General features: G+C 72.3%; 170 protein-coding genes and 2 pseudogenes (2 of these 172 only partly in view). 88 read left to right on the top strand and 84 right to left on the bottom strand.

Annotation, left to right across the window (positions count from 1 at the left end; all coding sequences use genetic code 11):
• Together RIN75_RS04590 and RIN75_RS04595 are read right to left on the bottom strand one after the other, a co-directional pair.
• Positions 1–10, bottom strand: partial view of a response regulator transcription factor gene (locus RIN75_RS04590; protein ID WP_309110492.1) — the beginning only. The gene continues 653 nt to the left of window position 1, outside the view; only the first 10 of its 663 coding nucleotides appear in the window; its start codon is at positions 8–10; its stop codon lies off the left edge, out of view.
• Positions 7–1,263 carry a histidine kinase gene (locus tag RIN75_RS04595; protein WP_309110493.1) on the bottom strand — a complete coding sequence of 419 codons (1,257 nt, stop codon included), beginning with the start codon at positions 1,261–1,263 and terminating at the stop codon, positions 7–9. The genes RIN75_RS04590 and RIN75_RS04595 overlap by 4 nt, the downstream gene beginning before the upstream one ends.
• Positions 1,264–1,458: 195 nt before the next feature.
• On the opposite strand from RIN75_RS04595, the gene RIN75_RS04600 reads away from it, so the two are divergent.
• Both RIN75_RS04600 and RIN75_RS04605 read left to right on the top strand, forming a co-directional pair.
• Positions 1,459–2,145, top strand: coding sequence for an ABC transporter ATP-binding protein (locus tag RIN75_RS04600; protein WP_309110494.1), 687 nt, complete (start codon positions 1,459–1,461; stop codon positions 2,143–2,145).
• A complete protein-coding gene (locus RIN75_RS04605) occupies positions 2,142–4,400 on the top strand; it encodes an FtsX-like permease family protein (protein ID WP_309110495.1) in 2,259 nt (752 codons plus the stop codon). The genes RIN75_RS04600 and RIN75_RS04605 overlap by 4 nt, the downstream gene beginning before the upstream one ends.
• 166 nt (positions 4,401–4,566) lie before the next feature.
• On the opposite strand, the gene RIN75_RS04610 is transcribed toward RIN75_RS04605, so the two are convergent.
• Together RIN75_RS04610 and RIN75_RS04615 are read right to left on the bottom strand one after the other, a co-directional pair.
• On the bottom strand, positions 4,567–5,538 hold the full coding sequence (locus RIN75_RS04610; RefSeq protein ID WP_309110496.1) for a LysR family transcriptional regulator: 972 nt from the start codon (positions 5,536–5,538) through the stop codon (positions 4,567–4,569).
• 80 nt (positions 5,539–5,618) lie between these two features.
• A complete protein-coding gene (locus tag RIN75_RS04615; protein ID WP_309110497.1) occupies positions 5,619–6,032 on the bottom strand; it encodes a hypothetical protein in 414 nt (137 codons plus the stop codon).
• A 369-nt stretch (positions 6,033–6,401) separates the two neighbouring features.
• Here RIN75_RS04615 and RIN75_RS04620 point away from each other — a divergent pair, with 369 nt between their 5' ends.
• Positions 6,402–7,412 carry an LLM class flavin-dependent oxidoreductase gene (locus RIN75_RS04620; protein ID WP_309110498.1) on the top strand — a complete coding sequence of 337 codons (1,011 nt, stop codon included), beginning with the start codon at positions 6,402–6,404 and terminating at the stop codon, positions 7,410–7,412.
• Positions 7,413–7,441: 29 nt separating this feature from the next.
• On the top strand, positions 7,442–7,753 hold the full coding sequence (locus RIN75_RS04625; RefSeq protein ID WP_309110499.1) for a hypothetical protein: 312 nt from the start codon (positions 7,442–7,444) through the stop codon (positions 7,751–7,753).
• Between the two features lie 190 nt (positions 7,754–7,943).
• Here RIN75_RS04625 and RIN75_RS04630 read toward each other — a convergent pair whose 3' ends face one another.
• The 3 genes from RIN75_RS04630 to RIN75_RS04640 all read right to left on the bottom strand — a co-directional run bounded on the left by RIN75_RS04630 (position 7,944) and on the right by RIN75_RS04640 (position 10,951).
• Positions 7,944–8,201, bottom strand: a complete 258-nt coding sequence (locus tag RIN75_RS04630) for a hypothetical protein (protein WP_309110500.1) — start codon at positions 8,199–8,201, stop codon at positions 7,944–7,946.
• A gap of 73 nt (positions 8,202–8,274) precedes the next feature.
• Positions 8,275–10,413 carry a LuxR family transcriptional regulator gene (locus RIN75_RS04635; protein WP_309110501.1) on the bottom strand — a complete coding sequence of 713 codons (2,139 nt, stop codon included), beginning with the start codon at positions 10,411–10,413 and terminating at the stop codon, positions 8,275–8,277.
• Positions 10,414–10,471: 58 nt separating this feature from the next.
• Entirely contained in the window at positions 10,472–10,951 is a 480-nt protein-coding gene (locus RIN75_RS04640) for a GNAT family N-acetyltransferase (RefSeq protein WP_309110502.1), read from the bottom strand.
• A gap of 111 nt (positions 10,952–11,062) precedes the next feature.
• Between RIN75_RS04640 and RIN75_RS04645 the strand changes: the two genes are divergently transcribed.
• On the top strand, positions 11,063–12,280 hold the full coding sequence (locus RIN75_RS04645) for an MFS transporter (RefSeq protein WP_309110820.1): 1,218 nt from the start codon (positions 11,063–11,065) through the stop codon (positions 12,278–12,280).
• A gap of 85 nt (positions 12,281–12,365) precedes the next feature.
• Positions 12,366–13,736: a pyridoxal-dependent decarboxylase gene (locus RIN75_RS04650; protein WP_309110503.1), complete on the top strand. Its 1,371-nt coding sequence runs from the start codon at positions 12,366–12,368 to the stop codon at positions 13,734–13,736.
• Here the strand turns inward: RIN75_RS04650 and RIN75_RS04655 are convergent.
• Entirely contained in the window at positions 13,733–14,593 is an 861-nt protein-coding gene (locus RIN75_RS04655; RefSeq protein WP_309110504.1) for an LLM class flavin-dependent oxidoreductase, read from the bottom strand. The two genes, RIN75_RS04650 and RIN75_RS04655, sit on opposite strands and share 4 nt — an antisense overlap.
• A 121-nt stretch (positions 14,594–14,714) precedes the next feature.
• On the opposite strand from RIN75_RS04655, the gene RIN75_RS04660 reads away from it, so the two are divergent.
• The 3 genes from RIN75_RS04660 to RIN75_RS04670 are packed head-to-tail and all read left to right on the top strand — an operon-like array spanning position 14,715 to position 15,333.
• The gene (locus RIN75_RS04660; RefSeq protein WP_309110505.1) at positions 14,715–14,849 is read left to right on the top strand and encodes a hypothetical protein; all 135 of its coding nucleotides are present in this window, start codon (positions 14,715–14,717) and stop codon (positions 14,847–14,849) included.
• Complete coding sequence (locus RIN75_RS04665; protein WP_309110506.1) at positions 14,846–15,088, top strand: hypothetical protein; 243 nt, start codon at positions 14,846–14,848, stop codon at positions 15,086–15,088. The genes RIN75_RS04660 and RIN75_RS04665 overlap by 4 nt, the downstream gene beginning before the upstream one ends.
• Positions 15,089–15,126: 38 nt before the next feature.
• Positions 15,127–15,333: a hypothetical protein gene (locus RIN75_RS04670; protein WP_309110507.1), complete on the top strand. Its 207-nt coding sequence runs from the start codon at positions 15,127–15,129 to the stop codon at positions 15,331–15,333.
• Here RIN75_RS04670 and RIN75_RS04675 read toward each other — a convergent pair.
• Both RIN75_RS04675 and RIN75_RS04680 read right to left on the bottom strand, forming a co-directional pair.
• Positions 15,305–15,793 (bottom strand): Hsp20/alpha crystallin family protein, encoded by a 489-nt coding sequence (locus RIN75_RS04675; protein WP_309110508.1) that lies wholly within the window; start codon positions 15,791–15,793, stop codon positions 15,305–15,307. The genes RIN75_RS04670 and RIN75_RS04675 overlap by 29 nt on opposite strands.
• Positions 15,794–15,818: 25 nt before the next feature.
• Positions 15,819–15,959, bottom strand: a complete 141-nt coding sequence (locus tag RIN75_RS04680) for a hypothetical protein (RefSeq protein ID WP_309110509.1) — start codon at positions 15,957–15,959, stop codon at positions 15,819–15,821.
• 104 nt (positions 15,960–16,063) lie between these two features.
• On the opposite strand from RIN75_RS04680, the gene RIN75_RS04685 reads away from it, so the two are divergent.
• The 15 genes from RIN75_RS04685 (at position 16,064) to RIN75_RS04755 (ending at position 45,003) form a co-directional block, all read left to right on the top strand.
• Positions 16,064–17,323 (top strand): MFS transporter, encoded by a 1,260-nt coding sequence (locus RIN75_RS04685; RefSeq protein WP_309110510.1) that lies wholly within the window; start codon positions 16,064–16,066, stop codon positions 17,321–17,323.
• Entirely contained in the window at positions 17,320–18,714 is a 1,395-nt protein-coding gene (locus tag RIN75_RS04690) for an aspartate aminotransferase family protein (protein ID WP_309110511.1), read from the top strand. The genes RIN75_RS04685 and RIN75_RS04690 overlap by 4 nt, the downstream gene beginning before the upstream one ends.
• A 165-nt stretch (positions 18,715–18,879) precedes the next feature.
• Positions 18,880–20,490 (top strand): DUF885 domain-containing protein, encoded by a 1,611-nt coding sequence (locus RIN75_RS04695; protein ID WP_309110512.1) that lies wholly within the window; start codon positions 18,880–18,882, stop codon positions 20,488–20,490.
• 86 nt (positions 20,491–20,576) lie between these two features.
• Positions 20,577–21,140 (top strand): hypothetical protein, encoded by a 564-nt coding sequence (locus RIN75_RS04700; protein ID WP_309110513.1) that lies wholly within the window; start codon positions 20,577–20,579, stop codon positions 21,138–21,140.
• 124 nt (positions 21,141–21,264) lie between these two features.
• On the top strand, positions 21,265–21,930 hold the full coding sequence (locus tag RIN75_RS04705; protein ID WP_309110514.1) for a TetR family transcriptional regulator: 666 nt from the start codon (positions 21,265–21,267) through the stop codon (positions 21,928–21,930).
• 46 nt (positions 21,931–21,976) lie between these two features.
• On the top strand, positions 21,977–23,164 hold the full coding sequence (locus RIN75_RS04710) for a metallophosphoesterase (RefSeq protein WP_309110515.1): 1,188 nt from the start codon (positions 21,977–21,979) through the stop codon (positions 23,162–23,164).
• Between the two features lie 243 nt (positions 23,165–23,407).
• On the top strand, positions 23,408–23,620 hold the full coding sequence (locus tag RIN75_RS04715) for an MbtH family protein (RefSeq protein ID WP_309110516.1): 213 nt from the start codon (positions 23,408–23,410) through the stop codon (positions 23,618–23,620).
• 118 nt (positions 23,621–23,738) lie between these two features.
• Positions 23,739–29,945 (top strand): non-ribosomal peptide synthetase, encoded by a 6,207-nt coding sequence (locus RIN75_RS04720; RefSeq protein WP_309110517.1) that lies wholly within the window; start codon positions 23,739–23,741, stop codon positions 29,943–29,945.
• On the top strand, positions 29,942–32,998 hold the full coding sequence (locus RIN75_RS04725; RefSeq protein ID WP_309110518.1) for an amino acid adenylation domain-containing protein: 3,057 nt from the start codon (positions 29,942–29,944) through the stop codon (positions 32,996–32,998). Before RIN75_RS04720 ends, RIN75_RS04725 begins: the two co-directional genes overlap by 4 nt.
• A complete protein-coding gene (locus RIN75_RS04730; RefSeq protein WP_309110519.1) occupies positions 32,995–34,452 on the top strand; it encodes an NAD(P)/FAD-dependent oxidoreductase in 1,458 nt (485 codons plus the stop codon). Before RIN75_RS04725 ends, RIN75_RS04730 begins: the two co-directional genes overlap by 4 nt.
• Positions 34,452–35,132 (top strand): DUF6875 domain-containing protein, encoded by a 681-nt coding sequence (locus tag RIN75_RS04735; protein WP_309110520.1) that lies wholly within the window; start codon positions 34,452–34,454, stop codon positions 35,130–35,132. Before RIN75_RS04730 ends, RIN75_RS04735 begins: the two co-directional genes overlap by 1 nt.
• 2 nt (positions 35,133–35,134) lie before the next feature.
• Entirely contained in the window at positions 35,135–38,341 is a 3,207-nt protein-coding gene (locus RIN75_RS04740) for an amino acid adenylation domain-containing protein (protein ID WP_309110521.1), read from the top strand.
• Positions 38,338–39,642, top strand: a complete 1,305-nt coding sequence (locus RIN75_RS04745; RefSeq protein ID WP_309110522.1) for an MFS transporter — start codon at positions 38,338–38,340, stop codon at positions 39,640–39,642. Before RIN75_RS04740 ends, RIN75_RS04745 begins: the two co-directional genes overlap by 4 nt.
• The gene (locus RIN75_RS04750) at positions 39,639–44,000 is read left to right on the top strand and encodes an amino acid adenylation domain-containing protein (RefSeq protein ID WP_309110523.1); all 4,362 of its coding nucleotides are present in this window, start codon (positions 39,639–39,641) and stop codon (positions 43,998–44,000) included. Before RIN75_RS04745 ends, RIN75_RS04750 begins: the two co-directional genes overlap by 4 nt.
• Before the next feature lies 1 nt (position 44,001).
• Positions 44,002–45,003 (top strand): class I SAM-dependent methyltransferase, encoded by a 1,002-nt coding sequence (locus RIN75_RS04755; protein WP_309110524.1) that lies wholly within the window; start codon positions 44,002–44,004, stop codon positions 45,001–45,003.
• Here RIN75_RS04755 and RIN75_RS04760 read toward each other — a convergent pair.
• From RIN75_RS04760 to RIN75_RS04795, 8 genes are all read right to left on the bottom strand, one after another.
• Positions 45,000–46,319 (bottom strand): FAD-binding oxidoreductase, encoded by a 1,320-nt coding sequence (locus tag RIN75_RS04760; protein ID WP_309110525.1) that lies wholly within the window; start codon positions 46,317–46,319, stop codon positions 45,000–45,002. The two genes, RIN75_RS04755 and RIN75_RS04760, sit on opposite strands and share 4 nt — an antisense overlap.
• The gene (locus RIN75_RS04765; protein WP_309110526.1) at positions 46,312–48,171 is read right to left on the bottom strand and encodes an ABC transporter ATP-binding protein; all 1,860 of its coding nucleotides are present in this window, start codon (positions 48,169–48,171) and stop codon (positions 46,312–46,314) included. The genes RIN75_RS04760 and RIN75_RS04765 overlap by 8 nt, the downstream gene beginning before the upstream one ends.
• The gene (locus tag RIN75_RS04770) at positions 48,168–51,005 is read right to left on the bottom strand and encodes a type 2 lanthipeptide synthetase LanM family protein (protein ID WP_309110527.1); all 2,838 of its coding nucleotides are present in this window, start codon (positions 51,003–51,005) and stop codon (positions 48,168–48,170) included. Before RIN75_RS04770 ends, RIN75_RS04765 begins: the two co-directional genes overlap by 4 nt.
• 6 nt (positions 51,006–51,011) lie before the next feature.
• Positions 51,012–51,203, bottom strand: a complete 192-nt coding sequence (locus tag RIN75_RS04775; protein WP_309110528.1) for a DUF6229 family protein — start codon at positions 51,201–51,203, stop codon at positions 51,012–51,014.
• 115 nt (positions 51,204–51,318) lie between these two features.
• Entirely contained in the window at positions 51,319–52,068 is a 750-nt protein-coding gene (locus RIN75_RS04780) for an AfsR/SARP family transcriptional regulator (RefSeq protein WP_309110529.1), read from the bottom strand.
• Positions 52,069–52,278: 210 nt separating this feature from the next.
• Positions 52,279–52,803, bottom strand: a complete 525-nt coding sequence (locus RIN75_RS04785) for a GNAT family N-acetyltransferase (protein WP_375295908.1) — start codon at positions 52,801–52,803, stop codon at positions 52,279–52,281.
• A 16-nt stretch (positions 52,804–52,819) separates the two neighbouring features.
• Positions 52,820–53,092, bottom strand: coding sequence for a hypothetical protein (locus RIN75_RS04790; RefSeq protein ID WP_309110531.1), 273 nt, complete (start codon positions 53,090–53,092; stop codon positions 52,820–52,822).
• Positions 53,093–53,240: 148 nt separating this feature from the next.
• Complete coding sequence (locus RIN75_RS04795; RefSeq protein ID WP_309110532.1) at positions 53,241–53,792, bottom strand: hypothetical protein; 552 nt, start codon at positions 53,790–53,792, stop codon at positions 53,241–53,243.
• Between the two features lie 67 nt (positions 53,793–53,859).
• Here RIN75_RS04795 and RIN75_RS04800 point away from each other — a divergent pair, with 67 nt between their 5' ends.
• Together RIN75_RS04800 and atpB are read left to right on the top strand one after the other, a co-directional pair.
• Entirely contained in the window at positions 53,860–54,435 is a 576-nt protein-coding gene (locus RIN75_RS04800) for a TetR family transcriptional regulator (RefSeq protein WP_309110533.1), read from the top strand.
• A gap of 74 nt (positions 54,436–54,509) precedes the next feature.
• Positions 54,510–55,278: pseudogene (gene atpB, locus RIN75_RS04805) on the top strand (F0F1 ATP synthase subunit A).
• Here the strand turns inward: atpB and ribA are convergent.
• Positions 55,250–55,921, bottom strand: a complete 672-nt coding sequence (gene ribA, locus RIN75_RS04810; RefSeq protein ID WP_309110534.1) for a GTP cyclohydrolase II — start codon at positions 55,919–55,921, stop codon at positions 55,250–55,252. The pseudogene atpB and the gene ribA overlap by 29 nt on opposite strands.
• An 89-nt stretch (positions 55,922–56,010) precedes the next feature.
• Between ribA and RIN75_RS04815 the strand changes: the two genes are divergently transcribed.
• From RIN75_RS04815 to RIN75_RS04825, 3 genes are read left to right on the top strand one after another with little or no spacing between them, the layout of a single operon-like run.
• On the top strand, positions 56,011–56,409 hold the full coding sequence (locus tag RIN75_RS04815; protein WP_309110821.1) for a 6-carboxytetrahydropterin synthase: 399 nt from the start codon (positions 56,011–56,013) through the stop codon (positions 56,407–56,409).
• Positions 56,406–57,419 (top strand): glycosyltransferase family 4 protein, encoded by a 1,014-nt coding sequence (locus RIN75_RS04820; RefSeq protein WP_309110535.1) that lies wholly within the window; start codon positions 56,406–56,408, stop codon positions 57,417–57,419. Before RIN75_RS04815 ends, RIN75_RS04820 begins: the two co-directional genes overlap by 4 nt.
• Complete coding sequence (locus RIN75_RS04825; RefSeq protein WP_309110536.1) at positions 57,416–59,122, top strand: lysylphosphatidylglycerol synthase domain-containing protein; 1,707 nt, start codon at positions 57,416–57,418, stop codon at positions 59,120–59,122. Before RIN75_RS04820 ends, RIN75_RS04825 begins: the two co-directional genes overlap by 4 nt.
• Here the strand turns inward: RIN75_RS04825 and RIN75_RS04830 are convergent.
• Positions 59,051–59,725: a creatininase family protein gene (locus tag RIN75_RS04830; RefSeq protein WP_309110537.1), complete on the bottom strand. Its 675-nt coding sequence runs from the start codon at positions 59,723–59,725 to the stop codon at positions 59,051–59,053. The two genes, RIN75_RS04825 and RIN75_RS04830, sit on opposite strands and share 72 nt — an antisense overlap.
• Positions 59,722–60,681: a zinc-binding alcohol dehydrogenase gene (locus RIN75_RS04835; RefSeq protein ID WP_309110538.1), complete on the bottom strand. Its 960-nt coding sequence runs from the start codon at positions 60,679–60,681 to the stop codon at positions 59,722–59,724. Before RIN75_RS04835 ends, RIN75_RS04830 begins: the two co-directional genes overlap by 4 nt.
• Before the next feature lie 33 nt (positions 60,682–60,714).
• On the opposite strand from RIN75_RS04835, the gene RIN75_RS04840 reads away from it, so the two are divergent.
• Positions 60,715–61,485 carry a CDP-alcohol phosphatidyltransferase family protein gene (locus tag RIN75_RS04840; RefSeq protein WP_309110539.1) on the top strand — a complete coding sequence of 257 codons (771 nt, stop codon included), beginning with the start codon at positions 60,715–60,717 and terminating at the stop codon, positions 61,483–61,485.
• Positions 61,478–61,876: a DoxX family protein gene (locus RIN75_RS04845; protein WP_309110540.1), complete on the top strand. Its 399-nt coding sequence runs from the start codon at positions 61,478–61,480 to the stop codon at positions 61,874–61,876. Before RIN75_RS04840 ends, RIN75_RS04845 begins: the two co-directional genes overlap by 8 nt.
• Here RIN75_RS04845 and RIN75_RS04850 read toward each other — a convergent pair.
• The gene (locus RIN75_RS04850) at positions 61,858–62,529 is read right to left on the bottom strand and encodes a dihydrofolate reductase family protein (protein ID WP_309110541.1); all 672 of its coding nucleotides are present in this window, start codon (positions 62,527–62,529) and stop codon (positions 61,858–61,860) included. The two genes, RIN75_RS04845 and RIN75_RS04850, sit on opposite strands and share 19 nt — an antisense overlap.
• Positions 62,530–62,592: 63 nt before the next feature.
• Between RIN75_RS04850 and RIN75_RS04855 the strand changes: the two genes are divergently transcribed.
• Positions 62,593–64,206: a sulfatase gene (locus RIN75_RS04855; protein ID WP_309110542.1), complete on the top strand. Its 1,614-nt coding sequence runs from the start codon at positions 62,593–62,595 to the stop codon at positions 64,204–64,206.
• Here the strand turns inward: RIN75_RS04855 and RIN75_RS04860 are convergent.
• The gene (locus tag RIN75_RS04860) at positions 64,203–65,168 is read right to left on the bottom strand and encodes a pirin family protein (protein ID WP_309110543.1); all 966 of its coding nucleotides are present in this window, start codon (positions 65,166–65,168) and stop codon (positions 64,203–64,205) included. The genes RIN75_RS04855 and RIN75_RS04860 overlap by 4 nt on opposite strands.
• Positions 65,169–65,328: 160 nt before the next feature.
• On the opposite strand from RIN75_RS04860, the gene RIN75_RS04865 reads away from it, so the two are divergent.
• Positions 65,329–67,890 (top strand): CHAT domain-containing tetratricopeptide repeat protein, encoded by a 2,562-nt coding sequence (locus tag RIN75_RS04865; protein WP_309110544.1) that lies wholly within the window; start codon positions 65,329–65,331, stop codon positions 67,888–67,890.
• Positions 67,891–67,893: 3 nt separating this feature from the next.
• Here the strand turns inward: RIN75_RS04865 and RIN75_RS04870 are convergent, their stop codons facing one another.
• From RIN75_RS04870 to RIN75_RS04880, 3 genes are all read right to left on the bottom strand, one after another.
• Positions 67,894–68,301, bottom strand: a complete 408-nt coding sequence (locus RIN75_RS04870; protein WP_309110545.1) for a VOC family protein — start codon at positions 68,299–68,301, stop codon at positions 67,894–67,896.
• A gap of 10 nt (positions 68,302–68,311) precedes the next feature.
• Entirely contained in the window at positions 68,312–68,686 is a 375-nt protein-coding gene (locus tag RIN75_RS04875; RefSeq protein WP_375295918.1) for a helix-turn-helix transcriptional regulator, read from the bottom strand.
• Positions 68,687–68,775: 89 nt separating this feature from the next.
• Positions 68,776–70,599, bottom strand: a complete 1,824-nt coding sequence (locus RIN75_RS04880; protein ID WP_309110546.1) for a PIG-L family deacetylase — start codon at positions 70,597–70,599, stop codon at positions 68,776–68,778.
• 177 nt (positions 70,600–70,776) lie between these two features.
• On the opposite strand from RIN75_RS04880, the gene RIN75_RS04885 reads away from it, so the two are divergent.
• From RIN75_RS04885 to RIN75_RS04895, 3 genes are read left to right on the top strand one after another with little or no spacing between them, the layout of a single operon-like run.
• On the top strand, positions 70,777–71,802 hold the full coding sequence (locus RIN75_RS04885) for a glycosyltransferase family 2 protein (RefSeq protein ID WP_309110547.1): 1,026 nt from the start codon (positions 70,777–70,779) through the stop codon (positions 71,800–71,802).
• A complete protein-coding gene (locus tag RIN75_RS04890) occupies positions 71,799–72,215 on the top strand; it encodes a GtrA family protein (RefSeq protein ID WP_309110548.1) in 417 nt (138 codons plus the stop codon). The genes RIN75_RS04885 and RIN75_RS04890 overlap by 4 nt, the downstream gene beginning before the upstream one ends.
• A complete protein-coding gene (locus tag RIN75_RS04895) occupies positions 72,212–74,380 on the top strand; it encodes a hypothetical protein (RefSeq protein ID WP_309110549.1) in 2,169 nt (722 codons plus the stop codon). The genes RIN75_RS04890 and RIN75_RS04895 overlap by 4 nt, the downstream gene beginning before the upstream one ends.
• A 173-nt stretch (positions 74,381–74,553) precedes the next feature.
• Here RIN75_RS04895 and RIN75_RS04900 read toward each other — a convergent pair whose 3' ends face one another.
• Together RIN75_RS04900 and RIN75_RS04905 are read right to left on the bottom strand one after the other, a co-directional pair.
• Entirely contained in the window at positions 74,554–75,453 is a 900-nt protein-coding gene (locus RIN75_RS04900) for a VOC family protein (protein WP_309110550.1), read from the bottom strand.
• Positions 75,454–75,475: 22 nt separating this feature from the next.
• Positions 75,476–76,690 carry a putative glycoside hydrolase gene (locus tag RIN75_RS04905; protein ID WP_309110551.1) on the bottom strand — a complete coding sequence of 405 codons (1,215 nt, stop codon included), beginning with the start codon at positions 76,688–76,690 and terminating at the stop codon, positions 75,476–75,478.
• Between the two features lie 272 nt (positions 76,691–76,962).
• Here RIN75_RS04905 and RIN75_RS04910 point away from each other — a divergent pair, with 272 nt between their 5' ends.
• Positions 76,963–81,072 (top strand): hypothetical protein, encoded by a 4,110-nt coding sequence (locus RIN75_RS04910; protein ID WP_309110552.1) that lies wholly within the window; start codon positions 76,963–76,965, stop codon positions 81,070–81,072.
• Positions 81,073–81,088: 16 nt separating this feature from the next.
• On the opposite strand, the gene RIN75_RS04915 is transcribed toward RIN75_RS04910, so the two are convergent.
• From RIN75_RS04915 to RIN75_RS04935, 5 genes are all read right to left on the bottom strand, one after another.
• Positions 81,089–82,906 carry a hypothetical protein gene (locus RIN75_RS04915; RefSeq protein ID WP_309110553.1) on the bottom strand — a complete coding sequence of 606 codons (1,818 nt, stop codon included), beginning with the start codon at positions 82,904–82,906 and terminating at the stop codon, positions 81,089–81,091.
• A complete protein-coding gene (locus RIN75_RS04920) occupies positions 82,903–86,295 on the bottom strand; it encodes a DUF5682 family protein (RefSeq protein WP_309110554.1) in 3,393 nt (1,130 codons plus the stop codon). Before RIN75_RS04920 ends, RIN75_RS04915 begins: the two co-directional genes overlap by 4 nt.
• A 100-nt stretch (positions 86,296–86,395) precedes the next feature.
• A complete protein-coding gene (locus RIN75_RS04925) occupies positions 86,396–87,538 on the bottom strand; it encodes an AAA family ATPase (protein WP_309110555.1) in 1,143 nt (380 codons plus the stop codon).
• Entirely contained in the window at positions 87,535–92,349 is a 4,815-nt protein-coding gene (locus RIN75_RS04930) for a hypothetical protein (RefSeq protein WP_309110556.1), read from the bottom strand. The genes RIN75_RS04925 and RIN75_RS04930 overlap by 4 nt, the downstream gene beginning before the upstream one ends.
• A complete protein-coding gene (locus tag RIN75_RS04935) occupies positions 92,346–93,194 on the bottom strand; it encodes a DUF4132 domain-containing protein (RefSeq protein ID WP_309110557.1) in 849 nt (282 codons plus the stop codon). The genes RIN75_RS04930 and RIN75_RS04935 overlap by 4 nt, the downstream gene beginning before the upstream one ends.
• A gap of 142 nt (positions 93,195–93,336) precedes the next feature.
• On the opposite strand from RIN75_RS04935, the gene RIN75_RS04940 reads away from it, so the two are divergent.
• Entirely contained in the window at positions 93,337–93,732 is a 396-nt protein-coding gene (locus tag RIN75_RS04940) for an MmcQ/YjbR family DNA-binding protein (protein ID WP_309110558.1), read from the top strand.
• A 5-nt stretch (positions 93,733–93,737) separates the two neighbouring features.
• Here RIN75_RS04940 and RIN75_RS04945 read toward each other — a convergent pair whose 3' ends face one another.
• Entirely contained in the window at positions 93,738–94,607 is an 870-nt protein-coding gene (locus RIN75_RS04945; protein ID WP_309110559.1) for an alpha/beta hydrolase, read from the bottom strand.
• A gap of 53 nt (positions 94,608–94,660) precedes the next feature.
• Here RIN75_RS04945 and RIN75_RS04950 point away from each other — a divergent pair, with 53 nt between their 5' ends.
• The 4 genes from RIN75_RS04950 to RIN75_RS04965 all read left to right on the top strand — a co-directional run bounded on the left by RIN75_RS04950 (position 94,661) and on the right by RIN75_RS04965 (position 97,637).
• A complete protein-coding gene (locus RIN75_RS04950; RefSeq protein WP_309110560.1) occupies positions 94,661–95,221 on the top strand; it encodes a TetR family transcriptional regulator C-terminal domain-containing protein in 561 nt (186 codons plus the stop codon).
• The gene (locus tag RIN75_RS04955; protein WP_309110561.1) at positions 95,218–96,453 is read left to right on the top strand and encodes a cytochrome P450; all 1,236 of its coding nucleotides are present in this window, start codon (positions 95,218–95,220) and stop codon (positions 96,451–96,453) included. Before RIN75_RS04950 ends, RIN75_RS04955 begins: the two co-directional genes overlap by 4 nt.
• Before the next feature lie 238 nt (positions 96,454–96,691).
• Positions 96,692–97,051, top strand: a complete 360-nt coding sequence (locus RIN75_RS04960) for a DUF2203 domain-containing protein (protein WP_309110562.1) — start codon at positions 96,692–96,694, stop codon at positions 97,049–97,051.
• 43 nt (positions 97,052–97,094) lie between these two features.
• Complete coding sequence (locus RIN75_RS04965) at positions 97,095–97,637, top strand: HAD domain-containing protein (protein WP_309110563.1); 543 nt, start codon at positions 97,095–97,097, stop codon at positions 97,635–97,637.
• Between the two features lie 112 nt (positions 97,638–97,749).
• Here the strand turns inward: RIN75_RS04965 and RIN75_RS04970 are convergent, their stop codons facing one another.
• Both RIN75_RS04970 and RIN75_RS04975 read right to left on the bottom strand, forming a co-directional pair.
• On the bottom strand, positions 97,750–98,766 hold the full coding sequence (locus RIN75_RS04970; RefSeq protein ID WP_309110564.1) for a hypothetical protein: 1,017 nt from the start codon (positions 98,764–98,766) through the stop codon (positions 97,750–97,752).
• Positions 98,767–98,884: 118 nt separating this feature from the next.
• Entirely contained in the window at positions 98,885–99,193 is a 309-nt protein-coding gene (locus RIN75_RS04975) for a hypothetical protein (RefSeq protein WP_309110565.1), read from the bottom strand.
• Between the two features lie 179 nt (positions 99,194–99,372).
• Here RIN75_RS04975 and RIN75_RS04980 point away from each other — a divergent pair, with 179 nt between their 5' ends.
• The 7 genes from RIN75_RS04980 to RIN75_RS05010 all read left to right on the top strand — a co-directional run bounded on the left by RIN75_RS04980 (position 99,373) and on the right by RIN75_RS05010 (position 109,000).
• Positions 99,373–99,582 carry a hypothetical protein gene (locus RIN75_RS04980; protein ID WP_309110566.1) on the top strand — a complete coding sequence of 70 codons (210 nt, stop codon included), beginning with the start codon at positions 99,373–99,375 and terminating at the stop codon, positions 99,580–99,582.
• 25 nt (positions 99,583–99,607) lie between these two features.
• Entirely contained in the window at positions 99,608–100,840 is a 1,233-nt protein-coding gene (locus RIN75_RS04985; RefSeq protein WP_309110567.1) for a hypothetical protein, read from the top strand.
• Positions 100,837–103,596, top strand: a complete 2,760-nt coding sequence (locus tag RIN75_RS04990; protein WP_309110568.1) for an AAA domain-containing protein — start codon at positions 100,837–100,839, stop codon at positions 103,594–103,596. Before RIN75_RS04985 ends, RIN75_RS04990 begins: the two co-directional genes overlap by 4 nt.
• 76 nt (positions 103,597–103,672) lie before the next feature.
• Complete coding sequence (locus tag RIN75_RS04995; protein ID WP_309110569.1) at positions 103,673–107,104, top strand: DEAD/DEAH box helicase; 3,432 nt, start codon at positions 103,673–103,675, stop codon at positions 107,102–107,104.
• Between the two features lie 75 nt (positions 107,105–107,179).
• A complete protein-coding gene (locus RIN75_RS05000) occupies positions 107,180–107,605 on the top strand; it encodes a hypothetical protein (protein ID WP_309110570.1) in 426 nt (141 codons plus the stop codon).
• Complete coding sequence (locus RIN75_RS05005) at positions 107,595–108,128, top strand: SigE family RNA polymerase sigma factor (RefSeq protein WP_309110571.1); 534 nt, start codon at positions 107,595–107,597, stop codon at positions 108,126–108,128. The genes RIN75_RS05000 and RIN75_RS05005 overlap by 11 nt, the downstream gene beginning before the upstream one ends.
• A complete protein-coding gene (locus RIN75_RS05010; RefSeq protein ID WP_309110572.1) occupies positions 108,125–109,000 on the top strand; it encodes a hypothetical protein in 876 nt (291 codons plus the stop codon). Before RIN75_RS05005 ends, RIN75_RS05010 begins: the two co-directional genes overlap by 4 nt.
• Before the next feature lie 34 nt (positions 109,001–109,034).
• Here the strand turns inward: RIN75_RS05010 and RIN75_RS05015 are convergent, their stop codons facing one another.
• Positions 109,035–111,947 (bottom strand): proprotein convertase P-domain-containing protein, encoded by a 2,913-nt coding sequence (locus RIN75_RS05015; protein WP_309110573.1) that lies wholly within the window; start codon positions 111,945–111,947, stop codon positions 109,035–109,037.
• A 150-nt stretch (positions 111,948–112,097) separates the two neighbouring features.
• On the opposite strand from RIN75_RS05015, the gene RIN75_RS05020 reads away from it, so the two are divergent.
• Genes RIN75_RS05020 through RIN75_RS05035 form a run of 4 tightly spaced genes read left to right on the top strand, consistent with a single transcriptional unit; the run spans position 112,098 to position 116,058 of the window.
• Positions 112,098–112,898, top strand: a complete 801-nt coding sequence (locus tag RIN75_RS05020; RefSeq protein ID WP_309110574.1) for a carbohydrate ABC transporter permease — start codon at positions 112,098–112,100, stop codon at positions 112,896–112,898.
• Positions 112,895–114,205, top strand: a complete 1,311-nt coding sequence (locus RIN75_RS05025) for a sugar ABC transporter substrate-binding protein (RefSeq protein WP_309110575.1) — start codon at positions 112,895–112,897, stop codon at positions 114,203–114,205. Before RIN75_RS05020 ends, RIN75_RS05025 begins: the two co-directional genes overlap by 4 nt.
• Positions 114,202–115,179 carry an ABC transporter ATP-binding protein gene (locus RIN75_RS05030; protein WP_309110576.1) on the top strand — a complete coding sequence of 326 codons (978 nt, stop codon included), beginning with the start codon at positions 114,202–114,204 and terminating at the stop codon, positions 115,177–115,179. The genes RIN75_RS05025 and RIN75_RS05030 overlap by 4 nt, the downstream gene beginning before the upstream one ends.
• Entirely contained in the window at positions 115,180–116,058 is an 879-nt protein-coding gene (locus RIN75_RS05035) for a sugar ABC transporter permease (RefSeq protein ID WP_309110577.1), read from the top strand.
• Here the strand turns inward: RIN75_RS05035 and RIN75_RS05040 are convergent.
• A complete protein-coding gene (locus RIN75_RS05040) occupies positions 116,018–116,227 on the bottom strand; it encodes a hypothetical protein (RefSeq protein WP_309110578.1) in 210 nt (69 codons plus the stop codon). The genes RIN75_RS05035 and RIN75_RS05040 overlap by 41 nt on opposite strands.
• Before the next feature lie 476 nt (positions 116,228–116,703).
• Between RIN75_RS05040 and RIN75_RS05045 the strand changes: the two genes are divergently transcribed.
• Positions 116,704–118,530: an ABC transporter ATP-binding protein gene (locus RIN75_RS05045; RefSeq protein ID WP_309110579.1), complete on the top strand. Its 1,827-nt coding sequence runs from the start codon at positions 116,704–116,706 to the stop codon at positions 118,528–118,530.
• A gap of 58 nt (positions 118,531–118,588) precedes the next feature.
• Here RIN75_RS05045 and RIN75_RS05050 read toward each other — a convergent pair whose 3' ends face one another.
• Positions 118,589–119,206, bottom strand: coding sequence for a proteophosphoglycan 5 (locus RIN75_RS05050; RefSeq protein WP_309110580.1), 618 nt, complete (start codon positions 119,204–119,206; stop codon positions 118,589–118,591).
• Between the two features lie 79 nt (positions 119,207–119,285).
• On the opposite strand from RIN75_RS05050, the gene RIN75_RS05055 reads away from it, so the two are divergent.
• Positions 119,286–119,945 (top strand): GNAT family N-acetyltransferase, encoded by a 660-nt coding sequence (locus RIN75_RS05055; protein ID WP_309110581.1) that lies wholly within the window; start codon positions 119,286–119,288, stop codon positions 119,943–119,945.
• Positions 119,946–119,992: 47 nt separating this feature from the next.
• Here RIN75_RS05055 and RIN75_RS05060 read toward each other — a convergent pair whose 3' ends face one another.
• The 3 genes from RIN75_RS05060 to RIN75_RS05070 all read right to left on the bottom strand — a co-directional run bounded on the left by RIN75_RS05060 (position 119,993) and on the right by RIN75_RS05070 (position 125,322).
• Positions 119,993–123,082 carry a M14 family zinc carboxypeptidase gene (locus RIN75_RS05060; RefSeq protein WP_309110582.1) on the bottom strand — a complete coding sequence of 1,030 codons (3,090 nt, stop codon included), beginning with the start codon at positions 123,080–123,082 and terminating at the stop codon, positions 119,993–119,995.
• A 91-nt stretch (positions 123,083–123,173) separates the two neighbouring features.
• The gene (locus RIN75_RS05065) at positions 123,174–123,386 is read right to left on the bottom strand and encodes a hypothetical protein (RefSeq protein WP_309110583.1); all 213 of its coding nucleotides are present in this window, start codon (positions 123,384–123,386) and stop codon (positions 123,174–123,176) included.
• 166 nt (positions 123,387–123,552) lie between these two features.
• Entirely contained in the window at positions 123,553–125,322 is a 1,770-nt protein-coding gene (locus RIN75_RS05070) for a serine/threonine-protein kinase (RefSeq protein WP_309110584.1), read from the bottom strand.
• Positions 125,323–125,578: 256 nt separating this feature from the next.
• On the opposite strand from RIN75_RS05070, the gene RIN75_RS05075 reads away from it, so the two are divergent.
• Entirely contained in the window at positions 125,579–125,878 is a 300-nt protein-coding gene (locus RIN75_RS05075; protein ID WP_309110585.1) for a DUF1540 domain-containing protein, read from the top strand.
• Between the two features lie 24 nt (positions 125,879–125,902).
• On the opposite strand, the gene RIN75_RS05080 is transcribed toward RIN75_RS05075, so the two are convergent.
• From RIN75_RS05080 to RIN75_RS05095, 4 genes are all read right to left on the bottom strand, one after another.
• The gene (locus RIN75_RS05080; protein WP_309110586.1) at positions 125,903–126,628 is read right to left on the bottom strand and encodes a GNAT family N-acetyltransferase; all 726 of its coding nucleotides are present in this window, start codon (positions 126,626–126,628) and stop codon (positions 125,903–125,905) included.
• Between the two features lie 2 nt (positions 126,629–126,630).
• Positions 126,631–127,209: an FMN reductase gene (locus RIN75_RS05085; protein WP_309110587.1), complete on the bottom strand. Its 579-nt coding sequence runs from the start codon at positions 127,207–127,209 to the stop codon at positions 126,631–126,633.
• Entirely contained in the window at positions 127,206–128,279 is a 1,074-nt protein-coding gene (locus RIN75_RS05090) for an LLM class flavin-dependent oxidoreductase (RefSeq protein WP_309110588.1), read from the bottom strand. The genes RIN75_RS05085 and RIN75_RS05090 overlap by 4 nt, the downstream gene beginning before the upstream one ends.
• A gap of 251 nt (positions 128,280–128,530) precedes the next feature.
• The gene (locus RIN75_RS05095) at positions 128,531–128,926 is read right to left on the bottom strand and encodes a RidA family protein (protein WP_309110589.1); all 396 of its coding nucleotides are present in this window, start codon (positions 128,924–128,926) and stop codon (positions 128,531–128,533) included.
• Between the two features lie 113 nt (positions 128,927–129,039).
• Here RIN75_RS05095 and RIN75_RS05100 point away from each other — a divergent pair, with 113 nt between their 5' ends.
• Genes RIN75_RS05100 through RIN75_RS05110 form a run of 3 tightly spaced genes read left to right on the top strand, consistent with a single transcriptional unit; the run spans position 129,040 to position 131,526 of the window.
• On the top strand, positions 129,040–130,005 hold the full coding sequence (locus RIN75_RS05100) for a WYL domain-containing protein (protein ID WP_309110590.1): 966 nt from the start codon (positions 129,040–129,042) through the stop codon (positions 130,003–130,005).
• A 21-nt stretch (positions 130,006–130,026) separates the two neighbouring features.
• Positions 130,027–130,284 (top strand): hypothetical protein, encoded by a 258-nt coding sequence (locus RIN75_RS05105; RefSeq protein ID WP_309110591.1) that lies wholly within the window; start codon positions 130,027–130,029, stop codon positions 130,282–130,284.
• A gap of 9 nt (positions 130,285–130,293) precedes the next feature.
• Positions 130,294–131,526, top strand: a complete 1,233-nt coding sequence (locus RIN75_RS05110; protein ID WP_309110592.1) for an MFS transporter — start codon at positions 130,294–130,296, stop codon at positions 131,524–131,526.
• Positions 131,527–131,763: 237 nt separating this feature from the next.
• Here RIN75_RS05110 and RIN75_RS05115 read toward each other — a convergent pair whose 3' ends face one another.
• The 9 genes from RIN75_RS05115 to RIN75_RS05155 all read right to left on the bottom strand — a co-directional run bounded on the left by RIN75_RS05115 (position 131,764) and on the right by RIN75_RS05155 (position 143,487).
• A complete protein-coding gene (locus tag RIN75_RS05115; RefSeq protein WP_309110593.1) occupies positions 131,764–132,660 on the bottom strand; it encodes an XRE family transcriptional regulator in 897 nt (298 codons plus the stop codon).
• Between the two features lie 58 nt (positions 132,661–132,718).
• Complete coding sequence (locus tag RIN75_RS05120; RefSeq protein WP_309110594.1) at positions 132,719–133,387, bottom strand: SagB family peptide dehydrogenase; 669 nt, start codon at positions 133,385–133,387, stop codon at positions 132,719–132,721.
• A gap of 92 nt (positions 133,388–133,479) precedes the next feature.
• Positions 133,480–134,259, bottom strand: coding sequence for an ABC transporter ATP-binding protein (locus tag RIN75_RS05125; protein WP_309110595.1), 780 nt, complete (start codon positions 134,257–134,259; stop codon positions 133,480–133,482).
• On the bottom strand, positions 134,256–135,182 hold the full coding sequence (locus RIN75_RS05130) for an iron chelate uptake ABC transporter family permease subunit (RefSeq protein ID WP_309110596.1): 927 nt from the start codon (positions 135,180–135,182) through the stop codon (positions 134,256–134,258). The genes RIN75_RS05125 and RIN75_RS05130 overlap by 4 nt, the downstream gene beginning before the upstream one ends.
• Positions 135,179–136,087: an iron chelate uptake ABC transporter family permease subunit gene (locus RIN75_RS05135; protein ID WP_309110597.1), complete on the bottom strand. Its 909-nt coding sequence runs from the start codon at positions 136,085–136,087 to the stop codon at positions 135,179–135,181. Before RIN75_RS05135 ends, RIN75_RS05130 begins: the two co-directional genes overlap by 4 nt.
• 50 nt (positions 136,088–136,137) lie before the next feature.
• The gene (locus RIN75_RS05140) at positions 136,138–137,088 is read right to left on the bottom strand and encodes an ABC transporter substrate-binding protein (RefSeq protein WP_309110598.1); all 951 of its coding nucleotides are present in this window, start codon (positions 137,086–137,088) and stop codon (positions 136,138–136,140) included.
• A gap of 143 nt (positions 137,089–137,231) precedes the next feature.
• Positions 137,232–137,954 carry a class I SAM-dependent methyltransferase gene (locus tag RIN75_RS05145; protein WP_309110599.1) on the bottom strand — a complete coding sequence of 241 codons (723 nt, stop codon included), beginning with the start codon at positions 137,952–137,954 and terminating at the stop codon, positions 137,232–137,234.
• Positions 137,955–138,011: 57 nt separating this feature from the next.
• A complete protein-coding gene (locus tag RIN75_RS05150; protein WP_309110600.1) occupies positions 138,012–141,425 on the bottom strand; it encodes a DNA topoisomerase (ATP-hydrolyzing) in 3,414 nt (1,137 codons plus the stop codon).
• Between the two features lie 19 nt (positions 141,426–141,444).
• Positions 141,445–143,487 (bottom strand): DNA topoisomerase IV subunit B, encoded by a 2,043-nt coding sequence (locus RIN75_RS05155; RefSeq protein WP_309110601.1) that lies wholly within the window; start codon positions 143,485–143,487, stop codon positions 141,445–141,447.
• A 95-nt stretch (positions 143,488–143,582) separates the two neighbouring features.
• Between RIN75_RS05155 and RIN75_RS05160 the strand changes: the two genes are divergently transcribed.
• Entirely contained in the window at positions 143,583–144,083 is a 501-nt protein-coding gene (locus RIN75_RS05160; protein WP_309110602.1) for a hypothetical protein, read from the top strand.
• Between the two features lie 45 nt (positions 144,084–144,128).
• The gene (locus tag RIN75_RS05165; RefSeq protein ID WP_309110603.1) at positions 144,129–146,351 is read left to right on the top strand and encodes a hypothetical protein; all 2,223 of its coding nucleotides are present in this window, start codon (positions 144,129–144,131) and stop codon (positions 146,349–146,351) included.
• Here RIN75_RS05165 and RIN75_RS05170 read toward each other — a convergent pair.
• Positions 146,348–147,175, bottom strand: coding sequence for a BTAD domain-containing putative transcriptional regulator (locus tag RIN75_RS05170; RefSeq protein WP_309110604.1), 828 nt, complete (start codon positions 147,173–147,175; stop codon positions 146,348–146,350). The genes RIN75_RS05165 and RIN75_RS05170 overlap by 4 nt on opposite strands.
• Positions 147,176–147,614: 439 nt before the next feature.
• Between RIN75_RS05170 and RIN75_RS05175 the strand changes: the two genes are divergently transcribed.
• Positions 147,615–148,658 carry a LacI family DNA-binding transcriptional regulator gene (locus tag RIN75_RS05175; protein WP_309110605.1) on the top strand — a complete coding sequence of 348 codons (1,044 nt, stop codon included), beginning with the start codon at positions 147,615–147,617 and terminating at the stop codon, positions 148,656–148,658.
• A 271-nt stretch (positions 148,659–148,929) separates the two neighbouring features.
• On the opposite strand, the gene icmF is transcribed toward RIN75_RS05175, so the two are convergent.
• The 7 genes from icmF to mdlC form a co-directional block, all read right to left on the bottom strand.
• Complete coding sequence (gene icmF / locus RIN75_RS05180; RefSeq protein WP_309110606.1) at positions 148,930–152,166, bottom strand: fused isobutyryl-CoA mutase/GTPase IcmF; 3,237 nt, start codon at positions 152,164–152,166, stop codon at positions 148,930–148,932.
• Between the two features lie 283 nt (positions 152,167–152,449).
• Complete coding sequence (locus RIN75_RS05185; protein WP_309110607.1) at positions 152,450–153,070, bottom strand: DUF1579 family protein; 621 nt, start codon at positions 153,068–153,070, stop codon at positions 152,450–152,452.
• A 112-nt stretch (positions 153,071–153,182) separates the two neighbouring features.
• On the bottom strand, positions 153,183–153,743 hold the full coding sequence (locus RIN75_RS05190; protein ID WP_309110608.1) for a TetR/AcrR family transcriptional regulator: 561 nt from the start codon (positions 153,741–153,743) through the stop codon (positions 153,183–153,185).
• A 242-nt stretch (positions 153,744–153,985) separates the two neighbouring features.
• Positions 153,986–155,212, bottom strand: a complete 1,227-nt coding sequence (locus tag RIN75_RS05195) for a transposase (RefSeq protein WP_309110609.1) — start codon at positions 155,210–155,212, stop codon at positions 153,986–153,988.
• 757 nt (positions 155,213–155,969) lie between these two features.
• Positions 155,970–156,773 carry a helix-turn-helix transcriptional regulator gene (locus tag RIN75_RS05200; protein WP_375295909.1) on the bottom strand — a complete coding sequence of 268 codons (804 nt, stop codon included), beginning with the start codon at positions 156,771–156,773 and terminating at the stop codon, positions 155,970–155,972.
• Positions 156,774–156,959: 186 nt separating this feature from the next.
• The gene (locus tag RIN75_RS05205) at positions 156,960–157,349 is read right to left on the bottom strand and encodes a cupin domain-containing protein (RefSeq protein WP_309110611.1); all 390 of its coding nucleotides are present in this window, start codon (positions 157,347–157,349) and stop codon (positions 156,960–156,962) included.
• A 42-nt stretch (positions 157,350–157,391) separates the two neighbouring features.
• Entirely contained in the window at positions 157,392–159,044 is a 1,653-nt protein-coding gene (gene mdlC / locus RIN75_RS05210) for a benzoylformate decarboxylase (protein ID WP_309110823.1), read from the bottom strand.
• A gap of 259 nt (positions 159,045–159,303) precedes the next feature.
• On the opposite strand from mdlC, the gene RIN75_RS05215 reads away from it, so the two are divergent.
• The 5 genes from RIN75_RS05215 to RIN75_RS05235 all read left to right on the top strand — a co-directional run bounded on the left by RIN75_RS05215 (position 159,304) and on the right by RIN75_RS05235 (position 163,784).
• Positions 159,304–160,746 carry an ankyrin repeat domain-containing protein gene (locus tag RIN75_RS05215; protein WP_309110612.1) on the top strand — a complete coding sequence of 481 codons (1,443 nt, stop codon included), beginning with the start codon at positions 159,304–159,306 and terminating at the stop codon, positions 160,744–160,746.
• Positions 160,747–160,759: 13 nt separating this feature from the next.
• Positions 160,760–161,068 (top strand): muconolactone Delta-isomerase family protein, encoded by a 309-nt coding sequence (locus RIN75_RS05220; RefSeq protein WP_121219005.1) that lies wholly within the window; start codon positions 160,760–160,762, stop codon positions 161,066–161,068.
• A gap of 9 nt (positions 161,069–161,077) precedes the next feature.
• Positions 161,078–161,773: an EthD family reductase gene (locus tag RIN75_RS05225; RefSeq protein WP_309110613.1), complete on the top strand. Its 696-nt coding sequence runs from the start codon at positions 161,078–161,080 to the stop codon at positions 161,771–161,773.
• A 221-nt stretch (positions 161,774–161,994) separates the two neighbouring features.
• Positions 161,995–162,417, top strand: coding sequence for a nuclear transport factor 2 family protein (locus tag RIN75_RS05230; RefSeq protein WP_309110614.1), 423 nt, complete (start codon positions 161,995–161,997; stop codon positions 162,415–162,417).
• Positions 162,418–162,431: 14 nt separating this feature from the next.
• Positions 162,432–163,784 (top strand): FAD-binding oxidoreductase, encoded by a 1,353-nt coding sequence (locus tag RIN75_RS05235; RefSeq protein WP_309110615.1) that lies wholly within the window; start codon positions 162,432–162,434, stop codon positions 163,782–163,784.
• Positions 163,785–163,802: 18 nt separating this feature from the next.
• On the opposite strand, the gene RIN75_RS05240 is transcribed toward RIN75_RS05235, so the two are convergent.
• Positions 163,803–164,363 carry a TetR family transcriptional regulator gene (locus RIN75_RS05240; RefSeq protein ID WP_309110616.1) on the bottom strand — a complete coding sequence of 187 codons (561 nt, stop codon included), beginning with the start codon at positions 164,361–164,363 and terminating at the stop codon, positions 163,803–163,805.
• 155 nt (positions 164,364–164,518) lie between these two features.
• On the opposite strand from RIN75_RS05240, the gene RIN75_RS05245 reads away from it, so the two are divergent.
• Both RIN75_RS05245 and RIN75_RS05250 read left to right on the top strand, forming a co-directional pair.
• A complete protein-coding gene (locus tag RIN75_RS05245) occupies positions 164,519–165,760 on the top strand; it encodes an MFS transporter (protein ID WP_309110617.1) in 1,242 nt (413 codons plus the stop codon).
• Between the two features lie 85 nt (positions 165,761–165,845).
• A complete protein-coding gene (locus RIN75_RS05250) occupies positions 165,846–166,706 on the top strand; it encodes an LLM class F420-dependent oxidoreductase (RefSeq protein ID WP_309110618.1) in 861 nt (286 codons plus the stop codon).
• A gap of 57 nt (positions 166,707–166,763) precedes the next feature.
• Here the strand turns inward: RIN75_RS05250 and RIN75_RS05255 are convergent, their stop codons facing one another.
• Positions 166,764–167,060 (bottom strand): hypothetical protein, encoded by a 297-nt coding sequence (locus RIN75_RS05255; RefSeq protein ID WP_309110619.1) that lies wholly within the window; start codon positions 167,058–167,060, stop codon positions 166,764–166,766.
• A gap of 209 nt (positions 167,061–167,269) precedes the next feature.
• Here RIN75_RS05255 and RIN75_RS05260 point away from each other — a divergent pair, with 209 nt between their 5' ends.
• The 3 genes from RIN75_RS05260 (at position 167,270) to RIN75_RS05270 (ending at position 169,430) form a co-directional block, all read left to right on the top strand.
• The gene (locus tag RIN75_RS05260; protein ID WP_309110620.1) at positions 167,270–168,064 is read left to right on the top strand and encodes an oxidoreductase; all 795 of its coding nucleotides are present in this window, start codon (positions 167,270–167,272) and stop codon (positions 168,062–168,064) included.
• A 164-nt stretch (positions 168,065–168,228) separates the two neighbouring features.
• Positions 168,229–168,843: an ATP-dependent Clp protease proteolytic subunit gene (locus RIN75_RS05265; protein WP_309110621.1), complete on the top strand. Its 615-nt coding sequence runs from the start codon at positions 168,229–168,231 to the stop codon at positions 168,841–168,843.
• Positions 168,840–169,430, top strand: a complete 591-nt coding sequence (locus tag RIN75_RS05270) for an ATP-dependent Clp protease proteolytic subunit (RefSeq protein WP_309110622.1) — start codon at positions 168,840–168,842, stop codon at positions 169,428–169,430. Before RIN75_RS05265 ends, RIN75_RS05270 begins: the two co-directional genes overlap by 4 nt.
• Positions 169,431–169,479: 49 nt before the next feature.
• Here the strand turns inward: RIN75_RS05270 and RIN75_RS05275 are convergent, their stop codons facing one another.
• The 10 genes from RIN75_RS05275 to RIN75_RS05320 form a co-directional block, all read right to left on the bottom strand.
• On the bottom strand, positions 169,480–169,839 hold the full coding sequence (locus RIN75_RS05275) for a helix-turn-helix transcriptional regulator (RefSeq protein ID WP_309110623.1): 360 nt from the start codon (positions 169,837–169,839) through the stop codon (positions 169,480–169,482).
• A gap of 156 nt (positions 169,840–169,995) precedes the next feature.
• Entirely contained in the window at positions 169,996–170,409 is a 414-nt protein-coding gene (locus RIN75_RS05280) for a heme-binding protein (RefSeq protein ID WP_309110624.1), read from the bottom strand.
• Between the two features lie 44 nt (positions 170,410–170,453).
• On the bottom strand, positions 170,454–171,647 hold the full coding sequence (locus tag RIN75_RS05285) for a PP2C family protein-serine/threonine phosphatase (RefSeq protein WP_309110625.1): 1,194 nt from the start codon (positions 171,645–171,647) through the stop codon (positions 170,454–170,456).
• 13 nt (positions 171,648–171,660) lie between these two features.
• The gene (locus RIN75_RS05290; RefSeq protein ID WP_309110626.1) at positions 171,661–172,182 is read right to left on the bottom strand and encodes an ATP-binding protein; all 522 of its coding nucleotides are present in this window, start codon (positions 172,180–172,182) and stop codon (positions 171,661–171,663) included.
• Positions 172,179–172,493 (bottom strand): STAS domain-containing protein, encoded by a 315-nt coding sequence (locus RIN75_RS05295; RefSeq protein ID WP_309110627.1) that lies wholly within the window; start codon positions 172,491–172,493, stop codon positions 172,179–172,181. The genes RIN75_RS05290 and RIN75_RS05295 overlap by 4 nt, the downstream gene beginning before the upstream one ends.
• A complete protein-coding gene (gene glgX, locus RIN75_RS05300) occupies positions 172,432–174,537 on the bottom strand; it encodes a glycogen debranching protein GlgX (RefSeq protein WP_309110628.1) in 2,106 nt (701 codons plus the stop codon). Before glgX ends, RIN75_RS05295 begins: the two co-directional genes overlap by 62 nt.
• Before the next feature lie 5 nt (positions 174,538–174,542).
• Complete coding sequence (locus RIN75_RS05305; RefSeq protein ID WP_309110629.1) at positions 174,543–176,351, bottom strand: AGE family epimerase/isomerase; 1,809 nt, start codon at positions 176,349–176,351, stop codon at positions 174,543–174,545.
• Entirely contained in the window at positions 176,348–177,007 is a 660-nt protein-coding gene (locus RIN75_RS05310; protein WP_309110630.1) for a DJ-1/PfpI family protein, read from the bottom strand. Before RIN75_RS05310 ends, RIN75_RS05305 begins: the two co-directional genes overlap by 4 nt.
• Positions 177,008–177,017: 10 nt before the next feature.
• Positions 177,018–178,628, bottom strand: coding sequence for a thiamine pyrophosphate-binding protein (locus RIN75_RS05315; protein ID WP_309110631.1), 1,611 nt, complete (start codon positions 178,626–178,628; stop codon positions 177,018–177,020).
• A 351-nt stretch (positions 178,629–178,979) separates the two neighbouring features.
• Positions 178,980–179,804, bottom strand: a complete 825-nt coding sequence (locus RIN75_RS05320; RefSeq protein ID WP_309110632.1) for a type 1 glutamine amidotransferase domain-containing protein — start codon at positions 179,802–179,804, stop codon at positions 178,980–178,982.
• Positions 179,805–180,097: 293 nt separating this feature from the next.
• Between RIN75_RS05320 and RIN75_RS05325 the strand changes: the two genes are divergently transcribed.
• The 7 genes from RIN75_RS05325 (at position 180,098) to RIN75_RS05355 (ending at position 189,688) form a co-directional block, all read left to right on the top strand.
• Positions 180,098–182,080, top strand: a complete 1,983-nt coding sequence (locus RIN75_RS05325; protein ID WP_309110633.1) for a maltotransferase domain-containing protein — start codon at positions 180,098–180,100, stop codon at positions 182,078–182,080.
• 2 nt (positions 182,081–182,082) lie between these two features.
• A complete protein-coding gene (treS, locus tag RIN75_RS05330; protein ID WP_309110634.1) occupies positions 182,083–183,720 on the top strand; it encodes a maltose alpha-D-glucosyltransferase in 1,638 nt (545 codons plus the stop codon).
• The gene (locus RIN75_RS05335; protein ID WP_309110635.1) at positions 183,717–184,979 is read left to right on the top strand and encodes a phosphotransferase; all 1,263 of its coding nucleotides are present in this window, start codon (positions 183,717–183,719) and stop codon (positions 184,977–184,979) included. Before treS ends, RIN75_RS05335 begins: the two co-directional genes overlap by 4 nt.
• On the top strand, positions 184,976–187,024 hold the full coding sequence (gene glgB, locus RIN75_RS05340; RefSeq protein ID WP_309110636.1) for a 1,4-alpha-glucan branching protein GlgB: 2,049 nt from the start codon (positions 184,976–184,978) through the stop codon (positions 187,022–187,024). Before RIN75_RS05335 ends, glgB begins: the two co-directional genes overlap by 4 nt.
• A gap of 137 nt (positions 187,025–187,161) precedes the next feature.
• Entirely contained in the window at positions 187,162–187,329 is a 168-nt protein-coding gene (locus RIN75_RS05345; RefSeq protein ID WP_309110637.1) for a hypothetical protein, read from the top strand.
• A 73-nt stretch (positions 187,330–187,402) separates the two neighbouring features.
• Complete coding sequence (locus tag RIN75_RS05350) at positions 187,403–188,020, top strand: alpha-ketoglutarate-dependent dioxygenase AlkB (protein WP_309110638.1); 618 nt, start codon at positions 187,403–187,405, stop codon at positions 188,018–188,020.
• A gap of 87 nt (positions 188,021–188,107) precedes the next feature.
• Positions 188,108–189,688, top strand: a complete 1,581-nt coding sequence (locus RIN75_RS05355) for a cellulase family glycosylhydrolase (RefSeq protein WP_309110639.1) — start codon at positions 188,108–188,110, stop codon at positions 189,686–189,688.
• 45 nt (positions 189,689–189,733) lie between these two features.
• Here the strand turns inward: RIN75_RS05355 and RIN75_RS05360 are convergent, their stop codons facing one another.
• Positions 189,734–190,204 (bottom strand): helix-turn-helix domain-containing protein, encoded by a 471-nt coding sequence (locus RIN75_RS05360; RefSeq protein ID WP_309110640.1) that lies wholly within the window; start codon positions 190,202–190,204, stop codon positions 189,734–189,736.
• Between the two features lie 266 nt (positions 190,205–190,470).
• Positions 190,471–192,138 carry an AMP-binding protein gene (locus tag RIN75_RS05365; RefSeq protein ID WP_309110641.1) on the bottom strand — a complete coding sequence of 556 codons (1,668 nt, stop codon included), beginning with the start codon at positions 192,136–192,138 and terminating at the stop codon, positions 190,471–190,473.
• Between the two features lie 87 nt (positions 192,139–192,225).
• On the opposite strand from RIN75_RS05365, the gene RIN75_RS05370 reads away from it, so the two are divergent.
• Positions 192,226–193,821: a protein kinase gene (locus RIN75_RS05370; protein WP_309110642.1), complete on the top strand. Its 1,596-nt coding sequence runs from the start codon at positions 192,226–192,228 to the stop codon at positions 193,819–193,821.
• Here RIN75_RS05370 and RIN75_RS05375 read toward each other — a convergent pair.
• From RIN75_RS05375 to RIN75_RS05390, 4 genes are read right to left on the bottom strand one after another with little or no spacing between them, the layout of a single operon-like run.
• A complete protein-coding gene (locus RIN75_RS05375) occupies positions 193,818–195,860 on the bottom strand; it encodes a DUF3488 and transglutaminase-like domain-containing protein (RefSeq protein ID WP_309110643.1) in 2,043 nt (680 codons plus the stop codon). The genes RIN75_RS05370 and RIN75_RS05375 overlap by 4 nt on opposite strands.
• The gene (locus RIN75_RS05380; RefSeq protein ID WP_309110644.1) at positions 195,857–196,987 is read right to left on the bottom strand and encodes a DUF58 domain-containing protein; all 1,131 of its coding nucleotides are present in this window, start codon (positions 196,985–196,987) and stop codon (positions 195,857–195,859) included. Before RIN75_RS05380 ends, RIN75_RS05375 begins: the two co-directional genes overlap by 4 nt.
• Positions 196,984–197,970 (bottom strand): MoxR family ATPase, encoded by a 987-nt coding sequence (locus tag RIN75_RS05385; RefSeq protein WP_309110645.1) that lies wholly within the window; start codon positions 197,968–197,970, stop codon positions 196,984–196,986. The genes RIN75_RS05380 and RIN75_RS05385 overlap by 4 nt, the downstream gene beginning before the upstream one ends.
• A 31-nt stretch (positions 197,971–198,001) precedes the next feature.
• Positions 198,002–200,128 (bottom strand): hypothetical protein, encoded by a 2,127-nt coding sequence (locus RIN75_RS05390; protein ID WP_309110646.1) that lies wholly within the window; start codon positions 200,126–200,128, stop codon positions 198,002–198,004.
• Between the two features lie 168 nt (positions 200,129–200,296).
• On the opposite strand from RIN75_RS05390, the gene RIN75_RS05395 reads away from it, so the two are divergent.
• Positions 200,297–200,959 (top strand): hypothetical protein, encoded by a 663-nt coding sequence (locus tag RIN75_RS05395; protein WP_309110647.1) that lies wholly within the window; start codon positions 200,297–200,299, stop codon positions 200,957–200,959.
• Here RIN75_RS05395 and RIN75_RS05400 read toward each other — a convergent pair.
• Positions 200,956–201,447: a MarR family transcriptional regulator gene (locus RIN75_RS05400; protein ID WP_309110648.1), complete on the bottom strand. Its 492-nt coding sequence runs from the start codon at positions 201,445–201,447 to the stop codon at positions 200,956–200,958. The two genes, RIN75_RS05395 and RIN75_RS05400, sit on opposite strands and share 4 nt — an antisense overlap.
• A gap of 90 nt (positions 201,448–201,537) precedes the next feature.
• Between RIN75_RS05400 and RIN75_RS05405 the strand changes: the two genes are divergently transcribed.
• Both RIN75_RS05405 and RIN75_RS05410 read left to right on the top strand, forming a co-directional pair.
• Positions 201,538–202,083 carry a YceI family protein gene (locus tag RIN75_RS05405; protein WP_309110649.1) on the top strand — a complete coding sequence of 182 codons (546 nt, stop codon included), beginning with the start codon at positions 201,538–201,540 and terminating at the stop codon, positions 202,081–202,083.
• A 286-nt stretch (positions 202,084–202,369) separates the two neighbouring features.
• Positions 202,370–202,873: an ATP-binding protein gene (locus RIN75_RS05410; protein WP_309110650.1), complete on the top strand. Its 504-nt coding sequence runs from the start codon at positions 202,370–202,372 to the stop codon at positions 202,871–202,873.
• A 138-nt stretch (positions 202,874–203,011) separates the two neighbouring features.
• Here the strand turns inward: RIN75_RS05410 and RIN75_RS05415 are convergent, their stop codons facing one another.
• Positions 203,012–203,848 (bottom strand): EamA family transporter, encoded by an 837-nt coding sequence (locus RIN75_RS05415; RefSeq protein WP_309110651.1) that lies wholly within the window; start codon positions 203,846–203,848, stop codon positions 203,012–203,014.
• 171 nt (positions 203,849–204,019) lie between these two features.
• On the opposite strand from RIN75_RS05415, the gene RIN75_RS05420 reads away from it, so the two are divergent.
• Positions 204,020–204,634 carry a GTP pyrophosphokinase family protein gene (locus RIN75_RS05420; protein WP_309110652.1) on the top strand — a complete coding sequence of 205 codons (615 nt, stop codon included), beginning with the start codon at positions 204,020–204,022 and terminating at the stop codon, positions 204,632–204,634.
• A 51-nt stretch (positions 204,635–204,685) separates the two neighbouring features.
• Here RIN75_RS05420 and RIN75_RS05425 read toward each other — a convergent pair whose 3' ends face one another.
• Complete coding sequence (locus RIN75_RS05425) at positions 204,686–205,120, bottom strand: nuclear transport factor 2 family protein (protein ID WP_309110653.1); 435 nt, start codon at positions 205,118–205,120, stop codon at positions 204,686–204,688.
• Positions 205,121–205,206: 86 nt separating this feature from the next.
• Here RIN75_RS05425 and RIN75_RS05430 point away from each other — a divergent pair, with 86 nt between their 5' ends.
• The 4 genes and pseudogenes from RIN75_RS05430 to RIN75_RS05445 form a co-directional block, all read left to right on the top strand.
• Positions 205,207–205,815: a CGNR zinc finger domain-containing protein gene (locus RIN75_RS05430; RefSeq protein WP_309110654.1), complete on the top strand. Its 609-nt coding sequence runs from the start codon at positions 205,207–205,209 to the stop codon at positions 205,813–205,815.
• Between the two features lie 524 nt (positions 205,816–206,339).
• Positions 206,340–207,605, top strand: coding sequence for a serine hydrolase domain-containing protein (locus tag RIN75_RS05435; protein ID WP_309110655.1), 1,266 nt, complete (start codon positions 206,340–206,342; stop codon positions 207,603–207,605).
• A 97-nt stretch (positions 207,606–207,702) separates the two neighbouring features.
• A pseudogene (locus RIN75_RS05440) lies at positions 207,703–215,250 on the top strand (amino acid adenylation domain-containing protein); the annotation flags it as partial.
• A gap of 3 nt (positions 215,251–215,253) precedes the next feature.
• Positions 215,254–230,686: the 5' portion of a non-ribosomal peptide synthase/polyketide synthase gene (locus RIN75_RS05445; RefSeq protein ID WP_309110657.1), read on the top strand. 3,188 nt of this gene lie beyond the right edge of the window; the window shows 15,433 of its 18,621 coding nt (coding positions 1–15,433); the start codon lies at positions 215,254–215,256; its stop codon lies beyond the right edge, outside the window.

The following is a 230,686-nucleotide window of genomic DNA, read 5'->3' on the forward strand; positions in this document are numbered from 1 at the left end:
GCAGCGTCACGTCCCCTCCAGCGGGATCAGGGCGCGCACCCGGTAGCCGCCGGTCGGGCACGGGCCGGTGTGCAGGGTGCCGCCGTAGACCGAGAGCCGTTCGCGCAGCCCGATCAGGCCGCGCCCGCTGCCGGCGGTCCCGGTGGGCTTGCCGCCGGTGTCGGCGACCTCGACGGACAGGTGCTCGGGCGTGTACTCGACGGTGACGGTCGCCGTCGCGCCGGAGGCGTGCTTCACGGTGTTGGTCAGCGCTTCCTGAACCACCCGGTAGGCGGCGAGGCCGACGCCGGAGGGCACCGGCCGGGGCACGCCCTCGACGGTCAGGCCGACCGGCATGCCCGCGCCGCGCATCCGTCCCACCAGGTCGTCCAGGCGGTCGATGCCGGGCTGCGGGGCCAGGTCGTCGGCGTGCGGGCCGTCCGGGGTGAGCAGGCCCATGACGTGCCGCAGCTCGGCCATCGCGGAGCGGCCCGCCGCCTCGACCGCGAGCAGCGCGTCCCGGGCCTGGTCGGGCGCGGAGCCCATGACCTTGCGGGCCGCGCCGGTCTGGATGACCATCACGCTCACGTTGTGCGTCACCACGTCGTGCAGCTCGCGGGCGATGCGGGCGCGTTCCTGCTCGACGGCCCGGCGCAGGGCGTCCCGCTGCTCGCGTTCCATGACCGAGAGCCGGGTTCTTCGCTCGTCGGCGCGCAGTTTCCAGGTGCGCAGGCCGTTGGCGGCGACCACCAGCGGCACGACCACCAGCAGCGGCACGTACTGGTCGGGCACGGTCGGCAGCACCGGGTGCTCGGGCAGCCACACCGCGAGCACCGCCGGCGGGAGCGAGGCCATGGTCGCCACCCGGTACGGGCTGTACGCGGCGGCGGTGTAGGCGGCGATCACGACCGCGTAGAACGTCAGCCGCGGCGCGTCCGGCACCAGCAATCCCACGCCGAGGACCACCCACAGCACGGCCAGCGGGTAGCGGCGGCGGACCACCAGCGCCAACGAGGCGACCAGCGCCACCACCACCGCGCCGAACTCGGCACCCTCGTACGCCGACTCCGGCTCGCCCACCAGGGACCCCGGCACCGGCGGCACGGGCGGGAACAGCCCGACCGGCGCGTCGAAGGCGGCGATGTTCACCGCGAAGTCCAACGCGGCCACGCACAGCACCAGCGCCACCAGCGCGTCGAAGACCAGGCTGCGCCGGCCGGGCCGCGGCAGCGGTCCGCTCGGGCGCGCCACCAGGGCCGCCCACGCGCGCAGTCGGTCGATCATCGGCCCATTCTGTCCGACCGGGACCGCCACGACACCCCTCCGGAGGTCTCCCCGCCGTAAGACGCTCGACTACGTCGAACGGATGACACCGCGTCGAGTACACCCGACGCGGTACCGGAAATGCCTCCGCCGACCGACGCACCCGCTCCCACCTCAGCCCTAGCGTCCCCGGGGTTCCGACCTGTGAGGAGAGCGATGTCCACACCCCTGATCGAGCTGCACGCCGTCACCCGCCGGTACGAGAACGGCCCGCCCGCGCTGCGGGACGTGTCGCTGACCGTGCGGGAGGGGGAGGCGGTGGCCGTCCTCGGGCCGTCGGGCAGCGGGAAGTCGACCCTGCTGAACCTGGTCGCGGGCCTGGACCGGCCGGACGAGGGCACGGTGACGGTGGCCGGCACGCGGGTCGACGGCCTGGGCGAGGCGGGCGCGGCGCGGTACCGGCGGACGAAGGTCGGGATGGTGTTCCAGTTCTTCAACCTGCTGGACGACCTGACCGTGCTGGAGAACGTGGTCCTGCCGGCGCGGTTGGCCGGGATGCGCCGGGCCGCGGCCAGGCGGCGGGCTCACGAGTTGCTGGAGCACCTGGGAATCGCCCGGCACTCCGCCGCCCACCCGGCGCGGCTGTCCGGCGGGGAGCGGCAGCGGGTGGCGGTGGCGCGGGCGCTGATGAACCGGCCGCCGCTGCTGCTGGCCGACGAGCCGACCGGTGCTCTGGACAGCGCGTCCGGTGCGGATGTCGCGGATCTGTTGATGGAGCTGAACGGCGAGGGCCAGACCGTGGTGGTGGTGACGCATGACTTGGAGTTGGCGCGCCGGTGCACCAGCCGGACCGTGCGGTTGGTGGATGGTCGGGTGGCTATGGACGAGGTGACGGTCCGGTGAGCGGTCTGTTGAGCCTGGTTCGTTCCGGGGTGACCCGACGGCGCGTGCAATCGGCGGTCATCGGCTTGGCCACGACGATGTCGGTCACCGCGGCTTTGCTGGGCGGGTCGCTGCTGGTCGTGTCGTCCGCGCCGTTCGAGGACGCGTTCTCGGCGCAGTCCGGCGCACACCTGTCCGCCGAGTTCACCGCGACCGCTCAGGACGTCGCGGCGACGGCTTCGGCGGCATCGGCGGTTTCGGCTTCTGTCGGCCCGTTCCCCACCGCGTCGACCGCCGTCCGCGCCAACGGCATCGACCTACCCCCGGTCACCGTCGTGGGCCGCGCCGACCCCGCCGGCCCCGTCGACCGGCTGACCCTCGTGGCGGGCGAGTGGGCGGACGGGCCTGGTGAGATCGTCCTCGCCGCCTCGTTCCCCATGACCCCCACCCTCGGCCACCGGATAACGCTTTCCGGCCTACCCGGCGCACCGTCGGTGAAGGTCGTCGGCATCGCCCGCTCCGTCACCCGCACCGCCGAAGCCTGGGTACCGCCAGCGACCATCACCGCCCCACAGGGCCACCAGATGCTGTACCGCCTGACCGCACCGCTGGAGGTGGAAAGCGCTCTCTCGGCAGTGACGGCCCTGGTGCCATCCGGCACGGTCGCCGGGTCGCGGTCGTGGCTGACGGCTAAGCAGGAGGCGGTGCGGGAAAGCGCTCTCTTCGTGCCGTTCCTGGTGGCGTTCGGGGTGCTGGGTTTGGTGATGTCGGTGCTGGTGGTCGGAAATGTCGTGGCAGGCGCGGTCGGGTCCGGCGTGCGGCGGATCGGGGTCCTGAAGGCGTTGGGCTGCACGCCCAGCCAGGTGGTGTGGACTTACGTGGGCCAGGCGTTGATCCCAGCGTCCTTCGGCGTCACTGTCGGCCTGATCACCGGCAATCTCCTGGCCATCCCCGTCCTGGGCCAAACGGAAGAGGTCTACGACACGACCCTGACCGCCCCTCTGTGGGTCAACGCCGCAGTAGGCTTCGGTGCGCTGACTGTAGTGACCTTGACCGCGTGGGTAAGCGCTCTCCGAGCCGGCCGCCTGCGCACCGTGGACGCTCTGGCAGTCGGCCGCCCGGGTGGCACACGAGGCCGATTCGCCATCCGTTGGTTCAGCGCCCTGCCCGTGCCCATCGCCCTTGGCCTGGCACGTCCCTTTGCACGTCCCGCACGCACTTTCGGCATGGCCGCTTCCGTCGTGTTCGGCACCGCCACCGTGACGTTCGCCGTAGGTTTGGGGATGTCTCTGGGCGTCATCCAAGAGGCCCGCGACTACAACACATCGGACGTCACCGTAGGCGCAGAAGGCCCACCCCACCTTTCCCAACTCGACCCCAACACCGTAACGTCAACCCTGGCCGCCCACCCCGACACCGACCGCTACTTCGGCTTGGCCCGCACCGAGATGACCGTCCCCGGCATGGCGGGCTTCGCCCAGATCTACGCGTACACCGGGGACGCGGGCTGGGCTGGCCACCCCATGATCGCCGGACGCTGGTACTCCAGCCCCGGCGAAGCCGTGGTCCCCACCGCCTTCCTCACCGCGACCAGCAGCCGCATCGGCGACACCGTCACCCTCCAGCACAAGGGGAAAGCGTTCTCCATCCAGATCGTGGGCGAACTCTTCGACACCAGACACGACGGCCTGGCCGCATACGTGGACGCCGCAACGTTCCCGGACCTACCCCCGGACACCTTCTTCATCGACACCAAGCCCAACACCAACATCCAGTCCTATGTGGACTCCTTGAACAACACCCTGACCTCAACCACCGCCCGCCCAACAGATCCCGGCCAGACAAGCGACACCATCGTGGTGATCGGCGCCCTGACCGCCCTGCTGACGTTGATGCTGGTAGCGGTATCGGGCCTGGGCGTCCTCAACACCGTCCTGCTGGACACCCGGGACCGGGTACGTGACTTGGGCATCCACAAGTCGCTGGGCATGACCCCAAAGCAGGTCATCGCCCTGGTGGTGTCTTCGGTAGCCGCTGTCGGCCTGGTAGCCGGTGCCCTAGGCGTCCCTCTGGGCACAACCCTCCATGCCCAAATCCTCCCCGCCATGGGCCAGGCCGCCGGAACCAACCTGCCCACCACAGCCTTCACCGTCTACTCCCCCGCACTGCTGGCCGCCCTGGTAATCAGCGGCACAACAATCGCCACCTTGTCCGCCCTCCCCCCAACCACCCAAACCGCCCACACCCCCACATCCACCGCCCTACGCACCGAGTAACCCCATCGCGTGCGGACCGGCCGAACCTGCGCCGGCTTGGCGCGGTCGGCCTAGCGTGGGTCGGCCTGTCACGGGTCGGCCCGGGGTGGTCGGTTTGGCCCGGGTTGGTGCGGCCCAGGCGGCGGCGCAAGCGAGCGCGGCGTGAGGTCGTGAGGCAGTGTGTGGGTTACATGGCGGGGAGGAGTTCTTGGCCCTGGTTGTGCCACCACGTGTCGAAAGCCTGGCTGCACCCGAGACGGCCCGCGTAAGCGGTGAGGATTTGGGCGTGGATCTCGTCCACGCGTGCCGCGACCGGGCTGTCCGGCCGGTAGAACAGTCGGAGTTCCTGCCACAGCGGCATGTCCGCCAGCGCCCGGACCGCGATGCTCCCCGGCCGGTCGCGACTGGTCGCCAAGGCCGGACCCACCGCGAGCTTGGCGTGCACCAGCTCCAGCATCGTCGCCAGGCAGCGCGTGCTGTGCGGCTGCCGCAGCACCAAGCCGTGCTCCTGGCACGTCTGACCCAGGTACGCCGACCACCGCGTCGTGCCCGGAGGCTCGTCGACCCACGGGTGGTCCAGGACATCGGCCAACGCCACCGGACCCGGCCGGACCGCAGGGTGGTCGTAAGCCATGGCCACGAAAACCGGTTCGGCCGGGTGAATCAGCACGCTGGCCACACCCGGCGGAGTCGTGCCGGGCAGCGGCGGGCGGTACACCAGGGCCAGGTCCAGTTCACCGATCGCGACCTTCTCCACGCTGATCCGGTCGTCCGTGTCCTCCACCAGGTGCACGTCCGCGCACCACGGCTGCTCCCGCAACCACCGGCTCACCGCCACGTGCAGGAACCCGCAGTACCCGCCCACCCGCAGCGGGTCCGACGGGTTCCCGCGCCGTGACCACTCGGCGACCCGGTCGGCGATCGCGCTCATCCCGCCCAGCACCACCCGTGCCTCCGCCAGGACGTCCGTGCCGAGCGGGGTCGGCGGGCAGCCGTGCTCGGTGCGGAAGAACAGCGCGCCGCCGAGGCTGTGTTCGATGCGCTTGAGCAGCCCGGACAGCGCCGGTTGGGACATGCCGAGCCGGCGGGCGCCCCGGGTGAGGCTGCCGGTGTCGTCGATCGCGATCAGCGCACGAAGGTGCCGCACCTCCAGCTCCACGGGCCACTCCCCCACTCACGTAGGCAACCCGGCGGCTCCGCGACCGTACCGCCGTTGCGCACGCGTGAGGAAGACCTGCCCTACGGCTTGGTGGACTCCAGCGTGTACTGCCCCGATCCGCTGTAGGAGCGCAACTGCCAGCGGCAGCGGCCGGACGTGCCCGTGTAGGTGACCTTCTCGGTGGACGTCGGCCCCGTGCCGGACGCGACCGTGCGCCACGACGAGCCGTTCCACTTCTGGAGGTACAGGTCGAAGTCGGTGTTCGCCGGTCCGGTGAGGCAGGCTTCGTGCGCGCCGGCCACGGCTTCGTAGTAGCCGGACTTCGGTTCCACCGCGGTGCCCTGGGACGTCAGGCTGCCGGTGGTCGCGGTGCCACATGCGGGTGGCGGTCCGCCATCGGAGGTGACCAGGGTGACGCCGTACGCGCGCAGGATTTCCGGCACCGGTTGGAAGTAGGTCGTGGCCGCGCCGCCCCGGCAATCGCCGGAACCCACTCCTGAGCCGTCCCCGTGCCCCGGCCCGCAGACCCCCGCCGGCACGCGCCCCCACCCAACGCGCCGGGCTCTTGTGCGGATCGGAACACCCTCCGGCCCGAACACCCGCCGCCAGCCGAACCATGCCCTACCCCAAACACGCGCCAGCCCACGCCCACCCGCAACTCGCCGGCACCAACGCCTGTGCGGGCGGTGGCGGGGCGAGAGCGGGTGAGGGGTGGCCGAGTGGTAGGTGGGGCGGGGTGAGGCTGGGCGGGGGTGGTTCGAGGGTGGTGGGGTGGTGATCTTCGACAAGGGACCGGTGTCCACTCTGTGGATGGGGGGTTGGTGGGGCGTGTCATGATCTAGGTACCCGGTCTTGGAGGTCTGGTGGGGAAGTCGTTGCGGGGCTTGGGGTTTTTGACCATCGGGTTGTTCGACGGGGACTCGCCGCGGGCGGGGCACGAGTCGACGTTGGAGATCATCGAGCTTGGGGAACGGCTCGGGTTCGACACGGCCTGGGTGCGGCACCGGCACCTCCAGTACGGGATCTCCTCACCAACGGCAGTCCTCGCCGCCGCCTCGCAGCGCACCCGCCGGATCGGGCTCGGCACCGCCGTCATCCCCCTCGGCTGGGAGAACCCCCTCCGCCTCGCCGAAGACCTCGCCACCGTCGACCTCCTCTCCGGCGGACGCCTCAACCCCGGCATCAGTGTCGGCACCCCCATGCGCTTCGACCACGTCAAAGAAGCCCTCTACCCGACCACGGCCGACCACGAGGACTTCACCTACACACGCGCGGAAAGGCTGTTGCGATATCTGAGAGGGGAAGTGGTCGCGGAGGGTGGGCGCGAAGGGTTTGAGGTCTATTCCGGGCGAGTGGAGCCGCATTCTGCGGGGCTTGCGGAAAGGGTGTGGTACGGCGGCGGGAGTTTGCGGTCGGCTCGGTGGGCCGGGCGCGTGGGGGTGAATTTTCTTACCGACAACGTGGTGCGCGCGGAAGAGTCCGAAAACTTCGGCGAGATTCAGAGGGGGTTGATCAGGGCATTTCGGGAGGAGCACCCGGAGGGGGATGGGGCACGGGTTACGTTGGGGGTGGTGTTGATTCCGACCGATAGTGCATCGAAGGGGCAGAAGGAGAAGTACGAGGAGTACGCGGCGAAGCGGCTGCCTCGGACCGAGCGGCCGCAAGGGGCTGGGCGGGTGATGTTTGCGCCCGACGTGGTGGGGACGACTGAGCAAATCGTGGAGCAACTGCACAAGCACCCGGCGTTCCGCGAGGTCGACGAGTTGGCGGCTGCTCTGCCGTTCACCTTTGAACACGAGGATTACGTGCAGATCCTCACGGATCTCGCCACCGGGCTCGGTCCTGCCCTCGGCTGGTCCCCGAAGACGGGTTAGGCCCGCCGAAAGCCGGGGTAGTCGAGGTCATGGGTGATGAACGAATCCGGTCCGAGCAGCAGGAAGACGTGGAGCGCCGCACCACCCGCCCGGACGAGCAGGTGCGCGACGCCATCCAGGTGACCACGCCCGGCGGCTGCGGCGAACCGGTCGACGACGAACCGGACGAGGTCGCCCAGGACGCGGGCACCGCCTACTCCGGCGGCCCCGAAGAGCAGGCCCTCCACATCGACGAGCACGAAGAAGGCGGCGGACGGGTCGACCGGCCCACTTCCGGCTACGTCGAAGAGTACGAGGGCGAAGAAGAGTACGAGGACGACGAGGGCTTCGCTGGGCGGTGAAGGGCGAAGCGCGGTTGGGCTGCGCCCGGCCGTACGTGGGGGACGAACCGAGGCCCCGCTGTGGCTAGACAGCCATGACCAGCGCCCGACCATTCGGCGGGGTTCACAGCTCCTTCAAGAAGCTCGACGTGTCGGACCGGACAGCCGCCGTCATGGCCGCGATGGCCCCGGGACTCCTGCCGTCGTGCGATCAGCGGGGACGGTACCCGTTCTCGACGTCGATGAACGGCTCCGCGGTGCCGGCGCGGAAGTCGCCCCGGTAGATGTCCCCGGCGAACAGGTCGCCCGCGTAGAAGGTCGAGCCCCTGCCGGAGGCGATGCCCTCCGCCGACGTGGCGCCGGGCAGCAGCACGATGACCTCCTCCGCCTGCTTGGCGGAGGCGACCGCCGGGGAGAGGGCCACGAGCAGCGCGGCCACGGCCAGGAGACGTCCGGGAGATGCGCTCATCCCGGCAGTGTGCGCCGCCGACCGGACCGGGAGGGATGGATCTAAAGGCCCGATAGGCCTGAAAACCCAAGGGCTAGCAGGCCTCTACGAGCAAGCCCATGGATTGGGCGCGGAGGACGGTGGACAGGCGGTCGGTGGTCCCCAGTTTGCGGTACACGTTCTGGAGGTGGCGGTGGACTGTCCTGGGTGAGATGTCCATGCGGCGGGCGATGGCCTCTGCGGTCAGGCCCTGGGCCAGCACGGTGAGCACCTTGTGCTCGCGTTCGGTCAGGCCGTGGTCGGGAACCGCGCCCGCCCAGGTCGTGCCGGCGCGGTCGAACAGGCCCGGTTCGCAGGCGTCCAGCAGGGTGCGGGCCTGGTCCAGTTCGCGGCGTTCCCGGTCGGGGCGGTCGGCCTGGGCGAACAGGGCGGCGGCGGCGATTCGGGCGCGGCCGGCCTGCACCGGGTGCTGAGCGCGTTCCAGCAGGTCTGCGGCCTGGGCGGCGGTGGTGGCGGCCTCGGCCGGGTCGGTGTGGCGCAGGGCGGCGGCCTGGGCGAGGCGGGCGAAGCCGTGTCTCAGGCGGCCGGGGAACTCCTCGGTGAGGGAACGGGCGTACTCGGCCCAGCGGTGGGCGTCGGCGGTGCGGTTGCGGGCGCTGTCGGCCAGCGCGAGCAGGGTGCACCACTCGACGGTAGCCAGCGGGTCGACCAGGGGCAGGTCGAGGCTGCCGCCCGCGTCGAGGAGGTGCTCGACGCAGCGGCCCGGGTCGTTGGAGTGCAGCGCGGCCAGGCCCAGGGCGTGGTGCGCGGGGAACTCGGGGCTCGCCGCGACCGCCTGCTCGGCCAGCCGCAGGCCCTCGGCCGGCTCGCCGCGCCACACCGCGATCCGCGCCAGCCCGGCCAGCGCCGCCGCCTCGGACGCGCCGGTCGTGCGGTGCGTCTCGGCGGCGTCGCGGTAGCACTCGGCGGCGGCGGTGAGGCGGCCCAGGCGTTCCAGGGCTTCGCCGCGCGCTTGGGCGAGGTCGCCCAGGACGTCGCCGCGGTCGTCGTCGCGGGCCGCGCGGACCGCCCGGTCGAGGTGGTGCAGGGCGTCGGCGGGGCGTTCCAGCGCGGTCAGGGCGCGGCCCAGCCACAGCAGGGTCTCCGGCGGGCAGTCGGTCGTGCCGGCCAGCGCGACGGCCTCCTCCAGCAGGTGGGACGTGCGCCGGTCGACGGGTTTGCCCAGGCGCACGGCCAGCGCGGCGACCAGCAGGGCCGGGTCGTCCAAGCGGCGGGCGGCGCGCACGGCCTGGTCGGCGCGGGTGCGGCCGGCGGCGGGGTCGGCGACCAGGCCGATCTCCAGCAGCAGCCGGCCGCGCCGGTCGGTGAGGTCGCGCCGTTCGCGTTCCAGCAGGGCGTTGGCGTCGGCGTGCCGGCCCTGGGCGCGGTCGGTGAGGGCGCAGCGCAACGCGATCTCGGCGCGGTCCGGCGGGCACAGCGCCAGCAGGTCGCGGACGGCGCGGCGGTGTTCGCGGGTGCGTCCGGCGGCGTGGGCGGCGGCGAGGAGTCCGCGCAGGAGGCGCTGGCGGGTGGTGACGTCGGTGCGGGGCACTTGGCGGAGGGCGGTGTCCAGCCAGTGCGCGGCGACGGCGGGGGCGATCCGGGCGGCCGAATCGGCGGCGGCCTCCAACTCCTCCCACCGTTCGGGTGCCGGGGTCGCGACCGGCGCAGGTTCGGGGTGGAAGGGGGTTTCGACCAGGAGGGTGTCGGCGGGGAGGCGGAGGCGGTGGTCGTCGGCGACTGCGACCACGGCGTGGGCCGTTGGTAGGTGGCGGAACAGGTGGTCCAGGAGTTCGAGGGTGGCCGGGTCGGCCTGGTGGGCCTCGTCCACCGCGATCAGCAGGCCCGACGGCCGGGCGATCGACTCGATCAGCTCGGCGGCGGTGCGGTGGACGCGGTGGCGTTCCACGGCGTTGAACACGCAGGCGCTGCGGTCCAGGGACGCGTGCAGCACCGCGCCCAGCAGCAGCAACGCGTTCTGGGAGGTCACGGCGTCCACCCCGCGCAAAGCCCGCCGGAGCGCGCCGAAGGGCACGAACCGGCCCGCCTCGGCGGCGTGCGCGTGGACGACGGCCATCCCGGTCTGCCGGGCGGCGCGGGCCAACTCGTCCAGCCACGCCGACCGGCCGCCGCCCACGACGCGCACCGCGCGCGGCCCGCCGGGTCTCAGCACGTCCGTGAAAGCTCTGGTCATGGCACCTCCCGGGGACTAGGAGGGGACCGGCCGGCGGCGGATACGCGTACTGCGGAAATCACCCGGAAGGGGGCACGATCCGCAGGTCGACCTGCAACAGGACCGGGGACACCGCGAACCCCGCCCGCACGTAGCTCGGCACCGCGCGCTCCGTCGAATACACGGTCACCCGCTCCAGCCCCAGGTCGCGTGCCGCCGCCAGCACGTCCCCGACCATGCGCCCGGCCACGCCGCGCCCTCGTTCGGCGGGCTTGACGTAGACGCATTGCAGGTCACCGGACGCCCGGTCGAACGAGCGCGGGTGCGGCACCCGCACCACGACGCCCAGCCACGCCATCCCCAGCACCTCCCCGTCCCGCACCGCCACGGAACAGCGGTGGGACGCCGTGTTGCGCGCGGCCCAGTCCGCGAACCGGGGCACGAACTCCTCCAGCGGCACCGGCACCGACCCGTGCACCTCTTCGGTCCAACGCCACCTCAGCCCACCGACGGCACCCAGTTCGTGCGGACGGGCGGCGCGCACCTCGATGTCGTTCACCGGTCCCAGTAAACCGGGTGGGTGTTCGGCAAACCGGCCGGAAATCCGCTCGTGCACCGGGACAATGGCGGGAAACTCGACCAGGGGGTGGCGGTGCGGGACGGGGGGCTGTTGACACCGCTGCGGGAACCGGTGTTCCGGCAGTTGGTGATCGGACGGGGGTGCGCCGAGCTGGCCAACGCGATCGCGCCGGTGGCGCTGGCGTTCGCCGTGCTGGACGTGACGGGCAGTCTGGTGCAGTTGGGTGTGGTGGTCGGTGCGCGGTCGGTGGCCGTGGTGCTGCTGGTGCTGTTCGGCGGGATGCTCGCGGACCGCCTGCCGCGCTCGGTGATCCTCCAGGGCACGGCGCTGATGGCCGCCGGCACGCAGGCCGTGATCGCGGTGAGCGTGTTGGGCGGGTTCGCGACGCTGCCGCTGTTGGTGGTGCTCAGCATCGCCAACGGCGTCACGTCGGCGATGTCGTTGCCGGCCGCGGCGGCGCTGACACCGCAGACCGTGCCGGCGGCGGTGTTGACCCAGGCGAACGCGGTGGCGCGGATGTTCGTCAACAGCGGCCGGTTCACCGGGGCCGCGGTCGGCGGTGTGCTGGTCGGCGTTTTTGGGCCGGGGTGGGCGATGGCGGTCAACTCCGCGGTGTTCCTCGCCGCGGCGCTGGCCTACCGGGCGGTGCGGGTCCCGGACTCGTCGGGTGCGACCGGGTCGGGCGGGTCGGCGTTCAAGGAACTGGCCGAAGGGTGGCGGGAGTTCACCGAGCGCACCTGGGTGTGGGTGGTGGTGCTCCAGTTCATGGTGGTGAACGCGGTGCTGGCGGGCGGGCTGTTCGTGCTCGGGCCGGCCGTGGCCGACGGGACCATCGGGCGCACCGCGTGGGGGTTCGTGATCGCCGCGCAGACCATGGGCGCGTTGGTCGGCGGGGTGCTGATGGCGCACTGGCGACCGCGACGAGCGCTGCTGGCGGGGGTGGCGGTCGTGCTGCTGGAGGTCATCCCGCTGATCACGCTCGCCAAGGCGCCGCACGTGGTGCCGTTGCTGCTGGCCATGTTCGTGGTCGGGGTGTCGGGCGAGGTGTTCGTGGTGGCGTGGGACGTGTCGTTGCAGGAGAACATCCCGCCGGACAAGCTCGCCCGGGTCTACTCCTACGACATGCTCGGGTCGTTCATCGCGCTGCCGGTGGGAGAGGTGATCGCGGGGCCGTTGGGGACGCGGTTCGGGACGGAGACGACGTTGCTGGGCGGGGCGGTGGTGCTGGCGCTGGTCACGTGCTGGTCGTTGTGCAGTCGGCAGGTGCGGGGGCTGGTGCGGCGGTCGCCGGTGGAGGCGTCGGGCTGAAGGCCAGTTTCGGTGAAGTGGCCCGCGACAACGGCTCCGGGCGCGTGTCAAGGTCGGCACGTTTCCCAGAGCTTTGGAGTGATTTGTGGATCCCGTGCTGGCCGCCGACCTTGCCGCGCTGCCGGATGTGCTCGACACCGCCCGCCGGTACGCGAGTGACGTGATGAACGGGCTGGGTGAACGGCCGGTGAGCCCGGCGGTTTCGGCGGACCCGCGTGCGTTGCCGGTTGCCGGCAGGGGTTTCGAGGGCGCGCTGGCGGAGTTCTCCGAGCGGTGGGCGGATGGGTTCGCGGCCTCGGCCGGGCCGCGTTACCTCGGTTTTGTCACGGGCGGGGCCACGCCGGCGGCGGTCGCGGGCGACTGGCTGGCGGGGGCGTTCGACCAGAACCCGGCGTCGCGCAGTGGTGCGGAGGCGGCGACCGAGCTGGAGCGCGAGACCGTGCGGTGGCTGGCCGAGTTGTTCGGTGTGGACGGTCATAGCGGTGCTTTCGTCAGCGGGGCCACGATGTCGAACTTCGTGGGCCTGGCGATCGCGCGGGAGTGGCTGGGCGAGCAGCGCGGGATTTCGGTGGCGGAGTTGGGAGTCGGGGCGCTGGGGGAGGTGGCGGTGTTGTCGGGTGCGCCGCACTCCAGCGTGTACAAGGCGTTGTCGATGCTCGGGCTCGGGCGGGACCGCGTGCGGTTGGTGCCGACTTTGCCCGGGCGCGAGGCCGTGGACGTCGAGGCACTGGAAGCGGTGCTGGCGTCGAGTGGTGGGCCGGTGGCCGTGGTGGCCAACGCGGGCACGGTGAACACCGTCGACTTCGACGACCTGCGCGCGTTGGTGCGGCTGCGCGAGCGCTACCCGTTCTGGCTGCACGTCGATGCCGCGTTCGGCGGGTTCGCGGCGTTGAGCGACGAGCACGCGCACCTGGTGGACGGGTTGGCGGAGGCCGACTCGGTGTGCGTGGACCTGCACAAGTGGCTCAACGTGCCCTACGACTCCGCCGTGCAGTTCACCCGCCGCCGCGACCTCCAGGTCCGGGTGTTCCAGAACGCCGCCGCCTACCTCGGCCTGCCCACCGACGACCCGGACTTCGTGCACCTGACCCCGCAGAACTCGCGTCGGCTGCGCGCTCTCGCCGCGTGGTTCGCGCTCATGGCGTACGGGCGCGAGGGACACCGGGAGGTCGTGGAGCGCTGCGTGGCGCAGGCTCGGCGGTTGGGCGCGATGCTCGCCGAGACGCCCGGTGTGCGGCTGTTGGCTCCGGTGCGGCTCAACGTGGTGTGTTTCGCGGTGGAGAGCCGGGAGGTCGGTGAGGTGCTGGACGCGGTGACGGCGTCAGGTGATGCCTTTCTGACGCCGACCGTCTACAACGGACAGAAGGCGATCCGGGCGGCGTTCAGCAACTGGCGGACGACGTCGGCGGACACCGATCGGGTTCATGCGGCGATCGTCAAGGCGCTCGCCGGCTAGCGCAGGGCGGGTAGGACTTCGGCCGCAACGGTTTCCAGGATTGCCTCGTCGCCTGCGAACACCCCGGACTCGCGCGGCCAAGGCGCGGCCAGGTCGGTGAAGCCCAACTCTTCGGCCCGGCCGAGGAAGTCGCGGTAGCACTCGACGCTGGACAGGGAGTACACCGGCGCGGCGTCGGACTGGAGGACTCGGCGGAACGTCGGGTCGGTCACGGTGTCGTCGAGGCGGGCGGACAGGTCGGCCAGGGACTTCCACCAGTTGTCCAGGGTGTCGTGGCGGGTGCCGGTGGTGATCCAGCCCTGGCCGAAGCGGGCGGCCAGGGCGAGGGACTTGGGGCCGTTGGCGGCGACGATGAACGGGATGCGCGGCTGCTGCACGCAACCCGGCAGGGTGCGGGCGCCGACGGCCCGGTAGTGCTCGCCGGTCCACGTCACGTGGTCCTGGGTCAGCAGGAGGTCCAGCAGTTCCACGAACTCCGCGTAGCGGGCGGACGGGCTCTTGGTCAGGTTGGTGCCGCCGAAGACCGTGGTGTCGTAGCCGCCCTGGCCGCCCGCGCCGACGCCGAGCGTGAAACGGCCGCCGGACGCGTCGTCGAGGGCGGTCAGTTCGCGGGCGAACGGCAGCGGGTGGCGGAAGTTGGGGGACGCGACGAGCATCCCCAACTCGATCCGCGAGGTCACCGAGGCGGCGAGGGCCAGCGTGGGCACCGAGCCGAACCACGGGCCGTCGACCAGGCTGCTCCAGCCGACGTGGTCGAACGTCCAGGCGCTCGCGAAGCCGTACTCCTCGACGGCCCGCCACCGCGGCGCCGCCTCGGTCCAGCGGTACTCGGGCAAGATCGTGATCCCGGCGCGCATCCCCCAGCTCCAATCAGTCGACCTGTTCGATCGAACACATCAAATGTTCGGTTGTCAACCGTGCAACCCTCCCCCGGGCCCGACTTGTAGTACGGGGTCCAACGAGTCGAAAGGCCACAGGGTGGGGGTTCCCGAGGGGTTCGAGGTGGCGGCGCTGCTCGGCTGCTCGGTGGGCATGGTCAAGAGCCAGACCAGTCGCGCGCCGGCCAAGTCGCGGCTGGACGAGACGATCACGCGGGAAGGGGCGGGGCGGTGAGCGAGACGGAACTGGTGCGGCTCCTGCGGGAGCGCGCCGACATCCCCGACGACGGGCACCGCACGCGTATCGCGGGTGTGCGGGCGAAGGTGCGCCGGAGCCGGTGGCGGCAGGCCGGCGCGGTGGCGGTGGCGGTGGCGGTAGTGTTCGCGGGCGTGCTCTACGCGCTCCCGCGAGGGCAGTCCGCCGACCCCGCCGACCCGCCGGCGGATCCGGCGCCGGTCTACCTCGACGGCTGACCGAAGGGCTGGACCTCGACCTCAACTCGCCCGGACGGGTGCAGGCGTTCGTCAACGACGTGCGGGTCCTGGACACGGTCTTCTGGACGTGGGGACCGAACTCCGCGAGCACGGCACCGGTCTCGGAGTGGCCCAGGCCGCACGGGTTGGACCTGGAGCCGGGCGAGCGGGTCACGCTGGTCGTCGTGCCCGAGCGGACCAGCGGGGAGTGGCGGATCACGCGGTCGCCCGGCCCGCCCAGGTGAGGGGCGCGCGCACCACCAGGACGCCGTCGAGCAGCCACGCCTCGATGCGGTCCACGTCGACCTCGGCGGGGATGGTGGCGCAGAAGTAGAAGCCGGCCGCGACGCCGTCCGGCACAGGCGGGCGGCGGGCCGTGATGCCGACGCGGGAGCGCAGCACCGGCACGCCGTCCGCCCGCACGTCGTGGTCGTGCACCTCGACCACCACGTCCGGGACGGGCAGCACGGTGGCGATCAGGTAGGCGTCGCGGGTGACGACGACGTCCACCGCGTGCGGGTTGGCGTCGTCGGTGGTGACGTCCCAGTCCCGGCCCAGCGTGCGGCCGATGGTGTTCCACCAGAGGTCCATCTCGCGCAGCGGCCCCGGGTCCGGTCGACCCCGGTGGACCGTCAGCCACTCCACGACCGTCACCTTCCGGTGTTCGGGCACGTCGAACGGGGTGTACCCGCTCCGCGCGGGCACACTCTCGTTCGAACGGGTGAAGTTGTTACTCCGAGTCGGGGGCTCCGGAGGGTGACTGCTCCTCGACCGCGGGCAGGGGCGCGGTCTCGGCGGCGGCTTCGGCGTCCTCCACGAGTTCCGGCCCACCCCACTGCCCTTCGGCGGTGCCGAGTCTGTGCTTGCCCATCGTCGTACTCCCCTCACAGGTTCCGGGGACACGTACCCGGACGGTGGACGGTTCACACTTCGGTGTTGGGTGGATCACGCCGCGAATGCGAAGATCTTCCGCCTATGACCCCGCTCACCACCCGGGTCCGCGCCGGCTACGCGACGGGCTCCCTGGTCACCGGCGCGTTCGGCACCGTGCCCGGCCTGCTCCTGCTGCCCTACCTGACCGACCGGCTGGCCGTGCCCGCCGCCGTCGCCGGGCTGCTGGTGCTCGCGCCCAAGGCGTGGGACGTGCTGTTCAACCCGGTCGCGGGGCGGATCAGCGACCGGGCGGGTGTGCGGCGGCCGTTCCTGCTGCGCGGCGGGATCGCGGTGGCGGTGCTGTTCGCGCTGCTGTTCGCCGGGCCGTTCACCGGGGCGGCGGGCGCGGTGTACGTGGCCGTGGTGTTCCTGCTGTGCGCGACGGCGTACGCGTTCTTCCAGGTGCCGTACGTGGCGATGGCGGCCGAGATCACCGAGGACTACGACGAGCGCACCCGGCTGATGGCGTGGCGGATCACGTTCCTGGCGCTCGCGATCCTGGTCAGCGGGGCGGGCGCGCCGGCGGTGCGGGACCTGACCGGCGGGTACGCGCCGATGGGCGTGGCGGTCGGGGCGTTGATCCTGGTCGGGACCGTGGTGACGGTGTTGGGCACGCGGGACGTGGCGCGACACGTGCCGGCCGCGGCGGGGTTGCGCGAGCTGGTCGGGGCGGTGCGGGAGTCGCGGGCGTTCCGGCTGCTGCTGGCGGTGTTCGTGGTGCAGGCGGTCGGGCTGGGCACGATGTTGGCGGGCGTGGACTACTTCGCCCGGCTGGTGCTGGGCGACCAGTCGTTGCAGACCTTGCTGTTCGTCGGGTTCGTGGGGCCGGCGCTGGTGGTGATGCCGTTGTGGCAACGGGTCGGGCGGCGGCGCGGCAAGCGGTTCGGGCTGGTGGTGGCGTCGCTGCTGTTCGCCGCCGCGGTGGTCGGGCTGACCGCGTCCCGGGCGCTGCCGGTGGCCGCCGTGCTCGCGCTGATGGCGGTGATCGGGGTCGGGTACGCGGGGATGCAGGTGTTCCCGCTGGCCATGCTGCCGGACGTGATCACCGCGCAGGAGCGGCGCAGCGGGAGCACCCGCGCCGGGCTGTTCTCGGGCGTGTGGACGGCCGGCGAGACCCTCGGCCTGGCGCTGGGACCCGGGGTGTACGGGCTGGTGCTGGGGCTGGGCGGGTACGTGGCCGGCACCGGTGACGCCGTGCAGCCCGACAGCGCCGTGACCGCCGCCCTGCTCGGGTTCACCGCCCTGCCCGCCCTGCTGGTCGTGCTCGCCCTGCCGCTGCTGCCCCGTGAGGAGACCGGATGACCTCCGCCGACGACGTCCTGGCCGAACTGGCCGCGCTGCGCGCCGGTGACCTGCCCACGCACGGCGGCCGAACCCTGGCCTACGTCTACGACAGCGCCGTGCCGGGGCTGGACGACCTCGCGGCGCGGGCGCACGCGTTGGCGTCCTCGGTCAACGGGCTGGACCCGACGGCATTCCCGAGCTTGTTGCGGCTGGAGAACGATGTGGTCGCCACGGCGGCGCGGCTGTTGGGCGGGACTTCGGAGACGGTCGGGACGGTGACCTCCGGTGGCACCGAGTCCTGCCTGCTGGCGGTGTTGGCGGCGCGGGACGCCAGGTCCGTGGAGTCGCCGTCGATCGTGTTGCCGGAGACCGCGCACGCCGCGTTCCACAAGGCCGCGCACTACTTCGGCGTGCGGGTGGTGGCGGTGCCGGTGGACCCGAAGACCTTCCGCGCCGACCCGGCCGCGGTGATCGCCGCGATCGACGACACCACCGTGCTGGTCGTGGTGAGCGCGCCCTCGTACGCACATGGCGTGGTGGACCCGGTGCCGCCGATCGCCGCCGCGTGCCTGGAGCGGGGCGTGCGGTGCCACGTGGACGCGTGCATCGGCGGGTGGGTCCTGCCGTTCGCGCCGGACGCGCCGCCGTTCGACTTCTCCGTGCCGGGCGTCACCAGCATCTCCGTGGACCTGCACAAGTACGCCTACTGCCCCAAGGGCACGTCCGTGCTGCTGCACGCCAACGCCGACCTGCGCCGCCCCCAGTACTTCGCCGGCGCGGCCTGGCCGGGCTACACGATGCTGAACTCCACCACCCAGTCCACCCGCTCCGGCGGCCCGGTGGCCGCCGCGTGGGCGGTGCTGCGGCACATCGGCGACGACGGGTACCGGACGCTGGCGCTCACCGCGCTGGAGTCGACCCGGGTGATCCGGGAGGGGATCGAGTCGATCGACGGCCTGCGGGTGCTGGGCGAGCCGGACTCGACGCTGGTGGCGTTCGCCTCCGAGGACGTGGACGTGTTCGTGGTGGCCGACGAGATGCGGGCGCGGAACTGGTACGTGCAGCCGCAGTTCGCGCACCGGTCGTCGCCGGCGAACCTGCACCTGACCGTGACGGCGGCCAACGCGGGCGCGGAGGCGGGGTTCCTGGCCGACCTGCGGGCGTCGGTGGACGCGGCGCGCGCGGCGGAACCGGTGGACGTGCCGGCCGAGGTGGTGGCGTTCGTCGAGGCGCTGGACCCGGACGCGTTGACACCGCAGGAGTTCGCCGGTCTGCTCGCGGCGGCCGGACTGGGTGGCGGGGCGGTGCTGCCCGAGCGGATGGCGACCGTCAACACCCTGCTGGCCGCCGCGCGGCCCCCGTTGCGGGAGCGGCTGCTGGTGGAGTTCCTCGGCATGCTGTACTCATAGGGCACAGCTCCGCCCGCGCCGGGAATAATGCCGGGCTACGGGGTCAATCATAGCAATCGTCACAAGTGCGAATTCTTCGGGGTCCACCTGCGGTTCCGCGCTCCCATTGGCGGCGAATCCGTGGCACCATCCGAACACAACACCGAATGCCTTGGGGGAGGCGTCATGTCCGTTGTCCGGACGATTGCCGACGAGTTGCACGAGACCCTCGCGCACCGCTATCCCACCTCCGCCGCGCTGTGCGGGACCGCCGGCCAGGAAGACCGCCTCCCGGACTTCGGGGAGGACGCCGACGCGGAGTTCGACCGGACCCTCGCGGGCTTGGGCGCGCGGGCGCGGGCGGTGGACCCGCGGGGCCTGACGACGACCGACCGCATCACCCGCGAAGTGGTGCTCCAGCAGGTCGGGGCCGAGCGGGACCGGGTCGCGTGCCGGTGGGTGGAGTTCGGCGTGGGCGACGCGGTGAGCACCCCGGCGGCCGGCGTGCTGCTGGCCCTGGCCACCATGCCCGTGCGGACCCGCCGCGAGCGCGCGGAGCACCTGCGCCGGATCCGGCAATTGCCCGAATTCCTGCGCACCCTCTCGGAACGGCACCGTATCGGAATAGCGGCGGGCCGCACCCCGGTCGCCCGACTCGTCCGGGCCGCGGTCGCGCATTTGGACAACCAACTCGCGAACATCGACGAGATCTGCCGCGGCCAGGGCCGGGAAATCGCGACCACGGCCATTCTGCGCTACCGGGACATGCTGCTGGCCGAGGTGCTGCCGCACGGCCGCGACGACGACCACGCGGGCGTGTGCCGGCTGCCCGGCGGCGAGGCGGCCTACGAGACGGCCGTGCGCGCCCACACCACCACCGAACTGTCCGCGCAGCGGCTGCACCGGGTGGGGCTGGACGTGCTGGCCGGGCTCGCCGAGGAGTTCGCCGAACTGGGGTGGCGGGTGTTCCGCACCCGGCACCTGCCGGACGTGTTCGCCCGGCTGCGCGACGACCCGCACCTGCGCTGGCACGACGGCGCGGAGATGCTGGCCGCCGCGCGGGAGGCGGTGCGGCGGGCGGAAGTCGCGGCGCCCCAGTGGTTCCACCGGGTGCCGGCGCGGTCGTGCGCGGTCGCGGCCTACCCGAAGTCGGGGTCGCCGACCACTCCCCACGCGTACCTGACGGGGTCGCTGGACGGGTCGCGGCCGGGCACGTACTACGTCAACACCAAGCGGCCCGGCGAGCAGATGCGCTACAAGGCCGAGGTGACCGCGTTCCACGAGGGCGTGCCCGGCCACCACCTGGAGGTGTCGCTGCGGCAGGAACGCGCGGACCTGCCGGTGCTGCGGCGCACCGCGCCGATGAACGCGTTCGCCGACGGGTGGGCGCTGTACGCGGAGCGGCTGGCCGACGAGATGGGCCTGTACTCCGACGACCTGTCCCGGCTGGGGATGCTGGCGCTGGACTCGCTGCGCGCGGCCCGGCTGGTGGTGGACACCGGCCTGCACGCCAACGGGTGGACGCGGCGCGGCGCGGTGGCGTTCCTGCGCGACCACACGCCGATGGGGCACGCGGCGATCGAGGCGGAGGTGGACCGGTACCTGGCCGACCCCGGGCAGGCGCTGGCGTACCTGGTGGGGCGGTTGGAGATCCAGCGGTTGCGGGTGCAGGCGGAGCGGGCGCTGGGCGGGCGGTTCGACCTGCGCGACTTCCACGAGGTCGTGCTGTCGGAGGGGCGGGTGCCGCTGGGGCTGCTGTCGGAGTTGGTGACCGCGTGGACGCGGACCGCGGCGTGACCGGGGACACGCCGCGGCTGAACGTTGGCTGAGGGCGGTCGCAATCGGCTTGCCGTTCATTGCGGGCGGTTGCGACGCTTCGGCGCGTGGACTGGCGGGTGTTGTTGATCGGCGGGGCGTCGGGGAGCGGCAAGAGCGCGTTGTCGTACCCGACCGCTCGGACGCGGGGTGCGGCGCTGGTGGAGGTGGACGACCTGGTCGTGGCGACCCAGGCGGTCACCACGGCCGCCGCACAGCCCGCCCTGCACCACTGGCGCACGCACTCCGACGCCGGGCTGTCGGCGGACGAGGTGGTCGAGGCGCAGGTGGCGCTGGCCCGCGCGCTGGAGCCCGCGCTGGCGGCGGTGATCGAGAACCACCTGGACACCGACCTGCCGCTGGTGCTGGAGGGCGACTACCTGCTGCCGGAGTTCTGCGCGAAGTGGGGACCCGAGGTGCGGTCGGTCCTGGTGCACGAGCCGGAGGCGGCGCAGTTGGAGCGCAACTACCTGATCCGCGAGCCGTCGTCGGGCACCCAGCGCAAGCGCGCTCAGGACAGCGCGCACTACGCGGCGTGGCTGGCGGCCGAGGCGGGGCGCCACGACGTGCCGCTGCTCACGGCCCGGCCGTGGTCCACGGCTTTGGAGCGGCTGGCCGACGCCCTGCGGTGATCCGGACTGCGGCGATCCGGCTGCGGCGATCCGGGCTGCGGCGATCCGGGCTGCGGCGATCCGGCTGCGGTGATCCGGGCTGCGGTGATCCGGAACAGACCGCTGGTCCGGTAGTCTGGCCGGCGTGGAGTTCCGGCGGGCCCGGCGGCCCGAGCAGGTCGCGGCGCGACGGGTGTCCATCCTGGACACCGCCGAGGCGATGCTGGCCGAGGCGTCCCTGACCGACATCAGCCTGCGCGAGCTGAGCTGCCGGGTGGGGCTCGCCAAGTCGAACGTGCTGCGGTACTTCGACAGCCGCGAGGCGGTGTTCCTCGGTGTCCTCGACCGGCGGTGGGCGGCGTGGCTGGACGACGCCGAAGCCGCCGTGCGGTCCGTGGACGCCGAACCCGTCCCCTACGGGCGGGCGATCGCGATCGGCACCGCGCTGGCCGACTCGCTGCGCCGGCACCCGTTGCTGTGCGAACTGGTGGCGTCCATGGCGGGCGTGCTGGAGCGCAACATCGGCCTCGACACCGCGCGCGAGGTCAAGGCGCGGGTCACCGACCACACCGCCCGCCTGGCCGACCTGGTCCGCACCGAACTGCCCCAGCTCGACGAGCCCTCGGCGACCCGGTTCGCCCGGTCGGTCCTGGTCGTCGTCGCCGGGCTGTGGCCGCACGCCCACCCCACCGACGAGGTCGCGCGGGCCGCCGCCGAGCTGGGTCTGCCGCCGGCCGCCGAGGTGTTCGCCACCGACCTGCGCGAGGCCCTGGTCGACCAGCTCATCGGCCTGGTCGTCCGGTCGAGCTGACCGGGTACTCTGGAAGAGACCACCGGTCCGTTAGAAGATCCGGTCCATGAGTAGACGGGAAACGCCCATGGCCACCACGGAAGCCCCGCCCCGGCCGTCCGCCCGCCGCCGGATCGTGTTCAGCGCGGTGCTGGGCGTGATCAGCACGCTGCTGTTCTGGGTGCCGTGGACGGGTCTGCTCGCGCCCGGCGCGCAGTGGCCGGTGGCGGTGACGGTGGTCGGCACGGCCGTGGTCGTCGGGGCGTGGGTGGCGTTCCCGCTGCTGTTGATCCGCTCGTTCACCCGGCACTCGGACCGGGCCGCGCGGATCGCCATGCCGCTGCTGGGCATCGCGTGGATCGCGTTCGCGTGGACGCTGGTGACCCACGTGCTGCGGCTCGCGCTGGCGGTGGCGGGCGTGGAGAACCCGTTCCGGGCGCGGTTCGTCGCCGTGCTGCTGGTGGTGCTGATCGTGGGGCTGAGCCTGTACGGGTATCGGCAGGCGATGCGCGTGCCGCGGGTGCGGCGGCAGGACGTCGTGCTGCCGCGGCTGGACCCGGCGTTCGACGGCCTCACCATCGCGGTGCTCGCCGACACCCACTACGGGCCGATCGACCGCACTGAGTGGTCGCGGCGGACCGTCGAGCGGGTCAACGAGTTGGGCGCGGACGTCGTCGTGCACGTCGGCGACATCGCGGACGGCACGGTCGAACAGCGCCGCGCGCAGTCCACTCCCCTCGGTGAAGTCCAAGCGCCGCAACGGTTCTACGTCTCCGGCAACCACGAGTACCTGAGCAACGCGCAGGCGTGGATGGAGCACATGGCCGAGCTGGGCTGGACGTCCCTGCACAACCAGCACCGCGTGCTCGACCGCGACGGCGCCCGGCTGGTGTTCGCGGGCATCGACGACATCACCGCCGCGCACTCCGGCGAACAGGGCCACGGCGCGGACCTGGCGGCGGCGCTCGCGGGCGTCGAGCCGACCGATCCCGTGGTGTTGCTGGCGCACCAGCCCAGCGAGATCGGCAAGGCGGTGGCGGCGGGCGTGGACCTCCAGTTGTCCGGGCACACCCACGGCGGGCAGATCTGGCCGTTCCACCTGCTGGTGCGGCTCCAGCAGCCCGTCCTGCAGGGCCTGTCCGACCACGGCGAGCGCACCCGGCTGTACACCAGCCGCGGCGCCGGCTTCTGGGGGCCGCCGTTCCGGCTCTTCGCGCCCTCGGAGATCTCGCTGCTGACCCTGCGGGCGGCCTGAGGCCGTTCGGCACGGTCTCCTCCCCCGGGTGAGCGAGCAGCAATTGTTCGGATGTCGCAACAACGACTGTTTCCGTGACCGCGCGACCACGGGCGGCGACGATCGATAGCGTATTTAAATAGCCGCCCAGCCGGTCGTTGAATGAGCGGTTCGACCGTTCAGTGGATTTCACGGGAGTCTGCCCGCCACGTAGCGTTGACTGACCGGCGACCGCCCGCCGGCGAAGGGCAGGAGAACACCGTCATGGGCATCGAGAACGCGGATGGCCGCGAATTCCTGGTCGTGGTGAACAACGAGGAGCAGTACTCGGTCTGGTTCGCCGACCGCGACCTCCCGCTCGGCTGGCGCGCCGAGGGCAAGACCGGTACCAGGCAAGAGTGCCTCGACCACATCGCCGAGGTGTGGACCGACATGCGTCCGCGCAGCGTCCGGGAGCACCTCGCCGCGAACGGCTGACGGCCGGCCGCAGCGGCTCCACCGGTTGGTTCCACACCTTTTTCGCGAGTGGCTGAATGCTGCTCGCGAATAGCCGATGAATCGGCACGCCCGAATGCGCCACTATTGGGAGGCTTTGGTGTACCCGGATCCGGCTGTCCGGACCACGCCCGCGCTGCCGTTGCAGCGGGGAATGATCGCCGCCGGTCTGCGCGACCCGGCCGCGGGCACGGACGTGATCCAGTGCGTGCAGCGGTTCGCCGCGCCGTTCGACGCGGAGGCGTACCTCGCGGCGTGGCGCAGGGCGGTCGAACGGCACCCGATCCTGCGGACGCGGTTCCGCTGGCGCGCCGACGGGGAGGCCGAGCAATGGGCCGGCCCCGCGTCCGACGTGCCCGTGGTGGCCGACGACTCGGTCAGCGATGTCTCGGCGTTCCTGGCCGCGGACCGGCGTGCGGGGGTCGACCCGGTGGCGGGGCCGCCGTTGCGGGTGCGGGCGTTGCCGGGTGGGGTCGTGGTGGCGACGTTCCACCACGCGATCCTCGACGGCCGGTCGCTCGCGATCCTGCTCTCCGAGATCGACGACGACTACGCCTCCGGCGGCACGGCGGTCTTCCCGGACCGGCCCGAGTTCGCCGAGTACGCCCGCTGGTACGCCGAGCGCACCGCGCCCGAGCACCCCCTGGCCGTCCGGGACCGCGAGTTCTGGGCGCGGGAGCTGGCCGGGATGCCCGAGCCGGGGCTGCTCCCGTTGGAGCACAACGGTTCCGCGACACCGGTGATGGGCGTCGCGACCGCCGACCTGTCCGACGCGGAGACCGCCGCCGTGCGCAACCTGGCCGCCGTCGCAGGCGTCACGGTGAACACGGTCGTGCTCGCGGCGTGGGGTCTGGTGCTGGCCACGCACGCCCGCAGCAGCGAGGCCGTGTTCGGGGTGACCCGGGCGGCGCGGCACGGTTCCGTGGCCGGCGCGGAGGACATGGTCGGGCTGCTGCTGGCCACCGTGCCGCTGCGGCTGCCGGTCGACCTCGACGCGCCGGTGGCGCAGTGGCTGCGGACCGTGCGGGAGCGGTCGGTCGGCGCGCGGGACCACCAGCTCGCGCCGCTGCCGGACATCCAGCGCGCCGCCGGGCACGACCAGCTCATGCGCAGCCTGGTGCTGTTCGAGCACCGCGAGATCAACACCGTGTTGTCCGCGCGGCCCACCGCGCCCGCCGGGCGGACGGTGCGCATCCTGCGCAGCCCCGGTTACGCGATGACGTTGTACGCGTTCGCCGAGCCGCACCTGAGCCTGCAACTGATCCACGACGTCACCCGGTTCCCCGACTGGGCGCCGGAGGCGCTGCTCGGGCAGTTCCGGGAGCTGCTGGCCGGGATGGCCGAGGCGCCGGAGCGCCCGGTGCGCGAGCTGACCGAGCCGCGTGGCGCGGACCTGGTGCGGCTGCTGGAGAAGTGGAACGACACGGCCGTGGACTACCCGGCGGACGCGACCGTTCCGGCGCTGTTCGCCGAGCAGGTGCGGCTGCGGCCGGACGCCGACGCCGTCCACTCCCCCGAGGGCTGGCTGTCCTACGCCGAGCTGGACCGGCGGTCGAACCGGTTGGCGCACACCCTGCTGGCGCGGGGGGCGAAGGCTGACGAGCCGGTGGGCTTGGCGTTGCCGCGCGGGGCGGACCTGGTGACCGCGATGCTCGCCGTGGTGAAGACGGGCGCGGCCTACCTGCCGCTGGACCCGGCCAACCCGGCGGCGCGGGACGCGGTGGCGTTGCGCGAGTCCGGGACGCGGCTGGTGGTGACCGATCGGGAACGTCCGTTGCCGGAAGGTGTTTCGGCGGTCCTGGTGTCCTCAGTGGACGGTCCGGACACGCCGGTGCCGGCTCGGGCGCACGCGTTGAGCGTGGCGTACGTGAACTACACGTCCGGTTCGACCGGGCGGCCCAAGGGTGTGGCGGTGCCGCACCGGGGGGTCGTGCGGCTGGTGACGCGGCCGACGTTCGCGGAGTTCGGGCCGGGGCAGACGTTCCTGCACCTGTCGGCGACGGCGTTCGACCTGACCACGCTGGAGGTATGGGGCGCGCTGCTGACCGGCGGCCGGGTCGTCGCCGCGCCCGAGGGGCCGCCGGACCCGGCGGTGCTGGGTGCGCTGGTGCGCGAGCACGGGGTGAGCGTGCTGTGGCTGACCGCCGGGCTGTTCCACCAGTTGGTGGCGCACGCGCCCGAGGTGCTGGAGCCGGTGGCGCAGTTGCTGGCCGGTGGTGACGTCCTGGCGCCGGACGCGGTGCGGGCGGCGCTGGTCGCGCGGGGCGGCAAGCCGGTGGTCAACGGGTACGGGCCGACCGAGAACACCACGTTCACGTCGTGTTTCGTGGTCACCGATCCTCGGCAGGTCGGGGCGTCGGTGCCGATCGGGACGCCGGTTCAGCGCAGCACGGTGTACGTGTTGGACGAGCGGATGCGGCCGGTGCCGGTGGGCGTGCCGGGTGAGTTGTACACCGGGGGCGCGGGGTTGGCGCGGGGTTACTGGGCGAACCCGGCGCTGACGGCGGAGAAGTTCGTGCCGGACCCGTTCGGCGCGCCGGGCGGGCGGCTGTACCGGACGGGCGACCTGGCGCGGTGGCGGCCGGACGGGGTGCTGGAGTTCCTCGGGCGGGCGGACCAGCAGGTGAAGGTGCGCGGGTTCCTGGTGGAGCCGGCGGAGGTGGAAAGCGTTCTCCGGGAGTGCGCCGGGGTCGCTGAGGCTCTGGTCCTGCCGGCCGGCGAGGGTGAGGCCCGGCACTTGGTGGCTTATGTGACCGGTGCGGTGGACGTCCCCGCCATGCGCCGCCACGTCGAGGACCGCCTGCCTGCGTACCTGTGTCCCGCGCAGTACGTCGTGCTGCCCGAACTCCCCCTGAACCGCAGCGGGAAGGTCGACCGAGCGGCCCTCCGTGCGCTCCGAACCTCAGGCCAGCGCTCCGGCACCCCGCCTGCCGCCGGCACTCAGCAGCGCCTGGCGGGGTTGTGGGGGGCGCTGTTGGGTGCCGATGAGGTGTGCGCGGAGGACGACTTCTTCGCTGTTGGCGGCAACTCCCTGCTCGCGGTGAGGCTGGCTTTCCGCATCCGCGAGGAGTTCGGCGTGGACGTCCCCGTGGCCGAACTCCACCGGGCGAGGACTCTTGCCGCGTGCGCGGCGGTGGTCGACGGCACCCGCAACGCGCGAACTCTCACCACCATCACCCGCCGCGACCGCTCCACCTACCGCGTCCCCGCCCCGCGCACACCCGAGAATGTCGGTGGTCCGCGGGACAATGAGCCCCAGGGGCGCTCGGAGCAGGATTGTCGTACCCCCGTGGGACAATGGAACCGGGGGCCGGAGGCCACGCCCAAGCAAGAGGTGGCACCCGAGCAGAGGATGGCGCCCGAGCAGAGGGTGGCGCCCGAGCAAGAGGTGGCACCCAGCCAACACGCGGCACCCACTCAACTGGCGGTGCCCGCTCAACAGTCGGCGCCGGCCTCGCCCCGGCAAGCGCCCAACCAACACGCCCCGCTGGCGCCCACGCAGGTGCCCGCCCAAAAGGCACCGCCCACCGAGCCCGCGCCGGCGCCCACACAAACGCCGGCCCAACCCGCCGCGTCAACCGCACCCGCGCAAGCCGCCCAAGCCGCCGCGCCGACCGCACCGACCGCACCGACCGCACCGACCGCACCGACCGCACCGACCGCACCGACCGCACCGACCGCACCGACCGCACCCAACCAGCACGCCGCGCCGACCACACCCACCCAGGCACCCAACCAGCACGCCGCGCCGACCGCACCCACCCAAGCGCCTGCCCGGCCCACCACACCGAGCCGGCTCAGCGCGCCCGCCGATCATCTCGTCGTCCCCAGCGGCACCGGCGAGTGGGCCGTCTGGCGGTGGGTTGAGTTGCGGGGTACGGGGTTCGGCATCGAGCCCCTGTTGGCCGTCGCCTCACCGGAAGCCGCACGAGCCGCCGACGCGGTGATCGCGGCCGAGGACGTCGTCGGGGAAGCCCGATGGGCGGCGTTCAAGGTGTTGCGGGTGGTGGAGGACGCTGCCGAAGGGGAGGAAAGGACCAGGCTCAGGCGAGTCGGAAGGCTGGTGCGCAAGGGGCGGTTCGCGGAGGCTCGGGCCGCGTTGGACGGGGCGGCTGAAGTCGATGCGGCGTTGGCTGAGGCCGCGCAGGCCGCCGCACGCCACGAAGTGGCGTTGCAACGGTTCAGGGAGGAGTTCGAGGCAGGGCGGGCGCGGACCGCTGAGGTGCTGCACGAGATCAGCGGGGACGCGAAGTTCCGGGAAGCGGTTGCCTGGCAGAACCCCCGCGCCCTCCAGACCGCCGTCGACGCCCTCCACAAGTCCCGCGACAAGACCCGCAACGTCGACTACCGCCGCTGGGAACACACCGTCGTCAGCTACCTCCAACGGTACTGCGCGAAGAACGACACCATCGGCTTCTTCGGCCCCGTCGGCTGGGCCTACGTCCGTGACGACGCCCGGGAAACGCTTTCCGCCCGCCCCGGACCGAACCTGGTCGACCGCCGCACGGTCTACCTCGAGAACTGGGCCGTCCACGAACTCGCCGAAGCCCTCACCACCGACGCCGTCCGCCCGTGGGCCGTCCCCCGCCGAATGCCGTTCCTCGACATCGACCACGACACCCTCCACGTGCCACTGGCCGACCCCATCACCCTGCCGCCACTGGACGCCGCCGTGCTCGCCGCGTGCGACGGCCGCCGCCGGGCCGTGGACATCGTCGAACACCTCAAGGCAGACAAGCGCACCGTCCTGGACACGCTCGAACGGCTGAGGCAAGCCAAGCGGATCGCGTGGACGCTGGAAGTTCCGCCGTCCGCACTGGTCCCGGAACTGGCCCTGCGCAAGCAGATCGAGCGCATCGACGACGAAGAAGTGCGCCACCGAACGAGTGAAAAGCTCGCAAGCATCGAGCAAGCCCGGGACGCGATCAAGAACGCCACGAACGACCCGGACCGGCTCGTCGCAGCGATCGGCGACCTCCAGGAGAGGTTCACCGCCATCACCGGCGCGGAGGCGGTGCGTCGGCCGGGCCTGTTCTACGCGGGCCGCACGCTGGTGCACGAGGAATGTCGAAGGGATCTGGAGGTCACGCTCTCCCCCGCCCTCCTCGACACCCTGTGGCCGGCCCTCGAACTCGTCCTCGAAGCCGCCCGGTGGTTCACGTACGCGGGCGCGGCCCTCTACACCCGCGCACTCCGCGAGGTCTTCCAGCACAACGCCCGCGGCCGGAAGGAAGTCCGGCTCGCCGACTTCTGGTTGTGGGCCAACGACACCATCTTCCGGATGGACGACCGGCTCCTGGACCGCCTGGTCACCGCACTCCAGAACCGGTGGGCCACCGCCCTCGGCGACACGAAGACCCACTACGACCCCGACGAAGTCCGGGAAGCAGTGCTGAAAACGTTTTCCGCACCCCGACCCGGGTGGCGCGGCGCGGTGCAGCACAGCCCGGACGTGCTGCTCGCCGCGAAGGACGCGGACGCCGTCCGACAAGGCGACTTCCACTGGGTGCTCGGCGAGGTCCACCCCGGCGTCAACACCATGCGGTCGGCGCTGTTCGTCTCCCAGCACCCCGACCCGGAGCAACTGCGCCAGGCGATGGCGCACGACATGGCCAGCCCGCGCGTGGTCCTCACCACGACCCGCGAGCAGGGCGGCACACCGCAACGCCTCGCCGACGCCCTCGTGCTCCCGCACGACCTGCGGATCGTGTTCGGGCACGACTCGTGCGGCCCGGACGTGGACGGCGCGGTGCCCGTCGGGGCGTGCTCGGTGGTCGACGTGGACGGCCGGCTGCGGGTGCGCAGCCGGGACGGCCGGGTCGACCTCAGCCTCGTCGAGCTGTTGAACGAGCAGATCATGGCGCAGCTCGTGCAGAAGTTCCGGCTGCTGCCCACGGGCGCGCACACCCCGCGGGTGACCCTCGACCGCCTGGTGGTGGCGCGGGAGAGCTGGCGGTTGCCGGCCGCCGCGACCAGGTTCGCGTTCGCCCCGGACGAGCCGAGCCGGTTCCTGGGCGCGCAGGCGTGGCGGCGGGAGCACGGCATCCCCCGGTTCGTGTTCGTCAAGAGCCCGGTGGAGCACAAGCCGTTCTACGCGGACCTGGAGAGCGGTCCGTCGGTGGAGCTGTTCGCGCACGCGGTGCGCGCTTTGGAGCGGGAGAAGCCGGACGCGCCCATGGCGGTCGGCGAGATGTTGCCGGGGCCGGACGCGTTGTGGCTGACCGACGCCGAGGGCAACCGGCACACCGCGGAGTTCCGGCTGGTCGCCGTCGACCGCCGGGGTTGGCACCAGGGAGGAACGCGGTGAGCACGGTGACCCCCGAACTGTTCCGGTTCCCCGCCTCGTCGGGGCAACGCCGGCTGTGGCTGCTGGACCAGCTCATGCCGGCCAGCCCGGTCTACAACATCGGCTGGCGCGTGGCGCTCGACGGGCCGCTGGACGTCAACGCGCTGCACAACGCGCTCAACGCGGTCGTCGCCCGGCACGAGGCGCTGCGGACCCGGTTCGCCGACGAGGACGGTGTCCCCGTGCAGGTCGTGTCCGAGTCGCAGGCCGTGCCGCTGTCAAGGCTCGAAACCGACGACGTGGACGCCACGGTGAAAAGCCTGGTGCGCGAGCCGTTCGACCTGCACACCGGGCCGTTGCTGCGCGCGACCCTGGTCAACCGCGAAGTCCTGGTCCTGGTGCTGCACCACAGCATCGCCGACGGCTGGTCGTGCGCGGTGCTGTTCGACGAGCTGGCGCGCTGCTACGCCGGGGACACCGACCTGCCCGAGCTGCCCGTCCAGTACCCGGACTACGCGCTGTGGCAACAGGAACAGGTCGACGCCGGCGCGTTCGCCGACGACGCCCGGTACTGGTCGGAAGCCCTGCGCGGCGCGCCGACCGTCCTCCCGCTGCCCGGCGACCGCCCCCGCCCGGACACCCCCACCGGGCGGGGCGCGGAGCTCCGCCGGGAGCTGACCGTGGCCGACGGCTCGTTCGCGCACCTGCTCGCGCTGTTCCAGTGCGTGCTGCACCGGGTCACCGGCCAGAGCGACCTCCTCGTCGCCACCCCGGTCGCCGCGCGCACCCGACCGGAGACCGAGGGCCTGGTCGGGTTCGTCGCCAACACCCTGCCGCTGCGGGCCACCTTCGAGCCGGACACGACCCTGCGTGACGTCGTGCGGGCCGCCGAGGCGGCGACCGTGGCCGCGCTGGAGCACCAGGACCTGCCGTTCGAGCAGGTCGTGGACCTGGTCGCGCCCGAACGGACCCTGGCCCACGCGCCCCTGGTGCAGGTGATGTTCGCGGTCGAACCCCTGCCGCCGGCCCGGAAAGCGGGTGAGCTGACCCTGCGCCCGGAGCCGGTGTCCAACGGTGGCGCGAAGTTCGACCTCTCGCTGACCGTGGAGCGCGACGGGGACACCTGGTTCGGCCGCTGGCAGTACGACGCCGAACTGTTCGACGAACCCACCATCGCCGCACTGCACAACGCTTTCGCCGCCCTCACCGGCGGCACCGACCCCACAACCAAAGTCACCGAACTCCCTCTCACCACCACTCCGACCCCGCAAACCCCTTTCAAGCCAACGGAAACCGCACTCGACCTCATCACCCGAGCCCTCGCCGCCCACCCGGACGCGATGGTCGAAACCCTGACCCACCGGGAACTCGACCGCGCCGCCAACCGCCTCGCCCACGCCCTGAAGGCGGCGGGCGCGCGACCGGACGACCCGGTGGCGCTGTGCCTCGACCGCGGCGAACCCACGATCACCGGCATCCTCGCGGCGTGGAAGGTCGGCGCGGGCTATCTGCCGCTCGACCCGTCGTGGCCCGTCGAACGCCTGACCACCATGGCGTTGGACGCGGGGATCACGGTGCTGGTCACCGACTCGCCCGAGAAGGCCCTTGACGGGCCGTGGACCACGGTCGACCTGCATTCCGACGGACCCGACACCCCGCCGGACGCCGTACCGCCGATCCCGGAGAGCCTGGCCTACATCATCTACACCTCCGGCTCCACCGGTAAGCCCAAGGGCGTCCGCGTCACGCAAGGCGGGTTGGCCGCGCTCGTCCGGACCATGGACCGGCTGCTGGACCTGTCCCCCGACGACCGCTTGGCCTCCATCAGCACGCCGGCGTTCGACGTCTCCACCGTGGAGATGCTGGTGCCTCTCATCAGAGGCGCCCGGTTCACCGCCGTGCCCGCCGCCGACGTGGCGGACGGGGCGCTGCTGCGGCGGCGGATCGCGGAATCCGGGGCCACGGTCGTGCAGGGCGGCCCGGCGAGTTGGCGGATGGTCGTTGCGGCGGGTGGTGTGCCCGACCACGTCCGGCTGCGGGTCACCGGCGGCGAAGTGCTCACCCGGGACCTCGCGGACGACCTCCAGTCCGGCGGGGCGACCCTCATCGACGGCTACGGACCCACCGAGACCACGGTCTACTCGACGGCCGGCGTGGTGCCGCACGGCCCCGCGCCGGTCCGGCTCGGGCCGGCGGTCGACGGGACGACCCTGCACGTGCTGGACCCTTTGCTGCGCCCGGTACTCCCCGGTGTGATCGGCGAGTTGTACATCGGTGGCGCGGGGGTCGCCCGCGGCTACCACGGCCTGCCGGCATTGACCGCCGACAAGTTCGTGCCCGACCCCTTCGGCGGAGACCGGCTTTACGCCACGGGCGACCTGGTCCGGCCGCGTGCTGACGGCTCGCTGGAGTTCCTGGGCCGTGCCGACCGTCAGGTCAAGATCCGCGGGTTCCGGATCGAGCCCGGCGAGGTCGAGGCCGTGCTGCGGGCGCACCCGGACGTGGCCGACGCGGTGGTCACCACGTGGTCGGCGGGCGCGGCGGACGTCCGGCTGGTCGCCCACGTCGTCCTGCACCGGCCGGTCGACGACCTGCGCCCGCACCTGGGAAAACGATTGCCCGAGTACATGGTCCCGGCCGCCATCGTGGAACTGGCCGCGTTGCCGCGCACCGGCACCGGCAAGATCGACCGGGTTGCGCTGCCCGAACCGTCGTGGACCGGCGCGGCCACCGAGCACGTGCCGCCGCGCGACGACACCGAGGCCCGGATCGCCCGGATCTGGCAGGACGTGCTGAGCATCCCGGGCAGCGTCGGCGTGCACGACAACTTCTTCGCGCTGGGCGGCCACTCCCTGACCGCCACCCAGATGCTGGCCCGGGTCCGCACGACCTTGGGCGCGGACCTGCCGCTGGCGGCCCTGTTCGCCGCGCCCACCATCGCGGGTCTGCGGTCGGCGCTGGACACCGCGAGCGCCGGCACCCGCGGCCCGGTGCCGCTGCTCGACCAGCTCGACGACCTGTCCGACGAGGAGATCGACCGGTTGCTGGGGACGTTGAGCGAGGACGAGCTGTGAGCCGCGCGGTGGTGGTGGGCGCGGGCCTGGCGGGCTCGCTGGTGTCGGTCTACCTGGCGCGGCGCGGGTTCGCGGTGCGGGTGCTGGAACGGCGGGAGGATCCGCGCACGCCCGGTGCGCGCGAGGCCGGGCGGTCGATCAACCTCGGCCTCTCCCAGCGCGGGATCGTGGCCCTGAAGGAGATCGGGATCCTCGACACGTTGAAGCCGCTGACCGTGCCGATGCGCGGTCGGGTGGTGCACGCGCCCGACGGGGCGTTGCGGTTCCAGCCCTACGGGACCGAAGAGGACCAGATCCTGCACTCCATCCTGCGCCACGACCTCAACGTGGCGTTGATCGACGAGGCCGAGAAGCAGGGCGTCGAGTTCTTCTGGGGCCACAAGGTCGTCGCCGTGGACCGCGAGAAGCCTTCCGTGGCAACGGAAACCGCCGAGTTCGACGCGGACCTGGTGGTGGGCGCGGACGGCGCGTTCTCCGCCGTGCGCACCCACCTCGGGAAGGGCCGCCGGATGACCCTGCACCAGGAGTACCTGGAGTGGGGTTACAAGGAGCTGCTGATCCCGGTCGGCGACGACGGCCGGCCGCGCACCGAGCTGCGGGCGCTGCACGTGTGGCCGGGGGACGACGGGCTGATCGTGGCCCACCCCAACGCGGACGGCTCGCTCACCGCCACGGTGTTCCTGCCGTTCGAAGGGGCGCAGGGCTTCGCCGGGCTGGACACGGCCGCGCGGGTGCGGGAGTTCTTCGCCCGCCGCTTCCCCGACACCCTGACCCTGATCCCGGACGTGGTGGAGCAGTTCCTGGCCCACCCGCCCGCGAGCCTGGTCACCATCCGCACCGAGCCCTGGCACCTGGCCACCGGGTCCGGCCGCGGGGTGGTGCTGCTGGGCGACGCCGCGCACGCGGTGTACCCGTTCTTCGGCCAGGGCATGAACGCCGCGTTCGAGGACTGCTCGGTCCTGGACCGCTGCCTGGCCGCCCACCCGCACGACCTCCCGAAGGCGTTGGCGGCCTTCGAGAACGCGCGCCGGCCGCACACCGACGTGCTGGCGGAGCTGTCCAAGCGCAACTTCGTGGAGCTGCGCGCCAAGCTGCGCTCGCCGCTGTTCCTGGCCCGCAAGAAGGCGGACCTGGTGCTGCACCGCCTGTTCCCGCGCTCCTGGGTGCCGCTCTACACCCTGATCGCGCACACGACCACGCCCTACGGCGAAGCCCTGGCCCGTGCCCAGCGCCAGGACCGCCTGTTGGCCCTTGTCACCGCGCTCACCGGCGCGGGCATGGTCGGACTCGCACTGCGTTGGATTGCGTCGCCTCCGGCGCCGCGGCGAGGCCGCCTGGAAGTCGGCTCGTCGCGCCGCCTGTCCCGCCGATCGAAGGGCGTGATCGTCGGGAAAGGCGACACGACAAGCCGACGCGGCCTCGCAGGAGTCCGCCGCAAGAGGCAGGTGAGATGATGCTGATCCACCCGAGCCGGCCGGCCCATCCCTTGGTCGAGCCGTCGGACTTCGCCGCCCCCGCACTCCCCGAGCAGGTCGCCGCCCACGAGGTCGCGCTGCGGACGGTGTTCGAATGGGCGGGTGACTACCTGTGCGCGCCGCACCCGGAGCTGGGCCGGCGCGGCGACGTGTGCCCGTTCACCGACACGTCCCTGCAGAAGGGCCTGTTCTTCCTGTCCGTGCACCCGGGCCGCCCGACCGAGCCCGCCGAACTCGCCGAACTGCTGCTGCACTACCGCGACTGGTTCGCCGAGCTGGAACCGAGGTCCGGGCCGGGCGCGCAGTTCAAGACGATCCTGGTGCTGTTCCCGGAGCTGCGCGATCCCGCCGACTGGTCCATCGTGGACCGGACCCAGGAACTGCTCAAACCCGAGTACACCGCCAACGGCCTGATGGTCGGCGAGTTCCACCCCGGCCCGCCGGACAAGGCCGGCCTGTGGAACCCGCTGTTCCGGCCGCTGAGCAGCCCCGTGCCGATGCTGGCCATCCGGCACATGGTGCCCACCGACTTCCCGTTCCTGCGGGACGACGACGTGACCCTCACCGCGTACCTGGAGCGTTTCGGCGACCGGGTCCCCACGCACCTGCGCGGCGACGTCCGCGCCGCCGCCGACCGACTCGCCACGTCCGGGAGCTGACCATGACCCACCCCGACGCAGGGTCCGCCGCGCGCAAGCGGGAACTGCTGGCCCGCCGGCTGCGCGAGCGGGCGGCGAAACCGGCCGCCTACCCGCTGTCGTTCGGGCAGCAACGCCTGTGGTTCCTGGAGAAGTTCTCCCCCGGCGGCGCGGTCTACAACATCCCGCTGGGCCTGCGCCTGCGCGGCCCGCTCGACCGCTCGGCCCTGCGGCAAGCCCTGGACACCGTCGTGGCCCGTCACGCGGCCCTGCGCACCACCTTCCCGGACTCCGGCGGCGAACCCGTGCAGCTGGTGACGCCCACCGGGGTGGTCGCGCTCGACGACTTCGAGTTGCCCGACGGTGACCGTGAGTCTGAAACTCGAAAGTTCGCCGACGAGCGCGGGGCGGTCGGGTTCGACCTCCAGCGGGGTCCGCTGTTCACGGCCTCGCTGGGCCGGTTCGCGGACGACGACCACGTCCTGGTGTTGAACCTGCACCACATCACCTCGGACGCCTGGTCGCTGTCGGTCCTGCTGGGCGAGTTGGGCGAGGGGTACGCGGCGGCGCTGGAAGGTCGTGCGGCCCGGTTGCCCGAGCTGCGGTTGCAGTACCCGGACTTCGCGGTGTGGCAACGGGACCGGATGGCGGGCGAGGTCGCGGCGACCCACCTCGACTACTGGGCCCGGCACCTCGACGGCGCGCCCGAACTGCTGACCCTGCCGACCGACCGGCCGCGCCCGACCGCGAGCACGTACCGGGGCGCGCTGCGGTACGGCACCGTGGCTGCCGGGCCGTTGGCGGCGCTGGAGTCCCTGGCCCGCAAGCACGGCGTGACCCTGTTCATGGTGCTCCTGGCAGCCTTCGCGGCCCGGCTGGGGCGGCTGGCGGGCCAGGACGACGTGGTCGTCGGCACCCCGGTCGCCGGTCGCTCCCACCCGGATCTGGAGAACCTGATCGGGTTCTTCGTCAACACCCTCGCCCTGCGCACCTCGGTGGCCGGCGACCCCACGTTCGCGGAGCTGCTGGAACGCACCAAGAAGTCCACTGTGGACGGCCTGGCGCACGCGGAGCTGCCGTTCGAACGGCTCGTGGAGCACCTGCGGCCCCAGCGCAGCCTGGGCCACGCGCCGCTGTTCCAGGCCCAGCTCATCCTCCAGAACACCCCGCCGGTCGCGATCAGCCTGCCCGGACTGGAGGTCGAGTCGATCACGCCCGACCCCGGGGTCTCGAAGTTCGACATCACGGTGGCCGCCGAGCACCGGGGCGACACGCTCGCGCTGGGCGTCGAGTACAGCACGGACCTGTTCGACGAGGACACCATCGCCGACTTCACCGACCGGCTGATCGCCCTGCTCGTCGCCGCCGCCGAACACCCGGAGCGGCGGATCTCCGAGCTGGACGCGCTGACCGGGGTCCACCGCTGGGAGGTCCTGGAAGGCTTCAACGCCACCGGACTCCCGCTGCCCAAGGCGACCACCGCGCTCGACCTGATCGCCGGCGACCCCGACGCGCCCGCCGTCGGCCCGTTGAGCTACCGCGAGCTGGGTGAGCGGTCCGACCACATCGCGGCGCTCCTGCAACGGCACGGTGTGGGCCGGGGCTCGCTGGTCGCCCTGCACCTGCCGCGCACCCCGGACCTGGTCGCGGCCGTCCTCGGCATCTGGAAGGCGGGCGCGGCCTACCTCCCGCTCGACCCCGGCTGGCCGCCGTCGAGGCTCGGGCTGATGCTGGCCGACTCGGGCGCGGAGGTCGTGCTGACCGATCCGGCCCTCGACCCGCTCCCGTTCGACGGTGTCTTCCTCACCCCGGCCGACGCGAGACCAGCCACCCCGACGCCGGCCCCGGTGCACCCCGAGGACCTGGCCTACGTGATCTACACGTCCGGCTCGACCGGCACGCCCAAGGGCGTCGAGGTGCCGCATCGGGCCGTGGTGAACCTGCTGGTGTCGTTCCAGCAGGTGTTCGGGCTCCGCCCCGAGGACCGGCTGGCCGCCGTCACCACGCTGTCGTTCGACATCTCCGTGCTGGAACTGCTGCTCCCGCTCACCGCCGGCGCGTCGGTCACCGTAGTGCCGCCGGAGGTCGCCGGGGACGGTAAAGCGTTGCGCGACCTGCTCACAGACGCGACCGTGCTGCAGGCGACCCCGGCCACGTGGCGGCTGCTGGTCGAGGCGGGCGGCGTCCCGGACGGCGTCACCACCCGGATCTGCGGCGGCGAAGCGCTCCCCCGCGACCTGGCCGACGACCTGCTGACCGGCGAATCCCTGCTGTGGAACGTCTACGGCCCCACCGAGACCACGGTCTGGTCGGCCGCCGGCCTGGTCGACCCGTCGCCCGCGCCGGTCGTGATCGGCCCGCCCATCGGCAACACCCGCCTGTACGTCCTCGACTCCGGCCTGGAACCGGTGCCGCCGGGCGTGGTGGGCGAGCTGCACATCGGCGGGCTGGGCGTGGCGCGCGGCTACCGGGGCCGCCCGGAGCTGACCGCGAGCCGGTTCGTGCCCGACCCGTTCGCCAAGACCCCGGGCGCGCGGCTGTACGCGACCGGTGACCTGGTCCGCCACCGCGCCGACGGGACGCTGGAGTTCCTGGGCCGCGCCGACCACCAGGTGAAGGTCCGCGGGTTCCGCATCGAGCTGGGCGAGATCGAAACCGCCCTTCTGGACACCGGCGAGGTCCGGCAGGCCGTGGTGGTGCCCAAGGACGCCCGCCTGGTCGCCTACCTGGTCGCCGACCACCCCTTGGACTGGGCGCGGCTGCGCGGTGCGCTGGCCGGGCGGCTGCCGGACTACATGCTGCCCGCGACCGCCGTCGTGCTCGACGCGTTCCCGTTGACCCCCAACGGGAAGATCGACCGCGCGGCGCTGCCCGAGCCGGATTGGACGGCCGGTGGCGAGCGGGTCGCGCCCCGGAACGCGGTCGAGGAGGTGCTGGCGGGCATCTGGCGCGAGGTGCTGGCGGTGCCCGAGGTCGGCGTGCACGACGACTTCTTCGCGCTGGGCGGGCACTCCCTGTTGGCGGCCAAGGCGTTGGCGCGGGTGCACGGGGCGTTCGCGGTGTCCGTGCCGATCGGCCGGCTGTTCGCCGCGCCGACCGTCGCCGGGCTGGCCGGGACGTTGCTGGCGCTGGACGAGCCGGACCGGATCACGGCCGTGGCGGAGTTGCGGGTGCAGCTCGCGGGGCTGTCCGACGAGGAGGTCGCGGCCATGCTCGGGGAGGGCTCGTGAAGCGGTTCGCCGTGGTCTGGGCCGGTCAGCTGGTCAGCGTGATCGGCTCGGCGCTGACCGCGTTCGTGCTGGGCGTGTGGGTGTACCTGGGCACCGGCTCGGTGACCCAGTTCGTGCTGATCCAGTTCTGCGCGGTGGTGCCGGGCATCCTGCTCGCGCCCTACGCGGGCGCGGTGGCCGACCGGTACGACCGGCGCAAGATCATGCTGGCCGCCGACACCGGCGCGGGCGTGGTGACCGCGTTGCTGCTGGTCTCGGTGAGCACGGATTCCCTCGCGGTGTGGCAGGTCTACGTGGCGTCGGCGCTGACCGCGACGCTGAACTCGTTCCACCTCATCGCCTACCAGGCCCTGGTGCCCGCGCTCGTGCCGGCCGAGCACCTGGGTCGGGTCAACGGCCTGATGCAGCTCACCCAGGGCGTGCAGATCGCCGCGCCGCTGGTCGCGGGTGCGCTGCTCGGCCTGGTCGGACTGCGCGGCGTGCTGGTCATCGACGTGGTGTCGATGGTCTTCGCGGTCGCCGCGCTGCTGCTGGCCCGGCTCCCCGCGGGCGCGAGCGGGAGCCGGGGCAGCGGTGCCCAGGGGTTGGGGGCGGGCCTGCGGTGGCTGCGCGGCGCGCCCGGCCTGTTCGTGCTGTGCGCGGTGTTCGGGGTGTGGAACTTCCTGTTCGCCGTGGCGGGTGGGCTGGTGCAGCCGCTGATCCTGTCGTTCTCCTCGCCGGCCACGCTGGGCTTGCTGATGGCGGCGGGCGGCAGTGGGCTGTTCGTCGGCGGGCTGGTGATGGGCGCGTGGGGCGGGCCGAAGCGGCGGGTGCTGGGCATCTACGCCGGGCTGGGGCTGGGCGGGGTGTTCCTCGTCCTGCACAGCCTCGCGCCCTCGCCGTGGCTGATCGCGGTGGCCGCGCCCGCGTTCCTGTTCACGTTGCCGCTGATGAACACGTGCTGCGTGACGTTGTTGCAGACCAAGGTGGACAAGGACGTGCTGGGCCGGGTGCTCGGCGTGGTGCGGGCGCTGTCCACGGCCGCGATGCCGGTGGCCTACCTGGTGATCGGTCCGCTGTCCGACGGCGTGGCCGAGCCGCTGATGGCGCCCGACGGGGCGCTGGCGTCCTCGCTGGGTGCGCTGATCGGCACCGGTGAGGGCCGCGGCATCGCCCTGATCTTCCTCGTGGTCGGCGTGCTGATGCTGGCGCTGACCGCGTTCGCGTGGTCGCGGCCCCGGCTGCGGACCGTGGACGACCTGCCCGACGCGGCCACCGCCACCCCAGAAGAGCAGCCGGACCCGGAGAGGACGCACTCGTGACCGAACTGTCCGACCACCGCGAGCGGCTGCTGGAGCGCCTGCTCGCCCAGCGCGGCCTGGGGGGCCGCCAGAGCGTGCCGCGCCGGCCGGAGGGCGCGGTCGTCCCGCTGACCGGCAACCAGCGCGGCCTGTGGCTGACCGGTCGGCTCGGGCTGGACTCGGGCGCGTACGCCATGTTCTTCGCGGTGCGGGTGGCCGGTGAGGTCGACCCAGAGCGGTTGCGGCGGGCTGTGGACGTGGTCGTGGCCCGGCACGAGGCCCTGCGCACCCGGATCGTGGACGACGAGGGCACGCCCGCGCAGCAGGTGCTGCCGTCGCTGTCGGTGCCGGTGGTGGTGACCGACCTCGACGGGTCGCTGGAAGACCTGGTGGTGTCCGAAGTGGACACCCCGTTCGACCTGGAGGAAGGGCCGCTGGTGCGGGTCCGGTTGATCCGGGTCGGCCCCGGGTCGTCGGCCGTGGTCGTGACCGCGCACCACATCGTGTGCGACGACGTGTCGCTGGGCGTGGTGGCGCAGGAGATCGGCAACGCCTACGCGGGCGTCGCGCTGGCGCCGGTCGGGGCGCAGTTCCCGGACTACGCGCACTGGCAGTCCGGGCGGCTCGCGGACGGCGAGCGGCAGCGCCAGCTCGACCACTGGGCGGACCGCCTCGCCGGCGCGCCCGACGTGCTGGACCTGGCGGCGGACCGGCCGCGCACCCCGAACCGGACCGTCGCCGGCGGCAGCCACCGGTTCGTCGTGCCCGCCGCGCTGGCCGGTCGGTTGGCCGAGCTGACCCGGGCGCACGGGTGCACCACGTTCGCCGGGCTGCTGGCGGCGTTCTCCCTGGTGCTGTCCCGCCGGTCCGGCGCCGACGACCTCGTGATCGGCTCGCCGACCACGCACCGGCCGTTCCCCGAGCTGGAGCGGTCGGTGGGCATGTTCGTCACCACGACCGCGCTGCGCATGGACCTGTCCGGCGACCCGACCGTGGCCGAGCTGCTCAAGCGGGCCAAGGCCGTCGCGATCGACGCGCTGGACCACGCCGAGGTCAGCTTCGACGAGGTGGCCGCGCGGGTCGCGCCCCGCCGGGACCTCGCGCACCACCCGTTGTTCCAGGTCATGCTGGTGCTCAACCGGGGCAGTGGCGCCGGGCGCTGGGGCGGGCTGCCCGCCGAGCCGCTGACCGCGGACCGGGGCACGAGCCGGTTCGACCTGACCCTGCACGTGCGGGAGACCGACGGGGACTGGCCCGCGAACCTCGACTACAGCACGGACCTGTTCGAGCCGGACACGGTGGCCCGGTTCGCCGAGCAACTGCTGACGGTGCTGGAGTCGTGGACCGCCGAGAGCCGGCTGTCGACCGTCGAGTGGACCACGGAGTCGGACCGGGTCGCCGCGGAACTGCTCAACGCCCAGCCCGCGCCGGACAGCCCCGACGTGCTGGCCGGGATCGCCGAGCAGGTCCACGCCCATCCGGACACCACGGCCGTGCTGGAGGTCGGCGGCTCGTCGCTGACCTTCGCGCAGCTGGACCGGCGGGCGAACAAGGTCGCGCACGTCCTGGCGGACCTCGGGGTCGGGCCGGAGGTGCCGGTGGGGCTCGCGCTCAAGGCCGGGGCGGACGCGTTCGTGGCGCTGCTGGCGATCCTCAAGGCCGGTGGCGCGTACGTGCCGCTCGACCCGGCGCACCCGCCCGCCCGGCTCGCCGGCCTGCTCGCGGACTGCGGCGCGCCCGTGGTGATCACCGCGCCGGGCACGCGGGACCGGTTCGGCGAGTTCCACGGGGCCCTGTTGGACACCGCGGACGAGGCGTTCACCGGCGAGGCCGCGGCGGCGCCGGTCTTCGACGCGCACCCCGGTCGGCTGGCGTACGTGATCTACACGTCCGGGTCGACGGGAGTGCCCAAGGGCGTGCAGGTCCAGCACGACACGCTGGCCAACCTCGCGCGGGCGTTCGTCGAGCTGCACGACTTCGGGCCGGGGCAACGCATCCTGATGGTGCCGCCGTTGAGCTTCGACGCCTCGGTGGGTGACGTGTTCCCGGCGTGGTGCGCGGGCGCGGCGGTGGCCGTGCACCCCGAGCCCGCCGCGATCGGCGGCCCGGACCTGCTGCGACTGTGCGCCGAGCACGGGCTGACCGCCGTGGACGCCCCGGCCGCGCTGTGGAAGCGGTGGGTGGCCGACCTGGCGGGCGTGACCGACACCGCGAGCCCGTTGCGGGTCATGATGATCGGTGGCGAGGCCGTGCCGCCGGCGACGGTCGCCGAGTGGGCGGCCGCCACCGGGGTGTCGCTGGTCAACCACTACGGGCCGACCGAGACCACGGTGTGCGCGACCGCGTACCGGACGCTGGACGCCGCCGAGGTCGACCCCCGTTCGGCCACGCTGCCCATCGGCCGGCCGTTGACCGGTGTCCGCGCGTACGTGCTGGACGCCGACCTGCGCCCGGTCGCCGTGGGTGTCCCCGGACAGCTCTACATCGGCGGCCGTGCCCCCGCCCGGGGTTACCGGGGCGACCCGGCGCGCACGGCCTCGGCGTACCTGCCGGACCCGTCCGTGCCGGGCGGACGGGTGTACGCGACCGGCGACCTGGCGCGGCTGCTGCCCGACGGGACGCTGGAGTTCCTGGGCCGGGTGGACGACCAGGTCAAGCTGCGCGGGCACCGGATCGAGCCGGGCGAGGTGCGGGCGGCGCTGCTCAAGCACCCGAAGCTGGTCGAGGCGGCCGTGGCGGTCCGGTCGGACACCCTGGTGGCGTACGTGGTGCCGCGCGCCGGCGAGACCGCGCCGGAACTGGACGAGCTGCGGGCGTTCTGCGCCGAACACCTGCCCGAGGCCATGCTGCCCGGCGCCCGGGTGGTGCTGGACGAACTCCCGTTGACCGCGCACGGCAAGGTGGACGGGCGGAAGCTGCCCGAGCCGGTGGTGGACGCCAAGCCGTACGAGCCCCCGCGCACGGCCGTCGAGCGGGTGCTGGCGGAGATCTGGTCGGAGGTGCTCAACGCGCCCCTGGTCGGCCGGCACGACTCGTTCTTCGGCCTGGGCGGGCATTCGCTGATCGCGGCGGCCGTGCTGGCGAAGGTCCGGTCGCTGCTGGGTGTGACCGTGCCCCTGCGCGCCCTGTTCGCCACCGCCGACCTGGCCGAGTTGGCCGAGGTGGTGGAGAGCGCGGCGGCGTCCGACCACACCTTCGCCAAGCGCTACCAGTCGGGCCTGCCCACCGTCGAGCAGATGTGGGTGGACGCCACACCACCCGACGACGTGGTCCCCGCCGGTGTCACCGTGTCCGGACCGCCCCAACGGGTCCTGCTCACCGGCGCGACCGGCTTCCTGGGCGCGCACCTGCTGGCCGAGCTGCTGGCCCGGACCGATGCCGAAGTCCACTGCCTGGTCCGCGCGGAGACTCCGGCGGTCGCGTCCGCCCGCGTCCGCGCCAACCTCCGGCGAGCACACCTCGACGTGCCGGAGGACGCGCTGGCCCGGGTCCTCCCGGTGGTCGGTGACATGTCGAAACCCATGCTCGGCCTGACGAACCACGAGTTCGACGCGCTGGCCGAGAGCATGGACGCCGTCTACCACAACGGCGCGGTGATGAACTTCGTGCTGACCTACCAGTGGATGATGCCGCCGCACGTCGGCAGCACGGTCGACGTCCTGCGCCTGGCGACCCGCTACCGCACCAAGCCGTTGCACCTGATGTCCACGCTGGGCGTGTTCCTGGGCGCTTCCTACGACCAGCAGGTGGTCAAGGAGACCGACCGACCGGAGGACCCGGCCGGGCTGGACACCGGCTACCACACCACCAAGTGGGTCGCCGACATGATGGGCGTGCTGGCGCGCGACCGCGGGGTCCCGGTGTCGATCCACCGCATCGCCGCCATCGTCGGCGACGTCCGGACCGGCACCGCGAAGACCGAGTCGTACCTGAGCCGCCAGATCGCCACCTGCGCCCACACCGGTGCCGTGCCCCGCACCGAGGACGTCATCGACATGCTGCCGGTGGACCGCCTGGCCGCCGCCATCGCCGGCATCTCGCTGCGCCCCGAGCACGCCGGCAAGGACTTCCACTACTACCGGGCCGACGGTTTCCGCTACGCCGACCTGGGCGACGTCCTCAACGCCAAGGGCTACCCCACCGAGGTCCTGGACTACCAGGCGTGGCGGGCGCTCATGCTGGACAGCCCGGACAGCGCGTTCGGCCCGCTGGCGTTCGGCCTGACCACCACCCGCCGCGCCCACCCCGTGTTCGACTGCTCGGCCACGTGGGCGGCGGCGGCCGAGTGCGGCGTGGAGTTCCCCCCGGCCGACGCCGAGATGATCGGCCGCCACATCGACTTCCTGGCCACCGCTGGCGTCCTGCCGGAAAGGTCCTGACATGCCACTGCACCTGGAACCCGGCGAGGGTCCACCGTCCTTTGTGGACCTGATTTCCACCGCCGCCTACCGCTCCATGGCCGCCGCCCTGCGCCTGGGGGTCTTCGCCGCCCTGTCCCCGAAACCCCTGACCTCAGCGGACCTGGCTCGGACCTTGGGCACCGACCCGCGCGGCACCGCCCTGCTCTGCGAGGCCCTGGTGGCCTTCGGCTACCTGGAACAGGCCGACGACACCTACAGCAACACCGCGCCCACCCAGAAGTGGCTGTCCGGCAACGGCTACAGCGAGGTCGACCGCTTCTGGGCCACGGTCCTGTTCGACTCCTGGGACGGCCTCGAAGACTCCATCCGCACCGGCAAACCCGCCTTGGACTTCTACGGCTGGCTCTCCGACCGCCCGGAAACCCTCCACCGCTTCCAGACCATGCTGTCCAGCCACGCCGACAGCATCGCCCCGGAGGTGTCGACTCACGTCCCGGTCGGCAGCACTCTGCTGGACCTGGGCGGCGGCCACGCCAAGTACGCGATCCGCCTGTGCACGGCGAACCCAACCCTCCACGCCACCGTGATAGACCTCCCCGAGGCGTTGGCGGTAGGCGAGGAGGCGGTCGCCAAGTCCGACCTGACCGACCGGATCACCCTCCGCCCCGGCGACTACGACTCCTTGGACCTGGGCACCGACTTCGACACGGTTCTGCTGTTCAACGTGGTCCACGGCCGCCCCGCGCCCGCCAACCAGGACCTCCTGACCCGGGTGGCCGCCGCCCTGCGCCCAGGCGGGTCGGTGGTGCTGCTGGAGCACGACGAACACAGCGAGGACCGAGCCGGCGACGCCTTCGCCCGCGTCTTCAGCCTCAACCTGTTCCACGGCCAGGGCGGTCAGGTCTACCCAACGGCCGAGATCGAGTCATGGCTGACCACCGCCGGCCTGACAACCATCACCACCCACCCGCTGCGCACGTCCCCAGGCCAGTCCTTGATCATCGCCACCAAACCTGCTTAGAGCGGGATCGACTGCGGGAAGTTGAAGACGTTGGTGGGGTCGTACCGGCGCTTCAACGCCCGCAACCGCCCCACGTGTCCACCGTAGTAAGCAGTCAGCCAGTCGCGCAGATCCGGATCGGGGAAGTTGGGGTAGACACCGCCCGTGCCCCACGGGTGGAGGATGCCCCAACTCCGGTCGAGCCACGCCAACACCTCCTTCGACCGCCTGGCCGCGCCACCCGGCCCCACCAGAACCGTGTGCTTGACCAGGTAAGTCGGCGTGCGGTGGACAAAGGCGGTGTCGGTCGTGCGCGCATAGGCCCCACCCCACGGCGTGAAGGCGACCTCCCGCAACTCGCCCATCGCCCTGCCCGCCGTCAGGTGGTCCAGCAGATCGGCGATGGCCCGATCAGGAAGCGGCTCGGCGAAGAACTCCGTCTTAGCCGTAGACATCCCCGGCCGTTCCGACATCAGCGGAATGCTGGCCGGGTCCTCAGCCACCGCCGAGTACGGAGTGGCGTGCAACAACCCGGCCTCCGCCGCCGAAACCGTTACGACCTCTTCGAAAGCCGGGTCGACGGGACACTCCGGAACGCTTGGAGCAGCGCCGATCAACAACACGGTCGGCTCCTCCTCGGGGTATTGCGGGCACATCAACACCAGCTCCGCCGACACCGCGTCCTCCGCGAACGGCGCCCACTCCTGCCACCACCGCACCAAATCCGCCGCCCGCCCGAACGGCCACTCCAACCGGAAGTGCACCCGCTCCCGAGCCGCAAAAGTCCGGAAAGTCGCCCTCGTCACCACCCCGAAGTTCCCACCACCCGCACCCCGCAGCGCCCACAACAAGTCCGGCTCGTCATCGGTGTGCACGACCTCCCCATCCGCCAGCACGACCTCCGCCGACAGCAACGCATCACACGTCAACCCGTGCAGCCGCCCATGACTCCCGAACCCACCCCCGAGAGCCGCACCCACCAATCCCACCGATGGACACGACCCCGACGGCACCAACCGCCCATCCAACCGAGCGGCCACATCCCCCACCCGCACCCCGCCACCAACCGTCACCGAAGCACCATCAGCCACCACACCGGCATTGACACCCAGATCGATCAACAGCCCGGAAGTGCTGCTGTGACAAGCATTGCTGTGCCCACCACCCCGGATCGCGAACGGCCACCCCTCCGCCCGCGCCAACCGCAACGCCTCCACGACCGCGTCCGCGTCCGCGCAGAACGCCACCGCCCGGGGCAACACCTCCACCGGACGCCCGATGAACTGGCTCCGGCACAACGCGTACCGCTCGTCCCCCGGCCCCACCAGATCAAGCATCGGCGTACATCCGGCTCTGCAACTCGTACAAGTCCGCGTACCGCCCACCCAACGCCAGCAACTCCCCGTGCGTGCCCTGCTCCACCAGCTTCCCCTCGTGCAGCAACAAGATCCGGTCCGCGTGCCGCACACTCGCCAGCCGGTGCGTGATGAGCACGACGGTCCGGTCCTCCGCCAACGCCCGCAACGACTCGTACACCGCGAACTCCGCCTTGGCGTCCAAGGGCGCGGTGGGCTCGTCCCAGATCAGCAAGGGCGCGTCCCGGAACAACCCCCGCGCCACCGCCAACCGCTGCCACTGCCCGCCGGACAACTCGACCCCGCCCCGGAACTGCTTGGACAGCAACGTCTCCCACCCCGAAGGCAAGCCGTCCACCACCACGTCCGCACCCGCCTGCCCCGCCGCCTGCTTCAACGCCACCCCGTCCGGATCGGGCCGCGAATGCCGACCCACCCGGACGTTCACCCGCGCGGTGTGCGGCCACCGCACCGGGTCCTGCAACACCATCATCACCTGCGAAGCCACGCTGGCGCGGTCCACCGACGCGATGTCCTGCGCGCCCCACAGCACCGAACCGGACGTCGGCGTGTACAGCCCGGCGATCAACTTGGCCAACGTGGTCTTGCCGGACCCGTTCTCCCCCACCAGTGCCACCGTCTCACCGGGCTCGATCGTCAACGTCACCCCGTCGATCGCCGGGCGAGCACTGCCGGGATAGGTGAAAACGACCCCGTCCAAACTCACCCGACTCGGGTCCAACTCGACCGCAGGACCCGCCGGCGGACGTTGCGCCGACGCCAGGAAGTCCTGGTAGTCGGCGATGTACATGCCCTGCTCCACCAACTGGTTCGCGGCCAGCACCAACCGGTTCAACGCGGTCGTCGCCACCCGGATCGCGATCACCGCCGTGCCGGCCACCGCCAGCGCCACCCACTCGTAACGCACCAGCAGCCCCAACACGACGTACGTCACCGCCAGCCCCAACCCGGCCAGCGCCCGACCGACCCCGCGCACCCGGGCCTGCGCGGTCGCCAGCCGGACGTCCTCGTCGCGCAAGGGGTCCGCGGCCACCCGGTACTCGTCCAGCACGAACGGCTCCGCCTGGTACGCCCGGATCTCCGCGGCCGGCTCCCGTTCCGTGGCCAGGTCGGACACCATCTGCACCCGCCGGTCCAGCACCACCGTCCGCCCGACGCTCGCGTACGCCAGCCGCGCGGCCCGCTGCACCGCCCACCCGTCCGGCAGCACCGCCAGCAGCAGCACGGGCAACAGCACGGGGTGCAACAAAGCCAAGCTGCCCGCCGCCGCGGCGATCCCGATCAACGACCCGGCCAGCTCGACCAGGTTGTCCGCGGCCCGTTCCAGGAAGAACAACCCCCGGTCCCGCGCTCGGTGCATCCGGTCGTAGAAGCGGGCGTCGTCGAAGGCTGCCAGGTCCGCGCCCAGGCTCGCCGCGTACAGGCGTTCCTCGGCCAGCCGCCGCACCGATGGCGTGATCCGGGCGTGGGCGAGCGCGACACCCACGTCCATCGCGCCGCGCAACCCGAACGCCCCGCCCACCAGCAGGAGGTCCGGCAGCGCGGCGACCACCCGCTCGGTCGTCGGCCCGCCCGCCAGCAACTCGGTCAGCACCCCGGTGGTCGCGAACAGCCCGAACGCCGCCGCGAGCCCCGACACCACCTGCATCACCGCGACCGCCACCGCCGCCCCGGGCGCGGCCTGCCAGATCGTCTTGAGCACCGGCCACGTGGCCGCCGGGACATCACGCAGGCTGCGCCGGGTGGCAGACGAGTCGTCGAGCTGCCAGTGCGGGGTGACCAGGTTGCCGTCGCGCGGATCGGGCTCGGTCATGGCGCCTCGCCCAGCAGCAGCACGGACGGCAGGTCGCACTCCGGGTGCATCCGCAGCAACTGGTACGCCACCCCGCCCGAGCCGGACATGACGCTCGGCGAGTACACCTCGCGCGCCAGGCCCGTGGTCACTCCGTTGGTCTCCAGGCTGCCCAGCACGGTCGCGTCCAGCGTCGCCCGGTCGAGCCCGTCGGGTGCGGCACCGGCGGCCAGCGCGGTGGTGAGCAGTTCCCAGACCCCGGTGTCGCCGTGGCACAGGGTGTGCGTCCACCCCAGGCCGTCCCGCCACGCCGAGAACGCCGCCCGCCGCAGCACGTCCCGCTCCCCCAACGCGGGCACGTCCGCCGCTGCCAGCCCCACGCCGATCGCGCCGTGGCACCATGCCGCCGCGATGGTGTCCGGCTCACGCGGGTCCATCCACGCTTGTCTTTCCGTGCTGTACCAGGTCTCTTCGAACGCCGCCGCACCCTCGACCAACGGCGTGAACCGCTTCTCCCCGGTAGCGGCCACGAGTTTCGCCAAGGCCCAGCCGATCCCCGTTGCCCCGTGGGCGAACCCGCCGATGCCACCCGGCCAGTTCGGCGCGGGCCATCGCACCACACCGTCCCCACGCACGGCGTCTTCGGCCAGCTTGTCCCCGGCGCGCAACGCCAAGTCGGTCCACCGCGTGTCGCCGGTCCGCGCGGCCAGCATCAGCAACGGGACGATCGCGCCGGCCGTGCCGACCACCAGATCGGGCCCCTCGCCGGCGTCCAGCGACGCGGGCAGCTGACGGGCCAGGAACAGGGCGTCCTCGACGCAGTCCAAGCCCAGCCGGTCCAGCGTCAGCCAGCACCAGATCTGGGAGCCCAGGCCGATGTACCCGCCCGCCGGGTCGGGCCGCCGACGCGTGTGCTCGGCCTGCGCCGCCCACCACACCTGGGTCAACCGCGCGGTGCGCACGGTGCCCTCCAACAGCTCCGCCACACCCTCGACGGCGTCCGCGCGACCGGCCTCGACCTCCCGCCGGTACGCCGCCAGCAGCACCCCGACACCCAACGTCCCGCCGTACAGGTCGGGTGTCAACGGCGTGGTCTGCCAACCCGACCGGTCCAGGATCGGCGCGAACCACGTGGCCGTGCCGTCACTCCCCCGCACCGCCTCCGCCGCCAGCTCGCCCATCAAGCGCGCCGCCAGCCGACGCCGCCGACCGTCCGCATCGGACTGTTCCGGCTCGCCGGCTGACATGCGGCCCAGGTCCGGTTCCGCGCCCTGGTTCAGGTACGCGCTCACCAGGGCGGCGTGCGTGACCCGGCGTTCCAGCGCGAAGTCCGCCGTTCGCCAGTTGTGCAGCGCCAACGCCACCTGGTCCACCCTCGGCCCGCACACGAGCCCGCCCGGCGTGTGCAGCCAACCCTCGGCGGGGGTGGTGGTGAACACCGGGATGTCCCCCACCAGCAGTTCCGCGACCTCCGCCGCGTGCACGTCCGGGTCGCCCGGTCCGCGCGTGTTGATCGAGTGCCGCGCCAGCAGCGCGCGCGCCTTGCGCTCGGCGGCCTCCTGGTCGTGCAGACCGGCCGGGTGCCACAGCATCCGCGCCAGTTCGGTGTAGGACTCGGTGTCGCGCACGATCACCCGCACCACGCAGTCGGCGAACGTCTCCAGCAGCGGTGCCAGCCGGTCCTCGTCGTCCAGGGCGGTGATCCGGGCGGCCATCTCGTCGAACCCGGCGACCACGCGCGGCCAGTGCCGGGCCAGGCGGGGCTGCGGGCTGGGCAGGTTGCGGGTCGGCGGCGGCTGGGACGGCACGATCGCCACCCGCGCGGCGTCCGTGCCAGCGCCGACCAGGTCGGGCAGGCCGATGTCGGGCTGCTCGCCGGGCAGGCCGCCCATCGCCGACCCGTCCACGCCGCGCCAGCCCAGGCCCGCGCCCCGGCCGGGCAGCAGGCCGGTGCGCAGCACGGTCCCGTTGAGCTGTTCGGCGACCAGGTCGGTGGCCTCGCCCGCGCCGGTCGGCGGGTGCGGCGGCCGGGGCGTGAAGACGCTCTCGCAGTCCACCACGACCGGCACCGGGCCGCAGGCGATGATGTTCTCCGCGTGCAGGTCCGTGCCCGCGACCAGGCGCATGACGGCCAGCCAGTGCCCCAGGTTGCGGTAGAACAGGTCCAGCTCGGCGTCGGTCTCGCAGTAGCGGTGGGCCACGTGCTCGGCCCAGCCGTACTCCTCCAGCACCAACGCCTTCGGCACGCGGATCGGGTGCTCGTCGCCGGCGGTCAGCACGGCCAGCAGCTCCGCGAGTCGGTCGTCGACCTGCATCGGCCGGGGCTTGTAGACGACGGTGCCGCCGGTGCAGTGCACGAGGGTCACGGTGTGGCCGCGGTGGTGGCTGTCGCCCGCGCCGAACTCCACCTTGAGCAACTCGCCCGCGTCCGTCCCCAGAAGCGCGGCCAGGCGGGGGCGGTCGACGGCGAACCGCCGGGCCAGGGTGTGGATCGCGTCGATGCGGTTGTCGACGGTGGTGTGCAGGCGGGTGACCAGGTGCGGGTAGTGGCGGGTCAGGTCGTGCCAGAACTCCGGCCGCGCGGCGGCGGCCAGGAACTCCGACCAGCGGCCCGCCGGGTCGGGCGCGTGCAGCCGGCCGGTGACGCGGGCGGCGTTCAGCTCCAGCACGAGCACGCGGATCACCTTGCGCCGCACCACGTCCAGCAGCACTTCGCGGGTCGCGGCGAGCAGGGCACCCGCTTCGGCGGCGCCGAGGTCGGCGACCTCGGCCAGGCAGCGGGCCAGCCGGTCCAGCGCGGGACCGATCAGCCAATCCAGGGTCCGGTCGAGTTCGCCGACCTCGTCACCAGTCATGTCCGGTCAGCAGCAGTACACCGGACGGGACGCCGTGCACGACGAGCAGCGGCTGCCGGGCGGGTTGCACGCCACGATGTCGCCCTCCGCGAACTCACCGTTGGCGAACAGCGGGCCGGCCGGGTTGTCGACCTCGTCCAGCCCCGCGCGCCAGCGGGCCACCAGTTCCTCGGCGCTTTCGAGCAGTGCGGTGGTCATCCGAACTCCTTCCGTGGACAGGAGCGGCGAGTGTAGAAATGGGATGTACACGGGAGCGCACACGCGGCAGCGGTCCCCCGTCGCTCAGTCGTGCCCGCCGGGTTCAGTCGTGCGTTCAGTCGTGCCCGCCGCGCCGGACCTCTTCGTAGAGCGACGTCGTGGCGGCACTGGGCTCGACGCCGAGTTCCGCGTCCAGCACCTGGACCAACCTCCGGTACACCGCAAGGGCTTCGCTGCGCCGACCGGACGCGGCCAGCGCCGCCACCAGGAGCCGCCACAGCCGTTCCCGCAACGGGTGCTCGACGACCAGCCCGGCCAGCGCGGCCACCAGTTCACCGTGGCACCCCAACGCCAGCCGGACCTCGGCGAGGTCTTCGACGGCGCTGACCCGTTGCTCCTCCAGCACGGTCACGTCCGGCCGAACCACGTCCGGAATCGGTACACCCGCCATCACCGGACCCCGCCACAGCGCCACCGCGCGCTCCAGCGAGTGCGCGGCGGCGGCGTCCTCGCCGTGCGCGTGCAGCTCGCGGCCCTCCCGCACCAGCCGCTGGAACCGCGTGACGTCAACGGCATCCGGCGCGGCGGCGAGCACGTACCCGTCGCGGGAGGTGACGATGCACGGGCCGCCGGGCGCGAGGTTCGCCAGGGTGCGGCGCAGTTCCGCCAGGTGCGAGCGCACGTTCGCGGCGGCCGACGGCGGCGGTTTCTCCGGCCACAGCGCGTCGATCAGCCATTCCGGCGGCAACGCCCGGTTGGCCCGCACCGCCAGCACACCCAGCAGCACCCGCACCATCCGCCGCGCCGGGTGCCGCGTGACACCAAGGCCCCGCACCGCGGGCCGCCCCAACACCAGGACCGCCATCGCCACTCCTCAGACCGCTCGGGTCCCACCAGGATTGGCGACGATCCGGCGTTGGCGGGCAACGCCGTGACCCGGAGCCCGTCGAGACTGCGGATGCGCGAAGTGCCAACGGTTTCCGGGCACCCGACCGGCCCATCGGGTGTGGCCGTCCGGCTCAGCTCAGGGGCGATTGCCGTTGTGGGGCAATGGAAACGCGGTGTGCCCGACCGGTCACGCAGTGGTGTCGACACCGACCCGGTCGACCAGCAGCCGGCCCGGCCACTCGCCGACCATGAAGGTCTCGACGGGCTGGAAACCGTTGCGCTTGTAGTACTCCACGAGCCGGCCGTCACCGCCCGCGTAGCAGTCGACCCGGACGAGGTCGACGCCCTGCGCGCGGGCCTGGGCGCGGGCGTGGTCGAGCAGCGCGCTGCCGACGCCCTTGCCGGTGTGCTTGCGGGAGGTCACCAGCAGCCTGATGTACAGCTCCGGCTCCTCGACCCGCGGCACGTACTCCATGGGCCGCTCGGAGTGGGTCAGCGCGCCCGCCGGCTCGCCGTCGACCTCGGCGATCCACACGGTCTCGTCGCGCAGCTTCTCGGTGATCTTCCGCACCCGGTCCGGGTTGGTCGACCACGGCTCGGTGCCCCACTGCCCCGTGCGGCCCTCCGAACCCAGCCACTCCACCGCGCCGTCCAGCATCGCCATCACCGACGGCAGGTCGTCCAAGCCACCCCGACGGATCTCCACGCCCATCCCCCAGTCGATCAGTTCACCCGGTTGGTCCAGTTGCGACTCTACGCCCCGCGAGAGCCAGCACCACCAACGCCACCGCGCCGAACACGACGTTGCCCAGGAGGTCGTGCGCTCCCCCGGATTCGGGCTGGGTCGGGAACGCCGACCACACGTAGGTCAGGGTGGCCCCGGCGGCGAGGGCGAACCGGTGCCGGCCGTCCCACCCGCGCGACCCCGACCACCGCGTCACCAGCACCACACCCGCCACGACCACGACGCACCGCACGACGACCCGACCCACTCGTACCACTCGGCCGTCACCAACACCGCCGGCCCCCGGTACGCGCTGGTCCCCAGAAGCGCGATCGCCCCGACCAGCCACGGCTTCGGTGCATCTTCGTCCACTGTGGATGGATGCCAGGCCCTGAGCCGGTAAGCACCGAACAGCAGGGCGACGATCACGGCGGACACCCCACCGATCTGCCACGGTGAAGCCACGAAGTGCTCGACGGAGTAGTTGCCCCAGAACACCAACACCGCGCCCAACCGAACAGCACCGCGACCACCGCCAAGCCCACCCGGCCCAGCCACGGCCTGCGGTCCGGCACGAACGCCTCCACGATCGCGATGGGCACGCAGATGCTCCACACGGTGTGCAGGGCGAGCACGGCCTGGGTCAGTTCGACGCTCATCCCCAGCGCGGGCACGTACGACGGACCGTGCAGCAGGTCCTGGCCGGCGTAGGAGTCGTTCCACAGCAACTGGTCCACCGGCCCCTCCTCGACCAGCGCGTACGCCGCGGCGAGCAGCACGACCGACGCCCAGCCGCCACCCCAGCGGCGGGCGGTCTCGCGGACCAGGATCGCGCCGAACCCGTACATCGGCGCGAGCACCAACCCCAGGCCGAGTTCGCCCAGCGTGAGGTTGCCCAGCAGGAACTCCCCCACGAACGGCGCCAGCACGAACAGCCCCACCACCGGGGCGAACCTCGGGGCCATCACGTCCCCCAATTGCCAATACGGTCGCACCGCCAATGGTGGCCCATTGTCAATACGACCGTATTGATATGCTGTCGGCGTGGCCCGCAAGATCGACCCCGACCAGCGCGAACAGCACAAAGCCGCCATCGCCGAGGCGGTGTGGCGGCTGGTGGCGCGGTCCGGGTTGGAGGCGGTGAGCCTGCGGGAGGTGGCCGGCGAGGCAGGCGTGTCCGTGGGGCGGGTGCAACACTACTTCGGCACAAAGGACGCCCTGCTGCTCTACGGGCTGCGGCTGGCCCAGCAGCGGATGGAGGGCCGCATCAGGCGGCGGATCGCCGGGCTGGTGGCACCGGGAGCGGAGGACGTGCTGCGCGCGACGCTCGCCGAACTGCTGGGCGACGACCCGGACACGCGCCAGGCCGTGCGGGTCTGGACGGCGTTCCTCGGGCGGGCGCTGGACGACCGGGCGATCGCGGAGGCGCTGTTCGCCGACGACGTGGAGCTGCGTGCGTTCACGACGGAGGTGGTCGGTTCGCCCCTGGACGCGCACGGCCTGTGGGCACTGGCCAACGGCCTGGCCGCCGAGGTCGCGTGCGGGCAGACCACGGCGGCGGACGCGCGGGCGGTCGTGGACCACCACCTGGATCGCCTGCTCGGTTCTCCTGATCGCTGACCGAGAAATCGCGGTATTGCGGCCAGCGCGGTCGGGTAAAGTCCGCGTCAAGACCTTGGACGGGGGGAACGCCCATGGCCGACAACACCTTCACACCGCCGGGAACAGCGGACTTCTTCCCACCCGCGATCTTCGGGTGGGTCACCAAACCGATGGTCCTGATCGCGCTCTCGGTGGTGATCATCGCGGCTTTCTTCCTGGCCGCGACCCGAAAGCTCACGTTGGTGCCCAGCAGGTTCCAGTTCGCCGCGGAATCGATCTACGACCTGGGGCGCAACACGATCGCGCGGGAGCGCATAGGCGCGAAGAACTTCCAGCCGTACGTGCCGTTCATCCTCACGCTGTTCTGCTTCGTGCTGGTGAACAACATCTTCGGCATCATCCCGCTGGTGCAGTTCCCGACCATGGCGCACGTGGGCTTCCCGGTCGCGCTGGCCTTCCTGGTGGTGTACCCGGTGTACCACTACGTGGGGATCAAGCGGCACGGGCTGCGTGGGTACCTGCGCAACCAGTTCATCGTGCCGGGAGTGCCCAAACCGGTGCTGTGGGGGTTGCTGATAACCGACCGAGGTGATCCTGAAGTTCTTCTTCGACCCGTTGACGTTGGCGATCCGGGTCTTCGCGGCGATGTTCGCGGGGCACCTGCTGGTGATGGTGTTCGTGCTGGGCGGCGAGTTCCTCCTGCTGCACGCGGGGGCGTGGCTGAAGCCGGTGTCGGTGATCAGTTTCGTGCTGGCCATCGGGATCACACTGCTGGAAGCGTTCATCCAGGTGTTGCAGGCGTACATCTTCGCAACACTGAGCGCGCACTACATCAGCCGATCCCTTGCCGCCGAGCACTAGCAGACGCGTCCACAGTGGACTTCAGGGCGGGTCCGTCGACTTGAGGCAGGTCGTGGCCCAAGCGGTTGCGTTTGGCCAGCAGGTAGTTGACGTTGTGGGTGTTGGGCGAGATGAGGAGGGGGACGCGGGCGGTCACCCGGATGCCGTTTTGTTCCAATGCGGCGATCTTGTCCGGGTTGTTGGACATCAGGCGCACCGACTGGACCCTGAGGTGGCGCAGCACCAAGGCGGCCGGCGTGTAGTCGCGGACGTCCACCGGTAGGCCGAGGGTGGTCGCGGAGTCGAGGGTGTCGAGGCCCTGTTCGTCCTGGAGCACGTGGGTTCGGACCTTTTCGACCAGGCCGATCCCCCGTCCCTCGTGACCCCGCAGGTACACCAGGATGCCGTTGCCCTCGCGGACGATGGCGTCCAGGGCCGCGTCGAGCTGTTCGCCGCACTCGCAGCGCATGGCCCCGAAGATGTCACCGGTCATGCACTCGGAGTGGACGCGGACGAGGACGTGTTCCCGCATCCTGGTCTTGCCGTGGACCAGGGCCATGTGCTCGTGGCCGTCGGCGCGGAACGCCACCGCGCGGAAGGTCCCCCGGCGCGTCACCAGGTCGGACTCGGCGACGTCCTCGTCGCGGAACGCTTGCTCGTACATCCGGTCCCTTCGTCACCCGACTCCGCCCGAGCGGTCATTACGCTCGGGCGGTGGTTGCACCGTAACTCGCTCACCCGGTGGAGGTCACCCTGTACAGCATCACCGTCCGCGACCACGTGATGGTCGCCCACAGCTTCCGCGGCGAGGTGTTCGGCCCGGCGCAACGCCTGCACGGAGCAACGTTCGTGGTCGACGCGAGGTTCAAACGAGACGATCTCGATTCGGACAACATCGTCGTCGACATCGGACTGGCCACCCGCGAACTGGGTGCGGTGCTGGCCGCGTTGAACTACCGGAACCTCGACGAGGTGCCCGAGTTCGCCGGGATCAACACCTCGACCGAGTTCCTCGCCCGGCACATCGCCGACCGGCTCGCCGACCGCGTCCACGAAGGCGCGCTGGGGCCGGGAGCGCTCGGCCTGAGCGGCATCGAGGTCACGTTGCACGAGTCGCACGTGGCCTGGGCGAGCTACGAGCGGGCGCTGTGACCGATTGGTTCGTGCTGCCCGCCGGTGTGGCCGACCCCGCCGCGCCCAGCGGCGGCAACGGCTACGACCGGCGGGTGTCGGCGGGCCTGGGCACGAGGGACCTCCTCGTGCCCGGCGCCTGGCCGCGGCCGTCGGAGGCGTCGCGGCGGGAGTTGGACCGGGCGTTGGCGGGTGTGCCGGACGGCGAGGTGGTGCTGCTCGACGGGCTGGTGGCGTGCGGGGTGCCCGAGGTCGTTCTGCGGCATGTCGGGCGGTTGCGGCTCGTGGTGTTGGTGCACTTGCCGTTGGCCGAGGAGACGGGGCTGTCGCCTGAGGTGGCGGCTCGGTTGGACGAGGCCGAAGGTCGGTGTTCGCGGGCGGTGGCGGCGGTGATCGCCACCAGTGCTCGTGCGGGTGCGCGGCTGGTCGAGCGGCATGGGTTGGCGCGTGTGCACGTGGTGCCGCCGGGGGTTGATCCGGCGCCGGTGGCGCGGGGAACCGACGGGGTGTCGAGGTTGCTCTGCGTGGCGTCGGTGACGCCGCGTAAGGGGCATGACGTGCTGGTCAAGGCGTTGGTGGGGGTTGCTGATCATCCGTGGACGTGTGCGGTGGTGGGGCCTGCGCCTGATCCGGGGCATTGGGGGTTCGTGCAGGAGTTGGCCGAGCCCTGTGCCGAGCGGTTCGAGTGGGCTGGGCCGCTGGTGGGACGTGCGTTGGACGACCAGTACGACGCTGCGGACTTGTTCGTGCTGGCCTCGCGGGCCGAGACGTACGGGATGGTGGTGACGGAGGCGCTGGCTCGGGGTGTGCCGGTGATCGCTAGCGAGGTGCCTGACGCGTTGGGGGCGGGTGGGCTGCTGTTGCCAAGCGGTGACGTGGCCGCGTGGTCGGGAGCTTTGCGCCGGTGGTTCGAGGACGCTGAGCTGCGGACCGGGCTGCGTGCGGCGGCGTTGGCGAGACGGGCGGAGTTGTCCACATGGGACGAAACGGTCAAGGGCGTAGGGGTGGTGCTGGCTAGTCTGCGCGCATGAGCGGATTCGCGCCGGAATGGCTGGCACTGCGGGAAGGGGCCGACGCGCGGGCGCGGTCGAGCGAGCTGGCCGACCGGGTTCGGGGCCTGGTGAACCGGAACCCGGCCGTCGTCCGTGACCTGGGGTGTGGCACGGGATCGATGGGGCGGTGGCTCTCCGCGCGGCTGGGTGTCAGTCAGCACTGGGTGCTGCACGACCGCGACCCGCGGCTGCTGGAACTGGCAGAGGCGTCCATGAGCGGGGCGTCCATGAGCGGGGTGACGGTCGAGACGCGGTTGGGCGACCTGACCTCGTTGCGCGCGGCGGACCTGGCGGGTGCGTCGCTGGTCACGGCGTCGGCGCTGCTGGACCTGCTCACCCGCGACCAGGTGAACTCCTTGGTCGCCGCCTGCGTAGAAGCCGGTGTGCCCGCGCTGTTCACGCTGTCGGTGGTGGGTCGGGTCGAGCTGGACCCGGCCGAGCCGCTCGACGTGCGCTTCCAGGACGCCTTCAACGACCACCAGCGGCGGAACGGGCTGCTGGGGCCGGACGCGGCGAAGGTGGCGGTGGCGGCCTTCGAGGGGCTGGGGGCGTCGGTGGAGACGCGGCCGAGTCCGTGGCGGCTGGAGCCGGGGGCGTTGTGCCGGGAGTGGTTGCGCGGGTGGGTGGAGGCGGCGTGCGAGCAGGAACCCGGGTTGCGCGGCGAGGCGGTCGGGTACCTGCGGCGGCGGGAGGCGGTTCGGGCCGTGGTGCACCACGTGGACCTGCTGGCGGTGCCGGGGGTGACCCCGAGTGGCGGGGTGAGCGCGGGCAGCGGCGGCGGGGTGAGCCCGGGGCGACCGCGTGCCGGGGCCGTGAAGGCGGTGGTGCGGGTTGGGGTGGCGGTCGTCGTTTTGGGGGCGCTCGGGCTGAAGGTCGGGGCCGGGGCGTTCCTCGACGGGATCAGGGCTGTCGAGTGGTGGGCGGTGGGGGCGGCGCTGGTGATCGGGGCCGTGACCACGGTGTTCAGCGCGCTGCGGTGGTGTGAGGTGGTGCGCGGGATGGGGTTGGCGATCGGGGTGCGTGGCGCGGTCGTAGACTACTACCAGGGGTTGTTCCTCAACGCCGTGCTGCCCGCCGGGGTGCTCGGGGACGTCCACCGGGCGGTCCGGCACGGGCGCGGGGTCGGGGACGTCAAGCGGGGTGTGCGGGCCGTCGTGGTGGAGCGGTTCGCCGGGCAGGTCGTGCTGGTGGTCTTGGCGGTGGTCGCGCTGGTGGTGTGGCCGGTGCCGGGGGTGCCGGGGCGGGACGTGTTGATCGCGGGCCTCGGCGTGGGGGTGCTCGGGTTCGCGTTGTCGCGGCGGGCTCGGGAGGTGTTGTCGGGGCGGGTCTTGTTGTTCTCGGCGGCCACCACGGCGGGGCACGTCGGGTTGTTCGTGGTGGCGGCGCGGACGGCCGGGGTGGCCGCGCCGCTCGGGGACCTGGTGCCGTTGGCGCTGCTCGCGCTGGTGGTGATGGCCATCCCGGTGAACGTCGGCGGGTTCGGACCGCGGGAGGCGTTCCTGGCGGTGGCGTTCGGGGCCACCGGGCTGGGCGCGGCGCTCGGCGTGACCACGGCCGTGGTCTACGGGGTGTTGGCGTTCGCGGCGAGCCTGCCGGGCGCGTTCACCCTGCTACAGCGTCGCGAGGTGCCGGGCGAACCCGCCGACCAGCGCCGCGAGCAGGTCCCGGCCCTTGTCGGCTGACGCGCGGGACGGCCGGCCGACCACGCCCGACGCGGTGTACGGGGCCAGGCCGGTGGTCAGCAGGTGCCGGCGGTCGTCGGCCACGTGATCGCTCGTCTCGTAGCCGGGGCGCACGACCTCGGGGTGGGCGTGCAGGAGGATCGACGTCTCGATCTCGCCGGCGTGCATGTCGGTGTTCGACGGGGTCTCGATGCCGGCCGCCGCGCGGGCGTCCGCCCAGTCCGCCGAGGTCGGGTACAGGGCCATCCGCGGCGACTCCTGCACCACGTTGGACAGCACGTAGTTGCCGCCGTGCGCGTTCACGACCACCAGCGGGAGACCGCGCAGGGACTCCGCGATGTCCGTGACGACCGCGTGCAGGGTGCGGGCCGAGATGCTGACCGTGCCGGGCCACGCGGCGTGCTCGTGGGAGCAGGAGATCGTGATCGGCGGCAGGAGTCGGACCGGGTGGGCGTCGGCGATCGCGTTCGCGATGGTGCACGCGATGATCGTGTCGGTGGCCAGCGGCAGGTGCGGGCCGTGCTGCTCGAAGCTGCCCACCGGGAGCACCGCGACCGCCGCGCCGCGCGCCCGCACGTCCTCGGTCGTCGCCAGGGTGATCATGCCCCGGCACCGTACCGAACGCGGTGGCACAGCGCGGGCAGGCGGGTGAGCACGTCCGGCAGCTCCTCGAACGGGCTCTCGCCGCTGATCAGCGCGTCGAACCGGGGGTCGGCGAGCAGGTCGAGGGCCAGGGCCATGCGTTCGCCGTGCGTGCGGTCCGACCGGGCGACGGTGCCGACCTGGCTGCCCCGCACGGTCAGCCGCCACGAGTGGAAGTGCTCCCCCAGCGGCACGGCGACCCGCCGCGACCCGTACCAGCTCAGCTCCACGACCGTGCCGCCGGGCGCGAGCAGTCCGAGCGCGGTTTCCAGACCTGCCTCGGACGCGCTGGCGTGCACGACCAGGTCCAGGTCTGGGCGGGCGTCGGCGGGTTGCGTGAACTCGACGCCCAGGGCGTCGGCGACGGACGCGCGGGACGGGTCGGTGTCCACCAATTGGAGACGGATGCCCGGGAAGTCGGCCAGCAGGGCGGCGACCGCGCAGCCGACCATGCCGCCGCCGACCACCGCGACCCGGTCGCCGACCATCGGACGGGCGTCCCAGAGGGCGTTCACGGCGGTCTCGACGGTGCCCGCGAGCACCGCGCGCTCCGGTGGCACGGTCGGCGGCACCGGGGTCACGGCGGACGCGGGGACCACGTAGTGCGTCTGGTGCGGGTAGAGGCAGAACACCGGCTTGTCCAGCAGGTCCGGCGGGCCTTGTTCGACCACGCCGACGTTGAGGTACCCGTACTTGACCGGCCACGGGAACTCGCCCTCCTGGAACGGGGCGCGCATCACGTCGTGCTGGTTCGCGGGCACCCCGCCGTGCAGGACGAGCGATTCGGTGCCCCGGCTGACCCCGCTGAACAGCGTCCGGACCAGGACGTCCTCGGGTCCGGGGTCGGGGATCCGGACGGGGCGGATCTCGCTCTTGCCCGGTCCGGTGAACCAAACCGCCCTCGCGGAGCGTGTCATCCAGCAACCTCCGAAAAACGACCGAGGGGCACGATGAGCACACTTCAGCACACCGCCGCGCCGGCCGTCCCGGAACAGGCCGCGTGGGCGGGCGCCCAGGTCCTGCTGCTCGCCGGACTCGACGGCGTGATCGGACTGGGTCCGCTGGGCTGGCTCGCGGGCCTGGCGTACGGGCTGGCCACGTGGGTGCTGCTGGGTGCGGCGATGGCGAAGGCCGGGGTCCGCGCGCCCGGACCCGCCGACCGGGTGACGCTGGCCCGCGGCCTGCTGGTGGGCGGCGTGACCGCGCTGGTCGTCGACCGGGCCGTGGGGGTCGGGTTCGCGTCGGCCGTGGGGGTCGGGGGTGCGACGGCTGTGGTGGTCGGGCTGGCGGCGGTCGCGTTGGCGTTGGACTTCGTGGACGGGCGGGTGGCGCGCCGGACGGGGACGTCGTCGCCGCTGGGGGCCCGGTTCGACATGGAGGTCGACGCGTTCCTGATCTTCGTGCTCAGCGTGCACGCCGCGCTGGTGTTCGGCCCGTGGGCGCTGGCGATCGGCGTCATGCGGTACGTGTTCGTGGCGGCGTCGTGGGTGGCGCCGTGGTTGCGCGGGGAGCTGCCGCCGAGCTTCGCGCGCAAGACCGTGGCGGCGATGCAGGGCGTTCTGCTGGTGCTGGCCGTCGCGGTGCCTTCCGCCGGCGCGCTGGTGGCGTTGGCGCTGGCCGCCCTGGTGTGGTCGTTCGGCCGCGACGTGCGGTGGCTGTGGCGGAACAGGGTTCGCGCGGTCGTGGGGACCGCGCCGATGAAGGGATGCACCCGTGTCTGACCAGACCGCGTCGGTTCCGGTGAAGGTGGGCAACATCGTCGTGTGGGCGCTCCAGCTCGCGCTGGCCGCCTACTTCCTCTACAGCGGGTGGCTGCTGTTCGGGGACGACTTCGTGAAGAAGTTCGACGAGATCGGCTTCGGGCAGTGGCTGCGCTACCTGACCGGAACGCTGGAGATCGCCGGCGCGCTGGGGCTGCTGATCCCCCGGTTGTGCGGGTTGGCGGCCCTGGGGCTGTTCGGGGTGATGGTCGGGGCGGTGTCGACGGAACTGTTCCTGTTGGACAACGGGGACGCCCAACTGCCCGCGCTGCTGGGCGTTGTGGCGCTGGTGGTCGCGGTGTCGCGGCGGGACACCGTCAAGGCCGTCGTCGCTCAGGTCTTCGGGAAGTAGTGCAGGACCGCGACATCACCGAGCCGGGACACGTCCGCCAGGTGGAAGCGCCGCGCGGGACCACCTGGGAACTGCGCCGGGTGCAGGAACCGGGGCGCGTCGGCCCGGCCGATCAGCATGGGCGCGACCGCCACGCGGATCTCGTCGGCCAGGCCCGCTTCGAGGAAGGCGGTGTGGATGCGCCCACCGCCTTCCACCATCAGCCGCTCGACGCCGCGTCCGGCCAGGTCGTCGAGGAGTCGGGCGAAGTCGACGCGGTGGCCGAGGCTGACGACGGTCGCGAGGTCGCCGAGGTTGGCCTGAGCGGTTTCGCGGCCGTGGTCGGTGGTGTAGACGAGTTTGTCGCCGCCGTGGTGCCAGAAGAGGAAGTTCGGATCGAGGTCGCCGGATCGGGTGACGGTGACTTTGCGCGGGTACTCGGGTTTGCCGCTGTGCACGCGGTCGGCGCGGCGGGTGGCGCTGTTGACCAGGAGGCGGGGGTTGTCGCGGCGCAGGGTTTCCGCGCCGACCAGGATGGCGTCGGATTCGGCGCGGAGGCGGTCGACGTGGTCGAAGTCCTCGGCGTTGGACAGGGGGAAGCGGTCCGCGCCGCCGTCGTCGATGTAGCCGTCGAGGCTGACCGCGACGCTGAGCAGGACGTGGGGGCGGGTCACGGGGTTCACCGTAGAACAGGGGCGGGTCTGAACCGGGTGTGGCGGGGGTGCGTTGTCCCGGGGGTGGACGAGTTCGTGGTGGACCGGCGGGTGGGGTGGCGCTCGCGGGTGCTGAGCGCGCTGGCCGGGTTGCTGGTGTTGTTCGCGCTGGTGGCGCCCGGTGATCTGGACCAGTTCCGGGTGGCGGCGTTCGCGCGGGTGCCGGTCGAGGGGCTGCTCGGGGTGATGCTCGTGCTGGTCGTGCCGGGTCGGCTGCGGTGGGTGGTGGCAGGCGTCGGCGGGGTCGTGCTCGGGTGCGTCGCGGTGGTGAAGGTGCTGGACATCGGGTTCGACCTGGTGTTGTACCGGCCGTTCGACCTGGTCCTGGACTGGCCGATGTTCGAGCCCGCGGTGGACTTCGTGTCGGTGACGGCCGGGCCGGTGGCGGCGGGTGCGGTGGTGGTCGGGGCGGTCGCCGCGGCGGTGGGGGTGGTCGGGGTGACGGTGCTCGCGGTGCTGCGGTTGAGCCGGATCGCGGTGCGGCGCAGGGTCGTGGCGACCCGGGGCGTGGCGGCGTTGGCGGTCGTGTGGATCACTTTGGCGGTGCCGGGGGTGCCGGTGGCGTCGGAGAGCGCGGCGTCCTTCGTGTACGAGCACGCGCGGCAGGTGCGGGCGGGGTTGCACGACCGTGAGGCGTTCGCGGGTTCGGCCTCTGTGGACGCTTTCCGGGACGTGCCCGGTGAGCGGTTGCTGACTTCGTTGCGGGGCAAGGACGTCCTGGTTGTCTTTGTGGAGAGTTATGGGCGGGTCGCGCTGGACGACCAGGGTGTGGTGCGGGTGTTGGAGGACGGGACGCGGCGGTTGGGCGCGGCGGGGTTCGGGACGCGGAGCGGGTTCCTGACCTCGTCCACGGCGGGTGGCGGGAGTTGGCTGGCGCACGCGACCCTGCTGTCCGGGCTGTGGATCGACAACCAGCAGCGCTATCGGACGTTGGTGAGCAGCGACCGGCTGACGTTGAACGGGGCGTTCCGGCGGGCTGGGTGGCGGACGGTCGGGGTCATGCCGGGCATCACGCGGGCGTGGCCGGAGGGGGCGTTCTTCGGGTACGACTGCGTGTACCCGGCGGACCGGCTCGGGTACCGGGGGCCGCGGTTCGGGTACGCGACGACGCCGGACCAGTTCACCCTGGAGGCTTTCCAGCGGTTGGAGGGCGGGCGGGATCGGATCGAGGGCGGGCGGGATCGGCCGGTGATGGCGACGATCCCGTTGGTGACGTCGCACGCGCCGTGGTCGCCGTTGCCGCGGATGGTGCCTTGGGAGTCGTTGGGTGACGGGTCGGTCTTCGGGTCGATGGCGTCGGGCGAGGTGGCGTCGGAGGCGATCTTCAGCCGGGACCCGCGGCAGGTGCGGGCGGACTACGGGCAGTCGGTGGAGTACTCGGTGGAGGCGCTGGTGTCGTACGTCGAGGAGTACGGGGACGACGACCTGGTGTTGCTGTTCCTGGGTGACCACCAGCCGGCTCAGGTGGTGACCGGGGGTTCGGGGTCGCGGGACGTGCCGGTGTCGGTGGTGGCGCGGGATGCGGCGGTGGTGGACAAGGCCGCCGGGTGGGGGTGGACGGAAGGGTTGCGGCCTGGGGACGGGGCTTCGGTGTCCCCTATGAACTCGTTCCGCGACCTGTTCCTGGGGTCGTTCTAGGCGGGATTGCCCCTGGGGCGGAGGCGGCCCGTGGGGAGGGGTGGGGCGGGGAGGCGGTCGCCCGGGTAGCCGGTCACCTTGCCGAAGCGGGGGGATTCGGCTTGCCACTCGGCGCGGAAAGCCTCGATCTCCTCGTGGGTCCGGCCTACGAAGTTCCACCACATGACGATTTCCTCGCCGAACGGGGTGCCGCCCAGCAGGACCGCCCTCGCCGGGGTGTCGCCCGGGTTGGTCACGTGGAGGGTGGTGGGGCCGGTGGCGGTGTAGGCGAGTTCGCCGGGGGTGAGGTGGGTGCCGTTGAGGGTGGCGGTGCCCTGGTCGAGCAGGAGGCCGTGTTCGTGTTCGGGGTTCACGGCGAGGGTCAGGTCCGCGTGAGGGGCTAGGACCAGTTCTGCGCCCAGGAGAGGAGAGTAGGTCTCCACGGGGGAGGTCTCGCCGCAGAGGGTTCCCAGGAAGACTCGCACGGTGGCGCCGTCGATGGTGATCGGGGCCGGGGCGTGGTGTTGGAAGTTCCTCGGGGCGTGCCGGTGCGCGTCCGGGAGGGCGATCCAGAGCTGGACGCCGTGGAGGATCGTGGTGTTGCTCGTCGAGACCTCGGAGTGGCAGATGCCGGCGCCACCGGTCATGAGGTTCAGCTCGCCGGGGCGGACCATGGCGTGCACGCCCAGGCTGTCGCGGTGTTCGATCTCGCCGGTGAACAGCCAGCTCGCGGTCTGCAAGCCGGTGTGCGGGTGCGGGGCCACGTCCATGCCGCCGGTTTCGGAGACGTCGTCGGGGCCGTAGTGGTCGGCGAAGCACCAGGCGCCGATCATGGTCCGCTCGCGTTGGGGCAGCGTGCGGCGGACGGACATCGCGCGCGGGCCGCCCAGCGGGACGTCGCGGGGCTTCAGCACCTCCACCGGGCGGTGGGCGGTGGTGGCGCCGCAGACCAGTTCGACCGGTGTCGCCTCGACGTTGCTCATGACCGGACCTCGCGCACGATGACCATCCAGCCATCGTAGAGAAACCCCGCACCGCAGGACCCCCAGTGCGCGCGGTGCGGGGTCACTCCTGGGTGTTGATGCGGCAACGAGGCGCCGTGATGCGTTGGCGGCGGGGTGATCTCCGGGCAGGCTGTGGGGCATGTCGTCGCACTCCGCGGTCGAGGAGGCGCGGGAGGCGATGCGGCTCGCCGACGCCAACCCCGCTCGGTCGGTGCCCGCCGCGCAGCGCGCCCTGCGGCGGGCCGAGCGGGAGCGGGACGTCGAGGCGGTGGCGGTCGCCGAGCAGGCGTGGGGGCACGCGCTCATGCAGACCGGGGCGGTGGACGACGCCATCCGGCACCTGCGGCGGTCGGTGCGCTACGGCGAGCGGGCCGGGCGGCCGGAGATCGTCGGGCAGAGCCGGATGAAGATGGCGTTCGTGCTGGCCCAGCGCGGGTCCACGCGGTCGGCGTTGCGGGAGATCGACGCGGCGATCTCGGTGCTGACCGGGCAGGCGGGCGCGAAGGCGCGGGCGCAGCGGGGCGCGATCCTCTACCACATCGGGCGGCTGGACGAGGCGTTCGCCGACTACCAGGCCGCCGTCCCGGCGCTGCGGCGGGCCGGGGACCGGCTGGGCGTGCAGCGGACCATCGTCAACCGGGGGTTGCTGCAGGCCGAGCGGCGCGACTTCGAGGCGGCGCGGCGGGACCTGGCCGAGGCCGACGCCATCGCCCGGGACCTGGCGGTCGGGATCATCACCGGCAACATCGGGTACGTGGCGGGGCTGCGCGGCGACGTGCCGGCGGCGCTCGCCGCCTTCGAGGAGGCCGAGCGGATCATCGACCGCCAGGGCGGGCAGGTCGCGGCCGTGCTCCAGGACCGGGCCGCGCTGCTGCTGTCGGTCGGGCTGATGACCGAGGCGCGGCACGCCGCCGAACGGGCCGTCGAGGCGTTCCGCCGGTACGGGCGCAAGCTCAAGGTGCCGGAGATGCAGTTGCTGCTGGCCCAGGTCGCGCTGTCCGAACGGACTGGCCGACCGCCGCCGCGCACGCCCGGACCGCGTTGCGCGCATTCGGTGGTCAGGGGCGGGCGCGGTGGGTCGCGTTGTCGCGCGTGTCTGCTCCAAGCGACGTTGGGGGCGGGCGCGCCGGATCGGGTGGCGGCGGGTGAGGTCGACGCGACGGTCGCCGTGCTGGCCGCGTCCGGCCGTCCGTTGGCGGCGGTGCAGGCCCGGTTGGACGCGGCGCGGCTCGCGGAGCTGCGCGGACGACCCGAGGCGGCGGCCCGGTACCTGGCGGAAGCGGCACGGGTCCGGCGGCGCGGTCCGGCGACGTTGCGGGCTCGTGGCTGGTACGCGGAAGCGTTGGCCCGCCGGAGTGCTGGAGATGTTGTGGGGGCGCTTCGGGCGGCTCGCAACGGTCTGCGGGTGTTGGACGAGCACCACGCCGCGCCGGCCGCCAGCGACCTGCGCGCCTACTCGGCCGCGCACCGGGCGGACCTGGTGGACGTGGGTCTGCGGATCGCGCTGACCGGACGTCCGGCGGGCGTGTTCGAGTGGGCCGAGCGCGGGCGGGCCAGTCGGTTCCTGGTGCGCCCGGTCCGGCCGCCGGACGATCCGCGGCTGGCCGCCCTGCTCCCCCGGCTGCGCGCCACGACCGCCGAGTTGGAGCGGGCGCGCGCTGAGGGTCGGCAGACCGGTGGGCTGGTGCGCCGCCAGGTCGAGCTGGAACGCCGCATCCGTGACCGGAGCCGGTTGTTGCGGGTCGAACGGTCCGACCGGGTTCCCGCTCCGGTGCGGGTGCGGGAGCTGTCGGCGGCGCTGGGTGACCGCCTGCTGGTGGAGTACGTGCAGGTGGACGACCGGCTGCTGGCGCTGTCCCTGGTGGACGGCCGGCTGCGCCGGCACGACCTGGCCTCCGCCGCCGAGGTCGCGGGCCTGCTGGAACGGGTGCCGTTCGCGCTGCGCCGGCTGGCCGGTGGCACGTCCGCGCGAGCCTCGGCGCTGCTGCGGGACGTGGCGGCGCGGTTGGACGCACTGCTGCTGCCGTTCCCGGCCGGCCGGCCGCTGGTGGTCGTGCCGACCGGGGTCCTGCACAGCCTGCCGTGGTCGGTCCTGCCGTCGTGCGCCGGCCGCCCGGTGGCGGTGTCGCCGTCGGCGGCGCTGTGGCACCGGGCCGCGACCCGGCCGCCGTCCGCGCGCGAGGTCGTGGTGGCGGGCGGTCCGGGGTTGCCCGGCGCGCGGGAGGAGGCCGAGGCCGTCGCCGCGATCCACGGCCGGGCCGCGCTGGTGGACGGCGAGGCGACCGTCGAGGCGGTGCCGGCGGCCCTGGAGACCGCCGGCACCGCGCACCTCGCCGCGCACGGCGTGCTGGCCCCGGACAACCCGCTGTTCTCCGCGCTGCTGCTGCACGACGGCCGGCTCAACGTCCACGACGTGCAGCGGCTCAAGCGGGTGCCGGACACCGTCGTGCTCGCCGCGTGCGACGTGGGGCGGTCGGTCGTGGTGTTTGGGGACGAGTTGCTGGGCTTGAGCGCCACGTTCATCGAACGCGGCACGGCCCGGGTGATCGCCTCCGTGGTGCCGATCCCGGACACCGAGACCAAGCCGTTGATGACCGCAGTGCACCGGCACCTGGCCGCGGGCGCGTCGCCGGCTCAGGCGTTGGCGGAGGCCCACCTGGAGGTCGGCCCGTCCGGCTTCGTGTGCATCGGCGCGGGGTGACGGCTACTTCTGGTTGATCCGCAGCATGTTGCCCGCCGGGTCGCGGAACGCGCAGTCGCGCACGCCGTAGGGCTGGTCCATCGGCTCCTGGAGCACCTCGCCGCCGGCCGCGCGGACCCGCTCGAAAGTCGCGTCGACGTCGGAGGTCGTGAAGATCACCCCGCGCAGCAGGCCCTTCGCCAGCAGTTCGGCGGCGGCGTCCCGGTCGGCGGCCGTGGCGTCGGGTGTGGCGACCGCCGGTTCGAGCACGATGTCCAGGTCAGGCTGGTCGGGCGAGCCGACCGAGACCCACCGCATCCCCTCGTAGGAGACGTCGTTGCGCACCTCCAGGCCGAGGGCGTCCCGGTAGAAGGCGAGCGCCTTGTCGTGGTCGTCGACCGCGATGAAACAGGTGGAAACCTTGATGTCCATGCCGGCCAACCTACGACCGGGGACCCGGTTTCGCTTCTCCGTTCCTGATCGGTCGCAGGTACATCTTCGCGAGGCACGCGGGGATGGCCGCACCGTCCTCGTGGTCCCGCGCCCGGTACGCGCTGGGGCTCTCCCCCACCAACTCGGTGAACCGCGTGCTGAACGACCCCAGCGACGTACAGCCGACCGCGAAGCAGACTTCCGTGACCGACAGATCACCGCGCCTGAGCAACGCCTTGGCCCGCTCGATGCGCCGGGTCATGAGGTAGCTGTAGGGCGTCTCCCCGAAGGCCGCGCGGAAGCTGCGCGAGAAGTGGCCCGGCGACATGAGCGCGACCCTCGCCAGCGCGGGGACGTCCAAGGGCTCCGCGTAGTCCCGGTCCATGGTGTCGCGGGCGCGACGAAGCCGGACGATGTCGTCCAACGGCACCCGACCACGGTCTCTCACGCGCCCACCATCTCACAGGCAGGCGCTCAACCGGCCGGCTGCCACGGCGTGAACCGGCCACCGTCCTGCTGGGACGAGGTGTGCAGCCGCCCGTCCGCCCCGATCGCCAGCAGGACCACTCGACCGTCCTTGTCCGCGGCGGCGGTCGGGTAGTCGAGCGGCCGGCCGCCGACCGACGTGCCGTTCACCGACACCGCCCCCGTGGCATCCCGGCCGACGACAACGACACCCTCGCGGGCGTGAACCGCCGCCGGCTGGCCAGGGCCGCCGGGGCCGGGAGTCCGCACCGGAGGCGACCAACTTCCACCCGATCGGGTGGTTCGCACGATCTCGCCCGTCCCCGCCACGGTGTGCACGACCGTGACGGACCCGTCCGGACCCACCGCCACGCTCGGCGGCGAGGCGGGCGTGGTCGACGGGTAGGACGAGTCCCACGTCCCGGCCCAGTGGACCACCGACGACACCGTCGTCCCGAACACCTCGGGCTGCCCCGACGGACCGGTCACCGCGGCCAGCCCGTCCACCACGCCCGAACCGCCCAGCCGGGACCACGCGCCCCAGCGGCCGTCGGCGTCCTGCTCGGTCCGGCTCACCCCGCCGCCCGCGTCGCGCACGAACACCGCCACCCGCCCGTCCGCGTACGCCGCGGCGGCGGGCGTGCCCACCCGGCGATCGCGCGGGTCGGGACTGCCCAGGTCGTACCAGCCCCGGTCGTCCCGGCAGACGACGACCCTGGTGTCCAGCCGGCGGGCGCACACCGTGGGACCGTGCCGACCTCGCACAACGGACAGGCCGAAGGCCAGCGGACCACCGGGCGAACCCAGGTCGGACAGGCGTTCCCAGCGGTCGCCGGACTGGCGCCAACCCAGGAGCCGCTTGCCCTGGGCCGCGTAGGCGCGCAGACCGTCGTCGAACGCGCCCACCCACGTGGTGCCCCGGTTCCAGCGGTAGTACATGCGCCGTGGCCAGGCGTCGTAGGACGGGTGGCCGGCGGCGTAGCGGTCGTGGGCCTGGTAGGCCGCGAAGTCGGAGATCTTCTCGTTCTGCTGGTCCGGCGAGAGGTTCACCGGCGCCTGGTCGATGTTGTAGTCCCGGTAGCCGACCACCACCAGGCGCGGGCGCTTCGGGGACCGCTGGTAGACGCGGGCCGCCTCCTCGGCGAACCGGGCGCTCATGACGTGGTCGGGGTGGTCGTGCCAGGGCTGCCACTGCGGGTAGTCCGGGTCCGGGTCGCTGTCCTGCACGCGCAGCACGGTGGGCCGGAAGCCGTCCATGAGCTTGACCAGGACGCGGATCAGGGCGTTGCCGGTGTAGGTGGACGGCTCGGGCATCTTGCCGCCGGTCGGCGTGAGCGTGTCCACCTTGACCACGCCGCCCGCCCGGTCCTCCCACAGCCGCCGCAGCGCGCCCCGGCCGCCGTCGGCGCGCGGGTCGGCGTCCTCGGGCAGGTTCAGGAACACCAGCGTGACCTGTGGTTTCGCCTTCAGGGTGTAGCGCTCCCCGACCCGGCCGCCAACCAGGTCCATGGCCGCGCCGTCCCACTCATCGGGCACGCCCGCCATCCGCGCGTACGCCGCCCGCGCCCCGGCCTGGCGGGACGCCGAGTAGCCGTTGGCGTCGGGCACCTCGGCCTCGCCGGCGGTGACGAACACCGTCATCAGCCGCCGACCGGACCGGACCGCGTCGCGCACGTCCGGGTTCATGAACAGGATGTCGTCGTCGTGGTGGGCGACCACCTGGAGGTAGGCCACTTCGGTCGCGCCGGCCGGGTCGTCGGCGGGTTCGGCGCAGGCCACGACCAGCGCGAGGACGAGCGCGACGAACACCGCGACCGGTCGTGCACGAACCATCGGTACTGCCGCCCCCATCCCCGCCTGTCGGCGCCCGACAGGCTACCGACAGAATGGCGGGCGGGAGCGAGCAGTACGGACAAAGCAACGCAATACGGGTGTCCGGCGTCGGTAATGGGTGAGGGCCGCCGCCGATAGTCCCAGCGGTACTCGTCCAACAGGGGTTCAAGGGGAGTTGTGCGCATCTCAGTCGTGGTGCCGTGCTTCAACGAAGAAGCCGGGCTGGAAGAGCTGTACGCGGCGCTGAGCCAGGTCCTCCCGCCGCTGGGCGGGGACTTCGAGGTCCTGCTCGTCGACGACGGCAGCACCGACAAGACGCTGCCCCTGCTGCGCACGATCGCCGAGCGGGACCCGCGCTTCAAGTACCTCGCCCTGAGCCGCAACTTCGGCAAGGAAGCGGCCATGCTCGCCGGGCTGAGCCACGCCACCGGCGACTACGTGGCGATCATGGACGCCGACCTCCAGCACCCGCCGGAGCTGCTCGGCCGCATGGTCGAGATGATCGGCGCGGGCTACGACCAGGTCATCGCCCGGCGCACCCGCAAGGGCGAGGCGACGCTGCGCAAGCTGGTGTCGACCCTGTACTACAAGATGATCAACAAGGTCATCGACGTCGAGCTGGAGAACGGCGTCGGCGACTTCCGCGTGCTGAGCAGGCGCGCGGTGCAGGCGCTGCTGTCGCTGGGCGAGGCGAACCGGTTCTCCAAGGGCCTGTTCGCCTGGATCGGCTTCGACACCGCCGTGATCGACTACGAGAACGTCACCCGCGCGGCCGGCAGCAGCAGCTGGACCTTCCGCAAGCTGCTCAACTACGGCATCGACGGCGTGGTGTCGTTCAACTCCAAGCCGCTGCGCGTGGCGATCTACCTGGGCGGGCTGGTCACCGTCCTGGCGTTCGCCTACGCGGTGTGGGTGCTGGTGGACGCCGTCCGCAACGGCGTCGACGCGCCCGGCTACGTGACGCTGATGTGCGCGGTGCTGGTGCTGGGCGGTTTGCAACTGCTGTTCCTGGGTGTGATCGGCGAGTACGTCGGCCGCATCTACTTCGAGTCCAAGCGCCGGCCGCACTTCCTGGTCAAGGAGTCGGCGGGCGCGGGCCACATCCCGGTGACCCTGCCGCTGGGACGTGAGCTGCCCGAGCACGCGGCCGAGGTGCGCGGCGAGGTCGTCGCGGGTCCGTTCGCGGAGCGGTCCACGCCGTGACCGCCAAACTCGGCCGGATCGTCCGGTTCGGACTGGTCGGCGTGCTCAACACGGCCGTCTACTACGGGCTCTACCTGCTGTTGAAGCTGGCGCTGCCGTACATGGCGGCGCACATCGTGGCGTTCGTGCTGGCCATGGTCGGCTCGTACTTCATGAACTGCTTCTTCACCTTCCGCACGAAGCCGTCGTGGAAGACCTTCCTGCTGTTCCCGCTGTCCAACGCGACCAACTTCGTGGTGACCACCACGGGGTTGTGGGTGCTGGTCACGTGGTTCGCGGTCAACCAGCGGGTCGCTCCCCTGCTCGCCGCCGCGGTGGCGATCCCGTTCACGTTCATCGTCGCGCAGCTGGTGCTCACCGGACGGTCGAAGCCCGCCGCGCCACCGGTCAGGGAAGAGGAACGGACGTCGTGACGACGCTCGTCCACCGGCGGGTGTGGGGCCCGCTGGTCGCGTTCGGCGTGTGCGCCGCTGTCGTGCTGCTCGCGCAGGTGCCGTACCTGCGCAACCGCGTGTTCTACGTGTGGGACGACAGCGCGGTGCAGTTCATGCCGACCTGGCACCACTTGGGGCAACGGCTCCTCAACGGCGACTGGCCGCCGCTGCTGGACGTCGACGGCTGGATGGGCGGCAACCTGCCCGCCGAGGCGCTGTTCGGCATCTGGAACCCGGTCAACCTGGGCAACTTCATCCTGGTGTCCCGGTTCGACGACCTGGGCCTGGCCGCGCTGGTGGTGAAGTCGGAGATCCTGGCGCTGCTGGCGCTGGGCGTCTACCTGGTGTGCCGGGAGCACGGCGCGGGGCGCGGGCCGGCGGCGGTGGTCGCGATCGCGCTGCCGTTCAGCGGGTTCACCCTGTACTTCGACACCTCGTCGTGGGTGGCCGGGCTGATGGCGTTCGCGTGGCTGCCCTACACGTGGTGGGCGGCGCGGCGGGCGGCCCGGGGCGCGTCGAGCCCGCTGTGGGCGATCCTGTTCGGGGCGCTCGCGGTGACCACCGGCAACCCGTACGGCCTGCTGGGCGTGTGCGTGGTGCTGGCGGCGCTGCTGGTGGAGAACTGGCTGCGGCGGGACCGGTCGGCGCTGGTCCGGCTGTTCCTGATCGGCGGGCTGGTGGCGATGTTCGTGCCGCTGGTGTACCTGCCGCTGCTGGGGACCTCGTCGGTGACCATGCGGGCGGGGCAGGGGTTCGCCAGCGACGGCATCCTGATGCCGCGGCTGTCGGACCTGCTGTCGATGAGCATGCCCAGCCACCGGCCGATGATCCGGACGTTCAGCCTGGACTACCGGCTGCGCTCGCCGGGCGTGTACTTCGCGTGGTTCGTGGTGCCGCTGCTGCCGTGGCTGCACTGGCGGCGGCTGCGCGAGCGGTGGCGGGAACTGGCCGGCGTGCTCGTCGTGCTCGTCGCGTACGCGCTGCTGGCGGCGGGTCCGTCGAACATGTGGATGTTCCGGTTCCCCCTGCGCCACCTGGAGGTCGTGTACCTGGCGATCGGCGTGCTGTTCGCGGTGGCGTTCACCGGCGGGCCGCGGTTCGACCACGTCCGACGGCGGGTGGGCCTGACGGTGGCGGCGCTGCTGTTGTCGGGGTGGCTGAGCTTCGCGGCGCAGCCGTGGCAGTGGCGGCAGCACGCGGTGGCGCTGGCCCTGCTGACCGTCGGGGTCGCGGTGGCCGTGGCGCTGGCCCGGTGGGTCCGGCCGCAGGCGACGTACGCGGCGCTGGTCGCGGGCGTGGGGGCGGCGCTGTTCCTGCAGACGTCGTGGTTCCCGGTGAACCTGGACGTGGCGGGGTACGGGTTCCCCAAGAAGGTGTCGGAACTGAAGGCGCAGGCGCTGCCGCACGACGGGACGACGTTCCCGGTGGGGACCGTCCTGCCGGGCAACGTCGGCCTGGTGGCCGACCTGAAGTCCACCGGGTCGTACTCGGGCATGTCCTTCCGCGAGTTCGCCACCGCGACCTGCATGAACTACAAGGGCACGACGTGCGCGGGCAGCTTCGGGCAGATCCTCGCGCCGACCGCCGTGGACGGGCGTCCGCTGGTGGACCTGTTGCGGGTGGGCACGATCGTGGTGCAGAACGACGTGCTGCCCGACGTGCAGGCCCCGCCGGGGTGGCGGATCGCCGACCGGACCGCCACGCACACGTCCCTGCGCCGCGACCAGCCGCTGCCGTGGCCGGGCGGCCGGTTGTCCTACGCCTCCCCCGGGGTGAAGGTGACGTCGGACGTGTCGCCGGACGACCGGGACGAGTCGGTGAAGTTCACCAAGGACCGCAACCCGGGCTCGCTGGTCTTCGCGCGCCTGGCCTGGCCGGGCTACCGGGCGGAACTCGGCGGCCGCGAGCTGCCCACCCGCCAGGGTCCGGCAGGCGTGCTCATCGTGGACCTGCCCGCGGATGTCGAGGGCGGCGAGGTGACGATCCGCTGGACCCCGCCGGGTCTCGGGTTGGGCGCGGGCCTGGCGCTCGCGGGCCTGCTCGGCGCGGTGGCCTACGCCCTGCTCACCCGGCGAAGGCCCCGCCGCGAACGTCCCGCGCCCGCAGCGGAGACTCCCCAGGACCTCGCCGTGGCGAACGCGTAACCCCCGGCGGTGGGCCGACCCGACCCACCGCCGGCTCCCCGGCCGCCGGCCCCGCCCCCGTACCGTCGGCTCAACGGCCCGCATCAGCCCCCGCCCACGTACCGCCGACCCACACGCCCGGAATTGTCGGTCCCCCGTGAGATCATGGAAGCGGGGGCCGGAGGCCGGCCGCCTCAGCGGCCGGCGCGGAAGACCATGGCGGCTCCCAGGGCTTCGCGGGCCGGGACGAACAGGTCGCCCTCGGACGTGCGGGCGACCGTGAAACCGTTGGTGCGCAACAAATCCTCGGTCTGACCGAGGTCGCTCACGGTCACCGCGCAGGCGGCGAGCCCGGGACGTGTCCGTTCGCCGGGCAGCAGGGCGTCCAGGTCGCTGGTCAGGGTGAGGCGCGCGCGGCCCAGGTCGAACACGCCGGAACGCGTGGCCGGGACGCCCAGGTAGGTGGCGTAGCGAGATTCGGCGGCGTCGAGGTCGTCCACGCACAGGACCGCTTCGGCCAGACCGGTCGCGCCGTTCGGGTGGTCCAGCACGCGGGCGTGTTGGAACTCCGGGTCAAGGTCCGCCACCACGCCGACCCGTCCCTCCGGCAAGTCGTCCAGTTCCAGGTAGCGCACGGTTTCCAGCCCGGTTTCCGTGGGCCGCTGCACCGTGTTGACACCGCCGTGGGGTACACCGCCGGCGGTGAGGCGGGCCGCGGTGGCGTCGATGTCTGGCGTCGAGAACATCAGGATGTGCAGGCCCTCGAACCGGTCGAGGTGCGCGGCCAGGCCGGCGGTGGTGGCGGTGATCCGTTCCAGCAGGACGGGCAGCACGTCCGACGGCGCCTGGAGCGGCACGAGCTTCGCGTCTGCGGGAACGCTGGCGGCGACCGGGGTCACCAGTTCCAGGAAGTCACTGGGGAAGTCCGCGTGGGTGTTGGCCGCGCCGAACGGCTCGGGGACCGCGCCCTCGCTCGGGGACAGCGCCGGGCAACTCGGCGGTGGCAGGGCGAAGCCGAGGCGGCGGTACAGGGTCATGGCCTGGGCGATGTCGCGCACGACGTGCCCCACGTGGTGCAGGCTCGTGATCGTCACGCCCGCCACGCTACGCGCGGGATCAGCACGACTTCCGCAGCACGGTGCCGGACGTGCCCGACAGCGAGACGGCGGTGACCGGCACGTTGCGCTCGTCGGCGTAGGGCTCGCCCAACTCGATGCGCACCGGCGGCGACTTGGTCGGGTTGGCGTTGACGATCGCCGCGCCGCACGTGAAGTCGCGCCGGAAGACCTTGGGCGCGATCTCGCGGTACGGGTGCTCGGCGGTGCCGAGGTTCCAGTGGTACATGGGGTCGCGGGCGGTCGGGTCGCCGTAGTCGTCGGTCTTCTCGATCTCCGCGATGGCGGCCTTGTCGCCGACGACCAGGAAGTAGCTGGCCATCGCGTACCGCAGCGGCTGGTCGCGGGTGGGGCTGAAGTGCGGCTGCACCCACGTGATCTTGCCGCGCCGCTCGTTGGCCGCGATCTCGGCGACCTGGCGGCTCCAGCCCTGCTCGTAGTCGGGGAGCAGGTTGTCGTTGGAGAACGCGATCCACCACTCGTCGAAGCCGCCGTCGAGGTGTTCGGTGTAGGCGTCCCAGGCGCCGGTGTGCAGGCGGGCGTTGGACAGGTTGGCGACGGTCTTGAGCTTGGCCTCGGTGAACTTGGGGCGGGTGTTGGCCAGCATCTGCCGGTACGCGGTCTGGAACTCGGCGTCGGTCGGGTACTTCTTCGGGCAGACGCGCTCGTGGTAGGTGTCGCAGGCGAAGAGCGCGTTGTCCATGAACACGCCGTCGAAGCCGCCGGCCTTGGCGTCGGCGATCACGTTGTCGGCCCAGGTGTTCTGGTAGGCGGTGTTGCCGACGTCCATCTGCCAGTGGCCCGGGTAGCCGTCGTACTCCAGGCGCTTGCCCTTGTCGTTCTCCAGGAACCACTCGGGGTGGTCGCGGTCGGCGGCGCAGTAGCCGACGCCGGTGGGGAGGTGCTTGTCGTCCACGCCGTTGCGGCAGGCGTAGCTGCGGGTCGAGGAGAGGTCCTTGTAGACGAAGACCTGCACGTTCGGGTTGTAGCCCTTGACGCGGCGCGCGATGTCGCCTTCCCAGGCGTTGAGCACGATGTAGGCGTGCCGCCGGGCTTCGGCGGCCAACATCCACTCTGGGGTGGGGGTGCCGTTGAGGTGCAGCCAGAACGACTGCGCGTCCCCGACCCCGACGTAGGAACTGCCGGCGGTGGGCGTCACGAGCACAGCCGCAATCATGCCCACCAGACTTGCGATCCGCCCACCCCATCCGCTCATGGTTCACCTCGTCGCCCGTATGACACCGACACTCCACGTTCGAGTGACGGCCACAGTCACACTGCGTCCACTGTGGAGTGGTCTACCCCGCGGCGAGGCGGCGAAACGTCCCAGCGATCAGCCGACCCCCGGCCGCCGGACGTCCAAAAATGTCCATACCAATTTCCACGCAAATCACTTCCGACTGACAGGTACTCACAAAACGCGAATTCTTGGCCGGAAATTCCACGTTTCACTCGTTTTGGCGCGAGCGCGTCGGCATGATGTCCGGGGTGGAGGCACAACGACAGCGCGGACGGGCGGCGGTGCTCGGGTCGACGACCCCTCCCTCGACCGAGAACTCCGTGTGGGGCCAGGTCAGGGGCAACGTCGTCCAGGCAGGCCACATCGAGCGGGTGGATCTGCGGACCAGCGCGCCGGTCCGCAGCCGGTACCACCTGCAAGTCCGCCGCATTGCGCCCCGAACGTTGATCGGCAGGTCCGCCGAACTCGACGAACTCACGGTTTTCTGCACATCCCCCGAACCATTCGCCTCCTATTGGTGGTGGCGGGCGGACGCCTGGTCGGGCAAATCCGCCCTCATGTCGTGGTTCGCGCTGCACCCGCCCGCCGGCGTACGAGTGGTCTCGTTCTTCGTGACCGCACGGCTGCACGGGCAGAACGACCGGTCGGCGTTCATCGACAACGTGATGGAGCAGTTGCTCGCCCTGCTCGGCGGGGACGTGCCGCAGTTCCTGGGTGAGTCCACTAGGGACGCTCACCTCCTGGGGCTGCTCGCCGACGCGGCCGAGGCCTGCCGGACCCGAGGCGAACGGTTGGTCCTCCTCGTGGACGGTCTCGACGAGGACCGCGGTGTCGACACCGGATCGGACGTGCACAGCATCGCGGCGCTGCTGCCCGCCGAGCCGCCGGCCGGGATGCGGATCGTCGTCGCCGGCCGCCCCAACCCGCCCATCCCGTCCGACGTCCCGCGCCACCACCCGCTCCGGCACGGCGCGGTCGTCAGGGACCTGACGCCTTCGCCCGAGGCGCACGCCGTCCGCACCGAGATGGAACGCGAACTCCGGAAACTCCTCCACGGCACACCGGCCGAGCAGGACCTCCTCGGTCTGGTGGCCGCCACCGGCGGTGGCCTGACCGCCGCGGACCTGGCCGCGCTCACCGATTTGTCGCGATGGCAGGTCCACGACCACCTGGCCACCGTGACCGGGCGCAGCTTCGCCCGTCGGGCATCGGGCCACCAGTCCGGTGACACCGACGAGGTCTACGTCCTGGCGCACGAAGAACTCCAAGCCGCCGCGCTCGACATGCTCGGACCGCACCGGCTGGCCGGTTACCGGGAGCGCGTGCACAGGTGGGCCGATCACTACCGCGAGCTGCGGTGGCCACCGGAAACGCCGGAGTACCTGCTGCGCGGCTACTACCCGATGCTGGCGGCGGCGGGCGACCTGAGCCGCATGGTCGCCTGCGCGACCGACCCGGACCGGCACGACCGCATGCTGGACCTGTCCGGTGGTGACGCCGCGAGCCTGGCCGAGGTGACCACGGCGCAACACCTGCTGGTGTCGGCGGAAGAGCCGGAGGTCACCGAGATGGTGCGGCTCGCCGTGCACCGGGACCACCTCGTCGAGCGCAACAGCGGCGTCCCGGTCGACCTGCCCGCGGTCTGGGCCCGGATAGGGCACCCGAACCGCGCCGAGTCGATCGCCAACTCCATGCCGGACCTCGCGAAGCGGGCGGAAGCGCTCGCATCGGTGGCCGTCGCGAACCGCTCCCCCACCCTGCTGGACCACGCCGAGCAGGTCGCGCTGGCGGTCGGTGACCCGGCCCGCCGGGGCGGTGCGCTGGTCGCCGTCGCCCGCGCGTCCGCCGCGCTGGGTGAGGCGGAGCGTGCCGAGGCCGTCGCACGAGCCCTCGCCGACCCGGAGTTGCGGGCGACCGCGTGGACCGGGATGGCCGCGGTGTCCGGACGTCCCGACTACCTCGACGCGGCGGAGGCCGCGGCGCGGACGCTGACCGATCACGCCGAGCAGGCGTGGTTGCTGTGCTCAGTGCTGATGACCGCGGCAGACCTCGGCGAGTGGCACAGGGCCGAGGCGATCGCCAGGTCGATCGTGAACCCCGTGTCGAGGAACGGCGCCCTGCTGTCCCTGGCGTCCGCCGCGGCCGCCCGTGCCACCGAGAACGCTTGTCACAGCACGGCATTGCTCTCCTACGCCGAGGTGATCGCACGGTCGGCCACGCCGTCCGCGGACCAGGTGGCGGCTTTCGCGTCGCTGGTCCGGGCGGCCGGCGCAGTCGGGGACCACGCCCGGGCCGCCCGCCTGGTCGACGCGGCGGAGCGGACCGCGCTGGGCATCGGCCACCCGACCGCGCGGGCGTGGGCGCTCACGTCCGCGGCCCGCTGCGCCGTCGCGGCGGGTGAAGACGGCCGTGCCCGAAGCCTGGTGCGGGAAGCGGAGGAGGTCGCGGTGACCATCGCCGCCCCCGTCGAGCGCGTCCGGGTGGCCGCGGCGGTGGCGGAGGTGACCGCGCACGTCGGCGAGCCGGCTCGGGCCGAAGCGCTCGTGCGTGCCGTCAACGACCCCGGAGTGCGGACGAAGGCGCTGGCCAGGGTGGTGCGTGTGGCCGCGGACGCCGGGGAGTTCGCCCGAGCCGAAATACTCGCGGGCACCATCGAGTCGGCCCGGGCTCGGGCGGACGCGTTGGCGATGCTCGTCCGGCAGGCCTGCGCGCGGGGTGACCTGCGCCGTGCCGAGGCGTTGGCCCGGTCCATCGACGACCCGGCCGAGCGCGCACGCGTGCTGACGTCGGTCGCCGGGGCGGCGGTCGAGATCGGTGCCGTAGATCGGGCGGTGGTTCTGCTGCGGCACGCGGAGATCGCGGCTCGGACGACCAGCGACTCGGCGGAGCGGGCGCGGGCGTTGACCCGGATCGTGGCGCTGGTGGCCACCTCGGACGACGCGGCCAGGACGGCGAGCGTCCTCGACCGGGTCGAGTCGTTGGCGCTGACGGTCGCGGGCGAGGCCGAGCGCGGGTGGGTGCAGGCGGCAGTGGCCGAAGCCGCCGCGGGCATCGGGCAGCTCTCGCGGGCGGAGAGCACCGCGGGTGCCATCTCCGACACCGCGGAACGGACTCGTGCCCTGGCGTCGGTCGGGCGTGCTGCCGCGCGGACCGGTGACCTCACGCGTGCCGAGAACATCGCGGAGGCGGTGCCGGAACTCGCGGAACGAGCGGCCGTGCTGGTCTCGGTCGCGCGAGCCGCCGCGGCGTCCGGGAACCCCGGGCGGGCGTCGAAAGCGCTGGGTACGTTGGCCGCGCTCGCCGACACCGCCTTCGATCCCCAGCCGCGTGCGGTGGTGCTCGCCGCGCTGGCGGAAGCGGCGGCGGGCATCGGTGACTTCTTCGGCTTCCGCGCGGCGGTCGGTGAGATCACCGAGATCACTGGCCGGACCGCGCCGCTCGCCGTCCTCGTGCAGACGGCGGCGGAGGCCGGCCGGTTCGCCGACGCCGCGGGCATCGCGCGGTGCATCGCCGACCCGGTCGACCAGGCGGACGCCCTGTGCTCCGTCGCCGCGACGGCTGCCCGGGCCGGCGCGTTCGCCGACGCCGTCGCGATCGGGCGGACCGTTCCCGGGCCGGTCCGGCAGACCCGGGCGCTGGCCGCGATCGTCCGGGCGACCGCGGGATCGGCGTTGGAGCGGCGCGGGGTCGAGTTGTTGGGGTACGCCGAGGCGATCGCGCACGCCGTGGTCGACCCGACCGAGCGCGCGCTGGCGTTGGTCGCGGTGGTCGACGCTGCCGCCGGTCTCGGTCGGATCCGCCGGGCCGAGGAGATCACCCGCGAGATCACCAAACCGTCCGAACAGGCGACCGCTCTGCTGACCGTGCTGCGGGCGGCGATCCGGGTCGGCGAACTCGACCGCGCGGAAGCCGTCGCGCGCGGCATGGCCGACCCGGCCGACCGCGCCTGGGCCCTCACCTCGGTCGCCGAAGCCACCGAGACCGCCGGACGGGCGTTCCTGTTGTTCGACGACGCCACCCGAGCCGCCGCAGAGATCACCAACCCGGCGGAACGCTCCCGCACGCTGACCTCGATCGCCCTCGCCATCCGCGACACCGCACCGGACCGCGCCGGCGAACTGCTCGACGAGGCCGAGGACATCGCCCGGTCGATCCGCGGCGCCGCGCTCCAGACTTCCGCCTACCAGGCACTGGCCGCCGACACCGACCCCGCTCGACGGGCCCGCGCGATCGTCCGCGTCTTCCTGGTGAACCGCTGGCACATCGCGCTCCAGGCGCTGGGCGACCTGCTGCCCGAAGCGTGCTCCCGGATCGCCGCCGAGTTGGCCGCCATCGGCGACTCCGCGCGGAGCAGGTGACGCGTCCAGGTGTTGATCAGCCGACCACCTCCAACCAGGCCTGACGGGCGACGGCGCGGGTGAACTCGCGGACGTGGACGCCGGCTCGGAGCCAGGCGGTGGGGAAGGCTTCGGTGTTGTCCTGGACGGCTCGGCCGAAGGCGTCTCGTTCGCGGTCTCGGGAGGTGGTGGCGAGGTCGGTGAGGAGGGCGGCGGTGGTGGTGAGGCCGGTGCCGGCCAAGGACTTCGCTGCTCTGGCGGTGGAAGGTGGGGTGGCGGCTGGGCGGCCGCCGAGGGTGATGCGGTGGAGGACGTTCGAGAGCGGGTGCAGAGGGGTGGGGATGTGGTGTGGGAGGGGGTTGAGGGTGGGGGTGGGGGTGAGGGGGTGGTTCAGGTGGCTTGGTTGTAGGTGGTCCAGGGAGAGGTCGGCGTGGTTGTTGAGATCTGTGGGGAGCGTTAGGGCGCCGGAGACGGCCAGGGCGGTGGCGGTGCCGGGGGTGTCGAGGGTGGGGCGGGCGATGACGCGGAGGGGGAGGCCGGGGGCCTTGGCGAGGACGCGGAGGTTTTCCCTGGTGGTGTCGTCGTCGCCGGTCAGGTCGAGGGTGCCGTGAGCGGTCTTGAGGCGCAGGGCGTGGGCGGCTGGGCCTTCTACGGTGCCCTCGGCGAACAGGAGGGTTGGCGGGCGGTGGGTTTCCGGGAGGGACAGGGCGGCGAAGGCGGCGGTGATCTGGTCGGCCAGGGGCCGGGACCAGAGGGTGGTCAGGGGTGGGGCGTCCCAGGTGGCGCCGGAGGCTGCTACGGCGCGGACCTGTTTGCCGGCGCCCAGGCGGTGGTCGGCGGAGGCGGTGCCGCCGGACAGGAGCAGGCCCGCCCGGCCCAGGGCGCGGTGGGTGAGGCCGGATTCGCCGATCGCGACCGGGCCGTTGGCGGCGGCGGACACGCGTTCTTGGCCGCCGGGGAGGATCGACGGGACGGTCCACAGGGTGCCGGTGTCGTCCACCAGGTGGGTGACGACGCCGCCGTAGCCCGATGTGGTGACGACGGCTTCGGTGCACAGCCCGTACAGGCGCAGCGAACCGATGGGGCGGTACTCGCGTCTGGCGGTGCCGCGCAGGGCGGTGGTGGCGGTGGGCGTGGTGCGGAGGTCGTGGCAGAGCAGCATCAGGTCGACGAGTTCGGCGGCGAGGATCTCGCGGTCGAAGGAGGAGTCGCCGGATTGGCAGGCCGCCAGGGCGGCTGCGATGCGCAGGCCGGTGGCGGAGGCGCGGTGCAGGCCGGCTACCCGGGCGGTGTGCACGGCTCGCAGCAGTTCGGCTCGGACGACCGCGCCGCTGCCGGTCGCGCCGGCCCGCAGGATCGTCGAGCAGGCTTCCCACAGCGATGTCGCGGCGGCACGTTCGGCGGGGCCCACTTCGACCGGGGTTTCCGGGGCCAGGCTGGTCACCACGACGGGAGGGCCTGCGGCGGCATCGGGTTGAGCGGGTGAAGTGGGCGCGGAGTCGGGTGGAGTTTCGGTGGGATCAGGCGAGAGGTCGGCGGTATCGGCGGCAGGGTCTTCCGAATCCAGGGCGGAGTCGTGGATCGGGGCGGCGGAGACGGCAATGCCTCGGTGGAGGCATTTGGGGGCCAGTAGGCAGCTGCACGTGAGGTCGGTTGCGTCGGTGAGGACGCCGTCGTGCAGGGTCCAGGTGAGGGTGGTTTCGGGGTCCAGTTCGGCGCGGGCCTGCTCGGGGGTTGTCGTGATCTCCCAGGTCGACGCGCGGTCCAGGGAGGTGTCGACGCGTTTGCGCAGGCGGGGCGGGAGGGTGTCCAGGACGTCGGCCACCACCGCGGGGGCCACCGGGGGCAGGGTCACGACCGCACCTTCTCCCCCACCCAGCGGGCCAGTTCCTGCGGGCTCAGCGCCGCCACCGGCATGCCGGCCGCGACCAGCGCGCCCGCGACGGACGTCGAGTACCGCGCCTTCCCGGTGTCGTCGAGGCTCGCGCAGCCCAGCACGGTCACGCCCGACGCGACCAGCTCCCGCACCTGCGCCACGAGGGAACCCACCGGGCCGCCCTCCTCGAAGTCGCTGACCAGCACCACCATCGTCCGTTCCGGAACGGTCACCAGGGAACGGGCGTGCCGCAACGCGCCCGCGATGTGCGTGCCGCCGCCGACCCGCACCTCCAGCAGCAGGGACAACGGGTCGGCGACCCGGTCGGTGAGGTCGACGACCTCGGTCGAGAACGCCAGGAAGTGCGTCGTCAGCGCGGGCACACCGGCGAACACCGCAGCGGTCAGCGCGGACCAGACCGTGGACGCCTCCATGGAGCCGGACACGTCCACCACCAGCACCAGCCGCCAGTCACTCGCCTTGCGACCGCGGGTGCGGAACACCGGGCGCTCGGGCACGACCAGGACCCGGCCGTCGTCGGTGCGGCGGGCGGTGGCGAGGTTCGCCCGGAGGGTGCGCGGGAGGTCGAGGCGTCCGCCCGGGCGTCTGGTGGGGATGGGCAGTTGGATGCCGGTCAGCGCGGGGCGCACGCGGTTGGCGAGTTGGGCGGTCAGTTCCTTCACGAGGCGCGCTACCAGCGGGCGGAGGCGGGCCAGTGCTTGTTCGGACAGGCCGCCGGCGAGGGACAGCACCGTGCGCAGGAGTTCGACGGAGGGTCGGACGGACTCCGGGTCGATCGCCATCGCCGCTTCGATGCGACCGCCTTCGGCTGCGGCGGCGAGGACTTCCTCGCGGACCCGTTCGCCGAACAGGTCCGCCAGTTCCTCGGACCACTCGCGGACGTCGGGGAAGGGAGCGGACCGGTCCGCGCCGAGGTCGCCGCGCTGGGCGCCTTCGCCCCGGTCCTGGCCGTACAGCTCGTCGAGGGCGGCGGCGAAGCGGGCCGCGCCGGGCGGGCGTTCGCCGCGGGAGCCGAGCACCAACCGCCACCGCACGATCGTCGGCAGGGCACCGGGGACATCGGCCGCGAGTGGGGCTGGGGTGGTTTGGGCCGGGGTCGTGGTGTCTACAAAGGACGGTGGTTCGCCCAGTCGGTGCGAGCGCAGGGATTCCAGGGCGGCAAGTTCGGCGTTGAGCCAGACTGCCAGCACCTCGGGGTCGGGTGCGCCGGGCACGTCCACGCGGTCGCCGGTGCGTTCCTCGACGACCGCGAGTACGCGTGATCGAGCTGCCGGGCCGACCGTGGTGAAAGCGCCGCGCAGTGCGGGGAGGCGGTCCAGGAAGTCCTGGTCGGGTAGGGCGGTTACGCGGTCCAGCAAGGGGGTCAGGGCCTCGGGGGTTTCCAGGAGGGGGCTGGCGGCGGCCAGGACGCCGGTGAGGCCTTGGCGCAGGACGGTTCGGCGTTCGGGAGTGGTCGCGTTGTCGATCCACGAGGCCACGCGTTCGCCCAGGTCCTGGGGTTTGGCCAAGCCCAGCAGGACGCGGGCGGCGCCGGCGGCGCCGGCGATCATGGGCACGCCGTCGTCGGACAGGCGGCGCAGTGCGGACGCCAGGCGCAGGCCGGTGCCGTGGGTGTCGTGGCGCCGGCCCAGTTCGACCAGGGCGTGGGCGTCGGCCGGGTCCTCTGAGCCTGCCAGGCCGTCGAGTTGGGCGACGGCGGCGGTTTCCAGTTCGCGGACCAGCAAGGGGTGCGCGGCCAGGACGTCCGGGGGTGTGCCGGGGATGTGGCCTGCGGCCAGGCGGTCCAGCAGGGCCAACGCGGTGAGCAGGTCGTTCAGGGTGCCGGCGGATGGGAGGACGGTGGCGGTGTCGGTCAGGACGTCGCCGACCACGTCGGGCAAACCGCAGCGGGCGGCGTCGAGGAGGTCGGTCAGGATCTCGGCCGGGGTGTGGCCGCCGCGCTGCTCTCGTTCGGCGCGCCGGGCGCGGAGGCGTCCGCGGGCTGCCAGGGGCAGGGTTGCGCCCCACATGCCCGCGACCGGCAGGGTCGCGGCGGTCGCCGGGGTCCACGCGGCGGTCCACCGGGTGGTCAGGGCGTCGCCGCCGCCCACGCCCGTGGTGGCGGTCTCCTCGGCGTAGGAGACGCCCAGGACGGCCAGTCGGCGGAGCGCGATCTCGCGGCGGGCGTCCAAAGTGGACCGGAGTGGGTCCAGGCGCAGGTCCGCGGGGTCGCGGGTGCCGGGGAGGCGCAGGTCCGCCAGGAGGTCTTCGACGGCCGGGGCCAGGCCCGAGCGCGGGGTGCCCGGAGCGAGCACGCCCGTGCGGTGCCCGATCAGGACGTCACCGGCGGCGCGCGCGACGACCCGGCCGCGCCCGAGCGGTTCGGCGTGGGTCAGCACGGACTGGACCGCCTCCACCACCTCGCCCCGGCCGGGCGCGGGCAGGCCGCGCAGGCGGGCCAGGTCGACCGCCATCCGCAGCGCTTCCCGCGCCTCGCCGGGACCGGCCGGGTGGCCCAGTTCCCGCACCCGGGCGCAGATCCGGACGATGAACGCGGCGGCGGCGGACTCGATCGCGGCCGGGTCTCCCCCGGCCTCGAACACGGCCTGCTGCCACTCCGGGTCGCGGATGCCCGCCGGGTAGCCGGACCGTTCGTCGAGCAACGAGAACCCGTAGGGCACCAGGGATGTCACCAGGTCGGACTTTTCGTCCGCTGTGGACTCTCCGGAGGCGGGTTCGAGCAGCGCCGCCGCGTGGAACGAGCCGACCACCGCGACGCAGCGCCGGTCGCCGACGCCGGCCACGGCCTGCCGCATCCACGCTTCCCGCCGCAGGTCGAACGGGTCCACGCCGGGACCGTCCGCGGCGTCGCGGCGCAGCGCCCAGCCGACGAGCAGGGCGGCCCGCCGGACCGCCTCGGACGTCTGGCCGGGCGCGGCGGCCTCGACCAGGCGGTCCCACAGGTCGTCGCCGTCGCGACCGGTCACGGCGCGGCGGAGTGCGTCGGCCAGTGGTGTGCCGCCGCCGGCGGTCGACGTGTGGCCGGCACCGCGCAGGGCCAAGGGCAGGTCGCAGGTGCGGACCTCCACGCCGTGCGCGAACGCCCACCGGACCGCCGCCAACTCGGGTGAGAAGTCGGCGAACGGGTAGAACGCCAGGCCGCTGCCGTCGCGGTGCGCGCCCGACAGCGCCACCGGGGCGGTCAGGCCGGGGTCGGCCAGGTGGGGCAGCCACGAGCCGAGTTCCTCGGGGAGTTCGACCAGCAGCACCTCGGGGTCGGCCGCCGAGAGCAGGTCGGGCATGACGGCGGCCAGGGCGGGCGAGTGGTGCCGCACGCCGATGAGGGTCGGCGTGCGGTGCTCGGCCAAGCGGGTGGCGAATCCGCGCGCATCGGTGGAGTCCGGCGATCCGGTGGGACCGCGGGACTCGTCGCCGGCGTGTGGCCCGGGGGCAGCGGGCGAGGTGGGGTCAGGCGTCGAGGACATCGCGGAGTTCCCAGAGTCGTCGCCACGTGCGGGCGCCGCCTTCGGCTCGGCGGCGGACCGCGCCGTCCCAGTAGCCCAGGAGTTTGGCTGCGTCGGACGGGTCGTCCTTGCGGACCACGCCCAGGAGGTGGCCGGGCAGCAGGGACAGAGGGTCGCGGTCGCCGGGGAAGTACGCGTCGGACAGGCCCAGGGCGGTCGCCACCGAGACCGCCTCGGCCGTGCTCATCACGGTGGAAGGGCGCTCGACCGCCCAGCCTTCCTCCGACACGCCGTTGCGCAGGTCCCGGAACGCCGTGACCAGCACCTCCAACACCACGTCGTCCACCGCGAACGGCGCCCGCGCCCGCTCCAACGCCGCCGTCGCCTGCCGGCGCACCAGTTCGGTCTCCGCCGCGAGCGACCCGATCGGGCCGACCGCCTCGAAGTTGAACCGGCGCTTGAGAGCCGCGGACATCTCCGACACGCCCCGGTCGCGCAGGTTCGCGGTCGCGATCACGGTGAACCCGGGCGCCGCGTGCACGGCTTCGCTGTCGGTGCCGGACAGCTCGGGCACGGCGATCCGGCGGTCGGACAGGATCGACACCAGCGCGTCCTGCACCTCCGGCAGGCAGCGGGTGACCTCCTCGACCCGGACCACACCGCCATTGCGCATCGCGTTCATGACCGGCGAAGGCACCAAGGCGCGTGGGGTTGGGCCCTCGGCCAGCAGGAGGGCGTAGTTCCAGCCGTAGCGGAGCTGGTCCTCGGTGGTGCCCGCGGTGCCCTGGACGACGAGTTGGCTGCTGCCCGACACGGCCGCGGCCAGCAGTTCGGACAGCATGGACTTCGCCGTGCCCGGTTCGCCGACCAGCAGCAGGCCGCGTTCGCCCGCGAGCGTCACCACCGCCCGCTCCACCAGGGCTCGCTCCCCCACGAACTTCGGGCTGACCACCAGCCGGGACGGCAGCCCGTCGACCGGCTTGGGCAGCGCCAGCGCGTCACCGCCGCTGCCCATGGCGAACGTGACCACCGCGCGCGGGGTGAGCCGCCAGCCCGGCGGGCGGGGGCCGTCGTCGTAGGCGGCGAGGAACGCCAGTTCCTCGCGGTAGGCGTCCTCGGCCGGTTCGATCTGCCGTGCGGCGGTCACCGTCGTCCTCCGGTCTTCAGCTCTTCGTAGGCGGGGGCGTCGCCGTCGAGCACGCGCTGCCAGGCGCGGGCGAACAGGTCGGCGACGGGTTCGCGGGGCACGACCACCCCGGTGGGGTGCGCGGTGAAGCCGAACATGGGCGCCTTCCACGACTCCAGCGGCAGATGCGGCTTCGACAGCGCGAGCCACCCGCCGGGCAGGAACAGCGACCGCCCCGCCCGGGCGCGCTTCGCGGTCAGCACCAGGTCCGTCACGGCCAGCGCCTCGCGGGCCTTGCGCAGCCGGGCGGGCTTCCACCCGGTCCAGCGCACCACGTTGGCGTCGGTCGGGTCCGGCAGCGCCAGCAGTTGCAGGTACAGCACGGCGGCGTCCTCGGGCAGACCCGTCTTCACCGCCACCTCCGCCACCAGCTCCGGCACGGACACCATCGGGTCCTGGAAGTACGCGTCCGGGTCCGCGTCGGCGCGGGCCGCGCACGCCGCGGCGAACGACTCGGCGCCCACCAGGTCCAGCGCGGTCGCCACGTCCTGCGCGTAGCCCAGCTCGGCGATCGCCGCCAGCTCCTGCCGGTCGCCCGGCCCGACCAGGCTCAGGTGCGCGATCGCCTTGCTGTACTCGTCGTTGACCCGGACCACGTGCAGCCACGGCCGGGCCTGGACGACCTCCTGCTCCGCCGGCGCCGCGACCCCCAGCAACGCGTGCAGCGGCTTGGTCTCCATCCAGTTGCTGATCTCGACCGCGAACCCGGGGTGCGCGACCCGCTGCCGCACCAGGTCCAGCGCCACCGGCAGGGCCGACCGCAGCGGCGAGGCCGCCGGCAGCCGGTAGGCCAGCCACGCCAGCACGTCGGGCACGGCGCGCAGCGCGGTGGCGCCGAAGCCCTCGGGGTGGCGGGCCACCAGGGACCCGGCCTCCAGCCGCATGTCCCGGTCCACGGTGAGCCACGGCGTGGTCTCCGGGTTGACCACCCCGGTCACGTACTCGCCGCTGGAGCGGATCGGCAGCGCCACCGAGTCGGCCAACACGTCGTCGGGCACCGGGCGGCGCACGCCCATCTCGGCGATCCACACCTCCGCCACCGCCGCCACGTCCGGCCCGCTGGTCCACAGGTCGGCCGGGTCGGCGGGCAGGGCCGCCGCGAGCAGCCGCCGCCGGAACGCGTCGTCGAGCGCGCGCAGCCGTTCCTTCGCGGTCTTCGCGCCCGCCGCCGAAAGCTCCAGCAGCTTGCGCTCGGCCGTGCCGAGGTAGGTGGACTGCCACGCGTCCACGCCGGGCATCCCGGCCAGCAGCACGGTCGACTCGGCCGTGCCCAGGCCGGTGCGCGCGGCGAAGTCGGCCACCGCGGCCGGGAACCACGGTGCGGGGCCGCGTTCGGCGAGCACCGCCAGGAACCGCCGGATGCGTTCGGACCCGAACGACGAGTCGACGTCCTGCGCGAACTCCAGCGTCCAGTCGCGGGGCAGCTCGAACCGGCCCGGGGTCGCCGCGTACTGGATGCCGTCGTACCGGTTGTCCGCGTTGTACCGCCAGTTCTCGTGGTACACGGCCAGGAACCCGCCGGGCACGGGCGTGACGCGGTGCTTGGGGTTCGCCGCGCCCTCGGGCACGACCGCCCCGACCAGCCGCCAGTGCCCCGGCGCGTCGGTGAGCCCGTGGTCGGCGACCGAGCGCAGGAGCAGGACCAGCGCATCCCGGTGTTCCGGCGGGGTCAGCGGGGACGCGGCGCGGTGGGCGAGCGCGGCCAGGTCCGGCAGCCACAGCCACCACCACGTGCGGCTGTGCTCGCCCAGTTCACGACCGGCGGGTGCGGTCTCCGCCGCCACGGCGGCCAGTTCGGCGACCTGCTTGGGCACGCGGGTCTCCACCGTGCCGGTGCTGCCCGAGGCCGAGTTGAACCACGACAGGGCCGCGCTCACCGCCTCCTCGGTGACCATCGGGCCGCGTGGCGCGAACACCGACGTGTCGACCGCGCGGGCGAGTTCGGCGATCTCGCCGTAGCGGCGGTAGCGGACCAGCAGGTCGGCCGCCCGGCGCACCAGCTCCACCACGCCCGCCAGCAGACCCGGGTGGGTCAGGCCGGGCAGGTGCCGCAGGACCGCGCGGACCAGTTCGTGGTCGTGGTCGCCGCGCGCGAAGGCGGCCAGCCGCTCCGACCGGCCGCGGGCGTCGGCGGGCGCGTCCAGGGCGGCGGCGAGCACGGCGTCCACGGCCTCGCGGGGCACCGCCCGCAACGCCGCCGAACCGGCCTCGTCGCGCGGCTTGAGCACGTGCCACCAGTCCAGCGGCGGGACCAGCGGCGTGCCGGCGGCGAACCGCTGGAGGGTCGCCTCCGCCTTCACGTCACCCAGTTCCACGCCGTGCTCGTCGTACAGGTCGACCGACGCGAGGCCGCCGACCAGGTCGAGCCGCCCGCCGCCGGGCAGCCGCAGCGAGCCGACCGGGTTGGCCCGGTCCGGCGCGGCCAGCCGGACGCGCCGCCCGTCGACGCCCTCGCCGACCGCCGCGCCGTCGGCCTCGCGGCGCACCCGCCAGCCGTGCAGGCCGTCCGCGACACCGAGCGGGCTGTGCAGGGTGGCCGGGACGGCGGGCCGCAGGTCGCAGTCGTCGAACGCGATGGTGGTGCCGTCTGCGGCGAAGTCCTCCAGGAACCGGGGCTGGCTCTCGCGCCCGTGCTCACCCGTCGCCGGGTCGACCTCCCGCCAGCGCAGCGCCCGCTCGCCCCACGCGTAGGTCCACAGCGACGTGCCGTCGCTGTACGCCCGGTGCGGCTCGGCCAGCTTGGTGTCGCCCGGACGCGCGGCCCGGCGGCCCGCGAAGCGGGACCCGTCGGCCAGCTTGATGGACGCGCGCGGCACGCCGTGGCTGCCGTAGTAGACGCCCGCCCCGGTCCGCGGGTCGAAGACGTGGTCCGGGGCGTCGCTCCAGTACGCGCGCTCGCCCTCCTGGCCCTGCCAGCGCACCAGCAGGACGCCGTCGAACCAGGCCGCGGTGGGCGAGAACGCCCAGCGGTGGCGGTCGTGGGCGGGGATGCGGGACACGTGCTCCAGCAGGATGCCCTCCGGCCCGACCACGACGAAGTTCTCACCCCGCCGCAGCACCAGCGCGGGCCAACCCTCGCCGCACATCGTGACGTCCTCGTCCTTGGGCCCGCCCGGGCCGCGCAGCTTGGCGACGGCCTCCTCCAGCGCGGGCCAGCCCAGCTCGTCGACCAGGCCGGCGCGCAGGGTCGCGTGCAGCGCCGCGCCCACGTCGGTGGCGGCCAACGCCTCGGCCGCCTCCGGGACGTCGGCGAACGCCTCCGGCAGGGCCACCACGGCGAGGTCGTCCAGGTGCCGGCCCAGCGCGGGCAGGCCCTGCGCGGACCGCCCGGCGCGCGCGGAGATCCAGTGCCGCAACGCGATCCGCAGCCCCGGCACGGACAGCGCGCCCACCAGCACCTCGGGCGCGACCGACGCCTTCTGCCGCACGTTGCGCAGGTAGGACAGCAAACCTTCGCCCAGCCCGGTCACGAACCGCTCCGACCCGGCCAGCGCCGCCAGGTCGCGCCGGCCCGGGTTCTCGTCGGTCAGCCAGCCGTGCACGTACAGCTCGACGTCCTCGCGTTCGCCTTCAGCGATCGGCACGCCCCGCGCCACCATCAGGTCGAGCAGGTCCAGCTCGCCCTGCCGCCACCCGCGCAGCGCGCGGACCGGCTTGCCCTCGGCCGCCAACCGGTCGGCCATGGCCTCGACCAGTTCCAGCAACGCCTCGGACCGGCCGTGCTCGCGCCACCCGCCGGACCGGACCGAGAGCACCGACGACAGCCACTCGGCGGCGTCGGCCGCGCCACCGGGCTCGATCAGCTCCCGCGTGGCGCCGCAGGCGCCCAGGATCTCCAGCCAGGTGTCCACTGTGGACGCCGAGGCGGGCACGAACGTGAGCAGTTGCGCCCGCACGGTGGCGTCGGCCGTGGCCAGGCGGATCAACGAGTCACGGTAGGACTTCCAGAACGACGCCGTGGCGCGGCTGACCGCCGTGCTCTCCAACACCGCCCGCAGCAGGCGCTCGTCCTCGGCGCGCAGGTCGCGCTTGGCCGCCTTGGCCAGCCGGCGCAGGTCCTCCGGCATCCCCGTGTACGGCGGCAGACCGCCCTTGGTGCGCTCCACGCACAGCGTGAGGAACAGCTCGTAGGCCGCCTCGGCGTCGTGCTTGCGCGCCAAGCCCTTCGCGTGCGCGGACAGCGCCTTGGCGGTCAACGCACCGGCGAACGCGAACTCCAGGAACACCTCCCGGGTGCGCTCCGGGTCGACGGCGAGGTCGTGCACCTCCTCCGCCTCGCGCGCCTTGCCGAACATGGTGGCCGCGTAGGTCTGGTTGCCGTGCTCCAGGAAGATCCGGCCCGCCTGCTCGTAGAACGTGGGCAGGAAGTGCGGCGCGGAACGGCCCAGCATGTCGCCCAGCGCGGTGAACCCGTCCTTCGCCGCGCCCGCCCGGGACTTCGCCACCCGCGCCAGCCGCTCGACCTCCTTGACCAGGTTGAGCGCGTGGTGGGCGTTCTTCGGGTCGTTGACCAGCGCCCACGCCGGGAAGCCCAGCGCGCTCCGCCTGCCGGTGCCCACCTCGGCGACCCGCGCGGGTTCGGCGAACCCGAGGAACTCGCACGTGAGGTCCTCGGCCCGGCCCAGGACCGCGGGCACCAGCCGGACCACGACCCGGTCCTCCAGCGCCGGGTGCGCGTAGTGCCGCGCGGTGACCGTGTCCCGGTCCTCACCGGCCACGCCGATGCCCGGCAGCACGGCGCCGGCCGCGATGAGTGCCTTGTCGGTGCTCATGATGCGACTGCCTCCTCGACGACCCGGCCGGCGTGGATCGCCGACGCCATCCGCATGCCCTCCGACCACGCCACCGGCCCGACCTCGGCCAGCGGCACGGTGGTGCCGTTCTCCAGCGCCCAGCTCAGGTCGCCGGTCCACGTCTCGCCCTCGGGGTAGTCCGACCCGATCCAGAACCGGGCCTCCACCACCCGGCCGCCCTCGAACGCCGAGTACACCGCGTCGCCGCCGCGCACCGGGTAGCCCAATGTGCGGCACCGGCCCAGCGCGTGGTTGAGCTGCTCGAACTTCCCGCCGGAGAAGTCGTTGACGGTGTTGCGCGCGGGCGGCACGGCCGGCTTGGCGAAGGTCTGCCGGAACAGCTGCTGCACCTTCTGCTCGACGCCCAGCTCGGCGCCGAACTCGCGCAGTTCTTCCAAATCTTCCAACAGGACCGGGTGCGGTACGGTCACCGTCTCGGGCTTGCGGCGCACCGTGTCACCGTCGAGCGTGACCACGCCCAGCCCGCGCTGGGCGTCGGCGTCGCGCAGGAACCCGACCTCGCCGTCGGCCACCACCACCAGGTCGCGCAGCACCGCGGCCCACGCCGCGTCCGCCCAGACCTCGGCCAGCAGCGCCACCGGCACCGGCAGCGACCGCACCATCCAGCGGTCCACCGCGGCCAGGCACTCGGCCTCGTGCCGCGCCAGCCACTCGGCCAGTTGGCGCAACTGAACCACCTGCGGATCGTCCTTGATGGACGAAGGCACCGACGACAGCACCTTGCCCTTGGCGTTGCGGCACTGGACGCGCCCGCCCTCACCCAGCCGCACCTGATACCCGGCAGCGGCGTCCAGCCAGCCCACGGCTCCTCCAACCAGTCGATCACAACTCGATGGCGGGAGGTTAGCGACGAGCACCGACAAAAACGGATCACTCCGGGGCAAAGCAATCCCGCCGTGATCGAAGCGGGCAGTATCGTCGCAGCTCCGAGACGAGGGGGACGCGGTGGCGGACTACGCCGAGGTGCCGGACGAGGTGCTGGAGCGGCTGCGGGCGGTGTGCTCCGCGCTGCCGGAGGTGGTCGAGGAGCGGGCGTGGCGCGGCACCCGCTGGCGGGTGGGGCAACGCGCGTTCGCGCACGTGCTGGAGGTCGAGGAAGGGCGTCCGAAGTCCTACGCCGAGGCGTCCGGGCTGGACGACGGCAGCGTGCTGACGTTCCGCGCGGAGGGCGGTGAACTGGCCGCGCTGTCCAACGCGCCGCACCCGTTCTTCAAGCCCGCGTGGGCGACCAACGTGGTGGGCGTGGTCCTCGACGCCGACACCGACTGGGAGGAGGTCGCGGAACTGCTCGTCGAGAGCTACCGCGTGTCGGCTCCCAAGCGTCTGAAAGCGTTGCTGTAGCGCACTTAAGGCGCGTCGAGGAACTCCAGCACCCGTGCCACGACCTCACGGGGACGGTCCTCGGGGACGAAGTGCGCCGCGCCGGGCACCGGCACCAGCTCCAGGTCGTCCGCCTTGTCCTCGTGCCAGTGGATGAGCCTCGGCGCCACAACGGGATCGTCGGTGCCCAACAGCACGCGTGTGGGCGTCTTCAAGTGGGCCTTCTTGTAGGCACCGGTGAGGATGCGCATCGACTCGGGCGTGATCAGCTTCCGGTACAGCTTCGCGCCCGCCTTGGCGCGGGCCGGGTCGCGGAGGCGTTCGAGGTAGATCTCGATGTCCGCGGGGTTGAAGGCGCCGGGCGCGGAGTAGTTCGTCAGCAGGTACTGCGGCAGTCCGCCGTGGCGCAGCAGCCACGGCCCCACGCCGGGCGCGAGCAGCGCGAGCTGGTAGGAGGCGTGCCGCAGCGCGCCGAGCATCCGCCGGTCGAAGTCGATGAACGGGGGCGGCACGCCGACGGCGACGAAGCGCCGGAACCGGTCCGGGTCCTCCAGGCACATGCGGAAGACGACGATCGCCGGCCAGTCGTGCGCGACCACGTCCACCCGGCCCGGGCCGAGCGTGTCGAGCAGGGCCAGCAGGTCCTCGCGCAGGGTCTCGTAGTCGTAGCCGCGGGGCGGCGCGTCGGTCCAGCCGGCGCCCCGCAGGTCCGGGCAGACCACCCGGCGCCGCCCGGCCAGGCCCGGGACGACCTTGCGCCACTCCCACCAGTGCTGGGGGAAGCCGTGCAGCAGCAGAACGGGGTCTCCGTCACCGGCCTCGGCCACGTGCGCGCGCAGCCCCGGGAGGTCGAGGAAGCGGTGGGAGACGCCCTCAAGAGCGGGAAACTCCACCATTGGCCAATGGTACTACGATCATAGTAGGTTGTCACTACGTTTATAGTGACGAGGTGACGTCAACGCGGACCCGCGCTCTCGACGCCGCCGTCGAACTCCTCGGCACCGGAGGACTCCGCGCCCTCACCCACGCGCGCGTCGACGAGCACGCCAACCTGCCCAAGGGCTCCACGTCCAACCACTTCCGCACCCGCGCGGCGCTGCTGTCCGGCGTGGTGGACTGGATCGCCGCCCACGAGCTGCGCGACCTGGGCGGCGGGGAGTTCCTGCCGACCACGCCGGCCGAGCTGGTGGACCTCATGTGCGGGTTCCTCGACCACCTGACCGGGGTGGACCGGACGTGGACCGCCGCACGCCTGGTGCTGTTCATGGAGGCGGGCCACGAGCCCGGCCTCCGCGACGCCCTGTCCCGGGTCCGCGCGGTCATGGAGCAGTCCCTGGTCGCGGTGCTCACCAAGCTGGGCGCCCCGGACCCGCTCACCGCCGCGCAGGCCATCGCCGCGTGCTGCGAGGGCGTCATCCTCCACCGCGTCGCCCGTGACGACCGCACCGACCCGCGCCCCATGCTGGAACTGGTGGTGCACGGCGCCTTCCCCCGCGAGGAGACCATTTGAGGACCGAAGCGCACACCCGGGTGCTGCTCGGCGGGATGGGCCTGCGCGCCCACGAGCACCACGAGGTCGAGGACGCCTTACGCGACCGCGGCCAGTGGGTGACCCGTGAGCAGTTACCCACCGGCGTCACGGTCGCGGTGGTCACCGTGGGCCTGGAGGAGGCCCGAAGACTCGCGGCCGACCAGCGGCTGTCCAAGGACGGCACCGCGTTGGAAGCGGCCTACCTGGCACAACTGTCGCGGCTCGGCCTCCCCGCCGAGGTCAACCCGATGAACGGTGTCTCCGCGCTCAACTCCGACGACCCGCTCCACCGCAGGCTCCGCAAACCCATCGCCGCCGTGTTCACGCCCCGCCGCATAGAAGCGCTGCGACCGCGCGTTGAACGCATCATCCGCGAACTGGTGGACACCCTGCCCGTGGGCGTCCCGCTCGACCTCATGGGCAACTACGCCATCCCCGTGTCCTTCCACGTCTTGTGCGAGCTGCTGGGCCTGCCCGAGTCCGACCACGACGTGCTCGTCCCGTGGACCCACGCCCTGACGGCGGAGAACCCGCAGATCACCGGTCCCGCCGCGGCGGCCTTCGCCGAGTACCTGGGCCGGCTGGTCGCCGACCGGGCGCGCCACCCGGCGGACGACCTGATCAGCGACCTGGCCCGGATCACCGACCCGGCCGAACCGGGCAGCGCGCAGTGGCTGGTCAACAACGTGCTGCTGCTCATCGTGGCCGGGCACGAGACCACCGCGAGCACGATCGGCAACCTGCTCGGCGTCCTGCTGTCCCCGCGCACCGCGCACGGGTGGGCGGCGCTGGCCGGCGCACCGGACACCGCGCCGCTGGTGGTCGAGGAGGGCACCCGGCACAACCCGGCGGTCCGCAACCTCACCCCGCGCGTGGCCCGCGAGCACGTCGAGGTGCACGACGCCCTGATCGAGCCGGGCGAACTGGTGTTCATCAACGTCGGCGCGGCCAACCGGGACCCTGCGGTGCACGGGCCGACCGCGGCGGTGTTCGACCCCTTCCGCCCGACCGCCCGCCACCAGCTGACCTTCGGCCACGGCATCCACTACTGCGTGGGCGCGCAGCTCGCCGCGATCGAGGCCGCCGCCGCGGTCCGCGAGCTGACCACGCGCTACCCGGGCAGCCGGCGGGCGTTCACCGACTACTGGCCGTGCCGGGACTCCTCGGTCACCAACCCGCCGGAGAAGGTCCTGGCCGTGCTCCGACCGTGACCGCGTACCGGGCGAACTCGAGGGCCGCTTCCAGACTGCCCGGGCGCGGCGGGTCCTGCGGGTCCCAGCCGCGCGGGCGGTCCTCGATCACCTGGGTGAGCAGGGCCGCCAACGCGGGTGCAGGGTCTCCTGTGCCCACTCCATCGCGGGTGTTCAGCTCTTCGAAGGGCGTGTGCACGGGGTACAGGGTCGCCGAGTCTAACCTTGGGCCACCAACCGATTTCGGGGCAAGGACGACATGGGACTGTTCACCGTGGCCGAGGCGCGGCGCGAGCTGGACCGGCTGCGGCCGGTGCTGGACGAGATCGTGGCGCTGCGGGCCGACGCCGCCGAGCTGTCCGCCGCGCTGGGCACCGGCGAGCCCTCGCCGCTGGGCGGGCTGGCCGAGTTCAAGGCGGCGCAGGCGCGGCTGGACGAGCTGATGAGCACCGTGCAGGGCACCGGGGCCGAGCTGAAGGGCTTCGCGCCGCTGCTGGTGGACTTCCCGGCCGACCTGGACGGCGTGCCCGTGCTGCTGTGCTGGCTGGAGGGCGACGCGGGGCTGGAGTGGTACCACCGGGCCGACCTGGGCTTCGCGGGCCGCCGCCGGCTGCCGTAATTCCGCTGGACCACGACCCGCAGGCCGGTCGACGATCACCGCCATGCTGCTGATGCTGGACGTCGACGGGCCGCTCAACCCGTACGCGGCGAAGCCGAGCAAGCGGCCGGAGGGCTACCGGACGTTCCGGTACACCCGTTCCGGGGGCTGGCACACCGGTCGCGACGCGCGCCGGTACCGCGGGCTGCGGGTGTGGCTCAACCCGGCGCACGGCCCCGCCCTGCGCGCCCTGGCCGCGGACACCGGGCTGGAACTGGTGTGGGCGACGACGTGGCTGGACCTGGCCAACGAGTTGGTGGCGCCCGCGATCGGCCTGCCGGAGCTGCCCGTGGTGCGGTTCCCGGAACTCGACCCTGGCCACGGGTGGCGGCCCGACGGGGAGTGGAAGTGGCGGGCGGTGGCGTCCTACGCCGCCGGGCGGCCGTTGGCGTGGTTCGACGACGAGCTGGACGGGTGGTCGGCGGCGCGCGGGGTGTTCGACCAGGAGCGGGGTGGGGTGCCGACCCGGTTGTGCGCGGTGGACCCGCGGCGCGGGCTGACGGACGAGCACTTCGAGGACGTCCGTGCGTGGGCGGCAGGGTTGTGAAGGGCGCGTACGGTCGAAGTCGCGTGTGTCGTTCGGTCGGTGGGGGTGAAGGCGCTGCGCGGGCACCTGCGGTTGGAGCGCGAGGTGCCGCGGCAGCGGATCCCGAGCGCGCCTAGTCCGCTGTGGACACTTCGATCCGGTTCGCCTCGGCGTCACGGGCGGCGCGGTAGTGGTCGGCTCGGGTGTCGAGCTTTTGCGCCGCGTCGGCCGCGATGCGGAGGGTCACCAGGGCGAGGCCGGGTACGGCTGCTTGGTCCGCCGCCTCGAAGGCCGCTCGTGCCAGTTCGCCGGACGCGTCCCGGGCCGGCGCGAACAGTTCCTCGACGTAATGCCGGCCAAGGCCGACCTCGCGGCAACCCGGCACGTCCTCCAGCGCCACCGCGCAGTCCGTGAGCGCGGACCAGGCCGCCTCGTGTTGGCCGGAGAGGCGTTCGTGGCGGGCCAAGGTCGTCAGCGCGGACGCGACAGCCCGGGAGTCCCGGGCGAAGGTGAGCAGACCGCGCTGCGCCTCCGCTGCCTCGGCGTGCGCACCGAGGTCGGCGTAGCGGCCACGCGGCACGGTCAGGGTCTGCTCGTCGCGCTCGCCCCCTTCGGTCCAGCGGGTCAGCCAGGCGCGAGCCTCGTCGTCCATGCCCAACCGGGCGGCGCGGTCGGACCAGGTCAGAGGGCTTTCGTCGGAGGGGTCGGCGGGGAACCACTTCTGCTTGCGGTGCCACCACTTCGCCAGGTCGACCTCGCCCACGTCGGCCAGGCGTTCCAGCACCGCGTCCCGCTCCGGGTGGTCGCTCGCGCGGACGAACGCCAGCGTCTCCGCCACGCCGGCCGCGACCAGGTACTCGACGTCGTAGCCGCACCAGGTGTCGAAGTTCGCGCGCTTCAGGTCCCAGTGCAGCCACACGTCCGACACCTCGCGGAACGACGCCAGCAGGAACCCGGCCAGCTCGGACTCGTCGGTGTGACCGCCGAAGTCGTCGTCCGCACGGCCCTGGGCCTCCGCTGCCGCCAACGCGCGCACCAGCTCGATGTCGTCGGGCTGGAGGTCGTATTGCAGGCCCCACAGGACCAGGGCGCGCTCCGCGTCCGCCCCTTGCCGCGCCCGCGCCACCGCTGCCCGCACCAGATCGATCATGCCGACCAGTATGGCCAGGGCCGCCGTGTGGGTGGTGTTCGGCGACGGCGGTGTGGTGAAGCGGCCGTTGGGCAGGTAGGGCTGTCGCCGAACGCGGCCGCTGCCCGGAACGCTCGGGCTAGCCGACCCGGTCCACGCCGATCGGCCCCGCCCCGCACAGCCGCAGCGCGCTGTCCGCCAGCGTCCCCGGCATGTCGTCCAGAGTCATCCGCCCGGCGGCCACCTCCTCGCCCGCCGCGTGCCCCAGCGCGACGATCGCCTTGGCCAGCCGGGAAACCGGCGCGTCCGCCGTGAACTCCCCCGACCGCTGCCCGCGCGCCGGCACCCGCTGGAGGTGGTCGACCACGGGCACGTGCCGCGCGCGGTCGCCCTCGGGCGCGGACAGGTGCAGCAGCACGGGGTGGCGGCGGGTGGCGCTCCAGCTCACGTCGAGCAGGCGCAGCAACGCCTCGGCCGCCGGCCCCTCGTCCAGCCGCGCCTCGGCGGGTTCGGCGGGACCGCGCGGCGATCCTCGACCGCCGGCAAGCGTTCAACATCGCCCGCACCCTCGCCGCGCTGATCGCGTTCCTGGGCGGTCACCTGCTCACCGCACCCGCCCGGGAGGCCGTGGCGCGCGGCGTCCCGCTCCCCGAAGACCTTTCGCCGACCGACCGCCGGGGCGCGGAACTGGCCGTGCCGGCCGCGCAAGACCCGGAGAAGACCACCGAGGACGACGTGGCGGCGTGGCTCGGCGACACCTACACCCAGCACTGCCTGCTGCACCTGTTCGCGTTCGGGGTGGTCGCCGGGGTGGAGCGGGACTTTACCGATCGGTGATCGGCGCACGGCCAGAATCTGAAGCGTGGACCTGCTGCCGTGTGGACATGCCGCTCTCGTCGGACGTTCGAGGCTCTGCGAGCACCTCCTGGTGGAGCAACCACCCGATTGCCACCGCAGGCTGACCGGTGTCGGGAGCGGGTTCGACCTGGTGTGCCCGGCCTGTGCCGAGGTGACCGACCTGGTCGTGGCGTGCGAGGGGTGCGTCGCGCGGGTCGAGGAGCACGTCCGGGGCTCTGAACTCGGGTGGCTGCGCGTGCCCGAGGTCCGGTACCTGGACGGCGAGGCGGGCGGCACGTGGGCGGAGCGGGAGTGGCGGGCGGTGGCGCTGGGCGATCGGTGCCTGGCGCCGCTGCCCGGCGGGTGGCTGGTGCTGACCGCGGACGGGCTGGTGGCGCTGGAGGACGACGGGCCGCGGCTGGTCGCGGAGGTGGACGTGCCGGCGGACGAGTCGGACCACCGGCCGCGCAACCAGCGGCGGGCCGCCGTGCACACCTCCGCGGACGGGCGGTTCGCGGCCGTGGTCACCGATTACGGGCAGTTCGGCACCGTGGTCGACCTGCGGGACGGTTCCGCCGTCCTGGCCCTGGACCGGGGCGGTTACCACGCCGACACCACCCCGTTCCCGGTCGCCTTCGCGGGGTCGACGGTCATCGCCGCGACCTCCTGGAACCGGCTGGACGCGTTCGACGCCGCCACCGGCCGCCTGCTCACCTCGCGCGACCTGTCCCAGCGCTACAGCGGGCTGTTCCAGGGCTCCCTGCACCCCAGCCCGGACGGCCGGTGGCTGCTGTGCGACGGCTGGCTGTGGAGCCCGGCGGGACAGCCGCGCGTGGTCGACCTCCAGGCCTGGCTGAACGGGGCCGACCCGTACGCGCCCGAGTCCGCCCGGGTGCTGACGCAGCGCCGGCACGCGTGGGACCAGCCGGCGGCCTGGGTGGACGAGCGCACGGTGGCCATCCAGCGGATGGGGTTCGACGACGACGCCATGCTGCCCGGCGTCGAGCTGTACACCCTGCCCGAGCACAAGCTGAGCAAGCTGCTCGCCGGGCCGGACGGGCCGATGTGGGCGCACGACGGCTTGCTGTACGTCTCGACCGACGCCGGGCTGGAGGTGTGGGACCCGGACCCCGGGGCGCGCACCGCGCTGGTCGAGGGCTTCCGGCCGCACGCCCACAACCCGGCCACGGGCGCGTTCGCGCGGTTGTCCGGCGGGCGGCTCACGACCTGGACGCCGTGCGGCAGGATGCCGCGGTGACCGTTTCCGCAGTGCTGCGCACGCTGGCGCGGCTCAGCGCGTCCGAGCAGCCGCAACGCGTCCACCTGGACGTCGCCAAGACCGCCGGGCTGGTGTGGCTGGCCGATGAGCCCGCGGCGTGGACCGCGTTGACCGCCGACCCGGAGGCGGAGCCGGTGCCGTGGCGCGCCGGGCAGTACCTGAAGGACGCGGTGCAGCGGCTCGCGGCGTTCGACGCGTTGCACCGCGAGGACCGGTTGCTGCGGCTGGGGTGGGCGTTCCTGTGCGGTCCGGCCGAGGTCGAGGGGAAGCGGCGGCGGGTGTGCCTGCCGCTGGTGTCGCGGCCGGTGCGGCTGGACCACGCGGGCGGGCGGCGGTACGGGCTCCACCCGGCCGGTGACGTCGCGGTGTACCCGCTGGCCGAGTGGTCCAAGGCGCCCGAGCTGGAGACCGGGCTGGACCGGACCGGCGAGTGGATCACGGCGGCGCTGGCGGCGGCCGGGTTCGCGGGCGTGCCCGTGCTGGACGCCTCGCACGACCCGAGGGACCACGTCGGCGGTGAGGAACTGGTCGTGGTGGCGGGCGCGGGCCTGCACGCGGGCGAACCGGTGGTGAGCACCGAACGCGGGTCCGCGCTCTACACGTGGGCGCGCGCCGAGGGCATCGAGGACACCGCGCTGGCCAGGCTGTACGCGCCGGTCGAGGTCGAGGAGCACGACGAGCCGGTCACCGAGGTGCTGCCGCTGACGCCGAGCCAGCGCGCCGCCGTCCGCGCGGCCCGGTCCGCGCCGGTGACCGTGGTCGGCGGGCCGCCGGGCAGCGGCAAGACCCACACCCTGGCCGCGATCGCGCTGGACGCCGTCGCCGCCGGGCAGTCCGTGCTGCTGGCCGGCCGCACCCGCAACGCCGCCGACGTGCTGGGCGCCGCGCTGCGCCGGGCGGGCGGCCCGGTGCCGGTGCTGTTCGGCGACTCCGAGCTGCGCCAGGAGATGGCCCGCGAACTCGGCGACGGCCTGGCCCCCGCCGAACGCGACGCGCACGACCTCGACCGGGCGCGGCGGTCGGCCGACGCGGCGGTGGCGCGGGTCGAGCGGGCCGTGGCGGACGCGGTGCGGGACGAGGAACTGGCCGCGGAGGCGGTGCGGCGGGAAGCGCTCATGGCGGCGCACCGGACCGTTGCGCCGAAAGCGTTCGAGGACACGGATCTCACGCGCATCCACGACTTGATGCGGCCGCGCGAAGGGCTGTTCGCCGGCCTGCGGACGCAGTGGGCGCTGCGGTCGGCGCGGCGGCTCGCGGGTGCGGCGGAGGACACCGACCCGGTCGAGTTGGAAGCCGCGGTGCGGGCCGCCGAGCAGTCCGCCGCGCACGTCCGGCTGGCCGCGAACGGCGGCACGTCGTTGACCGCGCTGCGCGAGCTGCTCGCCGAGGAGGACGCCAACCGCCACCGCAGCACCGCCGCGTGGCTGGCCGCGCGGACCGGCGGCCGGGGCGCGGGCCCGCGGCGGGCGGTGGCGGCGCTGGCGCGGGCGTTGCGCTCGGGGCCGGCGGCGCGGCGGCGGGCGCTGGCCGACATCGCGCCGCACGACCTGGTGGCCGCGCTGCCGCTGTGGGTCGGGACGCTCGCCGAGGTCGAGGACATCCTGCCCGCCGTGCCGGGCATGTTCGACCTGGTCGTGGTGGACGAGGCCAGCCACGTCGACCAGCCGCTGGCCGCGCCCGCCCTGCTGCGCGGCCGGCGCGCGGTGATCGGCGGCGACCCGCGCCAGTTGCGGCACGTGTCGTTCGTCGGCGACCAGGCCGTGCGCGACGCCGTGACCGCCGAGGGCACGGAAGCGCTGGCGGACCGGCTGGACGTGCCGAAGGTGAGCCTGTTCGACGCGGGCGCGGCGGCGGCCGGCGTGCACTGGCTGACCGAGCACCACCGCTGCGCGCCGCACCTGATCGGGTTCGCCGCCCGGAAGTTCTACGACGGCCGGATCGCGCTGCTCACCACGCACCCGGCGATCGCCGACGTGGACTGCATCGACACCGAGCACGTCCCCGGCACCCGCGACCGCAAGGGCGTCAACCCGGTCGAGGCGGACGCCGTGCTGGCGCACGTGGGCCGCCGGATCGCCGCCGGGGTGCGGTCGATCGGCGTGGTGACGCCGTTCCGCGCGCAGGCCGACGCCCTGGAGCGGGCGTTGCTGGACCGGTTGTCGCTGGACGAGATCACCACCGGCGGCGTCCGCGTCGGCACCGTGCACGGGGTGCAGGGCTCGGAGTTCGACGAGGTCGTGGTGAGCCTGGCGCTGACCGACGACGACAAGCCCAACGCGTGGCGGTTCGCGGGCGACCGCAACCTGCTGGCCGTGCTGACCACCCGCGCCCGCCGCCGGGTCCACCTGGTGACCTCCGCGACCCGGCCGGTCGGCCTGGTCGGCGAGTACCTGCGGCACGCGGAGGTCCCGCCGACCGAGACCGAGGGAGCGGAACCGGCCGACGAGTGGACCGCCCGGCTGGCCGAGGCGTTGCGGGCGCTGGGGCGGACCGTGCGGACCGGGTACCCGGTCGGCGAGTGGCGGCTGGACCTGGTGGTGGGCGAGGGCGTCGACGCGGTCGCCGTGGAGACCCGGCCGCACCCGGACGGCGTGGCCGCGCACCTGGCGCGGTGGCGGGCCCTGCACGGCGCGGGCTGGCGGGTGCACGACGCGTTCCCGAGCCGGTTCGACCGCGACCCGGTCCGGGCGGCGGTGGGCCTGGCGCACGAACTCCCCGCGTCCGCGCCCGTCTGACCCGTGCCGCCTGCGGCGGGTGCGGCGAACGGGTTAGCATCGCGTGCTCAGCGGCCGGACGGGGAGGGCGGGAGTGGTGCGCGGATCGTCCAGCCCACCGGGCGCCGACACGTCCGTCGCGGGCGTCGTCGAATCCCGCTGGGGCGTCCGCCCGGAACCCGCGATCGCCCGCTACGCCGAACCCGGCTGGCAGCTGTCCCCCATCCCGGTGGAGAAGCGCTGCCCCCGGTGCGCGGGCGAACTGCACGGCCTGTTCCGCTCGCACCCGCACCGCGGCAAGCAGCAGTTGCAGGCCGCGGTGGTGTGCGTGACGTGCCCGGCGTCGTTCACGCTGCGCGAGTTGCAGCTGTCCCAGAAGTCGGTGCTGGGCGACCTGAAGCCGGAAGCGGTGGCCAGGCGCGCCGCCGAAGACGCCCAACTCGCCGCCCTGGCCCGCGAAGCCCGCACCTTCGAACGCCCCTCGATGCGCTCCGAGGAGCCGCCGCCGGAAATTGTCGGTACCCCGGAGGAGAATGGAACCGGGGGCCGGAGGCCACGCCTCGGCCAGCCGACAACCGCCGACTCCCCCACCGCTGCCGACCTCACCGCTGCCGACACCCCCGCTGCCGACACCCCCGATCCGACAGCCGCCGATCCGGCCGAAGAACCCGCGCGGCCGGTGCGGCGGATGTCGACCACGGTCATGGCGGCGCGCATCCGCTCGATCCTCGCCGGCTCCGAAGCCGTCCCGACCACCCAGACCGACGACACCCCGACCCTCCCGCCCCACCTCCTCACCGACCCCGCCCCCGTCTGGTGGTGCAAGACCACCGACCCCACGATGAAACCCCCGCCCGGCGTCACCGGAGCCCGGGTCGTCCTCCCCGACCGCCCCGAGTTCGACGAACTGCGCGCCCTGCTCACCCAGGAAGGCGTCGAGCACCGCTCCATCAAGCACTGGCTGGAGCAGGAAACCGTCTCCCGCCAACCCGGCGAACCCCTCCGCGCCACCGCCTGGCTCTCCGAGGTCGGCGGCATCGTCCCGGAGCGCTGCGAACCCGTCGGCGACGACAAGGCGTGGGCCGCCCGCCTCGCCTTCGACGTCCTCTGGCAGCTCCACGACACCCCCGGCCCGGCCCCCGACCCCACCCCGACCACCGACCTGGTCCCGCCGGAGTACCTGCCGTTCCTGCCCTTCCCGGTGCTCAACCCGGCGCAGACCCAGGCCGCGCCGCACATCCTCGACGACGACGCCCACCTGCTGATCACCGCACCGACCGGCGCCGGCAAGACCGCGATCGGCATGCTGGCCGTCCTGCGCACCATCCTCGAAGAGGGCCGAAAGGCCGCCTGGCTGGTCCCCCAGCGCTCCCTCACCGACGAACTCGACCGCGAACTGGAGTCCTGGCGCGCACAGGGCCTGCGGGTCGAACGGCTGTCCGGCGAGTACGCCGTGGACGTCGAACGGGTCCGCGCCGCCGACCTGTGGGTGGCCACGACCGAGAAGTTCGAGGCGATCTGCCGGGCCGCCTCCCTCCAGGCCGCGCTGGGCGAGGTCGGCTGCATGGTGGTCGACGAGATCCACCTGCTCGGCACCCCCGGCCGCGGCGCGCTGCTGGAAGCCCTGCTGGCTCGTGTCCGGGGCGCGGACTCGCCGGTGCGGATCGTGGGCCTGTCCGCGACCGTGTCCAACGCCGCCGAGGTCGCCGAGTGGCTGGAGGCGGACCTGGTCGCGACGACGTGGCGGCCGTCCCGGGTGACCTGGCAGCTGCCGACCATCCCGGCCGCGTCCGGATTCGCCGCCAACGCCCGGTTGCGCGAACAGGTCGTGCTCGACCTCACCGACCGGCACACCGCGGAGCAGGGCAGCGTCCTGGTGTTCTGCGGCTCCAAGCGCAACGTCCGCTCCACCGCGATGGCCATCGCCGCCGACCGCGGCGCTCCCGTGCACAGCGTGGCCGCCGACGACGTGGACGGCCTGACCCGCGTGTGCGCCGAAGTCGGCGTCCGCATGCACTACGCCGACTACGAGCACAAACACGCCGCCGAACGCGCCTTCCGCGACCGCAAGGCCGACGTCCTGGTGGCCACCTCCACCGTCGCCGCCGGCGTGAACCTGCCCGCCCGCGCGGTGATCGTGCGCGACACCACGGTCGGCGGCGAACCCATGGACACCTCGATGGTGCTCCAGATGTTCGGCCGGGCCGGGCGGATCGGCGCGGGCGAGACCGAGGGCTGGTCGTACCTGGTGGTCGACGAGCACCAGCGGGCGGCGTGGCAGACCCGGCTGGTGGCGGGCTACTCGGTGTACTCGCGCATCCACGAGAGCCTGCCCGACCACGTCCTGGCCGAGGTGTTGCAGGGCCGGATCACCAGCGTGGCCGACGCCGAGGCGTGGTGGGTGGAAACCCTGGCGTACGCCCAAGGCGACGACGCGCTCCAACCCGTCCAGGACGCGGTCGCGTTCCTCGTGTCGGAAGGTCATCTCACCGAACGCGACGGCGCGCTGGCGATCACCGAACTCGGCCGGCTGACCGCGCGGATGATGGTGTCGACCTACACCGGCCACCGCCTGCGCTACGCCCTGGGCCTGCTCCCCGTCCCAGCCGATCCGGAGGCTGCCGAGGACGCCCTGATCCTCGTGCTGTCGGTGGCGGTGCGCGATCTGGCCGCGCTGCCGGTGCCGGACCAGGTGCGTCCGGCGGTCGCGACCGTGGTCAAGGCCGGCGGTCGGGCTTCGCAGGTGACCAACACGGCCTCAGTCAAGGGCCTGGGGTCCCAGACCACCACCGCTCCCGGTGACCTGGCCCGCGCCGGACTCCTGCTGGCCGCCCGGTCCCCGCACCTGTTCTCCGGCCGGGCCCGGCGGGTCGCGGCGGGCGTCCCGCTGTCGACCCTGCACCCGGTGTTCGACCAGGCTCCCCGGTTCCTGTCGTGGCTCGCCGCGCAGGGCGTGCTGGGGACCGTGCACCCGTGGATCGCCGTGGTGGCCGCGGATTTGGACCAGCGCGTGCGGTGGCGGGCGTTGACGCCGAAGCGCGGTGCCGGGCGTTTGCTGTGGCTGTGCGAACAGATGGCCACGCGGTCGCGGGCGCACGACCTGGTCCCCGAGATGTGGCGGTCGGCCGTGGCGCGCGGTGTCCGCTCCCCCGACTGGCCGCCGGGACGCCCACCGGCCGAGTGCGAACTGGACCAGGCCGGGTACACCGCGTTGCTGCGGGAACGGACCACCGGGGCGCTGCTGGAGGTGCGCGACGACCGGGCGTGCGTGTCCGGGACGGTCGCGGCGCAGGCGGTGGCGTGGCGGGGCAAGCAGTACGGGCCGGCGGTGAGCACGAAAGCGGCGACCGAGGTGGCCTACCCCGAGGGTGAGGAGACCGACAAGGGGGTGGCGGTGTTCACCCGGCGCGGCGACTACAAGGCGTCCGGCTGGCTCGCGGCCTACACGGCTCTGGCGGAGGACGAGGAACCGGCCCCGGTGAGCAAGCCGTCGCGCCGAGGTCTGGGGGCCGTGCGCCGCGGATTGTGACGTGGGTCATACGTCCTGTGCGGCCGGGCTCGGTGTCTTCGGGGTGAAGGCAGTCGACAGGTCGGGAGGTCCTGAATGACGACCCACGTTCCTTCCCTCGCCCGGTCCGGTGCGCCACCTGGCGCGGTGGTGGCCGCCGTGGGGATCGGGGTGCATGCGTTCAACCACGTCACCGTCGTGGTGCAGGACGTGTGGCGGTTCATCGCCGAACCCGCTGCCGCCGGGGTGAACCGGGGCACCATCTACCACCCGATCAGCGCGGTGCTCTACGTGTGGCTGGCGGTCGGTGTCCACTCCGGACGGTGGTGGGCCAGGCTCGCGATCACCGTTCTGCTGGCGTTCCAGGCGGTGGGGCGGTACTTCGTGTTCGTCTCCTACCCGGAGGTCGAGGTGCGGGCCGACCTGGTCAGCGGGTGGGCGTTGTCCGCCGTCATCCTGACGTTGCTGTGGGTGCCGGCGTCGATGAAGGCGCACTTCGCCAAGGCCCGGCATGACCGCTGACACGGCGGGGGCGCACCTCACCGTGGTGGCCGTGTCCGACGACGAGGAGTTCACCGCCTACGTGACGGCGGCCCTGCCCCGGTTGCGCCGGCTCGCCCACGTGCTGTGCGGTGACGGGCACCGGGGCGATGACGTGGTGCAGATCGCGATCACCAGGCTGTACGCGCACTGGCGCAAAGCCCGCGCGGCGGACGACCTCGACGCCTACGCGCGGACCGTCCTGGTCCGGGCCTTCCTCAACGAGCACCGGCGGCGGTGGGGGCTGGTCCGGCTGGTGGGCGGGTCCGGCGAGTTGCCGCAGGTCGAGCAGGCGCAGCCGGACGTCGAGACGCGCGAGGTGGTGTGGGCGGCGTTGCGGCGGGTGCCGCCCAAGGCCCGCGCGGTGCTGGTGCTGCGGTTCGTGGCCGACCTGCCGGTGGCCGAGGTGGCGCGGGCGCTGCGTTGTTCGGAGAGCACGGTGAAGTCCCAGACCGCGCACGGGCTGGCCGCGTTGCGCCGGCTGCTGGGGAAGGAGGAGCGATGAGCGAGCCGAGCGACCTGCTCGCCCCGCTGCGGGCGGTCGAACCCGACGAGCGCACCACCGTCGACATCGGGCGCGCGATCCGCACCGGCAAGCGGCGCAAGCGGATCAGGAACGGGTTGACCGCGCTGGCCGCCGTCGTGCTGACCGTCGTCGCCCTGTCGCCGTTCCTGGTCCGCCCGAGCCCACCACCGGAGCCCGCCGGACCGGCCGAGTTCGACGTGCTGCGCCAAGTCGTCCGGGTCGGCTCCGCCGCCGGCTACCACGGCATGAGCTACCAGACCGGCCGCTACCAGCACACCATCCTGCTCGCCCGGGCCGCCGACCCGGTCGCGCAGGAGTTGGGGGCGATCACGGTCCACGCCCGCGGCCGGTACCCCGGGCAGGGTGGACCGGGGTGGGCGCCGCACGGTCAGCCCGCGCCCGACGTCCACGGCCGGCGCGCCGTCTGGCTGGACGCGGGTGGTCTGCTGGCCTGGGAGTGGGGCGACGGGGCGTGGGCGTCGGTCAGGTTGGAGCCCTCGTTCCCCGACATGCGTGACCGGGCGCATCGGGTGGCGCAGAGTGTCGTGCCGACCGCGGACACCCCCGTGCGTGTGCCGCTGACCGTCGATGGTTCGACCTTGCGCCAAGTGTCCCTGGTGGGTGTGCGGATTCCGTTGCGCGGCACCGGTGATCTCGGTGGGCTGGTGTTCGCCTCGAACGACGAACCCACGGCACCCAACGCCGTCGTGGTGCTCGAGGAGGATCTCGCCGTGCACGTCGAATCGGTCGACGCGCCGCTCATGGGGGTCGCGGGCGAGGTGATCGACTCGGTGGAAGCCGTGTCCGACCCGGCCAACCGGGACAACTGGGTGGCCAACCCGGTGCGGTGAAGGTGGGGGCGGGTGAGCCCGCCCCCACCGAGGGTCACAGCGTCAGCGTCCAGGAGTCGAGGGTGCCGATGTCCTGGGCCGCCGCGTCCTGCACCCGCAACGTCCAGGTGCCGGACCGGTTCTCGCCCGACAGGTCGACCGGGTAGGCCTTGTCGATGTCGTCGGTGCTGCCGCCGGATCGGTTGTGCAGCACGTACGCGCTGCCGTCCGGCGCGACCAGGGTCACCACGAGGTCGCCGATGTAGGTGTGCTTGATGTGCACCTCCACCGACGACGTGGCCGAGGCCGTGCCCTGGCAGGTCAACGGGATCGTGGAGGTCACCGTGGTGTTGTCGCCGATCGCCACGTCGTTGGGGTTGGTGCCGGTGCACGCGCCGCCGACCTGGTTGACCGTCAGCGTGAAGGTCGCGCTGCGGGTGGCCGACGCCGCCGTCCCGGTCAGGGTGATCGGGTAGGTGCCCGCCGGGGTGGTGCTCGACGTGGTGATGGTGACCGTGGCCGAACCGCCCGCGGTGACCGAGGTCGGGTTGAACGTGGCGGTCGCGCCCGCCGGGAGGCCGGTGGCGGACAGGGCGACGGACTCCGCCGTCCCCGACACCACGGACGTGGACAGGGTGACGGTCGCCGTGCCGCCCGGGTCGACGGCCGCGGAGGACGGGGTCGCCGAGATCGCGAAGTCGTTCGCCGGGGCCGTCGACGGCCGGATCTGGTAGATGCCCAGGCCGTAGGTGGCGGCCGTGAGCACGGTCTGTCCACTTGCGACGGACGGGGCGATGTCGGTCACCGGCACCACCGGCAGGTCGGTGCCCAGCGGGGACCAGTTGCCGCCGCCGTTGGTGGACACGAACGCGCCGACGTCGCTGCCCACGTACAGGATCGACCGGTTGAGCGGGTCCTGCACGATCTCGTTGACCGGCGCGTCGGGCAGGTTGCTGGAGATGTCGGTCCACGTGGTGCCGCCGTCCGACGTGCGGAACACGTGCGCGAGGTCGGAACCGTTGCGGTAGCCCGAGACCGTGACGTAGGCCAGGTTCGCGTCGGTCGGGTCGACGGTGACGCGGGTGATGAACCGCGTCGGCAGGCCCGTGGTGATCTCCCGCCACGTGGTGCCGGTGTCGCGGGTGACCCACATCCGGCCGTCCTCGGTGCCCGCGTAGATGACCCGGCCGTCGCTCTTGGCCACGCCGATCGCGCTGATCGTGGCCCAGGTGCCGTGGGTGAGGTCGTTGGAGATCACCGAGAACGACGCGGCGGAGTTGGTGGACCGGTTCAGCCGGTTGCCGCCGTAGTACACGATCGCCGGGTTGTTCGGGTCGAACACGACCGGGGTCAGCCAGCCGCGCCGGGTGGAGGTCGTGCTGCCGAACGCGGACGTCGTGTTGCCGCCGTCGGTCGACCGGACGCACTGGCCGTTCTGGGCGCACGCGTAGACCTTGTTGTGGTTGGTCGGGTCGATCAGGTTGGCCAGGCCGTCGCCGCCGTAGATCTGGCCCCAACCCGCCCACGACCGCACGGAACCGTTGTCCTGCAAGCCGCCGCTGATCCGCGTCGGGTCCTGCTGCGAGACGGCCACGGTGTAGAACTGCATGTTGGACAGGTTGCGGGCCTTGGTCCACGTGCCGTTCAACGAGCCGTTCGACGTCGACCGGTAGACGCCGCCGTCGTTGCCGATGAACACCCGGCCGGACACCCGCGGGTCCACCGCCACGGCGTGCTGGTCGACGTGGAACGACGAGCTGTTGCTGGTCCAGCTGGTGCCCGCGTTGGAGGACTCCAGCATCGGCACGCCCGGCACCCAGATGTGCTGCGAGGCGGCCGGGTCGACGAAGATCCGGCCGAACCACCAGCCGAACGTCGACTGCGAGGACGACAACGCGCTGGTGTTGGTGATGCGGGTCCACGTGTCGCCGCGGTTGGTGGAGGTCCAGAAGCCCTGGAAGTTGCCGGGCGTGTCCGCGGAGATCGCGTACAGCCGGGCCGGGTCGGACTTGGCGACCGCGATGCCCATGCGGCCGTTGTTCGCGTCCGGCGCGGGCAGGCCGCCGCCGAGGCGGGTCCAGGTCTGGCCGCCGTCGGACGAGCGGTACGCGCCCGTGCCGACGCCGCCGTACGTGCGGCCCTCGGGCTTGCGGGTGTGGTCCCACATGGCCGCGTAGACGTAGTTCGGCTCGGACGGGCTGATCGACACGTCGATGCCGCCCGTGGTGGTGTTCACGCCGGCCAGGGCCTGCCGCCACGTCGTGCCGCCGTCCGTGGTGGCGTAGATGCCGCGCGTCCCGCCGGGCTGGTAGAGCTTGCCCGCGGCGGCGACGAAGATCCGGTTCGGGTTGGTCGGGTCGATCGAGATGCGGCCGATGCGGTCGGTGCCGTCCAGGCCCAGGTGCTGCCAGGTCGCGCCGGCGTCGGTGGAGCGGTAGACCCCGTTGCCGGGGAACGAGTACGACGCCGAACCGGGCGCGCCCTCACCGGTGCCGACGTAGAGGGTGCCGTTGCCGGCGACGGCCAGCGCACCCGTGGACTGCGGCAGGTCGCGGCTCCACGAGTAGCTGAAGGTCGTGCCGCCGTCGGTGCTCTTCCAGACGCCGCCGGAGGCCGCGCCCACGTACACGGTGTCGGGGCGGGTGGGGTCGACGGCGATGTCGGAGATCCGGCCGCCCAGGCCCGGTCCCAGCGACTGCCAGGCGGCTTGCGCGGTCAGGGTGCGGGAGTGCCCGTCGCGCAACGCGTTGGCCTCGCGCACGGCTCTCGCGAGGTTCGCGCCGATGTCGACGGTGTTCGGGTGCAGGCGCTGGCGGGCGAACCACTCGTCGCTGCCGGCGGGACCGAGGGGGTTGTCGTTCTCGACGTGCGGGGAGCCGACGACGCGGTCGGCGACGCCGGGGACGGCGGCTGCGGGGAGTAAGAGCATGGAGGTGCCGAGCAGGGCTATGACCGTTTTGCGGCGCATGGCAGGCCTTCCGGTGGGCAGGGTTGCCGCAGATGGTCCCGACGGGTCGGGGTGTCCGGTAGGGCCGAATTGCGGGGGTGTTTCACGGTTTACGGCCGACCGTTGTCGCGGTTCGGGCGGCTGTGGCACTGTGGCGCAGCTTCGAAGGGGGTGCGGTCTCGGGTGTGGCGGCGTTGGGGTCCGGTGGCGGTGCTCGCCGTGTTCCTGCCACCCCTGGCGCTGTTGGTCTCCGGCTCGCTGCACCGACCGGGGCTCCCGCCGCCGACCACGCCGGACCTGCTGCCATCGCCGGTGTCCACCGAGGGGTACCGGCTGGCGGCGGAGCTGGGCGGGCTGGTCCAGGCCACGCTGAACTCGCTGCTGGTGTGCCTGGTGGCGGTGCCGTTGAGCGTGGTGGTGGCGTCGATGGCGGGGTTCGCCATGGCCCGGCTGCCGCGCCGGGTCGCGGGCTGGGTGGCCGCGTTGTCGTTGGTGGCGTTGATGGTCCCGGCGGTGGCGCTGTTGGTGCCGCGCTTCGCGGTGTTCCGGCTGGCGGGCCTGACCGACACGCTGGTGCCGCTGGTCGCGCCCGCGTTGATCGCCACCTCGCCGCTGTTCCCGCTGGTCTACTACCTGGCCTTCCGCGCGATTCCCGGTGAGCTGTGGGAGGCGTGCGCGATGGAGGACCTGTCGCCGCTGCGCACGTGGTGGCGGGTCGGGATGCCGCTGGTGCGGCCGGCGACGGCGGGCACGGCCGCGCTGACGTTCGTGCTGACCTGGTCGAACTTCCTCGACCCGCTGGTGTTCCTGTACGACCGGGAGCTGTTCACCCTGCCGCTGGCGCTGCGGTCGCTGGCGACGCTGGACGCGGCGGACTTCCCGGTGTTCCTGGCGGGGGCGGTCGTGGCGACCGTGCCCGCGCTCGTGGTCTTCGTGGTCGCCCAACGCGACCTGAAGGGGGTTTCCCGATGAGAGCACGTGCGTTGGCGGTGGCGGCGCTGGTCGTGGCGGGGTGCGCGGGCACCGAGGAGGGGTCGGCGACGAGCTTGCTGGTGTTCGGCGACCCGCACGAGTTGGCCGCCTACCGGTCGTTGGAAGCCGCCTACGAGAAGGCCAACCCGGGCGCGGACGTGGAGCTGGTCGAGGCGAGCGACCGCAAGGACCTCATCGCGCGGCTGTCCACGTCCATCGCCGGCGGGAAGCCACCGGACCTGTTCCTGATGAACTACCGGTTCTACGGCCAGTTCGCGGCCAAGAACGCGATCGAGCCGGCCGCGCCGATGCTGGCCGCGTCGAAGGCGTTGCAGGCCGACGACTTCTTCCCGCAGGCGCTGGAGGCGTTCCAGGTGCGCGGGGAGCAGATGTGCATGCCGCAGAACATCTCCAGCCTGGTCGTCTACTACAACAAGGACCTGTTCACGAAGTACGGGGTGGCCTTGCCGCGCGCCGGGTGGTCGTGGGACGACATGGTGGCGACGGCGATCGCGTTGACCCGGGACGCCAACGGTGACGTGGTGAAGGGGGTCGACTTCGACCAGCCCGGGGCCGCGCCGACCGGTCCGCCGCCCGCCGAGTACGGCCTGGCGGTGTCGCCGGAGCTGATCCGGCTGGCCCCGTTCGCGTGGTCCAACGGGGGCAGGCTGTTCGACGACGACCGCTCCCCCACCCGCATCGCGTTCGACGAGCCCGCGGTGGCCGCGTTGCAGAACTTCATCGACCTGCGCGGGCGGCACGGGGTGGTGCCCACCGACCAGGAGGTGGAGAGCCAGGACGACGAGGCCCGGTTCGCCGCCGGGAAGCTCGCCATGCTGATGTCGTCGCGCCGGTCCACCACGACGTTCCGGGCGATCTCCGGGTTCGACTGGGACGTGGCCGCGCTGCCCGTCTACAAGACACCAGCGACCGTGCTGCACAGCGATGCCTACTGCGTCACGCGTGGGTCGTCGGACAAGGCGGCGGCGTGGAAGTTCGTCGAGTTCGCGCTGGGCGCGGAGGGTGCGGCGATCATGGCCGGGACCGGGCGGACCGTGCCGTCGAACAAGGCGGTGGCCCAGTCGCCCGCGTTCCTCGACCCGGGTGCCAAGCCGCGCAACGCCCAGGTGTTCCTCGACTCGATCCCGGCCGTCCGGGCCACGCCGACGATCTCGACGTGGCCGGAGATCGAGGACGTGGCCAACGGCATCCTGGAGAACGCCTTGTACTACAACCAGCCCACGACGGAAGTCGTGCGCTGGTTGGACGAGCAGACCAGACCGCTGTTCGAACGCGCGAACAAATGACCGGGGTCGAACTGGTCGGGGTGCGGGCGGCGCACGACCGGCACGAGGTGCTGCGGGGTGTCGACCTGGTCGTGCCGCGCGGGGAACTGCTCGCGGTGCTGGGTCCGTCGGGGGCGGGGAAGTCGACGCTGCTGCGGGTCGTCGCGGGCCTGCACCCGGTGTCGGCGGGCGCGGTGCGGATCGCCGGGCGGGACGTGACGGCGACGAGTCCGGGCGGGCGGGACGTGGCCATGGTGTTCCAGTCGCACGCCCTGTTCCCGCACCTCACGGTCGCGGACAACATCGCGTTCGGGCACCGGGTGCGGGGCCTGCGGCGCGGTCCGGCGCGGGCGATCGCGGCCCGGGCCGCCGAGGTCGCGGGCTGCGAGCACCTGCTGGACCGCCGCCCGCACCAGTTGTCCGGCGGGGAGCGGCAGCGGGTGGCGTTGGCGCGGGCGCTGGTCCGGGAGCCGGCGGTGTTCCTGCTGGACGAGCCGCTGTCCAATTTGGACGCTTCGCTGCGCGAGCGGACCCGGGCGGAGTTGCGGGCGCTGCACGACCGGGTCGGAGCGACCATGCTGCACGTCACCCACGACCGGGTCGAGGCGCTGACCCTGGGCGACCGGGTGGCCGTGGTGCGGGACGGGCTGGTCGAGCAGGTCGGGACGCCGGAGGAGGTCTGGCGGCGGCCGGCGACCCGGTTCGTGGCCACGTTCGTGGGGCCGATGAACGTGCTGCCCGGTGACGGCCCCTGGCGGGCGGACGCGCATAGCGTGGGGTTCCGGCAGGAGGCGGTCCGGTTGGCGGACAACGGTGTTCCTGGCCGGGTGGTCCGTGTTGAGGTTGTCGGCGAGGACGCGTACGTGCACCTTGATGTCTCCTCGCACCCAGTGGTGGCCCGGGTTCCCACGGTCGAACGACCGGCGGTCGGGACCGAGGTGTTGCTGGAGGTCAAGGACCTGCACCTGTTCGACGAGTCCGGGAATCGGGCCTAGATGAAGGACCGGCAGCTGTGGCTGATGCTGTTGCCCTACCTGGTCGGGCTCGTCGTGCTGGTGTTCGGTCCCGCGCTGGTGACGGCGGCGATGGCGTTCACCGAGTACGACCTGATCGGGTCGCCGCAGTGGATCGGCCTGGCGAACTTCGTCGAACTGGCGACGAGCGTGCCGTTCCGGGCCGCGCTGGAGAACTCGCTGGTGTTCGCGGCCATCGCGGTGCCCCTGCGGGTGGCCGCCGCGTTGGGCCTCGCCCTGCTGCTGCACCGCCGCGCACCCGGTGCCGGCACCGCTCGGACGGTCGCGACGCTGCCCACCGCCGTGCCCGAGATCGCCTACGGGCTGCTGTGGCTGTGGCTGTTCAACCCGCTGTACGGGCCGGTGAACCAACTCGTGCGCCTGGTCGACGACACCGCGGCCCCCGCCTGGCTCACCGCGCCGAACGACGCCCGCGCGGCGATCATCGTGATGAGCCTGTTCACCATCGGCGAGATGCTGGTGGTGCTGCTGGCCGCCCGCCGTGCACTGCCGCAGGAAGTCTTCGAACTGGCGGCGTTGGAGGGCTCGTCGGGCTGGTCGCTGGCGCGCCGGGTCACGCTGCCCATGCTCGCGCCGGTCATCGCGCTGCTGGTGCTGCGGGACACCATCCTGAGCTTCCAGTTCTCGTTCGTGCCCGCGCTGGTGGTGACCGAGGGCGGTCCACCGCCGTACTCGACCACTTACCTCTCGCTCTACATCTACCGCAACGCCTTCGAGTACCTGCGCTACGGCCATGCGGCGGCGGCCACGCTGGTGGTGCTCGCCCTGACCGCGATCGCCGTCTACGCGCAGTGGCTGGTCATCCGGCGCTACCGCGCGCTCGCTCGTCGTCCACTTTAGACAGCGGCAGCCCGGCCGCCCCCTGCTCCACCAGTGCCCGGCACGTCCCCGGCACCCCGCGCACCAGCCGGGCCCCGCCCACCACCCACACCTCGCGGCCGGCCACGCGGCACAGCGACTCCCGAGCGCCCACCCCGCCGACCACACGCACCGCGCCACCGACGTCCACCACGACCACCTCCCGCAGGCGCCCCCACGCTACGAGCCGGCACCGGCCCACCCGCGCCGGCTGTCAACCTCTGTCAACTCCCGCACCCGCGCCGGCTGTCCACCTCCCTCAACTCCCGGACCCGCCGGTCGAACCCCCACCACCTCGGGCGCGTCCCGCCACCGCGCCGCGAGCCGCGCCCGCAGCCCCCGCAACTCCTCGGCGATCAACGCGGTCCCGGACCAGGGTGCAGGGGTGGAGTGCTCTGCGGCAGCGCCCCCTGACGCTAGCCCGCAAGCCCTCCTCATGGCGCACCCTGGCGGCTTTGCGCCACCAATCCATACGGATGCGTATGGAACCGGCGTTCGACGAGACTTCGACCACGGCCCGTTCGGCAACGTCCTAAAAGGACCGTCCCCGATATTCGTTCGCCGGCGCCGCCGCCCCTGCGGCAGCATGTCGTGGCAACCCCACAAAACACCGGTGAAGGGATACCTGTGCCCGAATCGCCCGACCACGCGGATCCCGCTCCGCGCGAACGCAAGACGGCGGTCCTGCTGGCACTGCGCTACTACGGCCGCGAACTGGTGCGCCAGAAGGCGATGGCCGCACCCGCGCTGATCTTGCCCGCCCTGGGCAACATCGGCCTGAGCTACCTCGCACCCCTGGTGGTCGCCGCGCTGGTCGGCCGCCTCGCCGCCGGCGGCGACGCCACCGCCGCCACGGTCCTGCCCTACGTCCTGGGCTTCGCGGGCATCCTGCTGTTCGCGGAAGTGTTGTGGCGCATCGGCATCCACTGCCTCAACCGCACCGACGGCCGGGGCATCGAACGCCTCGCCGTGGTCGGCATGGACGAGCTGCTGGCCAAGGACGCGGCGTTCTTCCACGACAACTTCGCGGGCTCGCTGACGAAGCGCGTGCTCAGCTTCGCCGGGCGGTTCGAGGAGTTCGTGGACACGCTCGCGTTCTCGGTGATCGCCAACCTGGTGCCGCTGATCTTCGCGTCGGTAGTGCTGTGGCGCTACGACCCGATGCTGGTCGTCGTGCTGGTCGGCCTGATCATCGTGACCGGATTCGGTGTCGCGCCGCTGGTGCGCCGCCGGCAGAAGCTGGTCGACGAGCGCGAGGCCGCGTACGCCCGGGTGTCCGGGCACGTCGCGGACACGCTGACCAACATGGAGACGGTCCGGGCGTTCGCCGCGGAACCCCGGGAGGCCGCCGAGCACCGGGCCCGGGTCGCCGAGAACCGGCGGCTGGCGATGCGGTCCTGGGACTACGGCAACCTGCGCATCGACACCCTGGTCGCGCCGATGTCCGTGCTCACCAACGCGCTGGGCCTGCTGGTCGCGGTGACCTTGAGCGACGGGCTGGGCGTCGAGGCGATCCTGGTGACGTTCGCCTACTACAGCAGCGCCACCCGGATCATGTTCGAGTTCAACCAGATCTACCGCCGCATGGAGAGCGCTCTCACCGAGGCGGCCCAGTTCACCGAACTCCTGCTGGACCCGCCGACCGTGCTCGACCCGCCCGCGCCCGAACCGCTGCGCGCCTCCGCCGCGGACGTCCGGTTCGACCGGGTGACCTTCGCGCACGCGCCGGGCAAGCCGCTGTTCGAGGGGCTGGACCTGGACATCCCGGGCGGCACGAAGATCGGCCTGGTGGGTCGGTCGGGTGGCGGTAAGACCACGCTGACCCGGCTCCTGCTGCGGCTGATGGACATCCAGGGCGGCCGGATCCTGGTCGGCGGCCAGGACATCGCCAAGCTGCGGCAGGCGGACCTGCGCGGGCTGATCGCGTACGTCCCGCAGGAGCCCGCCATGTTCCACCGGACGCTGCGCGACAACATCGCGTTCGCCCGGCCGGACGCGACGGAGGAGGACATCCAGCGCGCCGCCCGCGCCGCGCACGTGACGGAGTTCGCGCAGTCCCTGCCCGACGGCTTCGACACGCTGGTCGGCGAGCGCGGTGTGAAGCTGTCGGGCGGCCAGCGGCAACGGGTCGCGCTGGCCCGCGCCATCCTGCGGAACGCGCCGATCCTGCTGCTGGACGAGGCGACCAGCGCGCTGGACTCGGAGAGCGAGATCCTGGTCCAGGAAGCGTTGTGGCGGCTGATGGAGGGCCGCACCGCGATCGTGGTCGCGCACCGGCTGAGCACCATCGTCCGGATGGACCGCCTGGTGGTGCTCGACCGGGGCCGGATCGTGGAGCAGGGCACGCACGAGGAGTTGCTCCGCGAACAGGGCACCTACGCCCGCCTGTGGCACCACCAGTCGGGCGGGTTCCTCACCGAGGAGACGGAGGCGGAAGCGACCACCGTCTCGTGATCAGGGGTGGGGCACGGATTCCGTGCCCCACCTCGCTCATGGACCTTCCAGGCCGCTGTCACACCTCGCGGAACTTCCGGGCCGCCGCCACTCCCGCCGCCACGTCCCAGCCCGTGGCCCCCACAACTGCCGCCATGTGCGCTTCGGTCACGTCGCCGTCCGCGGCGATCAGGGCGTCGATCGCCCCAGCGTCAGGCCGCACGGGCGCGTCCTGGGTGAACTCGGTGATCGCCTCGCGGCAGCTCCGGTCGTCCAGTGCAGGCAGGCCGACCGACTCGAACCCGTCGTCGAGGTCGTAGGGCGCACGCTGCCACCGCCCGCCCTCGAAGCCGTAGACGAACCCCACCCAGAGCCCCTGGTCGACGACCACCCGAACCGGCGGGGACCACCAGTCCGGCGCGCCGGCCAGCAGGTCGGTCTCCGGCTCCTCGAAGTACTCGGCCGCGTTGGCGTAGTAGGTCTCGGAGTACTCGTGGTCGTGCCCGAGCAGGACCGCCCGGCCGCCGCCGAGGTGGTGCAGGTCCGCCCAGTTCCCGCCGCCGTCGTCGAAGTGCCACACGGTCCCGTCGGCGTGGCAGTTGGCGCCCCAGCCGCGCGCCGCGCACACCGCCGCGAACGCCGCCCACCGACCGCGCAGGCGCAGCGGATCGGGCAGTTCCACCTCGACCAGTCCCACCGGTCCTCCTTTCGCCCAAGTCATGACCCCAGCCACCTATTGCCATATACTTGCAACAAGCTCACCCGACGGAGGACCCATGACCGGCTTGGCGCAGCACTCCCTCACCGACCTCGTCCGCCTGTGGGAACGGGGCTGGCGCGAGTGCCGCGGCTGGCCGACCCCCGAGGAGGCCGGCGGCGGCCTGCACCTGTTGCAGGAACAGCCCCACCGCCACCGCGAGATCATCGCACTGCACGACGACGACACCACGGTGAGCACCCTGGCCGAGGAAGCCGCCGCCGCGACCAAGCCGACGTGGGTCACCGTCCCCACCACCAGACCCGACGAGGTCACGAGAACACTCCAGTCCGCCAGCCTGACCCCGCGCGACACCCTCGAGTACCTGATGACCCGCCCGTTGTCCGGCCACCCGACCCGCACCCCCGCGGACCTCTACCAAGTCACGACTACCCGCACCGGCCCTCTCATCAAGGTCGAAGTGCACACCGACGACGATTGGGCCGCCCGCGGCCAAACGTCCGTGGTAGACGGCTACACGGTCCCCGACAAGATCGAAACCCACCCCGACCACCGCCGCCGCGGCCTGGGCACGATGGTGATGGGCACCCTCATCACCGAGGCGATGGCCGACAGCGCCCACACCGGCATCCTCATCGCCAGCCCCGAGGGCCAGGCCCTCTACACCTCACTCGGCTGGACCACGACCGCCACCGTAATCATCGCCACCAACACCTGAAGACGGGTTGGCGCGGCAGCGCTGTCGCACCAACCCGTCTCCGGCGGTCACCCGCCGAGGAGGTGGTCCAGGACGCGGTCCAAAACCTGCGTGCGGGCCGTCGCGTCGGTGATGCCCTCGAAGCCGAAACCGAAGTACAGCGTGTCGGCCGTGGCCACCACCGCGCCCTCCGGGAACCCCGCCGCGGTGATGCGCGCGAAGTCGTTGGGGTTGGCCGTGCTGCCCGGCGGCGGGCCGGTGATCGCCCAGCCGTCCAGGCCGTTCTCGAACGACGTGCTCCCCTCGCCCGTGGACACCTCGATGTCGTCGATGAACACGCCCAGGCCCTGGATCGACCAGTCGCTGACGTAGGCGATGGCGACCTCGACCTGCGCTCCCGCGTAGCCGCTCAGGTCGACGCGCCACTGCTGCCAGCCGCCGGAGCTGCCGGACGCCGCGTGCCACTCACCCGTGGACCCGACCGGCGAGCACGTGCCGTCGGGGTTGAGGGTCTGGTAGTGGTCCAGCTGCGGGTGCAGTTCGCGCCAGCCCTCCGGGCAGCTGTCGCCGGTGTCGGTGGACGTGTGGCCGTTGGTGTCGGGCAGGGTCGTCCAGTTCTCCGTGCCGACCGGACGGGCCTCGACGAACAGGTGGTCCCACGCGGGTTCGATGTCGTAGGAGGTCCAGAACGTCATGGTCGCGCCGGCCGCGGGCACGTCGATCGTCCGGGTCAGCCGCTTGTAGGAGACGTCCCCGATCTGCGAGTACACGTAGTAGTCGCCGGTGTGCGGGTCGAACGGCCCGCCCGCCCGCTCCCACGCCGCCACCGGGGTGCTCGCGAACTGCGGGTACCGGTCCGCGGGCAGCAGGGCGCTGGTGCTGATGAACGACGCCGTCCGCGACTGGTTCTGCGCGCTGTCGGTGCCGTTGAGCGTGAAGGCCAAGCCCTCCAACGGGGTCGCCACGCCGCGGACCGGCAGCGCTTCGCCGGTCTCGCCGTCCAGCCCGGCTCCGGCGTTGAGCAGACCCGCGCCGAACCAGTACTCCAGGACGTCGTTGACGCCGTTGCCCGAACCGCTCAGCGGACGGCAGCGCGGCGCCACGGCCCCGGTGCACGGCGCGTTCTCGAACGGGTCGTAGAGCTGGGTGCCCAGCGCGGTGCTGTACTGGTGCCCGGCGGAGTTGCCGGTGTAGAACACCTTCCCGCCCTCGTTGAGGTAGTCGCGCACCTCGAACAGCTCGGTCTGGGCGAGGCTGGAGACGTTGCCGGCGGTCATGCCGGGTTCGCGGGTGACCAGGTCGTCGCCCGTGTACCAGATCACCGCGTCGTAGTGGGACAGCACGCCCAACGCGTCCGGCGCGGTGCGGCCGTTGGCGTCCACGTCGTAGACGTCGTAGGACATGCCCAGGGCGTTCAGCGCGTCGGCGTAGTACGACACGTACTGCGGCGCCGTCACGCCGGGCTTGGCCGGCGACAGGCCCGTGTAGTCCTCCGCCGCCATCACCAGCACGCGGGCGCCGCTCTCCGCCGCGGCCCGGTACTCGAAGGACGAACTGGTCGCGCCGCCGCCCTCGAACCACACCTTGACCGTGTCACCCGGGTTCGTGCCGGTCACCTGCCCGGTCATGACGTGGTAGTAGTTCGAGTTGCCCACGCCGTAGCGCTCACCACCGGCCCACTCGCTGGTCGGCGCGCTCTGCACCGCACCGCCGTTGACCTGCCAGCGCGCGGTGACCGCGCCCAGCGAACGCTTCGCCAGCACCCGCACCTCCTGCGGGTCGCCGTAGGAGACGTCGAAGGTGAAGTCCAGCATGGACAACGGCCCGTTCTCCGGGTCGGCGTCGGCCTGGTCGAGGTAGAACGGCTGCGCGGTGATGCCCACCGCCGACTGCGGGTTCGCCGGGTCGGTCGCCGACCGGGCCAGGGACAGCGAGAACGGCAGGGTCTTCTGGAACTCCGCCTCCACCAGCGCCTCGTCGTCGGGGAACACGAACCCGCAACCGTCGCAGCCCTCACCCAGTTCCGGGGTGAACGCGACGGTGCCGGCGGCGCTGTCGGCGTAGTCGGTGGTCTCGCCGTTGGTCACGTACAGCTCGTCGGAGCTGATGCCCGGGTCGAAGCCGGCGATCGCCGGGTTGGCGTCGGTGCCCGCCAGGGCCACGTAGATCGGGTTGTCCGCCTCGGGCGAGCCGGTCTGCCAGCCCTGCGGGTAGAGGATCCAGTTGCCCGTGGAGTGCCAGTTCGACTGGAACTTCGGCTTGACCCGGTCGATCAGGCCCTGCATGGCCCGGGTCTCCGGCTCGGAGGCCGCGCCCGGGCCGCGGTAGGTCTCGCTGGACGGGGTGGACGACGAGCCCTCGTTGTCGTAGTCCCAGTGCTCGTCGAAGTTGCGGTTCGGGTCGACGCCGTCGCCCGGGTTCACCGCGCCGTTGCCGTCGTTGTCGCGGAGGTTCTTGCGCCACAGGCGTTCCACGTCGAACGAGTACTGGTAGCCGTCCGGGTTGGCGACCACCACGAACCACAGCTCGGTGGTCTTGAGCAGGTCCTTGACCACCGGGTCGTCGGCCTTGAACCGGTCGATGAAGTGGCGCAGCAGCCGCCGGTTGACCTCGACGCTGATCCACTCGCGGGCGTGCTGCAACGACGAGTACAGCACCGCCGGGCGCGCGCCGTCCCGGATGCCCGGCGCGCCCTGGGTGACCTTCAGGCCGATGATCTCGCGGCCCTGGGCGGTGCGGCCCAGCACGGACAGCTTGACCAGGTTGCGGTTGGCGCGGGCCAGCGAGTACAGCTCGTCGCGGATGCCGCCGGGCTCGTCGAACGACCGCCACACGGTGTAGCCGTTCACGGCCTGCTCGGCGGCCAGTTGGCGGGCCGACTTGCCGTCCTTGGACTTCTTCACCTCCAGCGGGACACCGCGCTGCGCCAGCCGGTCCCGCTCGCTGTCCGCCAGCACCACCTCGACCCGCACCCGTTCACCGACCACCCGGCTGGACACCACGTCGAGCCCTTCGCGGACCAGGGCCGCCGCGTCGGTCGGCGCGACCTCCGCGACGTAGACGTCGAGCGGGTCGGTGGACGGCGCCGCCGCGGCGGGGGTGGTGACCCCGGCGAGGACCAGGGTCAGCGAGGCGAGGACGGCAGCGGACCGCTTCATGGCGCGCTCCTTCCGAGCATCCGGGCGGCGGCGGAAGTCCTGCCCTGCGACGCTACGCCCGTCGGAGGTGACCGCTATGGGCCGAAAGGCCCTATAGCCGGCAGGGGCTCGCGGTGCGTCGGTGATCGGTCACGCGGCGGAACAGCCGGTTCAGGTAAAGGAAGTCGGTGCCGTCGTGTTCCAGGTGGGCGAACTCCCTTCGCGCGCCGTCCAGCTCCGCCACGAACCGGCCGCGACCGGTGGGCGTGACCGGCTTGCGCGGCTCCGGCCCCAACGCCCAGCACAGACCGCAGCTTGAGTCCACTGTGGACCCTTCGCGCAGGCTGACTGACCTGCTCCTCGCGCATCGCCTGCGCGGACCCCACGGCGCTGTTGTCCAGGTGGGCGGCGGTGAACCGCAGGAGGTCGCGGGCGGCGCCAGTAGCCGGGGACGTCGTGACGGGCGGCGAGGTCGTGGAGGTAGCCGAGGGTCATGCCTGGCCGTCGATCATCCAGACGCCCCTGACCGGCACCAGTGTGTAGACGTGGTTGTAGGTCTCGGTGGCGCCGGCCTTCGTGGTGTAGGTGATGGTCGCGGCGACCCGGTTCTCACCTTGGGGGCTGATGTTCGACAGCTGCACGGCGGCGATCTTGCCCCAGAAGTCCTGGTATTCCGCGAAGGTCTGGCCACCGTTGAAGGTGGTGCGGAAGTTCTCGGTGAGGCGGGACCAGCCGGCCTGGGTGTCGGCGGGGAGGAGGGCGTAGTAGTCGGTGAGGCCCTTGTCCGCGCCGCCGGCCGGTTGCGGGGGTGCGGTGGTCGCCTGCGTGGTGGTGGTCGTGGGTTGGTCGTCGGAGGTGACCGGGGGCTGTTGCGGTTCGGGGCTGGGTTCGGTGGTGGTCGAGGTGGACTGGTCGGTGGGGCCGGCGGCCGGGTCGGTGGGGGTCTTGTCGCGGTTGAGCAGGACGACACCCACGACGACGGCGAGCAGCACGGCGAGTCCGGCGGCCAGGAGGACGATGGCGCGCTTGCGGTCGCGCTGCTCCGCTTCGTCCTCGATGGGCCGGGTCACGGGTGGGGTGTCGGCGGCCGGCGCGGCCGGGCTGTACGCAGCGGCCGGCTGAGCGGCGGGGGGCGTCGGCGGCCCGTAGGAGGCCGGCTGAGCCGCGGGCGGCGTGGGCGGGCCGTAGGCGGCCGGCCGGGCGGCGGGCGGCGTGGGTGGGTTGGCTGCGTCCGGCGTCGGCGCGGCGGCGGGTGACTGAGCGGCGGGCGGGGTTGCCGGCGGTGGCGTGGGCGGGTTGTCACCGGTCGGCGCGGGCGCCTCGGGCGCGGGCTCGGCGGCGGCCTCCTCCGCTCCCGACGCGGGCTCGGTGTCGGCCGGGACAGTCGGCGGAACGATGACGCGGGTTGCCGGGGCCTGGGGCAGCGCGGCGGCCAGGACCGTCGCGGGGTCGACCGTCTCCTCGCTGAGCATCCGGACCGCTTCGGCCATCGTCGGCCGGGTCTCCGGGTTCGGGTCCAGCAGCCGGGTCAGGACCGGTTCCAGCGACCCCGCGTTCTGCGGCGGCGGGTACTTGCCCTCGGCCGCCTTGTGCAGCAGCAGGATCGGGTTGCCGTCCGTGCCGAACGGCGGCGCACCCTCCAGCGCCGCGTACAGGGTCGCGCCGACCCCGAACACGTCCGCCGGGAACCCGATCTCCTCACCCCGCGCGACCTCCGGGGCCAGGTAGGCGGGCGTGCCGACGAGCATGCCGGTCGCCGTGATCGTCCCCTCCCCGGCCACGCGGGACGTGCCGAAGTCGGTCACCTTCACCGTGCCGAACTCGGTCACCAGCACGTTGCCGGGCTTGACGTCCCGGTGCACGACACCGGACGCGTGCGCCGCCGCCAGCCCCGCCGCCAACTGGGCGCCGACCCGTCTGACCTCGTCCGGCGGCATGGTGCCGCGCTCGGCCAGGATCGCCGCGAGGCTGCGCGACGGCAGGTACTCCATCACCAGCCACGGCCGGTTGTCGTCCTCGACCACGTCGTAGAGCGCGATCACGTTGGCGTGCTGGAGCCGCGCGGCGATCCGGCCCTCGCGGACCGCGCGGCGCACCGAGTCCGAGTCGAAACCGTTGCGGGTCACCAACTCCTTGAGCGCGACGATGCGCCGCAACCGGGTGTCCTCGGCGCGCCACACCACGCCCATGCCACCCGCGCCGATCCGGTCCGTCAACCGGTACCGGCCCGCGACGGTGCGCTCCTCCACCACTTCCCCCATCCCCTCAGCGATCGCGTCCGCCCGATCCGGCGACCGTCGAACGTGTGTACCCGACCACGATGCCGGCCGACGGCCGCCCCGTCCGCGAGCACCCCGTGGTGTGTCGCGCACACCCCGACGCGCCGGCACCCGCAAATGCAGGTCACGACCACGGAATGAAATGAATGGTAAGGCTAACCTAATCATTCTCGTGTTGCGACCATGGAATAGCTGGGGCACTGTGCGAAACGGCGAAACAAACGACCGAGGAGCCGGGATGACCACCACTGAAATGCCCCATGTCGCCGAGTGCACCGTCGCGGGCTGTTCGTACAACCACGACGGCTGCCACGCCTTCGCCATCACCGTGAGCGGCCACAACGGCGCCGCCGACTGCGGCACCTTCATCCCGTTGTCGCGCAAGGGCGGTCTGGACCGGGTGATCGCCCAGGTCGGCGCGTGTTCGCGCACCGACTGCACCTACAACAAGGACTTGGAATGCTCGGCCGCCGACATCCGCGTCGGTCCGGGCGAGGGCGGGCACGCGGCGAACTGCCTCACCTACCAGCCCACGTAGAAATCCTCGCCGGTCGCCCGCGCGTCACGCCTCCGGCTTCGACCACCAGTTGGCGTTCGTCACCACGTCGAAGCCGAACGAGTCGTACAGCGGGCGGCCGGCCTTGGTCGCGGTGAGCGTCACCGGCACGTCCGTCCCGTCGAGCGCCGCGCACAGCAGCGCCCGCCCGACACCTCGTGACCGGTGCTCGGGCAGTGTCGTCACCCAGTAAAGACCGGTCGCATTCGCGTCCAGAATGGACAAACAAGCGCCGGCCACCGATCCTTCGCGGGTCACCAGGTGCATCCGCGCGTCGGGCCGGTCGAGCAGGGCGGGCGTGAACGCCTCCCCCGGCGCGAACCCGGGCAGCGGGAACCCGTCCAAAACCACCCGCTCGAAGACCGCGACCCGGTCAGCGGTCTCGACCCGCGCCACCTCCAACGAAGGCGCGGCCACCGGTCCCGGCTGGCGCGCCATCACCGGCAGTTCACGCGCCTCCAGCCCCCACGGGGCGCAGTCGAGCACCCCGAACGAGTCCTCGATCGTCACCCGCCGCGCACCCGCCGCCGCGACCAGCTCGCCCACCTCGGCGACGTCGTCCGCGCCCGGCTCCGGGTCCACCACCAGCACCCGCAGCAACCCCGGCCCCCGCATCGCGGAGAAACCCGGTCGACGGATCAGCTCGTGCCCCCGGGTCTCGGCGAGCACGGTCAGCAGGACGTCGGAGTTGTGCGTGGCGAGCGCGAGCGCGGCGGGGACGACGGAGGTCATGATCAGACTTTAGGCTTGAGCAACTGGTCGAACGGCACGAATTTGTCCTCCGGCTTCACCGGAACCCGCCCCTCCAGCAGCCCGGCCAGCTCGCCCGCCGCCCGCTCGACCCGATCCGACAGGCCCTGCGGCGCGCCCCAGTCCGAGGACGCCGCGTACACACCGGTCGGCACCACGACCGCCCGCAGGTAGGCGAACAGCGGGCGCAAGGCGTGGTCGAGGACCAGGGAGTGCCGCTCCGTCCCGCCGGTCGCCGCGATCAGCACCGGCTTGCCGACCAGCGAGTCCGGCTCCAGCACGTCGACGAACGACTTGAACAGCCCGCTGTAGGAGGCGTTGAACGTCGGCGTCACCACGATCAACCCGTCGGCGGTCACGACGTCGTCCACGACCTCCCGCAACCGGGCGCTCGGGAAGCCGGTGACCAGGTTGTCCGCCACGTCCCGCGCGACGTCGCGCAGCCGGATCGACCGGACCTCCACGGGCAGCGCACGGTCCACGGCGGCGGCGAGCCGGTCGGCCAGCAGGTGGCTGGACGACGGCTCGCCGAGACCCGCCGACACCACGGCCAGGGTCGTCACTTCACGGTCTCCTTCGCGAGCGAGGCGTGGGTGGGGGCGTCCGGCACGTCGGCCGGGCGGCCGATCGCGAACTCGCGGCGCAGCACCGGCACGATCTCGCCGAGCAGGTCGAGCTGCTCCAGCACGGTCTTCAGCGGCAGGCCGGCGTGGTCCATGAGGAACAGCTGGCGCTGGTAGTCGCCGAAGTGCTCGCGGAAGGTCAGCGTCTTGTCGATGACCTCCTGCGGGCTGCCCACGGTCAGCGGCGTCTGGGCCTGGAACTCCTCCAGCGACGGGCCGTGGCCGTAGACGGGGGCGTTGTCGAAGTACGGGCGGAACTCCCGGACGGCGTCCTGCGAGTTGCGGCGCATGAACACCTGGCCGCCGAGGCCGACGATCGCCTGGTGCGCGGCGCCGTGCCCGTAGTGCTCGAAGCGCTCCCGGTAGAGGTTGATCAGCCGCTGGAAGTGCTCCTTGGGCCAGAAGATGTTGTTGGCGAAGAACCCGTCGCCGTAGTAGGCGGCCTGCTCCGCGATCTCCGGGCTGCGGATCGACCCGTGCCACACGAACGGCGGGACGCCGTCCAGCGGGCGGGGCGTCGAGGTGAACGACTGGAGCGGGGTGCGGAAGCGGCCCTGCCAGTCCACCACGTCCTCGCGCCACAACCGGTGCAGCAGGTGGTAGTTCTCGATGGCCAGGTCGATGCCGTCGCGGATGTCCTTGCCGAACCACGGGTACACCGGGCCGGTGTTGCCGCGACCCATGATCAGGTCGACCCGGCCGTCGGCCAGGTGCTGGAGCATCGCGAAGTCCTCGGCGATCTTGACCGGGTCGTTCGTGGTGATCAGCGTGGTGGCGGTGGACAGCACGAGGCGCTGCGTGCGGGCCGCGATGTAGCCGAGCATCGTGGTCGGCGAGGACGGCACGAACGGCGGGTTGTGGTGCTCGCCGGTCGCGAACACGTCCAGGCCGACCTCCTCGGCCTTCAACGCGATCGCGACCATCGCCTTGATGCGCTCGGCCTCGGTCGGCGTCCGGCCCGTGGTGGGGTCGGGCGTCACGTCGCCGACGGTGAAGACACCGAACTGCATAACCGCTCCTCGGTCCAAGTAGTTGCACTTTCAACTACTGGCCACAACCGTACCCCGTCCACCGCTATTCCGCTCCACCGGGGTGGCGCGGACCACGTACCTTGTGCGGGTGCCGGAGTCCCCGGGTTCGCCGGAGGCGCTGCGCGCCGCCCTGCCCACCGCCGACGACCTCGTCCGGGTGCTCGACGTCACCGCATCGGCGCTGGAAGCCTGACCGCCCCGCTGCCCGCGCACGGGCAGCGGGTTCGGCCTCACGCGACGGCCGTCGCCTCCAGCTCGACCATCAGCGTCGGGATCGCCAGCCGGGTCACCCCGAGCATGGTCGTGCTCGGCGCCACCCCGGCCGCGCCCAACCGGGCCGCCAGCACGCCGTAGTGCTGGAACAGCAGGTCGACGTCCGTGGTGTAGACGTTGAGCCGGACGACGTTCGCCAGCGACATGCCCGCCTCGCCGAGCACGGCCTCCAGGTTGTCCAGGGTCAACGCCAGCTGCGCCGCCATGTCGCCCTCGTGCTGGGGCTTCCCCTCAGCGTCCATCGCGGTCTGCCCCGAGCAGTACAGGGTCCGGGTCTGCCCCGAGACGACCTCGCCCTGGTTGAACCCCATCTCCACCGACCACGGCCACGGGTTGACCGCGGTTCGTTCCATCGCCACAAGTGCCCCATTCGATTCGATCCACGCGCCGCCCCACGGCGTCGCAGCAACCAGCCTCCGCGCTAATCACGACATCCCCTGTCGGGTATTCCGATAAAGTTCACGGGGTGCGCGCCGACCGGTTGGTCTCGCTGGTGCTGCTGCTGCGCCGGCGTGGTCGGCTCTCCGCGACCACCCTCGCCCGTGAGCTGGAGGTCTCCACGCGCACCGTGCTGCGCGACATCGAGGCGCTGTCGGCGGCCGGTGTCCCGGTCTACGCCGAACGCGGCCGGCACGGCGGTTTCGAGCTGCTGCCCGGTTTCCGGACCGAACTCACCGGCCTGAACCACGACGAGGCCCTGGCCCTGCTGATCGCCGGCTCGCGACGGGGCGCGCAGGCGTTCGGACTCGGCTCGGCACTCGCCTCGGCCATGCTCAAGGTGGTCGACGCGCTCCCGCAAGGACACCAGGACATCGCGGCGGGCGTGGCGGAGAGGCTGCTCATCGACCCGGAGACCGACCTCCTCTCCCGCCGCACCGTCGCCGACGAGGTCCCCGACGCCGTCGTGGCCGAGATCCGGCGCGCGGTGTTCGCCGGCCACAAGGTGCGCATCCACTACGCGGCGGCCGGTCAGAAGGCGCAGTGGCGCACGGTGGACCCGATCGGCCTGGTGACCGTGCGCGACCAGGGCTACCTGCTGGCCACCCGATCCGGAGAGGACCGCACCTACCGGCTGTCCCGGGTGCTGGCCGCCGAAGAACTCGACGAACCCGCGCAACGACCGGACCGGGTCGACCTCGACCGGGCCTGGCAGGACCGCAGCACCCGGTTCCGGACCGGCGGCGACCAGGTCGCGGTGCTGCTGCGGCTCGACCCGGCCCGCCGCGAGGACCTGCTGAACACCGCACTGGCCGTCCTCTCCGAGGAAACCGAGTCGGACGGCCGGCTCCGGATGGAAGTGACCTTCCAGGACGCCAGACACGCCGAGTGGGCGCTGTGGCAGCTCGCCACGAACGCGGAAGCCCTGTCCCCGCGATGGTTGCGCACCAAGCTCCACGACCGCGCCACCGCCATCGCCGCCCGCTACGCCTGACGCCCCGGTTACGCTCGCGTGGTGCCCGACGACGTCCACCTCGCCCTGGTGCGCAGTGCCCTGGCCGGACTGGCGTTCCTCGACCACAGCTCGGACGACGAGGTCGACCCGGACTCCGCCGTGCGCGCGACCGAGCACATGGCCCACCCGCCGCTCGCCCTGCCCGAGGCCGATCGGGCTGCTTTGGTGGCGATGATCCGGCAGGTCGGGGAGGAGGACGAGTGGGCGCGGGGCGTGCCGTTCACCCTGGGATTGGTAAGTGAACATGACATTCATTAGCCTGATCCCGTGACCGCCACCGTCGAGTCCGCCCGCGACTTCAGCCGCTACCTCGCCGCCCGCCTGCTGTCCGTCGCGGGCACCCTGGTGTCGGTGGTGGCCCTGCCCGTGCTGGTCTACCAGCTCACCGGGTCCGCCGGCTGGACCGCGGCCGTCGCCGCCGCGGAAGCCCTGCCCTACCTCGTCTTCGGGCTCCTCGCGGGCGCGCTCGCGGACCGGGTCGACCGGCGGGTGCTCATGGTGGGGCTGGACCTGGTGGTCGCGGGCGCGCTCGCGACGATCCCGGTGGCGTGGTGGGCCGGCGGGCTGACGGCGCCGCACGTGGTGGCGGTGGCGTTCGTCGCGCAGACCGCGTTCGTGTTCTTCGACGCGGCCAACTTCGGCGCGCTGCCCGCCTTGGTGGGCAAGGAGAACCTGACCGCCGCCTACGCCAAGCTCTACGGCCGCACCACGATCGCCGAACTGGCCGTGCCACCGCTGGCCGGCCTGCTGGTGGCGGTGGTCGCGCCGGCGAACCTGGTCGCGGTCAACGCGCTGACCGCCGTGGGCTCGGCGGTGCTGGTCCGCGCGGTCCAGTCGGCCCTGTCCGCGCCGCGCACGGACGGCACCACGCTGGTCCGGGACATCGGCTCGGGGCTGCGGTTCGTGTGGGGCAACGCGATCGTCCGCACGCTGACCCTGGTCGGCGCGACCCACTCGGCCGCCGCCGGGGCGTGGGTCGCGGTCCTGGTGCCGTGGGCGGACCAGGTGCTGGGGGTGCGGCCGTCCGGGGACGTGCGGCTGGCCGCGTTGTTCAGCTGCTGGGGTGTGGGCGCGCTGGTCGCGGCCCGGTTGCTGCCCAAGCTCACCGCGCGGTGGGGCGGGGCGCGGCTCGCGCTGGCCGGGCTGCCCGCGTCGCTGGTGTGCGCGACCGGGGCGCTGTTGAGCACGCACTGGATCGCGGCGATGGTGTCGGCAGTCGCGTGGGGCACCGCGCACTCCACCGTCGTGATCAACGGGATCACCTACCGCCAGCAGGTGTGCCCGCCGGACATGCAGTCCCGGGTCAACACGACGGCCCGGATGATCGCGTGGGGCCTGGGCCAGCCGGCGGGCGCGGCCCTGGCCGGCGCGGTGGCGGTGACGGCCGGGCCACGCGCGGGACTGGGTGCGGGCGTCGCGCTGATGGCCGTCGGGGTCGCCCTCGCCTGGGTCACCCCGACCCTGCGCCGAGAAGCCACCCGCCGACCACCGACCCCCTGACCATCACCCGCCGACCCCCTGATCGCCCACGCGCCGACCACCGGCCCTCTGACCACCCACGCGCCGACCACCGGCCCTCTGACCACCCACCCGCCGACCACCGGCCCTCTGACCGCCCACCCGCCGACCACCGGCCCTCCGACCGCCCACCCGCCCCGCACGCACGGGACTGTCGTACCCCTGTGGGACAATGGATCCGGGGGCGGCAGCCGAAGCCGATCAAGGGCTGACCCGGGGCTACCACTGCCAGCGGAAGCCGTAGCTGCCCGGCGCCAGGTCGAGCGCGACTCCCAGCAGCGACCCGCTCGCGTCGACCTCCGCCGGCACCACGGTCTCCGGCCGCCCGTCCACCCGCCGGTACTGCTCGCACGACACCGGACGCACCGCCGGGTCGAACGCCACCTCCAGCACGTACTCCCGCACCGGCAACCGGAACTTGCGCCCGCAGTCGGTGACCACCCCGCCCGGGAAGCTCACCACCTCGTGCTCGATCACGATGCTCTCGCCCCGCCGCAACGCCCGGTCGAACAGCAGCTCCGCGCACGCCACCCCGACCTCCGGCCGGCCCACCGCGCGCCCCACCGAGCAGTGCCGCACCGGCCGCACCACCGGCAACGGCCGTCCGGGCTGCTCGGTGCCCACGATCACCACCCACCGGTCCGCGCCGTCCGCCTCGGCGCGCAGCACGTGCCGCGACCGGATGACGTGCTCGGCGCGATCCGCCCCCACGGTGACGAAGTCGTGCTGGCTCAACCGGGTCAGCTGCTCGTCCCACCCGGTGTCCACCTGCCGCACGGCCCACTCGACGGTCTCCGGCGGCGACCACAGCGAACTGATCGGCACCGGCTCGTCGGGCACCCGCTTCAGCCACCGCCCGCGCGGCCTGGGCGGCCCCAGCAGGCTCTCCAGGTACCCGGTCGGCAGGTCGAGCACGTCCTCCAGCAGCCCGATCGCGGCCAGCGACGACCGCCGCTCCGGCCGGCTGCGCCCGGACTGCCAGTAGCTCAACGTCGCCAGGCTGACCTTCACCCCGTGCTGCGCCAAGTGCTCGCGGATGCGTTCCAGCCCCAGTCCGCTTTGCGCGATCGCCGCGCGCAGGGCACCCGCGAACGTGTCCGTTCTCGTTGTGTCCATGACAACGCCCCCTTGCTGTCGCCACGGTATTGCCGCGACCGCACTCCGGGGAATGGCTTTATGCCCCCTCGTTATGTCCCGACACCGGTTGCCCGACCACGAACAACACCAGCGGGACGTCGTGTTCTCCGGCCCTGACAAGGGCTTTCACCGCGTCGTCGGAGAATCCGGCGACCGCGCAGCAGCCCAATCCCAGCGCGGTCGCCACCAGGTACAGGTTCTGCACCGCGACGCCGGCGTCGACGTGCGCGGTGCGGTAATGGCGGGGTCCGTATTTCGCCGGTCCCGACCCCATCCGTCCACTGAGGACGATGACGGTGTCGGCCCGGCGCGCGAACTCCTCCTGCGCGAACTCCTCCTGCGCGAACACACCTTCCAGGTCACCCCCGCCCAACAGCGACAACGCGTGCGGCTCGCGCAGGTACTCGAACACCGAACCGCGCTGGACGACGTGCACGGCGATGGTCGGTAGTCCACCCGCGTTGGGATTGGTGCCGAGCACGTGCGGTCCCGACCGACGCTGCACCCCGACCGCGTACCACAGCAGGGAACTCAGGTCTTGTCGGCTCAACGGCCGGTAGGAGTAGTGCGACCGGCGGCTCAACAGGGCTTCCGCCAGCGTCATCGCGGGCGGCACCGGTTCGGGCAGCGGGATCACAGGAACGCGCGGGTCGAGCCGCACCTCGACCTGCGCGCCCAGGTCCGCGTCGCGCTCGACCAGTTCCACCACGGGCCGGTGAACAGTGCGGTGCTGGGCTTGAGGGTCTTCACGCGCTCCTCCTCGTCGAGGTCGGCGGGGTCTGCCGGCCAGGGGTCCACCTAATCCGGAATGACAACCATTTTTGCCAGGCCGTTGGTCGTGATCCACCGCACCTCGCCCCGCACGCCGTAGACCTCGGCCAAGAACCCCGCATCGACCACAGTGGACGGTGGGCCGTCGGCGTGCACCACCCCGTCCCGCAGCGCCACCACGCGATCCGAGTACCGGGCGGCCTGGGCCAGGTCGTGCAGGACGGCCACGACGGTCAGACCCCGCTCCCGTTGCAGCGCCCGGACCAGCTCCAGCACCTCGACCTGGTGCCGGATGTCGAGGTACGTGGTCGGTTCGTCGAGCAGCAGCACGGGCGCGTCCTGGGCCAGCGCCAACGCCAACCGCACCCGCTGCCGCTGCCCGCCCGACAACCGCTCGACGAGCGCGTCCGCCCACTCGACGACCCCGGTGTCCCGCAACGCCTTCCGCACCTGCTCGTCGTCCACCTCACCGAGCATCCCCAGCGGACCCCTTGCCGCGTAACGGCCCTGCCGCACGAACTGCCGCACGGTCAACCCCCGCACGTACGGGGTCGCCTGCGGCAGCAGCGAAATCCGGCGCGCGACATCCCGCCGGGTCATCGAGGCCAGCGGCCGGCCTTCCACAACAACCTCACCCCGCGAAGGCGTGTGGAGCCCCGCCAGGACCCGCAGCAACGTCGTCTTGCCGCTGCCGTTCTCCCCGAGCAGGGTCAGCCACTCCCCCTCGGCCACCGCGAGGTCAACACCCCGCAGCACCTCGTGCTCCCCGAACCGCACGTGCACGCCCGACGCGCGCAGTGGTGTCACCAGATCCCTCCCGTCCGCCGCGCCACCACGACCAGCACGGCCGCGCCCATCAACGCCGTGATCGCCCCGGCGGGCACGTGCACCACCTGGCCCACCGCGTCCGCCCCCGCCACCGCCGCCGCACCGGCCAGCGCCGACGCGGGCACCACCCGCCGGTGCACCGGCCCGACCAGCCACCGCGCGGCGTGCGGCGCGAGCAGCCCGACGAACGCCGTCGCCCCCACCGCCGCCACCGCGGCCGACGTGGCCACCGCCGCCAGCAACAACACCGTGCTCCGCCAAGGGACAACGGCCAGCCCGACCGCGTGCGCGTGGTCGTCGTCCACCGCCAGCACGTCCAACACGCCACCGAGCAACGTCGCCACCACCAAGACCACCACCAGCACCGGCCACAGCGGCGCCAAGTGCTCCCACGTGCGGCCGACCAGCGACCCGAGCAGCCACCGCGACACCGCGCCGGCGAGCTGCGGACGTGCGGTGAGCAGCACCAACGTCACCCCGACCAGCACCGACGACACCACCACACCGCGCACCGCGACCTCGCCGGACACCCCGGCCAGCACCCACAGCACCCCGCCGCCGACGACCCCGCCGAGCAGCGCCGCACCGGCCATCGGCAGCGGCTGCGCGGCCACCCCGCCGACCACCGACGCGACCACCGCACCGAGCACGGCCCCGGACCCGACACCGGTGATCTCCGGCGATGCCAACCGGTTGCGCACGGCCGCCTGCAACAACGCCCCGGCGATCCCCAGACAGGCCCCCGCGCACAACCCCACCAACACCCGGGGCGCCCGCAGCTCCAGCACGACCGTCCGCGCATGGGCGTCATCGCCGAAGAACAACGACACGTCCGTGCTCCCGACCGCGAGCTGCGCCACCGCGCACACCACCGCCAGCACGGCCAACCCGGCGATCCTCACGCCCGCCTCCGCACCAGCAGCCCGACCCCGACCGCGGCCAACGCCGTCAGCCCGCCGACCGGCAGCTCCACCGGGTACAGCACGGTCCGCGCCACCAGGTCCGCGACGACCACGACCAGCGCCCCCAGGAACGCCGTCATCCCAACGGAAGGCCGTCCCAGCCGAGCCGCGAGCCGGGGCGCGAAGAACCCCACCCACGCCACCGGCCCCGCCGGCCCCACCACGACCGCCACCAGCAACGACGCCACCGCCAGCACGGCCACCCGGGCCCGTCCCGGCCGCAGCCCCGCCGACATCGCCTCGTCGTCGCCGAGCCGCAGCACCTTGACCCGCGGCACCGCGAACACCACCGCCGGCACCGCCACCGCGAGCCCCACCGCGACCGGGACGAGCGTCGGCCACGTGGTCCCGGTCAGCGACCCGAGCAGGTAGCGCACCAGCACCCCCTGCTCCCGCGTGTCGGTCATCGCGGTAGCGGCGAGCATCACCGCCTGGGCCGCCGACCCCACGGCCGCGCCGATCAGCAGCACCGCCGCCGGTCCCGCCGCGCCGCGCACCGCCACCAGCGTCAACGCCCCGCCCAGCGCGGCACCGACCAGCGCCGGCGTGAGCGGCGCGCCCGGAACGGTCAGCCCGAACGCCACCGTCGTCCCGACCGCGGCCGACGCCCCGCCGGAGACCCCGAGCAGCTCGGGCACGGCCAGCGGGTTGCGCAGGGACTCCTGCAACAGCAGCCCCGCCACCCCCAGGCACGCCCCGGCGACCGCGCCGAGCACCAGCCGCGGCGCGCGCAACTGCCACACCACGACCTGCTCCAGCTCGGTCACCGGCCACGCCACCACCGGCTGCCCCAACGCCAACGCCCCGACGACCGCCGCCACCGCGACGAGCACGAGCAGCCTCAAGCGGGGCCTCCGGCCCAAGCGGGAACCACGGCCCAAGCGGAGACCTCGGCTCAAGCGGGAACCTTGGCCAGCGCCTCGTCCGCGACCGCCGCCAGGCTGCGCAACCCGCGCCCCGAACCCCACAGCTTGGCGTGCATCTCGTGCACCCGCCCCTGCTGCACGGCCGGGATCTGCTTCCACACCGGGTTGTCGGCCAGCTGACTGCTCAACGTCTTGTCGTCCGGAGAGAACAGCAGGGAGTACACGAAGACCACGTCCGGCTGCTTGGCCAGCAGTTCCTCGACGCTGTAGTTGCTCGCCGTCTCGACGTCGGTCCCCTTGGCCGGGAAGGGGTAGCTGAACAGCTGCCCCAGCAGGTGGCCCTTGAGCGAGGACGTGGTGTCGACGCCGATCGAGTCCACGCTGCCGTACATCAGCAGCACCTTCTTGCCCGACCGCCCGTCGGCCTGGGTCTTGGCGATCGCGTCCGCGAGCTTGCCCCGGAAGGTCTCCTCGGCCTTCACGGCCCGGTCCGCGCGCCCGGTCAACGACCCGAGCGCACGCAGGTAGCCGACGGACTCCTCCCAGGTCGCGGGCTCGGCCGTCCACAGTGGAGCGAACTTCTCGATGGCGGGCCGCAGCGGGTCGTGCACGCCCGGCAGGCCGATCACCAGGTCCGGCTTGAGCCCCGCGATGAACTCGACGTCCTCGCTGCCGAACGTGCCCGGGACCTTCGGGACCTCCCCGGTGTGGCCGAGGACGGGCAGGAGCGTGGGGTTGGTGGTGCCCACCGGCACGAGACCGAGGTCCAGGACGATGTCGTCGCACAGGCCGTTCAGGCACACGATCCGCTCGGCCGGCTTGGTCAACGTGACCTTCGTGCCGCGCGGGTCGGTGACGCTCAGGGAGGTTTCGAGCGGCGCGGCCGTGCGGACGACCGGGGTCGGCTTCTGTTCGGGGGCGGGGGCGGCGGTGCAGGCGGCGAGCGTCAGGCCCGCGAGGGCGAGTGCGAGGGTCCTCATCGGTCTTCCAGCCAGGAGAGCAGGGTCACGGCGTCCCGGCGGAACGCCTCGGTCGGGTCGTCGGGCACGAAGTGCGGTGATCATGGGTGCCCTTCACTCGTTCAGGTGAGGGTTCCCATGCTTACTGGAGACGAGAGTCGTTATCAAATAAGCGGATCGCGATGTGCCACCACGACCGCGCTGTCACCCCGCCGCCAGACGACTTCGACGTGCGCGAACCCGGCGCTCTTGAGGGCTTCGACGTGCCAGGAGGCAGGCGGGTAGAAGTCGGCGGAATCCCCATCGGCCCGGTCGGCGGCGGCGTCGGCCAACGCCGGATGCGCCAACGCCTCCTCCCACCACACCCGCCACGCCTCCATCGCCGCCGACCCGCCGGACGCAGACTCATCGGCGACCGGCGCGGTGACGGCCGGCGCGGTGACGGCCGGCGCGGTGGCGGGTGCGGCGGGTTCGGGCATGCGGTCGGCGTTGGCGAAAAGCCCGCCGGGAGCCAGGACCTCCCGAATCTCGGCGTACAGCGCCCGCAGCCGGTCCGGCCCGAAGTGGTGCAGCGCCGTCCCCGCCACCACCGAGTCGAAGCGCGGCAACCCGTCCACCCAACCCGGCCCGCTCAGATCCGCCCGCACCACCGGCACCCCGAGCGCCACCCGCGCGATCTCCAGCAACACCGGGTCGAAGTCCAGCAGCGTCACGTCAGCCAGGCGGGACGCGATCGAACCCGTGCCGCCGGCCAGGTCGAGCACCCGCCCGTGCGCCCGCGCGGCCAGGACGTCGAACGCCTCCTCCCGCCACGGCAGGAAGGGCTGCTGCTGCGCGTCCCAGCCGCGCCTCAAAGCGGAAGCGGTCACCGGGTCCAGAGTCGTCACCCCGCCAGCGTAACGACTCCGATTTTCATTTCGCGCCCGTTCTCGTTTTCGTGACTGTCAGCCGCGTTCGATCAGGTGCCCGACCACGTCCGGACCCGGGTGGGCGTGGCCCGAACCGTCGCGCCGCAGGTCCACCTCGGGCAGCTCGACCGGCGACCCGTTGTCCGCCGCACCCGCCGGACGCGGCCCGACCCACGCCAGGACCAGCCCGTTCTCACCCTTCAAGAACCGCTGCGACCGCACGCCACCGGTCGCCCGGCCCTTCGCCGGGTACTCCGCGAACGGCGTCACCTTCACGCTCTGCCCGGTCGACGTGACCACCATCGGCGAGCCGTGCTCGTCGTCGTCGGTCCGCACCGCGCCGAAGAACAGCACCCGCTGGCCGGCCGCGAGGTTGATCCCGGCCATGCCGCCGCCCTTGAGGCCCTGCGGCCGGACCAGGGACGCGTTGTAGCGCAGCAGCGACGAGTCGGACGAGACGAACACCAGCGTCTCCTCCGCACTCCCCAGCCACGACGCGCCGACCACCTCGTCACCCTCCTTGAGGGTGATCACCTCGAACTCCTCCGACCGCACCGGCCACTCCGGCGCGCACACCTTCACCACGCCCTGCCGCGTGCCCAGCGCCAACCCCGGCGAGTCGGTGTCGCCCAACGGCGCGATGCCCACGACCTTCTCGCCCTTGGCCAGGTCGAGCAGCTCGCTGGCCGCCATGCCACCACTCAAGGACACCGTCCCGCTCGCCTCCGGCAGCACCGGCAGCGGCAGCACGTCGGTCTTCACCGCGCGACCCAGGTTGGTCACCAGCAGCACCTGGCCCCGCGCGGTGGTGTGCACGACCGCCGCGACCGCGTCGTGCTTGGTCCGGCCGTTGCGGCGGCGCGCCTCGGACGCCTCCTCCGACTCCGCCGCCGTCCGCGCCACCAGCCCGGTCGCCGACAGGATCACCTGGCACGGGTCGTCGGCGACCTCCAGCGGCCCGGCGGGCTTGGACGCCGCCAGCACCTCCTTCAGGTCACCGTCCAGCAGCGTCGTGCGGCGCTCGCCGGACAGGTCCTTGGCCACCTTCGCCAGTTCCGCCGACACGACCTTCTTCAGCTCGCGCTCGTCGTCGAGGATCTTGGTCAGCTCGGCGATCTCGTTGCGCAGCCGGTCCTGCTCGGCCTCCAGCTCGATCGAGTCGTAGCGGGTGAGGCGGCGCAGCGGGGTGTCGAGGATGTAGGTGGCCTGCACCTCCGACAGCTTGAACGTCTTCATCAGGCCTTCCTTGGCGGCCTGGGCGTTCTCGCTACCCCGGATGAGCTTGATCACCTTGTCGATGTCGAGCAGCGCCTTGAGCAGGCCCTCGACCAGGTGCAGCCGGTCCTCGCGCTTGCGGCGGCGGTAGCGCGTCCGCCGGGTGACGACCTCGTAGCGGTGCTTGAGGAACACCTCCAGCAGCGCCTTGAGGCCGAGCGTCTGCGGCTGGCCGTCGACCAGGACCAGGTTGTTGATGCCGAAGGACTGCTCCATCGGCGTCAGCCGGTACAGGTCGGCCAGCAGCGCCTGCGGGTTCACGCCGACCTTGCACTCGATGACGACCCGGATGCCGTTCTCGCGGTCGGTGAGGTCCTTGACGTCGGCGATGCCGGTCAGCCGCTTGGACTTGGTCACCTCGTCGGTGATCTTCTCGATGATCTTCTCCGGCCCGACGCCGTAGGGCAGCTCGGTGACCGTGATCGCCTGCCGGCCGCGACTGCCCTCCAACGGCCCGGTCTCGACCTTGGCCCGCATCCGCACCACGCCGCGCCCGGTCTCGTAGGCCTTGCGCACCTCGTCCAGGCCCAGCAGCACGCCACCGGTCGGCAGGTCGGGGCCGGGGACGAACTCCATGAGCTTGTCCAGGTCGGCGTCCGGGTGGTTGACCAGCCACCGCGCCGCCGCCACGACCTCGCCCAGGTTGTGCGGGATCATGTTCGTGGCCATGCCGACCGCGATGCCCGAGGTGCCGTTGACCAGCAGGTTCGGGAACGCGGCGGGCAGCACGGACGGCTCCTGGAGCGAACCGTCGTAGTTGGGCCGGAAGTCGACGGTCTCCTCGTCCAGCTCGCCCACCAGCAGCATGGCGGCGGGCGACATCCGGGCTTCGGTGTAACGCGAGGCAGCCGGTCCATCGTCTGGGGACCCGAAATTGCCATGCCCGTCGATCAGCGGGGTGTTGAGGGAGAAGTCCTGGGCCAGGCGGACCATCGCGTCGTAGATCGCGGTGTCGCCGTGCGGGTGGTACTTGCCCATGCAGTTGTGCACGACCTGGCCGGCCACGACGAACGCGTGCTCGTCGGCCTCGACCTGGATGTCGTAGGTGGTGTCCGGCTCGGCCGGCTCGACCGCCACGACCTCGCACGTCGCGGTCTGCTCGACCGGGTCCTCGCCGCGGGCCGCGCGGATGACGTCCACCAGGTCGTCGTGGCCGGTCTTCGTCCACCGCAGCAGGGCGGCGGCCAGCGCCGACGCGTGCCGGCCGGACACCCACAGGCCCCGGTCACGCTCGGCCCGGACGCCCGCGTCGGCCAGCATCGCGTAGACCTCGTCGCGGGTGTCCGCGAACCCGATCTCCCGGCCCTCGTGAACGTGGCCCGCGCCGTCGAACAGGCCCGCCAGGAACGGCGCCCAGTGCGCGCGCTCGGCGACCACGCCCGCGGGGACCACCCGGGTGGCGGCCAGCAGCTCCACGTCCGGGTCGAAGGTCAGGACGTGCAGGTCGACGCCGTCCGCGCCCTCGTACTTGTCCCGCTCCACCGTCATCTCGTGCGCGATGGCCCAGCCGTGCGCGGCGTCCAACGGCGCGCACTCGGCCATCGTCAGGTGCACGCGGCCGTCCTCGACCACACCCCGCGCCGCCACCAGGCCCAGCACGTAGGCCTCGACGTCACCACCATCGGCAACCAAAGTCGCGTGCCGGGAAGCGCCGAAAGCGGTGGTCTTCCGCCCGGCGAGGTCGCGCGCGGCGACCCACTCCCCGTCCTCGACGCGGAACCGCTGGCCCGGCGTCACCAGCATGGTGTCGCCGTTCGCCCACACCACCCGGACCAGCTCGGACACCGGGTTCTCGTACACCTCGCCGACCCGCACCGGCTGCCCGGCCGGGTCCAGCACGAGGTCACCGACCTCCAAGGTCTCGATGGCTTTGAGACCCGCCGGCGTGGACACCAGCGCGCCGCGCACGAAGCAGTCGCCGACCACCCGCGAGGACTTCACGTACGGGCTGGTCGGCCGGTGGCCCTGCTCGTTCATCGAGAACAGGATCCGGCGGTGCACCGGCTTGAGGCCGTCCCGCGCGTCCGGCAGCGCCCGCGAGTGGATCACCGAGTACGCGTACTCCAGGTAGGAGTCCTCGATCTCGGTGGTCAGCGAGTTGTCGAACACCTGCGCGCCGGCGCGGTCGAACGCGGACGGGTCGACCCGGGTCGTGGGGGTCTTGCGGCGTGCCACTGGTAACTCTCTCCTGGCCTCAGACGTCGATCGCGGACTGGTCGACCCGGGCGGCCGACTCGACGAGCCACGCCCGGCGCGGCTCCACCTTCTCGCCCATCAGCAACTCCAGCGCGGCCTCGGCGGCCTCCGCGTCGTGCAGCGTGATCCGGCGGACGGACCGGGTGGCGGGGTTCATCGTGGTCTCCCACAACTCGTCCGCGTCCATCTCGCCCAGACCCTTGAACCGGGGCACCGGCTTGACCACCGTCTTGCCCGCCTTCTCCAGCTGCGCGACCTTCTGCTCCATCTCGCGCTGGGTGAAGGTGAAGTGGGTCTCGGCGTTGCGCCCCTTGGTCATCACCTTGTGCAACGGCGGCATCGCGGCGTAGAGCCTGCCGTCCTCGATCACGGGCCGCATGTACTTGGCGAACAACGTGATCAGCAGCGTCCGGATGTGCGAGCCGTCGACATCCGCGTCCGCCATCAGGATCACCCGCCCGTACCGCATGGCCCCGAGGTCGAACGTCCGGCCGGTACCCGCGCCGAGCACCTGCACGATGGAGGCGATCTCGGCGTTGCGCAGCGTGTCGGCCAACGACGCCTTCTGCACGTTCAGGATCTTGCCCCGCAACGGCAACAGCGCCTGGTACTCCGACACCCGCGCCATGCGGGCCGAGCCGAGGGCGCTGTCGCCTTCCACGAGAAAAAGTTCTGAGCGCGCGACACCGGTGGTCCGGCAGTCGACCAGCTTCGCGGGCATGGCCGCGCCTTCCAGCGCGGTCTTGCGGCGGGCGGCGTCCTTCTGCTGCTTCTGGGTCAGGCGGACGCGGGAGGCGTCCACGACCTTCTGCAGGACGATCTTGGCTTCCGCCTTCGTGCGGCGGTCCTCGGTCCACGCCCGGACCTGCTTCTCCACGATGCCCAGCACCACCTTGGTGATGCCGGCGGTGGACAGCTCGTCCTTGGTCTGGGACGTGAACTGCGGTTCGGGGATGCGCACGTGGATGACGGCGGTCATGCCCTCCAGCACGTCGTCCAGGGTGGGCGGGTCCTCCTTGGGCTTGAGCAGGCCCCGGCTGCGGCCGATGGCCTCCTGGACCGCCTTCAGCACCGCCCGCTCGAAGCCGCGGCGGTGGGTGCCGCCGTGCATGTTGCGGATGGTGTTGGTGAAGCACTCCACGGTGCGCTCGTAGCCGGTGCCCCAGCGCAGCGCGATCTCGACCTCGGCGTGGCGCTCCACCTTGGACCGCATGACGCCGTTCTCGTCGGCCGCGTTCTCGTGGTAGACCCCGTCGCCGGTGATCAGCAGCGTGCCGGACACCGGCTTCTCCCCCGACGGCGCGAGGAAGTCGACCATGTCGGACAGGCCGCCCGGGTAGTGGAACGTCTCCTCGCTGATCGAGCCCTGGGTGGCGTCGCGCAGCACGTAGGTCACGCCCGGCACGAGGAACGCGGTGTTGCGCAACTTCGCCCGCACGGCCTCGACGTCGAGCTTGGCGCCGCTCTCGAAGTAGCGGGCGTCGTACCAGTACCGGGTGGACGTGCCGGTCTTCTTGGTGCGCCCGGTGACCCGCAGCCCGGACTGGCGGGTGAACGCGGCCCTCGGCCCCGGGCCGTCGAACACGCCGGGCACGCCGTGCGCGAAGGACATCTCGTGCACCTTGCCCTCGCGCCGCACCACCACGTCGTACCGGTGGGACAGGGCGTTGACCGCGGACGCGCCCACGCCGTGCAGACCGCCGGAGGTCTTGTACCCGGAGCCGCCGAACTTGCCGCCCGCGTGCAGCCGGGTCAGCACCAGCTCCACACCGGACAGCCCGGACTTGGCGTGGATGCCGGTGGGGATGCCGCGCCCGTCGTCGTCGACCTGGACGCTGCCGTCGGCGTGCAGCGTGACGACGATCCGGGTGGCGTGCCCGGCCACGCCCTCGTCGGTGGAGTTGTCGACCACCTCGGTGAACAGGTGGTTGATGCCCCTGCTGTCGGTGGAGCCGATGTACATGCCGGGCCGCTTGCGAACCGCTTCCAGACCTTCCAGGTGGGTCAGGTCGTCGGCCCCGTACAGGATCTCAGCGGTCACCGGGCTCCCCAGGTCGTGGCGTGCGTCGAGCGGTACACGGTAGAGGAGGGTAACTTCCGCCTCCGACAATTCCGCGCGCACACGACGGAGTCGCGATGCGGGGCTTGATCCGGGCCTGGTTGGTGGCCTCGACGCTCAGCGGTGTGCCCTCCACGGTACACGCCCTGGTGACCGGCCGTGACGTGTTGGCCGCGACCCGTGCGGCGGGCGCCCTGCTGGGCCGGCCGACCGTGCCGAGGGGTGTCGCAGCACACGTCGGCGTGTCCGCGTTCTGGACGGCCGTGCTCGCCGCGGTGGACGCCCGGCGACCACTCGGAGTGACCGGCGGGGCGGTGGCCGGGCTGGCCATCGCGGCCCTGGACCTGGGGGTGGTGCGGGTGCCCGCGGTCCGGGCGCTGCCGGCGGTGCCGCAGTGGTTGGACCACGTGGCGTTCGGGGCGCTGGTGGGCTGGTCCCTGGGGGTGTCGCGGGCCGGCGGGGTCCACTGTGGACCGCGGCCGGCAACGGTGAACGGACGATCTTGCGCCGGTCGGACCTGCGCGGACGAGACCACCGGGACCAGGAACCCTGGTCCTCACCGGGGGTCACCCGCGTAGAGTGCGGGCGTCCCGCGCAGTCGTGCCTGGAGGTGATCGGGCTCCGTGAAGTTCCGACGTTCCGTGCCGAACGAGCCCGTGGTGGCGACACCGGCCGAGCCCGTGGTCGAGCGCGAGCCGGTACCCGCGCCGCCCGCCGCACCCCAGCCGCAGTTCTCGGCGTCCTTCGCGGGGGCCACCCTGGTCGTCGGCCCGCCCCAGGGCGCCGGCCAGGCGGCGACCGCGCTGGCCAGGAGCCTGCCGGTGGACCGCGGCCGGACCGTGGTGGTGGTCGACTTCCCGCCCGGTGACGAGTCCGCGTTCTGGCCGGCCGTGGCGGCGGCGCTCAAGGGCCGCGGCCCGGTCCGCCTGATGACCTCGCACGCCGGCACCATGCGCCCGACCGCGCCCGCCCAGTGGCTGTGCGAGCAGTTGCAGGCCGAGGTGGTCGCGGCGGACGGCGCGGTGACCACCGTGCCGGGCGCGGCGTTCGTCGTGGGCAACGGCGGCTACGGGTGCTGGCTGCGGTTCCTGCCCGGCGGGTCCCCGATGCCGATGGGCCGCCGGTTCCCGGTGCCGCAGTGGGAGGCGGTGGACCCGAACTCCCCGTGGCCGACCGGCGAGGTGGGCGTCTCCGAGCCGATCCCCGCGGGCCTGTGGCTGCGCGCCCAACGCGCCCCGTTCGACCCGGCCGCTCCGGATGCCCGTGCCGTGGTCACCCTGCCGTGCCGGGACAACGTCCTGACCGTCGTCGTCGGCGGCCCCGGCCAGCCCCCGATCCCGGTGGACGAGGTGTGCCGACTGCTCGGCGGCCTGCCGTCGGCGGCGCGGTCGCGCGTGCGCCTGGTCTGGTACGGCGGCGAGCACCAGGGACAGGCGGTGGCCGACCAGCTGGGCGAGCCGATCGCCCTGTACGCGGGGTTGCCGATCGCGGCCCTGCGCAACGGCGCGGCGGTGGTCGCGGTGAACCCGCGCGGGCAGCAGACGTGGCGACCGTACGTGACCGAGGTGTCTTACACCCCAGGTGGCGGCCCGACGGTATCCGGTTACCGGACGCCCGTACCCGGCCTGGTGGAGCGCGGTCCCGGCGTGTTCGACCTGGGCGGCGGGGTGGTGCTGGAGGTCGTGCCCTCGGGCCTGTGGGTGCGCGACGCGGAGGACAACGGCCCCGAGGTGCGCGCCCTGCCGGTCGACCCGGAGTGGGCCCGCCTGACCGTGGGCTCACCGGGCAAGACAACGGCCGGCGCGGTCGCGGTGGCCGGTGCCTCCCTCGTCGAACGCCTTGAACCCGAGGTCCGCCGCCTCCTGAAGGTCGTCTTCTGCGACCCCACTCCCCCGCCCCAGCCCCCGATGGCCGAGCCCGAGGTGCTCGACCCCGAGGTCCCGGAACTGCTGGAGCCGCCCGAGCCGCCCCTCCCCGAGCCGGTCGTCGCACAGCCTGCCGTCCCGCAGCCGGTCGCGCCGGAACCGGTCGCCCACGTCCCACCCGCCCACGTCCCGCCCGCCCGCGAACGCCTGTCCCCACCCCCCGTCGAGGAGCCACCGGCCGACGACCCCATCCCGATAAGCCTCGACGGCCCCCTCCCGCTCTCCCCCGCCCCCGTCTGGGGCGAACGCGAGGGCGAGGAGTTCGTCCCGACCGACCACCACAGCACCGAGGCCGAACGCGACGCCCTCCGCCGCATGCTGGGTGAGCGCTACGCCGCGCACGCCGCCGTGGCCTGTCGGCACATAGAGGTGCGCCCCGAGGACCCGGAGGCCTTCGAGGCCGTGGTGACGGACCTGGCGGCGGTCTCGGCGTGCCTCCAGCAGGACGAGGAGATCATGGTCGAGGCCCTGCGCACCGGCAGGCTGGGTCGCCTGTGGCCGTACGCGGCCGGTGTCGTGTCGGGTCTGCGTCGACTGCCCCTGTACCAGGGCGTCACCGTGTGCTGGGGTGACGCCCGCCGCTACCGGACCGGTGACCTGCTGGTCGAGCACGGCCTGCTGAGCACGGTCGCCGGGCCGTCGGTGCCGTTCGACGGGCGGACGGAGTTCGTGATCTGGTCGATGACCGGGCGGCGGGTGCAGGTGGTGGACTCGTTCGGCAGCGTCGTGCAGGAACGCGTGGTGTTCCCTCCCGGCACGACGTTCAAGGTCCTCGCGGTGGCGGAGGCCGAGGAGTCGGCGCCGATGCAGGTGATGCTCCAGGAGGTCACCAACCGCCACCACGAACTGCCACCCGGCATCCTGGGCAGCCTGGACCGAGCAGCGGTCGCCCTGCGCACCACCGCCCGCGCCCACGCCTAACCCCGCAACGCCTCGGCGACGGCCGCTGCGGTCGGGTCGACACGCTGGGACAGGCGGAAGTCCTCGACGGCTTCCGCCTCCCGTCCCAGCCGCCGCAGCACCCACCCACGCTGAAAGGCAGCCCGCGCCGCCGGCAACCCACCCAACCGCACACCAACCCCATAGGCGTCAACGGCCTCCTCCAACCGGCCCGCAGCCGCCAACGCATCACCACGGATGGCCCACGTCCGGTGATCATGGGGACTCAGCCCGACCAAGTACTCGGTCTCCGCCGCCGCCTCGTCCGCCGCACCGGTCAACAGGTGGGTCCGCGCAATGGTCTCGTGCAGCGGAAACGCATGATCCTCCCAGGCCAACCGCTCCAACTCCGTCCTCGCCACAGCCGCGTTCTGGCACTCCGCCGCCCGGTCCAGCAGCGCCCACGTCCCGTCCAGATCCCCTGCCAGGTAGGGCACAAAGGCCAACGCCCGAAAATGTGCCTGACGACGAAGAGGCTCGGACGGCTCAGTCTCCTCCGCCACCACAACGGCTTCGCGGAATGCCGCAGTCGCCGTACCCCGCCTCCCGTTTCGGACCAGCACGAACAACGCCAACGCGTGCCGAGTCTCGGCCGAGAGCCGACGATCCCGAGCCTCCCTCAACGCCGTCGCCTCGACCTCGTCGGACGAAGACGCGGACCAGTACCGCACCGCCAGGCGCTTCACCAGCAACTCCGGCCGATCCCCCAGCACCCGCGCCGCCCGCCCCTGATACCCCAGCCGCACCAACAGGTCTGCGGCAACCGAGCGTTCCTCAACCGTCAGGTCCCCTTCGACCCGGTCCACAACCTGCCACCACAACGAAGACGCCAGATCCCGTGGAAACGCACCCATGTCCGCCCCCATGGCATCAAGACGACCACGACTGGCGGCGTTGTAGACACGGGTCAACGGCGACGGCGTGGTGTTGAACCGGGGCAAGGACGACACATCACCCTCGACCAAGTGACGTGCCAGCGCATACGCAACTTCAGCCACCCGCGACGACTCCGCACCAGGGGCGTGCAGCCCCAAAACCACATCACACCGGACGGGCACGTTCGCCTTGGTCAGGGCGTTCAAGCGCTGCACGAGGGCTCGTGATCCAAGCCCGGGGGCGTAGTGCGGAGGTAGCACGGTTGACAACTCTCCAGCGGTAACACCACGGTGTCCACCGTCATCAATCAAGTAGTGTCCACGCTGGTCAGCACACCCTGCCGGAGCACTGAAAGCGGTTACAGCAACCATGACCACGATCCGCGAGATCGCCGAGCTGTGCGGTGTCTCCGTGGCGACCGTGTCCCGCGTCTTCAACCGGCCGCTCACGGTCAGCCGGGAGAAGCGCGAGGTCGTCGAACGCGTGGCCCGCGAACTGGACTACCGCCCCAACGAGTCGGCACGCGCGCTGGCCAGCCGCAGGTCCGGGCTGATCGGCCTGGTGTGGGACACCGACCACCGCCGCCCGGGCTGGCGGCACCCGTACCTCCAAGAGCTGCTGATCGGCCTGAAAACCGCCCTCAGCGCCCACGGCTACCACCTGCTGATGCTCGCCACCAGCGGTTCGGCCGCCCTGCGCGCGGTCGGCGCGTCCCTCGCGGACCCGGTGGCGTACGTGAACATGACCCGCCGGCACCACCTGGGCGGCCTGGTGCTGATCGACAGCGGCAAGGACGGCCCGGCGTTCACCGCGTTCGCCCAATCCGGCCTGCCCTGCGTGGCCGTGGACGTCGTGGTCTCCGGCGACCGCGCCACGTACGTCACCTCGGACAACGTCGGCGGCGCGCGCGAGGCGGTCCGTCACCTGGTCGAGGCCGGACACCGCCGGATCGCCACCATCACCGGCCCACCCGCCAACTCCCCCGCCGCCGACCGACTAGCGGGCTTCCGCACCGCCATGGCCGAGGCCGGCCTGGACGTCCCAGACGACCACGTGGTCACCGGCGACTTCCACCGAGGCAGCGGCCAAGACGCCATGCGCCGCCTGATCGCCCTGCCGTCCCCACCAACCGCCGTCTTCTGCGCCAGCGACGAAATGGCAGTTGGCGCACTCCTAGCGGCCCGCCACGCCGGCCTCCGCGTCCCCGACGACGTGGCCCTGGTCGGCTTCGACGACATCGAACTAGCAGCTCTCGTCGACCCACCCCTGACCACCCTCGCCCAGGACAAGGCCGGCATCGGAGCCGCCGCAGCCCACGCCATCCTCACCATGGTCCACAACGGACAGACCCCACCCCCGGCCGTGCTCCCCACCCGCCTCATCCCCCGAGCCTCAAGCCGAGCCAGACGATGACAACGACCTTCCCCGAGGCTTCACCACCCCCTGACCACGCAACCGCCACCCCAGCCGGCCCCCTGACCCGCCTGGAACTCCCCCGCGTCCCAACCTAGCCACGCGCACCCCCAGCCGCGCACCAACCCGCTTTTCACCGCGCCAGCGGCGCCTATGGGCTATCAGCCACAGGAAGGGCCTCGGGGGCCTGCCGCGCGGCGAGCGCCGCTTTTGATCTTGAAAGCGCCGGCACGTGAGGCTTGAGAGCGCGCAGCGCGTTTCTCGAAGCGCTTTAAACGTTGCGCCGGTACTGGCCGCCAACCTCGAAGAACGCTTCCGTCACCTGTCCCAGCGTGCACACCCGGGCGGCGTCCATCAGGACCTCGAAAACGTTCTCCCCCGTCTGCGCCGCCTCCTTCAGCCGCCGCAACGCGGGCTCCGCCTCCGCCGCGTGGTTCGCCGCGAACGCCCGCGTCCGCTCGACCTGCGACCGCTTCTCGTCCTCGGTCGCCCGGGCCAGTTCGATGGTCACGTGCTCACGCGAGCCGTCCTCCGGCAGGAACGTGTTCACGCCGATCAACGGCAGCGACCCGTCGTGCTTGCGCTGCTCGTAGAGCATCGACTCGTCCTGGATCCGGCCCCGCTGGTAGCCCGTCTCCATCGCGCCCAGCACGCCGCCGCGCTCGGACAGCCGGTCGAACTCCATCAGCACGGCCTCTTCGACCAGGTCGGTCAGCTCGTCGATGACGAACGAACCCTGCAACGGGTTCTCGTTCATCGACAGGCCCCACTCCTTGTTGATGATCAACTGGATGGCCATCGCCCGCCGCACCGACGCCTCGGTCGGCGTGGTGATCGCCTCGTCGTAAGCGTTGGTGTGCAACGAGTTGCAGTTGTCGTACAACGCGCACAGCGCCTGCAACGTCGTCCGGATGTCGTTGAAGTCCATCTCCTGCGCGTGCAAGGAGCGGCCCGACGTCTGCACGTGGTACTTGAACTTCTGCGACCGCTCGTTCGCCCCGTACCGCTCCCGCATCGCCACAGCCCAGATCCGCCGAGCCACCCGACCGATCACGCTGTACTCGGCGTCCATCCCATTGGAAAAGAAGAAGCTCAAATTCGGCGCAAAATCGTCCACGTCCATCCCACGCGCCAGGTACGACTCGACGTACGTGAACCCGTTGGCCAACGTGAACGCCAACTGGCTGATGGGGTTGGCCCCGGCCTCGGCGATGTGGTACCCGGAGATCGACACCGAGTAGAAGTTCCGCACCCGGTTCCGGATGAACCACTCCTGGATGTCGGCCATCATCCGCAGCGAGAACTCGGTGGAGAAGATGCAGGTGTTCTGCCCCTGGTCCTCCTTGAGGATGTCGGCCTGCACGGTCCCCCGCACGTTGGCCAACGCCCACGCCCGCAACCGGTCAGCCTCTTCCGCCGACGGCTCACGCCCGTGCTCGGCCCGGAACTTGTCCAGCGTCTGGTCGATCACCGTGTTGAGGAAGAACGCCAGGATCGTCGGCGCCGGCCCGTTGATGGTCATCGACACCGACGTAGTGGGCGCCGTCAGGTCGAAGCCGTCGTAGAGGGCCTTCATGTCGTCCAGCGTCGCGATGGACACGCCGGACGTGCCGATCTTGCCGTAGATGTCCGGCGGGGTGTCCGGGTCGCGCCCGTACAGCGTCACCGAGTCGAACGCCGTGGACAGCCGGGTCGCCGCCGACCCCTGCGACAGGTACTTGAACCGCCGGTTGGTCCGGAACGCGTCACCTTCGCCGGCGAACATCCGCGCCGGGTCCTCACCGTCCCGCTTGAACGGGAAAACACCTGCCGTGTAGGGGAAGTACCCGGGCAGGTTCTCCTTGCGCAGGAACCGCAGCAACGTGCCATCATCATCAAAACGCGGCAACGCGACCCGAGGAACCTTGTTCCCCGACAACGTCTCCCGCACCAGCTGGGTGTGGATCTCCTTGTCCCGCACCCGAACCACCAGCTCGTCACCGGTGTAGTCCTCGACGACCTTCGGCCACGCCGCCAGCAACTCCGCCGACAACCCGTCGACATGCTGTTGAGCGGACTCCACCAGCTGGTCGATCGCAGCGGTGTCGGCGTCAACCCGAGCCAACTCATCCCGCGCAGCCTTGAGGTGCGCAACCCGCCGCACCGCATCCACATGCGTCTCGGTCGCCCGGTGGTACCCGCGCACAGTCTCGGCGATCTCCGCCAAGTACCGCGCCCGGTTGGCCGGCACCACCGTAGCCGCCGACGTCGACACCTTCCCCGACACCGGCGACAACGCCCCCGGCGAAACCTCCAACCCCCGCTCGGCCAACTCGCCACGCAGGTGCTGGTACAACGCCGTCACACCGTCATCGTTGAAAGTAGCCGCGCTCGTGCCGAAGACCGGCATGTCCTCCCACGACTTGCCGAACGCCTCCCGGTTGCGCACCAACTGCCGCGCCACGTCCCGCCGCGCGTCCTCGGCGCCCCGGCGCTCGAACTTGTTGATCGCCACCGCGTCGGCGAAGTCCAACATGTCGATCTTCTCCAGCTGCGACGCGGCGCCGAACTCGGGCGTCATCACGTACAGCGAGAAGTCCACGAACGGCACGATCGCCGCGTCGCCCTGCCCGATGCCCGGCGTCTCCACGACGACCAGGTCGAACCCGGCGGCCTTGCACGCCAGGATCGCGTCGGACAGCCCGTCGGGCACCTCCGAGCCCGCGCGGCGGGTGGCCAGCGAGCGGAAGTAGACCCGGTCGCCGTCGAGGCAGTTCATCCGGATCCGGTCGCCCAGCAGCGCGCCGCCGCCCCGCCGCCGGGTCGGGTCGATGGCCAGCACGGCGATGCGGAGCTTGTCCTCCTGGTCCAGCCGGAAGCGGCGGACCAACTCGTCGGTCAGCGACGACTTGCCGGAACCACCGGTGCCGGTGATGCCCAGGACCGGCACCGGCCGCGCGGCCTGCTCGATGCGGGCGCGCACGTCCTCGGGCAGCTTCCCGGCCTCGATCAACGTGATGGCACGGGCCAGGACGTCCTCCGAACCCGCGAAGAGCCCGTCCCACGACGACGGGGCGCGCTCGGCGAGGTCCTCGTCGCACGCCTCGACCATGGTGTTGATCATGCGGGCGAGCCCGAGCTGCTGGCCGTCCTCGGGGGAGAAGATCCGCGCCACGCCGCGTTCGTGCAGCAGGGCGATCTCCTCGGGGACGATGACGCCGCCACCGCCGCCGTAGACCTTGATGTGCTCGGCGCCGCGCTCGCGCAGCAGCTCCACCAGGTAGGTGAAGTACTCGACGTGCCCGCCCTGGTAGGCGCTGATCGCGATGCCCTGCACGTCCTCCTGCACCGCCGCCGCGACGACCTCGCGCACCGAGCGGTTGTGGCCGAGGTGGATGACCTCGGCGCCCTGCGACTGGAGGATGCGCCGCATGATGTTGATCGCCGCGTCGTGGCCGTCGAAGAGGCTGGCGGCGGTCACGAAGCGCACCGGGTGCTGGGGCTTGTGCAGCGTGCGATCGGCGGTCACGACGGCTCCTTCGGCATCGCGGAAGTACCGTCCAGATTACTAGGACATCCATCTATCGGAAGTAGGACCGTCCTGTGCCCTACCTCACTGGACAGGGCTACCCGCACCCCACCCCAGCGAACCCTGAGCAGCCCACCGGGCCGCACCACACACCGAACCCGAGCGGGCTCGCCACCTCACCGAACCCCGGGCGGGCTCGCCGGCACCAGGCCTCCGAACCACAGGCGGGCTCGCCGGCACACGGCACCGGCGAGCCCGCCCGAGCCACCGCCCAACCGCCGCGTCAGCCGCGCACGCGGTGGTAGACGCCCTGATCCGCGATGCGCTCCGGCTCGCCGGGCGGGGTGAACTTGATCTCGACCACCACCTCGTCCGCCGACCGGAACGTGAACACCGTCCGCATCGGGATCTTCTTCCCGACGTACGACTCGCCGAGCACACCGGGGTCGGTGAACACGCCGCCGATGGAGATCACCTCCTCCCCACCGGTGCCCTCCTCACCCTTGTACGTCATCATCGTGCTGACCAGGTTGTCCAGCGTGTTCCACTCGTACCGGTCGTCCATCCCGGAATACCCGAGAATGCCCAGCCGGTAGTACGGGCCACCCGCCAGTTCGCCGGTCAGCTCTTCCCTGATGAACCGCCCACCGGTGTCGTCCAGCCACTTCCAGACCGATTTCGCGACCCAGATCTTGGGGGTGTGCAACGTGCCCAGGGCGATGTAGGTCTTCTTGTCCACGGTCCACTCGCCGACCAGCGCGTCGAGCCTCCGGTGCAGGTCACCGGGCAGACCGCGGGCGATCATGCGCTCCAGGTCGACGGCGTCGGAAACCGGTGCGGTCACCACCGCGGCGGTTTCCGACAGCAGCCCGTTGGGCGTGGCGGGGCCATTGACCAATTCCATTAGGTAACCCCCTGCTGGTGAATCAGGTGTGCCACCAAGGATGTCCCCGCCGATCATCGGCGTCAATCCGGGAGAACGCACTCCGTGGACTCCGCGCAGTGAAAACCCGAATTCACGGCAGGATGTGTTCGACCAGCTTCCGCGCCTGGCGCGCCGGACCGTCCGCCCCCAACGCCTGCACCGACGCGTAAACACCTTCCATCACCAAGGAAAGCTGGTCCGCGACCACCTCCGGGTCGGCCACCCCCAGCTCCTGCGCCAACTCGGCGAACCGCGTCCGCATCCACGCCTTGGTCGCCACCGCGTTGCGGTGCGCGGGCAGCTCCGGGTCCGGGAACTCGGCCAGCGCCATCAGGAACGGGCAGCCCCGGCACTTGTCCGGCTGCACCTGGACCACCAGCTCGTCGAACGCGGCCAGGATGCGCGAGCGCGCGTCGCGCCCGTCGGGCTTGGTGGCCTCGGTGAACCACTCGCGGTACTGCTGGTCCGCGCGTTCCACGTACGCGGCGACGAGGTCGTCCTTGGAGCGGAACAGCCGGTAGAGGGTGGTCGGCGCGACGCCGGCCTCGGCCGCGACCCGGTCCACGCCGATCGCGCGGATGCCGTGCCAGTAGAACAGGTCGTGGCTGACGCTGAGCACGTGCTCGCGGGTCTGCGCGGCGGGTCGGCGCACGGCGGCCTCCGGTCGACGACGTGTTCGGGTCCCGGCTCGACGACTTGTTCGGGACCCTTCCCTAACGTCCCAACCTAGCACTCCGCCCGCCCCGGAAGTGGAACGACGCTGGTCCACTTCCTCCGCGCTGACCGCGACCAGGGGCACGCAAGCGCTCACCCACGCGAGCGGCAAGCGCTCCCCCGCGGGCCGCAAGCGCTCCCCCACCGGCCGCAAGCGCTCACCCCGTGAGCCGCAAGCGCTCACGCGTAGGGGCGCAGCAGCCGTTCCTCGGGGTAGCCCGCCCGCTCCAGCTCCTGCAGGAGCCGGAACCCGTGCGCCGCCGACACCAGCGTCACGTGGTGGTGCCAGCCGGGGAACGACCTGCCCTCGAAGTGCCGCAGCCCGAACTCCTCGGCCAGCCGCGCGACCTCGGTGTCCGCGTGCCCGGCGGCCCGCAGCAGGCTCACCATCTCGCGGATGCCGGCGGCACCCAGGTTGGTCAGCCACACCGCGGACGGCCGCACCTGCCCGACCGGCCACTCGGCCAGCACGTGCCGCAGCCACGGCAGCCGACCCGGTCGGCCGTCGCCCATCGCGGCGTGCCCGGGCAGGGTCGCCACGACGAAGTCCGACGTCGACACCGCGCCGGTCCGCTCGTCCCGCCAGGACAGCGTGCTGCGACCGCGACGCGCCGCGGCCGCCACCAGCTGCCCGACCGTCCGGGGCTGGTTCCGCGACCCGACCGCCCCAGGCCCGCCGACGAGATTCACCGGGAGCAGGGGCATCGCGGTGGACACCTGCGCGAGGTAGCGCATGCCGCGCTCCTCCAGCCCGCTTAGCAACGGGAACACGCCGGGGTCACTGCTCAGGTCCACGACGACGGGCGCCGCGGGCAACCCCCAGTTGCCCGTCATCTCGTCGAACGCGTCGAGCAGGTACTGCCACACCGGACGCGACCGCTCGTCCTCCGGCACCCGCGTCTTGGCGCGCCGGTCGGCGTCGTGGTCCCAGGACTTGGGCATGACCAGCCGCCAGTCGACCGCGCCCGCGCCCTCGTCCCCGGCCAGGAACACGCCCACCGCCCGCTGGCAGTTGAGCATCCGGCCGGCGGTGGGCGCGTACTGCCGCGCGACGCCCACCGAGTTGTCCCCGTTCTTCGGGAACACCGCTTCCCGCACCACCCAGGCCCGCGGGCGCATGGCCTGGCCGATGCGCTCGGCCAGGCGCCGGCGCACCGGCTCCCACGCCCACGGGCTCTGGTTCACGAACTGCTGCAACGACTGGTCGGCGTCCCGGCCGACCACGAGTTCCGAGATGCGCCGGATGGACTTGCGCCCCGGCACGACGAGCAGCCCGCGGACGTAGGCCTCGGCCCAGCGGCGCTGGTCGGACCTCCCCAGGGTCGTGAACAGCTCTTCGCAGAACTCGGACAGCGTGGATAAATCAGACGGATCAGCCCCGGCTGATACCGCGTGGAACCGATGCACGGTTGTCCCTCCAGCATTTCGGATCACCACGAGGCACGGACCTCGCGGGGTTCGTCTTGACACTTCGTCAGGGCAAGGCACAACACATTTCCGAAGGAGGTACGGCAACGCAGACGTCCCCACGTCGTGCGCGCCGGCGCGAACCGCCCGCGTGGTCGGCGACGACCCCGTGGCCGCCGCCCGCGAGCGGGCGCACCGGCGATTTCCCCCAGCCCCCATCGTCCCTGTCCCCCAGCGACCAGTGACGCGCACAGATTTTCAAGCCTCGGATCGGCTGTCCAGAACGCTTTCAGTGCTGGTATTCCCGGTTCCAGCGTGGCGAGGCGGACAGACCGGTTCCGGTACTGATCCGTTCGATGTTCCCCGTTAAGTCGAGCGGACTACCACGGATCGCGTGACACGTCCGACACGACGGAACATGAAAGTTGGTTACATCGGAAACGGAAACAAAGCGCGCGGTCCGCCCGAACCGGACCGGTTGCTTCGGTGCCATATGAACCTCGAGCGCGGCTTGTGGCGGCGGTCACAGGCATCGGCTCTCCCCCCAAATACTCGTGGCGCACGCGTGGTGGGCCGCGATCACCCGAAGACGCTAGCCACTTCCCGTGACGCCGGCATTAATAATCCACGCGTCGGGTGCGAGCTTCGGTGATTTACGAATCACATATCCCGATGACGGGCCCGTCCGGCGCGTACTTCGTCAAGTCGACGCGCGAGTCAGCGCTCGAGTCGGCGCTCCATCCGGCGCCGAGCCGGCTCAGGCGGGCAGGTGCACGAGCACCGCCGTGGGGGCGAACTCCGGCGACTCCAAGGGCACCACCCGCAATTCGCGGACACCGAGTTCCGGATGGCGGAACCGCAGCGCGCGGGAACGGCGTTCGCGGACGATCTGCTCATCCCACCACAGGCGGAATTCGGCGCTCAGCCGACCCAGTTCCCGCACCCGCCGGCCGATCTCACCGGTGTCCTGGCACCGCGCCGCACCCGCCCGCCACACCGCGACCGCGTCGCGCGCCTCCTCGGCCCAGTCCACCAGGCGCTCCCGGGCCGCGGGCGCGGTGAGCAGCCAGCGGAGGAGGTTGCGCTCCTCCGCGGGCAGCCGGTCCCAGTCGTCGTACCAGCGCACCGCGGCCGGGTTCCACCCCAGCAGGTCGCCGTACGGGTCCACCGCGAGCACCGGGTACGGGTCGTCCTCGGCCGCCGCGACCAGGCGTTTGAGCAGCTCCGCGCCGGAGATCTCGCCGTCGAGCGGCTGCGGCCGGACCACGTGGCCGAACGCCAGCGCGTGCACGTAGCGGCGCTCGTCCTCGCTCAGGCACAGCACGCGCGCGAGGCTGTCCACGACCTCGGGCGACGGCCGGATGTCGCGCCCCTGCTCCAGGTAGGTGTACCAGGTGGGGCTCACCCCGGCGAGCATGGCGACCTCCTCCCGGCGCAGTCCCTGCGACCGGCGGCGCGGCCCCCGCGGAAAACCCGACTCGATCGGGTTGCAGCGTTCCCGCCGGCTGCGCAAAAAGCGCCCCAACTCGCCCCGGCGGACATTGTTCGACCTCACGACCATTCCTCCCCCAGTTTCCCCGCGGACCAGTCTAGCCGTCGTCCGGGTGGCGGATTCCCGGACGACGAGCCGCCGATTTGCGGCGACAACGAAAAGGGAGCGGATAGCACGAAGCCCCCACTCGTGCGTTTCCCGGCGGGAAACGCGGTGAGGGCTTCGCGGACACGCTCGGGCGCGGGCCCGGTGGGCTCAGCTGGTGTGCCCGTACTGGTACGACGGGTCGGCGGCGTGGTCGGGCGCGAATTCGGTGACCACCTGGGCGGTGGCGTGCACGTTGACCATCCGCGCGTTGCCCGGGCCGAGGTTGGTGAACGCGTGCGGCACGCCCTGGCGGACGATCACGATCTCCTCGGGCCCGGCGTCGCGGACCTGCCCGGCGGCCTCCACGCGCACCCGGCCCTCGATGACGAAGAAGATCTCGTCGTACGGGTGGCTGTGCCGCATCGGGCCCTTGCCGGGCTTGACGTCCACGATGAACGCGGACGACGTGGTGCCGTGGGCGCCGCCGTCGAAGATGTGCGCGGCGACCTCGCCGTCGATGCGGACGGTGGGCAGGTTGTCCTTGAGGACGACCTCCATGGACTCCTCCTGGTGCTCTGACAGCGGTGGCTGCGGCGGTGGCTACAGCCGGAACAGGCCGGGGTCGGACACGACGACGTCGAGCAGGACCGGGCCGTCGGCGGACAGCGCGCGCCGCAGCGAGGCCCGCAGCTGCCCGGGCGTCTCGATCCGCTCGCCCGCGATGCCGTAGCCGCGGGCCAGGCCCGCCATGTCGACGCCGCTGAGGTCCCAGCCCTCCTGCCACTTCTTCTGGCTGGTGTCGTCGAGGTAGTACTTCAGCGACAGGTACCCGGCGTTGTTGGGGATCACGAACGTGACCGGCAGGTTGTACTTCCCCGCCGTCCACAGCGCCTGGATGGTGTACTGCGCCGAACCCTCGCCGACCACGACGACGACCCGCTGGTCGGGCCGGGCCACGGCGTAGCCGACCGCGCCCGCGAACGGGAAGCCCAGCGCGCCGGACGCGGTGGCGTAGTAGCCGTTGTCCGGGCCCAGCGGGATCTGCTCGTGGAACGGGGCGCGGCCGATGGGCAGCTCCTCGAACACCTGCGCGGTGGACGGGAGTTCCTGCGACAGCAGGTGGAACAGGTAGGGCTCGGTGATCGGCGTGGACGCCTCGGGCGTGGGGATCGGCTCGCGCAGCTCCGGCAGCGGCACCCGCGGGCGCTGCGGCAGCAGGGCCACGATCCGGCGCACGAACGCGTCGGGCGGCGTGACGTAGGCGGTGCCCGCCATGGACCAGGCGGCGGCCTCCGGGTCGTCGGTGACGTGGATGAACCGGGTGCCCTCGGGCAGCTTGGGCGAGTCGCTGCCGTCCAGCGGCGCGGGCGCCTGGGAGAACAGGTCGGCCGTGGTGAACAGGGTGAACGTCGGGCTGCCCAGCACGATCACCACGTCGTGCTCGCCGAGGCGGGCGTTGATCAGCTCGGGCAGCGGGGCCAGGACGCCGCCGAACAGCGGGTGGTTCTCCGGGAACGCGCCGCGCGGCCACACCGGGCTGCCGTAGACGCGGGCGTTGAGCCGCTCGGCCATCTTGATCAGGTCGCGCCGGGCGCCGCCGATCTCCACGCCCGGACCGGCGACGATCGCCGGGTTGGTGGCGGAGTTGAGCGCGTCGGCGACGTCGGCCAGCACCTGCGGGTCGGGCACGACGGCGGGCCGCACGACGCGGACCTTGTGCGGCGTGGGGTTGGCGGGCCGGATCCAGTCGTCCTCGGGCACGCCCACGTACACCGGGCCCTGGGGCGCCTGCTTGGCGATGTGGTAGGCCTTCTCGATCAGCGCGGGCACGTCCTGCGGCCGGGCCGCCTCCGCCGCCCACTTGATGTAGGGCTGCGGGAGCTGGGTGGCGTTGGGCGCGTTGAGGAACGGCGCGCCCTGCTGGAGCTTGCGGGCCTGGAGACCGCCGATGATGACCATCGGGGTGTGGGCGCTGGCGGCGGTGTAGATGGAGCCCATGGCGTTGCCGGTGCCGGGGCCGCCGTTGATGACGACCAGGGACGGCTCGCCGGTGGCCTGGGCGTAGCCGTCGGCCATGCCGACGACCGCGGCCTCCTGCAGGCCCATGATGAAGCGGAAGTCGTCCGGCCACGTCTCGAACAGCTTCATCTCGGTGTGGCTGGGATTGCTGAAAACGGTCGTCAGGCCGAGTTGCCGGAATACTTCCAGCGCGTCCTCCCGGACGGTCCGGGAATTGGTGCCCTCCGCGGTCACGGTCAACACACTCCTGTGGTGGGTGGACTTCTTCTGGCGAGCTGTGAGGGCAACTCTCGGCGGCGCCCGGCGCCGGCCACAAGGAAAGTCGTTGCCCCGGAAGGCACTTCGTGAGCTGTGCGGATGACCTCACGCAGTCCCCGCCCGGCCTCCGCCCCCGCTTGTCGAAGGCGTCGCCGGGGTGAACTACTGAATGCGCGCCCGGCCGAACCCTTTTCACCCGGCACGGCGAAACAATCCCGAGCAGTGAGGACCTGCGATGAGCAGTGAGCGAACCCGCCGGGTGGTGGAGAAGTACTTCACCGACCTGGAGCGGGGCGACCTGGACGCGGCGCTGTCGGCGCTGTCCCACACCATCGACTTCGAGCTGCCGGTGGACCGGTGGAACGAGGTCATCCCCTACCTGGGCCGCCACGTGGGGCTGCCCGCCGTGCGCCGGGCGTTCAAGGTGCGCGGCGAGACCACCGAGGTGCTCGACTACGCGCTGCGCGACCTGCGCGCCGAGGGCGACACGGCGTACGCGGTGATCTACACCCGGGCCGCGCACACCCGCACGCGGCAGGAGTTCGAGATCGAGGACGTGCACAAGCTCGTCGTCGACGACAGCGGCCGGATCGTGTCGTGGAAGGTCTACTTCGACCCCAACGGCGAGGTGGCCGCGTTCAACGCCGACCGCGAGGAGCGGCTGGTCGCGGCGTGCTGGGCGGGCGACCGCGAGACCGTGGCGGAACTGCTGCGGTTCGGCGCGGACGTCAACCACCGCGACGGGCGCAGCGGGCTGACCCCGTTGCTGATCGCGGCCGGCCGCGCGGACGCCGAGCTGACCCGGCTGCTGATCGCAGCGGGCGCGGACGTGTTCGACGTCGACAGCGGCGGCGGCGCGACCGCGCTGCACAAGGCGTGCCAGGGCGGCGACCTGGACGTCGTGCGGGCGCTGGTGGAGGCGGGGGCGTTCGTCGACGCCGTCACGCCCAACACCGGCCACACCCCGTTGATGGACGCGGTGTGGTTCAAGCGCCCCGAGATCGCCAAGTACCTGCTGGACCGGGGCGCGTCGCTGAACCTGGGCACGCACTACGGGTTCTCGCTCCAGCAGCACTTCGAGTACGAGCTGAACGTCAACACCATGGGCAAGGACAAGATCCTGCTGGCCCACCAGTACATCCAGGAGCGCCAGGCCGCCGACGAGCGCCGCGCCGCCGACCAGCTGCTGATGGCCGCGGTGACCCAGGGCGACGTCGAGGGCGTGCGCAAGCTCATCGGCGACGGCGCGCCGGTGGACGAGAAGTTCCCGATCGTCAACGGGTTCAACGACGCCCACACCCCGCTGCTGGTGGCCGCCCGCGACGGGCACACCGAGATCGCGCGGCTGCTGCTGGAGGCGGGCGCGGACGTCAACGCGACCGAGCCGACGTTCGGCGCGGTGCCGCTGCACAAGGCGGTCTACAACGGGCACGTCGAGCTGACCCGCCTGATCGCCCGGTGGCCCGGCGTGGACCTGGACTTCCAGGGCGCCACCAACGGCTACACCCCGCTGCACGACGCCCTGTGGCACGGCTACGAGGAGTGCTCGCGGATCGTCATCGAGGCCGGCGCCCGCCTGGACATCGTCGGCCACGACGGCAAGACGCCGCTGGACCTCGCCGTCGACGAGTTCGGCGCCGACCACCCCCTGACCGAGCTGATCCGCTCGAAGTCCTGACAGGAGTGCCGCAATGCTGTTCTACGTCCAGATGAAGTGGAACCACGAGGGGCGCATCACGCTCGACGAGCTGTGGGAGATCGAGCAGGAGGAGGCCGAGCACGCCCAGGAGACGCTGGACTCGGGCTTCGCCGTGGGCCTGTGGAAGGTCGCCGCGCAGAAGCGCGTGATCGGCATCATCGACGCCCCCAACGCCGAGGAGCTGGACCGCACCGCGCTGGGCCGGCTGCCGATGCGGGAGTACCTGGAGTTCGAGGAGGTGTGGCCGCTGCGCGACTACATCGGCTTCGCCGAGGACGTCATCAAGCGCTACAAGGTCTGAGGGAGCGACATGATCCACCAGCTGATCTTCGCCGCGCCCAAGCCGGGCATGACGGTGGAGGAGTTCCAGGACTACTGGGTCAACGTGCACGCGGTCCAGTACGCGAGCAAGATCAAGCAGATCCGCAAGTACATGATCGACACCACGTTCGACTTCGAGCTGGGCAACGGCGACCCGAAGTGGCAGGGCGTCGCCGAGATCTGGCTCAACCCCGAGGACCAGATCCCGTCGTTGCGGAGCGAGGAGTTCCTCCAGGGCGCGCGGCTGGACGAGCCGAACTGGGCGGCGTTCTGGCAGACCCTGGTGCTGGACACCGACGCGCACGAGCTGAAGGCCGGTCCCGCCCTGTACAAGGGGCAGAACTGGGTGAAGCTGATGATCCTGGTCAAGCGCAAGGAAGGCGTGTCGCTGGAGGACTTCCGCGCCTACAGCCTGCACCAGCACGGCGAGCTGGGCCTGAAGCTGCCCGGCCTGCGCCGGTACCTCCAGGGGCACACGGTGGACGGCTGGTACGGCATCGGCGAGCCGACCCTGGACGCGGCCTACCAGCTGTGGTTCGACGACGTGGAGGCGCTGCGCGACGCGCTGGAGTCCCCGGAGTACAAGCAGATGACGGAGGACTACGAGGCTTTCGTCAACCCGCGTTACGTGCACCGCCTGGTGACGCGCGAACACTGGATCATCGGCCCAGAAGCTCGTGCTTGATTGCCTCGGCTCCGCCGAGGCGGCGAGGTCGCCTGAAGTCGGCACGTCGGGCTCGACTTCTCGGTGACCGAAAAGCGTGATCACCGAGAAGTCGAGCCCAACCCACCGACGCGACCTCGCGGTAACCGGCCTCCCGCTCCCACTTCCCCGGAGCGGGATCAGCTCGCGGCCCCGTGCCCACTCCACGCACGGGGCCGCGTCCGTTGTAGAGGAGAGGCGAGATGGCTGACGGCCTGAGCAGGAACGTGCGGACCGTGCACGACTTCCTGCGGCTGTTGGAGGAGAAGGACATCGACTCCTGGATAGAGCTGTGGGCCGAGGGCGCGGACCACTACTACCCGTTCGGCACCAAGATGTTCCCGCACCACATCGTCGGCAAGACCGCGGTGTGGGCGCGGTGGAAGGACACGCCCGGCATGTTCGAGAGCTGGTCCTTCCCGATCACCGAGACGTGGGAGGACGGCGACACCGTCATCGCCCGGTTCGAGGGCGACTGCCTGCTCAAGGGCGGCAAGCGGTACCGCAACACCTACGTCTCGATCTTCAAGTTCACCGAGTCCGGCCAGATCTACGAGTACCACGAGTTCTTCGACCCGATCATCGCCGCCGAGGAGTTCGGGCTGGCGCGGATCGACTACGCGTGAGGGAGGAGAATCTGATGACAGCGACGGCACCGGCGTCCGCGGCGCTCGCGCTGCGGACGGTGGTCACGGGGCACGTGATCGCGGCCGACGACGCCGCCTACGACGGCGCGCGGCGGGTGTGGAACGGCGCCGCGGACCGGTTCCCGGCGGTGATCGTGCGGGCGGAGACCGAGCAGGACGTGGTGCACGCGGTGCGCGCGGCGCGGGAGCACGGCCTGCCGCTGAGCGTGCGGGGCGGCGGGCACGACTGGGCGGGTCGGGCGGTGCGCGACGGCGGCCTGGTGGTCGACCTGACCAAGCTGCGCGACGTCGCGGTCGACCCGGCGTCGTCCGCAGTGGACGCGGCGGGCGGCGCGACGGCGGGCGTGGTGGGCGCGGCGGTGGACCGGTTCGGGCTCACCGCCGTGGTCGGCACGGTGAAGGCGGTCGGCGTGGCCGGGTTGACCATGGGCGGCGGTTACGGCCTCCTGCTGGGCAAGCACGGCATGGCGCTGGACAACCTGGTCAGCGCCCGCGTGGTGCTGGCCGACGGGAGCGTGGTGACGGCGAGCGCGACCGAGGAGCCGGACCTGTTCTGGGCGTTGCGCGGCGGTGGCGGCAACTTCGGCGTCGTCACGCGGGCGACGTACCGGGTGCACCCGTTGCGCTCCATGACCTCCGGAATGGTCCTCTTCGGACTGCCGGAGGCGCGGAAGGTGTTGCGCGGCTACCGAGAGCTGATCGCCGCCGCCCCGGACCAGCTCACCGTCATGACCGGGTTCTTCGCCGGCCCCGACGGCCAGGCGCTGCTGTACCTGCTGCCCGCGTGGAGCGGCGACCCGGCACGCGGCGAGCGGTGGGCGGCGCGGCTGTCGGCGCTGGGCACGCCGGTGTCGGCGCAGGTCGGTCCGATGACCCCGTTCGAGGTGCTGGGGTTGCTGGACGGGGTCGTGGTCGACGGTCGGCACACGCTGGCCGCCAACCGCCAGCTCGCCGAGGTCTCCGACGAGGCCGCCGAGGTCCTGGTGGACGCCGCCGAGCGGATCACCTCGCCGTACTCGGGGGTGTTCGTGCACCACTTCCACGGCGCGGCCTCACGGGTGAACCCGACCGCGACGGCGTTCGGGCTGCGGCGCGACCACAACCTGGTCGAGATCGTCGGCACCTGGGACGCGGGCCTGGACGGCCGGCGGCACCGGGAGTGGGTGGAACGGCTCTCCCGGGACCTGGAGCCGCACGCCCTGCCCGGCGGGTACCCGAACCTGCTCGCGCCCGAGGAGACCGAGCGGGTGCGGCGGGCGTACGGGCCGAACGCGTCCCGGCTGTACGCGCTCAAGCGGCGCTACGACCCGGACCACGTGTTCAGCGCCGTGCCGACGCTGTTCTGACCGGTCGTGGCGGGGGTGTCAGGCCGGCGGCAGGATCGCCTCGGCCAGCGCGCGGGCCTGGTTCGCCGGCCCGCGCAACCCCTGCACCGAGGCGTTGACGCCCTCCATGATCAGCACGAGCTGGTCGGCGAGCGCCTCCGGGTCCGGCACGCCCATCCGCGCGGTCAGCTCGCCCATGCGCTCCCGCACCCAGGACTTCGCGGCCACGGCCCGGCGGTGCGCGGGCAGGTGGTCGTCGGGGAACTCGGCCAGGGCCATCAGGAACGCGCAGCCCCGGCACTGGTCGGGGCCGATGCGCTCGTTGAGCGTGTCGAACACGGCCAGGACCTGCGCGCGCGGGTCGGGGCCGGCGCCGCGCACGGCGGCGGTGAACCACGCGCGGGTCTCCTGGTCGGCGCGCTCGACGTAGGCGGCGATCAGCTCGTCCTTGTCGGCGAACAGCCGGTACAGCGTGGTCGGGGCGACGCCCGCCGCCTCGGCGACGCGGTCCACGCCGGTGGCGCGGATGCCGTGCCAGTAGAACAGGTCGTGCGCCACCCGCAGCACGTGCTCGCGGGTTTCGGCGGAGGCACGCGGCATGTCGGACACCCCCTTGCTCGGTCGAACCGACTGTATTACGGTTGGCCGCAAAATGATAGGGATCGTTCCCTAACGCCTGACGACGCCGTCGGGTGCCACCACCCGGCGGCCGACCCGGGTCGCGACGAGGAAGAGACACTTCGAGGAAGGTGCACATGAGTACAGACCTGCGACCCGGACTGAGCCGGTCGCGAACCAACCTGGCGCTGGCGGCGCTGTTCCTGGCCGCCTTCATCATGGGCAGCGCCGAGCTGATCGTGGTCGGCATCCTGAACCTGATCGCGGACGACATGGGCGTCTCGATCAGCGCGGCGGGCAGCCTGGTCACCGCCTACGCGCTGGGCATCTCCATCGGCGGCCCGGTGCTGACCGCGGTCACCATCAAGTTCGCGCGCAAGCAGTTGCTCCAGCTGTCGCTCGCGGCTTACATCCTCGGCAACGTGATCGCGGTGGTGGCCACCAGCTTCGGGCTGCTGCTGTTCGCCCGCGTGCTGACCGGTTCGCTGCACGGCCTGTTCATCGGCGTCGCGTTCGCGGTCGGCGCGGGCATGATGCCGCCGGACAAGATGGGCCGCGCGATCTCGTTCGTGTTCGGCGGTGTGGCGGTGTCCACCGCGCTGGGCGTCCCGCTGGGCACGCTCATCGGGCAGAGCTGGGGCTGGGAGGCCTCGTTCATCGCGATCATCGTCACCGGCGTGCTGACCCTGGTGCTGGCGCTCGCGGTGATCCCCACCGTGCCGAACTCCGGCGTCGGCGGGTTCGGCGCGCAGGCCAAGCACGCCTTGGCGCCCAAGGTGCTGGCGCTGCTGGGCCTGGGCTTCCTGATCATGGGCGGCCAGTTCTCCGGCCTGACCTACCTCCAGCCGTTCCTGGCCGACGTCACCGGCATCTCCGGCGGCACGATCAGCGTGTTCCTGCTGGTGTACGGCATCGCCAACGCGGTCGGCACGTTCCTGGGCGGCGCGGCGGCGGACAAGAACGCCGGCGGCACGATCATCGTCGGCGGCATCGTGCTGGTGGCCGCGCTGCTCGCGCTGTACTTCGGCGGCTCGAACCCGGTCGTCGCGGCGATCGCGCTGGGCGTGTGGGGCGTCGTCGGCTTCGGCATCGTCCCGTCGATCCAGTACCGCGTGGTCGCCCTGGCCGGACCGGGCCGCGACTTCGCCGCCACCCTGCCCGCGTCCGCGATCACCGCGGGCATCGCGGCGGGCGCGCTCATCGGCGGCGGCGCGGTGGCCGCGTCCGGCGCCGAGGGTGCGGTGCTGACGTCGCTGGTGATCTGCGCGGTGGGCGTGGTGGCCGCGTGGGCGACCAGCTTCCTCAAGCCCGACCCCGAACCCGAGACCGGCTCCCCGGAGCCCGCGGTGGTGGAGGAGACGGCGTCCTCGACCGGCTGACGCCGGGGCCGCTTCACACCACGGGCGCGACAGCGGGCATCCCCCGACCGCTGTCGCGCCCCCATTACGTCGGGAGAGTTCGAAGATGCGAATCGGAGCGATCTTCCCGCAGACGGAGATCGGCAACGACCCGGCCGACATCCGCGGCTGGGCGCGGTCGGTCGAGGAACTCGGCTACACGCACGCGATGGCGTTCGACCACGTCCTCGGCGCGGGCGTGGACACGCGGCCGGGGTGGCGCGGGTACACCAGCGAGACGCCGTTCCACGAGGTGTTCGTGCTGTTCGGCTACCTGGCCGCGGTGACCACGTCGTTGGAGCTGATGACCGGCGTGCTCGTGCTGCCGCAGCGGCAGACCGCGCTGGTGGCCAAGCAGGCGGCCGAGGTCGACGTGCTCAGCGGCGGGCGGTTGCGGCTGGGTGTCGGGATCGGCTGGAACCCGGTCGAGTACGAGGCGTTGAACGAGGAGTTCGCCGGGCGCGGGGCGCGCAGCGCCGAGCAGGTCGAGGTGCTGCAGCGGCTGTGGGCGTCGGACAAGGTGACCTTCGCGGGGAAGTGGCACCGGATCGACAACGCCGGCATCAACCCGCGGCCCGCGGCTGGACGGATCCCGGTGTGGTTCGGCGGGCACGCGGAGCAGGTGCTGCGCCGGGCGGGTGTTCTGGGCGACGGCTGGCTGCCGCACCGACCGCCGGACGCGACGGCGGCGGAGATGGTCGAGCGGGTCCGGGGTTACGCGGCGGCGGCCGGGCGGGACCCGTCGGAGCTGGGTTTCGAACCCCGATTGACGCTGTCGGAGGTGCCCGAGCGCGAGTGGGCGTCGTACGTGGGCAGGTGGATCGCGCTGGGGGCGACCCACCTGAGCGTGAACACGATGGGGCTCGGGCTGCGGTCGGCGGACGACCACGTGTCCGTGCTGCGGGACGTCATGAAAGTGCTCGGGTAGCAAAGAAAAGCCCCCGCTCGCGTGTTTCGTCGCGAGCGGGGGCTTTTCGTCGTCGCCTCAGTGCTCGACAAGCGTGTAGCTACCCGGCTGGACGGTGGACAGGTCGATCGCGGCGAGGAACTCCTGGGTCTCCGGGGCGCCGTAGAACGACGAGATGACCGCCTGGGCGGCGAGCTGGTCGGTCCAGGTGACGACGATCAGCCACTCGCCGTCGTTGCTGACCGCCGAGCGCCGGGACAGGAAGCCGTGCTTGGGCTCCATGAACTCGCGCTGCATCCGGATGTTGATCTCACGGAACTTCTCCACGTCGAAGCCGTCGACCAATTTGAACCTGATGGTCTCGACAATAGCCATGAGCGGGCGCACCTTTTCTCTCCGGGACATCCCTACTCCGCCACGCTAGCCCGCCTGACCAGCCCTCCAGAACCTTGTGCGGTTATGTCGAGAACACTCCGTAAACAGCACGAAGTACTGCCCGAACCCCTTTCACGCCTTCAGGTTCCGCCCCCTTGCGAATTAGTCTCGAATTCCAGGGAATTCCGCGTTCAGACCGAGGAGAAGGCATGGATCTGCATCTGTCGGGCCGGGTGGCGGTGGTGACCGGGGCGAGCCGCGGCATCGGCCTGGCCGTGACGAGGGCGCTGGCCGAGGAGGGTGCGTCGGTGGTCGCCGGTTCGCGCACGCTCTCGCCGGGCCTGCTGGCCGTGGCCGACAGCTTCAGCGGCCGGGTCCGCACGGTGAACGTCGACCTGTCGGACCAGAGCGGGGCGGACAGACTGGTCTCCGCGGCCGTGCAGACGTTCGGCGGGGTGGACGTCGTGGTGAACAACGTGGGCGGTGTGCGGCCCCGGATGGGCGGCTTCCTGTCCATCACCGACGAGGACTGGAACTGGGGCCTGGACGTCAACCTGATGACCGCCGTCCGCACCACCCGCGCCGCCCTGCCGCACCTGGAGCGCCGGGGCGGGGGCAACATCGTCAACGTCAGCACGGTGATGTCGTTCCTGGCCGACCCGGACGTCTACGACTACACGGCGGGCAAGGCCGCGCTGAGCAACTTCACCAAGGCCCTGTCGAAGGAGGTCGGCCCGAAGGGCATCCGCGTCAACACCGTCTCCCCCGGCCCCGTGGACACCGACATGTGGACCCGCGAGGACGGCATCGCCCCCACCGTCGTCCGCGCGGTGGGCGTGGACCAGGACGCCTTCCTGAAGGAAATGGCCGGCCGCATGGTGACGGGCCGCTTCACCAAGCCGGAGGAGGTCGCCGACCTGGTCCTGTTCCTCGCCAGCGACCGAGCGGCCAACGTCCACGGCGCGGACTTCTTCATCGACGGCGGCATGATCACGACGATGTGACCCCCGCGGCTGACGGCGGGAGGCCGGCCTCACCCGCCCAGGAGGCTGCGACCAGCCGACCTCCCGCCGAGCGCGCAGTCCACTGTGGAGTGTGCGCTCTGAGCTGATCCGCTCACAGCAGAGAAAGCGGCGGTTTGGGCCGCGCGGGCGGCATCGTCGGAGGCATGACCACCACCGAGAAGCAGCCGATGTTCGACCACCGGCTCCGCGAGCGCTTCCTCGCGCAGCGCGTCCTGGTCCTCGACGGGCCGCTGGACGACGACAACGGGACCGTGCTCGCCACCCAGATGCTGTCCCTCGCCGGCGAGGACCCCGGCAAGGACATCGCGCTGTGGATCCACTCGCCCGGCGGGTCCGTCCCCTCCATGCTCGCCATCCGCGACGTCATGCGGCTCATCCCGTGCGACGTCGCCACCCTCGCGCTCGGGCTGGCGTGCAGCGCGGGCCAGTTCCTGCTGTCCGCGGGCACGCCGGGCAAGCGGTTCGCGCTGCCGCACGCGCGGATCCTGATGCACCAGGGGTCGGCCGGCATCAGCGGGTCGGCGGTGGAGGTCCAGGTGCAGGCGGACGACCTGCGGCACACGCGGGACACCGTGCTCGGGCTCATCGCGCAGGACACCGGCCAGCCCATCGACCGGATCTTCGCCGACTCCCTGCACGACCGCTGGTTCACCACCGAGCAGGCCCTCGAGTACGGCTTCATCGACCACGTCGTCGACAGCCTCGACCAGGTCCTGCCCGTCCGCACCCGCGAGATCGGCCTGGGGGTCCGCGCATGAGCACCTACACCATCCCCAACGTGATCACGCGCAGCGTCAACGGCGAGCGCATCATGGACGTCTACTCGCACCTGCTGTCCGAGCGCATCATCTACCTCGGCACCGCGATCGACTCCGGCGTCGCCAACGCGCTCATCGCCCAACTCCTCTACCTCGAAGCGGACAACCCGGACCGCGAGATCAACCTCTACATCAACAACGAGGGCGGCGACCCGTCCGCGATGCTCGCCCTCTACGACACCATGCGCTACATCAAGGCCCCGGTCGCCACCACGTGCATCGGCCAGGCCGTCGCGACCGGCGCGGTGCTGCTGGCGGCGGGTCGGGCCGGGAAGCGGTTCGTGCTGCCGCACACCAGGGTCGTCCTGCACCAGCCGGCGGCGCAGGGCCGGGGCACGATCCCGGACCTGATCCTCCAGGCCGACGAGGTGATCCGGGTGCGCACCCAGCTCGAAGAGATCCTGTCCCGGCACACCGGCCGCGACGTCGAGCAGCTTCGCCACGACACCGACCGGGACCGGGTGTTCGACGCGGCCGGCGCCGTCGCCTACGGGCTCGCCGACCACGTCCTGGACCACCGGACCTGAGGCGGGACCTGCCGCGGTGGTACGGCCCGGTGGCGGATCAAGCGGCGGATCAGGCGGCCATGAGCACGGGTCCGGCGGGACGGCGGCCCGTGCTGCGCCGCATGTCCCCCGCGATGCCGATGAGCAGGTCGGACAGGTCCACGCCGAGGGCGCCGGTGACGGCGGCGATCATCTCGCTCGACGGCTCCTTGCGCCCGCGCTCGATCTCCGACAGGTACTGCGGCGAGATCCCGGCCCGTTCGGCGACGTCGACCAGGCGCCCACCCTGCTCCTCCCGGGCCGCCCGCAGGCTCCGCCCAAGCAGATGGCGCCACAACGGCTCCGGACCGCGGTCGGAGGCCGGCGTCCGGTCGGACGGGGGGTTGGGTGTGCGGGAGCGGTCGCGGTTGAACGGGAGGATGTCCGCCATGCCGTCATCGTGACACCGGCACACCACCCGGTGGACGGCGATTCCGCTGCAAGCAGAACAGAATCCGGGCCGGGACGGGTGCGGCGCGTGCACCCGCCCCGGCCCGGAGCCCCGAAGGCCGCGAGACCGCGCGGCCGTCAACCCGGAGCGAGACCGTCAGACGGCTTCGGTGACCAGGGAAGCCAGAGCCGCCTTGGCGATGGGCTCGTCCTCACCGCCCGTGCCGCCGGACACGCCGATCGCCCCGATCACCGCGCCGTCCCGCACGATCGGCACCCCACCCGGCACCACGGTCACACCGGACTGCGTCGACAGACCCGCGAGCAGCGCCGGGTTCCCGGCCAGGAACTCGCCCAGACCGCCGGTGTCGAAGCCCAGGCCGGCGGCCGTGACGGCCTTGCCGGTGGCCAGCGACAGGGTCAGGAACGTGGCGCCGTCCGCGCGCGCCGACGCCTTGGTGTGACCGCCCTCGTCGACGACCGCGATCGCCGCCTGGACGCCCAACTGCTCCGCGTGCTCCACCGCCGCGTCCAGCAGGCGGCGGGCGTCCCGGAGGGAGAGTGTGCTCACGTTCGCTCCTCGATCCTCAGTGCCGTTGATCGCGGAGCCTAGCGTTAGGGAACTATCCCTAACAACCCTCGCCGGAGCCCGAACATCGTGATGTCGTCGGACTGCTCCGCCCCCTCCACGTGCCGCCGCAACGCGTCGTCCACCGCGTCCAGCAGTTCCTCGGCCGACCGGCGCGGACCCAGCGCGCGCAGCATCGCCGCCGTCCCGAACCGCGCGCCCGCGACGTCCCGCGCCTCCACCACCCCGTCGGTGTAGGCGAACAGGGCGTCGCCGGGGTTGAGGAACGCGCGGGCGGGCGCGTACTCGCTGTCCGCCGACAGGCCCAGGGCCGGACCGGTCGGGCGCAGCAGCGCGCGGGTGCCGTCGGCGCGGACCACGACGGGCGGGTTGTGGCCGCAGTTGAGGTAGACCAGACCGCCGGACAGCGGGTCCAGGACGCCGAAGAACACCGTGGCGAAGTACCCCTGTTTGAGGTGGTGGCCGACCAGGTAGCGGTTGGTGTCGACGACGGACTGCACCAGCGGGCCGGTGCCGAAGGCGAGCCTGGGTGACAGGTCGGAGCCGCCGGCGAGGGTGGCGGGGGTGTGCTCGGCGTTGTGCCGCAAGAGGGTCCGGATCAGCGCCATGAACAGGGCCGCGCCGATCCCCTTGTCGCACACGTCCGCGACCACGAAGCCGAGGCGACGGCCGTCGAGCAGCTCGAAGACGTCGTAGAAGTCGCCGGACACCATGCGGGCGGGGCGGAAGCGGGCGGACAGCTCCCAGCCCGGCGGTTTGGGCAGGACGTCGGGCAGGAAGCCGGCCTGGAGTTCGTGCGCCACGTACAGGTCCCGCTCGTACTCGCGGACGGTCTCCTCGACGGCCCTCTGCTCGCCGCGCGCGGTGAGTCGGCCGCGTTCCCAGGCGGAGACGATCCGGCCGCGCAGCAGGACCGGCGAGTACGGCGGCGCCACGAACTCGAAGCCGGCCCGGACGCAGGCTTCCAACGCCCCCAGGTCGCCGTCCGCGAACACCATCGCGCCCGGTGCGCCCGCCTCGCGCGCCCGCCGGCTGAGCAGGGCGACCCTGGGCAGGCCGAGGGAGGCGGCGAGCAGCACGACGTCCGGCCGGCCGAGGTCGTCCGCGACGTCGGCGGGCTGGGCTTCGGTGACGTGGAAGCCCGCCGCGGCAAGGCCTTCGAGCAGGTCGGGGCGGGTATCGCCGACGACCAGGACTTCCCGGGTCGCCCGCTCGGCCACCGAGAGCCGCACCTCAGCCCCCGGTCCCGCGGCGGCCTCCGGCCCCCGGTTCCATTGTCCCACCAGGCACCGACAATTCGGCCGATGCGTCGGGCACCGACAATTCGGCCGTTCCATCCGGGACCGACGATTCGGGGTTTCCACCAGGCACCGACAATTCGCGGTGGATGACCAGGGTGGTGCGGTTGCGGTTGGCGGTGCGTTCGTAGTGCAGCTCGTCCACGCCCGAGTGGGCCAGGAACAGGCCCAGGCCGCCCGGCTCGCGCTCGTGCGGGTCGGTCAGCACCACCTCCGGGTCGTACGTGCGCGGGTCGAAGGGAGGTGCGTTGTCCTCCACCACGACCCACACGCGGGTGTCGTCCAAGCCGCCGCACAGAGACACCGTGTCGACGCCGCCGTGGGTCACCGCGTTGGTCGCGATCTCGTCGGAGGCCAGGCGCAACCGGTAGGCCCTCGCCCGGTCCAGGCCGGCGCGGGCCGCGAGGTCGCGGACCAGTGCCGCGACCCGCGGGCCCACCGGGTCGGCCGGGGTCACACCGGCTCCTGCATCACCACGCTGCGGTCGAAGCCGGTCAGCCGGATCGTCTCGGCCACCTCCGGCTGCGCGCCGACCAGCACGATCTCGACGCCCCGGCCCAACCGCTGGTGCGCGAACACCAGGCTGCGCAACCCCGCCGACGACAGGTAGGTCAGCTCGTCCATCAACAGCACCAACCTCTTCAACGGCTGCGCGGACACCTCCGCGATCACGCGGTTGAGCTGCCCGGCCGACTTCGCCGCCAACTCACCGCGCAGCCGGACCGTCGCCGTCCCGTCCCACACGTGGCTCTTCGCCTCGAACGCCATCCCCGTTCACCCCTTCCCTAGTTGCCGTCAGCACGACCACCGACCGCGGCCCCAGCCACACCGAGGACCCGACCGGCGGCTCCTGTCCCGGCTCGTGCACGACACCGGCCCCGGTGTCGGCGAACAACCGCCACTCCCCGTCCGGCAGCACGACGTCCACGCCCTCCCAGTGCGCGTTGGCCGCCACGTACACCCGGTCGTCACCGCAGCACAGCTCGGCCGCCAGCAGCCGACTCCCGCCCGACCAGTCCGGCCGCTCGGGCGCCACCCCGTGCCACACCACGTCACGCCCGCCCGCGAGGTGACCACGCCTGCGCAGCGCCGGGTGCGCGGCCCGGAACGCGATGGCGCGCCGGGTGAACTCGACCAGCGAGTCGTTGCGCTCGACCAGGTCCCAGTCGAACCAGGACAGCTCCGAGTCGTGGCAGTAGGCGTTGTTGTTGCCGCGCTGGGTGCGCCCGGCCTCGTCGCCGGCCAGCAGCATCGGCACGCCCTGGCTGGTCAGCAGCAACAGCAACGCGTTGCGCACCTGCCGGTCCCGCAGCGCGAGCACGTCCACGCGGTCGGTCGGGCCTTCGACACCGCAGTTCCACGAGTGGTTGCCGTCGTCGCCGTCGCGACCGCCCTCGCCGTTGGCTTCGTTGTGCTTCTCGTTGTAGGACACCAGGTCCGCCAACGTGAACCCGTCGTGCGCGGTGACGAAGTTGATCGACGCGGCGGGCTCGCGGTCGCCGTAGAGGTCGGGCGAGCCGACGAACCGGGTCGCCAGCTCCCCCACCACCCCGCTGTCGCCCTTGATGAACCGCCGCAGCACGTCCCGGTAGCGGCCGTTCCACTCCGCGAAGCGCCGGTAGCCGGGGAACGTGCCGACCTGGTAGAGCCCGGCCGCGTCCCACGCCTCGGCGATGAGCTTGCAGTCGCGCAACACCGGGTCGTTGGCCAGCGCCTCCACCAGCGGCGGGTCGGCCAGCACCCGGCCGTCCGGGCCGCGGGAGAGGATCGCGGCCAGGTCGAAGCGGAAGCCGTCGACGTGGTACTCCGACGCCCAGTAGCGCAGGCAGTCCAGCACGAAGCCGCGCACCACGGGGTCGTTGCAGTCGACGGTGTTGCCGGTGCCGCTGAAGTTGTAGTAGCCGCCGTCCGGCGTGAGCATGTAGAACGTGCGGTTGTCCAGGCCGCGGAACGAGATCGTGGGTCCGTGCTCGTTGCCCTCGGCGGTGTGGTTGAACACCACGTCCAGCACGACCTCGATGCCCGCCCGGTGCAGCTGCTTGACCAGGTCCTTCAGCTCGTGCACGGCCGAAGGACCGGCGGCGAAGGACTGCTTGGGCGCGAAGAACCCGACCGTGCTGTAGCCCCAGTAGTTGTACCACCAGGTGTCGGTCTCGGGGTCGTGGCGGGAGTTGGTGAACTCGTCGAACTCGAACACCGGCATCAGCTCGACGCAGTTCACCCCCAACCGCTTGAGGTACGGGATCTTCTCCGCCAGCCCCGCGTACGTCCCGGGGTGCGCGACGCCGGAGTTCGGGTGGCGGGTGAACCCGCGCGCGTGCGCCTCGTAGACCACGAGGTCTTCCTGCGCGATGCCGGGCCGCCGGTCGCCCGCCCAGTCGAACTCGTCGCGCACCACCCGCGAGCGCCACGGCGTCGGCCCGTACCGCACCGGCCGCGACCCCCAGACCTCCGCGCCCGCCAACGCCTTCGCGTACGGGTCGGCGATCACCACGGACGGGTCGAACCGGTGCCCCGCGGCCGGGTCGTACGGCCCGTCCACGCGGTAGCCGTACTCGACCTCGTCGGGGTCGATGCCCAGCACGGTGATCGCCCACGCCCCGCCGACCCGGTAGTCCTGCGGGATCGGCAGTTCCGCCATCGGCTCGGACACCCCGCGCGGGAACAGCACCAGGGTCACCGCGGTGGCGTGGTTGGACGGCACGGCGAAGTTGACCCCGCCGGGGACCGGGGTGGCGCCGAACGGCAGCGGCCGGCCGGCGCGCACCTCGAACCCCGAGTTCCACCGCGTCGGCAGCTCCACAGTGGACACCGCGACTACCTCTCCACCGGCGCCAGGTGCGCCCGCACGGTCAGGTCCTGCGCCGATTCGGGCAGGGTCACCGTCATGGCCACCGGGTCGAAGTCGGCGTGCGGCCGGCCGTCGACCTCCACCCACTCCAGCCGGGCCGCCCCGGCGGGCAGGGCGTCCGGCGCGACCCGCAGCAGCCGGGCGGCGTCGGCGCGGGGCTTGAACCACAGGGTGAGCGGCCCTGAGCCCATCAGCAGGCGACCGTACACAGTGGACAGGAACGCCAGCTCCGCCGCGTGGTACATGGACATCGAGTGGCTGCCCTTGAGCCGTTCGGTGCCCAGCAGGTACGGGTGGCCGTCGGCGAGGACGTTGAAGTAGACGCCGCCCTCGTCGTGGTCGAGGAAGAACGCGTTGTAGAACGCGGTCGCCTCCCGGAAGTGGCGCACGAACTCCTCGTCCCCGGTGGTGCCCGCGAGGATCAGGTAGGCCAGGATCGCCTGTTCCTGCTGCCACCACGCCTTGCGGTCGTGCCAGGTCAGCCGGTGCCTGTCCTGCCCGACGCCGAGCACCCGCTGGACCACGTCGTACCAGCCGCCGCGGCGGCGGTCGCTGCCGAAGTCGGGCAGGGAGCGGGCGATGCGGTCGGCCAGGGTGGTGTAGGACTCCTTGGCGCGCAACGCGTTCATCCGCGTCAGGTTCCACGCGATCTTGAGGTTGTGGCCGACCACGGCCCGGTCCTGCTGCCAGCCCCACGTCCGGTCCGGCGTCCAGTCGCCGTGGAACCGCTCCTGCACGAACGGGCTGGTGGCGTCCGGGAAGTGGTCGACGATCAGGTCGAAGGTCTCCTCCAGCATCCGCAGGTGCCGCTCGTCGCCGGTGGCCAGGTAGAGGTTGATCAGGTAGGCCGGGGCGTGGTCGCCGATGGAGTTCCAGTTCTTGCGCGACCGGTTCGGGCCCAGCGACTCGTGGTGCGGGCTGAGCAGGATCGGGTCGATGTGCGAGTAGTAGCCGCCGCGCACCGGGTCCTTGAAGAACTTCTCGAACAGCCGCAGCGTGCCGTCGATGTCGGCGGCGATGCGCGGGTCGCCGGTGATCCGGAAGGTCTGGGTCGGTCCGGACAGGGCGTAGATCTGCTCGTAGGCGGGGATGGACCCGGCGTCGTCGGCGAACTCCGAGGCGAAGCACCGGGACTGGACGCCGTCGCGCACGTCGATCCCGTGGTACCAGTAGACGACGTCCTCGTCCCGGTCCACGAACCGCATGTTGTCGCGCAGGTACTCGGTGCCGCGCTCGGCGACGCCCAGGAAGTCCTCGTCACCGGTGAGCATGTAGGCGCTGGCCATGCCGTAGACCAGGCGGGAGACGGTGTCGGTCTCCTGCACGTGGTCGTCGGCCTTGTCCCCGCCCAGCCGCAGGATCGTGCGGTAGTCGGCGAAGTCGACCGGGTTGGCCGCGCCGAACTGGGCGTGCCGGTAGAACCGGGCCAGCTCGCCGAGTTGGCGCGGCCACCAGTCGGCCTCCTCGAACCGGTAGTTTAGGCCCGGCCCGACCAGCACGACCCGCTTGGCGTCGAACGTGACGTGCCCGCGCTCGGGGTAGTACAGGCCGTGCACGAACACGTGCCGGCCCGGGATGAGCACGTCGATCATCGGGTCGGACACGTGGTGGGCCGGTTCGCCCAGGTTGCGGATCATCTCGGCGTTGGTGTCCCGGGTGATCCGCGCCCGGACCGGGGTGCCGTCGCTGGTGCGCAGGTCCAGCGCGCCGCGGGTCGGGTCGAACGCCACCACGTACCCGGCGACGAGGTCGGAGAAGACGAAGTCGGCGGTCATTGCGGCGTCACCCCGATCCCGCGCAGCATCCGCTGGCGGCTGCGCATGCTGCCCACGGGCGTGCGGGCGGCGATGAGGTCGATGAGCGTGCGGGCGAACAGGTGCGCGGCGTCGGCGCTGCGGCCGGTGACCAGGTCGCCGTCGACCACCACGTCCTGGTCGGTGTAGACCGCGCCCATGTTGCGCACGTCGCCGATGAGGTTGTTGTGGCACGTCACGCGGCGGCCCGCGACGACCTCGGCGATCGGGCTGACCAGCCACATGCCGTGGCAGATGATGCCCTTGAGGACGCTGGGCGTGGCGAACGCGCGTTGCAGGAGCCGCACCGCCGGGGCGAGGGTGTTGACGTCCTCGCTGTAGCGCAGCCGGTCCGACACCATGCCCGAGGGCACGATGACCGCGTCGTAGCGCCTGAGGCGGGCGTCGTCCACGGCTTCGAGGTCGCCGGAGACGGTGAGCGGAACCTGGTACTCGTGGCCGGTGAAGGTGATCGACTCCTGGCCCCACAGGCGGGTCAGGTACTCGATCGTCGCGCCTTCCTCGGCGAACCTGCGCTCGTAGTAGTGGATCTCCGGCTCGACGTAGTCGGTCTCCATCAGGATCGCGACCGTGCGACCGGACAGGCGGCCGTTCTCGCGGCGGGGCAAGGTGGGCATCGTCGTCGACCTACTTCGTGACCAGGTCGACCAGGAACGGACCGGTGGCGGTCAACATCCGCCGCACCGCGCCCGCGACCTGACTGGGCTTCTCCACCCGCATGGCGTCCACGCCCAAGGCCCGCGCGAGTTCCACGAACCCGATCTCCGGGCGGCTCAGGTCGAAGCCCGACGGGTACTCGTGGCGGTCGATGCCGCGCTCGGTCCAGTACTGCTCGATGTTGAGGTCGAGCAGCTCATAGCGGTGGTTGTTGCAGATGACGAACTTGGCGTTGATCTGCTCGCGGGCGGCGGTCCACAGCGCCTGGATGGTGTACATGCTGCCGCCGTCGCCGGTGAACCCGATGACCTCCTCGTCCGGGCGGGCCATCTTCGCGCCGATCGCACCCGGGATGCCGATGCCCAGCGACCCGCCGCGGGTGGAGAAGTAGTTGCCCTTGACGCGCGGGGGGAGGTACTTGGTGAGCGCGGGCGAGGCGGTGAGCGCTTCGTCGAAGATCACGAGGTCGCTGCCGCCCTGCTCGGCCAGTTCGGCGGCGAACAGCTCCATCATCGGCGCGTTCTGCTCCGGGCGGGGGCGGCGCCACACGGCCGAGGAGCGCGCGGTGGGGCGGCGACCGGCGGCGGTGAGGCGTTCGGCCAGGCCCGCGAGGGCGTGCTTGGGGTCGGCGGCGAGGGCGACGTCGGCCGGGTGGTTCTTGGCGATCTCGTAGGTGTCGAGGTCGATGTGCACGATCCGGGCGTCGGGCCGGAACGGGTTGTGGAGAGAGGGGAAGACCTCGGGGAAGACGTAGGTGCCGACGATGAGGACGGCGTCCGCGTCGGCGACGATCCCGGCGGAGCGGGTGCCGAACATGTGGCCGAGCCGGCCCTGCCAGAGCGGGTGGGTGTTGTCCATGTTCAGCTCGGAGCTGTCCACGCCCCAGACCGGTGCGTCGAGCAGCTCGGCGACCCGGGTGAGTTCGTCCTGGGCGTTGGAGACCGACACGCCGTCGCCGACGAGGATGAGGGGGTGGTAGGCGCCGCTGAGGGCTTCCACGGCCCGGTCGAGGTCGGCGGGGACGGGGACGACGGCCTGGCTGGGGATGGTGGAGGGGATGGCGGGCTCGGTGTTCTCGGCGTCGAGGACGTCCATGGGCAGCGCGACGAAGACCGGGCCGCGCGGGGCGGTCATGGCGGTCTTGACGGCGCGGCGGAGGGTGCGCAGGAGGGAGGAGGGGTGGGTGACGCGGGTGGCCCACTTGGTCACCGGCTTGGCCATGGCGACCAGGTCGGTGGCCATCTGGGAGTCCATCGCGTCGTAGGCCACGCCCGCTTCGCCGGCGATGACCACGAGGGGTGAGTGGCCGCGCATGGCTTGGTAGAGCATGCCGATGCCGTTGCCCAGGCCGACGCCGGTGTGGAGCTGGACGAGGGCGGGTCCGGCGGTGGCGCGGGCGTAGCCGTCGGCCATCGCGATGGCGACGGTCTCTTGGAGCGCGAGCACGTACTCGAAGCCCGGGACGCCCTCCAGGATGTCGAGGAAACCCTCCTCCACAGTGCCGGGGTTGCCGAACATCCGGGTGAAGCCATCGGCGGCGAACTGCTCGAAGATGGCGACCTTGCCCGGCCTTGCGGTCATGGCCGTGTCCTTCCGGTGAGTTGGATGTGTGCGCGAGGCGCGGGTGCGGTGGCGTGGGGTGCCTGGGGATGGTGCGGGGTGGTGCGGCGGTGGGAGTGCGGCGGTGGGCGGTGGGGGTGCGGTTGTTGTGAAGTGCGGGAGCCCGGGGCGTCTGGTGCGTGGGCGGCGAATCGGCCGGGTTGCGAGCTTCTTCACCCGCACCGCTCCCCCACCCCGGGCCACCCCACCGCCGAACCGAGCCCACCACCGCCGAGCCCTCGCCGGACGAGCCGGCCCCAGCGCCCCGAGCCCGCAGACCCGAGCCACTCGCCGGCCCGCCCCCGGGCGAGGCCCCTCCTCCGAGGCCCAGCCTCAGAAGCCGAAGCGGCGCAGGCCCGACTCCAGGACCTCCACCAGCTTCTCCCCCGCCGGGAACGAGTCCGGCGTCGAGCGCGCGGTGATGAACGGGTAGTCCACGATCACCGACACCTCCTTGCCGACGTTCCCGTGGTACTGCCCGTCCGGCCCCGTCGCGTCGCGCAGGATGTACTCCAGCGGGTACGGCGGCGGGCCCATGTTGAAGTCGACGCCGATGAAGCCGGTGCCGTCCTTGTAGTCGTACTCCTTGCAGTGCCCCGTGACGTGCTTGCCCCAGATGATCGACTTGCGGTCCTCCCAGTCGCGGGCGAAGGCCAGCGGCGCCACGCCGTAGCACTCGCCGACGATGGGCTTGTCCGCGCGCAGGAACGCCAGGATCAGCTCGTGCAGGCGCTCGTTGTTGGCCAGGTCCACGATCGGGCCCGACCCGCCCACGATCACCAGGGCGTCGAACTGCTTGACGTCCTCGTCCAGGTTGGACAGTTCGCGGTTGTACGCCTCGATCTTGCGCAGGTAGTCCGGCTCGCTGAAGTACGGCCGGTCCGGGATCCACTCGGCGAGGCTGATCGGGTTGTCCAGGCGGGACGACTCGTCCAGTTCCTTGGCCGCCACCGCGACCTCCGGCGTGGTCACCGACCGGCCCAGGGGCGGGTCGATGTAACCGGGGTCGAGGCTGGGCGGCAGGGCGCGGGCCCGCGCGCCGGTGGGCGTCGCGAAGACCGACTGGTAGCCCTGCTCGTCGAACGTGGCCACCGGGCCGAGCAGTTCCTCGCCCCAGTAGCCGTATTCCGAGAGGACGATCAGAATCTTCTTCGTCATCGTTTCTCCGTGGCTGGTGGTCGGCGGGGATGGTGAATCCCGCCGAGGAGAAGCTTCACCTCCCGCACGGCCCGGAAACAAGGAACCACACGTCCCCCGACCTCACTCCGTGCAGTAGTCGCCGGAGTTAACGCGAAAGCCCTACCAGCGGATTCGCGCACACTTCGTCATCTCCGCCACCCGAAAGACAAAACCCGCTGGTCGCGGACTTTCCGAACCGATCGAGCTGCGCAAATAGCCGTTCCACCGGTGCGGCATCCTTTTGTTCGATCCCATCGGAAAGGACGGCAGCAATGTCCGGCCGAATCTATGTCGAAGATGTCACGCCGGTCGTCGCCGCAGGGCGCTATCCCGCGAAAGCGGTCGTGGGCGAGCACGTCCCGGTGACGGCGGCGGTCTGGCGCGAGGGCCACGACGCGGCGGGCGCGACCGTCGTGTGGCGCGGCCCCGACGACCGGGTGGCCCGGCACACCCGCCTGGCCCTGGTCGACCCGGGCGCGGACCGCTGGTCCGCCGCCATCGCGCCCGACTCACCCGGCCCGTGGACGTTCCGGGTGGACGCCTGGTCCGACCCGTGGGCCACCTGGGAGCACGCGGTGCGCGCCAAGCTCGAAGCGGGCCAGGGCCCCGACGAGCTGGCGAACGACCTGGCCACCGGTGTGGCCCTGCTCCACCGCGCCGCCCAGCTCAAACGCCCCCGCGAAGAGCGCGACACCCTCCTGGACGCGGCGGCCGCACTCGCCGACGAATCCTTACCACTGGGCCGGCGCGCCAAACCTGCACTGAGCGCCGCAACAACCCAAGCCCTTTGGGAACGCCCGGTCCGCGACCTCGTCACCAAGGGCGAGACGCACCACCTCTGGGTGGACCGCGAACGCGCCCTGTTCGGTTCCTGGTACGAGTTCTTCCCCCGCTCCACCGGCGGCCGGGACGCCGACGGCAACCCCGTCCACGGCACCCTGACCACCGCCGCCGACGCCCTCGACCGCATCAAGGACATGGGCTTCGACGTCGTCTACCTGCCGCCCGTCCACCCCATCGGCGAGGTCAACCGCAAGGGCCGCAACAACTCCCTCACCGCCCAACCGGGAGACGTCGGCTCCCCCTGGGCCATCGGCTCGAAGCACGGCGGCCACGACGCGATCCACCCCGACCTCGGCACCCTGGTCGACTTCAAGGCCTTCGTCGAACGCGCCCACGACCTCGGCCTCGAAGTCGCGATGGACCTCGCGCTCCAGTGCGCGCCCGACCACCCGTGGGTCGCCGAGCACCCCGAGTGGTTCACCACCCGCCCCGACGGCACCATCGCCTACGCCGAGAACCCGCCCAAGAAGTACCAGGACATCTACCCGCTCAACTTCGACAACGACCCCGAGGGCCTGCGCACCGAGATCCTGCGCGTCGTCCAGCACTGGATCGACTACGGCGTCCGCACCTTCCGGGTCGACAACCCCCACACCAAGCCGCCGGACTTCTGGCACTGGCTGATCTGGCAGGTCAAGCGCCGCCACCCGGACGTGCTGTTCCTCGCGGAAGCCTTCACCCGCCCGGCCCGCCTCTACGGGCTGGCACGCCTGGGTTTCGACCAGTCCTACACCTACTTCACCTGGCGCGACACCAAGGCCGAGCTGACCGACTTCGGCCGCGAGATCGCCGCCCACGCGCACGAGGCCCGACCCAACCTGTTCGTCACCACCCCGGACATCCTGCCGACGAGCCTTCAACTCGGTCTGCCCGCGATGTCCGCCCTGCGCGCCGCCCTCGCCGCCACCCTCGCCCCGACCTGGGGCGTCTACTCGGGTTTCGAGCTGCACGAACACCAACCCCTCAAGGGCGAAGAGTTCCTGAACTCGGAGAAGTACGAACTCCGCCCGCGCGACTTCGACCGCGCCCGCGCCGAGGGCCGCTCGCTGGAACCGTGGCTGACCAAGCTCAACGCCATCCGCCGCGCCCACCCGGCACTGCGCCAACTGCGCGAACTCACCTTCCACGACGTCGACAACGACGCCCTGATCGCCTACTCCAAGACCGACCCCGCCACCGGCGACACCGTCGTCTGCGTCATCACCCTCGACCCCCACACCCCCCAGGAAGGCACCCTGCGCCTCGACCCGGCCGAACTCGGCCTCCCGGACCGCTTCCCCGCCCACGACGAGGTCACCGGCCAGACCTGGCGCTGGGGCCGGGAGAACTACGTCCGCCTCGACCCCGCCACCGCCGTGGCCCACATCGTCGACGTCGGCCGCCCCGCACGTCGCCCGTCGGAAGGAGCCTGACCATGTCGGACTGGTTCAAGCGCGCCGTGTTCTACGAGGTGCTGGTCAGCGCGTTCGCCGACGCCAACGGCGACGGCATCGGCGACCTGGCGGGCCTGGAGTCCACATTGGACTACCTGGAGTGGCTGGGCGTGGACTGCCTGTGGCTGCCGCCCTTCTACGCCTCCCCCATGAACGACGGCGGCTACGACATCAGCGACTTCCGCGCCGTGCGCCCCGAGTTCGGCGACCTGCACGACTTCGTCACCCTGCTGGACTCCGCGCACCGCCGCGGCATGAAGGTCATCACCGACCTGGTCATGAACCACACCTCGGCCGAACACCCGTGGTTCCAGGAATCGCGGCGCGACCCGAACGGGCCGTTCGGCGACTTCTACGTGTGGAGCGACACCGACCAGCGCTACGACGACACCCGGATCATCTTCGTCGACACCGAGAAGTCCAACTGGACCTGGGACGCCGAGCGCGGCCAGTTCTACTGGCACCGGTTCTTCTCCCACCAGCCCGACCTGAACTACGACAACCCGGCCGTGCAGCAGGCGATGCTGGACGTGCTGCGGTTCTGGCTGGACCTGGGCATCGACGGGTTCCGCCTGGACGCCGTGCCCTACCTGTTCGAGCGCGACGGCACCAACTGCGAGAACCTGCCCGAGACGCACGACTTCCTCAAGCTGGTGCGCAAGGTCGTCGACGACGAGTACCCCGGCCGGGTCCTGCTCGCCGAGGCCAACCAGTGGCCCGCCGACGTGGCGCACTACTTCGGCGACCCCGAGGTCGGCGGCGACGAGTGCCACATGGCGTTCCACTTCCCGCTCATGCCCCGGCTGTTCATGGCCCTGCGCAAGGAATCCGCGCTGCCCGTGTCGGAGATCCTGGCCCGCACCCCGGACATCCCGGCCAACGCCCAGTGGGGCATCTTCCTGCGCAACCACGACGAGCTGACCCTGGAGATGGTCAGCGACGAAGAACGCGACTACATGTACGCGGAATACGCGCCCGACCCGCGCATGAAGGCCAACGTCGGCATCCGCCGCCGCCTCGCCCCGCTGCTGGACAACGACCGCGGGCAACACCAACTGCTCACCGCCCTCCTGCTGTCCTTACCCGGCTCGCCCGTCCTGTACTACGGCGACGAGATCGGCATGGGCGACAACATCTGGCTCAAGGACCGCGACGGCGTCCGCACCCCCATGCAGTGGACCCCCGACCGCAACGCCGGGTTCTCCACCGCCGACCCCGGCAAGCTGTGCCTGCCCGTGGTCAGCGACGCCGTCTACGGCTACCAGGCGGTCAACGTCGAAGCCCAGCGCTCCCACCGCGCCTCGCTGCTGCACTGGACCCGCGACATGCTCGCCGTGCGCCGCCGCGAGGAGACCTTCGGGCTCGGCGCGTTCCGCGAGGTCGACGTCGACAACACCGCCACCTTCGCCTACCTGCGCGAACACGGCGACACAACCCTGCTGTGCGTCTTCAACTTCTCCCCCCACCCGCAACCGGTCGAGATCAAGCTGCGCGGCCTCGACGGCCTGGTCCCGGTCGAGCTGACCGGCGGCGCGCGCTTCCCCCGCGTCACCGCGGAGCGCTACCAGCTCACCCTCCCCGGCCACGGCTTCTACTGGTTCCGCCTGGAGGCGTCATGACCACCGCGATCTCCACCACCACCGCGCTCACCGACTGGCTGGTCCGCCAGCGCTGGTACGCCGGCACCCGGGCCTCGACCCTGCACGTCGAACGCGCCACCACCCTCGTCCACGGCGACCCGACCCTGCTGCACCTGCTCGTCGAGGTCGACGGCGAGCGCTACCAGCTCCTCCTCGGCCGCCGCGCCACCCTGCCCGACGAGTTGGCGCACGCCCGGATCTGCGACACCCCCGACGGCACCCTCTACGCCGCCACCCACGACAGCGAACTGATGGCCCGGCTGCTCAGTGCCCTGCGCGACCGGTCGGGCGGACCCGGCCCGGCGTTCGACCCGGAACCCGGCGCCCACGTCGTCCACGGCCTGCCCGCCCGCGTGGTCGACGCCGAGCAGAGCAACACCTCCCTGGTCTTCGGCGACCGGCACATCCTCAAGCTGTTCCGCCGCGTCCAACCGGGCCCGCACCCCGACGTCGACCTGCACCGCGCCCTGCACGACGTGGGCGCCCAGCACGTGGCCCGCCTCCTCGGCACCGTCACCGCGCACCTCGACGGCGTCCCCGCCGCACTGGGCATCCTCCAGGAGTACCTGCCCGGCTGTCGGGACGGCTGGACGCTGGCCACCACCGGCGACCGCACCGCCTTCATCCCCGAGGCCGCCGAACTCGGCCGCACCGTCGCCCGCGTGCACGCCGACCTGGCCCGCGCGTTCGGCGCCCGCAACCCCGCGGTCAGCGACCTGCACGACACCGCCGACCGCCTCCACCTGCGGCTGACCACCTTCGGCGTCCCCGAACTCGCACCCCACGAACCCGCCATCCGCGCCGCCTACGACCGCCTGCGCACCCTGCGCGGCCCGTTCGTCCTGCAACGCGTCCACGGCGACCTGCACCTGGGCCAAGCCCTGCACACCACCGGCCGCTGGACGATCATCGACTTCGAAGGCGAACCCGGCCGGCCGTTGGACGAACGCAACGCACCCCGGCACGCCCTCCAAGACGTGGCCACCATGCTGCGTTCCTTCGACTACGCCGCCCACCAAGGCGACCCCGACCCGCTGTGGGCCACCCGGTTGCGCGAGGCATTCTGCGCCGGCTACGCCGCCGTCCTCGACGACCCCCGCCACCAACCCGTGCTCCTGCACGCCCTGGAGCTGGACAAGGCCGTCTACGAAGTCGCCTACGAACACGCCCACCGCCCCGACTGGGTCCACATCCCGCTCGGCGCCATCACCCGCATCCTGGGCGGTGAAACCTCATGACCACCCTCGAAGACAGCCTCCTGGTCGGCGACCACCCCAACCCGCACGCCGTCCTCGGAGCCCACCCCGCCGGCCCCGACACCGTCGTCCACACCCTCCAACCCGGCGCAACCACCGTCCACGTCCTCGCAGACGGCCAGGCCTTCCCCTTGGAACCGCTGGGCCACGGCCTTTTCGCCGCAGTCATCCCCGGCCGCATCCACGACCACCGCTTCCTGGTCGACGGCCAAGTCCGCGACGACCCCTACCGCCACCCACCCACGCTGTCCGAAGTGGACGCGGCGTTGATCGCCCGCGGCGAACACCCCCGCCTGTGGGAAGTGCTCGGCGCACACCCCCGCGACGGCGGCGTGGCGTTCGCCGTCTGGGCACCAAGCGCACGGGGTGTCCGGGTCGCCGGCGACTTCGACGACTGGTCCGGCCGCGGCACCCCCATGCGCGACCTCGGCGACGGCGTCTGGGAACTGTTCATCCCCGGCGCCACCCCCGGCTGCCGCTACAAGTTCCGCGTCCTGGGCGCGGACGGCACCTGGCACGAACACGCCGACCCCCTGGCCTTCGCCACCGAGGTCCCACCCGCCAACGCCTCCGTCGTCACCACCTCGCACCACCACTGGCAGGACTCCGACTGGCTCGCCCGCCGCGCCGCCACCGACTGGACAACCGCGCCCATCAGCATCCACGAGGTGCACCTGGGCTCCTGGCGACCCGGCCTGTCCTACCAGGACCTGGCCGTCGAACTGGGCGACTACCTCGTCGACATGGGCTTCACCCACGTGGAACTCCTGCCCCTCACCGAACACCCCTTCAGCGGGTCGTGGGGCTACCAGACCACGTCGTACTTCGCCCCCACCGCGAGGTTCGGCACCCCCGACGACTTCCGCTTCCTCGTCGACCACCTGCACTCGCTCGGCATCGGCGTCATCCTGGACTGGGTCCCCGCCCACTTCCCCCGCGACGCCTGGGCGTTGGCCCGCTTCGACGGCACCCCGCTGTACGAGCACGCCGACCCGAGGCGCGGCGAACACCCCGACTGGGGCACCCTGATCTTCGACCTGGGCCGCCCGCAAGTCAGCGCCTTCCTGCTGTCTTCCGCCCTGTACTGGCTGGAGGAGTTCCACCTCGACGGCCTGCGCGTCGACGCCGTCGCCTCGATGCTCTACCTCGACTACTCGCGCACCGAGTGGCTGCCCAACGCTCACGGCGGGCGGGAGAACCTGGAGGCGGTCGCCTTCCTGCGCTCGTTGAACGCCGCCGTCCGGGACCGGGTGCCCGGGGCGCTGGTGTTCGCCGAGGAGTCCACCACCTGGCCCGGCGTGACCGCCGACGACGGTCTGGGCTTCGACTTCAAGTGGAACATGGGCTGGATGCACGACACCCTCCACTACTTCCACCACGACCCCCTGCACCGCGCGCAAGCGCATGCCGCCCTCACTCACACGTTCGACTACGCCTGGGGTGAGCGGTACGTCCTCCCGCTCTCCCACGACGAGGTCGTCCACGGCAAGGGCTCCCTGTGGCAACGAATGCCCGGCGACGACCACCGCAAGGCCGCCGGCGTCCGCGCCCTGCTGGCCCACCAGTGGGCGCACCCCGGCAAGCAACTGCTGTTCATGGGCAACGAGTTCGCACAGCCGTGGGAGTGGAACGCCGACGAGTCCCTCCCCTGGTGGCTGCCGGCCGAGAACGACCTCCACCGAGGCGTCCAACGCCTGGTGACCGACCTGAACGCCATCTACCGGACGACACCCGCCCTGCACACCCTCGACCACTCGCCCGACGGGTTCGCCCTGCTGGCCTCGGACCCCGAGTCGAACGTCCTCGCGTTCCGCCGCACCGGAGCAGACGGGTCGCAGTTGGTCTGCGCGGCCAACTTCTCCGGCATCGACCTCCCCCACTACCGCCTACCGCTCACCGGCACGTGGCAGGAAGTCCTCACCACCGACCGCGAGGAGTACGGCGGCCAGGGCACCACCAACGGCCTGGTCACCTCCGGCGCGCTGACCCTCCCCGCGACCACCGTCGTCTGGCTGACCCCCACCTGATCCACCCGTCAGGGGGCCGCCCCGCCCCGGGCGGCCCCCTGATCACCCCGACCAAGATTGATCCTTTTCCCGACCCTGGCCGTAACTCCTTTGGCAGGCGCGTGTAGCTTGCGCGTGAAAGGGGTACAGGACCGCCCATGAGCAGCACACCGATCTACGACGAACTGGCCGCCATCCTGCTCGTCGACCAGCCGGTTTCCACCAACGACGCCGGTCGGACGGCCGCGCCCGAAACCGACCGGGCCGAGGACGCGAAGCCGGTGCGGACCGGGGGCCGCCGGCGCAAGCCGGAACCGGACGTCTGACCTTTTATTCCACACTGAAGTAATTGTGCGAATAAAAGTCGAACACCCGTTCGATCCGGGTTAAGCTCCGCGCATGCAGGTCTCGTTGTTCGACACCGGCGCGGAGCCCGTCGGGCTGCGCCCGCTGACCGGCATCCGCCGCACGCCGCTGAGCGCCGGCGCGTGGGTCGACGTGCTGCCCGGCTGGCTGACCGGGGCGGACGAGGTGTTCCGCCGCCTGGTCGCCGAGGTGCCGTGGCGAGCCGAGCGCCGCCAGATGTACGAGCGCGTGGTGGACGTCCCGCGCCTCCTGTGCTTCTACGACGAGACCGCGCCCCTCCCGCACCCGGTCCTGACCGAAGCCCGCGCCGCCCTGTCCGAGTGGTACGAGCCGGAGCTGCGTGAACCGTTCCGCACCGCCGGCCTCTGCTACTACCGCGACGGCCGCGACAGCGTGGCCTGGCACGGCGACACCATCGGCCGAGGCAGCCACGAGGACACCATGGTCGCGATCGTCTCCGTCGGCACCCCGCGCGCCCTGATGCTCCGCCCGCGCGGCGGCGGCGAAACCCTCCGCTACGCCCTGGGCCACGGCGACCTGATCGTCATGGGCGGCTCGTGCCAGCGGACCTGGGAACACGCCATCCCGAAGACCTCGAAGGCCGTCGGCCCGCGCATCAGCATCCAGTTCCGCCCGCGCGGCGTCCGCTGACCGACCACCGCTTGACACCGCCCCCGGCGGCACTACGCTCCGTCTGGGAGCGCTCCCAGAACGTCGGTCGGCTCAAAGGAGAGCGGTATGCGGCATCGGAGATCGGTGTTGGGCGCCCTGCTGGCAGCATCACTGGCTGCCGCCGGCGTGGTCGTCTCAGCGGGCGCGGAAGAAGCAACGGCCGCCACCGGCTACCTGCGGACCAGCGGCAACAAGATCGTCGACAGCGCGGGCAACACCGTCCGCCTGACCGGGATCAACTGGTTCGGCATGGAGACCGACAACAAGACCTTCCACGGCCTGTGGTCCAACCGGACGTGGAAGCAGCAGCTCGACCAGATGGCCCAGCTCGGCTACAACACCCTCCGCGTCCCGTTCTCCAACGACGCGCTCAAGCCCGACGCCAAGGCCGGCGGCGTCAACGACTACGTCAACCCCGACCTGGTGGGCCTGTCCCCGCTGCAGATCCTGGACAAGGTCGTCGGCTACGCCGGCGAGAAGGGGATGCGCGTCATCCTCGACCGCCACCGCCCGACCAGCGCCGGCCAGAGCGCCCTCTGGTACACCGCGACCGTCCCCGAGTCCACGTGGATCGAGGACTGGAAGGCCCTCGCCCGCCGGTACGCGGGCAACCCCACGGTGATCGGCGCGGACCTGCACAACGAGCCGCACGCCGAGGGCACCAACCCCAACGCGACCGGCGCGTGCTGGGGCTGCGGCGACACCGCCCGCGACTGGCGGCTGGCCGCCGAACGGGCGGGCAACGCGATCCTGTCCGTGCAGCCGGACTGGCTGATCTTCGTCGAGGGCGTGTCGTGCCCGAGCGGCGGGCTGTCCAACGTCTGGGACAACGACCCGTCCAACGACGAGGACTGCGGCTGGTGGGGCGGCAACCTGTCCAAGGCGGGCCAGTTCCCGGTCCGGCTCAACGTGCCGAACCGGCTGGTCTACTCCCCGCACGAGTACGCGACCTCGGTGTACCGCCAGAAGTGGTTCGACGCCCCGGACTACCCGGCGAACATGCCCGCCATCTGGGACAAGTACTGGGGCTACCTCTACAAGAACAACGTCGCCCCGATCATGATGGGCGAGTTCGGCAGCACCCTGGCCGACCCGAAGGACAAGGTGTGGCTGGAGAACCTGATGGCCTACACCGGCACCGGCGTCAACGGCATGTCCTTCACGTACTGGTCGTGGAACCCGAACTCCGGTGACACCGGCGGCATCGTCGGCGACGACTGGACCACGGTCAACCAGGCCAAGCAGTCGATCCTCCAGCCGTACCTGATCCCACCCGCCGGCGGCCCGACCACGACGAGCGCGACCACCACCACGGTCACCGACTCGCCGCCGCCGGGCGCGTGCAAGGCCGCGTGGAAGCTGGACAACTCCTGGCAGGGCGGGTTCCAGGGCTCGCTGACCGTGACCAACACGGGGACGTCGGCGGTGAGCCCGTGGAAGGTGGTCTTCACCCTGCCGCCGGGCGCGACCCTCGTGAACGGCTGGAACGGGACGTTCAGCCAGAGCGGGCGGACGGTGACCGTGGTGGCGCCGTCGTACAACCCAACGCTGCCCCCGGGCGGCTCGGTCGTCATCGGCTTCACCGCCAACGGGCCCTCGGGCGCGCCCTCCGGCGTGACCCTCGGCGGAGCGGCCTGCGGCGCGTGAACAGTGCCGGGCGGTGGCACCGTCCCTCGCCACCGCCCGGCACGCTCACACGTCCCGCGTCACGTGGCCGACCCGTCGCGCCTCGCGCGTGACCACCTCGGCCGGCGCCACCGCGCCCTCGCACTGCCGGCACGTCATGTGGACGTCGATCGGCCCGCCGCACTCCGCGTGTTCGGCCACCACCGGCGGCCCGGCGTCATCCCCCAGGTGCCGATCGCCCCACGCCATCAGCGACAGCAGCACCGGGACCAGCTCCCGCCCCTTCGCGGTCAACCGGTACTCGTGCCGCGGCGGCCGGTCCTGGTACTGGACGCGGTCCAGGACGCCGTGCCGCACCAGGGTCGCCAGGCGGTCGCTGAGCACGTTGCGCGCGATGGGCAGGCGCGCCAGGAACCCGTCGAACCGGGTCACCCCGCGCGCCGCGTCGCGCACGATCAACAACGTCCAGCGCTCGCCCACCACTTCCAGCGTCCGGGCGATGGAGCAGGTCTGACCGTCGTACGTGCGTCGGAGCATTCGCGCATGATAAATCGAGAACCCGCCAGAACGGGTCGGGATGCCGCGTGGACGGACCGGGACCAGCCCATCCACGCGGCCCCTTGGGCGGTGCCGGCCGGCCGACACCGCCGGCGCCGCCCGCCACGGGTCTGGGGGTCCCCGGCTGGGAGGCGCTGGCCCTGGTTTCGCGCGCCGCCGAACCTACGGGACAGGGTCCTAAAAAGCAACCAACGGATATGCTACCCGTACCTTGCCTGGTCAGCCCTTCGCCATGCGCTACCCGGTCAGCTCTTCAACGCCGGGAAGTCCTCCTCTCGGTACTCCCCCGCCACGCGTTCCCCGGTCTCCCGCCCGCGCAGCTCCACCCGGCGGATCTTGCCCGAGATCGTCTTCGGCAGGTCGGCGAACTGCACCCGCCGCACCCGCTTGTACGGGGCCAGGTTCTCCCGCGCGTGCCGCAGGATCGCGTACGCCGTCTCCTCGTCCGCCGCGTACCCGGCCGCGAGCACCACGTACGCCTTGGGCACCGCCAGCCGCACCGGGTCCGGCGCGGGCACCACCGCCGCCTCCGCCACGGCCTCGTGCTCCAGCAGGACGCTCTCCAGCTCGAACGGCGAGATCCGGTAGTCCGAAGCCTTGAACACGTCGTCCGTCCGGCCCACGTAGGTGATGTACCCGTCCTCGTCGACCGATCCGACGTCGCCGGTGTGGTAGTAGCCGTCCCGCATGACCTCGGCGGTGCGATCGGGGTCGCCGTGGTAGCCGACCATCAGGCCCAGCGGTCGCCGGGCGAGGTCCAGGCAGATCTCGCCCTCGGTGCCCGGCTGCCCGGTCACCGGGTCGACCAGGACCACCGGGTACCCCGGCACCGGACGGCCCATCGAGCCCGGCTTCACCGGCTGGCCCGGCGTGTTGGCGATCTGCACGGTGGTCTCGGTCTGCCCGAAGCCGTCCCGGATCGTCACGCCCCACGCCGCCCGCACCTGCTCGATCACCTCGGGGTTCAGCGGCTCGCCCGCGCCGACCACCTTGCGCGGCGGGGTCTTCAACGCGGTCAGGTCGGCCTGGATCAGCATCCGCCACACCGTCGGCGGCGCGCAGAAGCTGGTCACCCCGCAACGGTCCATTTCGGACATCAGCCTGGCCGCGTCGAAGCGGGAGTAGTTGTAGACGAACACCGTCGCCTCGGCGTTCCACGGCGCGAACACGTTGCTCCACGCGTGCTTCGCCCATCCCGGCGAGGAGATGTTCAGGTGCACGTCCCCGGGTTCGAGGCCGATCCAGTACATCGTCGACAGGTGACCGACCGGGTAGGACACGTGGGTGTGCTCCACGAGTTTCGGCCGCGCGGTCGTGCCGGAGGTGAAGTAGAGCAGCAGCGTGTCGTCGGCACGCGTGACCCCGGCGGGCGTGAAGACCTCCGACGCCGCAACACTCTCCGCGTAGTCCAGCCAGCCCGACACCGGCTCGCCCACGGCGATCCGCGTGTAGTCCCCGGGAACTTCGTCGAACTTCGCCGCGTCCGCGGCGCCGACCACCACGTGCCGCGCCCCGCCGCGCTCGACCCGGTCCCGCAGGTCCGCCGGCGCGAGCAGGGTCGTGGCCGGGATGACGACCGCGCCGAGCTTCATCGCGGCCAGCAGCGCCTCCCACAGCTCGACCTGGTTGCCCAGCATGAGCACCACGCGGTCGCCGCGCCGGACGCCCCGGGCGCGCAACCAGTTCGCCACCCGGTTCGACCGGCGGGACAGGTCGGCGAAGGACCAGCGGCCCTCGCGGCCGTCCTCCTCGACGATCCACAGCGCGGTCCGGTCGTTGCCGCGGGCGATGTCGTCGAACCAGTCCAGCGCCCAGTTGAACTCGTCGAGTTCGGGCCACGCGAAGCCGGCGCGGGCGGCGGCGTGGTCGGTCGCGTGGCCGAGCAGGAAGTCACGGGCGTCGCGGAAGCTCATCACCCGAGCGTGCGGCCCCGGAAAGCGCCCGACCACCCCCATTTGGAGGTGTCGGTTGGTCTTCCGGACGCCGGATAGGATTCGCTGGTGGATCCGTCCGACGACCTGAACGCCTGGGCGCCCGAGCCCACCGCCACCGCCACCCCGGCGATCAGCCTGCCCGGCTACAGCGACTTCCGGCTCGTCGCGCACGGCGGCGAGGGCACGGTCTACCGGGCGCGGCAGGACGGCCTGGGCCGGGACGTGGCGGTGAAGGTCCTGGACGTCACCGACCCGGCGACCGTGGCGCGGTTCCAGCGGGAGCTGGAGATCACCGTCCGGCTCGGGCGCCAGCACCCGCACATCGTGACCGTGCTGGACACCGGGGCCATCGCCGGGCGGCCGTGCATCGTCATGGAGTACTACGACCTGGGGTCGCTGCACGACCGGTTGGCCGAGCACGGCCCGCTGCCGGTGTCCGAGGTGGTGTCGGCCGGGATCGCGGTCGCCGACGCGCTGGCGTTCGCGCACGGGCAGGGCATCCTGCACCGGGACGTGAAGCCGCAGAACATCCTCGTGCTGCCCACGTCCTACGTGCTGGCGGACTTCGGGATCGCGCGCGGGGCGGACGCCGGGCACTCGGCGTCGCTGCAGATGGTGAGCTACCGGCACGCCGCGCCGCAGATGGTCGAGGGCCACCCGCCGGCCGCGGCGGACGACCTGTGGTCGCTGGGCTCGACCCTGTTCACCCTGCTGGACGGGCAGCCGCCGTTCGCGTCGGCCACGGCCGAGCAGGACACCATGCTCGCCTACCTGGGCCGCGTGCAGTCGTCCGCGCCGCGCTCCCTGCTGCGGCGCGACGTGCCGGCGGAGCTGATCGCGATCATCCTGCGGTGCCTGAACAAGTCCCGCGAGGACCGGTTCCCGGACGCCGCCTCGCTGCGCGCGGCCCTGGCGGCGGTGCCGACCTGGGCCCCGCAGTCCACTGTGGACCCCGACCACACGGCGGCGGTGCGCCGGGACGTGCCCCGGCACTACCCCGACGGCCCCACGATGGTCCCGGACTTCGGCCCGAGCCCCACCGCGCCCGAACCCGACCCTGTGTCAGACCCCGCACCCGCCGAGCCGCCGGCGCCGCGCACGTGGACCGAGGACCTGGCCGACCTGACCGTCCGCCACTCCTCCCACCGCCCACCGGTCCCGCCACCCGCGCCCCCGCTGGTGACCCTCCCGCCGGACCGCCCGATCCCGCCGAGGAGACCCCGGCGCGCGCCGAAGGTCCTGGCCGGTGCGGCGGCACTGGTCGTGGGCGTCGGCGGCGGCGTCTACCTGAGCACCCGGGACAACACCCCCGCGAAGACCGCCCAAACCCAGTCACCCACGACCACCACGTCCAGCGCGACCGCCGCAAGCCAGGACCCGCGTTTCGTGCCGGTCCTGAAGCGCTTGGAGGACAAGGGTTCCAGCATCACCGTGCACTGGGCCGACCCGAGCGACGGCAAGGCCCAGTTCGTGATCTTCGACGTGACCGGCCAGACCCCGCGCGGCGTGGGCAACATCGCCGCCGGAAACACCCAGCACACCGTGGAAGGGCTGGACCCGAAGGCCGAGCAGTACTGCTTCAAGGTCGTCGCCATCGGCCTGGAGGACTCGACCACCCAACGCGGCTCCTCCGACCAGACCTGCGCCGTCCGCAACGGCTAACGGCGACGCCAGAGGGGACGCGGGTCCAGCGGCCACAGCAACCGCCGTGGCCACCGCGTCCGCCGCTTCAAACCGCTGGTCACCACCCGGGCCAACCGCCACGGCTCCGACCCACCCACCACGCGCCCGCCCGGCCCGAACGCGGAGTAGTCGGCCAGTTCGGCCAAGCGCAGCGCGGGCGGCGACCCCATGTCCCGCGCGATGTCGGGAGCCGTCCGGTCGGGCGGCGGACTATGACCGGCCAGCAGCAACCCGTCCAGCACGTGGTCCCAGGCGCCCGGCGCGCCCGCCCGCTTCAACCGGACCCGGCGACTCGTCCGCAAGCCGACCAGCATGACCGAGATCAACACCGGAATCCCGGCCGGCACCAGCAAACCCACCCACTGGCGGGACTCCCGGGTGGTCGCCTGGGCCTGCGGTGGAGCCGTGGGAGGCACGAAAGGCGGTGGCGCGGACAACGCGGTCGTGGTCGGGGTCGCGGTGATGGACGCCAAGCGGTCCAACACCTCCCGCTTGGCCGCCGCGCTCGAACCGCCCGAGGACGTGCCCGCCAGCGGGTCGAACGGCACCCAGCCCCAGCCCTCGAAGTACACCTCCGGCCACGCCGTCGCGTCACTGCCCCGCACCACGCGCTCTTCGTCGCCGCCCGCCGGCTGGAACCCCACCACGACCCGCGTCGGCAACCCGACCGCCCGCCCCAGCACGGCGAACGCCGACGCGAACTGCTCGGCGGTCCCCGCACCCGCGCCCGGCTCCCCTTGCGCACCAAAGAGGAACCGCTCCAGCCGCGCGTAGGACGACCCCACGGGCGCGCCCGCGTCCGGGACCCGACCGGTCTTCACCACCTGCTCGATCGCCACCGCCCGCTCGAACGGCGTCCGCGCGTTCTGCACGATCTGCCGCGCGTACTCGGCCAACGAGAACGGCAGCCCCGGCAGCGCCAGGTACCGCCGCGCCCGGTCCCCCGACGGCACGCCGGCCCGCATCAGGTCCCCGTCCTCGGGCACGTCCACGACCCCGCGCACCCGGTAGGACAACCCCGGCGACAGCTCGTCCAGCAGCACCAACGACCCCGAGTCCGGGTCGACCATCGCCCCGTCCAGCGTCACCGACGTCGGACGCCCCACCGTGGGCACCCAACTGCCGGTCAGCTCGCCGATGGTCACCTCCACGTCGGCCTCCGCGGTGCGCCCGCCGGGCGGCAGGTCCGGGGCGGCGACGGCGCCGATCGGCCCGTACAGCGACGCCGCCCGCCACGCCGCGCCGGAGTAGTCCGACAGCGCCGCGAGCCGGATCGCCCGCTCCGGACCGCGCACCCGGAACAGCTCGACCGGCCCGAGGTTCGCCCAGGAGGCCAACTGCGGCAACGGGTTCGACACGCCCAGGTCGGTCACCGGCGGCTCGACGAGTTCGCGCGGCTCGAACGCGCCGGAGGTCGGCACGGCCGACGCCAGCAGCGCCACCACCGCGATCGGCACGAACGGCAGCGCCGTCAGCACCCGGCCCCCGGTCTCCAGCCGGTCGAGCAGCAACCAGCCCAGCACCAGCAAAGCGACCAGCAGCAGCGCCACCAGCCCGTACCGGTCGGCGCGCCCGGCGGTCAGCAAAGCGGTGCACGTGTAGAGGACGACCACGCCGACCGCGGGTCCCAGCAGGGAACGGCCGGTCACCGACACCGCGACCGCCAGCGCGATCCCGAACACCAGCAGCACGCCCGGCACCAGCAGCTCCGGCGTCGCGGGCGCGGGACGGGCGGCGGTCAGCAGGCGCGGGACCAGGTCGAGCAGGACGGTGCTCGGGTCGGTCGTCTCGGCGGTGTCGCGGGCCACCCAGTACCCGCCGGCCAGCGCGAACGCCACCAGGCACAGCAGGGTCAACCCGGCCGGCACCCGCCGCCACCGCACCAGCGGCCCGCACGCGAACGCCACCACCACGGTGCCGGAGAACACCAGCGCGGGCAGCCACCCCTGCCACCCCGACCCGAGGTGGATCGCCGCCACCACGAGCACCAGCGCCGCCCAGGCCGACCTCGCGATCACCGGGACACCGCCGCGTTCCACGCCGACAGCAACGACTCCGCGTCCGGGGCCCGCAGCACCAGCACCCCGCCGGACGCCGAGATCCCCGCCACCGCGTCAACGGCCAGCACCACGCCCACCGACGCCCGCGAAGCCTCCAGCGTCAACGCCGACAGGTCCGACGAGGACCCGCACACCACCGCCACCACGTCGAGGTCCCGGATCGGCACCGTCGACGCGCCCGAGGACCCCGCCGTCATCTCGGCCAGCACCGCCAGCACGGCGGACGCGTCGACCGAGCCCGCAGCGACCTCCACGTCCACCCCGCCCGACGACGTCAGCAGCCGCACCGGGTGGCCCTCCGCCACCGCGACCGTCACCAGGGAGGCAGCCACTTCGACCGCGTCCTCGAAGTGCGCGGGGTCCGGGTAGCCGGCGGCGGAGTCGTCCAGCAGCACGGCCAGGTGCGGTCGGGCCGGGTCGGCGTCCTCGCGGACCATCAGCGTGCCGGTGCGGGCGGACGTGGCCCAGTGCAGCCGGCGCAGGTCGTCGCCGGGCACGTACTCGCGCAACCCCACCAGGTCCGTGCCGCCGCGCTCGACCCGCTCGTCCGCGCCGACGTGCCCGCGCCGCACCCCGCCGGGCAGGCCGCGCACCGGCAGCACGCGCGGCACGACCCGCACCTCCACCACGTCACCGAGCACGGTCCGGGCCAGCGCCAGACCCGCCACGCCCCGGCGGCTCAACGTCAACGGCCCCACCGGGAGCAGCCCGCGCGCGTGCGTCGGGATCGGGTACTCGACCCTGACCGTCTGCCCCGGCCGCAGCAACGGGATGTCCACCGGCACGGCGTTCCCGGCGACCTGGTCGACCGCGTCGAACATCACCGGAAAACGCTTGCTGGTTCCGGTCAGCTCAACGACTCCGGTGCACGTGCCCAACCGCTGCACGGTCCGCGGCCGCACGGTCCGGCGCGGCTCGACCGGAGCCCGCGACAACACCGACAGCACCCCGAACCCGGCCAACGCCGGCAGCGCCACACCCATCCCGACCACGCCCGGGTACCGCCACCACAGCCCGACCGCCACCAGCAGCACGCCGAGGACCACCGCGCCCAACCCGCGCCGGGTCAGCCGCACGCCCCTCATCGCGAGGACGGTCTGGGCACCGCCACGCCCGCCACGACGTCCTGGAGCACCTGCTCCGTGGTGACCCCGGCCAGTTGGGCTTCCCGGGTCAACACCAGCCGGTGCGCCAGCACGGGCACGATCAGCGCCTGCACGTCACCGGGCACCGCGAAGTGCCGCCCGCGCGAGGCCGCGAAGACCTGCACGCACCGCACCAAAGCCTTGAGCCCGCGGGTGCTCGCGCCCAGCCGCAACCGGTCGTCGGCCCGCGTGGCCGCGCCCAGTTCGCCGACGTAGCGCAGGATCGGGTCCGCCACGTGCAGGGTCTGCAACCGGCGGCCGTACTCCGCCACCACGTGCGGGTTGGACACCGTCGGCACCGCGCCGACGAACCCCGCGCCGCTGCCCGGCCGCAGCACGTCCAGCTCATGCTCTCGCGACGGGTAGCCGATGGAGGTGCGCAGCATGAACCGGTCCAACTGCGCCTCGGGCAACCGGTAGGTGCCGTCGAGGTCGATCGGGTTCTGGGTGGCGACCACCAGGAAGGGCGCGGGCACCGCGTGCGCCACGCCGTCCACGGTGACCGTGCGCTCCTCCATGACCTCCAGCAGCGCGGACTGGGTCTTGGCGGCGGCGCGGTTGATCTCGTCGGCCAGCACGATGTTGGCGAACACCGGGCCGGGCCGGAACTTCACCTGCCCGGTCTGCGGGTCGTAGACCGAGGTGCCGGTCACGTCCGAGGGCAGCAGGTCCGGGGTGAACTGCACGCGCCGCGACACCCCGCCCAGCGCGCCCGCGACCGCGCGGGCCAGCGTGGTCTTGCCGGTGCCGGGCACGTCCTCCAGCAGCACGTGGCCGCCCGCGAACAGCGACACCAGGACGAGGTCCACCACGTCCCGCTTGCCCCGGACCGCGGTCTCCACCGCGTCCCCGAGCCTTGCGTGCAGCACGCGGAACGCCGCGATCTCGTCCTCGCCGACCGCCGGAACCGCCGTTGTCGTCACTTCTGCGCCGTACCCCTCGTCGAGCCTTCGATCACCGTTCGTCCTCGGGGCGCTTGCGGTTGCGCAGACCCAGCAGCCACGCCGCCGCCAGCAGCGCCAGACCGCCGGTCGCCATCGGGGCCGTCTCGGCGCGCGGGGCGCTGCGCGGCTGGCAGATCCGGCCGCCGCCACAGGGTTCGGTCTCCAGGTCGCGCACGGTCACGCTGCGGTGGTAGGAGTCGACCGACTGCCCGCCCGCGTGCGCCCGCACGACGATCCGGTTCGTGCCGTAGTCCACGTAGATCTCGACGGACCCACCGCTGCACGCGATCGGCACCGACGTGCCCCACGTGGTGTTGACGACCTCGCACGTGCCGCTGTGGTTGGCCCAGTCGGCCGGCGGCGCGGTGTTGACGATCCGGCTGAACATGTCGCCGGTCGCGCCCACGGACGAGATCACGACCGCGCCCGCGCTGGGCAGGCTGGGCGGCGGCGGTGTGGTGGTCGTGGTCGGCTGGGGCTGCGGCGGGGGCGTGGTCGTCGTGGTGGTCGGCCGCGGCTGGGTGGTCGTGGGCGCCACGGCCGGCGGGCGCACCGAGAACGACGCCGTCCCGGCCTCGCCGGAGCCCGACGCGTTGTAGGCCACCACGGACACGTCGAGCCGCCCGCTGGCGCAGAACGTGCCGCCCGCGCAGGACAGCGACAGGTCCGCGGACGTCCCGGCCACCTGCGTGGTCTTGCTGCCGCCGCTGAACCCGCCGCTCGCGGTCACCGAGTAGCCGGACACCGGTTCGCCGCTGTCCGGCGCGACGCCCCACGTCACGCGGACCACGACGGTGGAGCCGTCGTTGGACACCTGGTTCACCGCCACCCCCGGCGGCCGGCCGGGCGCGACGCCCTTCACCCCGGCGCTCGGGGTGGTCGTGACGGGCACGTCGGTGGTCGTCGTCGGGTCGCCACCGCCGCGCCGGTCGTCGTTCTTGGGCGGGTCGGGCCTGGGCGGCGGCGGGCTGGGGACGCTCGGGATGGGCGAGCGGTCCGGGTCGGTCACCGGGAGTTCGGGGCTGCGGATCACCACGTCCTTGGTGCGGCCGTCGGTGTCGACGATGACGCCGTTGGCCGCGCCGGGGGTGTTGATGAACAGCTTGCCGTCGTCGAACACCAGCTCTGGGTCGTTGCCGGGCGCGGGCACGTCCTGGCTGCCGCGCTTGCCCGACCGGTCCAGCACGACGACCTTGCCCGCGCCGCGGCACGGCACGTAGACGCGGTCGCGGAACACGGCGGGCCGACCGGGCCGGGCGCAGCCGTACTGGTTCATGTCGACGCGGACCACGTCGTCGTCCGACACCAGGACCACCGCGCCGGCGTCGGGCACCGAGGCGGGCACCAGGCCGGGCGGGCTGGTCTGGGCGGCCAGCACCTCGCCGGACAGCGAGTCGGTGCCCAGGGTGAGGTCGCGGGTGGTGCCGTCGCGGACGACCACGCCGCCCTCCAGGCCGAGCAGGGTCACGCCGCGCTCGTGGGGCACCAGCGCGGTGCGCGGGCCGGCGCCGGGCACCGGCCGGTTGGACAGCTCGCGGAACTGCTCGACGTCCTCGGCCCACTCCAGCGCGTGCAGGTTGCCGCCGTGGTCGACCGCCCACACCACGCCCCGGTCGTCGGTGACGACGTCGGCCAGCGGCCGGCCCACCCGCCACGGCGCGCCGACGTCGGCGAGGGTGACCGGGTCGACGTTGTGGACGGTGCCCGCGTCGCGGTCGACCACGTAGATCCGGTCGTCGACGATCAGCACCTTCGGCGACTGCCCGGCCGGCGCCTGCCGACGGCCGCCGGCCAGCAGCGTGGCGAGGTCGATCACGGTGATCTGGCCGGTGCGGCGGTCCAGGACGATCAGCTTGTCGTCGGACTGCGCGATCTCCAGCCGGGCGTCGCCGCCGCTGACCTGCAGGCGGGTCTGCGGTTTGCCCGAACTCGGGTTGACCTGCACAACCTCGCCGCGCTCGTCGTCACCCAGCCACGTCAGCCCGTCGGAGACGTCGACCGCGGTGCGCGCGATCCCGTTCCCCAGCGCCGCGCCGACCAGCAGCAACACACCCAGCGACGCGGCCGTGGCACTCGCCGACCGGCGGCGGCCCAGGTCCGCGACGCGGCGCGCGATCGATCCCAGCTTTAACCCCACGCGCGGATGCTAACGCCCTCCTATGACACTTCGGAGAAGACTCTTCGGCCCTGCTCCGACCGGCCCACAAGGCCTTCGGCCGGATGCGTCCACTTCGGACCGTTCCCCCCTCCCGGGAGGGAAGCCGGATTACCCTCCGACAGGGGCAGCACTTCCGGGGGGATCCGCATGAAACGCCTACTCGCCATCGCGCTCTTGCTGACGACCGCCTGCACAGGCACGCCGCCGCCGGCCCCGTCCTCGACACCACCCCCGTCGACCACCACGACGGTCCCCACGACGACCACCACCACCGGCATCAACGCCGAGTCCGCACCCCTGAAGATCAAGTCCTACGCGATCCCGGTGGACGGCATGGCCGGGATCGGCCTCCCGACCGGCGCGGACGACCGGACCGCGGGCAAGTGGTTGCCGCCTTCGCCGTGCGTCCGGAGCGACGTCGAGGTCGACCACGGCTACTACATCAACTTCGTCCGCCGCTGGGAGGGCGAGAAGTTCCGCGCGGACCAGCTCGTCACGTGGTTCGAGGACAAGACCGGTGCCGAGGTGATCGCCAAGATCAAGCAGGACGCGGAGTCGTGCGAGGAGTACCAGTGGAACGACCGGACCATGGTGGTCACCGCCCCGGTGACCCTGCCGCAGATGTCCGACCTGGACGCGAGTTACGCGGTGTGCGAGGGGGACGACTACTGGGCGATCTGCTACGCCCTGCTCGCCCGGGGAAACGTCGTGTCGGTCATCTCGGTCGACGGCGGCCTGACCGACCTGGAACTGCTGGACAAGCTGCGCATCGTCGTGCCGCCCACCGCGGCGGCCATCATGGCGGGCTAGAACTCGCCGATCTCCGCGCGGACCTGGGCGCACTCGGTCTGCAGGCCCTTCTCGATGGCCCGGCTGATGTCCTCCAGCGACCGCAACTGGTCCGGGGTGAGCACGTCGAACAGGTGCTCGCGCACCGCCGTGACGTGCCCCGGGGTAGCCGCTTCCAGCACGGCGAACCCGCGGTCGGTGAGCACGGCGATGGAGCCGCGCCGGTCCGACGGGCACGCCTGCCGCTGCACCCAGCCCTCCTTCTCCAGCTTGGCCACCGCGTGCGAGAGGCGGCTGCGGGAGGAGTGGCAGACCAGGGCCAGTTCGCTCATCCGCAGCGATCTGCCGGGCGCCTCGGACAGTGCGACCAGGATCTCGTAGTACGCGACCGGCATCCGGGAGTCGCGCTGCAACTGCCGGTCGAGGTGTTCGGTGAACTTGGTCACGGCGGTCATGAAGCCGCGCCAAATCCGCTGTTCATCGGCGTTCAGCCACCGCACGTCGCTCATGCTCCCATCATACGGGCCTTGTTGAACTCTCAACCAGGATGCGCTATGTTCGGTTGAGAGTTCAACCAGACCGAGCGAGAAGGACTTCACATGACCACGCAGACCGTGCAGATCCCCGGCTACATCGCGGGCACGTGGGCGATCGACCCGGTGCACTCCGACGTCTCCTTCGTGGTCCGCCACCTCGGCATCTCCAAGGTCCGCGGCCACTTCGACACGTTCGAGGGCCAGATCGTGACCGCGGAGAACCCGCTGGAGTCGTCCGTCACCGCCAAGATCGAGACGGCGTCGATCAACACCAAGAACGAGGCGCGCGACGCGCACGTCCGCAACGAGGACTTCCTGGACGTCGAGAAGTACCCGGAGCTGACCTTCACCTCCACCGGCGTGCGCGCCAACGGCGAGGGCTTCGTCGTCGACGGCGAGCTGACCCTGCGCGGCGTGACCAAGGCCGTCGAGCTGGAGCTGGAGCTGAACGGCTTCGGCGACGGCTTCGAGGGCGCCAAGGTCGCGGGCTTCTCCGCCAGCACCGAGATCAGCCGCAAGGACTTCGGCGTGACCGGCGGCGCGGCGGGCGCGGCCGTCGGCGACAAGATCACCATCCTGCTCGAGATCGAGGCCGTGCTGCAGGCCTGAGCACACCCTTCGAAGGGGCCTGACCGGTGATCCGGACGGGCCCCTTTCGCATGCACATACAGTAGTTCCGGTCGCTGGATCGAGTGACCCCCCGATATTCCACCCCGAACGTCATTTCGATACCGTCTGAGACCTTCCAGGCACGAACCGTGAACCACCGGCCCGCTCCGCCCGTACTAATGGACACGTTCCGCTCACGGTGTCTAGACCACGTGGGTGACACGGGCCGTATTCATGGCACCATCTGGCGCAACATGCGGCTGGACGCCCGGCGAGGAGGATCGGTGTGAACGCCCGGACCGAACAGGTCGACGACATTCGACTCGTCGCGCTGCCCACCGCGGTCAACGTCGCGGACATGTTCGTGCGCTTCTCGCTCGGCGAGTGGCGCCTGCGCTCCATGCAGGACGAGGCCTCCCAAACGGCCCGCCGCCTGGTGGCCGCCGCGGTCGACGTGGCCGACCCGCGCGTCCCCGGCTTCCTGCTGGTGCGCCTCCGCCTGAGCGGCAGCTCCCTGGTGGTCGAGGTGGAAGGCAACCGCGTCGCCCTCCCCCCAGAGCTGGCCGGCGCCCGCGCGGGCCTGGTGGACCTCACCGCCGGCGGCCGCCTGGCCTGGTGCGAACTCACGCTGCCGTCCGGCATGAACGCCTCCTCCGTCCCCCTCCCCCGCCGCGAACCCCGCCGCTCCCCCGCCGCGGAGGCCCTGGGCGACGAACCCGAGGTCGACCCCGAGGTCATCCAACGCATCCTCTACGGCCTGGGCGGCGCCATGGACCGCCACCAGGACTGACCAGCACCACTTTTAGTCGGTCCCCCGCGTAGTCGGTCCCCGTGAGATGATCGAGACGGGGGCCGGAGGCCACCCGGCCGCGCGCCACCCGCACGGCCGGGCACCCCATTTCCGCAGCTCAGCGCCCCAACGTGACCCTCATCGAGCCAACGCCGCCAGCGCCACCGCCAACACGGCCATGCCGCACCACGACACCACCGGCAACCGCTCCCCCAACACCACCACACCCAACACCGCCGCCACCGCCGGCTCTGCCAGGGTCAACGTGGTAGCCGCAGCCGCCGAAGTGTGCCGAAGCCCACGCCCGAACAGCAGGTAAGCCAGGAACGTGGTGAACACCGACAGGTGCGCCACCACCGCCACCCCGGCCCCCTCACCCAGCCACGAAACCCCCAACACCAACAACACGGGCAACGTCAACACCGACGCCCCGCCGAAAACCGTCCCCACCACCGCACGCGACGGGTGCCCGCGCCCGATGAGGTGCGCGCACACCACCGAGTACACGGCGTAGGACAGCCCGGCGACCACGGCCAACCCGACCCCGACCAGGTCGACGTGCGCCTCCCCGCCACCGAGCACGAGCGCCGCACACCCCCCGACCGCGGTCAACGTCACCACTGGCCGGGACCTGATCCCCAGCACGATCGGCGCGGTGGCCAGCGCCACGGTTGTGGCCACCGCCACCCCGGTACGCGCGACCGCCGGGTAGAACGCCAACGCATACCCGGCCACAGTGACCGAACCGACCAACAACAACCTCCAGTCGGCCCGAGCGATCACCTCCCGGGTCCCGCCGGCGGTCAGGAAAAGCAACAGCCCACCGACCACCAGCCCTGCCGCGCCGACCGCCGAAGCGGGTGCGGACGCGGGGGCCAGTGAGCTGACGGTGCCGGTAGTGCCCCACAGGAAGCACGCGCCCAGGATGGGCAGCGGTCCGTGGGTGAAGCGTGCTCGAAGCACAGTCGATGACACGTGTTCTCCGTTCGCGGAAGTCCGAAAAAGGGCGCGAACGGGCGCACGGCGACAAGCCGAGCGTCAAAGGAAGATTGCCGCGGGTGCGCCCGTCAGGCGGCCGGCGGCGGCAGAACGACGTGCCAGTGGGTGTTCACGTCCGGCATCGTAGCTGATCGGTACGCTGGGATCATGGAGACGGGCGTCGCCGACGACCTGCTGCGGCGGTCCCTGGTGGTGTACAAGTTCGCGGTCGAGGAGCTGATGACGAAGCTCCGCATCCTCAGCGAGGAGTTCGACCTCGTCCACCAGCACGACCCGATCGAGCACATCACCCAGCGCGTGAAGCGCCCGGACGCGATCCTGGACAAGCTCCGCCGCAAGGGCCTGCCCCCGGACCTGGCCCTGGCCGCCGAGCACCTCGACGACGTGGCGGGCGTGCGCGTGGTGTGCCCCTTCGTCTCCGACGTCTACCGCGTCCGCGACATGCTGGCCCGCCAGAACGACGTCGAGATCCTGAAGACCAAGGACTACATCGCCGCGCCCAAGCCGAACGGCTACCGCAGCCTGCACCTGATCGTCCGCATCCCGGTCTTCCTGTCCGACCGCGTGGAGCACGTGAAGGTGGAGGTCCAGCTGCGCACCATCGCCATGGACTTCTGGGCGACCCTGGAGCACAAGCTGTTCTACAAGTACGACGACCAGGTCCCGAGCGGCTTCGTGGAGGAACTCACCAACACGGCCGCCATAGCGGCCGAACTCGACTCCCGCATGGAGTCCCTGCACCAACGCGTCCACCACGACTGACCCGCAGGCCGCCGACGCACACCACCACCCCGACCGCCCGCGCGCTCTCCCTCAGCTCAACGGGATCTCGAAGTCCGACAACGGGTCGATCCGCCGGTCGTCCACCCCGATCCGCACGTCGTTGATGCTCGCCTCACGCCGCCGCATCAGCCCGTCCGCCGCGAACTCCCAGTTCTCGTTGCCGTAGCTGCGCCACCACTGCCCCTCGTCGTCGTGCCACTCGTACTGGAAGCGCACGGCGATCCGGTTGCCCCCGAACGCCCACAGCGACTTCCGCAGCACGTACTCGTGCTCCCGCTCCCACTTCCGCGTCAGGAACGCGACGATCTCGTCCCGCCCCGTCACGAACTCGGACCTGTTGCGCCACACCGAATCCGGCGTGTACGCGGCCGCCACCCGCTGCGGGTCGCGGGTGTTCCAGGCGTCCTGCGCGGCCCGGACCTTGCGGCGGGCGGTCTCCTCGTCGAACGGCGGCACCAGGCTCACGAACAACACCCCTTCTAACGTTTAGATCAACAGGCAAACGTTAGAACACAGCCCTAACGCATGCAACCCCGTGTTACCGTGAGGCCGTGCTGCCCAACGAACCCCGCCCAGTCCGCCTGATGAACACCATCTGGGCCGATCGCTCCGGGCTGCACGACGACCTCACCACCACTGACGGCCTCACCACTTGGCTGGGCGGCACCCCGGTCACCGCAGACGACCTCGATGCGTTCCGCACCCTCCGCCAAGCCCTCCGCGACCTGGCCGCCACCCTCACCAACGACACCCGCCCCATCGCCACCACCCACAACGAAACCGCCACCCACGACCGGACCGCCGCCCACAACGGAACCGCCACCCACAACCGGATCGCCGCCCACGACCGCGCCGTCGCCACCATCAACGCCGCCGTCCGCCGCGCCACCACCTGGCCACAACTCGAACTCCAGGACGGCGAACTCCACCGCCGCACCACCACCGACGCCCCACCGGCAACCGCGACCCTCGCCGCCACCGCCGCCGAGGCCGTCGAGATGTTCACCGGCCCCGACCGCACCCTCCTGCGCGCCTGCTACGCCCCGGGCTGCGTCCTGTACTTCGTCAAGGACCACCCGCGCCGCGAATGGTGCTCGCCGGCCTGCGGCAACCGCGTCCGCGCCGCCCGCCACTACCGCCGCACCCGAACCGGCGAGTAACCGCGAACACCCCCACACCAGACCGACGCGAACAACCCCACGTCGGACCGGCGCGAACAACCCCACGTCGGACCGGCGCGAACAACCCACGCCAGACCGGCGGGCAACCGCGAACAACCCACCACCGAACCGGCGAGTAACCACAAACGACGACCGTCGCCCCTTGGTTACGCCCGCCACCGCATTTCTTCGGGACCACGCCACAACTCTGTTAAATACACTTCGTGAGTCCATCCAGTGGACACCTCCGCCACCGGCCCACCCCGACGCAGGAAACTTTACACTCGACCGCGAATAGACCGCGCATATCCCCGCCGAAGCCCTCCGATTTACGGAACCGGCCAGTCCAAACCAGGCCATTCGAGTGAAACCGGCCAAAGCCGCCGGAAACGACCGGTTACTTCCACAGAAACCGGGGAATCTTAATTCGGCAGATGCTCCGTTCGGCGGTCGCGTGACGCCCGGAACGGACGTCAACGTAGGTCCGCGACCAAATGGTCCATTCGCACAAAGGATCCCCTTCGATGAACACCGAACAGATCGCCCGTCGATTAGCCGGCCTGGTCGACGAGCACCTCGTGCCCGGCGCCCAGTTCGCCGTGCACCGCCCCGGTGAAGGGCTCTGGACCACCACGATCGGTCTCCCCGCCGACGCGGCCGTGCCCATCGGGTCGATCACCAAGACCTTCACCGCGACCGTCGCGATGGCCCTGGTCTCCGACGGCGACCTCGACCTCGACGCGCCGCTGCCCGACGTCGGGCTCCCCCTCACCCTGCGCCAACTGCTCAGCCACACCGGCGGCCTGCCGTCCGACCCCGACGACGTCCACGGCACCTCCCTGCGCCGCCACGCCCTCGAAGCGTGCCGCACGCTGGTGCCGCTGCACCGCCCCGGCGCCGGCTTCTCCTACTCCAACATCGGCTACGTCCTGGTCGGTCACCTCATCGAGCAGGCGACCGGGATGTCCTGGTGGGAGGCGGTGGACGCGGTGCTGCTGCGCCCGCTGGGCCTGCGCCCGCGGTTCACCGTCGGCCCCGACACCGACCGCGCCACCGTGCCCGGCCACGCCGTCAACTCCACGACGAAACGCGTCACCCCGGTGCGCCAGTCCCTGGCCCTGGTGGACGCGCCGGCGGGCGCGCTGGCCGCCGGCGCCACCGACCTGGTCACCTTCGGGCGCATGCTCGCGGGCGCGCCGCCCAGCCTCGTCGACGCCGACGACCTCGACCTGATGCGCGCGCCGGTGCGGCACGCCGAGCCGTTCGGCATGGCCGACGGCTGGGGGCTGGGCCTGGCCCTCTACGAGCGCGACGGCACGGTCTGGGTCGGCCACGACGGCACCGCCGACGGCACCTCGTGCCACCTCCGGATCAACCCCGACGACGGCACCGTGGTGGCGCTGACCACCAACGGCAGCAGCGGCTTCGCGCTGTGGCGGGACCTCGTCCCCGAATTGGCGGAGGCCGGTCTGCCGGTCGGCGATTACGACGGATTCCGCGCGCTGCGCCGCCGCATCCCGCCCCCGCCGGACTGCGCGGGCCGGTTCCGCAACGGCGACACCGAATACAAGGTGCGGCCGGCCGACCGCGAGGTGCTGAAGCTCACGGTGGACGGCGAGCCGTTCGCGGACCTGTCGTTGTTCGACGGCCTGCTGTTCGCGATGCGTGATTCCGACACCGGCGACACGAGCCAAACGGGACGTTTCCTGCGGGACCCGCAGGGCGGCGCGATCGAGTGGATCCAGATCGGTGGCCGATTGGCCCGCAGGCAGGTCCCGGAAATGGTCTGAAAAGCGCGTTTGAACCCCGAAAAAGCGGGTAAGGCCGCACCCGCTCTCCCCCTGATCCCGCAGAAAGGTTCCGCTCGCGATGACGTCTGCCCAAAATCTGCCGGGACTCGTGGCCGCGCAGGTCGACCGGACCCCGGACGCCCCCGCGGTGGTGTCCGCGGCGGGCGCGGTGAGCTACCGCGAACTCGACGCCCGCGCCAACCGGTTGGCGCACCTGCTTCGCGGGAAGGGCGCGCGGCCGGAGCGGGTGGTGGCGATCGCCCTGCCGCGGTCGGTGGACAACGTCGTCGCCCGGCTCGCAGTCCTCAAAACCGGTGCCGCCTACCTGCCGGTGGACCCGGCGTACCCGGCCGAGCGCATCGAGTTCATGCTCGCCGACGCCGACCCGCTCCTGGTCCTCGACGGCCCGCTGGACACCGATGGCCAGCCCGACACCGATCCCGGCGTGGCGATCCACCCCGACTCGCCCGCCTACGTCATCTACACCTCCGGCTCGACCGGCCGGCCCAAGGGCGTGGTGGTCACCCACCGCGGGCTGCCGGCGTTCGCGCACGCCGAGATCGCGCACTTCGACGTGCGGCCCGGCGACCGGGTCCTCCAGTTCAGCTCCCCCAGCTTCGACGCGTCCGTGCTGGAACTCTGCATGGCGCTGCCCGCCGGCGCGGCCTTGGTCGTCCCCCCTCCCGGCCCATTGCTCGGCGAGCAACTAGCGGACGTGGTCGACGAGTTCGGCGTGACCCACGCGCTCATCCCTCCCGTGGCGCTCGCGACCGTCCCCGACCGACCATTGCCCACCTTCCGCTGCCTCATCGTCGGCGGTGACGCCTGCGCACCCGACCTCGTCGCCCGGTGGTCGGGAGGCCGGCGGATGATCAACGCCTACGGCCCCACCGAGTCCACCGTGGTCACCAGCTGGAGCGACCCCCTGGTACCGGGCGGCACCCCGCCCATCGGCCGACCGATCCCGGGCACCGAAGTCCGCGTGCTGGACGACGAACTCCACCCGACCGCCGAGGGCGAGCTGTACGTGACGGGCGTGGGCCTGGCGCGCGGCTACCTGCGCCGACCCGGCCTCACCGCGTCCCGCTTCGTGGCCGACCCGTTCGGCCCACCCGGGTCCCGCATGTACCGGACCGGGGACGTGGTGCGGGTCAAGCCGGACGGCGAGCTGGAGTTCGTCGGCCGCGCCGACCACCAGGTCAAGATCCGGGGCTTCCGGGTCGAGCCCGGCGAGATCGAGGCGCTGCTGCGCGAACACCCGGCGGTGCGCCAAGCCGCGGTGATCGCCCGCGACGAGCCCAAGCGCCTGGTGGCCTACGTGGTCGGCGACACCGCAGGGCTGCGCGACTACCTCGCGGCGACCCTCCCGGACTACATGGTGCCGGCGGCGTTCGTCGCCCTCGACGCCTTCCCGCTGTCGCCCAACGGAAAGCTCGACCGGTCAGCGCTGCCCGCCCCAGTCGTGGGCATCACCGCAGAGGACTTCATCGCCCCCCGCACGGACGCCGAACGCGAGGTGGCCGAGGTGTGGCAGGACGTCCTCGGCATCCCCCGAATCGGCGTGCACGACGACTTCTTCGCCCTGGGCGGCGACTCGATCCGCGCCGTCCGGGCGCTCGCACGGCTGGGCGGCCTGCCGGTCCGGGCGATGTTCGAGCACCGCACCGTCGAGGCACTGGCCACAGCACTGCCCGCACACACCCCGATCCCCAAGGTTCCACGCAACCGCCCGTTACCGCTCTCCCCCGCCCAGCGCCGCCTGTTCTCCCTCGACGGCACCGCCGAGCAGAACACCGGCGTGGGCCTGCGGCTGACCGGACCACTGGACGTCGGCCGCCTGGAGTCCGCGCTGGACGCGCTGGCCCGCCGCCACGACGCCCTGCGCACCACCTTCGACGTCATCGACGGCGAGCCGATGCAGATGGTCGCCGAACACGGCACGATCCCGCTGATCATCGGCGACGAGCGCGAACTGTGCGCGCCGTTCGACCTGCGGCGCGGCCCGCTGACCCGCGCGGTCCTCAAGCCGCTGGGCCCCGATGACCACGTCCTCATCCTGGTGCAGCACCACATCGTGACCGACGGCTGGTCCGTGGCCGTGCTAATCGACGAACTGGCCGACCTCTACGCGGGCGTCGAACCCGCCGCGCCGACCGCCCAGTACCCCGACTTCGCGGTCTGGGACGCCGACCGCCCGCACCAGGACGCGGCCCACTGGCTGGAACGGCTGGCCGGCATCGAGGCGCTGGACCTCCCGACCGACCGGCCCCGCCCGGCCCTGCGCACCACCTCGGGTGCCGTCCTGCGCAGAGCCCTGCCGCGCGACCTGGTGGACAGGCTGACCTCCGTAGGCCGCGCGCACGACGCCACCCTGTTCACCACCCTCACCGCCGCCGTCCAAGTGCTGCTGTCCGCCAGGGCGCGGCAACGGGACATCGCGGTCGGCACCGTCACCTCCGGCCGCGACCACGCCGACCTCGACCGGGCGGTCGGGTTCTTCGTGCGCACGCTGGTCCTGCGCTCGTGGGTCGACCCGGACCTGCCGTTCACCGCGTTCCTCGACCAGGTCCGCGGCACCGTCCTGGAGGCGTTCGAGCACGAGGACGTGCCGTTCGACCGGCTGGTGGCCGAACTGGGCCTCGCCCCCGACCCCAGCCGCACGCCCCTGGTCCAAGCGGTCGTGGCGTTGCAGCAACCCCTGGTCAAGCGCGAGGACTTCGGCGGTCTGACCGTCACCGAACACGACCTGCCCCGCCCGAACGCCCGGTTCGACCTGGTGGTCGAGTTCTGGCCGCGCGACGACTCCCTCACCCTCACCGTCGAGTACAACACCGACCTGTTCGACGCCGGAACGATCGAACGCCTCGCCCAAGACCTCGACACCCTCCTCCACGACGTCGTCGAGCACCCCGACAAGCCGCTGAAGTCGTTGGTGGAGCTGGACTTCCCGCCCGACGACACGGTTCGCGTGCGCGGCCTGCGGGTCGATCTCGCCGAGGTGGAGGCGACCCTGAAACGGCACCACGAGGTCGCCGACGCCGTCGTGGTCCCGGTCGACGGCCGGTTGGTCGCCTACGTGACGCCGCCGGTGAACCCGGCCGCCCTCAAGGGTTTCGCGGGCCAGACCCTGCCCGCGCACGCCATCCCGGCGACGTTCGTCGGCCTGCACCGGCTGAACCGCGCCGACCTGCCCGCCCCGCCCCGGGGAACCGACGCCCACGTCGCGCCGCGCACGCCCACCGAGGCCGTGCTGGCGGACGTGTTCGCCGAGGTGCTGGGCGCGGCGAAGGTCGGCGTGCGGGACAACTTCTTCGCGCTGGGCGGCGACTCCATCCTGGGCATCCAGGTGGTCACCAAGGCCCGCGCGGCCGGGCTCGTGCTGACCTCGCGGGACATCTTCGCCCACCAGACGATCGCCGCGCTCGCCCCGCACGTCACCCGCGACCTGCCGCCGGACGCCGACCAGGACCCCGTCACCGGCGAGGCGCCCCTGACGCCGATCCAGAAGTGGTTCCTGGACACCGGTTCCACGCTGTTCGAGCAGTCTTTGATCGTCGACCTGGACGAAGACGTCACCGAATCCGCGCTGAACGACGCCGTCGCCGCCCTGGTCGAGCACCACGACGCCCTGCGCATGAGGTTCGAGCCCGACCGGCAGGTCAACCGGCCAGTCGGGTGCCCGGACCCGTTCCTGCGCGCGGAGATCGTCGGCTCCCGGTCCGTCCGGCTGACCGCGCACCACCTGGTGGTCGACGGAGTGTCGTGGCGCGTCCTGGCCGAGGACCTGGTCACCGTCCTGCACGGGAAACCGTTGGGGCGCAAGACGACGTCGTTCCGCGACTGGGCGCGCCGACTGGCCGAGCACACCCGGGCCGGCGGGTTCGACGACGAACTCCCGTACTGGTCGGCCGTCTCCGGCGGCGAGATCCCCACCGACCGGCACGGCCCCAACACCTTCGCGACCGAGCGCGAGGTGACCGTTCGACTGTCCGAAGAGGACACCACCGCCCTGCTGCGGGACGTGCCGGACGTCTACCGGACGCAGGTGAACGACGTGCTGCTGACCGTCCTGAGCCGGGTGCTGGCCGACTGGACCGGCCGTGACCGGGTCGTGGTGGACCTGGAGGGCCACGGCCGCGAGGAATTGTTCGACGACGTGGACCTGTCCCGCACGGTCGGCTGGTTCACCACCGTCTACCCGGTCGCTTTGAACGTGCGGAACGACTGGGGCGCGGCCCTCAAGTCTGTGAAGGAGCAGCTGCGGGCCGTGCCGCGCCGAGGCATCGGCTGCGGTGCGCTGCGCCGGCTCGCGGGCGGCCCGGCGTGCGACCCGGCCGTGGGCTTCAACTACCTGGGCCGGTTCGACGGGGGCGGGCGAGACCTGGACCTGACCGCCGACCCGGACATGCCGCGCCCGCACCTGCTCGACGTCGTCGGCCGCGTGCAGGACGGCCGGCTGGAGGTCACCTGGCACTACAGCGACGCCAACCACGACGGGTCCACCGTCGCGCGCCTGGCCGAGGCCTACGCGGCGGCGCTGCGGGCGGTCATCGCGCACTGCGCGGAACCGGGCGCGGGCGGTCGGACGCCGTCGGACTTCCCGCTGGCGCGCCTGACCCAGCAGCAGGTGGACCGGATCACCGGCGAGGACGCCTACCCGCTCACCCCGATGCAGGCGGGCATGGTGTTCCACGGCCTGGACGCGACGCCGGAAACAGCGCGATCAGACACCCGCGTGTACTTCCAGCAGATCACGTTCGTCGTGGACGGGGTGCCTGACTCGGCGGCGTTCGCCCGTGCCTGGCAGCGGGTCGTGGACCGGACGCCCGTGCTGCGGTCGAGCGTGCTGTGGGACGACGTGCCCGAGCCGTTGCAGGTGGTGCACGAGCACGCCGACGTGCCGTTCACCTTCCTGGACTGGAGCGGGCTGGACGACGCCGAGCGGGCCGAGCGGCTGCGGGTGTTCCTGGCGCAGGACCGGGCGCTGGGCATCGACCTGTCCGTGCCGCCGCTCACGCGGGTGGCGGTGGTCCGGCTGGCGCCGGAGACCGTGCGGGTGGTGTGGACGTTCCACCACGTGCTGCTCGACGGGTGGAGCGTGTTCCAGGTGCTGTCGGACGTGCTGGGCGAGCCCGCCGAGCGCCGGCCGTTCCGGGACTACGTGGCGTGGCTCGCGGCGCAGGACGACGAGGCCGCCGAACGCCACTGGCGGGACGTGCTGGGCACGTTCGACTCGCCGACCCCGCTGCCCGCCGACCGGCCGTCGACCGGCCCGGCCGCGACCTCCGCCCGGCACGCCGTGGAGTTGACCCCCGAGGACTCGACACGGCTCTACGAGTTCGCCCGCACCCACGGACTCACGGTGAACACGCTGGTCCAAGCCGCGTGGGCGCTGCTGCTGGCGCGGTCGTCGGGGCAGCGGGACGTGTGCTTCGGCGCGACCGTGTCCGGCCGGCCCGCGGACCTGCCGGGCGCGGACGCGATCACCGGCATCTTCATCAACACGCTGCCGGTGCGGGTCCGGGTCGACGGCGCCCGGCCGGTGGTGGCGTGGCTGCGGGAGTTGCAGGAGCAGCAGGCGGAGTCGCGGCGGTTCGAGCACGTGCCGCTGACCCGGCTGCGGTCGTGGAGCGCGGTGCCGGAGGGCGCGAACCTGTTCGACAGCGCGGTGGTGTTCGAGAACTACCCCGTGGAGCTGGGCGACGGGATGGGGCTGCGGGAGATCGAGGCCGTGGAGACCACGAGCTTCCCGTTGAGCGCCACGGTGTACCCGCGGGAGCGCCTGTCCGTGCTGCTGGGCTACGAGCCCGCGATGTTCGACGCGGACACGGTCGTCCGGTTGGGTGCGCGGCTGATGTCGTTGCTGGTGGGCCTGGTCGCGGACGCCGAGCGGCCGGTGGCGCGGGTGCCGTGGCTGTCGGACGAGGAACGTCATCAGGTCCTGGTGGGGTGGAACGGCAGCGTGACCAGCACCGCCACCACGACGATCCCCGAGGCGTTCGCCGCCCAGGCGTTGAAGACCCCGGACGCGGTCGCGGTGACGTTCGACGGGTCGGCCCTGACCTACCGGGAGTTGGACGAGCGGGCGAACCGGTTGGCGCACCACCTGATCGCGGCCGGCGCGGGTCCGGAACGCCTGGTGGCGTTGACGTTCGACCGTTCGGCGGACCTGGTCGTGGCCGTGCTGGGGGTGCTCAAGTCCGGAGCGGCCTACCTGCCGGTCGACCCGGCCTACCCGCCGGAGCGCATCGCGGGCACGATCGCGGATGCCAAGCCGGTCGTGGTTCTCGACCGCCTGCCCGATCTGTCCGGTTATCCATCGACTGCACCAAAGACGTTGCTGCGGCCGGAGAACCCGGCGTACGTCATCTACACGTCCGGGTCCACGGGCAAGCCCAAGGGCGTGATCATCCCGCACACCAACGTGATCCGGCTGTTCACGGCGACGGACCACTGGTTCGGGTTCGGCCCGCAAGACGTTTGGACCCTGTTCCACAGCTACGCCTTCGACTTCTCGGTCTGGGAACTCTGGGGACCGCTCCTGCACGGCGGACGACTCGTCGTGGTGCCCTACGACGTCTCCCGGTCACCGAAGGACTTCGCGCGGCTGCTCAAGGACGAGGGCGTGACGGTGCTCAACCAGACGCCGTCGGCGTTCTACCAGCTCATCCCCGAACAGCCCGACACCCCTCGGGTGATCTTCGGCGGCGAGGCCCTGGACCTGGACAAGACCAAGGACTGGCAGGGCACCGGAACCTTGATCAACATGTACGGCATCACCGAGACCACCGTCCACGTCACCTACACCGAGGCGGACGGCACGGTCGGCGTGCCCATCCCCGACCTGCGGGTCTACGTGCTGGACGAAGACCTTCAGCCGGTGCCGCCCGGCGTCGTCGGCGAGATGTACGTGGCCGGACCGGGACTCGCGCGCGGGTACCTCGACCGGCCGGGGCTGACCGCCTCGCGGTTCGTCGCGAACCCGTTCGGCGCTGCGGGTTCCCGCATGTACCGCAGCGGCGACCTGGCCGTGTGGCGGGACGGCCGGCTGCGCTACCTGGGCCGGGCGGACCACCAGGTCAAGATCCGGGGCTTCCGGGTCGAGCCCGGTGAGATCGAGGTGGTGCTGAACGCGCATCCCCGGGTCGCCCAGGTCGTTGTGCTGGAACAGGACCAGCGTTTGGTCGCGTACTACGTGCCGAGCGGGGACGTGCGGGTTTCGGAGCTGCGCGACCACGCCTCGGCCGTGCTGCCGGCGCACATGGTCCCGTCGGCGTTCGTGGCGCTGGACCGGCTGCCGCTCAACGCCAACGGCAAGTTGGACCGCGTCGCGCTCCCCGCGCCCGAGCGCGACGCGGTCACCTCCACCGAGTACGTGGCCCCGCGCACGGAGACCGAGGAGGCCATCGCCGCCATCTGGGCGGAGGTGCTCGACGTCGACCGGGTCGGGGTGGAGGACAGCTTCTTCGCGCTGGGCGGCGACTCGATCCGCAGCCTGCGCATCACGTCCCGGACCAAGGCGGCGTTCGACGTCGACCTGTCGCCACGCGACGTGCTGACCGCCCGCACCGTGGCCGGCCTCGCCTGCCTGGTCGAGGAACTGGTGCTGGCCGACCTCGAAGCCCTCGTCGACCGGGAAGCGTGAGCCATGACGACCTCAAGGGAAGACCGCATCTCCGCGCTGCCCGCACACCTCCGGGAGCGCCTGCGCAAGCGCCTCGCGGGCCGCACCGAGCCCGCCGACGTGATCCCGCGCGCGCCGCACGACGGGCCGTTCCCGCTGTCGGCGGGCCAGCGGCGGCTGTGGTTCCTGCACCAGGTGCAGCCCACCGAGTACAACACCGCGCTGGCGCTGCGGCTGCGCGGGGCGCTCAACGTGGACCGGCTGACCGCGTCGCTGGCCGAGCTGGTGCGCCGGCACGAGTCGCTGCGCACGACGTTCGGCGAGGTCGACGGCGAGCCGGTGCAGGTCGTGGGGGACGTCGACCTCGACGTGCCAGTGGTGGACGTCGACGACCTGGACGGTGTGCTGCGGGCCGAGGTGGAACGGCCGTTCGACCTCGCCACCGGGCCGTTGTTCCGGGCGGTGCTCTACCGGCACGAGGGTGACCACGTCCTGCTGCTGACCTCGCACCACATCGTGGTGGACGGCTGGTCGCTCGGCGTGCTGACCGAGGAGTTGGGCGCGCTGTACCGGGGCGAGGCGCTGCCGCCGGTCGCCCTCCGGTACGCGGACTACGCGGTGTGGCAACGCGATCGTTCCGTCGACTTGACCTACTGGCGGGACCGGCTGGCCGGGGTCGCACCGTTGGAACTGCCCACCGACCGGCCCCGGCCGGCGGAGCGCACGTCGGCGGGCGCGACGCACGAGTTCACCGTGCCGCCGCTGCTGTCGTCGCGGCTGGCGGAGCTGGCCCGGGTGCACGAGACGACCCTGTTCACCGTGCTGCTCGCCGCCTGCCAGGCGCTGCTGGCGCGCCACACCGGCCAGGACGACATCGCGGTGGGCACCGTGACCACCGGGCGCAACCGGCCCGAACTCCAGCGGCTGGTGGGGTTCTTCGTCGGCACCGTCGTACTGCGGTCCACTGTGGACACTTCACGGTCGTTCGCCGAGCTGCTGGCCGAGGCGCGGACGACCGCGTTGGACGCGTTCGCGCACGACGACGCCCCGTTCGACAAGGTCGTGGAGGCGCTGGGCGTGCCGCGCGACCCGAGCCGCACGCCGTTGTTCGACGTGATGGTCGTGATGCAGAACACGGGGAACGCGCTGCCCACCCTGCCCGGTCTGGAGGTCACCGAGCACCCGCTGACCCGGCGGCACGCGAACTTCGACCTGAGCATCGACTTCACCGAGACCGGCGACGGCGTCCACGGCCTGGTCGAGTACAGCACGGACCTGTTCGACGGCGAGACGGTCGCGCGGCTGTGCCGGCACCTGCTGATCCTGCTGGCCCGGGTGGTCGCCGAGCCGGACCGGCCGTTGGCCGAGGTGCCGCTGCTGCTGGGCGACGAGCCGTCGCCGCACGGGCCGGCGGTGGAGGTGCCGGACACCACGTTCCCGGCGCTGTTCTCGGCGCGGGTCTCGCGCAAGCCGGACGCGACCGCGCTGGTGTGCGGGGCGGACCGGTTGACCTACGCGGAGGTCGAGGCGCGGGCGAACCGGCTGGCGCACCGACTGGTCGCGGACGGCGTGCGGCCCGAGCAGGTGGTGGCCCTGTCGCTGCCGCGCGGGGTGGACGCGGTGGTGGCGGTGCTGGGTGTGCTGAAGGCCGGCGCGGTGTACCTGCCGGTGGACCCGTCACTGCCGGAGCGGCGCAAAGCGCACCTGGTCACGGACTCGGGCGCGGTGCGGGTGCTCGACGCCCTCCCCGACACCGCGGGGCTGCCCGAAACCCCGCCGGACGTGCCGATCCGGCCGGACCAGGCCGCGTACGTGATCTACACGTCCGGGTCCACCGGCACGCCCAAGGGTGTCGTGGTGGAGCACCGGAACCTGGTGAACCTCCTGCACAACCACCGCAACGACTTCGCCGCCGAACCCCTGCGCGCCGCGCTCACCGCCGTGTTCTCGTTCGACACGTCGTGGGAGGGCCTGGTGCTCATGGCCGACGGCCACGAGCTGCACGTGTTGACCGACGAGGTCCGGCTGGAGCCGACCGCCCTGGTGTCCTACGTGCGCGAGCACCGCATCGACTTCCTCGACCTCACCCCGTCCTACGTGCAGCAACTGCTGCCCGCCGGGCTGCTCGACGGCCCGCACCGCCCGAAGGTGCTGATGCTGGGCGGCGAGGCGCTGGGTGCGGCGCTGTGGCGGGAGCTGGCCGGTTCGGGCGTCGACGCCTACAACTTCTACGGGCCAACGGAGACCACGGTCGACGCGGTGTCCACGCTGGTGCAGGGCGACCGGCCGGTCATCGGCCGTCCCCTGCACAACCTGACCGCCTACGTGCTCGACGCCAACCTCCGGCCGCAACCGGTCGGCGTGCCCGGTGAACTGTACATCGCCGGTCCGCAGGTGGCGCGCGGCTACCTCGACCGGCCCGGCCTGACCGCTTCGCGGTTCCTGGCCGACCCGTTCGGCGCGCCGGGTTCCCGCATGTACCGCACGGGTGACCGGGTGCGGTGGGTCGGCGACCAGTTGGAGTACCTGGGGCGCACCGACGACCAGGTCAAGATCCGGGGCCACCGCGTCGAACCCGGCGAGGTCGAGGCCGCTCTGCTGGCCCACCCGGACGTGCGGGAGGCCGCCGTGGTGGCGCGTGCCGACGACGGGCACACCCGCCTGGTCGCCTACGTCGTGGCCGAGGCGCCGACGGACCTGCGGGACCACCTCAAGCGGCTGCTGCCGGACTACCAGGTCCCGTCGGCGTTCGTGGAGCTGGAGCGCATCCCGTTGACGCCCAACGGGAAGCTCGACAAGGCCGCGTTGCCGGCGCCGCGGGTGCGGGCGGAGGGCGAGGTGGTCGAGCCGCGCACGCCGGCGGAGGCCGTGCTGGCCTGGATCTGGGCGGACGTGCTGGGCGCTTCGCGAGTCGGTGTGCACGACAACTTCTTCACCCTGGGCGGCGACTCGATCCTGTCCATCCGCGTGGTGTCGCTGGCCCGGCAGGCGGGGCTGCGGCTCACCTCGCGGGACGTGTTCCGGCACCAGACCATCGCCGAACTGGCCCTGGCCGCCGCCGACGTGGAAGAGCCGGTGGCGGAACGGGTTTTCACCGGTCCCGCACCGCTGACGCCGATCCAGCGGTGGTTCTTCGCCGAGCACGGGCCGTTGGGGCACTTCACCATGTCCTTGCTGGTGGAGCTGGACCCGGCGGTGGACGCTGGTGCGTTGCGCTCGGCGGTGCGGGCGGTGGTGGCGCACCACGACGCGTTGCGGATGCGGTTCCGGCGGGACGAGGGCTGGGTGCAGGAGGTCGCTCCTGTTGAGGCCGAGGTGTTCGCGGTCGGGTCGGATGTCGAGGCGTCGGCGTTCGAGGCGCGGCGGTCGTTGGACGTTTCGGGTGGTCCGCTGTTGCGGGCGGTGTTCTTCCCCGGTGACGCGCCGTCGTTGCTGCTGGTCGTGCACCACCTCGTGGTGGACGGGGTGTCGTGGCGGATCTTGCTGGACGACTTGGAACGCGCTTACCGGGGTGAGGCGCTTGAGCCGGTGGGGACGTCGTTCACCGACTGGGCGCACCGGCTGGACGAGCACGTTCGGCAAGGCGGGTTGGCCGACGCCTTGGAGTACTGGCGGGCGCTGCCGGAGCCGGAGGCGCTGCCGGTGGACCGGTCGGGGGTGAACACCGTCGAGTCGACGCGGTCGGTGTCGGTGCGGCTGGATCGTGCGACCACGGACGCGTTGCTGCACGACGTGCCGCCGGCGTTCCGGACGCAAATCAACGACGTGCTGTTGAGCGCGCTCGGGCGGGTGCTGGCGGAGTGGACCGGGCGGTCCTCGGTGAGCGTCGCTTTGGAGGGGCACGGGCGGGAGGAGCTGTTCGACGCGGACCTGTCGCGGACGGTCGGCTGGTTCACCACGCAGTTCCCGGTGGTGCTGGAGACCTCTGATGACTGGGGGCGGACGCTCAAGACGGTCAAGGAAGCTTTGCGGGCCGTGCCGCACAAGGGGTTGAGCTACGAGGCGCTGGGGCTGACCGGGTTGCCGGGGGTGTCGTTCAACTACCACGGTCGGTTCGACGTGGCCGGCGATGGGCTGTTCCGGGCGCGGCGGGACCTGGCGTCCGACGACGTGGAGCCCGGTCTTGCCCGGCCGCACCTGCTGGACGTGACCGGGCTGGTGGAGAACAGCGAGTTGGAGTTGCGCTGGGACTACTCGGCGAACGTCCACGACGAGGACACCGTGCGGCGGCTGGCTTCGCGGATGGTCGAGGCGCTGCGGGAGATCGTGACCTACTGCGCGGGTGCGTGGGGGCGGACGCCGTCGGACTTCCCGTTGGCGCGGCTGACGCAGGCGCAGGTGGACCGGATCGTGACGCCGGACGTCGAGGACGTCTACCGGCTGACGCCGTTGCAGGCGGGCATGGTGTTCCACAGCCTGGTCGAGCCCGGCGCGTACGTGGACCGGGTGCGGTTGGTGCTCGACGGCGTCAGCGACCCGAAGGCGTTGCGGCGGGCGTGGCAGCTCGTGGTGGACCGCACGCCGGTCCTGCGCACGTCGATCGTGTGGGACGGGGTGGCCGAGCCGGTGCAGGTGGTGCATCGGGAGGTCGTGCTGCCGTCCGGCGGGGAGATCTCGCTGGACACCGCGCCGCTGCTGCGGGTGGCCGTGACGTCGCTGGGTGGAGACCGGGTCGAGGTCGTGTGGACGTCCCACCACGTGGTGCTGGACGGCTGGAGCACCGGGCAGGTGTTCGCGGAGGTGCTGGAGCACTACCGCGCCATCACCACCGGCACGCCCGCGCGCGTGCCGAACCGCCGGCCGTTCCGCGACTACCTGGCCTGGTTGGCCGAGCAGGGCGACGCGGAGCCGTACTGGCGGCGCGTGCTGTCCGATGTGGACGGTCCGACGCCGCTGCCGTTCGACCGGCCGCCCGCCGAGGCGCACCGGTCGGAGGCGACGGCGTCCGTGCGGGTCGCGGTGGACCTGGGCGACGCGCCGCAGCGGCTCGGGCTGACCGTGAACACGGTCGTGCAGGGCGCGTGGGCGTTGCTGCTGTCCCGGGTCTCCGGGGAGCGGGACGTGGTGTTCGGCAGCACGGTGTCCGGGCGGCCGGCGGAACTGCCCGGCGTCGAGGACGTGGTCGGCATGTTGATCAACACCGTCCCGACGCGGGTGGCGGTGGACACGACGGCGCGGGTCGGGGCGTGGCTGCGCGACCTCCAGGCGGCTCAGGGCGAGGCCCGCCGGTACGACCACACGTCGTTGGCGGACATCCAGTCGTGGCTGGGGACGCGGCTGTTCGACAGCGTGGTGGTGTTCGAGAACTACCCGTTCGACCGGTCCGGCGACGGCCCGCGCGTGGTCGAGGTGGACGCGGTCGACAACACCACCCTCCCCCTGACCCTCACGGCGTCCGGTTCCCAGCACCTCGACCTCGACCTGGCCTACGACCCCGACCTGTTCGACCCGGCCACCGCGCAACGCCTCGCCCGCTGGCTGCGCGACCTGGTCCGCGACCTGGTCGGGCAGCCGGACGCGCGGATCGCCGACCTGCCGTGGCTCACCCCCGAGGACGAGCACCGCGTGCTGGTCGAGTGGAACCGCACCGAACTGCCCACGCCCGGCACCCCCTACCACGAGGCGTTCGCCGACCAGGCCCGCCGCACGCCGGACGCGACCGCGCTCGTCTTCCGGGACGAGTCGCTGACCTTCGCCGAGTTGGACGCCCGCGCCGACGCCCTCGCGCGGCACTTGCGGGCCGGCGGCGTCGGTGCCGAGGACGTGGTGGCGGTGCGAGTGCCGCGGTCGGCGGGTGTTGTCGTGGCGCTGCTGGGGATCCTCAAGGCCGGCGCCGTCTACCTGCCGATCGACCCGATGCTGCCCGCGGACCGGGTCGAGCTGCTGCTGGCGGACGCCCGGCCGAAGCTCGTGCTCGACGCCCTGCCGGACGCCAGGCCCGACGTGCGGCCGGACATCACGTCCGACACCCAGCCGGACCCCGCGCCCGGCGCCGTGCCCCCCGCGTTCCTCTCCTACGGGACGCGCGAGTCGGCGGAAAGTCGCGGATCCCGCATGTCACCTGATCAGGTGAAACCGGTCCGGCCCGACCAAGCGGCCTACATCATCTACACCTCCGGGTCGACCGGCAAGCCGAAAGGCGTGGTCGTGGAGCACCGGCAGCTCTCCAACCTCTTCCACGCCAACCGGCACGAGCTGATGGGCGAGCGCACCCGGTTCGCGCTCACCGCCACCTTCTCCTTCGACACCTCCTGGGAAGGCCTCCTCTTCCTCGCCGCCGGCCACGAGCTGCACGTCATCGACGACGAGCTGCGCCTCGACCCGGACGGCCTGGTCGCCTACGTCCGCGACCACCGCATCGGCACCATGGACCTCACCCCGTCCTACGCGCACCGCCTGGTCGCCGCCGGCCTCCTCGAATCCGGCCTGGACCAGCTCATGCTCGGCGGTGAGGCCGTGGACGCCGCGCTGTGGCGGCGGATCGCCCGCTCGGACGTCCGCGGCTTCAACTACTACGGCCCCACCGAGACCGCGGTCGACGCGGCGGCGACGCCGGTCACCGGCGATCACCCCGTCATCGGCCGTCCACTGCACAACGCCCAGGCCTACGTGCTCGACGCCGACCTCCGCCCGGTGCCGCCCGGCGTCCCCGGCGAGCTGTACGTGGGCGGCGCGCAGGTCGGTCGCGGCTACCTGAACCGCCCCGGCCTGACCGCCCAGCGGTTCCTGCCCGACCCCTTCGGCCCGCCCGGCTCGCGCATGTACCGCACCGGCGACCGGGTCCGCTGGCTCGACGGCGTCCTGGACTACCTCGGGCGCACCGACGACCAGGTCAAGCTGCGCGGTTTCCGCATCGAGCCCGGCGAGGTCGCGGCGGCGCTGCGGGACGTGCCCGGCGTGCGTGACGCGGTGGTGGTCGTGCGGTCAAGCAGGCTCGTCGGGTATGTCACCGGCACACCGGAGACCGACCCGCGCAAGCACCTCGCCGCCGGCCTCCCCGACTACATGGTCCCCTCGGCGGTGGTGGCGGTCGACGCGTTCCCCCTGTCGCCCAGCGGGAAGCTCGACAAGAAGGCACTGCCCGAGCCGGAGTTCGCCGCCGGCTTCCAGGAGCCCCGCACGCCCGCCGAACGCACGATCGCGGCGGTCTGGGCCGACGTGCTCGGCGTCGAAAAGGTCGGCGCGGACGACAACTTCTTCGCGCTCGGCGGCGACTCCATCCTCAGCATCGGCGTGACGTCCCGGTTGCGCGAGGCGTTCGGCGTGCAGCTGTCCCCCCGTGCCCTGTTCCAGCACCCCACGGTGTCCGGCCTCGCGACAGCGATCGCCGGTCTGAGTGCGGTGGACGCCATCCCGGTGATCCCGCGCGGTGGCGTCCACCCGCAGTCCCCCGCCCAGCGGCGGTTGTGGTTCCTGGACCGCTTCGAACCCGGCGGCACGGAGTACGTCACCCCCACCGCCCTGCGGCTGCGCGGCCCGCTCGACCACCCGACCCTGCGCCGCGCGCTCAACGGCCTCGTCGCGCGGCACGAGTCGCTGCGCACGACGTTCGACGACGGCGTTCAAGTGATCCACGAGCCGTTCGAGCTGCCGCTGGAGGTGGAGCACGGCTCGTGGGAGGACGTGCTGCGCCGGGAGGTCGGCACGCCGTTCGACCTGCGCGAAGGTCCGCTGGTGCGGGCACGGCTGGTGCGCGTGGCCGACGGCGACCACGTTCTCGTGCTGACCCTGCACCACATCATCACCGACGGCTGGTCGACCGGCGTCCTGGCCCGCGACCTCGGCGCGCTCTACGCGGGCGAGGACCTGCCGCCGCTGCCCGTCCAGTACGTCGACTACACGGCCTGGCGCGACGACCCGCCCGCCGACCACTGGGCCCGGAAGCTCAAGGACGTGCCGGCGCTGGAACTGCCGACCGACCGGCCCCGCCCGGCGGTGCGCACGGGCGCGGGCGCGGCGCACCGGTTCACCGTGCCGGCGGAGGTGTCGGCGGGGCTGCGCGAACTGGCCCGGCGGCGCGGCGACACCCTGTTCACCACGCTGGTCGCGGCCTGCCAGGCGCTGCTGGCCCGCTACACCGGCCAGGACGACATCGCGGTCGGCACCGCCGTGTCCGGGCGCGGTCGGGCCGAGCTGGACGACGTGGTGGGCCTGTTCGTCAACACCCTCGTCCTGCGGTCCTCTGTGGACGGTAACCGGACGTTCGGCGAGTTCCTGTCCGGGGTGCGGCAGACCGTGCTGGACGCCTTCGCCCACCAGGACGTGCCGTTCGAGCGGGTGGTGGAGGCGGTGCGCCCCGAGCGCGACCCGAGCCGCAACGCCCTGTTCGACGTGATGGTCCTGGTGCAGAACACCGCGAGCGAGGTGCCCGAGCTGCCCGGCCTGCGGGTCGAGGAGCTGGCCGTGCCCACGGTGTCGGCGCTGTGCGACCTGACGTTCGAGTTCGGCGAGTCCGGCGGCGACCTGCTGGGCGCGGTCGAGTACAGCACCGACCTGTTCGACGCGGCCACCGTCGAGCGCATGTGCCGGCACCTGGTGGCGCTGCTGGCCGCCGTCACCACCGACCCGGACCGGCCGCTGCGCGAAGTCCCCCTCCTGCTCGGCGACGAACCCTCGCCGCACGGGCCTTCGCTGGACGTGCCGGACACGACGTTCCCCGCACTGTTCGAGGCGCAGGTCGCGAAGACACCCGATGCGACCGCGCTGGTCCGCGGGGACGTCCGGCTGACCTTCGCCGAACTGGACGCCCGCGCGAACCGGTTGGCGCACCACCTCCTGTCCCGGGGCGCCGGGCCGGAGCGGACCGTGGCGGTGCGGCTGCCCCGATCGGCGGACGTGGTGACCGCCATCCTCGCCGTGCACAAGGCGGGCGCGGTGTACCTGCCGATCGACCCCGGCCTGCCCGCCGAACGCTTGGACGTGCTGCTGGCCGATGCCGAGCCGGTGGTGGTGCTGGACGCAATCCCCGACTTGGCCGCGTTCCCGGACACCCGTCCGCAGGTCGGCCTACGGCCGGACCACGCGGCCTACGTCATCTACACCTCCGGGTCCACCGGCACGCCCAAGGGTGTCGTCGTCGAGCACCGCAACCTGGTGAACCTCCTGCACAACCACCGCAACGACTTCGCCTCCGAACACCTCAAAGTCGCGCTGTCCGCGGTGTTCTCGTTCGACACCTCGTGGGAAGGCCTGGTGCTGCTCGCCGACGGCCACGAAGTCCACGTGCTCACTGACGACGTCCGGCTCGAACCTGCCGAGTTCGTCCAGTACGTGCGGGTGCACGGCATCGAGCTGGTCGACGCCGGCCCACCGTTCGCGCGCCAACTCCTCGACGCGGGCCTGCTCACCGGCACCTGCGCCCCGAAGATCCTCACTCTCGGCGGCGAAGCCCTGAACCCAGCGCTGTGGCGGGAACTGGCCCGATCCGGCGTCCGTGCCTACAACTTCTACGGCCCCACCGAAACCACGGTCGACGCCGTGTCCACGCAGGTCACGGGCGATCGCCCGCTCATCGGCCGACCGCTGCACAACCTGACCGCCCACGTCCTGGACGCCGAGCTCCAGCCCCAACCCGAAGGCGTCCCCGGAGAGCTGTACATCGCCGGACCCCAGGTCGCGCGCGGCTACCTCAACCGGCCCGACCTGACCGCCCAGCGGTTCCTGCCCGATCCGTTCGGCCCGCCCGGCGGGCGCATGTACCGCACCGGCGATCGTGTCCGCTGGGTCGGTGACCAGCTCGAATACCTGGGCCGCACGGACGACCAGGTCAAGGTCCGGGGCTTCCGCGTCGAACCCGGCGAGGTCGAGGCGGCGCTGCTGGCCCATCCGGAGGTGCGGCAGGCGGCCGTGGTGGCGCGCGAGCACAACGGTCACGCCAGACTCGTCGGGTACGTCGTGGGCACGGCCACAGACCTCGGCGCCTGGCTCAAGGACCGGCTGCCCGACCACATGGTGCCGTCGGCGTTCGTCGCCCTGGAACAGATCCCGCTGACCCCGAGCGGCAAGGTGGACCGCCGCGCGCTGCCGGCGCCGACGTTCTCCGACGCCGGGTACGTCCCGCCGCGCACACCCGTCGAGACCGAACTGGCCCGGATCTGGGCCGAGGTGCTGGGCGTGGACCGGGTCGGCGCGCGGGACAACTTCTTCGGCCTGGGCGGCGACTCGATCCTGAGCATGCAGGTGGTGTCCCGGGCGCGGCGGGCCGGGCTGCGGCTGACGTCCAAGGACGTCTTCCTGCGGCAGACCGTCGAAGACCTGGCGCTCGCCGTCACCACCGCCGACGACACCCCCGCCGCGCCGACGTTCACCGGTCCCGCGCCACTCACTCCCATCCAGCACTGGTTCTTCGCCGAGCACGGGCCGCTCGCGCACTACACGATGTCGGTGCTCACCGAGTGGGGCGACGTCGTCGTGCCCCGCCTGCGCGATGCCCTGAACGCCGTGGTGGCGCACCACGCCGCCCTGCGGACCCGGTTCGTCGAGGTCGACGGCGAATGGCGGCAGGAAGTCGGCGAGGCGTCGGACGTCCTGCACCTCGCGTCCACCGTGGACTACGAAGCCGAGGCCACACAGGCGCGCCAGAGTCTGGACCTGCGGCGCGGCCCGCTGTTCCGGGCGGTGTTGTTCCCGGACGGCAGGTTGTTCCTCACCGCGCACCACCTCGTGGTGGACGCCGTGTCGTGGCGGGTGGTCCTGGAAGACCTGCGCACCGCCTACGACGGCGGCGAACTCGGCCCGCGGAGCCTGCCGTTCACCGACTGGGCCCACCGCCTCGACACCCACATCCGCTCCGGCGCACTGGACGACGCATTGCCGTACTGGCAGGCCGTGCCGACCGGGGAACCCGTCCACACCACCGCCGGCAGCGCCCGGACCGTGACCGTTCGACTCGGCCGGGACGAGACCGAAGCGCTCCTGAGCCGGGTGCCCGAGGCCTACCGGACCCAGGTCAACGACGTGCTGTTGACCGCGTTGGCGGCGGCTTTCGCGGGCCGGGTGTTGGTGACGCTGGAGGGCCACGGCCGCGAGGAGTTGTTCCCCGACGCGGACGTCTCCCGCACGGTCGGCTGGTTCACCGCCCAGTTCCCGGTGGCGTTGGACCTGCCCGCCGACTGGGGCGACGCGCTCAAGGCCGTCAAGGAACAGCTCAGGGCCGTGCCGCACAAGGGGTTGAGCTACGACGCGCTGAAGTCCGCCGGCCGGCTGCACGGGCCGCTGCCCCGCGTGTGCTTCAACTACCTGGGCCGCTTCGACGAGGACACGGTCGAGGCCGGGCACGGCCGCGAAGTCCCCGACGACGTGGTCCGGCCGAACGCGCTGGACATCACGGCGGCCGTGACCGGCGGCGAACTGGTGCTGGACTGGGAGTACTCGACCGAGGTGGACACCGAGGCGGGCGTCCGCGCGCTGGCCGACCGGATGCTGGACGCACTGCGCGAGATCGTGGCGCATTGCGCTTCGGCTTGGGGCCGCACGCCCTCGGACTTCCCGCTGGCCCGGCTCACCCAGGAGCAGGTGGACCGGATCGTCACGCCGGACGTCGAGGACGTCTACCCGCTGACGCCGTTGCAGACCGGGATGTTGTTCCACAGCCTGGTGGACGACGGATCGGCCTACTTCAACCAGCTCCGCGTTCGCCTGTCCGATGTGGACTCGCCGGAGCGGTTGGCGCAGGCGTGGCAACGGGTGGCGGACCGCACGCCCGTGCTGCGGACGAGCGTGGTCTGGGAGGGCGTGGACGAGCCGGTGCAGGTGGTGCACCGCGCGGTCGACGTGCCGGTGGAGTTCGCGCCGGTGACCGACGACCTGGTCGCCCGGGACGCCGAGGCCGGCCTCGACCTCACCCGCGCCCCGCTGATGCGGCTCACCATCGGCCGGGTGTCCGACACCGAGGTGGACGTGCTGTGGACGTCCCACCACCTGCTGCTGGACGGGTGGAGCACGTCCCAGGTGTTCGGCGAGGTGCTTGCCGAGTACGCCGGGGACGCGCCGGTCGCGCGCCGGCCGTTCCGCGACTACCTGGCGTGGCTGGCCGAGCAGGACCACGCGGCGGCCGAGGCGCACTGGCGGGCCGTGGTGGCGGGCCGCACCGCGCCCACTCCCCTGCCCTACGACCGCCCGCCCGCCGACGCGCACGGCGCCGAGTCCTCCGCCCAGGTGGTGCTGGACCTGCCGGTCGACCGGCTCGACGCGGTAGCCCGCGCGCACGGCCTCACGGTGAACACCCTGGTCCAGGGCGCGTGGGCGTTGCTGCTGGCTCGCACCTCGGGTGAGCGGGACGTCGTGTTCGGCACCACCGTGTCCGGGCGGCCCGCCGAACTGCCCGGCGTGGAGGACATCGTCGGCATGTTCATCAACACCGTGCCGACGCGTGTGTCCGTGGACCCGCTGGAGGACGCCGTGGCGTGGCTGCGGCGGCTCCAGGACGCCCAGATCGAGTCGCGCCGGCACGACTTCGTGGCGTTGGCGCAGGTCCAGGCGTGGGCGGGCGGCCGGCTGTTCGACAGCCTGCTGGCGTTCGAGAACTACCCCGTGCAGGCGCCGTCCGGCGACGCGCCGACCGTGGGCGAGGTCGACGGGCTGGACACCACGACGTTCCCGCTGACCGTGCGGGCGCACGCCGACTCGGCCCTGCACGTGGAGCTGACCTACGACCCGCGCCTGTTCGACGCGGCCACCGTCGAGACCCTGGGCGCCCGGCTCACCCGCCTCCTCGACGCGCTCGGCACCGACCCGATGCGCCGGATCGGCGAGTTGCCGTGGCTGTCGGAGGAGGAGCGCCACCAGGTTCTGGTGGAGTGGAACGGCAGCGCGACCAGCACCGTCACCACGACCATCCCGGAAGTGTTCGCCGCCCAGGCGTTGAAGACCCCCGACGCGGTCGCGGTGACGTTCGACGGGTCGGCGTTGACCTACCGGGAGTTGGACGAGCGGGCGAACCGGTTGGCGCACCACCTGGTCGCCGAGGGCGCGGGGCCGGAGCAGTTCGTGGCGCTGCTGCTGCCCCGGTCGCTGGACCTGGTGGTCGCGGTGCTGGGCGTGCTCAAGGCGGGTGCGGCTCATGTGCCGATCGACCCGGCGTACCCGGCGGAGCGCATCGCGGGCATGGTCGAGGACGCCCGGCCGGTGGCGGTGCTCGACCGCCTGCCAGACGACCTGTCCGGTTATCCATCGACCGCGCCGAAGACGTTGCCGCGGCCGGAGAACCCGGCTTACGTCATCTACACGTCCGGGTCGACCGGCAAGCCCAAGGGCGTGATCATCCCGCACAGCAACGTGATCCGGCTGTTCACCGCGACACAGCACTGGTTCGGGTTCGACCAGAACGACGTCTGGACCCTGTTCCACAGCTACGCCTTCGACTTCTCCGTCTGGGAACTCTGGGGACCACTCCTGCACGGCGGGCGACTCGTCGTAGTGCCCTATGAGTTCTCCCGCTCGCCACGCGACTTCGCGCGGCTCCTCGAAGACGAGGGCGTGACGGTGCTCAACCAGACACCATCGGCGTTCTACCAGCTCATCCCCGAGCGGCCGGACGCCCGGTACGTGATCTTCGGTGGTGAGGCGCTGGACCTGCGCAAGGTGGCGGACTGGCAGGGCACCGGCACGTTGATCAACATGTACGGCATCACCGAGACCACCGTCCACGTCACCTACACCGAGGCGGACGGCACGGTCGGCGTGCCCATCCCCGACCTGCGGGTCTACGTGCTGGACGAAGATTTCCAGCCCGTGCCGCCCGGGGTCGTCGGCGAGATGTACGTGGCCGGACCGGGACTCGCGCGCGGGTACCTCGACCGGCCGGGGCTGACCGCCTCGCGGTTCGTCGCGAACCCGTTCGGCGAGCCCGGGTCGCGGATGTACCGGTCCGGTGACCTGGCCCGGTGGGTGAACGGCAAGCTGGACTACCTGGGCCGCGCCGACCAGCAGGTCAAGGTGCGCGGGTTCCGGGTCGAGCCCGGCGAGGTCGAGGCGGTGCTGGCGGGTCACCCGGCGGTGCGGCAGGTCGCCGTGGTGGCCCGGGAGGACCGGCTGGTCGCCTACGTCGTGGCCGACGAGCCGATGCCGGCCGCCGCGCTGCGCGAACACGCGGCACGCACTCTGCCCGACCACATGGTGCCCGCCGCGTACGTGGCGCTGGACCGGTTGCCGCTCAACAACAACGGCAAACTGGACCGGGCCGCGCTGCCCGCGCCGGACCGGGACGCGACCGTCGCGGACGGGTACGTCGAGCCGCGCACGGACACCGAACGGCTGGTCGCGGGCATCTGGGCGGACGTGCTGGGCCTGGCCCGGGTCGGCGCGGAGGACGACTTCTTCGCGCTGGGCGGGGACTCGATCAGCAGCATCCGGGTGGCGTCGCGGCTGCGCGAACGCTTCGACGTCTCGCCACGCGCCCTGTTCGACCACCCGACGGTGGCGAGGTTGGCGGCGGCGTTGAGCGGCGAGGCCCTGACCCCGATCCCCCGAGCGACCGGACCCGAGTTCCCGTTGTCGTTCGCGCAGCAGCGACTCTGGTTCCTCGACCAGTTCTCGCCCGGCGGCACGGAGTACGTGACCCCGCTGGCGGTGCGGCTGCGCGGTGAGCTGGACGTGGAACGGCTGCGACGCGCGCTGACCGGCCTGGTCGCCCGGCACGAGTCGCTGCGCACGACGTTCCCGGCGGTGGACGGCCTGCCGGTGCAAGTCGTCCACCCGCCTTACGACGTCGAACTGCCCTTGCTGGACGAACTGCCCGACGTCGAGCCGTTCGACCTGGGCACCGGGCCGTTGTTCCGGCCCGCGCTGGTGCGGGTCGCGCCGGACGAGCACGTGCTGGCGCTGACCATGCACCACATCGTCACCGATGGCTGGTCCGGCGGGGTCCTGGTGTCCGACCTGGCCGCGCTGTACGAGGGCGAGGACCTGCCGGACCTGCCCGTCCGGTACGTGGACTTCGCCGCTTGGCAACGCGAACAGCCGCTGGACGCCCAACTCGACCACTGGCGCGAGGAACTGCGTGGCGTCCCGGCGCTGGACCTGCCCACCGACCGGCCCCGGCCGCCCGTGCAGACCTCGGCGGGCGCGCAGGTCGAGTTCGCGGTGCCGCGCGACATCGCCGACCGGGTCCGGGAGATCGCCCGCCGGCACGATTGCACCCTGTTCATGGCGCTGGTCGCCGCCTGCCAGGCGCTGTTGCACCGCTGGTCGGGCCAGGAGGACTTCGCGCTGGGCACGGTCGCCGCCGGGCGCGAGCGGCCGGAACTGGAGCGGGTGGCCGGGTTCTTCGTCAACACGCTGGCGCTGCGCGCCCGGGTCGAGCCGCGCGCCACGTTCCCCGAGCTGCTGGGCCGGGTGCGGGAGACCGTGCTGGCCGCGTTCGCGCACCAGGACGTGCCGTTCGAACGGGTCGTGGACGCCGTGCAGCCCGACCGCGACACCAGTCGCACGCCGATCTTCCAGGCCGTGGTGGCGCTGC

Origin of the sequence: Saccharothrix sp. (assembly GCF_031180885.1) — a bacterium.
GTDB lineage: Bacteria > Actinomycetota > Actinomycetes > Mycobacteriales > Pseudonocardiaceae > Actinosynnema.

Bases quoted from the DNA above. Each gene is read 5' to 3' on its own strand.
- RIN75_RS05275 (WP_309110623.1), bottom strand. From the start codon at position 169,839: ATGGCGGACATCCTCCCGTTCAACCGCGACCGCTCCCGCACACCCAAC.
- RIN75_RS05380 (WP_309110644.1), bottom strand. From the start codon at position 196,987: ATGAGGGGCGTGCGGCTGACCCGGCGCGGGTTGGGCGCGGTGGTCCTC.
- RIN75_RS04965 (WP_309110563.1), top strand. From the start codon at position 97,095: ATGCTGCTGATGCTGGACGTCGACGGGCCGCTCAACCCGTACGCGGCG.
- RIN75_RS05220 (WP_121219005.1), top strand. From the start codon at position 160,760: ATGCTGTTCTACGTCCAGATGAAGTGGAACCACGAGGGGCGCATCACG.
- RIN75_RS05255 (WP_309110619.1), bottom strand. From the start codon at position 167,060: ATGGCTATTGTCGAGACCATCAGGTTCAAATTGGTCGACGGCTTCGAC.
- RIN75_RS05160 (WP_309110602.1), top strand. From the start codon at position 143,583: ATGCGGGGCTTGATCCGGGCCTGGTTGGTGGCCTCGACGCTCAGCGGT.
- RIN75_RS05245 (WP_309110617.1), top strand. From the start codon at position 164,519: ATGAGTACAGACCTGCGACCCGGACTGAGCCGGTCGCGAACCAACCTG.
- RIN75_RS05405 (WP_309110649.1), top strand. From the start codon at position 201,538: ATGACCACGCAGACCGTGCAGATCCCCGGCTACATCGCGGGCACGTGG.
- RIN75_RS05295 (WP_309110627.1), bottom strand. From the start codon at position 172,493: ATGGCGTTCGAGGCGAAGAGCCACGTGTGGGACGGGACGGCGACGGTC.
- RIN75_RS04695 (WP_309110512.1), top strand. From the start codon at position 18,880: ATGTCCGTTGTCCGGACGATTGCCGACGAGTTGCACGAGACCCTCGCG.
- RIN75_RS04780 (WP_309110529.1), bottom strand. From the start codon at position 52,068: ATGGCGGTCCTGGTGTTGGGGCGGCCCGCGGTGCGGGGCCTTGGTGTC.
- RIN75_RS04710 (WP_309110515.1), top strand. From the start codon at position 21,977: ATGAGTAGACGGGAAACGCCCATGGCCACCACGGAAGCCCCGCCCCGG.
- RIN75_RS05175 (WP_309110605.1), top strand. From the start codon at position 147,615: ATGACCACGATCCGCGAGATCGCCGAGCTGTGCGGTGTCTCCGTGGCG.
- RIN75_RS05355 (WP_309110639.1), top strand. From the start codon at position 188,108: ATGCGGCATCGGAGATCGGTGTTGGGCGCCCTGCTGGCAGCATCACTG.
- RIN75_RS05075 (WP_309110585.1), top strand. From the start codon at position 125,579: ATGACCACCACTGAAATGCCCCATGTCGCCGAGTGCACCGTCGCGGGC.
- RIN75_RS04870 (WP_309110545.1), bottom strand. From the start codon at position 68,301: ATGGACATCAAGGTTTCCACCTGTTTCATCGCGGTCGACGACCACGAC.
- RIN75_RS05395 (WP_309110647.1), top strand. From the start codon at position 200,297: ATGAAACGCCTACTCGCCATCGCGCTCTTGCTGACGACCGCCTGCACA.
- RIN75_RS04755 (WP_309110524.1), top strand. From the start codon at position 44,002: ATGCCACTGCACCTGGAACCCGGCGAGGGTCCACCGTCCTTTGTGGAC.
- RIN75_RS04860 (WP_309110543.1), bottom strand. From the start codon at position 65,168: ATGAGCAACGTCGAGGCGACACCGGTCGAACTGGTCTGCGGCGCCACC.
- RIN75_RS05225 (WP_309110613.1), top strand. From the start codon at position 161,078: ATGATCCACCAGCTGATCTTCGCCGCGCCCAAGCCGGGCATGACGGTG.
- RIN75_RS05260 (WP_309110620.1), top strand. From the start codon at position 167,270: ATGGATCTGCATCTGTCGGGCCGGGTGGCGGTGGTGACCGGGGCGAGC.
- RIN75_RS05200 (WP_375295909.1), bottom strand. From the start codon at position 156,773: ATGGTCGTGAGGTCGAACAATGTCCGCCGGGGCGAGTTGGGGCGCTTT.
- RIN75_RS04680 (WP_309110509.1), bottom strand. From the start codon at position 15,959: ATGGGCAAGCACAGACTCGGCACCGCCGAAGGGCAGTGGGGTGGGCCG.
- RIN75_RS05420 (WP_309110652.1), top strand. From the start codon at position 204,020: ATGGAGACGGGCGTCGCCGACGACCTGCTGCGGCGGTCCCTGGTGGTG.
- RIN75_RS04930 (WP_309110556.1), bottom strand. From the start codon at position 92,349: ATGAGCACCGACAAGGCACTCATCGCGGCCGGCGCCGTGCTGCCGGGC.
- RIN75_RS05345 (WP_309110637.1), top strand. From the start codon at position 187,162: ATGAGCAGCACACCGATCTACGACGAACTGGCCGCCATCCTGCTCGTC.
- RIN75_RS05350 (WP_309110638.1), top strand. From the start codon at position 187,403: ATGCAGGTCTCGTTGTTCGACACCGGCGCGGAGCCCGTCGGGCTGCGC.
- RIN75_RS05095 (WP_309110589.1), bottom strand. From the start codon at position 128,926: ATGGAACGAACCGCGGTCAACCCGTGGCCGTGGTCGGTGGAGATGGGG.
- RIN75_RS05250 (WP_309110618.1), top strand. From the start codon at position 165,846: ATGCGAATCGGAGCGATCTTCCCGCAGACGGAGATCGGCAACGACCCG.
- RIN75_RS04880 (WP_309110546.1), bottom strand. From the start codon at position 70,599: ATGGTTCGTGCACGACCGGTCGCGGTGTTCGTCGCGCTCGTCCTCGCG.
- RIN75_RS05055 (WP_309110581.1), top strand. From the start codon at position 119,286: ATGACCGGCTTGGCGCAGCACTCCCTCACCGACCTCGTCCGCCTGTGG.
- RIN75_RS04840 (WP_309110539.1), top strand. From the start codon at position 60,715: ATGAGCACACTTCAGCACACCGCCGCGCCGGCCGTCCCGGAACAGGCC.
- RIN75_RS05270 (WP_309110622.1), top strand. From the start codon at position 168,840: ATGAGCACCTACACCATCCCCAACGTGATCACGCGCAGCGTCAACGGC.
- RIN75_RS05215 (WP_309110612.1), top strand. From the start codon at position 159,304: ATGAGCAGTGAGCGAACCCGCCGGGTGGTGGAGAAGTACTTCACCGAC.
- RIN75_RS05435 (WP_309110655.1), top strand. From the start codon at position 206,340: ATGAACACCGAACAGATCGCCCGTCGATTAGCCGGCCTGGTCGACGAG.
- RIN75_RS04685 (WP_309110510.1), top strand. From the start codon at position 16,064: ATGACCCCGCTCACCACCCGGGTCCGCGCCGGCTACGCGACGGGCTCC.
- RIN75_RS04715 (WP_309110516.1), top strand. From the start codon at position 23,408: ATGGGCATCGAGAACGCGGATGGCCGCGAATTCCTGGTCGTGGTGAAC.
- RIN75_RS04770 (WP_309110527.1), bottom strand. From the start codon at position 51,005: ATGACTGGTGACGAGGTCGGCGAACTCGACCGGACCCTGGATTGGCTG.
- RIN75_RS05305 (WP_309110629.1), bottom strand. From the start codon at position 176,351: ATGACCGCCGACTTCGTCTTCTCCGACCTCGTCGCCGGGTACGTGGTG.
- RIN75_RS04905 (WP_309110551.1), bottom strand. From the start codon at position 76,690: ATGAGCGGATGGGGTGGGCGGATCGCAAGTCTGGTGGGCATGATTGCG.
- RIN75_RS05025 (WP_309110575.1), top strand. From the start codon at position 112,895: ATGAGAGCACGTGCGTTGGCGGTGGCGGCGCTGGTCGTGGCGGGGTGC.
- RIN75_RS04785 (WP_375295908.1), bottom strand. From the start codon at position 52,803: ATGGGCGTGGAGATCCGTCGGGGTGGCTTGGACGACCTGCCGTCGGTG.
- RIN75_RS05070 (WP_309110584.1), bottom strand. From the start codon at position 125,322: ATGGGGGAAGTGGTGGAGGAGCGCACCGTCGCGGGCCGGTACCGGTTG.
- treS (WP_309110634.1), top strand. From the start codon at position 182,083: ATGTCGGACTGGTTCAAGCGCGCCGTGTTCTACGAGGTGCTGGTCAGC.
- RIN75_RS05035 (WP_309110577.1), top strand. From the start codon at position 115,180: ATGAAGGACCGGCAGCTGTGGCTGATGCTGTTGCCCTACCTGGTCGGG.
- RIN75_RS04760 (WP_309110525.1), bottom strand. From the start codon at position 46,319: ATGCTTGATCTGGTGGGGCCGGGGGACGAGCGGTACGCGTTGTGCCGG.
- RIN75_RS04690 (WP_309110511.1), top strand. From the start codon at position 17,320: ATGACCTCCGCCGACGACGTCCTGGCCGAACTGGCCGCGCTGCGCGCC.
- RIN75_RS05265 (WP_309110621.1), top strand. From the start codon at position 168,229: ATGACCACCACCGAGAAGCAGCCGATGTTCGACCACCGGCTCCGCGAG.
- RIN75_RS04830 (WP_309110537.1), bottom strand. From the start codon at position 59,725: ATGATCACCCTGGCGACGACCGAGGACGTGCGGGCGCGCGGCGCGGCG.
- RIN75_RS05000 (WP_309110570.1), top strand. From the start codon at position 107,180: ATGACGACCCACGTTCCTTCCCTCGCCCGGTCCGGTGCGCCACCTGGC.
- RIN75_RS05205 (WP_309110611.1), bottom strand. From the start codon at position 157,349: ATGGAGGTCGTCCTCAAGGACAACCTGCCCACCGTCCGCATCGACGGC.
- RIN75_RS05335 (WP_309110635.1), top strand. From the start codon at position 183,717: ATGACCACCGCGATCTCCACCACCACCGCGCTCACCGACTGGCTGGTC.
- RIN75_RS04595 (WP_309110493.1), bottom strand. From the start codon at position 1,263: ATGATCGACCGACTGCGCGCGTGGGCGGCCCTGGTGGCGCGCCCGAGC.
- RIN75_RS05230 (WP_309110614.1), top strand. From the start codon at position 161,995: ATGGCTGACGGCCTGAGCAGGAACGTGCGGACCGTGCACGACTTCCTG.
- RIN75_RS05115 (WP_309110593.1), bottom strand. From the start codon at position 132,660: ATGGACACAACGAGAACGGACACGTTCGCGGGTGCCCTGCGCGCGGCG.
- RIN75_RS05360 (WP_309110640.1), bottom strand. From the start codon at position 190,204: ATGCTCCGACGCACGTACGACGGTCAGACCTGCTCCATCGCCCGGACG.
- RIN75_RS04625 (WP_309110499.1), top strand. From the start codon at position 7,442: ATGGGTGATGAACGAATCCGGTCCGAGCAGCAGGAAGACGTGGAGCGC.
- RIN75_RS04825 (WP_309110536.1), top strand. From the start codon at position 57,416: ATGAGCGGATTCGCGCCGGAATGGCTGGCACTGCGGGAAGGGGCCGAC.
- RIN75_RS05090 (WP_309110588.1), bottom strand. From the start codon at position 128,279: ATGCAGTTCGGTGTCTTCACCGTCGGCGACGTGACGCCCGACCCCACC.
- RIN75_RS05325 (WP_309110633.1), top strand. From the start codon at position 180,098: ATGTCCGGCCGAATCTATGTCGAAGATGTCACGCCGGTCGTCGCCGCA.
- RIN75_RS04835 (WP_309110538.1), bottom strand. From the start codon at position 60,681: ATGACACGCTCCGCGAGGGCGGTTTGGTTCACCGGACCGGGCAAGAGC.
- RIN75_RS05400 (WP_309110648.1), bottom strand. From the start codon at position 201,447: ATGAGCGACGTGCGGTGGCTGAACGCCGATGAACAGCGGATTTGGCGC.
- RIN75_RS05315 (WP_309110631.1), bottom strand. From the start codon at position 178,628: ATGACCGCAAGGCCGGGCAAGGTCGCCATCTTCGAGCAGTTCGCCGCC.
- RIN75_RS04945 (WP_309110559.1), bottom strand. From the start codon at position 94,607: ATGGTGGAGTTTCCCGCTCTTGAGGGCGTCTCCCACCGCTTCCTCGAC.
- RIN75_RS04655 (WP_309110504.1), bottom strand. From the start codon at position 14,593: ATGCGCGCCGGGATCACGATCTTGCCCGAGTACCGCTGGACCGAGGCG.
- ribA (WP_309110534.1), bottom strand. From the start codon at position 55,921: ATGTACGAGCAAGCGTTCCGCGACGAGGACGTCGCCGAGTCCGACCTG.
- RIN75_RS04960 (WP_309110562.1), top strand. From the start codon at position 96,692: ATGGGACTGTTCACCGTGGCCGAGGCGCGGCGCGAGCTGGACCGGCTG.
- RIN75_RS05060 (WP_309110582.1), bottom strand. From the start codon at position 123,082: ATGAAGCGGTCCGCTGCCGTCCTCGCCTCGCTGACCCTGGTCCTCGCC.
- RIN75_RS04865 (WP_309110544.1), top strand. From the start codon at position 65,329: ATGTCGTCGCACTCCGCGGTCGAGGAGGCGCGGGAGGCGATGCGGCTC.
- RIN75_RS05140 (WP_309110598.1), bottom strand. From the start codon at position 137,088: ATGAGGACCCTCGCACTCGCCCTCGCGGGCCTGACGCTCGCCGCCTGC.
- RIN75_RS05310 (WP_309110630.1), bottom strand. From the start codon at position 177,007: ATGCCCACCTTGCCCCGCCGCGAGAACGGCCGCCTGTCCGGTCGCACG.
- RIN75_RS04775 (WP_309110528.1), bottom strand. From the start codon at position 51,203: ATGACCACCGCACTGCTCGAAAGCGCCGAGGAACTGGTGGCCCGCTGG.
- RIN75_RS04765 (WP_309110526.1), bottom strand. From the start codon at position 48,171: ATGACCGAGCCCGATCCGCGCGACGGCAACCTGGTCACCCCGCACTGG.
- RIN75_RS04875 (WP_375295918.1), bottom strand. From the start codon at position 68,686: ATGGACCGGGACTACGCGGAGCCCTTGGACGTCCCCGCGCTGGCGAGG.
- RIN75_RS04635 (WP_309110501.1), bottom strand. From the start codon at position 10,413: ATGACCAGAGCTTTCACGGACGTGCTGAGACCCGGCGGGCCGCGCGCG.
- RIN75_RS04600 (WP_309110494.1), top strand. From the start codon at position 1,459: ATGTCCACACCCCTGATCGAGCTGCACGCCGTCACCCGCCGGTACGAG.
- RIN75_RS05320 (WP_309110632.1), bottom strand. From the start codon at position 179,804: ATGACGAAGAAGATTCTGATCGTCCTCTCGGAATACGGCTACTGGGGC.
- RIN75_RS05235 (WP_309110615.1), top strand. From the start codon at position 162,432: ATGACAGCGACGGCACCGGCGTCCGCGGCGCTCGCGCTGCGGACGGTG.
- RIN75_RS04735 (WP_309110520.1), top strand. From the start codon at position 34,452: ATGCTGATCCACCCGAGCCGGCCGGCCCATCCCTTGGTCGAGCCGTCG.
- RIN75_RS05030 (WP_309110576.1), top strand. From the start codon at position 114,202: ATGACCGGGGTCGAACTGGTCGGGGTGCGGGCGGCGCACGACCGGCAC.
- RIN75_RS05010 (WP_309110572.1), top strand. From the start codon at position 108,125: ATGAGCGAGCCGAGCGACCTGCTCGCCCCGCTGCGGGCGGTCGAACCC.
- RIN75_RS05005 (WP_309110571.1), top strand. From the start codon at position 107,595: ATGACCGCTGACACGGCGGGGGCGCACCTCACCGTGGTGGCCGTGTCC.
- glgB (WP_309110636.1), top strand. From the start codon at position 184,976: ATGACCACCCTCGAAGACAGCCTCCTGGTCGGCGACCACCCCAACCCG.
- RIN75_RS05240 (WP_309110616.1), bottom strand. From the start codon at position 164,363: ATGCCGCGTGCCTCCGCCGAAACCCGCGAGCACGTGCTGCGGGTGGCG.
- RIN75_RS05185 (WP_309110607.1), bottom strand. From the start codon at position 153,070: ATGGAATTGGTCAATGGCCCCGCCACGCCCAACGGGCTGCTGTCGGAA.
- RIN75_RS04970 (WP_309110564.1), bottom strand. From the start codon at position 98,766: ATGATCGATCTGGTGCGGGCAGCGGTGGCGCGGGCGCGGCAAGGGGCG.
- RIN75_RS04740 (WP_309110521.1), top strand. From the start codon at position 35,135: ATGACCCACCCCGACGCAGGGTCCGCCGCGCGCAAGCGGGAACTGCTG.
- RIN75_RS05365 (WP_309110641.1), bottom strand. From the start codon at position 192,138: ATGAGCTTCCGCGACGCCCGTGACTTCCTGCTCGGCCACGCGACCGAC.
- RIN75_RS04630 (WP_309110500.1), bottom strand. From the start codon at position 8,201: ATGAGCGCATCTCCCGGACGTCTCCTGGCCGTGGCCGCGCTGCTCGTG.
- RIN75_RS05080 (WP_309110586.1), bottom strand. From the start codon at position 126,628: ATGACCTCCGTCGTCCCCGCCGCGCTCGCGCTCGCCACGCACAACTCC.
- RIN75_RS05015 (WP_309110573.1), bottom strand. From the start codon at position 111,947: ATGCGCCGCAAAACGGTCATAGCCCTGCTCGGCACCTCCATGCTCTTA.